The organism is Desulfitobacterium elongatum, assembly GCF_055378975.1.
Window position 1 is genome coordinate 749,730 of sequence record NZ_AP038772.1, and the last position, 230,686, is coordinate 980,415.

Genomic DNA, 230,686 nt, shown 5'->3' on the forward strand with positions numbered 1-230,686 from the left:
CTTGATCCCGAGGCGGATTTCTCAGTTTTGATGGAAGAACTAAAAAAGCTTTTAAAGGACTCTGATCAATTCCTCCAGGGAGCAGCTGTGCGATGCTATGGTGGCGAAAAAGAGTATACTGCGGAGCAACTAGAGGAATTAACCTCAAATTTAGAGCAGTATAGTCTTACTCTTGCAGGATGGCTCACAGCGGCAGAAGTTTATACCGGAGCCCGGAAAACGACGGTTACCGAACGGGAAGGAGAGGCACCACGCGTATGGGACGAAGGTATGGAGGAAGGGAATAGTCTTTTTGTCGAGCGTACCCTTCGCTCAGGCGCCAGTATACAGTATGATGGACATGTAATTATTTTAGGGGATGTGAATCCTGGGGCAGAGATTGTCGCGAGCGGAAATATTGTTGTGATTGGCTCTCTTAGAGGTGTGGCTCACGCTGGAGCGACCGGGAACCGAAATTCTACGGTTAGCTCGTACCATCTAGCTCCCACTCAGTTAAGAATTGCAGATTTGGTTACTCGTTCCCCGGAGGGTGAATTGGATTGGAGAGGTCCTGAGTGTGCTAGAATTAAGGAAGGACAGCTCGTGGTTGAAGGAGTCCAGTTGAATGGCCTAAGGGGTAGAGGAACAAATCGTTAAACTCATAGTTCTTAGTACAGACTGCAATTGTATTGGAAGGAAATTATGGAAAGGTAGGTCTAAATATGGGAGAAGTTATTGTAGTGACCTCAGGAAAAGGAGGGGTCGGCAAAACCACCACTTCGGCCAACATTGGAACAGGACTTGCCGCTTTAGGACTTAAAGTGGTTTTAGTGGATACAGACATCGGCTTACGTAATTTAGATGTCGTGATGGGTTTGGAAAACCGGATTGTTTATGATCTCGTTGATGTTACGAGCGGAAACTGTCGTATGAAGCAAGCCTTGATTAAGGATAAACGCTTTGAAAATCTTTATCTACTCCCTGCGGCACAGACCAAGGATAAAACAGCGGTTAGCCCTGAGCAGATGAAGGCTCTCTGTGAAGAGTTGAAGAAGGATTTTGATTATGCGATTATTGATTGTCCTGCAGGAATCGAGCAGGGCTTCCGCAATGCTATCGCAGGTGCTGATCGGGCAATCGTCGTCACCACACCAGAAGTGAGTGCTGTCCGTGATGCAGACCGTATCATTGGGCTACTTGAGGCATCTGACTTACGCAATCCTCGTTTGATTATTAATCGGATTCGGCCTCACATGGTGAAGGCCGGAGATATGATGGATATTTCGGATATTCTAGATATTTTAGCGATTGATCTCATCGGGGTCATCCCGGATGATGAGAGTATCGTTATCTCGACAAACCGAGGGGAACCTGCCGTCACGGATCACTCCTCGCATGCTGGAGAAGCTTACCGCCGGATTACTCGAAGAATTCAAGGCGAAGAAGTTCCTTTGATGAATCTCCAAGCGCCTGAGGGATTTATGGATAAACTAAAAAAACTTTTCGGAATGCGATAGTGTTTGGCACGGAGAGGAGGAATAGGCCTTGTTAGAGTTTATTAGTCGAATGCTTGGACGAGAAAATGCCTCAAAAAATATTGCCAAGGAACGCTTGCGGCTTGTCCTCGTACATGACCGGGCTACGATTTCGCCCCATATGTTAAACCAATTGAAAGAGGACCTGATTAAGGTCATATCAAACTACATGGAAATCGATGAGAGCGCCTTAGAAGTGAATCTCAACCAAGATGATCGCGAAGTAGCCTTAGTAGCTAACATCCCAGTCGTTAAAATGAAAAGAGACTACTCTACGAAGGGGTAATGAAGAAACCGTAGCACATCGCTACGGTTTTCTGATTGAAACGAGGGGACAGTTATTTGTCCCTTGTTACAACGTAACTTTTTCAAGATTTGGCTGAAGCAATGCACCTGTTCCCTCTATCTCACAAACTTCTTTTGTCCCTTCTTTGGGATGAGCTTCCCCTTGTGGTATAATGAAAACTATAAGATTTTTAAAATAATAAAAGGGGTATTATTAATGCTGGATCGACGGATGCTCCGAAATATTGATTTATTATTTGTTTTCTTTCTGCTTTTACTTCTCAGTGCAAGCATTCTTATTTTGAGTACAGCTTCGTTAAATGTTATCAAATCTCAACCGTATTACTATGTGAAGATACAAACCATGTGGATTGCTACTGGGCTAGTCTTATGTACTATAGTTACACTCCTTGATTATCAAAAATTTAGGCGCTTTAGTTGGTGGATTTATGGCTTCAATATATTGCTTCTACTCGCCGTTTTTGCTTTTGGAGAATCAGCAAAGGGGGCTCAGCGCTGGATTCCAGTCACCTCGAGCTTTAATATCCAGCCTTCGGAATTTGCCAAGTTATTTATTATCGTGACATTGGCAGATTTTCTGGCGAAGCGCCAAGGGCAGCTGAACCGATTCAGGGACTTTATCCCTCCTTTTCTTTTTGTGATTATCCCCATGCTCATGATTTTTAAACAACCAGACTTAGGAACGACCTTAGTATTAGTGGCGATTTTTATCGGCATGATGTTTGTAGCGGGTGCGAATCCCTGGAAGTTTGGGGGACTGTTACTCGGCGGGGCCGTAGTTATCGGGATCGCATTATGGTTCCATTTTTCAACGAATTTACCGGGCTGGCTAAAATTCGCCCAGGGCCTCCCACTTCCGATGCAGGATTATCAGCTGAAACGATTAACTATTTTTATGAACCCTTTAGCAGATACTTCAGGGGATGGTTATCATATCATTCAGTCGCTTTGGGCGATTGGCTCAGGTGGGTTTTGGGGGAAGGGATATCGTCAAGGGACGCAAGGCCAGCTTAACTTCCTTCCGGAGCATCATACGGATTTTATCTTCTCTGTGGTCGGGGAGGAATTCGGATTCATCGGGACGATTACCTTATTGTTCATTTTCTGCATCTTTTTACTGCGCGCCATCAATATCGCGATGAAATCAAGAGATGTCTATGGGACCTTAATTGCTTCTGGCATTGTCTCGATGTTTACATTCCACATTCTTGTTAATGTAGGTATGACTTCAGGAATCATGCCCGTCACAGGAATCCCGCTCCCTATCATAAGTTACGGGGGAAGTGCCATGTGGACGAATATGATTGCGATAGGACTTTTGTTGAGTATCAACATCAGGCGACAGCGACTTATGTTTTAGCGATAGAACGGTATGAATTTTTCATGCCGTTCTATTTTTTTACCCACTAGCATAAGTTTTAAGCAAGTGTACGAGCTAGAACTTAGGAATAAAAGTGGGGGAAGAACATGAATCCATATGAGCGTTGGGATGATTGGGAATGGGAAAGAGCTGCTCATGAGGTCGGTCGGGAACGAGGCATAAGGAATGAGGATCGGCCGCATAAACGTACATATCCATCCAGAAGACGTAAGCTCGAACCGTTATATACCTGGACGGGAATTCAGAAGAAAGCCACCCTATCGGTATTGTTCTTCTTGGTGATTTTTTTCGCTTCAAAGGGTGAAGATATTCTATCGAAAGGGGTCTATTCAGCATATCGGGGAACCGTGGAGAATGGAGATATTTATGCTTCATTGAATGGAATGGCTCTCCAGGTGCTCGGGTTGAGCGGCATGGATGTCGAGACCACTCCAGTCGATGCTACAATGCAGGGAAAACTCTTACCTCCGGTTTCCGGCCGAGTGATGGCTGCCTTCGGAGCAGTAGATAGTAACGGAGAGGCCAGTCTTCATCAGGGTATCGACGTAGCTAGTGCCTTAGGGATCCCTGTTGTAGCTCCGTATCAAGGGGTTGTGACCCTGGTCGGAGAAGATCCACAATTAGGAAGATTGGTCAAGCTGGACTTTGGGAATGGATGGACGGGAGTTCTAGGTAACCTGGGGGATATCTCAGTACAAAAGGGTCAAAAAGTTACAGCAGGGCAGACCCTTGGGACGGTAGGCTTGTCGGCTCCACTGAAAAAGACCTGGTTACACTTAGAACTTCGCAAGGATGGAAAAGCGGTGAATCCCTTGCCTTATTTAATTCCATCGAATTAGAGCATGCTGGGGTAAGAAGCTTTTCGCGCATCCGTTCATGTACTCCCGCTAAAATACCTGGGGTAGAGGAGGAGAGAAGGAGACGATGGAGGTTGCCCGTTTTCAAGGTCTTAGTATAAAAATCCATCCTACGTTCTTACTGGTTTTAGTTGCTTATGGGGCCCTGGGTTTAATCACCCAGGCTCTTCTTATCTTCCTTTTGGTTATCGGCCATGAACTAGCTCACCTACTAACGGCCAAAGCCTACGGCTTTCGAGTGATTGGGCTTGAAATCTTCCCTTTTGGAGGTGCAGCCTATTTTGAAGACCTTTTTGAAGGAAGAAAGCTTGAAGAGAGTATAGTGGCTCTTGCAGGTCCTGTCTTTAACATAGTACTCCTGTTCGCTGCCCAATCCCTCCGCTGGGAAGGATTCTGGACGGGCCCAGTATCAGAGGATTTTGTACGTTTCAACCTATGGCTTGCTGCCTTTAATCTTATTCCAGTGCTACCGCTCGATGGGGGACGAATCGTTCGCGCTCTTTTCTCGGATGCTTTTGGCTTTGTTCCCACTACAAAAGTATTGGCCAGAGGGGGGCAAGGATTTGGGATACTCCTTGCTCTGTGGGGATTGACAATCATCGGGAAAGGTAACACAATGGATGGAATACTCACCCTTTTTATCCTTGCCGCTTTTTTCTGGATATCCGGGAAAAAGGAAATTTCCGCGGCTCGCATCACCTTTCTCCGGCAAATCACTCGGAAAAAGGAAGAGCTTCTCCGTAAAGGTCTCATGAGGAGCAAAGCCATCACTGTGACCGCCGATGTGCCGCTCGTCCGAATCGTGGAAGAGTTGACCCCCGATCGCTACGCTCTCATTAACTTGCCTGGAGAAGACTTTTCTCTCGAGCGAACGTTGACGGAAACCCAAGTCGTTGAAGGCATGCTGAAAAAAGGGATCCATTATCCTGTAGGTAAACTCTAAGCTGCTCATGCTTCCGTGCAAATCCTCCTGTTCTGTGATATAATATTTAATTACTAACATGAACAAGGAGGACAATCTTCAATCATGAGTGATATGAAAGCGGCAGATATTCGTAAGCAGGTCGAGCGCTTCCTGCCTAAAGTATTGAAGCCGAGCCGGTATTTAGGAACGGAATGGAATTCGATTCGCAAAGACTGGGATCAGATGAAGGTTCGTATGGCTTTCGCCTTCCCAGATGTATACGAAGTAGGGATGTCTCATCTAGGGACCCGGATACTTTATCACCTCGTCAACTCGTATGAAGACTTCCTTTGTGAACGGGTTTTTGCCCCTTGGATCGACATGGAAGAGAAAATGCGTGAGAAGAAGATTTCGCTTTATGGACTCGAATCTTACCGTCCACTTAAAGAGTTTGATATCGTTGGCTTTACTTTGCAATATGAGATGAGCTTTTCAAATATTTTAAACATGCTCGATCTCGCTGAGATTCCGCTTCGGGCAAAGGATCGTGGGCCAGAGCATCCTTGGGTTATTGCCGGAGGGCCCTGTGCCTACAATCCGGAACCCATCGCACCGTTTATCGATTTCTTTATGCTCGGAGAGGGTGAAGAGACCCTTCCAGAACTTCTGAGACTGATGGCAGAGCAAAAGAAAAACCCGGTTTCACGGGAAGAATTCCTACTTAAAGTCGCTAAAATTCAAGGAGCATACGTGCCAGAACTCTACGAAGTTCACTATAAATCAGATGGACGAATCGAGAGGATTGAAGCGGATTCTCGTGTTCCTAAGACGATCGAAAAAGCCATCGTTAATAATTTGGACACTGCTTTTTTTCCGACGAATCCGGTCGTCCCTTATATGGAAATTGTGCATGATCGAATGATGCTTGAAGTCATGAGAGGTTGTTCCCGAGGCTGTCGTTTCTGCCAAGCGGGGATGGTTTACCGACCGGTTCGTGAACGTTCAGCAGAGACTCTTCTAAGACACACGGATGAACTTGTAAAATCCACGGGCTATGAAGAAATTTCACTCACCTCACTCTCCACAGGAGATTATAGCTGTATCCAGCCCGTTATTCGGGGAATTCTGGATAAGTATAGCGAAGATAAAGTGAGTGTTTCGCTTCCTTCCCTTCGCTTAGACTCCTTTGATGTCAAACTCGCACAAGAAGTTCAGAAGGTTAGAAAGTCAGGACTGACCTTTGCTCCAGAAGCGGGGACACAACGTCTGAGAGACGTCATTAACAAGGGGGTCACAGAGGAGGATCTGCTCCAAGCCACAGAATCTGCCTTTAGAGCAGGGTGGTCCACGATTAAGCTCTATTTCATGATTGGACTTCCAACCGAGACACAAGAGGATCTCGACGGAATTGTTTCCATGGCGAAAAAGGTAGTTGAACTTGGGACGAGACTCGGTCGACGCAATGTCACCGTTACCGTTTCCACGAGTTCCTTCGTACCGAAGAGTCATACTCCCTTCCAATGGGAACCTCAGGAGGGAATGGCTTCTTTAGACCAAAAACAAAAATATTTGAGGGAAAAGCTGCGGGATCGTCGCATAAAATATAATTACCACGATGTCAAAACGAGTTACCTGGAAGCCGTTTTTGCCAAGGGGGATCGACGCCTTGCGGATGTGCTCGAAAGGGCTTTTGAAAAGGGCTGTAAATTTGACGGGTGGTCTGAGCATTTCAAGTATGAAACGTGGTTAGAAAGTTTAGAGTCCCTTGGGCTTGATCCACATTTCTATGCGAATCGGGCCATGGATTATGATGATGTCCTTCCCTGGGACCACCTTGCAAGCGGCGTAACCAAGCGCTTCTTAATGGGAGAACATCGTCGGGCCTTAAAGGAAACAACGACGAAGGATTGTCGTTATGTCGATTGCACCGGGTGTGGAATCTGCCCGGATCGGGGAATTCAGATTGATTTGAAAGGGTGAGTGCCTTGAGGGTAAGAATCGCCTATACAAAACTTGAGGAAGCCAAATATATTGCTCATTTGGATTTGGCAAGAGTCTTTGAGCGCTCTTTACGGAGGGCTGGAATTCGCACAGCCTATTCCGAAGGATTTAATCCGCATCCAAAAATCTCCTTTGGTTCGGCTCTTGCAGTCGGGGTTGAAGGGGAACGGGAGTATGTAGATATCGAACTTGAACAAGATCTTGATCTTAAAGAAATCATTGGACGGTTGCAGGAGCAACTACCTGGTGGAATTCGCCTCATCGATGTGCGGGTGATTTCACAAGGAGCAAAAGCGCTGATGGCCGTTCTGAATGCTGCGAGTTATCGAATTACGGTCCCTATGGGGCTTCCGGTCAGTGAAGAACGGTTGCAGGAAGGGATCTCTGCCTGGCTAGGACGTGAGCATATTCCTTATGCACGGTATAGTAAAAAAGGTCGAGTCGAAAAGGATATTCGTCCTTGGGTTAAAGTGCTTACTGGGCATATCCAAGGTGATGAAGCCGTTTTCGAGCTAGAAGTCGAAGTGGGGAACCAGGGGAGTGTCAGAGCGGAAGAAGTCATCGCCAGTCTCTGTGACCTGGAGGAACTACCTTTGGATTTAGATACTTTGAGTACGAAACGCATCGGGATTTATGTGAGCTATGAAGGGCAGAAGTTGTCCCCTATGAAATATGAGGCCTTTGGGAAGTGAGGAAAAGCTCTTGAAAGAGATTGTACTGCAAGGCCAAGGTCAGACCATGCGAGCAGCGGTATTGGAAGAGCGTGAACTCATTGAGGTCTATGAAGAGGAAGGCTTGGTTTCTCGACTTGTTGGGAATATCTACCGAGGACGAGTGGAAAATATTTTACCTGGTATGCAGGCTGCCTTTGTAGATATTGGGCTTGAGCGTAATGCTTTTCTCTATGTAGGTGATGCTGTTCCGCCTCGCTATGAAGAGGAGGAAAAACTCCCCGCATCCTCAGAGATCCGAGTGGAGCAAGTTCTTAAGCCTCGTCAGGAACTCCTGCTCCAGGTGATGAAAGAACCTGTGGGGTCGAAGGGTGCCCGAATCACTACGAATCTGACAATACCGGGTCGTTATGCTGTTTTGATGCCGAAAACGGACTATATTGGAGTCTCTCGAAAAATCACTGCAGAAGAAGAGCGTACCCGACTTCGGGAACTTGCACGCAAAGCCTGCCCGCCGGGAATGGGAATGATCGTCCGGACACTCGCAGCAGGAATTGATGGCAAGGAGCTTGCTGAAGATCTTAATTACCTGGTAGAACTCTGGGCTCGTATTGAGAAGAAAATTCCGTACGTTTCTGTCCCGGGGCTGGTTCATCAAGATGTAGATTTAGTCTCTCGGGCTATCCGGGATTGGGTCGATCAAGAGGTAGAAGTTATAACGGTCAACCAACCTGAAGTTGCGGAGGGAATGAGAAACTCCTTAAGAGAACTAGGACATCCTGCGGCGAATCATGTGCACTTGGTTTATAAAGAAAATATTTTTTCGGACTATGGTATCGAGGATGAAATTCGTAAAGCTTTACGCCCAAAAGTCTGGTTGAAGAGCGGAGGATATCTCATAATCCAACAGACAGAGGCACTTACCGTGATTGATGTGAATACTGGGAAGTATGTCGGACAGCGCTCTCTACAGGACACAGTCTTGCATATAAATCGTGAGGCTGCAGAAGAGATTGCCAGACAACTTCGCATGCGTAATCTAGGTGGAATTATTATCATCGATTTCATTGATATGATTTCCGAGGAAGATAAAGGGAGGCTTCTTGCAGTTCTTGAAGCTGCCGTAGCCCGAGATAAGGTCAAATGTCAGATAATGGGGCTTACTCAGCTCGGACTCGTTGAGATGACCCGGAAGAAAGTCGGACAGACGTTGGCTGTAAGGTATAGTAAATTGTGTCCCACCTGCGATGGATTGGGCAGAATATGATTTCAAAGACAAAGAAAAGGGATGAAGGTCTTCTAGGAGGAGACTTTCATCCCTTTTTCATGTTTATTGCATTGGTATAGTTAGAAACCCGTCGGATTTTCCATCCCTTGGACTAGCTTTTCGATTCTTTCTTTGGGGATTTCATAATCCGTGATTAGCCGTATTGCATTTAATAATTTGTCAGGGTGTGAAGATTGAAAGATATTTCTCCCGATAGAAATTCCTTTGGCACCGGCTTGGATTGCATCGTGGATCATGAATAATAATTCGCTTTCAGAAGAAGTCTTCGGTCCGCCTGCGATCACCACAGGAACTTTAACGCCATGGGTCACTTCGGAAAAGGATTCGATTGACCCGGTATAATTCACTTTGATAATATCTGCTCCGAGTTCTTGGGCGATGCGAGCAGCATGTTTTATTTTTTTAGGGTTGAACTCACTGCCTTTTGAGTCATCTCTGACGTACATCATAGCGAGTAAGGGGATTCCCCAGCGTTCACAGTCGTCCGAAATCTTGCCAAAGTCACGAAGCATATAGGACTCAGAGATATTGCCAAGGTTTACATGGATGGAGACCGCGGTGGCACCCAGTCGTATAGCATGTTTAACTGTAGAAACGAGTTCTTTGCGATTCGAGTCGGGAGATAGGTTAGAGGATGCAGAAAGATGAACGATGAGTTCGCACTGACTTGCCCCCAAGAGGTCGGAAATTTGCGGGACTTGCCCTTTATGAAGGACGACGGCATCAGCCTTTCCTTTGGTTAAGAGACCGACGGTTTTAGCAATATCCTCTAATCCTTCAATCGGGCCGACAGTTAAGCCATGATCAAGCGGTACAATGATAATCCGATCAGAGTGTTTAAAGAGACGTTTGAGACGAAGGTCTTTTCCAGTCACTTTTTTGTCCTCCTGTAGTTGATTGAAACCTTATTTTTCAAGAATCGTTTCGTTCACCTTAATTCCGACGTGACGTCCTGGTTCGCTCACGTAGGATAGAAGTTGATCCCCGGGTTTGATAAGTGTTGCGTTTTTCGGTTTTCCGTCAGCTCCCATGATTCTGATATGCCAGTCGTCTTGAACGATAACGTTAATCTCTTTCCCTGCGGCTTCACCTTTGATGAGGAGTAAGGGTCTAACCTCAGTTTTTATTCGTCCGACGCTGAGAGTTCTAATCTCGCCTTGGGTGTTCACGCAGAGAACATGACTCCCCGCCGAAAGATCGGTAAGGTATTCCGCTGTGTTGTTAGGCATCCAGACATAGGAGTGGATTGCCCCTGCATTTACTCTAAAAGGCCGTAGATTCATATAGGGCAGGTAATGGGTCTCAGAACAAACGAGAATTCCGCCTTGTGAAGTGGAACCGATGAGCATTCCTTCCTCCTGGGTCATCAGACCGGTAGTATCAATGCAGGATCTCATGCCCATACCGATATGCCGAACCTCGCTGACGGTTAAGGGAATGAGTTCAAGTTTTGCATAGTCTTGCTTTTGCAAGGCATCACAGACTTTGATGATTTCATGAATATCTATACTTGAAAAAGCGACTCCGTCACTCCCTTGCTCCATGACCCCGAAGCATACTTCCATGTCAGTTAAATTAGTGACGGGCTTTAGTATATTTGTCTTTCCTTTTTGGAGTCTCGCGATGATGAGCTCAAGGGGAATATTGGTCGGCAAGTCAAAATCCACAAGGAGATAATCGTAATTGGCGGCCTCTTGCCAGGCGGCTTCTAGTGCGGATCGACCTACGATATCAAAGAATATGCAGGTCTTTAGCCCTTTTTCTTGTGCATATTTAAGAAGACTCTGATCACTTGAAAAAACGGTTACCCCGTTTTCAAGCTCACGGATCGTCTCGGGTGTAGTTACTTCGACCATGAGTTGAGTTTTTAAGGGATAGTGTCCTTCACGCCATTGGGTTTCAGTAAGGATTATTTTCTGAATGACAGAATTGTTTATAAGGCTCCAGATATCCTGGCGTTCTATCGGGAGGAGCCTCCCATCAAACCACACCTCGCGTGAAGAGTATCTTTCTTTTTCCAATACGTTCATCTCCCATCCTGATAGCTATAGACTCAATCAAGAACCACAATACTCAAGAATATTGTATTCGCAGGACGAGCTAGAGGTGAGTGGATAAGGAGTGTTGGACACGAACATTTACCATATAATGGAATATATTAAAGTATGATCCGAAAGGCTAATTGTTGAAGTGGGGTGTAGTTCATTGGAGAAGATCTATGAATGTAAGAAATGCGGTGCGCACCATCTGTCCTCGGATTGGGTGGAGATGACCTTCAAGGTGAGTCAGATTTCAGCTCAAACTTACACGATTTATTATTGTCCGTCCTGTGAGCAAGCAAGCACCTCACAAGATATTGATTTTTTGTCCAATGGGCTCGATGCAAGATTTTGGCCCTACTCGGAAGCTAAAAACGAAATTCTTGATCAACACCCAGAAATGATGAAGTGGTTGTAACTAAGTTTGAATTGAATCTCCATGATGTCAGGGACATTTATGATTTAGTGCCTCCTTTTTTAAAGGCCAAAAAAGTAATAAAGGATTAACGAATTAAAAACTTAGAGAAATAGTAAAAGGGAGCTGCCTCTTGAGAAGGCAGTTCCTTTTTACTTCTAGGCAAGAATAGAATCGAATGATCAGCTAAGTTAGTGCTGGCTTTCGCTCTTTTCCAATGAAAGGGCGATTCTTCGGGAGAAGATCACTTTCGTGATAAATTCTTATAGTTTTTCCTGCTTAAGGCGCTCGATGATTTTGGGGTCCTTCGTGACTTGTAAGAGTTTAGCCCAAACTCCTTGGGTCTGTTCTTTTTTTCCAAGACGTTTATACGCCACACCTAAATCATAGAGTACCTGGCAGTAGAATTCTTTCGTGAAGACCTTACTGTCGCGTTCGTACAGGGAAACGAGAGTATTAAAATCCTCAATAGCGGAGGCTGTGCGGTGGAAGAACATCTCAGGAAGATTAAAGTTAACGTAGGCTCGAATACTCCGAATTTCAATATTTTGTAGGTCCTTTAAGATGACTTTATCCAGTATTTTTAGTCCTTGGAGAGCGAGCTTGAGTTTTTGGTTAGGGTCTATCGAGTCGCGTCCTAAGAGGGAGGTCACACTTCCAAGGTAAGCTTCGGACACAAGGTCTTGGGGATCTGTCTCGTGAATTTTCTTAAAGATATCATACGCTTTTTTTACGGCATTTTTGTCTCCTTGTATTCCGAGCTCATGGAGTTTTACGCCTTCTGCAAAGAGCTTTTGCTTATTTGGGTCTGTCGCCATACATGTGGCCTCCTTATTTTATATCTCAATGAATCGCCTGAGCTCCTCTTCTTCGGCTTGAAATTGCTCCGGAGTCCCCCCATAGACAATCTTTCCCTTGTTCATAATATAGATATAGTCCGCTATTTTAGCTGCAAAGCGGATATTTTGTTCCACGAGAAGGATGGATAGTCCGGAATCTTTTAGAGTGAAGATTTTCTCGCCGATATCTTTAATAATAGTCGGAGCAAGGCCTTCGAAGGGCTCATCCATCAAAAGCATATCCGGGTCGGTCATCATGGCTCGACCGATAGCAAGCATTTGTTGTTCCCCTCCGCTTAAATTCTTCCCCGGTAGTTTAGAACGTTCCTTTAGAACAGGAAATAGATTGTAGACTCGTTCAAGGGTAGGAACGAGGTTTTCGGTATTTTTTTCAGGACTAGGATATTTCCTTTGACCAATGATAAGGTTTTCCTTGACGGTTAGGGAACGGAAAATTCTTCTTCCTTGTGGGACGAGGGCCATGCCCAACTGGGCGATTTTATAGGGAGGAAGCCCACTGATGAGATGGTCTTGATACGTAATTTTTCCTCGGCTGGGCGGGTTAAAGCCTATGATTGAATGAATTGTTGTTGTCTTACCCATACCGTTACGTCCGAGTAAGGCGACAACTGAACCCTTTTCTACCTCGAACGTAACTCCTTGGAGGATATGACTCTCACCATAATGAGCATGAACATCACTGAGTTTAAGCACTTCGGCCAACCTCCTTAATCGGCTGTACCAAGATAGACTTCCTTGACCCGTTTATCGGAGCGGACTTCCTCTTGAGTCCCTTCAAAGAGTACCTTTCCATAATTCAAAACGGTAATGTAATCAGCGAGATCAAACACAACTTCCATGTCGTGTTCAATGATGAGGACTGTAATCTCTCGGGTAAGATTGCGAATCATGGATGTGATTTTATGGGTTTCTACGGAGGACATGCCTGCTGTAGGTTCATCAAGGAGGAGTAGCCGAGGGGATTGAGCAAGAGCCAAAAGAAGTTCGACCTGACGTTGCTCCCCATAGGAAAGTTCTTTTACGAGAACATCTCGCTTATCCCACCAGCCGCAATCCTCAAGAAATTCTTTTGGCGTAAAGGGGGATTTATGGGGCAGTAGTGCGAGATGGATGTTTTCAAGGAGCGTTAGATTAAAGAAGAGATTGTTCTGTTGGAACGTTCGGGCAAGACCCAATTTTGCTCTACGGAAGGAAGGGAGATGTTCCGATTTTTTGCCAAAGAGTGAGATCTCTCCTGAATTAAGGGGAGTTACCCCACTGATGACATTAAATAGAGTGGTTTTCCCAGCACCGTTTGGTCCGATAATGGCGCGTCTTTCTCCTGCTTCAATAGCGAGCGAGACATCTTGCAATACGGCAAGCCCTCCGAACGTTTTACTCACGTTTTTTATTTCTAAAGCTTTCATAGTTCCTCAGACCCTTTTTACTTAGTTTTATTGCGTACCCAACGACGCCATCCCTAAGATACATAACACAGAGGATGAAAATGATCCCCATTGACATCGGCCAACGCTCTGTCTGAGCACTAATAAGGTTTTGGAGGACAAAAATGGCACCAGCTCCTATGACAGGCCCGACTAAGGTTCCTGCCCCACCTACAATCACCATGAGGATGACCAGGCCAGACATAGACCAATCCAATTGTTGTGGGCTGATAAACCCATTGAAGTAGACAAAGAAAACCCCAGCTAACCCTGCGAGGCCACCAGCAATAGTATAGGCTAGGTATTTTATCACCCATGTGTTATATCCCAAGGCCTGCATCCGGGATTCGCTTTCTCTGACTCCTATAATGGATCGACCTAGCTTTGAACGGATAATTCTCCATAGGATGAAGCTTGACAGGACAAAGAAGGCGAGGACGAGATAGTAGAAGTTTTGGGAATCCCACATGGAGATAGGTAGCCCGAGTTCTGGTCGGGGAATCCCAGACAAGCCGTCATCTCCTCCAGTGACTGAGCGCCATCTCCAGGCAAGAGCAAAAACCATCTGGCCAAAGGCCAAGGTGATCATAAGAAAATAGGGACCTGAGCTCCTTAAGACAAGTGTGCCTAAGAGGAAAGCAAGGAGAAGGGAAACGATGACACCGGCCAGTAGGCTAAGCCAGAAGTTTTCGTACCCCCGTGTAACAAGGATGCCGGCGGTATAGGCGCCGATTCCAAAAAATGAAGCATGATTAAAGGAAACTAAGCCGGTATACCCCACTAATAGATCGAGGCTCATCGCGAAGAGACCAAAGATCAGGACCTGGGTCATGAGGCTTAAACCATACGGTGTAAGAATCAAGGGAGAGGTAAGTAAGGCGAGTAGGGCAGCAATACTTCCAATAAGGGGGAATCGGAGCCTTCTTTGCTTCATTGTGATTCCTCCTTCCCCAGTAGACCAGAGGGTTTAAAGATGAGAACCAAGGCCATGGTCACGTAGATGGTAAACATAGCGAAATCAGGAAAGAATGCCTTCCCGAAGGTTTCCGCAAAACCAATTAAGAGACTACCCAGGAAGGCTCCTTTCAGGGTTCCAAGACCACCGACAACGACTACGGCCAAAGCGAGGACGAGGATTTCGAAGTCCAGACCGGGGTAAGCCCCGACGATTGGCCCGCTTATCACTCCACCCAGTGCAGCTAAAAATGCACCTAAGGCGAATATTCCTGAAAAATAGAGTTGAATGTTGATCCCCAGCCCACTGACCATTTCTTTGTCATCGACCCCGGCTCGAATGATGATGCCTGTTCTGGTTTTTTCTAAAAAGGCCCAGAGCAGTAGCGCTATACCTAAGCCGATGACAATCATGGCGAATCGATAGATTGGGAATGCTTCCCCGAGGATCGAGACCGAACCCTCTAAGAAGCTTGGTTTGGGAAGGATGCGAGGCACTCCTCCCCAGATCCATTTTGCAAGGTCAAGAAAAAGATAAGCAAAACCAAAGGTCAGAAGCACTTGATCCAGTTCCCGCTTATAAAGCTTTCGGAAAAAGAAGCGTTCCATGACTACTCCTAATAAAGCTAATGCGGCTCCTGCAGCAAGTAACCCAAAGAGAAAGTTACCCGTCTCTTGAATGATTACAAATCCCAGGTAAGCCCCTAGCATGTAATAAGAACCATGCGCGAGGTTAACAATCCCCATTAAACCGAAAATCAGGGAAAGCCCGGACGCCAGTAAAAAGAGTAGAAGCCCGTAGGAAATTCCATTCAGTATCTGAATAATGAGTGAAGAGAAATCCATTACTTTCCCTCCCGAGCTTTACTTCTTGCCGGTCCAGTAATCGGAAACGTTCGGGATGCTTTTAATGACGGTGTTGACTAGCTTGCCGTTGACTTTCTCGACTTTTCGAATATGGGTGTCGAAAATTACGTTTTGGGTTTTTTGGTCGAATTTGAAGGGGCCTCTGGGGGCATCGAACTGGACTTTTCGGATTGCATCGAGAAGTTTTGCTTTATCTGCGGTATTTCCACCGGTAGCTTCGAGCGCTTTTACAATGACTTGTGCGGAGACATAGCCTTGTTCTGCAAACATGTTTGGACTATCTCCGTACTTCGCGGTGTAATTTTTTACGAACTTTTGGTTCTCTGGAGTTGTCAAAGCTGCGCTGTAGTGTAGAGCACTGATAATTCCCAAGGCAGAGTCTCCTTGGCCAGGGAGAGAGGACTCATCGACGAGGTCACCAGCACTGTACAACGGAATTCTTTTGAGCCCATATTCATCATATTGCTTGACAAACTTGATGGAATCGGCTGCAGAAAAGTGAACAAATACAGCATCAGCATTCTTGACTTGGGCGAGATAAGGGCCGTAATCCGTGGTGCCTAGCTTCGGATAGATTTCTTGGATGACTTCACCGCCAGCTTCTTTAAAAGAAATCATGAAGCCTTCGGCCTTTTCTAAACCTGCTGCGTAATCGGGTGCCATGACAACGACTCTGCGGATATTCAGTTCGTTATACAAGTATTTGGCAAAGGGATATTCATACTGACCATTGGCAAAGGAAACCCGAAAGATGTACTCACTGCCATCTCCTCGAGTTAAGTCACGAGCACCTGCATTGGAAATGATGAAGGGAAGTTTATTTCCAACCACATAGTCTCGGATAGCATAAGCGACAGTACTACTGACGACTCCGGTTAAGATATCAATTTTTTCACTTTCGACGAGTCTCCGAGTTTTTTGCAAGCCTACTTGCCCGTTCATTTCGGAATCTTCCTTAATGAGCTTGATTTCTCGACCTCCAGCTTTCCAGCCGATTTCGTCTAAGTACAATTCCGCTCCTCGGGTAATGTCGACTCCATTGCTGGTAAAAACGCCAGTATAGGGAACGAGGAGTCCGATTTTTACAGGATCTTGATTGGTTTGTCCTTTGTCAGCGGGACCATTACCTGTCTGAGTACCACAGCCGATTCCCGTAAGGCTCAAGAGGATGATGAAAAAGAGGATACCTGCTCGGACGAACAAATTTTTTTTGCGCATTTCTTTTAGTTCCCCCTTTAAATTGGACAGAAAGTATCTATCCTTTTTCTGAAATCTCTACCTCCAGCTTATTCTTTGGGGTCTTAAACGGTGTTTGGGCTTTTAACTTTCATTGAATTATTATTGAATTATTATTGAATTTTGCACATATCCAAACTTGCATGCATACTTTATAAAAGACAAAAACATAAGGTTCATATGGAGGTTAATTAAAAGGAGAAAAGGAGGTCTGTCTAACATGCGGGTAACATTCAATATTAGCTCGGGATCCGAAGATCCCAAACAAGCCGTTGAGCTGAAGGAGAAGTTAGAAGCTCTCATGGCAGAATACGGACTACAAGGACTCACGCGGGGCGACGAGTATAGCAAGCGGGCGATTTTCAACGGTTCCTATCGTACAGAAGCTAAAGAAGAATAATATACTTAAAGCCCACCACACCTGCCGAAAAAGGCAGGTTTTTTTTGTCTGAGACAGGGTGAAACGAGGGGACAGGTCCCTTGTTTCAAAAGAAGACAGTGTTTTATATGAGCAAACGAAAGGCAAGGGTGAATAAAGGAAAGAGATAGGTTAATATTCAGAGAGAAAGAAAGTTCAGGGCTCTATGGTAGATGAATTGGGCAGGGGTACATTTAAGAAGTAATAAGACACTTGCTTGGAGAAAAGGTAAAAAAAGGTAAACTGAAATAAGAGATAAGGGCTGGGGCCAGGGGAATTACCCTCTGGCCCCAGCCCTTAAAAAGTTTTGCTAGGGCGATAGTTAGGTCATCGTTTTTCTTTGAAACGAGGGACATGTCCCCTTGTTTTAGGATTTTTTGGCTATTCTTTCTTCGTGCGTTTTGCTCTGCTCATTGCTTTCTCTAGGGCTGCAGCTCTGGCTTTTTCTTTTTCTTCACGACGTGCTTTTTTCTCCTCGGGACTGAGTTTCACCGGTTCTGGGACTTTGGTCACGATCGGAGGGGTTTCCTCCTTTTTGTGATCTTTTTTACGTTTACGAGAGGTCGTTTCGGGGACAGGAGGAACGGCGTGATCTTTTTCACGCTCTTTGCGACGACGATGTTTTTTCTCTACAGGTACATCTGTAGATTTTTCTGGGGTTCTTTCTTTGGAGATCTTCCTTTCCTTTCGACTGCCTTTTTCTTTTGATCTCTCTTTCGCTCTTTCTAGAGCAATATCTACGGCTATTTCCTTGAACTTATCCCGAATCTTGTCTTTATCCATATCGACTGCTCCTTCCTGCTCACCTTCTACCAAGTTATTGTATTTGGGATCGATAGTAAGTTTTGAAAGCTTTTCCCAACATTTTGTGGCTTTCTCATGATCTCCGGTGCGCTTATAACATGCTCCTAAGTCGTAGAGAATTTGCAAATATTCTTCTTCCGGGAAAACGCTGTGATTTCTTTCATAGGCTAATTTTAGAAACTTAAATTCTTTAATAATCTTTTCATTTCCACGGAAGAAACTGGGAGAATAATGATACATGACTTTTGCTAGGAGAAGATGTAAGAGATAGTTATTCGAATCATTGGCGATGGCTTTATTCAGATGGTTCATGCCCTTAAAAAAATAGTGATAAATCTCATTAGGATCGGTTTTACTTTGCCCTAAAATAGCCATGCTGCTACCGAGATACCCTTGTGCTAGTGGATTGGTGATATCTGCTTGATGGGCCTTGAGTAAAACTTCGTAGGCTTTGGCACTTACTTTCTTATTTCCTGTGCTAGCGAGCTCGTGCAGTCTAATCCCTTCGAGGAGAAGTTCCTTTGGGTTTTGGTCTGAGTTCAAGCTCAGAAGGATTTCAGAGTTTTCATTGAGTAGCTCATCGACAAAATTCTTGTAGGGGGTGTCCCCGCATTGAGAAAGTTTATCCCAAGTCGAATGAGCTTCTTCTGTCATTTCTAATCGTTCATAGGCATCACCTAAATCATAAAGTATTTGCCAATACGTCTCTTCGGGGAGAAGGGAGGAATCGTCCTCATACCGTTTAAGGATATAGTTAAAATCATGAATGGCGGTAAGGGTTCGCCTAAAAAAGGCTTCTGGAATTCGGTAACTGTTGTAGCCTCTTATAAATCGGATGGTAATATCGTCTGGTCTTGAGTTCACTGCTTGATCGAGAGTCTTGATTGCATGAGAGGCATGTCGGAACATGATGCTGGTGTCAGAGGAGTTTAGTCCTAGGAGAGAGAGGCAATCTGCATAGTAGGCTTCAATTAAGGGGTCATGGGGATCTCTCTTATGGGCTTGCTTGAAGATGTCAAACGCTTTTTCAAGGGCATATTGATCCTCTGCAATAGCCCGACTGTGCAGGGAGATACCTTCCTGAAGTTTCTCATCATACATGAGTTTAGACCATTCATTTTTAATCCCGGATTTCCGTTCGGGTTGTTTCTTCCAGCGAGGAAGGTCAGAGCCTAGGATTCCTTCTTGTTTTATAAGAACTTTGTATTTTGGGTCGTTGGTCAGGGATAAGAGCTTGCGGCAGGTAGACTCTGCATCGTTTCTCTTGTCCATACGATGGTAGGCTAAGGCTAATTCGTAGAGAATCTGATAGTAGAATTCCTTCGGGAAGAGGGAGTCGTCTTCATCATTGCGCGATACTAAGTAAGAAAAATCTTCAATTGCGGTATCGCTGCGATGAAAGAACTGCTCGGGAAGTCTAGAGCATACGAAAGCGCGCAACCCGCGAATTTCCACATTTTCTGGCTCCATGGAGACCACTTTATCGAGAATTTTCAATCCCTTGATGGCAAATTTGAAGCGATCATTTGCATCATCGGCATCCCGTCCCATTAAAGAGATGACACTTCCGAGATAGGCCTCTGCCAATAGGTTTTGGCGATCATCTTGGAGTACGTGAATAAGCAATTTAAAGGCTTGTGGAACGGCTTCTTTTTCTCCTGCGAGCCCCAATTGATAGAGGGTCATCGCTTCGGAAAAAAGTTCATCGGTTGATTTGTCGCTAGGATCGATGAAATCTGAATCTAAGGACCAGATTTTAATATGGCGAATCTCTGCTAGAGTGTCAGAAATTGGAGGGAGGGGTTGCTTAGGAGGCTCGCTTTGAGGGAGGTTAAGGACAACTTCGAGGGGTGCTAGGTCTTCCGGGGGTGAAGTTGAGTCCACTGGGAGGGAATAAGGGTCTACTTCGGGGGAAGCAGAGTCTGCTTCATAAGAGCCAGAGTATTCTTGAAAAGTCGTGTGATTAAGGTCATTAAGGTCATTAAGGGTAGTTTCTGTTTCCAGCTCCGAAGGCACTACGGGTTCTTCTGTAATCAGCGATTCTACTTCTTTCGGAGCCTCAGGTTGAGGGATGGATTCCTTTCGAAGTGGGACCTTCGAAGATCCTTTAACCTTGTTCAGGACATCTATCATGGTATCTAGGGTTTGTTTAATAGGGATATTGATGGGTTGATTGGCGATCTGCTGATTGGCGACCTGTTGCGTACCGAGTGATCGTGGTTTTACTCGAGGGTTGGACGTCTTTGTGTTCGGTGTGAGGGGGGAGATTTCCCATGGGGTCTTAGAAATTTCGTTAGGAGTATGATATTGGCTTGTAGGGCGAGTTCTTTTTGTAGCAAAGGAATTCTTGTGAGGGGGTTCAATGGGTCTTTTGGGTGAGTTTCTTTCGACGGATTTCGTCCCCTTAGGGAGTGGGGCGCTGGCCTTATCCGGCTGTTTTTTCACTTTGGCCCACGGTTTTAGCCAAGAAGTTAATTTATTCGAGCCGGATTTAGATTTTGTATTTTTTAACATTGGACAACTACCCTCCTATACGGCGCGTGATTCGCCTATAATATCTTTTCTCACTGTATTCCGCTACTCAAAGGAGTGTGAATCGGAGGATGTGATTAACCTTCGGCCCGGCTGCTAGACTGTGATGTTTTGGCCCAGGGACAAATTCGCTTTTCTAGCCACGCCACAAGCGAGAAAAGGCCAATTCCAAGTGCAGCTAGGATGGTAACCACGGAAAAAGCAAGGGGTCCATTCATTTGAGAGGTTGTTATTAACAGGGAATAACCAAGACCCTTATCCGCATTGACAAATTCACTAATTACGGCACCAATAACAGCCATACTTACGGAGACGCGTAATCCGTTAAACAGGTAGGGAAGGGAGGCAGGAAAGCGGATTTTTAGGAAAGCTTGGTACCATTTCGCTCCAAGCACATCGGAAAGCTCGAGTAACTCTCGGTGAGTGGATTGCAGTCCTGAGACCATACCGACCATAATTGGAAAAAAGCACATGAGAAAAACCATTGTGACCTTGGTTAATTGCCCCAGACCGAGCCAAATCACGAGGAGAGGTGCAATGGCGACTTTGGGGATGGACTGGGTCGCAACGAGGAGTTTATAGAGGGTCTTTTCGAGTACGGGGGAATAGGCGATAATCACTCCGAGTAGAATGCCTACCCCAAAGGCCAGAACGAAGCCAATCAGAACCTCCCGTAGAGTCACGAGGGTATGCATCCAGAGATACCCGGAGGATTTAAGCATCTCAGCAAGAATGGCGCTTGGGGCAGGTAATAGCCATTGCTGCACTTTGAAAAAATGAACTAAGGCCTCCCAAAGGAGGATCACGACCCCAAAGCTCAGAAGGGTCATGACCCATTCATTATTGTAAAGCCGTTTCCAGCGACTCTTCATCGACTATGCCCTCCTTTCACAGTGCGTTAGAGCCAAGGAGTCCGTGCACCGTTTTGGCACAGGTGCTGAAGTCCTGTTCATAGAGCTGTTCTTCCTTTCTGGGGCGGGGCAGAGGGACCTCGATAATGGAGGCAATCTTTCCTGGCCTTGGCGTCATCACGATAATCCGATCGGCGAGAAATACGGCTTCTTGAATGTTATGCGTCACAAAGAGTACGGTCGTTTGTTTCACGCTCCAGATATCCAGTAACAGTCGGGTGAGTTCAAAGCGGGTGATGGCATCGAGTGAGGCGAAGGGCTCATCCATGAGCAATATTTTAGGTTCCGAGATGAGCGCACGGCAGATCGAAACACGTTGCTGCATCCCATAGGAAAGCTCCTGTGGTTTGCGATGGATGAAGTCCTTCAGTCCGACCATCTCGAGTAGTTCGATGGCTAAAGGTCGGGTCTGAGACAGATTTTGCCCTCGAATCTCACTGGGTAAAAGCACATTATCGAGTACTTTGCGCCAGGGTAGTAAAGCGGGTTGTTGGAACACCATGCCCAAGAGATGTCGGTGGTTTTTTTGGAGGGGTATGCCATCGACCAAAATGCATCCTTTCGACGGTTCAATCAACCCGGATATGAGCTTAAGCAGGGTTGTCTTGCCACATCCACTAGGTCCGACAATCGCAACAAATTCTCTATTTTTTACTTCCAGATTAATCCCCTCTAGTGCTGTCATGCCCTCGCCAGGGGCAAACCAGTAGTTTTTATCGACATCGATTAAGGAAAGCAACGCAGTCAATACCTTCCCCCCTTTTTCATTCATTTCTTTCTGTGCTATTTCTTAGGCGGATAGAGGGGCTCTTTAGGCAGGAATTCTGTGGTGTAAATTGTTTCTGGAGAAAGCTCTTTTTGGAGTTCATAAGCATCTATAACGTATTTGATGGTTTGTGCCATCCGTTGATCTGACATCGAACCTAGTCCTTTGGCTTGGGCTTCCTCCCCAGTAATCACTTGATATTTTAATTCTGCCTCCCACATCTTGACTGAAAGATCTGGATCAGTCTCCGGAACATACTTCTTCATGATTACTCCTACCTCGGAGGGGTGTTCCAAGCTATATTGAAGTCCTTTCAGGAACCCAGCGACAAATCGGCGTACAAGCTCTGGATTCTCCTTCATGGTATCTTCGTGTACGATGATGGACTCTCCATAGCGATTTAAATGACCATCATCTTTATAGGAGAAGAACTGAGCCGGCTTTCCGATGAGTTTTTCTACTCGGGGGATATACTTATACATTGTTGTGAGGGTATCCGCTTGCCCTTGAGCAAAGGCCGAATAGTGAAGCGTTGGATCAAGGAGTTGCCACTTCACCTTGTTTGGATCGATCCCTGTAGCTTTAGCAAAGGCAGGAAAAAAGAGAACGATCGAGGAACTCGCTGAACCAATGATGGATTTCCCTTCAAGATCTTTAGGCGTCTTAATCCCTAATGAATCGTTGTAAATCACAATTCCAGGATAAGATTCTTTAAAGTTAGCAACGGCTTTCACTTGGACATCCTCTTTGGCCCGGGCCAGGATGAGGCTACCAACATCTGCAATCCCGAAGTCTGCCTTTTTCGTAGCAATCTTCGTGACTGTATCTCCTGAGCCATAGCCTCGGATGATGTTGACATCTAGATTTTGCTCTTTCCAGAAACCCTTTTCCAGGGCTACCCAATAGGCGGGGTCTTCCGGTAGCCACTGAAGGTTGAAAGTTACTTTATCGAGGGTTGCTGGATTGGGAGTTCCTACAGGGCTTGGTGAGCCTTGGGAGCTACAGCCTATCGTTCCGATTATTAGGGAAAGGATTAATAGTGTGAAGGTGATGAACTTTAGGGCTTTTTTTAGCATGGGGCAACTCCTCTCGTTCTGAATTTAGTCTTGGGCGTAGCTTTTCGTACAGTTATACCTTTGGGCGTGAATCTCCATGCTTAGGCCTAAAGGTTGTGCTATTTCTTAGTCGGGAAGATAGGCTCTTTGGGCAGAAATTCCGTGGTGTAAATCTCATCCGGGGAAAGTTCCTTTTGGATCTCGTAAGCATCTAAGACGAATTTGATGGTCTGTACCATGCGTTGGTCTGACATCGAACCGAGACCTTTACTTCGGCCTTCTTCTCCGGTAATCACCCCATTCTTCAATTCTGACTCCCACATCTTGACAGCAATTTCGGGGTCGGTCTCTGGAACATATTTCTTCATAATTAGCCCAACTTCGGAGGGATGTTCCAAGCTATATTGAAGTCCTTTCAGGAATCCGGCTACAAATCGCCGTACAAGCTCAGGATTCTCCTTCAAGGTATCTTCGTGTACGATGATGGACTCTCCATAACGATTTAACTGACCATCATCTTTGAAGGAGAAGAAATGAGCTGGTTTTCCGGTGAGTTTTTCTACCCGAGGGATATGCTTATACGTTGTTGCGAGTGCATCCGCTTGCCCTTGAGTAAAGGACACAAATTGGAGCGTCGAATCCATGAACTGCCACTTCACCTTGTTCGGGTCAATCCCGGTAGCTTTCGCAAAGGCTGGAAAAAAGAGAACGACCGAGGAACTGGCTGAACCAATGATGGATTTTCCTTCAAGATCTTTAGGTGTCTTAATCCCCAGGGCATCATTGTAAATAATAATTCCGGGATAAGTTTCCTTGAAGTTAGCAACGGCTTTCACTTGGACATCTTCCTTGGCTCGGGCTAGGATAAGGCTGCCTACATCGGCAATTCCGAAGTCCGCCTTTTTCGCAGCAATCTTCGTTACCGTATCCCCTGAGCCATAGCCTCGGATGATTTTGACATCTAGATTTTGCTCTTTCCAGAAGCCCTTTTCTAGAGCAACAAAATAGGCAGGGTCTTCCGGTAGCATTTGAAGGTTGAAAGTTATCTTATCGAGCGCTGCTGGATTGGGAGCTCCTGCAGGGCTTGGTGAGCCTTGGGAGCTACAGCCTACCGTTCCGATTGTTAGGGAAAGGAGCAATAGGGTGAAGGTAATGAACTTCAAAAGTCTTTGTGGCATGGGTGGGCTGGCTCCTTTCACTCTTAGAAGTTATTATAAGTTGAGGTCGCGTAGCTTTTCGCGCATCCGTATCTTCGGGCAACAAGTGCGATTGTCTTTACAAAAATCGGGCTTTAGTCCGGTGCGAAAAGCTACGCTATTGGAGTAGCTACGTCTGTGGGTTCCTTTATAAGACTTTTTGGGAGAAAGTCGCATGGGATGTTTATAGGTGAAGCAGTTCCTTAATATTGCCACCGAGGACTCGATCGCGGTCTGCGTCACTTAACTTAAGAAGGAGGATTTTCGTGAGTTCGACCTTTGGATGGGAAAGGGGAAATTCTGATCCGAAGATGACCTTTTTTGGGCCTGCTTTGGCGACTGCTTCCTTGATATGCAGGAAGCTCCCACTGGAGGTTTCTAGGAAAAAGTTATCGAGTTCCATTGCGGCCTCAAGTCCTTCTCGGTCAGCAGGACCAAAGCCCATGTGACCGAGGATGAAGTTTGTCTTGGGAAATTGCTTTGCTAAAGCAATATACTTCGTGGTGCTTGAGCCTGGGCTAAAGACCACATGGGAATACACGGGGAAACTATGCAGACCACAAGTGGCAGCAAGTTCAGCAACAGCTTTGCTTGAGAAAGAAAACTGATGAGTCATTGGGGAAAGCTTTAGGCCCCTGAAACCGCTTTTGAAGCCCTTTTCTAATTTACCTACAGCATTTTCCTCGTGAGGGTCTAGGTTCATCATTCCCACGAGTAAGTCAGGATGACTAAGGCACCCTTGTGCGACATACTCGTTATTCGGGATTAGGGTTTCAGGTTTGGATTTCCCTGTAACATAGTCAGTCATCTTACGAACATCGAGTGTACCTCCAGGTACGCAGATGCCACGGTCAACTCCTGCTTCCTTGAGCTGTTCGAGATAGAGCTTGAGATTCCCGTATGTGGAATCGGACAGATGGGCATGGGCATCGATAATCATGAAGCTTCCTCCTATTCCCGAACGACGCGGATTGTTTTTGCTCCCGGTCGCTGGAGCTTACTTATGAATTCAAATTCGCAAGGAATTCCTAAACCATATTCCATTTTGCTAGCAAGCTTGTCGGCTAATTCTGGAGTTGGCTCCACTCCGGGGGCGAGTTCGGCACGGATTTTTAAACGATCATTATCACCGGGTTGAACAACGAATTGGTACCAGTTCCCCACCTCAGGTAATCTCATGAGAAACTCCTCAAGATAGAAGGGAGAAAAACCGATTCCCTGGATTGTAATCTGGTCGACGGTACGTCCCCGCATGAAGAATCGGGGGAAGGTCATACCGCAATCACAGGGGCTAGGGTCTATATAGCCTAAATCTTGAGTTCGATAACGAAGCAAGGGAGTATCGAAGCGTAACAACGGAGTTGCTACTACCTCACCAATCTCCCCGGGCTCTAAGACTTCTCCTGTCTTGGGGTCAATGATTTCTAGGATGACGTGCCCCATGGGGATATGGTAACCCGCGTGGGAATCACACTCGATGCCTAGTCCCATAGCCTCGAGGGAGCCATAGTAAAAATTAGCGATGGTTCCCCAGATCTTTTCCACTCGTTCGCGGAAAGCGGGGGAACAGCCTTCACCTGTCAGCCAGACCTTTTTCAGCTTTAGACTGTGCAGATCAAAATTCATCTCTGCGGCAGCTTCGGCAAGGGTGATAGAATAGGAAGGTGTCGTCATTAAGACGGTCGGTTGCAAATCCTTCATGACTTGAATGATTTTCTTAGGATAAGAGTACGCTCCGCCTTTACCGACCGGAACAACGGTTACACCGGAAACTTCCATGAATACTTTGTGAAAGGAAAGCCCTGAGGAACTCATTTCATAGGGAAGGGCATTAATACAAATGTCTCCAGGGAAAAGTTTAAGCAGGTGTGGGTAACCAGCGGAAAACTCGTTAAGATAGAGATCCCTCCAGCTATTCATCATATAGGTTTCTTCACCGCCGGTTGTCCCTGTTGAGACGTTAACTAAACTAATATCTTTTTTCTTGGTGGCAAGGAGTTGCCAGGGCTTCCCGCGGAGTTCGTCCTTTGTAGTAAAGGGGAGCTTGGCAAGATCGGCTAGACTTTTTATGTCTTGGGGCTTAACCCCAGCCTGCTTCATCTTTTCATAATAGAAAGGGTTTTTATAAGCATGGTTAACATTAGCCTGTAACGCCTCTTTTTGAAACTCCATGAGCTTTTCCAGAGAAGCTTCCTCCTCGGTTAGGTTGTTGTAGCGCTTAAGGAGGGGCTCTTGAGCATAGTTGCGTAGATGATTTTTAAAGCGATATTCCATTTTCCTTTTCACTCCATTTACTTTGTATTGATAGGGGGATTGGCGCGATTAATTCGTGTATACCACTCTTTGGACTTTTATCTTTGGGCGATCCATCTTCTCAACGAATTGCACCTCACAGGGTACCCCAATCAAAGCTTGGAGCTGATTGGCACATTTTAGGGATAACTCAGGGGATGGTTGTATGCCGGCTGCAGGTTCCACATGGATTGTGAGTAGCTCATTATCTCCAGGCTGAACAATGAATTGATACCAATTCCCGACTTCCGGTAGTGTCATGAGAAACTCTTCTAAGGCATAGGGCGAGTAGGGTTTCCCCTTGAGAATGATATGGTCCTTCGCACGTCCTAAGAGGTGGAGACGTTGTAAAGAAACTCCGCATTTGCATGACTTTGGATCGAGGTATCCTAGATCTTGTGTCCGGTAGCGGATAAGGGGGGTGTCAAAGCGTAGGAGGCAACTCACAATGACCTCTCCGATTTCCCCTGGATCTAGGATTTTTCCTGTCTCGGGATCAACGATTTCCACGAGGACATGGGCTGCAGTAATATGCAGGCCGTCATGATGATCACATTCTCTCCCGATGAAACCGCATTCTGTAGCGCCATAATGAAAGTTAACCGTGGTTCCCCACATTCTTTCGAGTCGCTTACGGAAAGCAGAAGAACATCCTTCTCCAGCGACAAACATTCTTTTTAAGGGAAGACTAGTTAAGTCGAAGGAGGCCTCTTCCGCTGCTTCGGCGAGGGTTACAGCATAGGAGGGGGAAGTCGCGATAAAGGAAGGCTTCAGGTTTTTCATCATCTTGATTGTTTTTTCTGGAGTAGAGTAAGCTCCCCCTTTGCCAACCGGGACAGAGGTAGCTTGATGTCCCATGATAAACATATTATGGAAATTAAGTCCTGACTGACTCATCTCATAGGGCAGGGCGACAAAACCGATATCTTCTCGTTTGACTGGAGTGAGTCTGGGGTAGATAATTGAGTGGTTGAGATAATATTCCTTCCAGGTGTGGGGTGTGTAGATTTCTTTCCCTCCTGTCGTTCCGGAAGAAACATGAATGAGACTGATTTCCTTTTTATCGCAGGCTAAGCGAAACCAAGGGTCTTGACGCAAATCTTCTTTCGTTGTAAAGGGGACCTTTTCTAAGTCCTTTAAACAGGTTATGTCTTGAGGCTTAACCCCAGCTTGAGTATACTTATCGTGGTAAAAGGGGGAATTTTCATAGGCACGACTGATTACTTCCTTGATTGCTTCTTCCTGGTAGGCTTCAATCCGAGAACCAGACATTTGATCAGGAGTTATTGCTTTGGAAAAGGTGCGGGCAACGAAGGGCGGGAAGGATGCTTCCTGGATGTGCTTTTCAAAACGCGAGGCCATTACAGTTCACTCCCTATATTGAAGATTTACTAAAAAAGGGCTATTCGGAGATAGGAGATTTTTGGGCTAGCTAAAAATTTAATTTTGCTTCCCTAACAATCTATTCCAGACCTCAGTAATTGGTTAATAGGTAAAGCTATATAGAAGTTAGGGAAAAGAAAACAGCTACCAAAACGCTTAGGCGAATAAATTTGCCAGTGAATATGGTTACTCATCGTTTGAGGAAATAGTTGAGAATAGTGTATTGATTTTCAGCCAGTATGAAGAGCGCTGGTTCATTTCTCCTGTAGATAAAGGGTTCCTAGCCTGGGTGGATCTTTTTTATGAACAGCCTCTTGGGCATTTTGCAACCTTTGAAGAGGCTGAAAAATATGTCGATAGGATGGCTCGGGCATTGAATGTACTTTCGCTTCGGTTATACGACCTTTAAAAGTAAAAAAAATTTTTGAGTTAAATTGACAGCTTAGACCAATAGATGCTAAAATAACTAAATGTGGTGACTTCTCACCGCAACCGCGCGAACCAGGCACTTTAACTGGATTTTGTTTTTAAAACTTTTTGTTGAGTTTAAAAGCTAAACCGGCCTGCCAAGGCGAGTCTAGGCTATGGGAGGTGTAATGTATGTACGCAGTGATTGAAACAGGTGGCAAGCAATTCCGTGTAGAAGAAGGCAATGTCCTCTACGTAGAAAAGCTTGACGCAAATGTTGGAGATTCCGTAACTATCGACAAAGTTCTTTTAGTAGAAAAAGACGGTGTTGTTAAAGTCGGTGCTCCAGTTGTCGACGGAGCTAAAACCGTTCTTAAAGTGGTAGAGCATGGTAAAGGCGAGAAGATTATTGTCTTCAAGTTCAAGTCCAAAAAGAACTACCGCAAAAAGCAAGGACATCGTCAACCCTACACAAAAGTAGTGGTCGAGGCGATCCAAGCTTAAGATGAAACATCAAGGCATTACCTTGAATCTTTGGCTTGATGAAAGCCAGCGGATTCACAAGTTTGAACTTAATGGGCATGCGGGATATGCCGAGTTCGGACAGGACATCGTCTGTGCCGCCGTATCCGCGCTTAGTATCTCAGCAGTCAATGGCTTGGAATATTTCCTACCAGTAAAACCGGAGGTCGAAGTGATAGACCCAAAAGGGTTTTTAAGCTGTTCTCTCCCTGAACTGGAGCCTCGGACTCTGGAGCAAGCCCAATGGATCTTACGAACTATGGCTTTAGGAGTTGAAGCAATTCAACAAAGCTATGGTGAGAAATACGTAAAAATCACTCGGAGGAGGTGGACTCCATGTTAAAAATGAACCTGCAACTGTTCGCCCATAAAAAAGGGGTAGGTAGCTCCCGAAATGGTCGTGACAGTAATGCACAACGCTTAGGTGTTAAGCGTGGTGATGGTCAATTCGTTCTTGCTGGAAACATTATCGTTCGTCAACGCGGAACTAAGTTCCACGCTGGGAAGAACTGTGGACTCGGTAAGGATGACACACTCTTCGCTACGATTGATGGCTTTGTCAAGTTCGAGCGCAAGGATCGCAACCGTAAACAAGTTAGCATTTATCCTGAGCGCCAGGTTGCTGCTCAAGCTTAATTTGGATCTCAGAAGTCGCACCCCTGGGGAATTCCCAGGGGTTTTCTGTGTATTAAGAGCAGAGTTTCGCCGACCGTTTTTGTTCTTCCTGATAAGGTTTCAATAGCTTGAATTTTAAAGAATATATAATTATCTTGTAAGTTGGGCTATGTAAGATATTGGAGCTCTTGCAAGTCGAGTTACGATACAGACGCTCGGAATTACGCTCGCAGACCGAACTATGGGCGAAACTGCTAATGCATGCTGCGGGGTTCCCGCCTAAATCGCTCCTGCTTAGTAGGCGGCGAGTAACGTCCATGTTACTCGCCCCGCTATATGGGGAGCAGTTTAGCCCAAGTTCGGGGGCTGCTCGCGAAGAAACCTCGCGTTCTGTATTCGTAACTCACTTCGCAGGAAGGTATAGTCAAAGCTCTTTTGAAACTGGGGTAAAGCTTCGTAGCACGACTTGAGCAAGGATTAGTAGAAACGGCTTGAGTCGTGGATACTAAAATTCTTAAAGAACAATGTAGATACTTCACAGAAAATTAAGCCCAAGCAAGTCGCGACTTGAGATACATACCAAAGAAAAATCCTAAGAAACAACCCAAGGATTTTGTTTTACTGGAGGGAACGCCTTCTAAGCGAGCGGGTACCAATCTTCGCGAAAAGTACGCAGCGGAGACGGGTTGGAAACACGGACGTTTCCAACCGGCTAAAAGCCATGGATGGCGATTCAGCCGGGGACCCGTCGGAGCGAAGTACTTGAGCGTTAGATTGGTCCGCGCAGCTTACAGAGTAAACGATGTAAAACAAAATCCTGGAGAAACACTTCAATATAAAATAAAATAAAGCCCGAAATACGTGCTTAAATCAATCTATCTTCTTGTAAAGGAAGGTGTGAAGTCAATGCCCGACCAAATGCACGATAAGCCGTCCCTCGAGCAGCTCCTACTAAAGGACCAGCTCTCCCACTACCGCCTACAGCGCCATGACTTCCTGAATCACTGGCAAGTCATCATGGGCTACCTTCAGCTCGGCAAAGCAGATAAAGCCCTGAGCTATATGAGAGAAGGGATCAACGGCTTAGAAGCTGAACAAATCATCGGTCAGATTCCTCAGGAGATTGTCGCAGCAATTTTACTAAATTTTATTATCGCTCTCCGTAAAGAAGAGATCTCAGTAGAAGTGGAAATGGATCCTGCGATGAAGGATGAGAATTTTTGGGAAGAATTTTGGCAAAAAGAATATGGACAAGCCATATACGGGTACACTAAAGAAAGCTTGACAGATTTGTTTGAGCAAAGAAAAGGATTGAAAGAACCTTATGTCCTCCTTCAACTTAAAGGTCAAGAGCCTTTTTTGTGTCATATTAAGCTTGAAGATGGAGAACGGATGGTTTGGGAAAATCACTTAGAGTTAAATCGATAAGTTAGTTACATAAATAAAAGGGGATTTTACATGTTTTACGATCAGGCAAAGATTTATGTTAAAGGTGGAGACGGTGGATCGGGAGCAGTGGCATTTCGCCGTGAAAAGTATGTCCCAGAAGGGGGACCGAGCGGTGGAGATGGAGGCCGGGGTGCCAACGTCATATTTATCGCTGATGAAGGCTTACGCACCTTAGTTGATTTTCGCTATAAACGGCATTATAAAGCGGACCGCGGTGAGCATGGGATGGGAAAAAACATGCATGGGAAAGGTGGAGAAGATCTCTCCGTACGCATTCCTGTGGGAACTGTAGTCAAAGATGCGGATACAGGAGAGATACTGGCTGACCTTATTGAGCATGGTCAAAAAGTTGTTGTCGCCAAAGGGGGCAGGGGTGGTCGTGGTAATGCGCGCTTTATGAGCAATACCAATAAGGCTCCGACCTTAGCTGAAAATGGGGAACCCGGTGAAGAACGTTATCTGGTCCTTGAACTTAAGCTTCTCGCCGATGTCGGGCTTGTTGGCTTCCCCAATGTTGGGAAGTCGACGATTATTTCTCAGGTCTCTGCGGCAAAGCCAAAAATCGCGGATTACCACTTTACGACCTTGGTGCCGAACCTTGGCGTGGTTGAACTCGAGGATGGAGAAAGCTTTGTCATGGCTGACATTCCAGGACTTATTGAAGGAGCACATACGGGTGCTGGCTTAGGACATGATTTTCTGCGGCATACGGAGAGAACACGTCTCATTCTTCATGTCCTTGATGTTTCAGGTTCAGAAGAACGGGATCCTTTGGAGGATTTTCGAATTATCCAGGAGGAGTTACGTCAATACAGTCAAGAGTTGGCAAGTAGGCCGATGCTTATCGTGGCAAATAAAATGGATATTCCGGGTGCTGGCGACAATCTTGATCACGTGAAAGAAGCACTGGGTGAAGAATACAAAATATTTCCTGTCTCAGCTGCAACTGGGGAAGGACTTAAAGAACTTGTCTATGCGATAGCCCAAGTCTTACCAGAAGCTCCGACACCTGAGATTTTCGTACGACAAGAAGAGCAGCATAAAGTAACTCAGGCTGAATCGCCCAACCGTTTTGAACTGACACGGGAAGAAGGCATTTTCGTTATTACGGGTAAAGAGATTGAGAAGCATGTTAAGATGACTTTGTTTGATAGTGAGGAAGGACTTTATCGTTTCCAAAATATCCTGAAAGTCATGGGAATAGATGCTGCCCTACGTGCCGAAGGAATTAAAGAAGGGGATAAAGTCCAAATCGCAGGCCTCGAATTCGAGTGGCAGGAGTAAAGGGTTAAAGGGGGCTTCGAGCGTGAGTAAACGCATCATCTGGGGTATCAGTGCTCTTGTACTGACGTCTGCAGTGGCTCTTGGTGTTTGGTGGACTTTAGGTAAGGGGTCGGAGGGAGTGAAGGTTCGAGTAGCGATAGCGTCTCCTTCGGCAATCCATCAAGAAGTGTATACCACGGGTACCATCACCCCCTTAGCTAAGCAGGAAATTAGAGTGGTCGCCCCGAGTAAAGTGACAAAGGTCTTAATCAAAGTCGGGGATACAGTGAATGTAGGACAAACTCTAGTACAGATGGATACCACTCTAGCCGATGCTCAAGTTGCTCAGGCTCAAGCCAGTGTGAATACAGCCCAATCAAACGTATCTGCCGCCCAGGCGAATCTTGAGGCCATGAAGAATACACAAAAAATGGGGATCGCCTCGACGGGTTCGACCTCAATGCTCCAAGGAAGTCCTCAAGGAAATACCATTGATATTCCTATGAATGGTCAAGCTGGGTCATCAGGGAATGTAGCAGAGGGTTCCGGAAGTGGTCAAGCAGCTGCGGCTTTGAAGCAAGCGGAAGCCTCTGTCTCACAAGCACAAGCTATGTTAAAACAAGCTCAGGAAGGACTTAAGATCGCAAAAGTCCAGCGTGACCAAAATAACTATACCTCGAACTTGAAAGGGACTGTGCTTGAAATCAATGCTCAGGAAGGGAATATGGCCTCAGTACAGGTACCCTTAGTTGTCATCGCTGATCTGAGTAGCCTTCGAATTGAGGCGCAACTCAACGAAGTGGATGCAGGAAAAGTTCAGGTCGGGCAAAAGGCCAACATCTCAAGCAAAGCGGTTGGGGAAGTGACAATCTCTGGGACAGTAGCTGAAATTGCTCCACAAGCGGTAAGCAAGGTGAGCGTTCAAGGAAATACTCCGCCTTCGGTTGCTATAGGGATAAATCTTGATAATATCCCCAAGGAATTGAAGCCAGGATTCACTGTGAGCTTGAAGATTCTCACCGCTTCAAAAGAAGGAGTCCTCGCAATTCCCCAGGAAGCTCTCTTTCAAGAAAGCGGAAAAAATTATGTGTTTCGTGTGGTGAATCTAAAGCTAGAGAAAACAGAAATCTCCATCGGGATAGTTAACGAAACTATGCAAGAGATTATCTCGGGCTTGCAGGCCGGGGATTTGGTGGTCTTAAATCCCACAAACCAACTCACTCCCGGCATGTCGGTCCAAGTGGACATGGGAAGTGGCACACCATGAACTGGCTTGAGGGATTACGAGGAGCGCTTCTTAGCTTAAAAGCAAATAAACTCCGGGCGGGACTGACCATGCTCGGAATAATTATCGGGATTGCCGCAGTAATAGCTGTCGTAACCATCGGAATGGGTGGAAAAGCGGCCATAATGCAAGAGATGGAGAAAACGGGTGTCAATCTCTTTATCCTCTATCCTAAATCGACAGGACAAGGGGGGCAGGAAGAAGGGACTCGCCTAACCCAGCAAGATGTGGAAAGCCTAAAGCGGGCACTCCCTCAAGTAAAGGATCTCGTTCCAACAAGTCTTGAATATGGGGATCTTGAAGTGAATCAACGGCGGGTCTCCTCTATGGTTGTGGGAACCACCAGTGGATTTGCAGAGCTTCGACGAAGAGAAACCTCGAAGGGACGTTTTTTCACAGAAGAGGAATTCACAGCGGATCGACGGCTTATCGTTATCGATCAGAACTTAGCTGATCAACTCTTTGGAGCAGGAAACCCACTCGGACAGCAGGTAATTGTCCATAATGTCCCCTGTCGGGTGATTGGCGTTCTAGCGAAAGATGAGTCGGCCTTTGCCCAATTTAATGTGGGCCCACAAAGTTCCTATGCTTATATGCCCTGGGGTGCGTGGGCGGATATCTATGGCTCCCGACGGGTCGATCAGATCGAAGGTTCAACTTCAAACGAAGGAGATATCGAGGGAACGATTGCTTCTGCCAAGCGAATATTGAACCAGCGTCATGCGACGACGGATAGTTTTGAAGTTTTTAATGTACAACAACTTGTAAAGACAGCCAATCAAATAACCAAGATCTTAACGAGTATCATCGGGCTAGTTGCTGGGATTTCCCTTTTGGTGGGTGGAATTGGGATAATGAATATCATGCTCGTCAGTGTGACCGAACGCACTCGGGAAATTGGCCTACGTAAGGCACTTGGGGCTAGGAAACGAGATATCTTAACCCAGTTCCTGTTAGAAGCAATCGTGATCTCGCTGATTGGGGGCCTGATAGGTATCGCAGTAGGCTCTGGAAGTGCCCTTCTGACCGCCCATTTATTAAAGTGGCCTCCCCTTCTCTCAGGATGGGCGATCGCTTTAGCTGTGAGTTTCTCTATTGCTGTGGGATTATTCTTCGGATATTATCCTGCGTGGCAGGCTGCAAAGCTTGAGCCGATAGCCGCGTTAAGGTATGAGTAATTATCCATGCCACTCTTGTATTCCGTAAAAAGCTCAGGTATAGTTACCAAGTCAGATTTTATGAATCTGAATAAGACCGTGAATCGTATGGACTAAAAAAGTCATATAAGACGTTCGCACAAAGACGAACTCGTCCAGCTAAAGCCGGACTAGATTATTGAGAATGTTAGGAGGATTGCAGTGCTAACTGGAAAACAAAAACGTTTTCTCCGCGCTATGGGGAATGAAATGGATCCAATCTTGCAAGTAGGTAAAGGTGGAGTAACTGAGCCCGTCATCGCACAAGCTGATGAGACTTTAGAGGCGCGTGAATTGATTAAGGGGAGAGTTCTTCCGAATAGCCTTGAGGATACGAAAGGAGCCGCCCAGGAGCTCGCCGATCGTACACAGTCCGAGCTCGTTCAAGTTATTGGACGGAATTTCTTGCTCTATCGCGAATCGAAAAAGAAGCCTCTGATTATTTTACCGGACTAATCGGTGAATAGTCCAAAGGAGATAAGTGCTAAGGACTAAACCATTTTAATAAGAATGGCCTAGTCCTTTTGCTTTTGATGAGTTTTTAGAGTTTTTGAGTGGACATACTTTGGATAGATTTGGTTGAAAATAGATGCTATAATTATTGGAAGGGTACTACTTATACATTTTGTAAATGGTTTTAAGTGTTTTGCCTTTCCTAGGATCTCAGGTGAAAAAATCATAAATGAGGAAGTCAATGACCATACACTCTAATATAGTAGCAAAGCGAATAGGAATCATGGGCGGTACTTTTGACCCCCTTCATTATGGGCATTTAGTCGCCGCGGAAATGGCCCGTAACGAGTTTAAACTAGATAAGGTGATTTTTATCCCGACAGGAAGTCCCCCTCACAAGGTGGGGCGTGAGATGACTAATCAAGAGCTTCGTTTTCAGATGGTGCAGCTTGCGACAGAGGATAACTCTTCCTTCCTGGTATCTCGGATGGAGATAGAACGTATTGGATACTCATATACCGTGGATACTCTTCGGGATTTACAAAAACTTCACCCTGAGGATGAGCTATACTTCATCACTGGGTCTGATGCCTTTCGGGAAATTTTTACGTGGAAAGATGCTGAACATATTTTAGAACTTTGTCACTTCATAGGGGCTTCTCGGCCTGGATTTGATGCAGAGGATTTTCTGTTAGAACTTAAAGCAGAACATCCAGAGTATTTCAAGCGTATGCACCTCTTGGAAGTACCTGCGTTAGCGATTTCATCGACCGATATTCGTTCACGCGTGAAGAAAGGTCAATCCATCCGGTATCTTTTGCCGGAGTCAGTTCGTCTTTATATTGAGAAGGAAGGACTGTACCTTTAACGGTTGTAACATATTCTTTCCAGGAAGGCCTCGCGATAGGGGGGGATCTACATCAGCATTTCTTTAAGAACATGTATAAAAAGTAAAATCAAAAGTTAATGAAATGATAAGAAAAAGCCGAACTATGTCTTGTATACTTCTTTAGCTTTTGACTATACTAAAATCGAATCCACTAAGTAAGAGGTGACAGCAAATGGCAACCCTTTATGTCGGAAATTTACCCTGGAACACCACGTCTGAGGATCTCAATTCCTTCTTTGGTCAATATGGTCAGGTTATAAGCAGCCGGATCATTACGGACCGTGAGACAGGTCGATCAAGAGGTTTTGGCTTCGTTGAAGTTGAAGATGACGAAGCAGAACGCATGGCCATGGACCTTAATGGCAAGGATTTCGGCGGACGTCCTTTAACCGTTAACGAGGCTCGACCCAAACAACAGATGTAAAAGGAAGTTCCCAGAAGACCCTCTTTGGCCGATTAGGCGAGAAGGGTCTTCTCGTTATTCTTTAAAATATAGTTTGGTGTATTCGGTAAAAGGCGGTTATTATGTTGAATATTCAAGAAGCTCACAATCTAACACTGAGCTCTCAATCAGAAAAACGATTTCGGCATACCCTCGGGGTGGTTGAATGGGCCAGGGAACTTGCAGTGCGTCACGGTGTAGATAAAGAAAAGGCACAGATCGCTGGGTACCTTCATGATCTCAAGAAAGAAGTTCCTTTAAAACAGCAGTTAGAGATGGCTAGAGAATGGAGGCTACTCAATTACCCGGAAGATGAAGAGGCTCCTTATGTATTACATGGTCCACTCGCGGCGTATTGGTTAATACATGAATATGGGTTTACTGATTCAGAGATTTTGGCTGCTATAGCTCATCATACGCTCGGAGCACCAGGTATGGGCAGGTTAGAGCTGTTAATCTATAGTGCTGACCTCACTGAACCAAACCGTGTTTTTCCAAAAGTGGACAAATTACGTCAATCCTTGTATGATAATCTAGAGATAGGAACGCTCTTATGCGTTGAACATACCCTAGAGTATTTAAAGCTGAGTAAGCAAATGATTCATCCGCTTACCCAGCTTACCTATGACGATCTTAAAAGGAGGCAAAAATTTGCTAACGGATAAACAATTACAAGAGGCTGTTAATGTCGTGGAAGAGAAAAAGGGACGGGATGTTACCCTTCTCAATCTAATAGGAATTTCCATGGTCACGGATTATTTCCTCATCGTTACAGGGAATTCTACGACTCAAGTTAAGGCTATCACTGACAATTTGAGCGAAAAGCTACCGGACTTAGGCATGCCCGTTTTGAGAATAGAAGGGCTGCAAGAAGCCAAATGGGTTCTTGTGGATTGCGGGGATCTTGTGATTCATGTTATGACACCTGATCAACGAGAATTCTATAATCTCGAGCGTTTATGGGGAGATGCCAAGGTTGTTACGTTTAGTGCTTCCTAAAACTAGGGGATGGATGCCTTGTTGTTGACCAAATTGTGTCTAATTCTTGACAAGATCCTGAAAACTGGACTATTATAGAATATATTTTGACTCATATAAGGCGATGAACGGGAGCAGTATCAAAGTCACTCATCGAAGAGAGGCAACGGTTGGTGAAAGTTGCTATGAGGGTTTTAGAGAACTCACCCTGGAGCTGTACTCAAGTCACAATGAGTACCGGTGCGAACCGTTAAAATCGCTACAAGTGCTATTGAAATTGGGTGGTACCGCGGGAGTATACTCTCGTCCCTTTGTGGGACGGGAGTTTTCTATTTTATTGCTTAAACCATTTAAGGAGGAACGGTTTTCCATGCAAGAGAAATATTTATTTTCTGAGATCGAACCAAAGTGGCAAAAGAAATGGGTGGAAGGGAAGGACTATCAGGCCTTAGATCAATCCGATAAGCCGAAGTACTATGCTTTAGCCATGTTCCCCTATCCTTCAGGGAACCTTCATATGGGCCATGTTCGGAACTATTCCATCGTTGATGTCATCGCACGTTTTAAGCGGATGCAAGGCTTTAATGTCCTCCATCCGATTGGCTGGGATTCGTTCGGCTTGCCCGCTGAGAATGCAGCGATTAAGAATCAAACCCCTCCAGCCGAGTGGACTTGGAAGAATATCGCCAATATGAAGCGTCAGCTTCAAGAGATGGGGATCTCCTATGATTGGGATCGGGAAGTGACCACCTGTCATCCAGATTACTATAAGTTCACCCAATGGATGTTCTTAGAATTCTATAAGCACGGCTTGGTTTATAAGAAGAAAGCCGCTGTAAACTGGTGCCCTTCCTGTGCTACGGTACTGGCCAATGAGCAGGTTGTCGATGGTGCTTGCGAACGATGTGATTCACTCGTTACCAAAAAAGATCTATCACAGTGGTTTTTCAAAATCACAGACTATGCTCAAGTTCTTCTTGATGATCTAGAGAAGCTTAAAGGGTGGCCGGAAAAAGTAAAAACGATGCAGAAGAACTGGATTGGCCGTTCAGAAGGAACGGAAGTTGAGTTTTCCTTAGAAAATCGAGCGGAAAAAATTCGGGTCTATACCACTCGAGTCGATACGATCTTCGGAGTCAGCTATGTGGTATTAGCTCCAGAGCATCCGCTTGTTCAAGGACTCATTGCGGGAACAGAGTACGAGCAGGATGTTCAAGCCTTTATCAACAAGATGAAGGGCCTTAATGAGATTGCTCGGACTTCTACGGAAACGGAAAAAGAGGGCTTATTCACTGGAGCGTATTGTCTTAACCCTTATAGCGGGAAGAGAGTGCCGATCTGGATCGCGAACTATGTCCTTCTTGAATATGGTACCGGAGCGGTTATGGGTGTACCAGCTCATGATGAGCGAGATTTTGAGTTTGCTTCGAAATATGAGCTTCCTATCAAGACGGTCATCGTTCCGGAGGGAACTCCGCTGGCTGATAAAGACCTCCCTCTCAAGGCCGCCTTTACTGAAGATGGAATAATGGTAAACTCCGGTGAGTATGATGGACTTAAAAATATGGAAGCTTGGGAGAAGATGTCTGATAAGGCGGAGCAAGAGAGCTTTGGCCAGCCGAAAGTAAATTTCCGTTTGCGTGACTGGCTCATTTCGCGTCAGCGTTATTGGGGTACCCCGATCCCGATGGTGTATTGTGAGCATTGCGGAATCGTACCCGTTCCTCAGGACCAGCTTCCCGTTCTACTTCCTGCAGATGTTGTCTTTAAAGCCGGGGAGAATCCCCTCACGACATCTGAGAGCTTCGCTGAAACGACCTGCCCAACCTGTGGGGGAAAAGCGCGTCGCGAGACGGATACTATGGACACCTTCATGTGCTCCTCCTGGTATTACCTTCGCTATACCGATCCGAAAAACAATACACTGCCTTTCTCTAAGGAAGCGGCTGATCAATGGATGAATGTTGATCAGTATGTGGGGGGAGTCGAACACGCGATTCTTCACTTGCTTTATTCTCGCTTCTTTACGAAGGCACTTCGTGATTTTGGTTATCTCAAAGTGGATGAGCCGTTTGAGAATCTGCTTACTCAAGGTATGGTTTGCTTAGATGGCTCGAAGATGTCTAAATCCAAGGGGAACATCGTAAGTCCAGAAGAGATTATTTCAAAGTATGGTGCAGACACAGCCCGTCTCTTTATCCTCTTCGCCGCCCCACCAGAGCGTGATCTCGAGTGGAATGATCAAGGAGTAGAAGGCTGTTATCGTTTCCTGAACCGTGTATGGCGCTTGGTCGCACAATATGAGGATAGCCTGAAAGCAGACTCTACTGGAGTTGCAGGTAACGCTAAATTATGCGATACAGTCTCAGGTGCTTCTATAAGTGTAAAGAACTTAAAGTTCGGTGACCTTGATACTGCCGCTAAAGAGATGCGTCGTCAGACCCACCTGGCTATCCAAAGAGTCACCGCAGACGTTGGAGTGCGCTATAACTTTAATACTGGGGTCAGTGCAATTATGGAGCTCGTCAATGCCCTCTATCTCTATAAGGAGCAACCTAATTCGAATGTAGAGGTCGCTCGAGAAGCTCTCGAAAGCATCATCATTCTTCTCGCCCCATACGCACCTCATATTACTGAAGAACTTTGGAGTGAGCTTGGTCACGAAGAGAGCGTCCACAGCCAAGCTTGGCCCCAAGTGGATGAAGCTGCGCTCGTCCAGGACGAAGTCACTGTCGTCCTTCAGGTGAACGGAAAAGTTCGTGAGAGGATCCAGGTGCCAGCACAGATCTCGGCACAGGAGCTTGAAACCCAAGTCCGTAATCTACCAAAATTAGCAGAATGGACGCAAGGCAAAGAAATCGTTAAAGTGATTACAGTTCCAGGGAAGCTGGTTAATGTAGTTGTGAAATAAGGCAAAAATAATAAATAAAGAAATTTGAACGACAAAAAAGGTTAAGCCCCATGCAAATGGGGCTTAACCTTTTCGCTTTAAACGACTAGAATTTGGGGTCACCTACATCACAGTTTTCGATTCATACTTTCTTCTAAGGCTCGAATGACACCTTCTTGTTTATGTAGAGAACGTTTACGAGCGCAAAAAAGCTCTTCTTTTGCCCACTCCCATAAATCTTCTTCGCGGTATCCATTGGGACGGCCGACTTGATCATAGAGATCCTTTATTTCCTTGAAGGATTCATCAAAGAAAGAGTCAACCTTGTTCTGATTGAGTGCGTTAGCTAATTCATGCCAAGCTCCACTGTATGTATCTTTGTTATTGCCATCTGACACTTTATCCCATCTCCCCAGTCTGTACTCTGTCTCTGTACTTCTCTATCGTTCAAGCTCTCGAGTGAAGGTATGCTATGCGAGCGCGGATTCCGAACTCCGATCCGAACTCCACAGAATGCGAGGATTCCTTTATGTAATTTCAGGTGTTAAGAAAAGAAGCCTTAGTTATATATTACGAGAGTAGAAAAAAGTTTAAGGGGGTAAGAATTAATAATTCTAACAGAATCCAAGAAATCGACAAATCTTTTCTCAATAATTTTGATACATTAATCTATTATTAAGCCCAATATTGTGCAGAAGAGAACAAAGATTAAATGATACTATTGCAATGTAAGTTATGAAAAATTCTACAAAATGGAAGGAGGAAAAAAATGAAAAAGTTTTCAAAAACAATAAGCTTAATTGATGCTAAAGTCACCCGTCGTACATTCCTCAAAGGAGTAGGTGCAATCACAGTCACCAGCTCTTTGGGTCTGCCCGGCGCTTTGGGCGCTAAAGGGCAGTCAGCAATTGCCTCGGAAGAAGATGAACCTGTCAAGTATATCCACAGCTGCTGTACGGTGAACTGTACTTCGCGCTGTCATCTCAAAGGACACATCAAAGGAGGCCGGATCGTTGCCGTTACTCCAGGACTTTTGCCTGGACGGGACGATTATCCCAATGCCTGTCTGCGTTCCATGAGTTATGCACAGCGCTTGCAAGATCCTACCCAGCGGGTGCTCTATCCTATGAAACGAGTGGGGGAGCGCGGGGAAGGGAAATTCGAAAGAATCACTTGGGATGAGGCCTATGACCTCATAGTTACTAAACTTACCGAGACGAAAGAAAAGTATGGAGCACATGCTGCGTCCTTCTTTACTATGTCCGGGAATCTTGCGAAACTAGCCTGGGAATCTACGACGCGTCTTGGGGCAACTTTCGGAGGGACTACGTACGTTACTGAAGGCCTGATGGGGGACCATGGTGCCAGTATGGGTATGAGGCTGGTCTTCGGGCAGGAACGTGGTGGACACGATACCCGGGACTATATGAATTCCAAGCTGGTCATAATTTGGGGCCGCAATTTAGCAGACACCCATACCAGTGAATTGCGCTACATCATCAAAGCCAGAGAAAACGGGGCTAAGGTAGTCGTAATCGACCCCCGTCAAAGCAGCAATTCAGCGGTTGCCGACCAATGGATTCCTATCCGTCCCCAGACAGATCCAGCCTTGGCTCTAGGGATGATGAACTATATGATTTCTAGAGATTTGCATGACAAGGCATGGTTGAAAGCCAATAGTTGTGCGCCTTTCCTGGTGCGAAACGAGGATGGTCAATATTTACGTTTGAACGGCGCTTATGCGGTTTGGGATGAAAAGACAAAGAGCATCGTTCCGGCGGGAACGGTGGGTGCCGACCCCGCTCTAACCGGTGAATATGTGGATGCAGATGGAGTCACCTGCCATCCTTCCTTTGTGGATTTGGCTAAGGAAGCCTCTAAATATACCATTTCAGTAACGGCAGGAATCTGTGGGCTGGAAGAAAAAGTGGTGGAGCAACTGGCCTGCGAATATGCAACCATGAAACCAGCGGGTATCCGAATGGGCCAAGGGATGCAAAGAGTTTATAACTCATTTTCACCTTTCCGTACGGTAGCCACCTTGGCCGCTGTTGCTGGATATATTGGTGTTTCTGGTGGTGGAGCTTCCCATATGGGTGGTACCTCGTCCATTAATCCCATTCCAGGTGTAACTGTGCCCGACTTTAATTTTGCTGAATGGTCCAATACAGGTGGTGCAGCTTTTATAGAGAAAAAGAGCTCCCAACTTTATAGTATGATCGAAAAAGAAGAAGTGAAATTCCTCTGGATTGGGGTTTCTAACTTTGTCAATCAGTCCCCTGATGCCAACCGTGTTATTAAAGATATTTTGCCAAAAGTGCCTTTTATCGTCAATGTGGACCCCTACTGGACATGGACGACTAAGCATGCTGATTTGGTCCTGCCGGGGAAAACCCACTGGGAGGTTTGGGATATCCTGGTGCGATCCCCTTGGGTCATGCTCGATCAGCCGGCCATCGCAACCATGGGTGAAAGCAAATCGGATTGTGAAATCTGTTCAGAGGTGGCGAGACGGATTGGGCTAGGCCATCTCTGGAATAAAACTGATGAGGAATGGGTTCGGACCTTTATGACATCAAAACACCCGGCCTTTGCAGCGTTTAATTGGGATACATGGGTGAGAGAAGGGATTTTCGCCCGATCGGATGGAATTTTCAATCCGGTCTATGCGTTTAAGGATCAAAAGTATAAGACTCCCACCGGGAAATTTGAGTTTTATACAGAAAAACTGAAGAAATTCGGGCAGGAAGTTCCTACCTACACTCGAATGCTGGAGGACCCCCAAGGCGAATTGGGTAAGAGATATCCCCTGGTTTGTATCAATTATCACGACCGTATGAATGTTCATACCCAACATATGCTTTATCCGGCCCTACGCATTGTTTCTTCTGAACCGGAGGTTCAAATTAATTCGGTGGATGCCAATGCCAGAGGGATTGCTCACGGTGATAAGGTCAAGGTCTACAATGATCGGGGGCACTGCGTTCTGAAGGCTTTTGTTACGGAAGGAATTGCACCTGGAATCACGGCCATCGCTAACGGCTGGACCCCAGAACAATTTATTGAAGGCAATCAGCAAACTCTAACCCATTATACCCCTAATCCTGTGGAAGAATTTATCAGCCAGACGAACTCTGCGTTTTATGACGTACTGGTCGAAATAAAGAAAGCGTAAGGAGGCGTGAGCGATGTCAGCAAAACAATATGGGATGGTCATCGATACGACGCGATGTATTGGCTGCCAAACCTGCGTCGTATGTTGTAAAATCAACCACCAGGTTCCGGGAAAGGCCTATTGGAGTAGTGTGGAAACCATGGGGAGCAAAGTAATGTATCAGCCCAAAGGGAAATTTCCTAATCCAGTATTGGCTTTTCGGCCGCGCATATGTAATCATTGTGCCGAACCTGCTTGTACCAAAAATTGTCCCACAGGGGCTATGCACAAAGATGAAAATGGTATTGTCTCTGTAAATCAGGAGGTCTGCATCGGCTGTCAATATTGTGTCTGGGTTTGTGGCTATAATGCCCCTAAATTGGACACTGAGAAAAACGTGATGGCCAAATGTACCTTTTGCAATGAGCGCTTAGCAAAGGGTGAAAAACCCTATTGTGTGGAAGCGTGTCCGGCAGAAGCCCGTTCATTCGGCTTAATCAGTGATCCAAATAGCGAAATATCCCGTCTAATTGCAGCAAAACATGCACAGCCGCTATTACCACACTTAGGTACGGTTCCTTCCGTTTACTATATTTAGGAGGTGTAGACATGGCAGAAATAAATCTTTCCTTGGTAGTTTTTACGCTGTTGATTGGCTTTTGTACAGGTACATTTCTCTGCTATGGACTTTGGCAGTTTAATGGGTTACCCTCGGAAAAGGGGAGCCAGAAAACAACACGTCTGGTTATGCTTTTGCTCTTGCTGTGTTGGGGGGTAGCGATGCTGGCCTCTGCCAGTCATTTGGGGAAACCCTTCCGTTTCTTGAACGCTTTCCGCAACCCAGGTTCCATGATTGCTCAAGAGGGTCTTTGGTCCATTGCTTTGGGCGTTACTTTACTTATTGCAGTTGTTATGGCTTTCAAGGGCCAAAATATACCGAAGACTCTTTATGCAGTAGGAGCTTTCCTTTCTTGCGGACTTCTCCTCGTCTGTTCCTTAGTTTATGTGAGAGCTGCCGGTTTCCCAGCTTGGAGTAGCGGGGTGACCATCGTCTATTATTTTGGCAGCGCGCTCTTACTGGGAGTAGCCTTTGTTTACTTTCTCAGTTCCCAACAAGGAGAGAAAACAGCAGGAAGCAGGATGGCTTCCTTTGCTTTAGCCGTAGTACTCATGCAGATTATCGTTTCGGTGGCCTTTGTAGTGCATCTGAAATTCGATGCCATGTATGTCACTCTGCCGTCAACTGTCGGAATGGATGTTGTGCGGTGGGGAATTGGTCTCTTCGTACCGGCTGCAATTGCTTATTTGGCTTGGCGTGATAAAATGAAAATTAAGAGTGCAGCTTGGTCCTTTTTGGCTTGCGTGGTGATCGGCGAGATTTTTTCCCGTTTAATCTTCTTTATGCAAGGAGTGCATCTATAAGTAAAGGAGCGTCCCTATAAGAAAGGAGAACCCTTTAGGAAATCTTTCAGGGACATTGAAATTCTTAACGAGTGAAGAATGTTTACTTGAGATTCTTCACTTCACTTATGATGACATGTAGAACCTATAATAACTTATGTTTTGCGAAATATTAAGTAAATCGTGGAAGCAGAGGGCCTTGCCCTCCGCTTCTACATCCAGGATAACCAGAGATATGTGAAAAGTGAAAGTTATTGGATGATGTAATACTAAGGGAGGGGCTGTCACATGGCAAAAATTATGCAACAGTTTCTGAAGGATGACGACCTTGGTCCAAGTATTCGGGAAATTTTTGCCAAACAGCTAGTGCCTTGCACTGTACGCCATTTAGGAAAAGGAGAAATCCTCTGGCGTGAAAAAGAACTGCATCAATACTGTTATTTCATTGAGTACGGCATGGTCGAATTGCATGTCATCACAAAAGAGGGACGGGAAAAAGTATTGTTTTACTATACCAATGGCTCTCTTTTGGGATTTCAAAATCTATCCAAAGAGAAGATGACGATGACAACGGCGGCAGCCATATTACCGACGAAACTTTACGCAATGGAATTTTCTCTGTTTTACAATTATATTCTTGGAAATCCTCAATACTTGTCTGCTCTAACAAGTTATATTTTTCACCATATGGCCATTGAGGCGGAGGAAATTGTTAATATCTCTTTATATAACACGGCGGAGAGACTAGCCGCACTCTTGGTTCTTTTAGCTGACGAGTATCCGAAAAACAAGCAAGGTGAAATGTTAATTCCCATTAAAAACGAGGAATTGGCCGCTATGATTGGTGTCTGCCGCAATAGCGTGTGCAATGCATTGTCGACATTTCAGAAGGAAAAGCTTATTCGAAAGCACAGAGGCGGCCTAATCGTCACTGATTTGGATCGGCTGAGGGAATACGCATTATAGATGTTGAGCTAAAATGTTTGGCTCCGTAATAAAAAGGAGATGGCAAGTTTGCATTTTGAGCAGCAGGGGGGGAGGGTCAAAGATTTCTTGATCCTCTTGGTTTCAGTCTTCTTTATTTATACGTACAACACTATATTTATGATGGCGACGCCACTACTGCTGATCAGCATGGGCAGTACAGAGATAATAGCAGGGTTACAGGGGGCGCTCTTTTTAGTTGCAGCTGTACTCCTACGCTTTTTTTTTGGACCTTTGGCTGATGCATACGGCAGGCGCCTGGTAATGCTCCTCGGAAGTGGTTCTTTTTTCTTTGCCGCTGTTTTACTCTTTTACGCGGTTGAAGTTTGGCAAGTAGTCGCATTGCGTTTGGTTCAGGCAGTGGGGCTGGCATCCTATTTTCCTGCTGCTTTGGCAACGGCAGCCGCTTGTGCAGGCAGTGGTCAAAGAGGTACATATATTGGTGTTTTACGAATGGTATCATCTCTGTCATTAATGGTCGGGCCCGTTTTCGCTCTTATGTATATTCGAAATTATAGTTATTCTTTGTTTTTTAAGAGTATGGCTGTTTTGGCATTCTTGGGTATGGTGGCACTTTTTTTTATTTCTGCGAAGGTAATCGGGCCCCAGAAGCAAGTCTTGAAAGAAAAGGATTTAAGTTTGCGTCCGAGGATTAATTTTCTGCCCTTGTTGCAAAAATGTCCTTTGCTTGTTGGCACCACGTTCATCACGGCACTTAGTTACGGAATCTACATGTCTTTTGCCATATCCTTTGTTGTCAATTATACAAATGTGGACAATGCGGGTTTCTTTTTTACCCTTTTTTCTTTAGGTGGGATCATTGCCAACTTTGCTTTCGGTTGGCTTTCTGACCGGTTCGGTCGTTTGCGGCTGACGGTCTGTGCTTTTTTGTCTCTAGGGAGCGGGATGATTTTGTTTGCCCTTCTACCTCAAATGACATTTTTCTTCTATCCGGCCGGGCTACTTGCCGGAGCCGGTTATTATGGCAGCACTGCTGTTCTGATGGCTTGGATGACAGAAAGAGTTAAGGCTCATGAGCATACGACAGCACTTTCTTTGCAGCAGAACGCACTGGACTTTGGAATTGCTGCCGGAAGCGGGGGATTTGGAATTTTGTTGGTTGCTGTGGGCAATGCAGGCTTGCTTTATGGGGTTCTGGGGGCGTTGTACCTTTGCTATGGAATGATTTGTGCGATTTCGACAAATCGACAAACCTTGCTGGATTTCGAGACAGGAATTCTATGGAAATGTGGAGAAGAAAAGGGAAGTATGGTGAAGAAAGCTGTATCAAAAGTGAGTAAGCAGTAATTGGAGATAATATGGGGGGAGAAAGAGTTGGAACGGAAAATCCGTTATGCATGGTGGGTGGTATTAGGGATTTTGCTTTTAGCAGCGGTTTGGAAATTCTTCTTGCCCCATAATTCCTCGATTACACTTGAAAAAGCAAGTCAGAGTCGAGAAATCGTCGTCTATGTATCAGGCGCGGTAGAAAAGCCAGGCCTTGTTCGTCTACCGATGGATGCCCGTCTTAATGATGCTTTGAAACAAGTGAGCCCACTACCCGAAGCGAATGTCGATCAAATGAACCTGGCAGAGAAACTGAAGGATGGCCAAAAAATAACGGTTCCTCTTAAGCCTGTGACGCAACCTTTAGGAATTACGAATTCTGGGAATACCTCTGGTACGAATGTAGGTCCTATTGCAGCTCCTAGTGCAGGAGCTACGCCTAAGACAGGTGCCGCTTCTCCTGGAACTGTGCCAAGCACTAATGCGAGTACTGGATCCGGTACGGGTGTGTCAAGCTCGATAGGTGCAGGAAATTCAGCCTCAGGAATGATTAATATCAACACGGCAGGAGTTACGGAGTTAGATAAGCTACCTGGAATCGGTCCTGCCCTTGCGGAACGAATCATCCAGTATCGCGATGAGCATGGTGCCTTTGGGAAGCCAGAGGATTTGCAGAAGGTTTCTGGAATCGGAGCAAAAACCTATGAAAAAATGGCTTCGATGGTTTCGGTTGGCCCATGAGAGACCTTTGGACCCGACGACTGGCCTCTTTGCTCCTCGGAGGGATGATCGGTATATTTACCCCAGAAATCATGCGATGGGTTGTTCTGGGGATTTTTCTATTGCTTGTTATTCTGATAGGGCTGTGGAAGCCACGGGATTTTTTCGGTCCCTCTTTTCGCCCTGAAATGCTGATACTAGGCCTTGGATTTCTTGTGGGGATTATTTATGGGATGACCGGAAATGCAGGATTGGAAAAACCTCTTCTAATAAACCGAGTTCAAGTCGTAGGTGAATTAACGGATTGGAGCACGAATGAGGAGGGGGCAACGGGGGACTTTAAAATATTAGACCCCCTATCTATACCCGAAACGGCTCTTACTCAACTAGAAAAATCACAGCCTTCAAGTCCAAAGGAACAAGCGCAGTTAAATTTTCAGGAGAAAAAATATCGCCTCAAAGTCTACCCGAATTCAGAAGGGGAGTTACCAGAGGGCTGGCGAAATGTACGACCCGGTGATGTTCTACGATATACTGCCAAATTGGAGCATCCTAAACCCCCTGGAACTCCCGGACAATTTGATCTTCCTCTGTATTATGCCGTGCGTGGGCTTTCCGGAGGGTTAACTGCACAAGGCGCTACGGAAATAGTTTCTCCAGGTATAGCTCCGCTGAGTTGGAAAGTTAGAACGCATGTACATGAGCTACTAGAGCTGATCCCGAGCGATCAGAGCGGAGTTCTAGAAGGGATTTTGTTTGGGGATACGAGCCGAATTCCAGAGGAAGACTTGGAACGATATCGGGTTACAGGAGTATATCATGTCTTCTCAGCTTCAGGTTCTAATGTTGCCTTTCTTCTACTCCTTTGTTGGGGAGCCCTCAGTTTTTTACCAATTCCACTACGGGCTGGAATAAGTATCGCTGTCCTTTCTTTTTACGCCATCCTTTGTGGAGGAAATCCACCCATCCTCAGAGCAACTGTGATGGGAATTTTCGTTTTATTAGGAAGGCTCGGCTCGGGGAGAGGGAATTCCTTGCGGGGGCTTTTTCTCGCTGCACTTCTTCTGTTTATCTGGCAGCCACTGATGCTTAAAGATATTGGGTTTCAGCTATCCTTTATGGCGACATGGGGGATTCTTAACTTAAGTCCAAAGTTAGTGGCGATTCAGGGGATCAGAAAATGGCCACGAGGTTTGAAGGTTGCCTTTGCCATGACCTGTGCAGCACAAATCGCAACTTTGCCGCTCTTAATCACAACGTTTCATCGCTTATCCTTTATCAGCTTAGTGGCCAATTTGCTCGTCCTTTTCCTTATCGGGAGTATCTTTGAGCTTGGGATATTTGGGCTTCTGCTTTCCTTTTTACCCCCATTAGGACTCCCTCTTTTTCAAGTGAGTCTGTGGCTGCTTTCTGCAGTAAGTGGATTGCTCTTCCGATTGGCAAGTTTTCCTTTAGCAGACGCTTGGGTTATCAATCCAGGAGCTCTTTTTTGGGTGTGTTGGTATGGTGGAATTCTAGTCTCGCTTGTTGGAAAGGAAAGAGTACGGTTTACGGTTAGAGTCTGGGGTGCTAACGCGAGAAGAAGGGTAACTCCACTTCTAGAGGCAATTTTGTCTGCCGCTCATGTAGGGTTACCTGATAGAATAAGGTCAACCACGGCACTTGCCGGCTTGGGACGGAGGGTGGGGATCAAAGGAGAACGTGCGCCCCTCGTTCTTATAGTCCTCTTGGTTCTATGGAGTCCTTGGAATACTCCACGGGTGCTCGAAGTTACCTTTATCGATGTGGGGCAGGGGGATAGCATTCTGATTGAGACCCCGAAAGGGACGAGAATTTTGGTAGATACGGGACCCCAGAGTCAACGATTTGATGCGGGGGAACGGATTATTGTACCTTATCTTCTTCAAATTGGAATTAAACATTTAGATGCGCTCATCCTGACACATTCTCATGCGGATCATGTCGGGGGCGCAGCGGCAGTATTAGAAACGATCCCTGTCGATTGGGTCGGGGTGCCAGAGGATGGACGGGACTGGCTCAGCGGAGAGAATCTAGGGGATGAAGGGGATCTGAAAGGAAAGAGTTGGGGAGAAGAGAGTGGACTTACTTCAAAACTTATAAAACTCTTGGCGAATAAAAAGATCGAGAGGTTGGAAGCGGGGGACCAGCTGGTTTTAGATTCTGATATTGAACTGAATGTCTTAGCTCCGAGAGAGGTTTTAACGGATACCCACTCAGATGAGAATAATAATTCCATAGTCGTACGCTTGTTGAACCGAGCTGGTCAGAGTGTGCTCTTAACCGCGGATATGGAAGCAGAGGAAATGAAGGAAATCCTAGAAAGCGGTCAAGATTTCTCGGCTGATCTTTTCAAGGTACCTCATCACGGAAGTCGTTTTTCGTTAGATCTCGATTGGCTCAACCAGATTGATCCCAGAGCGGTTATTATTCCCGTTGGGAAAAACTCCTTCGGTCATCCTACACCTGAAGTGCTCCAGTATTGGCAAGAACGACGGGTTCCTGTGTACCGCACAGATGTTAATGGAACGATTCGAGTAAGGCTGGATGAGGAAGGAATCGAGGTTCTTCCCGGAAGGATATAGTCGAGTGGGCGGTCTTAGCCTAACCTTTTGAATCGAAGGGCTTTAGATAGTGGAAAAATGTTCAAGATGGGTTGGCTCTTTTTTCATAAAAATTGCTATTTTAAGATTCTGCGTTATAAATTATACTTACGACGGTAAGTTACAAATATCAACAAATAATATAAATATTTCCTCATTCACCGATGGGTTAGAGGTCGCAACGTATAAGAGTAAAACGGACGAGATACAGGAATATCGATGACTACGTTTGAAAGGATAAGTTGCCGAAGCTTGAGGATTTTCCTTGAATTTCAAGCTGGTGATGTTATCGAATAGGAACATTACTGTCCCGTTTTCAAAAAAACGGTGGAGAGCTATCTTCGGAAGAATTGAGCGGGTTTATTAATATAAACAGCGTCGATTTTTTGACTGCTGTTTTTTATTGTTTTTTTCTAAGCATAAAGGAGTGTTAAATTCATGGAAAACTCGAGCGCCTCAGCTCCACAGAACCAATTAAAAAGAAATCTTAAGGCTCGCCATTTATCGATGATTTCCTTAGGTGGAACCATTGGAACAGGTTTGTTTCTTGCAAGTGGTGGTGCGATTCACCAGGCTGGACCTGGCGGAGCACTTGTTGCCTATGCAGGTATTGGAATCATGGTTTATTATTTAATGACCAGTCTCGCCGAGATGGCGGCTTTCATGCCGGTAGCGGGTTCTTTCCGCGTCTATGCAGCAAAGTTTGTCGATCCTTCCTTTGGCTTTGCAATTGGCTGGAATTACTGGTATAACTGGGCAATTACCATCGCAGCCGAATTAGCTGCAGTTGTTCTAATTATGAAGTTTTGGTTCCCCAATAGCCCCTCTATTCTTTGGAGTGCGCTTGCGTTAGCTGTGATGTTCTTACTCAATTATTTGTCAGTTAGAGGCTTTGGTGAAGCGGAATTCTGGTTTGCCATGATTAAAGTTGTGACGGTTATTATCTTTATTATCACTGGATTTTTAATGATTCTTGGCATTATGGGGGGCAAGGATCCGATTGGATTTTCTAATTTTGTCGCCGATGGAGGTCCGTTTAATGGCGGGTTCTTTACCATCCTAGGGGTCTTCATGGTTGCTGGGTTCTCCTTCCAAGGAACTGAGCTTCTTGGGGTAACCGCCGGCGAAAGTGAAAATCCGAAGAAGGATATTCCAAAAGCAATTAAGTCAGTGTTCTGGCGCATTCTCTTGTTCTATATTTTAGCGATTTTCGTCATTGGAATGATTATCCCGTTTACTGACCCTCGCCTTTTAAGTGGAGAGGTTGCAGTCAGCCCCTTTACACTTGTTTTTGAAAGAGCGGGTCTGGCCTTTGCTGCTTCTTTAATGAATGCAATCATCTTGACGTCTGTATTATCAGCGGGTAACTCGGGCATATACGCTTCGACTCGTATGCTCTGGGATTTAGCGCGTGATGGCAAAGCACCCAAATTCCTAGGGAAATTAGATAATAGGGGAGTTCCTGTTAACGCACTCATCGTGACGTCTCCATCGCGCATTATCGTTTCCGTAAAGCGTATATTGCCCAAGGCCGTAACTTAAGTGACCTCCCCTTTCTAGCAACAGGCTTCCCCTTTGGGCCTCTCTTAGCTTTGATCCTCTGTATCTTTATTATTATTGGACAAGGCTACCAAGCATTTTCAGCCGACGGGATTGACTGGAACTCGATGCTTGTATCCTACATTGGCTTAGTCTTGTTCCTCGTTGTCTGGTTAGCGTATAAAATCAAACACAAAACGAAACTGATTCCTCTTGAAGAATGTGATTTTGAAGTAGAGGTGAGGACGTTCGAAAATATTTTTTCATAATATGGTATGAAATTCCTAACTCTGGTAAGAATAGGAGAGAACATCTCTTTTCTCCTCCTCTTTCTTTTGCCCCTTCACGTGTTGAAGGGGTTTTTTCTTTTTACACACAGGGCCTATGTGCTATGGAGTGTCTACTCTTCTTCATTGCAATTAAAAGGATTCTTCATTAAAATGGTGGAGTAGGAGGGGGCAAAAAATGCGGGAAGTAGAACAGGTGCGCCAAGCCATAGCGAAGAATCAGGTTCCTCCGGTTTACTTATGGTATGGAGAGGAACGGTTCTTCATCCAAGAAGCAATCAAAGTACTTAAAGAAAATTATCTAGTGAATGATCCCTCTGGAAGTGGGATAGAAACCTTACCTGCACGGAGTGCGACTCCGGAACAAATCGTGGAGATTGCAAATACCGTTTCCTTTTTTAGTGGGAAATTACTGATTGTCGAGGATATTCCCTATTTTCAAGAGGGTCAAGGGGATGCTTTAGAGCCCTTTTATCCTTATCTAGAAAATCCTAATCCAGGAACGTGTCTTGTCTTCCTTGCGCAAAGTGTGAATCGAGGACGGAAATTTTATAAAGCCATCGAAAAAGCGGGAGTCATCCTAGAATTTGGGACCCCAAAGCGACTCCAAGATTGGCAGGTTTGGCTCGAGAGTGAACTGAAGGCCCGTGGGAAAACCATGCGACCAGAGGTAAGAACACTTTTTCTCGAGTGGACTGGACATCAAGTGGGCGTCTTAAGCCAAGAACTCGATAAGCTCGTTTTATATGTAGGGGACCGAGAAATGATTCGTACAGAAGATGTGAAAGCCATTGTTCCCCAAACCTTGGAGGCGACTGTTTTTGAACTTCTGGATGCTGTAGCAGCCCGTTCCTCAGCAGTTGCGTTGCAAAAGCTCCATCAGGTCTTACGAGAAGAGCATCCCCTAAAAGTCCTGACCTTGTTATCACGTCAAGTTCGGCTGCTTCTAGGGGCAAACGCTATGCGCGAGCAAGGGCGGGTTCTTGATGAAGCCCCTCGCATACTAGGAGTAAAGCCCTTTGAGGCGCAAAAGATTTGGCAGAAGTCAGCCAAGCTTACCTGGGAACAGCTTTCCTGGGGCTTGAAGGAATGCCTCGGTACGGAAGTCGGTATAAAAACCGGCAAAGGGGACGCCGAATTACTGCTTGAGATCATGGTTACTAAGTTTTGCACCCTATAGAGTTTCAAACCCATTAAAAAGAGAGCAGCAAATCAATGCTACTCTCTTTTTATGTCGTTTCTTATTTGCGTTATGAACAGGACTTAACCCACTTGAGCAAAATGCTTCGCAAAACGTCTAGTTAAGCGAGATTTCTTACGGGCAGCCGTGTTTTTATGAACTAACCCTTTGGAAGAAGCCTTATCCAAAGCACGGGTAGCTTTACTCAACGCGGATTTCGCGGTTTCTGCGTCCGTACTTAAAGATTCTTCAAAACGACGAATCGTTGTGCGTAAAGTAGATTTAGCAGCCGCATTTTTAATGGTGCGGACTTTGGCCAACTCAACTCTTTTGATTGCAGACTTAATATTTGGCACTGATGGTCACCCCCTTTGGATCGATCTTCCCAACAGATTACGCGAACTTCATTTTATCATTTAATCCTAAAATTTTCAAGGAAAAAAGAAAATTACTTAAAGCTACGATGTATTCGTAAGATTCTGAGGTATAGTGCAGCTTATATGTAACTGAAAAACAGGATTTTTTGTCTCTGTTAGGCATTGGATAAATAATATTTAAGAAAGTTGTCCAGACTATAATATGAGTCTAAGGCAAAAAAGCCTAAATTACAATACGACAGGGGGAAACAAAAAATATGTTAGGAATGATTGTGCGCTTTATTGTATCCGCGATTGTACTGCTTCTCGTGAGTTATCTGGTTCCAGGTCTTAAAGTGGCTGGTTTTACTGGAGCACTCATTGCAGCCATTGTCATCGCCGTGCTGGGTTATGTGGTCGAGCTCGCTTTCGGCAAAGAAAAAATTTCTCGGGTTAATCGGGGAATAGTTGGCTTTTTGACAGCGGCTGTCGTTATCTACTTAAGCCAATTCATCGTTCCGGGATCGATCCAAGTATCCGTTATTGGAGCACTTCTGGCATCTTTGATTATTGGTATTGTTGACGCTTTCGTCCCGACGGAACTAAGGTAAAGCGATTAAGTTAAGGTAGCGCAAAGCTAGGTTTGAGTTCTAAGAAGAACTTGTCCCTCATATTCCTTATTAAGAAAGGAAAGGGGGACAAGTTTTTTGCTGAAAGAAGATACTCTTCGACCAAAATGGAAATGGAGATTTTGGCCAACTTCCCGCTGGGCACGCGGCATTCTTATGACCTTGCTTGCACTTCTTTTCCTGGGATTGTTCGGTTATTCAGTCGAAAAAGGAAGTTCACATCAGCTCGTGCGTCTTCTAGCGCAGCAGAGCTTTCCGTTTGAAGCCGTTTTACTGGAAGGGATTCCTGGCTATTCTGAGCCGCAACGCGAACGTCTTGATCAGGTTAGGGCTCAAGGCGTTTCGCTCGGAACATTTTTATTAACGGGTGTGAATATCTCAGATGCCCGTACTTACTTTTTTAGTTATTTTACTCCACCACCTGATGGACCGGCCTGGATTGGTTGGGCCTATAATCCAGGGGACCCGGAATTTGAAGGGGAAATTCCCCAGCTTGAAGAGATCCCACAAGATAACCTAAAGGAGGGGCCTGATGTAAATCCTAATCCTCTGAGCAAGGAAGTACTTGTGGGGATTTACCATACGCATAATGGAGAGAGTTATGCTGGAGCAGGCGGGGATGAACGGAAACCAGGGAACGGAGATATAGTCGCTGTCGGAGAAACTTTGAAGAAGTCTCTGGTTGAAAATGGAGTGCAAGCTGCACATGCCTTAGAAATTCATGATGCTGAGGATTTTATGAAGGCCTATAGTAAATCCATCTATACTGCCAGTAAGCTAGTTAAAAATTATCCTTCGATGAAACTCCTTATTGATTTACACCGGGATGGGTTACCCCCTGGTGTGAATAAATCGACGGTGAATATCGATGGGAAAGAGGTTGGTCGGGTCATGATTGTGCTTGGCAAAGTAAACCCCCATTGGCAGAAAAATGAGGAAGTTGCTAAGGAACTGATTGCTTTCGCAGAAAAGAAATACCCTGGACTTTTCATCCCCAAGATCACCTATGCATCAGATGCTCGATATAACCAACATCTCTCTGATGGCGCGCTTATTTTAGAGATCGGTAGTCAACGCAATACGCCAGAAGAAGCAAAAGGAACAGCTAAAGTCTTAGGAACGGTCTTAGCGGAATGGCTTAAGGAAAAATAAAAGAAAATTTTAAATCCTTTCCCCTAAAATCAAAAAAATGTTATAATTCGATAGTTAATGACATTTAAGATGTTTTAATTAAAAGGGGACGTAGGTATGTCAGGTACCCGAACGGTTGCGAAGGCGGCCGGGCTCTTAATGCTGGCCCAACTTGCTTCGAGAATTTTGGGCTTTTTTCGAGAATCCCTCATGGCGGGTTTCTATGGAAAGACTGGAGTGACTGATGCATATCAGACTGCATTTATCCTTCCGGATTTAATCTATTGGCTTTTGGTAGGCGGAGTATTAAGCTCTGCCTTTATTCCCGTGTTTTCGGAATACATCAATAAAGGGAATGAAGAGGAAGGGTGGCGGGTTGCTAGCTCGTTTATAAATCTTATTTTCCTGTTGTTGAGCGGCCTAGTGATTATTGCGCTCCTCTTCACCCCACAGTTTATCCGAATGCAGGTACCGGGCTTTACTGCGGAAAACCAAGCTTTAACCGTACATTTAACCCGTATCATTCTTATTCAGCCCCTACTTTTGGCTTTGAGTGGGCTAACGATGGGAATATTAAATTCCTATAAGATCTTCTGGCCCAGTGCACTCGGAACCGTTCTTTATAATGCGAGTGTCATTTTCTTTGGTGTGATTCTGGCACGTCCGGATGAGCCTGATACGATTTCGGGCTTTGCAATTGGGGTTGTGGTTGGGGCCTTGGTGAACTTCCTTGTTCAGATTCCAGCGCTGCGACGCCAGGGGATGCGTTACTATCCGATTATCGATTGGCATCATCCGGGAGTCCGTCGGATTGCCGCCTTGGCTATTCCAATCATACTGAGTTATACCCTAAACCAGTTACAAGTGATCGTGAATTCAAATCTTGGTTCCCATCTTGTTCCGGGGAGTCTCACCTCAATTTGGTATTCCTATCGTTTGTTCCAACTCCCAGTGGGTATCTTTGCCTTAGCCATTGCCGTGGCAGTGTTCCCAACACTTAATGAACACGCTGCGCATAAGAAGTGGAACAACTTCATCCTTACTTCCTCAAGTGCGGTGCGGATGGTCATTTTCATTACCTTACCCATATCGGTAGGCATGATTGTCCTGCGCTATCCATTGATTCGCGTGCTCTTTCAGCATGGCGCGTTCAGTGCCAGTGATACCTTAGCGACTGCGGTTCCCCTTTTGTATTTTGCAGTAGGAATTTCAGCTCAGTCTGTCATTCAGATCTTGCCACGGATGTTCTATGCACTTCAAGATACTTGGACTCCAGTCATCATAGGAATTTTAGCCATGATCGCCAACGTAGTGTTCATGTTCTTGCTGGTTAAGCCCTTACAAAGTGGAGGACTCGCCTTTGCGACTTCGCTAGCTGCGGTTTTCAATATGATTGCCCTGCTCTATGTTCTGCGAAAGCGTCTCAAGCAGATTGATGGTTGGCGAATGCTCTGGACGTCTCTACAGACGTTAGGGGCCTCTTTACTAATGGGAGCCGTCGTGTGGTTTTGGGCAGAGTGGCTGCTCTCGTTTGTCGGGTCTGGTACCTTTGGCTCGATTATCGTCTTAATCACAGGAACAGGACTCGGGGCCTTGATTTTTGCAGGTGCAGCTAAAATCATGCGCATGGAAGAGTTCAATCAGACCATTGGGCTCGTCCAAAAACGAATGAAGCACTAGTCAGAGGTAACTGGGTCAATAGGTAAGAATAGGAGGAAAAATGACGAAGCGAATACTGAATCTCACGCTCGAAAAAACTATTCTCATACTCATTTGTGTCGTCGTTGCTTTATCCTTACTCGTCACTGACGTTTTAATCAGTCGAGAAGTTGCAAATACAACAGAGAAGAGTATTGAGAGTCAGGCCGTGAATATATCTCGAATCGTGGCACATTCTCCTGTGGTTATTGAAGGACTCAGTGGACTGCGTGATAAAAAAGAAATCCAATCCTTTGCCAATGAAGTAACAAATTTGACGAAGGTTAAGTTTATCGTCGTTATGGACATGCAAAGAATTCGCTTATCTCATCCCGACTTAAGCGAAGTAGGAAAACCTTTTGTTGGAGGAGATGAGGGCCCCGTACTCCTGGGAGAGGAGCATGTCTCAACAGCTCAAGGGACGCTCGGTGTGTCTTTGCGTGCCTTTACACCTGTTTTTAATGCGCAAGGTGAACAGGTCGGTGCGGTTGCAGTGGGTGTTTTACTCAATACAGTTCAAGATGCTGTAAGTCAAAGCCGATCAAGGACTTATTTCGGGCTTGGATTTGGACTGCTTGTCGGTATTATGGGAGCAATTCTCCTTGCTAAACAGATTAAAAAAATCATGTTTGGGCTGGAACCTATGGAAATTGCCAAGCTCCTTCAGGAACGGAGCGCAATGCTAGAGTCGGTAAGAGAAGGAATACTGGCGGTAGATTCTGAAGGAAAAGTGACACTGGCCAATGCTGAGGCGATTCGCTTGTTTAATCAGGCAGGGTTTAGTGATGTTAATGAGATGGATTTAAAAGAATTTGCTAAAAATGTCTTAGAAACGGGTCATTCTGAGTTGGATCTGGAATACGATCTTCGAGGAATTACGCTGCTTTCCAATACAGTTCCTCTCAAGGTAGATGGAAAAATCGTCGGCGCAATTTCAACCTTCCGAGATAAGACGGATCTCAAACAACTTGCTGAAGAATTATCAGGGGTCAAAGTCTACGCGGAAGCCTTAAGGGCTCAAACTCATGAATTCATGAACAAGATTCATGTTATTCTGGGCATGATTCACCTAAAATCGTACGACCAACTAGCGACTTATGTGAGTCAGATTGCGAATCGGTATCAGATGGAAGTGGGGTCAATTGTACGAAATATTAAGGACCCAGTACTGGCTGGATTTATTCTCGGGAAAATGAGCTATGCTCGTGAAATAGGGTGTGAATTAGAGCTAGCAGAGGAGTGCTTTTTACCACGACCAGCAGACTCAGAAATGGTTCATGATTTAGTTGCCATTATTGGTAACCTTCTCGATAATGCTTTAGAAGCGACGATGAACGCTGCGGATAAACGAGTGGAATTAAACCTTGTGTATGACGAAGGTGAACTTTTAATCGAGATTATAGATCGAGGCCCTGGTATTCCGGAAAAGATAAAAGAGCAAATGTTTGTGAAGGGTTATTCGACGAAGGCGAAGAACCGTGGGGTTGGACTTTTCTTAGTAAAGAGATGTTTGGATCAAAGAAGTGGACAATTGGAAATCTATTCTCAAGAAGGCAAGGGGACGATGTTTAGAATCTATCTACCTTATGAAACGATGGAGGAGAAGCATGATTAACGTTTTAATTGTTGAAGATGATCCAATGGTCGCTGAATTAAATCGATACTATCTCGAACAAGTGGGAGGCTTTCGATTTCAGGGAATTGCGATAACGGTGGATGATGCCTTTAAGATATTAGAACAAAAACACATTGACTTAATCTTGTTAGATATCTTTATGCCAGGGAGCAATGGTTTGGAATTTCTTTCTAAGTTACGCAAGATCGGAGAAGGGGTTGACGTGATCGTTGTTTCGGCATCTACAGATAGTCAGAGTATCAAGAAGGCCTTACAATATGGAGCAGTTGACTATCTCATCAAGCCTTTTGAATTTGAACGATTCCGTGATGCCCTGACAGCGTACAGGGAACGAGTTATATTAATGCGAAATCAGGATCAACTTAGTCAGAAGGATCTGGATAAGCAGATCTTCCATAAAGATACTACCAATAAATCAGGTGAGTTACCCAAAGGTATCAATCGTGATACGTTAAAGTTAGCCTGGGATCAAATTCAAGGGACTCAAGGGGAATCTTTTACCACAGAGGAAATGGCACAACAGGTTGGAATTTCACGGGTTTCTATGCGTAAGTATATTGGTTTCTTAGGCGAGCTTGGAGTTCTAAAAACAGAGGTTATTTATGGATCCGTAGGACGACCAGTCTATAGACATCGTTTTATTTCCTCGAAGAGCAAAGCTTTGAATAGTTATCTTGAAAGCATGAACTAACTGAAAGAGGGATCGTTCGAACGTGAGGATGCCTGTCCCAAAAGGATAGGCATCCTCACGTTTTTTCTTTTCGCTTATTTTAATTACAAAACGATTTACAAAATTAAATAATATATCCTAATATTCTAAAAAGTTTTAATATAAGGCCGACGATTACTAGGAGGTGCATATTTATGGCAACGGTTGAAGTTACACATGATTCCCTACAGACTCCAAGTGGTTTCTGGCACTCATTAGGAAATATGAAAATTGGGGTGATTCCGTTACCACTCTACGCGATCTTAGCAGCAGTGATCTTTACCGCTTCTTTTTATGGTAAGCTCCCTGCAGATATGATCGGCGGCTTCGCAATCATTATGATCATGGGAATGTTCCTCGGTGAGGTCGGGATGAGAATTCCGATTATTAAAAACATTGGTGGACCTGCAATTTTAGCGATTTTTGTTCCATCCACGCTTGTTTTTTTAAACTTATTGAATCCGGCTTCTTTGAAAGCCATCACCGCAATTATGAAAACAGATAACTTCCTCTACCTGTATATTTCTTCTTTGGTTGTAGGTAGTATTCTTGGAATGAATCGAAAGGTTTTAATTCAAGGTTTTATGAAGATGTTCATTCCTTTAATTGTTGGAACCATCGCCTCAATAACAGTAGGATCCTTGGTTGGAACACTCTTCGGCTACAGTATTAAACACACCTTCTTTTATATCGTTGTTCCGATTATCGGGGGGGGTATCGGGGAAGGCGTTCTTCCACTTTCTCTAGCCTACTCGGAAATCCTCAATGTTCCACAGGCTGAGATTTTAGCTCCATTAACCACGGCTGCAGTGCTTGGAAATGTTGTCGCGATTATTAGTGCTGGTTTCTTAAAACGGTTGGGAGAAAAGAAACAACACCTTACTGGGAATGGAATATTGGTTAAAGGCGGAAATGATGAGGAGTTGCTCAAAGAGAGCACTACGATCGATAAACCCATTGAGTTCCCGCTCATGGGGGCTGGTCTTCTGATCGCCACGAGTTTCTTCATCTTTGGAGGCTTGGCAAACATGTTTATTGCGATTCCCGGCGCAATTATCATGATCTTTGCTGCCGCGATTGTTAAATCCCTTAAAATCATGCCACCCAAAATGGAACAAGGCTGCTATCATTGGTACAAATTTATTTCTACTAATCTAACCTGGCCTCTCATGGTAGGTATTGGTGTTCTATATACTCCTTTGAATGATGTCGTAAAACTTATTAACCCAGCTTATATCGTTATCGTCATTTGTACGGTCCTCGCCATGGTAATCGCCGGTTTCTACACGGGTAAATTCTTAAAAATGTACCCAATCGAATCCGCTTTGGTTACAGCCTGCCATAGTGGTCTAGGTGGAACAGGGGACGTTGCTATTCTTTCTTCAGCGAATCGAATCGAACTTATGCCCTTTGCGCAAATTTCCACTCGGATCGGTGGAGCTTCAATGATCGTTCTTGCAACCATCTTAATGCGGATGTTTGCTAACTAATATTTGTTCGGGAACTAATATTTAAGGCTTGTAACAAATAGCCTCTTATAGAAAGGCGGTCCTAATAATGACACTACGCGAGGATGCACTTAAGCTTCATGAAGAGAATAAAGGGAAAATTGCCGTAGTCAGCAAAGTTCCTGTTCGCAATGGGGAGGATTTAAGTTTAGCTTATTCCCCAGGGGTAGCGGAACCGTGTAAGGATATCGCTGAAGACCCTGAATTAGTCAATAAATATACAAATCGGCGAAATCTTGTTGCGGTGGTTTCAACAGGCTCGGCCGTTTTGGGATTGGGTAATATTGGTGCTCGAGCGGCTATGCCTGTTATGGAAGGAAAGGGGATCCTCTTTAAAACGTTCGGAGCGGTTGATGCCTTCCCAATCTGTGTGGATACACAAGATAGTGATAAAGTGGTAGAGCTTGTGAAGCTACTTGAGCCCACCTTCGGAGGAATTAACTTAGAGGATATTAAAGCTCCGGAGTGTTTCTATATCGAAGAAAAACTCAAAGAGATTTATGACGGCCCTGTTTTCCATGATGATCAACATGGTACGGCTGTAATTACCATGGCCGGATTGATCAATGCGCTCAAAGTGGTTAATAAAAAGTTAAGTGAAGTTAAGATTGTCGTCAATGGTGCCGGCGCTGCTGGGATGGCGATTGTAAAACTCTTAATGAGTGTGGGCCTCCAGAACGTTATTATGTGCGATACCAAAGGAACGATTTACGAAGGTCGTACCGAAGGGATGAATAAGTACAAAGACGAGATTGCTCAGAAGACGAACCGAGAAAGAGTTCAAGGAACTCTAGCAGATGCTTTAAATGGAGCAGATGTCTTTGTGGGTGTATCGGTTGCTGGGGCTGTGACTCCGGAAATGGTACAGTCTATGGCTAAGGATCCGATCGTATTTGCACAAGCAAACCCTGTACCTGAAATCTGGCCTGAAGTAGCTAAAGAAGCTGGAGCTGCAGTCGTAGGGACGGGACGTTCCGATTATCCCAATCAGGTTAATAATGTGTTGGCCTTCCCGGGAATTTTCCGTGGAGCAATTGATGCAGAAGCAAAGGCAATCACAGAAGAGATGAAGGTCGCCGCAGCATATGCCATTGCTGACATTGTTACAGCTGAAGAACTAAGCCCAGAGTATGTTATCCCTAAAGCCTTTGATTTGAGGGTGGGACCAGCAGTTGCTGCAGCGGTTGCCCAAGCAGCTGTAGATTCTGGTGTAGCCACAAAACCGGTGGATCCACAAGCCATCGCAGAAAATCTGCGTAAATTCTACGAATTAAACAAATAGGATTATTACTTCCTAGACTAACGATAGGTCCGTCTTAAGATGTTATTGGATATTTTAAGACGGACCTTTTTGAGATGGAGAAAGAGGTATTATGTCTTGAGTAACTAAAAATGTACTAATTTTTGAACAAGCCTCATAGGGATTGCAAAGGAGCATTGAAAATGTTCTTCCTTTTTTGGGGGTGTTCGAAATGAGCGCACAAGTTGAAGTGCGGACTAAAAAGTCGCTAACGTGGAAAAGTCGTATTCTAAGAATAGTCTTAGGATTAGTGCTCTTTTGCCTACTTGCTTTGGTGACAGCGTTTATTCTAATCTTCCATGGTCCACTCATAGAACTTAAGGAGCTCTATGTAACAACTGCAATGACGACCTATACCCATCAATATCTGGCCCGTTGGTTTGTGAGTGAGGATGAGATTCAGCGAATTATGGAAAAACATAAAGTTCCTGAACCGCAGGTAAATTCAGATGAAAAAGCGGTGCAGGTCGTTCAACCTTTTATCAAGGAAAAACCACCTTTAGAGTATATCGAACTCTCAGGCAAGGGGTTTAAGGGATACCTTATTAAAGTGGGTGATCCAGCGAGGGTTAAACTTGTTGCAACGGATCAAATCGGTAGTATGGGATTAAAGGTCGGAGAGTTTGTCGATAAGTATCATGCTGTAGCAGGGATTAATGCTGGCGGCTTTTCCGATCCTGGGGGAGAGAGTAGGGGAGGAACTCCGACAGGAATCCTAATTACGGGGGGACAAATCAGATATAAGGATGATTTGCCAGGTTATAGTTTGATCGGTTTAGATAAAAATAATGTCTTGGTACTTGGACGCTATACCTTAAAAGAAATCGAGGAGCTTGGAATCCGAGATGCAGTAACGTTTGGGCCCTTTCTCATCGTGAATGGGGAACCGATGATCAAAGTGGGAGATGGAGGTTGGGGAATCGCTCCTCGTACTGCTATTGCCCAAACGAAGGATGGAACCATTCTCATGCTTGTCATCGATGGGCGTCAGATCGGAAGTCTAGGTGCTACTCTAAAAGATGTGCAGACTATCCTGTTGGAACATGGTGCTTATAATGCGGCCAATTTAGATGGAGGATCTTCCTCAACCTTAGTGTTTAATGGGGAAATCAAGAATAAACCGAGTAGCTCCTTTGGACCTCGCGAAGTCCCTTCGGCGTTTATCGTCATGTCGGAGAGAAATCTTAGAGATGAGTATCGCTTTTGGAGAGTTGAACAGAAATTAAAATGAAACAAAAAGCAGTGAGGTAAGGGACCAGTTCCCTAGCCTCACTGCTTTTTCTTGCTGAATGGCATAGAAAGCAGTATAATATTTGTTTAGAGTATATCTTAGGAAACGACTAGCTTTATCTAGCTGTCAAACACGAATTAGCTTGAAATGAGGGGGAAAACTGTGGCACAGGCCTCACAACGTATACGAAATTTTTCGATTATCGCGCATATTGATCATGGTAAATCGACACTCGCTGACCGCTTGATCGAATATACTGGAGCCCTTAGCAAGCGGGAAATGGAAGCACAAGTTCTAGATAACATGGACTTAGAGCGGGAACGCGGGATTACAATCAAACTGCAAAGTGTCCGCCTACACTACCCCGCTAAAGATGGACAAATTTATGAGCTGAATTTGATTGATACCCCAGGGCATGTAGACTTTACCTATGAAGTCTCCCGTAGTCTTGCAGCGTGTGAAGGGGCTCTTCTTGTCGTAGATGCTGCACAAGGAATTGAAGCGCAAACACTGGCGAATGTATATCTCGCCTTAGAAAATAATTTAGAGATTATCCCCATAATTAATAAAATTGACCTTCCAAGTGCGGAGCCTGAGCGGGTCAAGCAGGAGATTGAGGATGTTATCGGGCTTGATGCGAGTGAAGCGATTTTGGCTTCGGCGAAATCAGGAATCGGGATTGAGGAAATATTAGAAGCTATCGTATCAAAGGTCCCTGCGCCAGAGGGGGATGATAGTTCTCCGCTGAAGGCGTTGATTTTTGATTCCTACTTTGATGCTTATAAAGGGGCAATATCTTATGTTCGTATCATGGAGGGCCGTGTGGCTAAGGGGACACGGATAAAAATGATGTCTTCAGGTAAGGTCTTTGATGTCACGGAAGTAGGTATGTTTACCCCTGCTATGCGAATGGTAGATGAATTAAAAGCTGGGCAGGTTGGCTTTATCGCGGCTAGCATTAAAAACGTTAAAGATACCCAAGTTGGGGATACAATTACTGATGCGGACCACCCCGCACTTTACCCGCTTGCAGGTTATCGCAAAGCGACTCCTATGGTGTTTTGTGGGCTATATCCCGTCGAATCCAGTGATTATGAGCGATTGAAGGATGCTTTGGAAAAGCTTCACCTTAACGACTCAAGCTTAGTCTTTGAACCGGAGACCTCTGTCGCCCTTGGGTTTGGCTATCGCTGTGGGTTCTTGGGATTATTGCATATGGATGTCATTCAAGAACGTCTTGAACGGGAATATGATCTGAACCTAATTACAACGGCTCCTAGTGTGGTTTATAAAGTGAAAAAGACAAATGGAGAAGTCGTCAGGGTAGATAATCCAACGAATCTTCCGAAAGTGGATGAGATCGAGAGCATCGAAGAGCCGATCGTTAAGGCAACAATCATGGTTCCTTCTGATTATGTCGGCGCAATCATGGAACTCAACCAGGAAAAGCGAGGCAACTATCTCAACATGGACTATCTCTCTCCTAATCGTGTGAGCCTGACCTATGAACTTCCTCTAAGTGAGATTGTTTATGATTACTTCGATCAGCTCAAATCTCGAACCAAGGGGTATGCCTCCCTCGATTATGAAGTCGCGGGTTATAAAGCAGCGGATCTCGTTAAGCTTGATGTACTTCTGAACGGAGAACTTGTCGATGCACTCTCCTTCATCGTTCATAAGGAGAAATCCTATGCCCGAGGACGCAAGCTTGTTGAGAAGCTCAGAGGAATCATTCCACGACAGATGTTTGAGGTACCGATTCAGGCGGTTATCGGAGCGAAGGTTATCGCTCGTGAAACGGTAAGTGCTATGCGCAAAGACGTCTTGGCTAAATGTTACGGCGGAGATATCTCTCGTAAACGCAAACTCTTGGAGAAGCAAAAAGAAGGAAAAAAACGCATGAAGCAAGTAGGAAGTGTAGAAATCCCACAAGATGCATTCATGGCAGTTTTGCAGATTGACGATTAAGGCTTCTGGCTTTAATAGTTTTTTCAAGAAAGCACAAATTCAGGCATAATATAGAACAAACAACAAGAAGGCGAACTGTCATGTACGATATTTGATGCATGCGGTTCGCTGAATGCTTATCTAGAGGAAGTTGAGGGAAGTCTATTATGAAAATGGCTTGGGTATACTTGTTTATCGCGGCCTTCTTTGAGATGGGATGGGCAATCGGTCTTAAATATACGGAAGGGTTTACCCGTCTTTGGCCGAGTGTCTTTACGATTCTTGGGACGATTGCGAGTTTCTTTTTTCTTTCCGTAGCAGTTAGAAATCTTCCGATTGGGACAGCCTATGCTGTTTGGACAGGGATTGGAACGGTAGGGACCGTGCTGTTTGGAATTTTCTTTTTAGGGGAACCCAAGGATTTGATTCGGGTCGTTTGTATTCTGCTTATCGTGGCGGGGATTGTGGGGTTGAAGATGACTTCAGGAGATCCGTCTTAGTCACACGATACTGATAAAGGGAAATAAGCTTTTTTCATGAGAAGTATCTCCAGGATTTTGCTTTTCACTGGTCACTCTGTAAGCTGCGCGGACCAATCTAATCGCTCAAATTCTCCGCTCCAACGGGTCCCCGGCCAAATCGGCGTCCATGCCTCGTGGCCGGTTGGAAACGTCGTGTTTCCAACCCGTTTCCGCTGCGAATTTTTCACGAAGATTGGTAGCCGCTCGCTTAGAAGGCGTTCCTTTGTGTAAAGCAAAATCCTTCGGCGATTTCTTCAGAATTTGCCTTAGTATGTCTATCTCAATTGTAAGTTTGTTAGGGCTTCTGATTTGCCTGGGTATTCTACTAAGCATTGCCCGAGTTATCTCTTCGGAGCGATGCGTGAGCCACCCTGCTGCAAAGTGAGTTACGATTACAGTACACGAGGTTCCTTCGCGAGCAGCTACCAAGCTTGGGCTAAACTGCACCCGAGATAGCGGGGCGAGTCACATGGACGTGACTCGCCGCCTATTGAGCAGGAGCGAATTAGGCGGGTACCCCGCAGCTTGCAAGAAGCAGTTTTGCCCTTAGCTTGGTCTGCGAGCGTATTTCCGAGCGTCTGTAACGTAACTCGACTTGCAAACAACTCTGCGAAGCAATTCCTTGAAAAGGAGAATCGATACCAATGCCATCCGTATATGTTCACGTCCCCTTCTGCGTAAGGAAATGCGACTACTGCGCGTTTTATTCCGTACCTTTTCAAAAATCCAAAGTGAAAGCCTACTTGGATAGCCTCGGAGCTGAAATCAACCTGCGGCAGACCGAGGCCAATAAAGGTATCTCTACTCTTTTTATCGGTGGAGGGACTCCGACTGCGCTCCATGAAGAAGAGATGGATGTTTTTCTCGAGATGCTTACGCAGGGGTTTGATTTTGATAAATCAGGAGAGAAGACTATAGAAGGAAACCCGGGGACACTCACTTCCGAAAAGCTAAATCTTTTGAGAAGGCATGGGATCAATCGGATCTCTCTAGGGGCTCAATCCTTTAATGATTCCCTTTTACGACAGATTGGCCGGATTCATACTGCTGAGGAAATTCGGGATGGGGTTCGTCTTATTCGTAAAGCGGGTTTTAACAATCTTAATTTGGATTTGATATTTGGTTTGCCGGGACAAACTCTTGCCGACTGGCAGAAGACGCTTGAAGAGGCCATGAGTCTAAAACCCGAGCACTTATCTCTCTATGGTTTAATGCTCGAAGAGAATACCCCCCTTGCCATGAACCGCGAGAGAATCGAGCGTTTCCCCGATGATGATGCCCAGGCCGAAATGTATGAACTTGCAAAAGAAGTTCTTGCAAGGGAGGGCTTTTGGCATTATGAGACGTCGAATTTCTCACGACCCGGGTATGAATGCCAACATAATCTCGGATATTGGCAGGGTGTGGAATATCTGGGTCTAGGACCTGGAGCGGTATCATGCTTCAATAACCGACGCTGGAAAAATAGTGAGGACTTAGGCCTATATGAACAAAAATTAGCCCAAGGAGAGCAACCCGTTGATCCAGAGGAGGATGAACATCTAACCGAGCACGAGCGAAGGGCTGAGCGAATAATCTTAGGACTTCGTCTTGCCGAAGGAGTCAACTTGGAGGCGTTTAAAAAAGAATTTGGTCAGGATTTACAGAATATTTATCCTTCTGTTCTGGAACGCTATCTCAAAGCAGGGGTTTTCATGATTGAAGGTGCGTCACTTAAGATGAAATCTGATTATTGGTTCGTAGCAAATTCGGTATTACAAGAATTCGTCTAAAGGAAGGCGAAAAAACATTGACCATCTTTGACATTTTGCATTTTTTGACGCGTTCAACCTCTTGACAATCATAAATGGGAGTGGTAATGTGGAGGCATAATCGTTAGCACTCATTAACAATGAGTGCTAACAAAAAAATCAGCGATCTGGAAAGGCGGTCGAGACTATGCAAATGGATGAGCGAAAGAAGAAAATCCTACGAGCAATCGTTCAGGATTATATCTCTACGGCTGAACCCGTAGGATCACGGACAATCGCCCGGAAGTTTGATCTAGGTATCTCGCCGGCCACGATTCGCAATGAAATGTCAGACATGGAAGAATTAGGCCTCATCGAACAACCCCATACCTCATCTGGACGTATTCCATCGGATGCGGGATACCGCTACTATGTTGACTGTCTCATGGAGCATCCGAAGCTCTCTAAGGATGAAAAGGGAGTCATAGAGAGGGAAACTCTGAAGGGGATTGCTGAGATCCAGGAAGTGATATCTCATTCGAGCAAGCTTCTTTCTGAGCTCACACATTTGACGAGTATCGTTGTCGGGCCTCAAAAAGGGAAAAGTTCCTTCAGTCAAATGCATTTTCTTCCGTATCAATCGGGTCAAGCGATCATGGTAATCGTCAAAGAAAATGGTGTGGTCGAGAATCAGATTGTTGATATCGGAGAAAATGTAACTGCAGAAGAGCTTCAGAAGATTGCCACGGTTTTCAACCAAAAGATGCGGGGACATTCTATATCTGAAGTAAGACGTAGTTTGCTTCATGAGATTTACAGTGAACTTACTCGTCAACGTTACCTGATTGATAATGCACTTGAACTTCTTTCCGCTGTGTTAAATAACCCAGGCGATGAACTCAATAAGGTGTACCTCGGTGGTACCTTGAATATGCTCAATCAACCCGAATTTCAGGATGTTGAGAAGATTAAAAACCTTTTCCAAGTCTTTGAAGAAGGGGATCAAATAAAAAAAGTGCTTCATCCTACAGCGGACGGATTAACGGTCACCATCGGTGGGGAAAATAGAATGAAGGAACTTCAAGATTGCAGTGTCATTTCAGCCACATATAAAATTGAGGGTGAAGCCCTAGGGATGGTCGGTTTGATTGGGCCCACACGGATGGATTATTCGAAGGCTATGGCCATGGTAGACTACATGACTAGGACACTTACCGAGCTTCTCACGAAGCGACGAAGGATATAGGAGAGGTGGTTTAACTAATGTTCAATCGGGGAGAGAAAACCCCAAGATCGGGCAAGGACACTATGAAAAGCGAAGACACAATTCTCGAAAACGATTACACTGAGGAAAATATTGCAGGCGGTGAAGTGAGCGATGGGGGAGAAGAGGTTCTCGAGAATGTCCAAGAGATTTCCTTAGAAGAAAAGGTCCTCACCCTTGAAGCGGAGCTAAAGCAAAGCAAGGATCAAGCGAACGAGTATTTTACGCATCTTCAACGTTTACAGGCAGATTTTGATAATTATCGTAAGCGTACACAAAAGGAAAAAGAAGAGACGGTTAAGTATGCTGCAGAGCGAATTGTTGAAGCCATGCTTCCGATTCTTGATAACTTTGAGCGCGCCATTAATTCAACGAGAGCCAACCAGGATTTTAACGCTTTTTCTCAAGGGGTAGAGATGATCTTCAAACAGATGCAAAACACCCTTGAAAAAGAAGGCTTGACTGCGATTGAAGCGGTCGGACAAATGTTTGATCCCAATTTACATGAGGCAGTTCTCCAGGTCGATTCGGAAGAATATCCGGAAAATACCGTCGTGGAAGAGCTTCAAAAAGGATATTATCTAAAAGAAAAAGTATTGCGCCCTAGCATGGTTAAAGTTTCCTGCTAGGTGTAAATAAGGAGGAAGAATTTATTATGGGTAAAGTAATTGGTATTGACTTAGGAACCACGAACTCCTGCGTGGCAGTTATGGAAGGTGGCGAAGCAGTCGTCATCACGAATGCTGAAGGGAATCGGACGACTCCTTCTGTCGTTGGCTTTTCGAAAACCGGGGAACGTCTTGCAGGCCAAGTTGCCAAGCGCCAAGCGGTTTCTAATCCGGACAAAACGATTAGCTCCATCAAACGTCACATGGGTACAGATTATAAAGTTAAGATTGATGATAAAAGCTACTCTCCACAAGAGATTTCAGCTATGATTCTTCAAAAGTTGAAAGCTGATGCGGAGGCTTATCTTGGACAATCGGTTACAGAAGCGGTCATTACTGTACCGGCTTACTTCTCTGATGCTCAGCGCCAAGCAACCAAAGATGCTGGAACTATCGCTGGCTTGGAAGTGAAGAGGATTATCAACGAGCCAACTGCTGCAGCACTAGCCTATGGACTCGATAAGCAAGAAGACCAAACCGTTCTCGTCTTCGACTTAGGAGGCGGTACGTTTGACGTTTCTGTTCTCGAACTGAGCCAAGGAATGGTTGAAGTTAAGGCAACGAGTGGAAACAATAACCTCGGTGGTGACGACTTTGACCAACGCCTCATTGACTACATGGTCGCAGAATTCAAAAAAGCCCAAGGTGTCGATCTTTCTAAAGATCGTGTGGCCGTTCAACGTCTGAAAGAAGCCGCTGAAAAAGCTAAGATTGAACTTTCGGGTGTTAGTAGTTCAAATGTGAACCTGCCGTTTATTACGATGACCGCTGAAGGACCGGCTCACATGGATATGAATATCTCCCGCGCGAAGTTCGATGAGTTGACAGCAGATCTCGTGGAGGCTACGGTTGGACCTACCCGTCAAGCACTGGCGGATGCGAAGTTGAGCTGGAGCGAAATTAATCAAGTTATCCTCGTCGGAGGATCAACCCGGATTCCGGCTGTTCATGAAGCTATTCGCAAATTGAGTGGAAAAGAGCCTCATAAAGGGGTTAACCCAGATGAAGTCGTTGCCCTGGGAGCAGCAATTCAAGGGGGCGTTTTGGCTGGAGAAGTGAAAGATATCATCCTCGTGGATGTTACCCCACTATCCCTTGGAATCGAGACCTTGGGTGGAGTATTCACTCGGATCATTGATCGTAATACCACAGTTCCAACAACCAAGAGCCAAGTGTTCTCTACGGCCGCTGATAGCCAAACCTCTGTTGACATTCACGTTCTCCAAGGGGAGCGCGAGATGTCAGCCTATAATAAAACCCTCGGCCGCTTCCAACTCACAGGGATTCCACCAGCACCTCGCGGTATCCCACAAATCGAAGTTAAATTTGATATTGATGCCAACGGTATCGTGCATGTCTCTGCGAAGGATATGGCTACTGGTAATGAGCAAAACGTTACTATTACTGCTTCTACTGGCTTGAGCAAAGATGAGATTGAGAAGATGAAGAAAGATGCTGAAGCTCATGCTGATGAAGATAAGAAACGCAAAGAGCTCATCGATGCGAAGAACCAAGCAGATTCTCTCGTTTATCAAACGGAGAAGACTCTCAAGGACTTCGAAGGCAAAGTTTCTGAAAGTGAAGCTGAACCTATTAAGAAAGCAGTTGAAGAACTGAAAGCTGTGGCAACAGGAGAAAATCTCGAAGAAATTAATGCAAAATCCGAAGCCGTCACTAAGGTTCTCTATCCTCTCATCGAAAAAATGTATCAACAAACCGGCGGTGCTGCACCCGGAGCTGATATGGGAGCAGACGGTGGCGCTAGTACCCAATCAAATCCAGATGACAATGTCGTTGATGCAGAATATACTGAAGTGAACAAGAATAAGTAATACAAACAAGGTGACAAGCTAAACAGGATATACAGAAACCAAGTGGGTGCAGGGGACATGTTGTCCCTTGTGCCCCATCATCATGTCAGTTATCTTTTTTAGATTGTGATTCATTGAAGCTGTGCAGTGAGTACACGAAAATGGATAGCTTCGGATGGTGTAGCAGGAGTGATGGAGGGAAAACATGAAACGCGATTATTATGAGGTGCTCGAGGTTGCCAAGACAGCGAGCGATCAAGAAATTAAACAAGCATACCGGAAATTAGCCCGCCAGTACCATCCGGATGTAAACCCGGGAAATAAAGAAGCAGAAGAGAAATTCAAAGAGGCTACCGAAGCTTATGATGTACTCAGTGATGCGGATAAGCGCGCCCGTTATGATCAATTAGGGCACGCTGGTATGGACCCTAATCAAGCGGGTGGCTTTGGTGGTGGAGATTTCGGTGGCTTTGGTGATATTTTCGATATGTTCTTTGGCGGTGGAGGCGGTGGTCAACGTCGGAATGGGCCCACACGAGGCAATGATCTCCGCTATGATATGACGATTACCTTCGAGGAAGCAGCCTTTGGAACGGAGAAAGAGATCCAAGTTCCTCGTCATGAGACATGTAGTGAATGTCATGGCTCAGGTGCAGCACCGGGAACACATCCCACGAAGTGTACCCAGTGTCAAGGAACAGGACAGGTGAAAGCGACCCAACGTACTCCTTTTGGAGCCATTCAGACCTCGCGGACCTGCCCAACCTGTAATGGAGAGGGGCAAATCATTACCACCCCTTGCAAAACCTGTAATGGTAAAGGGATGACTCGGAATATTAAGACCGTCAAAGTTACGGTCCCTGCAGGCTCTGAAGATGGCTTGAATCTTCGTTACAGTGGGACAGGGGAAGCAGGGCTTCGTGGTGGCCCGGCTGGAGATCTGTATGTTGTGCTCCGTGTGAAATCGCATAAGTTTTTCGAACGGGAAGGAAATGACGTCCATTGCGAAATCCCGATAACCTTTGTACAGGCCGCCTTAGGGACGGAGATCGATATCCCCACATTGGATGGTCAAGTCAAGATGAAAATACCCGAGGGGACTCAGACGGCTACGGTCTTTCGTTTAAGAGGACATGGAATACCTTATCGGAGAGGGAATGGACGGGGCGATCAACACGTTCGAGTTGTTGTCGCAACTCCGACTAAACTTACGGATAAGCAAAAGGAATTACTGCGAGAGTTCGGCGAGGTTACGACCGAACAACAGCAAATGGGGAAAAAGTCTTTCTTCGAAAAAGTAAAAGAAAACATCCGGGATGCCATGGGCTAAAATGGAATGCGTCCCATCGGATGAGCAACCTAGGAATAAATATTGGCTTGAGGTTTTAGCGAGTCGATAATAAAAAGGGGTTCAGGAATTTATGGATTGGCGCGAAATAGCAGTAACCGTATCATCGGCAGGCGAGGAAGCTGTTGCCGATCTCTTTTATCAGTTAGGATGTCCTGGCGTGAGTATCGAAGATCCAGAGCTTCTTAGGAGTTATGTTGAATCCGGATCTTGGGATTATCATGACTTTGGGGAGGTTACTCTAACCGGTACCTCAGTGGTCAAAGGGTATCTCAGCGAAGATAACGAGCTTCAAGAGAGGCTCAATCGTCTAGATGAAGAGATTAAGGAACTTTTGGATCGCTTCCCCGATTGGGTCGTTCAAGTCAAAGGAATGACCGTTCAGGAGGAGGATTGGGCAACGTCTTGGAAGGCCTATTTTAAACCTATCCAAATCGGAAAACACTTCCTGATTAAGCCGACCTGGGAAGAGGTCACTCCAGCTCCAGAAGATATCGTACTCGAACTCGATCCAGGAATGGCCTTTGGAACGGGGACCCATGCTACAACCTCGTTGTGTTTGGATACGTTGGAAGACCTCGTGAAGCCTGGAATGACGGTTTTCGATCTTGGAACCGGCTCCGGAATTCTCGCGATGGCAGCTGCTAAACTCGGCGCTCAAGTAGAAGCCATTGATCTGGACCCTGTCGCTGTTAAAGTCGCTCAAGAAAACATTGACCTGAATCAACTCACCGAACGCGTGAGTGTAAAGCGAGGGGATTTAGGATCAGTTCTCAAGGGACAAGCTGATTTAGTCGTTGCCAATATTATCGCCGATGTCATCCTTATTCTCCTACCCGATTTAAATCGGATACTTAAAGCAGATGGAGAATTCCTAGCCTCTGGGATTATCGAGCACCGTTCGGCAGATGTCGAAGACGGAATGCGTGCAGCTGGTTTAGAAGTCGTGGAAAAGAAAGAGAATTCGGGGTGGGTACTTTTACGCGCGAGGTGGCAATGAAGTGCATCGCTTTAAAATTACTGAACTTGGGAATAACGCCTTTTGGCTTAGAGGCCCGGAACGAGAACATCTCGTCCGGGTTTTAAGGCTTTCTCTCGGAGATGATATCGTTGGGTTTGATAACTCTGGAGCGGAATACATGGGGGTCATTACGAACATCGAAGACAAAAGTGTAACTTGCCGGATCTTAGACGCAGGCTTTCCTCAAGTGGAAGCTCGGACTCAGGTGTTTGTTGTTGCAGGGCTTTCTAAAGGGGAGAAGATGGAATGGGTAATTCAAAAGGGAACCGAGCTTGGGATGGCGGGCTTAATTCCACTTCGAACCAAGCGTTCTGTGATGAAGCTCGAGGGGAGCAAAGCCACAGACCGTGTCGAGCGCTGGCAGAAGATCTCTGGGGAGGCTGCGAAGCAATCGCATCGTGTCCGTGAACCAGAAATCTTCCAGGTAGCCGATTGGAAGGACCTTACGGAAAGGTTGCCCGAGTCCACTCAATGGCTTATTCCCTATGAGTACGAAAAAACTCAGAAGTTGAACACGGTTCTACAGGATTTCGATCCAGCAGTACCTATTGCGATTCTTATCGGGTCTGAGGGTGGCTTTGAGGATTCTGAAGTCCTTTGGGCTCAGGAGAACCTTCAGGCAAAAAGTGTTTCTTTAGGGCCTCGGATACTTCGTGCAGAGACCGCGGCTGTGGCTGCGCTAACGCTTGTGTTGGGGCATTATGGGGATCTTGGCTGAGCCTCCATTTCACTTCAGCTGATGAAAGGGCTCTGGGGTCGTGTAGCTTCTCGCACATCGTTCACTTAGTGCTCCAGGGTTGGCAGACTTGCTTTTGGTGGAGCTCTGCCAAACCCTTCTGTTTTCTGCATGTGAACCAGTGGCGCCACTATCCACCTAAAGCCTCGTTTGCCTTACCACCCCTCCATACAAATCGTTCTCTCCTGTGCGAGAAGCTACTCTATCGGGTCTCTTTAAGGTTTCAATGAAAGACTACCATGGCTTTTTCTTAAGACCATACCCAAGGATTTTGTTTTACATTAGTGAGCGCCTTCTAAGCGAGCAGGATACCGAACTTCGCGAAAAGCACGCAGCGGAGAAGGGTTGGAAACAGGACGTTTCCAACCGGCCATTGAGCAGGAGCGATTTGGCCGGGAACCCGTCTCCGCGGAGTACTCGAGCGTTTAGTTCGGTCCGCGCAGCTTACAGAGCGAACGGTGTAAAACAAAATCCTGGAGATATATCACTTGAAAGAAACCACTTATTTCTTCCAAATCGGGGGTGCCAAATTGACAGAAGATCTGCAGCAGAATCAAACGTCCCTAGCCGGACGAAGCGGCGATAACCTGGAGCCGCGAACCCCCAGTGTTTGTTTCGTCACGCTTGGGTGTAAAGTGAACCAGACCGAGAGTGAAGCCTTAGGCCAACTTTTTCGGAATAATGGCTATGAGGTCGTGGCTTCTTCGGAGGAAGCGGACGTCGTTGTCGTGAACACCTGTACCGTCACCAATACAGGGGATGCGAAGTCGCGCCAAGTCATTCGACGGATGGTGAAAACGCATCCGGATGCTTTTGTTGTGGTGATGGGGTGTTACGCGCAGACTGCACCTGGAGAAGTCTTAAACATTGAAGGGGTCGATCTCGTTCTTGGGACACAAGACCGGGGCCGGATTCTTGAACTCATCGATCAGGTTAAGCAGGAGAAACAACCCAAGAGCAGTGTCCATGCTATCTGGAAAGCGGTTCAGTTCGAGGAACTTCCCCTGATGGAAGGAGAGAGCCGGACACGGGCAACCCTAAAGATTCAGGAAGGGTGCAACAAATTTTGCACGTACTGTATCATACCGTATGCACGTGGACCGGTGCGAAGCAGAGTTCCTGCCAATGCTCTTGCTGAAGCAGAGAAACTCGTCGCTGCAGGATATAAAGAGATTGTCTTGACAGGAATTCATACGGGAGCGTATGGAGAAGATCTGGGTGAGGAATGGAATTTAGCTCGGCTTGTTAAAGAGCTTGCGAATATTGAAGGACTTCATCGCTTGAGATTAAGCTCGATTGAGCCGATGGAGTTCACACCAGAATTAATCCAGGTCATCATGGAGAACCCCACCGTTTGTCCTCATCTTCATATTCCTCTACAGAGTGGAAGCGATCCTATTTTGAATCGCATGAAAAGACCGTATTCTGTAGCAGAATTCAAGGAATTGATCGAGAAACTATATAGTATCTTACCGGGTATTGCGATCACCACGGATGTCATTGTCGGGTTCCCGGGGGAGACGGAGGAGGACTTTCAGAACTCACTCGAAGTGATTCGGTCCTGTAGCTTTTCTGGGGCACATGTCTTCCCATATTCGAAGCGGAAGGGAACTCCAGCCGCGAATTATCCAGATCAACTTCCTAACAAGATCAAGGAGCAGCGCGTCAAGGCATTGATGGAGGTCGCAAAGCAAAGCCAAGAGGAATATGTTTCTAAATTTTTTGGACAGACTGTAGAAGTACTAATAGAACAGGTGAATGCAGAAGGAATTGCGATAGGTCACACTCGGAATTATATACAAGTGCATCTTCCTCCAAGGTCTGACGGACAACCATGGGAGAGCGGAGAGCTTGTCCAATGTGTACTTGATGAGAGCTATCTTGCGAAGTGAATAGGTTCCTTGGAAACTAAATACAGGGTTGCGATGGGGAATTTATCGTGAGGGACAACGAACACGAGAACGAATTTTGCATATAAAGAACATATAGGGAGGTTTCTTATGTCGGATTGTATTTTCTGTAAAATCATCAACAAAGAAATTCCAAGTGAAATTGTCTTTGAGGATGCACAAGTACTCGTCTTCAAGGACATCAATCCTCTAGCACCTGTTCATCTCTTAATCATTCCAAAGAAACATATGGAAAGTCTCCAACAAGCCTCTCCAGAGGATGAAGGTTTGCTTGGGCACATTCTGATTGTGGCTCGTCAACTCGCGCAAGACTTTGGAGTTTCCGAGTCAGGTTACCGTGTGGTTACCAATATCGGTGAAGATGGGGGTCAAGTTGTCAAACATTTGCACTTCCACGTTTTAGGTGGTAAAACTTTGGGAACAAAAATCGATTAACTTGACGTGTCCAACTTCATCCATTATAATCAAATAGTATATCTGTCATGATCCAGTGGAGGGAGGGATAAGATAATGAGCGAAATTAAAGTCGGTAAAAACGAATCCCTGGATAGCGCACTCCGCCGGTTCAAGCGTACTTGTCAGCGTGCAGGCGTTATGTCAGAGGCTCGTAAGCATGAGCATTATGAGAAGCCTAGCGTAAAGCGGAAGAAGAAATCTGAAGCTGCCCGTAAACGCAAGTTCAAGTAAGGAGTTGCTCTGAATTGTCCCTGAAAGATCGCCTCGTTGAGGATATGAAGGTAGCCATGAAGGCCAAAGAGGAGGGGAAGGTTAGACTTTCCGTTATCCGAATGGCTCGGGCCGCCATTAAGAATGCCGAAATAGACAAGAGAACTGAGTTCAGTGATGAACAAGTGATTGAGGTTCTAGCTCGCGAAGTCAAGATGCGTCGAGATTCGATGGAAGAGTTTTCCAAGGCAAATCGCCCTGATACCGTGAAAGCCCTAGAAGGGGAAATCTCCATTCTCATGGAGTACCTTCCTCAGCAGCTTTCCGAAGGGGAAATTCGCCAGCTAGCCCAAGAAACAATTACCGCAGTCGGTGCGCAAGGACCGAAAGATCTCGGTAAAGTTATGGGCTCGATTACTCCGAAAACTAAAGGACGCGCTGATGGTAAACTGGTTAACCAGATTGTGCGTGAACTTCTAGGATCTTAGTTCGTTTTGTAAGATCAACTGAAAGCCTGGCTAATAGCCAGGCTTTTTAGTTAACATTGATGGGGTGAAGACGAGATTATCGAATCAAGCTGTAAAGCTAGAATCGTCTTCCTACTTCAAAAAATTGTTATGGAGGAAGTCATGTCAGTTCAAGCAGTAAAAGAGTTCTTTCGAGCTAAAGAAAAAGAAGTCCCCATTTTAATCTTCGAAGACACGAGCACCGTTGCAAAGGCGGCGGAGGCACTTGGTGTTACCCCTGGAGAGATTGCAAAATCCCTTCTCCTTCAAGTCCAGGATGGCTTCGTTATGGTACTTATGGCTGGTGATAAGAGACTTGATAATCGTAAGTTTAAGGATACTTTTAGAGCGAAACCCAAAATGCCTGAAGTAGATCAAGTTCTTGAAGTGACAGGACATCCCGTCGGAGGTGTCTGCCCATTTGGTTTAAAGGAAAATATCCCGGTCTATTTGGATGAATCGCTAAAAAGGTATACTAAAATCTATCCTGCTGCTGGGGCCCCCAATGCAGCTGTCGAGCTTGCAGTAAATGAATTAGAGGAGCTTGTGGTTTCGGATTGGGTGGACGTGACTCAGGGGTAAAAGCTCCCTTTGTAGCAGCAATACCTTATACAACGGAAGCAAACAATGCTGGAGTAGTTGAATACTAGAGAAAAAAGCAGGGTCGATTCTATAACTTCGTGTGGAAGCAATAGAGTTGCCCTGCATATCTTTTATAAAATTTAAATAAAAAAATATTACTAATAGCAGGAATAATTCGTTTAATAGCGAATAATTCAACAAAGACAAGTGAAAAAACCGAATACCGTTCGGCAATGCAGAACGGACGTGCAATATCGAATATTTTATCGCAATTAAGTATAATATATGAGTGCGATTTATGATTGATAGATATATCAGGGTAGCGTTTAAGTAGCGCTATTTTTTAGATAATATTATCCGAACGGTATTCGGTAATGACGAATGTTAGTGATTTGCAGAAGATGAAGAAGGTAATATTCAAAAGGTGAAGTTGAAAATTTAAGCGCGAAAGTCGAACGGGATTCAATAGAAAGGAGATTCTGCAGATGGGTTTAAATCTTTTAGAAAAAACAGAACTTTGGGTCAACCACATCAAACTTGATCATGTAAATTTGACTCAGCTCGCGCAGACGGTAGCAGATGTGCTGGGAATTGAAAGCAGTAAGGTGCTGGTGGTGGATGTTCGACCAGACCATATTACGCTCGACATTATGGAAAACGATATTCCCACCGAAAATATTGTAGGTAAAGAGCGGGTACTGCTTGACGCACTTTCCAAGCTGGAAGGTGTACACCTCACCGAGGAATCCTTTATACATTCTAATGGGATTCTCGGTTTAATCTGTCTGGAAGGGGAAAATCCGCTTGAAATGAGCAGAACAGTCAACCAAATGGTGGATGAAATGAAAGAACGCATTGCAAAACGAGCGATCATCTTTCCGACGGGCTTTGAACTGAAGCAGAATTTGATAGAGGACACGAATACTCCCTATTTAAAACAACTTCTTGAAGCAGAAGGCTATAAGGTGACTATCGGGGAAATTATGGAAGATGATTTGGACGATATGGAATATAAGCTTTCCGATGCAATTTCACGCGCGTTCGGGCTGATCATTACAACCGGTGGTGTAGGTGCCGAGGATAAGGACAAAACTGTGGAAAGTATGCTGCGTATCGATCCGCAGGCTGCAACACCTTATATCGTCAAGTTTCAACAGGGGACTGGACGCCATGTCAAGGACGGCGTGCGCATTGCAGTCGGAACAGTGGGTCCTTCCATGTTGGTTTCCTTCCCTGGCCCCAACGACGAAGTCCGGCTCGCAGCGGGGGTATTGATGGAATGTTTGAAAAACAACTGTGATAAAGAAGTTACTGCGCAAAAAATCGCTGCAGTGCTTGCTGAAAAGTTAATGAAAAAGGGTTTCCACCATGAACATCATGGGAAAAAATAAGATTTGATGAAAAAGGAGAATGACTAATGGACTGTAAAAAAATTGCTCAAGAATTATTTGATGCGGAAAAAGGATGCTATCAGATTGCTATGCCAACCGCTTCCAATCCAGATATGTCAGTGAAGGATGCTTACGCCATTCAACTCGAGAATGTTGCTAAAAAAGTTGCCGCTGGGGAAAAAATAATCGGCATGAAGGTAGGGCTGACCAGCAAAGCAATGCAAAATCTATTACATGTGGATGAACCCGATTATGGTCACCTGACCGATAAAATGCTTGTGCTGGAGGGCGGGTTTTGCCCGATAGATGAACTGAATCAGCCAAAGGTTGAAGGAGAGCTGGCGTTTTGTCTTAAGAGAACGTTGCGCGGGCCCGGAGTAACAGTTGCGGATGTATATAATGCAACCGACTGGGTAGTTCCTGCAATTGAGATTGTTGACAGCCGTATTAAGGACTGGAAGATTACACTTGCCGACACCATTGCGGATAATGGTTCCAGTGCGCGGTTTATTATAGGTGGACGAATGACGCCGATTGGAAATGTCGATATGCGTTTAACCGGTATGACGTTAGAGAAGAACGGGGAACTGGTTAACAGCGGAACTTGCGCGGAAGTGTGGGGAAATCCTGCGGCAGCGGTTGCCTGGCTAGCAAATAAACTTTCTGAATTTAATATTGAACTCAAAGAGGGAAATATCGTCATGGCGGGTGCAGTGACCGCTGCAATTCCAGCTGCAAAAGATGACAGTTTTACTGTGACTTTCCATGGTATGGGAAGTGTAACAGTTAAATTTAAATAACATTAACATTCTAGAAAGGAAAAGTGGTATGGAGAAAATTAAAGTTGGCATCATCGGCCCCGGAAACATCGGGTCTGACTTGATGTATAAGGTTATGAAAAGCAAACATCTGCAAATGCACTTAATGACCGGTATCGTGGAATCTGAGGGGATTAAAAGGGCAGAAGGGCTGGGCTTTAAGACTTCGCTAGAAGGTGTTAACGCTGTGGCCGCAGACCCCGATATCAAGATTGTATTTGATGCGACAAGTGCAAAAGCGCATTTATATAATGCACCCATATTGAAAGCTGCAGGCAAAATAGTTATGGATATGACTCCTGCTGCAGTAGGACCCTATGTTGTTCCCTGTGTCAATCTAGACAATCTGGCACATGTGGATAACTTTAACATGGTAACCTGCGGCGGACAGGCTACGATCCCGATTGCGTATGCGATTAACCGCGTGGCGGATTCAGAGTATACCGAAATTGTGGCGGCCCTTTCATCTAAGAGCGCAGGCCCAGGAACCCGTGCAAACATTGACGAGTTCACTCAGACGACCAAGAAGGCACTTGAAATTGTTGGTGGTGCGGACAAAGCAAAAGCAATCATTGTTTTAAACCCCGCCGAACCGCCCATAATGATGACCAATACCATTTATTCTATAGTAAAGAATCCGGATGAGAAAAAAATCATTGAATCAGTTAATGACATTGTTAAGCAAGTTCAAGCCTATGTCCCGGGTTATAAGCTTCGTGTTCCCCCTGTAGTAGATGGAAACAAAGTTACCGTAATTGTGCAGGTTCAGGGTGCCGGCGACTTTTTACCGATGTATTCCGGGAACCTTGATATCATCAATCAGGCAGCGGTCGCCGTTGCCGAAAAAGTAGCAGAGAATCTGTTGAAAAAGGAGGGGTAACTGCAATGGAAAGAAGAAAAATCAATATTGTTGATACGACGCTTCGAGATGGGAGTCACGCAGTCAGTCATAGTTTTACGGTAGATCAAGTAACCGCAGTCGCAGAAGGATTGGATAAGGTTGGCGTCAGCCTGATAGAAGTGAGTCATGGAGACGGTATCACCGGTTCTTCCGTAAACTATGGTTTCTCAAAAACCAATGAAATAGAACTGATTAAGGCTGCCAGCAAGGTGGTTAAGAATGCAAAGCTGACAGTTTTGCTACTTCCTGGAATTGGAACGATTGAAGATTTGCAGGAAGCGAAGGAAAATGGCGCGCAGGCTGTGCGTGTCGCCACTCATGTTACCGAAGCAGATATCGCGATTCAGCATATCAAATATGCCAAGAGTATCGGGATGATGACGGTAGGGTTCCTGATGATGTCCCATATGGCATCACCGGAAAAGATTGTTGAGCAAGCTAAAATTTTTGTGGACTGCGGCGCTGATTATATTAACCTTGCGGATTCCGCGGGTTATATGTTGACGGATGATGTCCGAGCCAGAGTCAGTGCGCTCAAAAAAGCTGTTGATATTCCGATTGGCTTCCACTCTCATAACAATTTGGGTCTGTCTGTTGCGAATTCAATTGCTGCTGTAGAAGAAGGCGCTACCTACATTGATGCCACTTGTCGGGGCTTAGGTGCGGGTGCTGGAAATACACAGAATGAGGTGTTATGTGCGGTACTGGACCGTCTAGGATATGACACAGGGGTTAACCTAAACGGCATCATGGACGTAGCAGAGGAAATTGTAGAGCCGATAATGCATCGTCCACAGGTTATTAACACTGCTTCTTTAATGTTGGGGTATGCAGGTGTCTACTCTAGCTTTTTACTCCACACCTATAGAGCCGCTGAAAAATTCCAACTGAACCCCAGGGATATTCTTGTGGAACTGGGTAAACGGAGGATGGTAGGCGGACAGGAAGACATGATCATCGATGTGGCGTTTGAATTATCTCAGAAGAATAAAAAATAAGAGGACGATGATTCAGCAGAAATGGATGAGTCGAGAGGGGGGTGATTGACAAAGGGCGCAGATTGTGATCGGGAGTTAATCACTGGCATGCCATATGACAAGAAGGGAGAGGTTTATCAGATGAAAAGAGTAACCCTGTTGGCCGAAGTGCAGCACGACGTGTGCAGGGGATGTAAAGTGTGCGAGAAAGTCTGTCCTGTTTTAGCGATTTCAGTTTCTGATAAAAAGGCAAACGTAAAAGCGGATGAATGTCGTGGTTGCACCAACTGCGAATCCCGCTGCCCATTCTATGCTATTAAGATGGTTAAGCGTGAGGAACCCTTTACCATTGGAGTGGACGCCTCCAAGCATGATACAAAAGCAATTCGTGAGATGTGTGAAAAAGCCCATCTCAATCCAGAACAGATTTTATGTTACTGTGTGGGTGTGCGTGCAGAAGAGGTTGCCGCTGCTATTTTAGAAGGAGCGAAGACCCCTGAAGAAGTATCGTCAAGAACCGGTATTCGCACGGGTTGCACGATTGAATGTGTACAGCCGCTGCTTCGTATGATTGAAGCTGCTGGCCTTGAGCTGAAACGTGTTGAAAATGGTTGGCAGTGGTACGGTATTACCCCTACGGCATGGACTCTTCCTGAAACCGTTGTTGAGAAATACAGTAAGAGAGGTTTCTACTTCCAAGAAGATAGAGAATTATTAGATCGCGTTGTTCATACCAAACCGGAAGGAGAGGAAATGTAATGAATTATAAGGACTTGATGCACGAAGCAATTAAGCCAATTCCCCCAAAACCTTCTATTTATGGCATTGACCCAGAACTTGTAAAAACCCGCGTTTCCGAACTTCCTGGAATGGTTTCTCTTTATCTGCGCGAATTGTTCCCAGATCTACCTCCTGTGCTCCTGCCGGGTGGACCTGATGCCATAAAAAATGTTCGTCAAGCTGCACATGATGCCCTGATGAAGGTCGATATGAGCATGATTAAACCGGAAGATTCCGTTAATGTCTTGGCTTCCCACCATGGATTCACTCTTTTTGGCGGCGAACCCTATGCTGAGTTGCTTAAGGCAATCAGAGATGCTGTAGAAGAAAGAACCGGCTGCACGGATATTAGGCTGCGTGCGGGCGTAGGTATGCGCTTCCGTGAAACGGAAGAGTATATGAAGCGTTATGGCTTAGACACCTATTATAAAGGAAAAGCAGTTGGGGTAGCTCCAATTGATGAAGGGGTTGCTATTGAGACCGAAATTGGAACTCTTTACGGGCTTAAGAGGGTTTACGATGCGACCTGGATCATTCATGCGCATCATACTGACGTTCGTGAGGTGCATTTCCACAGACAAGTTGATAAAGCTGTAAAACCGTTTGGTATGTCCTATGCGCGTTGCGAAACTCGCAGTACCTACCATCAGAATCTTGGACCTCGTGCAGCAAACTTTACAGCACGTGCTATTTTTGAGTCCGAGTTTGTTCAAAGTAAATTCGCTTTTGCTGCATTTCTAAATTGTGGACCGCATGGTGTAATCGGTGCAGACTGCGATAACGATTTGTATGCCCTTAATGACCGTGCGACTTTTGTTGGTTGCCAGCTGTACGGAAAAATTATGACCCTATTCGGCGAAATTGACAAATGTATTGCGGTTCTAGATTTCCCTTGCCCAGTACCGTACGTATTTTCAGCAGGGGTTATTTATGCGAATTTCCTAGGTGCTAATTCCGATTTATATGACCTTAATACGCCGTTGCCCTCTTACACTTGGTATACAGAGGCTTTCTATCGTAAGAACGGAAAGCCGCTACTAGAGGAGACCCCACCCATGAACCCCGCAATCAAAATGTGTGTGCATAACTATGCATGGACAGGATATCCGTCCGAATTCTTCTCCAAGAATATTCCGACCGTTGTCGTGGGAGATGAGCAGGGAAAACTATTCGATACGGATTCCATGAATATAGGATATATGGATTATGCTGTAACCGCTAGAACCGCAGAGAATGCGATGGAATTTGCGTACAATGTAAGCGGAACAGATCAAGTCATTATCTTTGACGGCGCTATGGGCGGTCTAAATGTCAGCGAATCACTGGCTAAGCTTTTGATTGAAAAAGCACCTCTGGTTAGCGAAAAGGTTGACAAGGAGCTGCTGCCAAAGTGGCTTAAGCAAAGAGGCGTAGATCTTTCTGTGTTGGAATCAAAAGCGTAAACCACATTTTTTAATGGCAACATTAGTGCTTGTTTCCGTACCACAAAATAGAATTACATTTGTTCAGTAGGCTTTTATGAGTATGAAAAAAGGGGGTTATATAGGATACCCCCCCTTTTTCAATAACGAGGAGCAGTGTTATGAACGAAATTGTTGTAAAGAGAATTGCCGCACTCCAACAGGAACTGAAGAATCACGAACTGGATGCTGCGGTTATTATGGATAGGGAGAACCTAATCTACTTTGCAAATATTGAAGATATTGAAGGAGGAGCGCTGATTGTTCCGGCGCAGGGTCAGACGAAGCTGCTCTGCTTGTGGTTGGATGCTCGTCAAATGCGGGATCAATCGGGGTTAGAGGTGGTTCCCTATTTCTTCCCACAAGAGAATATCAGCCAAAAAACCGCCGACTTGGTGCTGGATATGGGCATTTCCAATCCGAGGATCGGCTTTACAAGGTATTTTATTAATTTAAAGGACTATCAGTGCCTACGTGACACTGTGCCCGGTATCTACTTTGGTGATATCGCTGAAGTCTGCTATCGCTTGCGCTCAATCAAGTGCGAACAGGAAATCTCTCATATTTCAAAAGCTGCTCAGTTTCTTAAAGTAGGGATGAAAGCAGCAATGGAATCAGTTAAACCAGGAATGAAAGAAACTGAAATCCTTGCTGAGGCTGAGTATGCTATGCGCAAGGCGGGTTCGGAGGGTAGCACCTTCCGCATGCAGGTCTTGCGGCATGATCGCCAGCAATTGATGCATCCTTATGCCGGAGATTATGTCATCGAAGACAATCAGCCTGTGGTTATTCATTTGGGTGCGTCTTATAAAGGATATACAGCTAAAATGTGTCGCACGGTTTTCTTGGGAGAAGTCGCTAAAGAGACCGTTGATATTTATAATGTGCTCATAGCGGCGCAAAATGCTGCGATAGTGGCCTTAAAGCCCGGTGTTGACTCCAGTGAAATCTACGAAAAAGCGTTTCGAGTTGTTCACGACCATGGTTATGCAAAGATGTTTATGGATCACATCGGGTATGGCGTAGGAATCAGACAGTCAGAGTTTTACCCCATTATTGGAAAGGGAATTAGCCATATTATTCAGGAAAATATGGTGGTGGATTTGTTGCTTCCGACCATTTATGTTCCGAAATTTGGCGGTCCTCGTATTACAGATACCGTATTAGTAAAAAGCACAGGTAATGTCGTGCTAACAGATATCGAATAATTGGCATTACCGCAAAAAATTCGACAATAACGAACAAATTTATGAAGGAATTTTAAAATTCAGAACGAATATAATATTGTCAATAATTCAGAACGACATTCGGTAATAACGAATGGCATGTTTTAAAGTTAAGCTCTAATAAATTTTTCTAACAGGTAGCGAGATCGAAAATGACTAATTGGAAAAAGGAGGTACAACAAAATTGGTAAAAGATATTCCAGCGGTCGCTGCGGACAGTCAGGTTCGCTCCGTAGCTAAGGCACTGATGATTCTGAATCTGCTTGCAGAGCACCAGCGGGAAATGTCTCTGGGTGAGATCGCTAAGGAGATGCAGCTAGCAAAAAGTACTGTGTACGGGCTATTGGCTACGTTAAGAGATTTTGGTTATTTAGAGCAGTCCCCTGAGGATGGTAAATACCGTCTAGGAACTCGGCTCTTTGTCTTGGGGAATGTTGTTGCCAATAGTTGGGATGTACGTAAAGTGGCTGCACCATTTATTCAGTCTCTGGTTGATGAACTCGGGGAAACGGTTCACTTGGTTGTCTTGGATAAAGGTGAGGTCCTATATATCGATAAGCGAGAAAGTACAAAATCTTTGCGAATTGTCTCGCAAGTAGGTACAAGGTTGCCAGCTCACTGTACTGGTGTAGGCAAGGTTTTCTTAGCAAATCTTCCGGCTGAAGAAGTAAAACGTATAATTAGCACTAAGGGTTTATCACGTTATACCAAAAACACAATTACCGAATTCAACCTCTTGGAAGAGGAGTTGAAGCAAGTTAGACAACAAGGTTATGCCATAGATAATGAAGAGATCATGGAAAGCTTGCGTTGTGTAGCGGTACCATTACGAGATTATACGGGTAATGTTTGTGCCGCGATGAGTGTATCTGGAGCGTTATCACGGTTTGAAGGGGACCAGCTTGAATCCATTGTAAGCCTAATGGTTAGGATTGGACGGGAAATCTCGTTGCATCTAGGATATCGGTCATGAAATTGAAGTTATTGATGAGGTGATAGTATGGAGTTGCGAGAGTTTCTGTTTGAACCACTCAAAGATCGGTCTTATGGGTTCACGATTAGGTCTCGGGAAACTGGAATACTGTCAGGAGTCGCAAAATTAAAGGAACTGGCAGCTGATATCGGTCTGGACGTTCTCTCGGTGGCTGAAGAAGGCGCTGTGTTAATCCCTGGTACCGTGGTGTTTGCTGCTAGGGGCAATGCTGAGAGGTTACTAGGGCAGAGGAAATGCTTATGGGAGCCATTGGAAAAGCTTCTGGGGTAGCTACAGCTGCAGCAGATATTGTGAAAAAAGCACGTCCAGTTAAGGTCGTTTGTGGCGCTTGGAAAAAGGTAGGTCAGGCCTCTAAGGGAGAACTACGTCAAGCGGCTCTAACAGGTGGAGCTGGACAACGGATGTCCGAATTACCATTTATTTATTTAGATAAAAACTATATTCGGATGTTTGGAGAAGTTAGTACAGCTGTGGGTCGGGCAAAATTATTTGACTCAGAACGGTTGGTAGTTGCCCAATTACGCGGTGAGACCCAAGGTATTGTTGAAGAGGCTAGATCCGCAGTACAGGCCGGCGCAGGCATTTTAATGGTTGATACAGGCATTATAGAGGACCTTGAAGCTGTAATGGCTGCCGCGGAAGCTGATGGTTGGCGAGAACGTATACAGTTGGCTTTTGCCGGTGGTGTATCTGTGGAAGAATTAACCAACATCGTAGCACTTGGACCGGATATTATTGATGTTGGTCGGGCCATTCTTGATGCTCCGTTACTCGATTTTAGTCTTGATGTCGAAGGCGGAGAACGTTAAGGCTTGAGTGGAACACGAACCCAACACATCAAAAGGTGGAACTCACCCCATGAGTAGGGGAGTTCTTAAGGCATACACAAAAGGGAGGAAATTGTGTGATCATTGAAAAGGGATATAGCTTAAGAGAAAGTCTTGGGATTTTATGGCGAAACAAAAATGCTGGTGCAATCGCCACAGGTTTAGTAGCTACCCTCTTTAGTACTATGGGACCAGGTATGATTGTTATGAACGCAGGTAAAACAGGCGGTTTGACAGACGCGCAGGCTGTTTCTTGGCTCCTGGGTATCTACCTTATTGGTGGACTATCGACTATATTTATGTCTTTACGTTACCGGTTACCTGTTGTTACAGCGTTTACTATTCCAGGAGCAGTTATGCTCGCAAAGTTACTCCCGAATTTTGCATTTAGTGAGGCTATAGGTGCGTATATTGTCGTTGCGGTGGTCACGCTAATTCTTACCTTAACAGGTGTTATGAAGAATTTAGTGGAGCACATTCCAGTACCTGTCATGTTGGGTATGGTTGGCGGGGTATTATTAAGCTTTGGAACAAGTATGTTTACTGCAGCCATTAATATGCCACAAGTTTATGGGCTTATGGTAGCAGCGTTTTTTGGCACAATGGCTTTCAAGAGTTTCTCTAAGAAGTTCCCCCCGATTATTATAGCGATCGTTGTTGGGATTGCCGCACTGGCATTCTTTAAATTGATTACTCCTGTTCCACTATCCTTTGAAATCTCTAAACCGGTTTTAGCACTGCCGACCTTTAGTCTACGTGCGATTTTAGATATCAGTGTTCCTCTCTTTTTCTTAGTCATTGGAGTTCAAAACATTCAGGCGGTTGGGGTTCTCATGGCCGCAAACTATAAGGTGCCGATCAATGCGATGTATCTGGTACCAGCTATCGGCACATTTATTAACTCTTTATTCGGAGCTCATCCGGCTGTAACTGCAGGTCCGAGTACGGCCATTTGTGCTGGTCCATCCGCGGGTGAAAAGAAAGAGCTTCGCTTTATAGCGGCCTTCTCAGAAGGAGTCTTTTGGGTAACTTTCGCTTTGTTGGCAAAGATTATTGTAGACTCGGTAAAGATGGTTCCTAAAGAATTCACGGCTGTTTTAGCAGGGCTAGCTATGTTTGAAGTGTTTAGGAGTGCCTTCGAAGGAGCTTTTGCTGGGAAATTTAGAATGGGTGCTTTAGTCGCCTTCTTTGTCGCGGTAACAAATCTCTCGATCCTTAATATTGGAGCTCCGTTATGGGCAATCTTCCTTGGTCTCGTGACATCCTTCATCGTTGAGAGAGACGATTTCAAAATTAAAAAGGTTGAGAATGAAACTCTTACTGAAGTAGCAAAATAAGGTATTATACTCAATTACTCATTATGAACCGTTTAAGTTTTTAATCTAAAAGCAATAAGTAGCGGGCGGCGACTGTCGCCCGCTACTTCCTAAAACAAGACCATACAAGATTTGCGACTGTCACATTAGTAAGCTATTTTGCACTGAGAATTGTCGCAATGAGCTTATATACTTTCACTTAAATACTGGAGGGGAACTTGATGGAATTAGCTAATAAAGATAAGCTAGAAAAATTGCGTCAGATCTTAAGAGATATGGAAAAAGTCGTTATAGCTTTTTCAGGTGGTGTTGACAGTACTTTTCTGCTCAAAGTTGCGGTAGAAGAACTCGGAGACAATGCCTTAGCCGTCACAGCTACCTCCTCAACTTATCCTGCTCAGGAGCAGGCGGAAGCTCAAAAACTCGCTTGCGAATTAGGGTCTAGACATAAACTCATAGTTTCAGAAGAATTGGATATTGAAGGTTTTGCAGATAATCCGCCTAATCGCTGCTATTACTGTAAAAATGAACTGTTCACTAAATTATTAACGGTCGGAAAGGATGAGGGAATAAACTTCGTTCTAGATGGCTCTAATTTCGATGACTTAAACGACCACAGGCCAGGAATGATAGCTGCAAAAGAGTTGGGCGTACGCAGTCCACTAAAAGAAGTGGGCATAACCAAAGAGGAAATTCGGTATTTTTCTAAGGAAATGGGATTAGCGACTTGGAACAAACCTTCCTTTGCATGTCTTAGTTCACGTTTTCCGTATAGCACCAGAATAACGAAAGAAAAGTTAAACCAAGTTGATCGAGGAGAAATGGTGTTGCGTTCACTAGGTTTTCGACAGTTTCGTTTGCGTCACCATGGTGAAATTGCTCGAATCGAGATCAGCCGAGATCAATTCGAGCTCATGTTGGAAAAAGTAGACCTCGTAGTTAAAGAGCTAAAAGCTTGTGGTTTTACCTATGTTACCATGGACCTGCAAGGTTATCGGACGGGAAGTATGAATGAGACTTTATCTAAAGAGGACAAATTAGCATGAACGAAAAAAGTCTACGTGATTTACTCATAGGAATCAAGCATAACGAAATTAGCGTTGATACTGGGTTAGATAAATTAAAAGCTTTGCCCTTTGAGGATTTGGGTTTTGCTAAAATTGACTATCACCGCCAGCTTAGGCAGGGGTTCCCTGAAGTTATCTATAGTGCAGGCAAAACAACGGAACAGATCGTAACGATCACAGAAAAGCTTGCTGAAGGAGCAGATAATAACATTTTAGCCACTAGGGCTAATTATGATGTCTATAAAGCCGTTGCCGCAAAGATTCCAGACGCTGAGTATTATGATCTTGCTCGCTTAATCGTGATACGAAGAGGTGAACAGGAAAAGAGAGGACACATCTTGGTGCTGAGTGCGGGGACCTCAGACTTACCTGTAGCAGAAGAAGCGGCTATCACCGCTGAGGTGATGGGCAACCGAGTGGAACGGCTCTATGACACTGGGGTAGCTGGAATTCATCGTTTATTGAGTCAAAAGGATAAGCTTTTTGCCGCACGGGTCATTATCGTAGTTGCTGGAATGGAAGGCGCCCTTGCCAGTGTAGTTGGAGGGTTGGTGGACAAACCAGTGATTGCTGTGCCCACCAGTGTTGGTTATGGTGCCAGTTTTGGCGGGTTAGCCGCCTTACTTGCAATGTTGAATAGCTGTGCTAGTGGTATGAGTGTGGTTAACATAGATAACGGTTTTGGTGCCGGTTATCAGGCCAGTTTGATCAATAAATTGGGGGAGGCTAGAGCATGAAAATCGCCTACTTTCATTGTTTTGCCGGGATAAGTGGTGATATGACATTAGGGGCTTTAGTTGATGCCGGTTTAGATTGGGAGCAATTGCAATCAGATTTAGCTAAGCTTCCGCTGACGGGGTATAGATTAAAAAGGGAAAAAGTGATCAAGCAAGGCATCTGTGGGACCAAGGTACACGTCTTAACTGAAGAAGGCCATGTACACCGTCATCTTCGGGATATTCAAGAAATCATTGGTAATAGTACGCTACCGGAAGTTGTTAAGGAGAAAAGTATCCAGGTTTTTACTCGGTTGGCTGAAGCTGAAGCAAAGGTACATCAAACATCGATTGAACGGATTCATTTTCATGAAGTTGGAGCCTTAGATGCCATCATTGATATTGTTGGTTCAGTTATTGGTTTGTGGAGACTGGGGATTGAGGAAGTATATGCTTCACCAGTGCATACCGGAACGGGCTTCACAGAATGTGCACACGGAATAATGCCAGTACCTGCACCTGCGACTATGGAACTATTACAAGGGGTTCCCATTTACGCCAGGGAAATAGAAAAAGAGTTAGTTACACCCACTGGAGCGGCAATTATTACGGCATATTGTAAAAATTTTGGGAGTATGCCGCAGATGAAGGTTGTGAACACCGGTTATGGAGCTGGTGATCAGGATTTAATGATTCCAAACTTGCTGCGTTTAACCATTGGTGAAAAGTTTAATTAGGGTTGTTCCGATGGGTTTATCCAGTGACCAAGTATATGCTGCCTTATCAAATAATGTAAAGCGTTATGCCATCTGAATCGGCGAATAAACGAGCCCATTATTACTTTATGGAGGCGACATCTTGATGAATCATGTCACCAGAGCGCAACTGGAAGCATTTAAAACCCTGGAGGAAGTCATTCCTTACCTTTTGGGAGAAGAGGCCGTATTGTTTACGACAAATATGGAAAGCTTTGATTCGATGTATACCCCAAAAAGTTTTGTGACCTACACGGCAAAGACAGGTGACAGACTGGCCGAGGGCAGTGGTGGCAAGCAATGTGTGGTAACAGGCAAACCTGTTGATAAACTCGTTCCGAAAGAGGTATATGGGTTTATCTTTCGAACGATTGCTCTCCCGGCAATTGAAGATGGCAAAGTTATTGGCTCTATTGCGGTTGCGAGAAGCAGAGAGAAGCCGGAACTGATCATCGAAATTGCTGACAATCTCTCCGCCAGTTCGGAGGAAATTGCTGCATCCTTGCAAGAAATGACAGTGCACGCTAACAAGAGTGTGGAATCCATGTCAGATTTACAGAGTGCTATTGAAGCATTAATAGATGGACTAAAAATCATCGAAGAAATGAACGAGCTTGTAAAAAACATTGCTTCACAGACCAATTTGTTAGCACTTAATGCAGCCATAGAGGCGGCTAGGGCTGGTGAAAATGGACGTGGGTTCGCAGTGGTGGCGGAAGAAGTAAAAAAACTATCTCAGAAAAGTGTTGATGCAGTAAAGAACATTATGCAGGCAATACAAAGTAGCCAGAAGAGCATCAATAATGTAGAAGACCAAATCAGCCAAAATGTTGCAACTACTCGGAATCAGGCACAGATAACACATGAGATTGAAGCGGCTATGACTGAAGTAGTAAACAGTGCTACGGGTTTATACAATGTCAGCAAAACAATCTAAAAGTTTTCTCAGTAATCATTGAATCAGTACATCTAGTGGGGCACTAACTTGGGGTGGAACTCAAATTTTCTTCGAAAGGAATAATCGTAATGGATAGACTAATTCGTGTATCAACTAAGGAAGATATCTTTCCCGAGTATAGAGAAACCTCGATTGAGCAACTTCTTGAATATCATAATCTTCATCGCTCCTTTGATTCATATTCGAAAGCACAGTTATTGATAGGAATGTGTATGGATTATCGAAAAAATCTTCGCATTCCTGAAAATTTTGCATATATACTCCGCAGTGGTGGGGGCAATTTACGTTACAGTGAGTTTAAAGTATCATATTGCGTTGCTATGGGTGGTGTAAAGGCCATAGCCCTACTAGGCCATAATAATTGTGGTATGGTAAGCCTATATTCTAAGAAAGAAAAGTTTATTAAAGGTTTAGTTGAAAACGGAGGATGGAACGAGGAATTTGCAGAGGAGCATTTTATGAATTTTGCTCCGATGTATGAGATAGGAAATGAAATAGATTTCGTTATTAGTGAGGCTGTAAGATTGAGATCAAGATATCCGAAAATTTTAGTTGCCCCACTATTTTTTAATATAGAAGATAATGAACTTTATCTTATTAAAGAATAAGTTTAGTATAAAATTCACTACTAAAATATTCGAAGGCTGCCTCAAAATGCCAAAAAGATGACATTTGTTGAGACAGCTTTTTTTTACCTTCTCGGGGTCCTTTTGGAAAGCACATCATGATTTATCAATTGACAGCGTTGCTATTAGCATCGTGAAAAGAAGGAAAAAAGCAACAGTGTAAATATACTCTTTTAATCATAGGCGGTCTAACGGTAACCACTGCGCTCCTCCTGATTAGAAATGCCACTATCGCTGCAAAATTGCCCTGTTTGCGGGAACCATAAATAGATATAATGATTATAAAAATGTACCATGGAAAGGGTGCCAATAGAACTGTCGAACGCGTATCCTAATATAAGATGACTTTGGAAGGTGGAGGCAAGTAGCATGAATGAGATATACCTAGCCCTGGGTGACTCGATAACAGCAGGTTATGGGGTAGGAGCGAATCAATCCTTCGCCATCCTATTTTATACCGGCTTACTACCGAGCTTTCCGGGGCTTAAGTATGAGAATCTCGGCGTCAACGGATTGACCAGTGGTGGACTCGCTACTATGGTTGGTCAACCAAGGGTGCGCTCCTTGATTGCCCAATCTAAGATTATAAGCATTACCATCGGTTCGAATGATTTGCTTGCCGTAGGGAAAGGCCTAATCTCAGGTGCAGGGGCAAATATTGACCTCACCCTTGGAAGCCTAAATCATAATCTTATGTTATTGGGTGGACGTATTCGAAGTGTAAATCCTTCTGCTATAGTCAAGATCGCAACGATTTATAATCCCTTACCCCGAACGGATAAATCGTCGGATGAACTAGCACGTGCCTTAGTTAAGACGACGAATCACAACATTATTCGGACAGCAAGAGAATTTCGATTTGTTGTTATACCTGTGGCTAAAGTTTTTAGCGGGAAAGAACAATTACTTGGGCCGGATCATTTGCATCCTAATCTTATGGGGCACAGAGTAATGGCTGACCTTTTTCTTGGGAACTAAACGAGTTCAGTTGAAGGAAGGATGGAAGCGTGGGGATGCTGAGAGCATTGAGACAGTTTGCTTCCATCATTGATCTGAAGCAGGAGAGCCGTCCCCATGCTTCCCTGTGTACGGTAAGAGCGGAAAACCCGCTCTTTTTGTTTTAGCGTTCTCTTCTAAAAGGCATACGCGGGGCAGTAGATTGAACCCGATTAAATAAATCCTCAGAAGAGTTAATTCCTTTTCTTGCTAAGAATCGTTGTAGTCCATTCGGCATAGGACGATTAGCTTGATTAAGAAATTCCGTGGATTGTCCTACGTTTTCCGCACCCATTCCCGCTCCGTCAGTGGGACCACCGAGAAATCGATTTCTACCTAGAAACATTACATATCCCTCCCTTCCTCATACTAATATATGGAATAAACTGGTGATGTGCTTTGCCCATTTCTATTAAATTGCGCGTTATCGCCCCTCTCAAAGTCGGAGTCAAGTCTTGAATAGGAAAAGCACCATAGCCTTTAGTACTTCATAGAATGCTATGTACTAATAGCCTCTGTTTGTACAGGGGTTTAATTATTCATGGAAGGAGGAGAGTCATGGAGATTGGGATGTTAACACTTCTCGGAAAGACAGTCACCCTCATGGAGAGCATGGGGTTTCTATGGCTTGTTTATAGCGGATTTGAACTCGGCCTTTGGGAAAGCCTTCAAGAAGATAGGTCAGTAGAAGAGATATTAGCGCTAAATCCAGATTGGGATCCGCAAATACTTGAGCATTGGCTTGAACAAGCGAGGATTCAGGGCTTACTTCTTCAGGATAACGAGAAATATCGTTTGAACCGGGTAGGGAAGGCGATCTCCCTCTACCAGAACTATGGGCTCGAAGCCATGTATAAGGAATTCGCTCTTTATTGGGGACCTGTCTTTGCTCAACTTCCCCAGTTAATGACTCAAGAAACGGTTCGCCCAAACATGGAAAGCGAAATGAATAATGAGCTGATATCCAGGGCTTCTAGAGCTTCGGAAATCTTCGTTTGGCCACTGCTCAAGTCGAAATGTGAAAAAGAACATTGGAGAAGAATTCTCGATGTAGGCTGTGGTGAGGGACTTTATCTGCGCAAGTTCATGCAGGAATTCCCTACTATTCATGGGGTAGGAATCGAGATTAACCTCGCAGTAGTAGAGCGGGCGCAGGCCCAGTCAAATCCTTATCCTGAGCGATTGAAAATTGAGTGTGGCAACATTTTTGATTATGCTGACCCACTGGAGAAGTACGATTGTTGCCTTTTGAATAATAACATTTATTATTTCTCGGCCGAGCAACGGATGGAGCTTTTAGCCCGGATCAAGAAGTGGTTAGTTCCCGGTGGACAGATTGGAATTCTAACGGCCCTTCGCGGAAAGAGTTCGTCCCTACCCTTTATTCAAACGCATATTCCACAGAATCTAATGAGTTTTTTCTTAGCCTGTCATGAAGGTTTTAAAGGTTTGCCCTATGAGCAAGAGATAATCAAACTTCTAGGGGATTCGGGCTTTACCGAAATCGAAGTTATTCCATTACCGTTTAAGGTCTCTCACTATTTCTTTGCAAGAGCCCCTTTGGAATAAGGGACTTTTGAGTTGGTCATGCATATCCTATGGATTAGAAGGGTTTCGAGAAGGCGGGAAGGACAATGCTTGAAGTCTCAGGACTAACGAAAATCTATCGTGAAGGGCGGGGTGTAAAAGATCTTTCCTTTCGTGTAGACTCTGGAACAGCTTTTGGATTCCTAGGACCGAATGGGGCAGGTAAGACGACTACTATACGCCTTTTAATGGGATTTATGAAGCCGGACCTAGGTAGTGCCGTGATTCATGGGTTGGATTGCTGGCAAGATAGGGCGGAATTGAAACGATTCGTAAGTTATCTTCCCGGCGAACTTCATTTCATGGAGAGGCTTACTGGGTTTGAATTTCTTGAGCTCATTGAGGGGATGCACGGGGAGAATTATGAAATTCAAAGGAATCGGGACGCTCTTATGGACGCTCTGGAACTCAATCCGAGACAAGCAATTCGTAAAATGTCCAAAGGAATGAAGCAAAAGTTAGGAATTATTTCTGCTTTAATGCTAAATTCCCAAGTCCTTATTCTAGATGAGCCAACGTCAGGGCTTGATCCTCTAATGCAAAAGACGTTTGTTGAGTTAATCTTAGAAGAAAAGAAAAAAGGGAAAACGATTTTTATGTCTTCCCATCAATTTTCCGAGATTGAAAAAACCTGTGAAAAGGTAGGGATTATCCGGGAAGGAGAACTCCTTGCGGTTCAGGATATCACCTTACTCAAAAAGAACGAACGTCAGACCTTCGAAGTAGAGGTGGAGGGGGAAGAGGACGCTGATGTGCTTCGTCAAAGTGGCTTAGCGCTTTATCCCATTGGCGGGTTCTACTTTACGGTCCTTATTGAGGGTCAACAGGATTTGCTATGGAAGACTCTTGCGCAGATCCGTGTCAAGCGATTTAAGCAAGGCTCTCTTGAGTTGGAAGAAGCTTTTATGCATTTCTACCGCTCAAGTTAAAGGGGGAATCAAAGTTTGAACCGGGCATTATTTCGTGCGATGCTTAAGCAGCATAGTAAAAAGATAGCAAAACTATCAACGGGGATTATTCTTTATGAGGGTCTTTTGACTTGGGTTTATCCCGTTATTTCGGAGAATCCTGCCGTTACGCAAATTGCCGAATCCATACCCTCAACGGTTAAGACTGTTTTTGGGGTTTCCGAGGACGCCCGGATGGATACGTTTGAAGCCTTTATCTCGGGCCAATTTTTTGCACGGATATGGGTGATGCTAATGGCCTTATATAATGTGGAGACTACAAATGAACTGTTAGCAAAGCTGGTAGATGACGGATCGCTGGCTTTTCTCCTCTCTACTCCAGTTCCACGGGAGGAAATTATTTCCACACAGATCCTGTTACTCCTCATAGCGAATGCCCTTTTGGTTTCTGCGACTCTTATGGGGCTTTATGGTGGAGCCTATCAATCTGGAATAACGATTGATCATTGGAGATATTTCCGGTTTGGAATCCTGGGATTTGCTTTTTACTCCTTTATTGGGGCCTATAGCCTGTTTTTTTCTTCCTGGCTTAAAGAAGGAGAGAATGCCCTTGCATTGGCTTCAGGGTTAACCTTAGCCTTTTATGCTCTTGATGTTGCTGGGGGACTCAGTGATAAGCTATCTTGGGCTCGGAGGTTATCCCTCTTTCGGTTTTACCAACCACAGGAGGTACTAGAGGGGACCGTTGATCCAGCGGCAAGCATTTTGGGACTGACCGCGGGAACAGTGATTTTATTCAACCTGGGGATACGAATATTTGCGGAAAAGGATTTGGCAATATAGTCGTGAATAAGGCGGTTCCTTCCAGAGGGACCGCCTTAAATATGCGATCGAATGGGGGTTTAGGGATAATTCTCCCCATAGAGAAATTCCGAGATGAGATGTTGAGAGATTAGAATTGAATGTGCTAAGAAGGGAGAACCCTAAACCCTCTTAATTCTATTCGAGATTTTCGATTCAAATGTGTGGGAAAAATTACATATTTATTTATACCTCGGTATCCCGACCGGGGCGGTAATTTGTTAACTAGCGTTGAAGCAGAAGAATCATCCCTGCGCTCTGCTCACGCTTCCCTGACACTTTATGAGTAAAACATTCGTAATTACCGGATAACAGAAAATATCGAACAAATTTGGGAGATTAAGAGAAAATATGCATACTTATGCAACTTGCGTATAATGTCCTTTGAGGCGTATGATAGAGAATGTCTGTTATAGTACAATATGGTACAGGCAACTTAATAGTGGCCAAGAGTTGTCTGTGTTATAATACAACATGGAGCGAGTATGTTAAATCAAGCATGGAGGGGACAAGCAATGATCATGGGAGTGGAACGTGCAGTTCGTCGAGGGACAATGGGTTTGACCTTCTTGGCGGCAATAGTTGGTATGCTTTTACTAGGGTGGACTATCTTTAAAGGGAGTACTGTCTCGGGAGGCTGGAATGTCGCAGGGTTTAACCTTGATGGACTGACAGCCTTCTTTCTTTTTGTCCTCCTGCTTGGACAAGGAGTATCTTCCCTTTACGGCATGAGCTATATGAAGGAGTATGAAGGGAAGAAATCACTTATTTCCTTTGCCGTGGCTTGGGTGGCTTTCTTGGCGAGCATGGCTGGTGTCTTACTCGTAACCAACGGCTTCAGCTTTCTATTCCTGTGGGAAATCATGTCCCTATTTTCTTTTTTCTTGGTGATTTATGAGCATGAGGATGGGGTGAATCGAAAAGCGGCCTATATCTATTTAGTGATGACCCATGTGGGTACCGTATTTCTGACGACGGCCGTCCTTTACTTGTATGGAAAAACGGGGAGCTTTGCCTTTTCAACTTGGGCTTCCTTTTCACCTGAGCTAAGTCAGTGGGAGCGGAGTTTCATCTTTCTTTGCTTACTTATCGGATTAGGAACGAAAGCCGGACTTGTTCCGTTTCACATCTGGCTACCTTACGCTCATCCTGTTGCTCCCTCTCCTGTGTCTGCCTTAATGTCTGGTGTTATGGTAAAAGTTGCACTCTACATGATGTTGCGGCTCGTTTGGCTCACCCTGAATCCCCTTGAGGCGTGGTGGGGAGGCTTGATACTTGCTCTCGGAATGCTTTCCGCCTTTGTGGGAATCCTCTATGCCTCGGTAGAGCAGGATGTGAAGCGCTTACTTGCCTATTCCACCGTTGAAAATGTCGGAATTTTGGCGATGTCACTTGGAGTGGCGATATTAGCCCAGGCTCAGGGTTATCCGAACTTAGCGATGCTCGCTTTGGCTGCGTTTTTCTGGCATACCCTCCAGCATCTCCTATTTAAGTCAACACTGTTTATGGCTGCAGGTAATATCATTCAAGCGACACATACGCGGAGGCTTGAACAGTTGGGTGGATTATTAAAGAGTCTTCCTAAGACAGGCTTCTGGGCGTTATGCGCTGCCTTAGGACTTTCCGCTCTTCCACCCCTAGGTGGGTTTTGGGGAGAGTGGTTATTATTTCATGCCTTGTGGGAAACGTCTCGTCAAGCAGAGGATGGACTGATTAAACTTGTTTCCCCTTTGGGAATTGCAATATTGGGCTTAGTCTCAGCGATTGCTCTAGCAACTATGGTGAAGTGGTTTGCCAGCGCTTTTCTGGGGCAAGCTCGAACCTCCGCAGCAGAGGAAGCTAAGGAGCTTCCAAAGCTACAAACAGCTGCCTTGGGGATAGCAATGTGTCTAGCGTTTCTTACGGTTCTTTGGCCGAGCGGAGTGCTTCGGGTTATTTCTTTGCCTACTCAGGCGCTTACGACTATAACCTTGACTACTTCTGTGACTTCATCGCCCCTTGCGGAAATGTCTGCAACGCACGTGACCTCCGCAGCTTCGTACCCCGTCCTCATGGAGCCACTTAACCTTCCGGAATTGTCCGGTTTTTTTGGTTCCGTGACGACGTATGGAATTCTGTTGATCCTTCTTACAGAGCTACTTTACTTCCTGAGTAGGGGAAAACAGAGGCGAATTTCTTCCGCTTGGAACTGTGGTACGCCACTCACTCCAAGAATGCAGTATTCGAGTTTGGGAATAACCATGCCGTTGCGTATGCTCTTTAAGCGACTCCTCGGTTCACGTCCAGTAATCGAAAAAGAGTATGGGGAAAACCGTTATACCCTACGTACTCTGCGCTACCAAAGCCGAATTCGGGAAATGTATGAGGAGGTATTATACCGGCCCTCGACACGGTTGCTCCTTTGGTGTGCCGAGCGGATTCGTACACTCCAAGTAGGAAGTATTCATATCTACCTCGGATATACGCTTGTAACCTTAGTCATTGTTTTAATTTGTACCTTATAGGAGAGGAGGAGAAAAATTTTTATGTCAGTATTGGATCAAGGCATGGGAGGACTCTTCTTCTCCCTTATACATCTCCTTATTTTGTTAATGGCTGCTCCCTTGTTACAAGGGTGGATTAAAAAGGTGAAGGCGTTTTGGCAGATGCGAAGAGGTCCCTCTCTCTTACAGCCTTACCGTGATATCCGGAAGTTTCTGGGGAAGGAAGAGGTTATCTCAGTACATGCTTCGTGGATTTTCCTTGTGACCCCCTCGATAGTTTTAGGTAGTACTCTACTTGCCAGTTTAGTGGTCCCTGGTCCTTGGGGATGGGCACCAATGAATACTTTTGGTTCGATTTTCTGGTTGGTGGCTAGCTTTGGTCTTGGACGTTTTTTCCTCACTTTAGCAGGACTGGATGCCGCAGGCTCCTTTGGCGGGATGGGAAGTAGCCGAGAATTGTTTGTGGCAGCTTTGGTCGAGCCAGGGTTTTTATTAAGCCTTATTGTCTTGGCGCTCATGGCCGGAACGACCTCACTATCAGGACTTATAGGCCAACTTCAGGGGATTTCTATTTTTGAGACCCCGCGCCTTCTTGCCCTTCTCGCTCTCGGTTTTATGGTAATTGCTGAGATGGGGAGAATTCCTGTCGATAACCCAGATACCCACTTGGAGCTCACCATGATTCACGAAGGGATGATTCTCGAATATTCAGGACGTTCGCTGAGCTTTTTGAATTGGGCGGAAGAGCTCAAACAACTCCTCCTTCTTCAAGTGCTCGCGCTTTTGATTATGCCACTGGGTATTAATTCGATGGACTTGGGAAGCGCAGGGGGGGATATAGGTGCTCTGCTTATTCGTCTAGTGCTTCATATTGGACTCGTGGCCTTGCTCGGGGCACTTTTTGCGACGCTTGAGAGTGTTAATGTGAAGGTTCGGCTTTTCCGCGTCCCCAATTTCTTAGCAGCGGGGACGGCTTGTGCAGTATTAGCTTTAGTTACGCTTTGGATTACGAAGGGGGGAATTTAAGATGGAGCTCAATACCATAGATCATCTTCAGCAACTTCTCCTCTTTGTCCTTGTCGGGTCAGGGCTATATATCGTAGGGAGTGCGAAACTAACAAAAGCCTTAAACGCCTGGACTTGGCAGGCAGTGTTCCTTTCGCTCTTGGTCTTCCTTGAAGGGGTCAAGCACTCCGAGTATGAAATGCTTGTAGTAGCTCTCCTATCCCTAGGGATTAAAGGTGGAGTAATTCCCTGGGTTCTCCGGCGTACCGTGAACCAATCTCACACCCAATGGGTGGGTGAGGTGTTTTTAGGACATACGGCCTCTCTAGTCGCTGCGGGGGCCTTGACGATTCTTGCCTATGCTATTACTCAGCCCCTTTTGAGTCTGGTGGAACCAGCGATGCGGAACGGGTTGGCTATTGCTTTTTCCTTACTCTTCTATGGGTTGCTTCTCATGATTATTCGCAAAGTAGCCTTAGTTCAAGTTGTCGGGATACTTTTGATCGATAATGGGATTTTTCTGGCGGGTTTTTTACTCACCAAAGGGATGCCTATCCTCGTGGAAATCGGAGTTATCTTCGATATTTTAATCGGTGTCTTGATTTTGGGAGTTCTAGCACAGCGGATGATTCAAAAATTTGACTCACTCAACGTCGAAAACCTCAATTCATTGAAAGGGTAGGAAAAGCGAAATGTTTGTAGTTATTGCCTTTTTAGCAGCTTTCTGTATGCTCATCTCCTCACGCAACACCGTATTAAAGGGAATAAACGCTGCTGCCCTTTTGGGGTTGCTCGGGCTGGGTGGGAATACCATACTTCGAGTGTTTAAGCTAGGTCCACAAAGTATATGGAACGGCTTTTTCTACTGGGATGCTCTGAGCGCGTTGCTTCTCAGTGTGATTGTTGTGGTCGCGAGTTATGTGGTTTTGTATTCCTTTTCGTATATGGAACTTGAGGTGGAAGAGGGGAAAATTCCACAGAATCGCTTACGCTGGTATTATTTTTGGATTTGGATGTTTATCGGAACGATGCTCTGGGTGGTGAGCACTCCGAATCTTGGTCTTCTCTGGGTCGGGATCGAGGGGACGACCTTGGCTACAGCACTCTTAGTAGGTTTCTACCGAGAGAAACTGGCCATTGAGGCGGCTTGGAAGTATATTATTCTCTGTACAGTGGGAATTAGTTTTGCCCTCTTAGGAACTTTACTTTTGTATGCCGCGGCAGGGCGTGTGTATGGGTATAGCCTAGTAGCGTTAGATTGGCGTTTGCTTCTAGGACTGGCTCCACAACTGGATTCGGCTTTAGTTAAATTAGGCTTTATCTTCGCTTTCATCGGGTATGGAGCAAAGGTTGGCTTTGTCCCGATGCATCCTTGGTTACCAGATGCACATAGCCAAGCACCCTCTCCGGTGAGTGCACTATTATCGGGAGTGCTCCTGAACTGTGCCTTATATGCAGTGCTTCGCTGGCACATCCTTGTTCGCCAAACGACGCTTGGACACAATTTTTCCGGGAAGCTTTTGGTGATCTTCGGACTGCTTTCCTTAGGGGGAATGGTCGCTTTTATCCTATTACAAAAAGATATCAAAAGATTATTGGCCTATTCGAGTGTAGAGCATATGGGGATAATGGCTTTGGGCTTTGGCTTAGGTACCCCGCTTGCAGTCTGGGGAGCGTCCTTCCATCTCATTCTCCATGCCCTTACGAAAGCAAATCTTTTCGTGGCTGTGGGACGAATCGTTCAGAAGACCGGAACACGCCAGATTCCTAAGATTCGTGCAGTGTTTTCCTTATGGCCGTATAGTGGTTCCATTCTCCTTTTAGGGCTTCTGGCGATTACTGGGACCCCGCCCTTTGGGACGTTTCGCTCGGAGATCAACATTATGGCCGGATTATTTCAAACGGGTCATCCGTTGTTGGGATTTCTAGCGGCTTTGTTTTTGACGATTATCTTTGCGGGATTTCTTTATCATTTTCTCGGGATGCTCTTCGGAAAGCCTAGTGAACGAAAGCTAGAGGAAAAGGGGGAAAACCCTAGAGTGCTCATTCTCGCACTCCCTTTAGTTGTTGTATTGATATTAGGTATCGTCGTTCCGGAAAGTTTAAATCAAGCACTTTGGCAAGTCGTTGAGCTTATCCTGGGAGTAGGAGGAAATCATGGATAACTTACAGAGTTTACACGAGTATTTTGAGATTGGCGGAGCGAAAGAAAGTAGAGATAGTAGAGATAATAGTAAGAACCTAAAAAAGGCTTTTGATATTGCTAGCTGGACAGAGCGCGAAGGGCTTGTCTGGCTAGAGGCCGAGAGTCTTCCTCAAGTGATCGAGGATCTCTGGCTTGACCCGAAAACTCGGCCCGTGCTTTTGACCCATGTTGGTAACGATGAACGGGAATTGGGACATGGTTTTGTCCTCTATTTTGTATTTCACTTCCCAGGGGATTTCACCCTAACCTTGGGAGCTCGTGGAATCGAAGAAGGATTTCCATCTTTGTCCGCGTTTTGCCCTGCTTTAAACTGGCCTGAACGTGAAGTTCAGGATCTCTTCGGACTTGTCGCGGAGGGGCATCCTGACCCGCGTCCACTCGTACTTCATCCGGGGTGGCCAGAAGGGTTCCATCCTTTGCGGAAATCGACTCTAATGACCAACACAGATAAGCCAAGCTTTCAGCCCAAACCTCTTGTTTTTTATCCAGCTCAAGGAGAAGGAACCTTTGAAGTTCCAGTTGGTCCGATTCATGCTGGGATTATTGAGCCTGGCCATTTTCGTTTTCAAACGATTGGGGAAACCATACTCCACATCGATGCTCAATTGTTCTTCACGCATAGAGGGATCGAGAAGCTTCTCGAAGGAAAGACGATTGAGGAAGGTCTTAAGATTGTGGAGCGGGTCTGCGGAGTGTGCACGGTGAGTCATTCCCTGGCGTACTGTGAGGCTGTGGAAAAGCTAGCACATATCGAGCTTTCTCGTGAGGCTTTGCGTTGGCGCACGGTGCTCGCGGAGCTTGAGAGGTTATATAATCATGTCGGGGATATCGGGAATTTGTGTGCCGGAGTAGGATTTGCTTTAGGAAATGCGAATGGCCTTCAGAATAAAGAGCAGCTTCAGCGACTGAATAAGGAGGTCTTTGGACATCGTTATCTGCGGGGAATGGTGATTCCAGGAGGAGTCAAGATTCAACCGCTAGAGGAGAGGATTGAATTTCTTAAGGAACGCTTATATGAGCTTCAGGCGGATTTTGAAAAGTGGATTCCTCTGATTCTCGAACATGATGGCTTCCGTCAGAGAGCTGTAACCACTGGAGTATTAAAAAATCAAAGTGCCCTGGATTTAGGGGCTACTGGACCGGCTGCCCGCGCTTCAGGTGTAGCCGTAGATTGGCGTGAACGGCATGCCTATCTTTTGTATCCTGAACTTCAATTAGAGCCACAAGTCGAGACGAGCGGAGATGTCTGGGCTCGCCTCATGGTGAGAGTGAGAGAAGTACGGCAGAGTTTTGAGCTGCTTGATACGTTGCTGAGTGGAGTGGAAGAAGTTCGAGGCTCTCAAGATCCCCAAGTTACCCAGAGCTTGCATGTTACCCAAGTTCCAGGAAGAATAGAACCCTACTCTTTCGCCTGGGGCTGTGCGGAATCCCCGCGAGGAACAGACGTTATCTGGCTTATGACTGATCAGGAAGAGAAAATCTTCCGCTGTCGGATTCGCTCGGCTTCCTATGCGAATTGGCCGGCCGTTCCGCTCGCTGTCCTGGGCAATATCGTCCCGGATTTTCCGTTAATCAATAAGAGCTTCGAACTTTGTTATAGCTGCTGTGATCGATAGAAGGAGGAGAATGGACCCATGTGGAACTTATTAAAACGGAGCTTGAGAATGGGACGACTTACGGAGAGCCGTTTGGACCAAGATGCGCCGCACCTCCATTCTCTAAAGCAATCCTGGCATATCCGACATCTTGACTGTGGTTCGTGTAACGGCTGTGATTGGGAGATGTCAGCACTTCTTAATTCGGTGTATGATCTTCAACGTTTTGGTTTCGACTTTGTCGCTTCTCCTCGGCATGCAGATATTCTCATGTGTACAGGGCCCTTAGCGACACAGCTCAACCAAGCAGCAAATGCTACCTATGAAGCGACACCGCATCCTAAGCTTGTAATCGCAGTAGGGGATTGCGCGATTAATGGGGGAGTGTTCAAAGAGACATATGCTACCCAATCGGGAGTTGGGGAAGCCTTGCCCGTGCATCTGGAGATTCCGGGATGTCCGCCTTCACCGGAGGATATGATAAAGGCGTTGCTAAAGTTGACTGAAAAGGATCGAAAGATTGTGTTGACTTAAATATATACTTTGTCCCTCAGGCTTGGACTATTTGGCCTCCTTCCTTCATAAATATGCTTTAGAAGGGAGGAGGCTTTTCTATGTTTGATAAATTATCTAAAAATGTCGGGGAAGTGTTAGATTTTCCACCAGACGTTGCTGGAAACGGCCCGCGGATTACGATTACAGGTCGTCATGAAATCCTCGTGGAGAACTATCTTGAGATTGTTGAGTTCACAGAAGAAGAAATTCATTTAAATACAACTGAAGGAGAATTGTCTTTCACGGGGAAGGGGTTTGTCCTTAATACGGTCTTAGCGACAGAACTCCGAATTGGCGGAGAATTGATTTCTCTAACCTATCTGGGAGGGAGCGAGACCAGATGATTGCAAGGTTCAGGGAGTTTTGGCATGGGCGGGTACTCTTCGCAGCACGGGGAAGCCAGCTCGCTCGGTTTGTCAATGAGGGAATCCGGGACGGAGTCGTTTTTTATAAGACTCAAAAATCTGAACGGGGCTTGAGAGCTCAAGTCCAGATTAAGGATTTTGCTAAACTGAGGCGCGCTGCAAGATTGACCCATACACGGGTTCGAATTTTAGCAAAATACGGCTGGCCTTTTGTCGCTGCTCGCTGGTGGAGAAGAAAATCCTTGCTTGCGGGTATACTAATCATCGGAATAACGCTTGCCTCTTTATCGCAAATGGTTCTCTCGATATCTGTCTCTGGAAATACGACAATCCCGAGTCAGCAGATTTTTGATAGTGCAGAAAAACTGGGTTTGAAAACCTGGATATGGCAAAGTGAGGTCGATTTACCCAAAGTATCGAAAGCGCTTATCGAACAGTTTCCTGATGCTGCCTGGATCGGAATCGATAGGCAAGGAACACGAGTAGAAATAAAAGTAGTACAAAAAATTCGTCCGCAAGTTCCAGGTGAAGCAGGCAGCTTGGTGGCAAGCAAGGCTGGCCTCATCCAAGAGCTTATGGTGATTCAAGGAACGCCCATCGTACATGAAGGTGAAACGGTTAAAGCAGGGCAAGTCCTCATTAAAGCCCCAGCTGTCATTGAGAACGCCAGTGCCAAGCAAAAGCCTGATGCCGTTTCAAAGCCGAAGCAGTCTATCCCGCAACCTGTTCCGGCTGCCAAAGGTTTCGCCCGAGGTCGAGTCTGGTATAGCTCAGAGGCAACAATCCCTCTCGTCGAAGATAAGGTTGAAGAGAGTGGTCGGATTGCCAAAGGATGGGGTATAAAATTCGGATCGAGAGTCATAATGGTAACAACACCTGAATCACCGTATCCACAAGTGAATCAAGAGGTGAAAAATCACTCCTGGCTTATATGGAGGAATTGGCGTTTTCCTGTCGAAGTAGTATCTATTAATTATAAAGAACTTTCCGCCTTGCATCTCGAGCGGACCCAAGCAGAGGCTCGATCCATGGCAGAGGAACTCGCCCGCACTGATGTGCATAAAAAGATTACTCCCGGGGCTAATATTCTTGAGGAAACTGTCCGAGTTCTTCCCCAAAGCGGTGGGGTGGAACGCGTACGTGTCGAAGTGGAAGCGTACGAGGACTTAGCAGTCTATCCGAATCCCTAATGACGTCGAACTCAAGCTGGTTTCCCATCATCCCAATTCATACGGGGGGCGTAAAATTGACGAAAGAATCAAAGTTATATTTGCAGAATGCGACCGAAGCAATGAATTTACTCGGGCTCGAAGATGCCCATCTACGCATTCTTGAAGACCGCCTAGGTGGTCGGTTGATTGTCCGGGGAGAAGAAATGACGATTACTGGAAGTTCAGAAGAAGTGGAGCGAATTGATTCTGCAGTGAGGGAACTGTTGGGAATGGTTCGCCAAGGACATAACTTAACCCCTGCAGATGTTTCTTATGTCATTTCACGGGTCGAAGAAGGCCAGAGCTCGGGCGTGGCAGATGCACTAGCTAAAGTGATAGCAACAAGTCATCGCGGACGTCCGATCAAGGCGAAGACACTTGGGCAAGCCAAATACCTAGAAGATTTGGAGAAGAATTCGATTGTCTTTGGAATCGGCCCAGCAGGAACTGGGAAAACCTACTTAGCTGTGGTCATGGCCGTTCGGGCTCTGAAGGCTAAAACGGTTAACCGGATCGTTTTAACCCGCCCAGCAGTTGAAGCGGGTGAAAAGCTTGGCTTCTTACCGGGTGATTTACAAGAGAAAGTCGATCCTTATTTACGTCCACTCTACGATGCTCTTTATGATTTACTCGGACCGGAAACGACACAACGGTATGTCGAAAAAGGGACCATTGAAATTGCCCCTCTTGCTTATATGCGCGGACGTACCCTGGATGATTCATTTATGATTTTAGATGAAGCTCAAAATACAACCCCAGAGCAGATGAAAATGTTTCTCACGAGATTGGGTTTTGGGTCGCAAGCGGTTGTGACGGGTGATGTAACACAGGTCGATTTGCCACGGGGACATTATTCCGGATTAGTTGAAGTTCAAAATATCCTGAAGGGGATACCTGATATTTCCTTTCACTATTTTACCGCTGCCGATGTTGTGCGGAATCCTCTAATCCAAAAAATCATTCAAGCCTATGAAAAGCTTGAACAAAAACCTGACGCGCGGAAGTGAAGGAAGGATGCGTTTGAATATTCGCCGGCTTAAATCATTAAGACCCCTTTCAAAAATACAGGCAAACACCACTTGGCAACGAATCCTGGTTGCAGTGGTGTGCTTTTTGCTGTTCACCTTTTTGCTTTCCTCCGGACTTTTTGTCTCGAAGCTTCATTTGGAGCTTGGAGATCCAAGTCCGCAACTCGTTACGGCTCCTTGGCAAAAGGATATTGAAGATGTGGACAAGTATCATGCAGACCAGGAAGCGGCAGCAAAAGCGGTTAAACCCGTTTATAAACCGGATGAAGACTTTATTACAAGTATCGCTCGGGATTTAAGCAAATCCTTCCTCGCTTTGCGTGATGCGATTAGTTCAAAGGAAGAGGATGCGAGTCGAAAAAGTAGACTTCGTCAAACCTCTCCCTTTGATGCGTTACCAGAGGGGGTACTCAACAGTCTATTGAAGGCTTCTCCCGAACTTTTAGATGAGAAAGAACAGCGCGCGGTTGAAATCATTATTGGAAATGCTCGAAATACGGAGCATGGCGCACGGAACGAAGCTGAGGTTGCTCCTTTACGAGATCGAACGAAGCAAGATATCGATAATGCACCCTTCCCAGATGAAATCAAAGTCTTTCTGGAGAGTTTTGTAGACACTAAGATTACCCGCCAAACCTTAATTGAGGATACCGAGGCTACGGATAGACTTCGTCAAGCTGCACGTGCAACAATACGTCTCGAGGTTCATTCCTACAAACCACAGCAAAAAATCGTAGGGCCTGGGGAAATCGTGGATGAGAAAGTGATGAGGGTTCTCGCGGCGTATGGTTTGGTAGAAAACCGCTCTCCCTGGCGGGCTGTTGGGGGAATTTCCCTGATTGTTTTTGCTTGTCTCTTGACCCTCATTCTATATACCTATCAGTATCGACGAAATATGCCCCAGATCACGCAAAAACTTACCCTCATCGGCTTAGTCATTTTCTTAGTCCTGCTAATAGGGAAAGCAGTTATCGCTTTGAATTTGGGAGGACCTGAATTTAACGCCTTGGTCGGTATTCTCATCCCGGTGGCTTGGGCGACCATGACCATCGCGATTTTAGTCGATGCAGAAATGGCTTTTCTCACGTCGGTGATTTTAGCCGTGTTTGTCGGCTTTCTTGCCGATCCCATCATTTCGACGACCTTCGGCTTGCAGGTCGGTTTAGTTGCACTTTTCGGGGGAGTTGTCGGAGTTCATAGTGTTTCAAAACTTAGTCAACGCTCGGATTTGGGTCGAGCTGGGCTTTTTATTGCAGGCATGAATGTCCTCACTGTGAGTGGCCTCGCCTTGCTTTCAGGAATGAGCCTTCCTGCTTGGGTCGTAAGCGTACTTCTTGGAATTGTCAATGGTATATTCTCTTCTGTGTTGGCAGTGGGAACTTTGCATTGGTTTGAAGCGGGCTTTCATATCACTTCGGCGGTGCGTTTATTGGAGCTTTCAAACCCGAATCGACCTCTGTTGAAAAGGCTCTTGATGGAGGCTCCTGGTACGTATCACCACAGTATTTTGGTGGGGAATCTTGCCGAAGCCGCAGCAGAAGAAGTTCAGGCGAATGCGATCCTCGTTCGTGTCGGCGCCTTGTATCATGATATTGGGAAGCTAAAGCGGCCGTACTTTTTTATCGAAAATCAATTTGCCCAAGACAACCCTCACGATAAGATTGCCCCGACTCTCAGCGCTCTGATTATTACTTCTCATATCAAGGATGGACTTGAGATGGCGAAGGAAGAGAAATTACCGCAGGGAATCCAAGATATTATTGCCCAGCATCATGGAGATAGTATGGTCAGTTTTTTCTACTATAAAGCAGTGGAAGACAATTTGGATGTTCCAGAAGAAGCTTTTCATTATGAAGGGCCAAAGCCTCAGACTAAGGAAGCAGCCCTTGTCTTTCTCGCAGATAGTATCGAAGCAGCTGTGCGCGCTATGAAGCAGCCAACCCCTGGTCGAATCGAAGGTCTTATCCGGAAAATTATTAAGGACAAGCTTAATGATGATCAATTAAATCAGTGTAATTTGACGTTTCAAGATCTTGATAAGATTGCAACCGCTTTTGTTCGAGTTATGAGCGGCATATTCCATTCCCGAGTAGAGTATCCAGAGATGCCACAAAAGCTGGGAAATTCCAATGTGGTAAAGGTTATGGGCACCCTGGACGAAGAGTCTACTGAGATTAGCACTTCAGTGATGGCAGAAGCGGAAGCAGGGGACGTGGTTAAGTCTACTCCGCCAGACAACTCCTAAGGGATAAAACAAAGCCACTCCTGCATGAGAAGCATGTTGCTTTGCAGTGATGAGTCATCGGACCACGGAAGGAGGGTGGAGTTACTTCTCTAAGTAACTCTCACAAGATGAATTTAGATATTAACTGGGAAGAAGAAACTATCCCCGAGACGGAGCATGAAAGACTCCAGCAGATTTTGAGTCAAGGAATTGAGGAAGCGATCACCGTGGCTGAAGGGCCTGAAGAGGCTGAAGTGAGCCTCACCTTGGTGGATGACGTAAGAATACATGAACTCAATCGGGAGTATCGTGGAGTAGATCGGCCCACTGATGTCCTCTCTTTTGCACTTCAAGAAGATACTGAGGATGAACCCGACATCCTCGATTATGAAGATGACCTCTTGGGAGATATTGTGATTTCCGTTGAACGAGCGAGGGCGCAGGCCGTTGAATATGGCCATTCCTTCGAGCGTGAACTTGTTTATTTAGCGGTTCATGGAACCCTACACCTTCTGGGGTATGATCATGAAGAGGAAGAAGATAAAAAGGAAATGCGTCGACAAGAAGAGGTTGTCATGAGCCAAGTTGGGCTACTAAGAATAGAATAGACTAGAATAGATTTTTAGAAAGAAATGGATAGGGCGGGAAGCGCATGGGGAAATATCAGAAAACGAGTTCGTTCTGGCGTAGTTTCGGCCAGGCTTACCGAGGTATTCTCTATTCCTGGAAAACGCAGAGACACTTTCGTTTTCATATCTTCGCAGGAGTAATCGTTCTTTTCACTGCGTGGTATCTTAGACTGACTCGGTGGGAGTGGGCCATCTTGCTTCTCACGATTGGCAGTGTCATTGCCGCTGAGGTCATGAATACAGCGGTTGAAATTGTCGTGGATTTGGTTCAGCCGAACTTTCATCCTCTAGCGGGTATGGCGAAGGATGTCGCAGCTGGCGCTGTGTTGGTGACGGCGATACAGGCCGTACTTGTGGGGATTGTGATTTTCGGGCCGCCTTTAGGGCGTTGGGTTGGGCAGGTTGTAAGGTGAATCCATTCCTCCTGAACTGCACCGTAGAGGGGGATGATTCAAGCTTAGATTAAGAGAGTCATCAGAATTTTGTTTTCCACCGTTCACTTTATAAGCTGCGCGGATCAATCTAATCGCTCAAGCACTTCGCTCCGACGGGTCCCCGGCTGAATCGCCATCCATGGCTTATTAGCCGGTTGGAAACATCCGTGTTTCCAACCCGTCTACGCTACGTAGTTTTCGCGAAGATTGCTTAGCCGCTCGCTTAGAAGCCGTTCTCTTGTGTAAAACAAAATCCTTGGGCTTTCTTTCAGGATTTATGCTATTATAGTATGTCTCTCGGGTCCCTTCGCGGGGTATTAGTTAACTGAGGATTTGGCCGAAACTCAGTAAGGCCATTGGGAAACATGGGGACTGGCACGTCATTTCAGTAAGCTAGGTTTGTGCAGCTTTCCGCACATTCGGATCTTCTCACGAGTAGGAAAGGTTTGATTGATTTGGAGTTATCGAAAGATATATCACTTGAACAAATCCATGAGCTAACGTACCTCGCCCAAGAGGCCTATAAGAACTCTTACGTTCCGTACTCCCACTACCCAGTCGGAGCTGCAACGCTTTGGAGCTCTGGGCGAATCGTCTCGGGGTGTAATGTGGAGAATGCGAGTTATGGCTTAACGATCTGTGCAGAGCGAAACTCAATTTTTCATGCGGTATCTCATGGGGAACGTGAGTTGAAGGCAGTGGCTATAGCTGTTCCGACAGAAGCTTTTCCTTCACCGTGTGGAGCTTGCCGCCAAGTTTTACGGGAATTTGCTCGGGATTGTCTGGTTATTTTAGTGAATGGAAAAGGGCAGACTAAGACTACAAGCTTGAAAGCCTTGTTGCCGGAATCTTTTGGTCCAGAATTTCTTTCCGATGGCTAACCCTACTATTTTTCCTTCCTTTTTACTCGGAAAGAAGTGGCGCTAAGCCCCTGGATATAGGAAGCTTGACTTGCAATGATGAATGAAGTGCAAGTCTTAGCTGACTTATCCTCTCGAGGACAAGTCAACTGGACTTCAGATGAAGCGGAAATTTACAACTGAAGTAAGTTTCCTTTATAAGGCTAAGCCTTTCTGCTTGGCCTTGTTTATTTTTATTATTAGGATGTGAACAGAATTGATAGGAACAAATCAAAAAAATGGTTTCAAATCTGGTTTTGTGACCGTGATTGGCCGACCGAATGCTGGAAAATCGACGCTACTCAATCAGCTTTTAGGACAAAAAGTCCTTATTATGTCAGATAAGCCTCAAACCACACGCAATAAGATTCACTGTATCCTTACAGAGGAGCGGGGACAGGTCATTTTTCTCGATACTCCAGGAATCCATAAGCCGAAGCATAAATTAGGCGAGTTCATGGTGGATTCCGCGCTAGAGTCTCTTCGCGAAGTGGACCTCATCCTTTATATGGTGGACGTGACTTCCGAGTTTGGTGGGGGAGAAGAGTATATCCTTGAAAACTTAAAACGCGTCAAGACTCCTTGTATCCTTTTGTTGAATAAAATTGATTTAATCGAAAAAGAAAAATTGCTGAAACTCATTAAAGACTACTCGGCATTGAAAGATTTTCTGGCGATAATACCTATCTCCGCAAAAACGGGGGAGAATAAAGAAGAGTTGCTCAATATCATTTTTAAAGAGATGCCAGAAGGTCCTATGTATTATCCAGAAGATGAAGTCACGGATCAGCCCGAGCGTTTCATCATGGCAGAATTAGTCCGTGAGAAAGTATTGCAACTTACGCGGGATGAGGTACCCCACTCCATCGCAGTCCTTGTAGAAAGTGTGGAAGAGAAAAAAACGCTCGTAAAGGTCCGTGCGGTCGTAGTGGTTGAGCGAGATTCCCAAAAGGGGATTATTATCGGCCAGGGTGGAAGCCTACTGAAGGAGATTGGCAGGTTAGCTCGCCTAGATATCGAGACACTACTTGGCAGTAAGGTGTTCCTTGAGCTTTTCGTTAAGGTGGAAAAAGATTGGCGCAATCGGGGAAATAGCTTACGAGAGTTTGGGTATTCGGATCGGAAGTAATCGAGCGCCGATATACAAAGTCCGATATGTGACGTGAAACAGAGGTGGAAACAGCGGGACGGCTACATTGTTTCATAGAAAGGATGAGTTTATGAACTTAGCAGGAATGATAGACCATACCCTCCTTAAACCTGATGCTACGGAGAAAGATATCGTCAAGCTGTGTCATGAAGCAAAGCAGCATCAGTTTGCCACGGTCTGTGTAAATCCAGCGTATATCTGCACAGCAGCCAAACTTTTGCATGGAACGTGTGTCGGGGTTGCTACCGTCATTGGTTTTCCTTTGGGGGCAACGATGACAGAGATAAAAGTTCAAGAAGTCTTTGCGGCAAAAGCCCACGGTGCTCGTGAAGTAGATATGGTGATGAACATAGGCTTTGCGAAATCTGGAAATTGGGAAGCCGTAGAGAAGGATATTACCCGAGTAGTTGAGGCCGCTCATTGCTGTGGGGTTACGGTCAAAGTCATCCTTGAAACCTCACTGCTAACGGAAGAGGAAAAGCGACAAGCCGCTGAGATTGTAAAACGCTCGGGGGCAGAATTTATAAAAACCTCGACTGGTTTTGCTGGCGGCGGAGCAACGGTAGAAGATGTTCGAAACCTCAAAGCATGGGTTGGCGAGGGAGTAAAGGTGAAAGCCTCGGGCGGAATCCGGACCCGTGAGTTTGCACTTCAGCTCGTCGAAGCTGGAGCAGAGCGTTTGGGGGCAAGTGCTGGGGTACAGCTCATCGCAGAGTAGGTTTAGGAGAAAACAAGAATATAACAAACAGTCCGAATATAGAACGCGATTCATACAAAGACTAAGAGGTGAGGATGTGGGCGTTTACCACGCCGATGCTTTGGTGATCCGAAGCCGTGAGTACGGCGAATCTGACCGTTTACTCACGTTATTTTCCAGGGAACACGGGAAAATTCAAGCGGTAGCCAAAGGGGTGCGTAAACCTAAAAGTCGCCAACGAGCAGGTGCTCAGCTTTTCACCTATGCGGATTACTTACTGTATAAGGGAAAGACCCTCGATACCGTGAATCAGGCCAGCCCTAAAGAAAGCTTTCCACATCTTTGGACAGATCTGGACATGAGTTTGGCGGCGACGGCTATCGCTGAACTTCTAGATTTAGCGACGATTCCTGGGCAGCCGCATCCTGAACTTTTTACTTTAACATTTTCGAGTTTTTTTCTCCTGGAACAGTGTGAGCCCGCTCTCGTGCAAAGCGCCTATACCCTAAAACTCTTGACGCAGTTAGGATATCGGCCTCGCTTCCTCGAATGTGCCGAGTGTGGGAAAAAGGTCCAGGGAGAGCGCCTCTTATTCAGTCCAGAAGCCGGTGGGGTCGTATGTCGTGAGTGCCAGACTCAGACAAAGGCTCCAATCATCGGACGCTGGGTGAGAGGTGGAAGCCTAGCTCTCATGCGTCAGTTAATTCAAGGCGAGTTAACTAAGCTAGATCGGATTCGCTGGAATGAATGGATGAAGAAAGAAATCCTGGATACCTTACAATTTTACTGTGAACAGACCTTTGATAAACGGTTAAAATCATGGAGTATGGGGAGCCGCTTGGTAAACGTGGGACAAGACCCAAGCGGAAAGGATGATTATGATCATGAGCGAAGTGCTGTGGACAGAACTAGAGAAGATTGATATTTTGCGGGAACGAATGGGGCTTACCTATGAAGAAGCCCGAGTCGCCTTGAACGCAGCTAATGGAGATGTGATTCAAGCACTTGCGGATCAGGAAAAAGAATGGTCTCACCAGGATGAAGGAATGGGTGGACAATTTTGGGATGGACTAAAGCACCAGATGAATCGTTTGAGTCAGACCCAGGTTAAGCTGAAACGCCAGGATAAGACAGTCCTGAGTGTCTCTGCACCCCTTGGCATTGCGATGGCTTATACTATCTGGAGGCGGCCGGGACTTCGCATGCTTGGTCTCTTAGGAGCAGCAGGAGCAGCAATGAAGCATTATGAGCTTGAGTTGGACTCAATCGGGGAAGATGAAGAGGAGTTTGAGCCTTTTCACTACCATTCTACACAGACTGTGGTTTATCCAGAGACGGATGTAAAGCAATAAATTCGAGGTTAATGTGGCAATCAAAATGTCCCCTTGGTGTCCTGGGTATTGGCTACTTCTTCCGATGCATCGACACGGTTGCTAATGAGAAGGTATAAAGCTAACTGTGATTAAAAAGACGAATCCCCTTAGTTTTTCGATCAGGTGCTGATCAAAAGAAACTAAGGGGATTCGTCTTTCATTGATCAATTCTAGTTCATTGCACCCTTTTTTAGGGCTTGCTCATTTTGCCACTTCTCGGCTGAATAATTAAGGGGTAAGGTACAGATGTCTTCCCAGACAAAGTCCTCAACTGTGCGTATGCGGAGATCCAATTCTTTAATATATCCACCACAAGCCTGACAGACGATAATTTCGATGCCGGGATAGTTCTCATTTTTAAGATAGGTTTGTTCTGTAGCTTCCTCACTTCCGCAGTGAATACAGCCAATCCGTTTGCTTGGCCAGTCATGCCCACACCTAGTACAGTGCAAATATCTCTTCCCGTTTGGAGGAGTTAACAGAGCTAATCCTGGCTCTTGCCCGCAGATGGGACACAGATGGGCTTCTTCGTTCTCTACAGCCTGGCGCTGATCTGAGGGGAGATGTTTTCTAGTAAACTCGAGGATTCCATTCAAGGCTAAGTTGAACAGACTCAAGAGTTCGACATCCTCCAGATTTTGATCAAAGAGAAAACGGTTCCAGAGGGAGCGAAGATCATGCGCTGATTCATGGTGGCCTTTTCCTTCCAGTAAACGCCCCATCACTTCAAGGACGACTTCCACGGGTAAATTTTCTGGGAGAAAATAGGGGAGAGACTTGTTTGGAACTATTGCTTGGACCCAATAATCCCCGCGTTCTCTCTGCCACTGCCTAATGATTACTTGAAGCTTCTGGTAGGCTTCGTGGAGTGCTAGCATTTCTGAATCCAGTGTATCTTCGTGTTGCCTTAGCTCAGTCATAGGGAATTTTCTCCTTCATGAGTTGTAGGGTTCTCTACCTGATTATACCATGCGGCATGATGGGCCTTCGCAAAATTTGTGGAGACATACCCGTTGAGCATCCCCGGTAAAGCTGCACGTGAATCTGGATGTAAGACACCAAGATAAATATGCCCAATAACTGATGCTGTCATCATGAACATGGATAGATCATGTACAGGATAAGCCCAGCGAACCAGTACAGGCGGAAAAGATGACGCAAACCACATGACAAGCCCACTTAGTGTGATGAAAATTGAGCCAAAGAGGGTAATCAGCGAATTGATCTTTTCACCACCATTGAATTTGCCCTGAGCAGGATAATTTCCATGTCCCCCAAAGAACTCCTTCGGAAAAGCAGTGATATGTTGTCGATCCGCTTTCGTAAAGTGAAAGATCGACTTTAGCCATTCCCAATGATACTTCGTATTTCCGAAGACAAACATCCCACCGACGACAACGACAAATACAACAGCTACAATTCGATGAATGAGCCGAGCAACTTGAATTCCACCGAACACTACCAAAGCGGGGCGAATACTAAGGGATAGAATCCCAAGTCCAGTAAAGAGGAGGAGAAAGAATGATAGAGCGTGGGTCCAGTGGCTTACTCGTTCACCTAGGGTAAAGCGAAGAACCTTATCGGGTTGAGGGGGTTGTTGGAATTCTTCTAGGTCGCGTGTTCGAATCGCCATTATCGTTTGCCCCCTTTCTGTACTTCCTTCTCTTCTTGCGCCTGTTCACGGTAGGCTCCGCGCAGTAAGTTTCCAAAGACTCCAACGAAAACGGCTGCAGCTGCTCCGCCCACTGCGATTCCCCCAACAGGGCGTACTATATCTTTCCATATCGTAAGCGATAGTGGAGTCGTAGGATTTATAGGTAAGCCATAAACCTCCGGAGCATCCAGTAGGAGGTAGACAAAGGTCGTTCCCCCCATTTCTGTTTCCCCATAGATCCGTGCTTTGGGGTGAGTCTTCTGAACTACACTCAGTCGCTTTTTGGCCTGAGGGAGAAGTGTCTCCCTCTCCCCATATTCTAGGCACCCGGGTTGACAGGTCTGGACACAGGCTGGGGTTAAGTTATTTTCTACCCGATCGATGCAGCCTGTACATTTATAGGCCTTCTTCCTTGAATTATCCAATTTGGGGACCCCAAAGGGACAATTATCCACACAATATCCGCACCCGATACAAAGCTCCTGATCAATCACGACATACCCAGAGTCGGTTTTGCTGATCGCGTTAGAGGAACAAGATTTCAGACAAGCGGGCTCTGCACAGTGGAAGCACTGTGCTTTGCGTATATACCAGTTCATCTTCGGGTATTCGTACTTTTCCGTGAACGTCATGTAAGTCCATGTCTTAGGGGTGAAATCTTTCATAGTCTGATAACTCGTAAGTAGTTGGGTTTTCTCAGCCGGGAGATCATTCCATTCCTTACAGGCAACCGTACAGGCCTTACAGCCTGTGCATTTGGAGGTATCCACTAAAACCATCTTTTTTGACATCTTAAGCCCTCCTTATGTTGACCAGACAGACTTTGGTCTCAGGAGTTCCTGCACCAGGGTCAATCGAGGCGATGGTCAAATCGTTCGTGCTCGGACCAGGGCTCAAGCTGGCAAAACCCCAGCTCCAAGGCATACCGATGGTTTCCGTGTCCTTGCCGTTTGTCTTATAGGTCTGGAGTCGATCTGTAACTATACAACGCACCGTTACTTTTCCACGAGCAGAGGAAACTTCCACCTTGTCGCCCTCTTTTGCCCCAATCTTCTGAGCTAAGTTTTTACTGATCTCAGCAAAGGGTTCGGGCATCAACTCATTCAGCCAAGGGATATTTCGGGTAATCCCACCAGCGCAGAAATGTTCAACGAGCGCATAGGTTGTCAAGACATAGGGATAATCTTCTGGCTTGCCTCGTTTTTGAATTTCGGGGAAGGCTGAGGGGACGATAGCGATTGGACTTTCCGAAACATTGGGGTGTAAGAGGTTGACTGTCGGGCTTTCCGTCGGTTCATAGAATTCTGGGAGTGGGCCATCAACGCAAAGGCCTGCAGGCCGTACCCCCATCACGGGTTGTCCGTTAGGAGGCGGGGTCGTTGGTAGGCCACTCATAAAGGATGCTGTGAAGAGGCGACCTACACCCTCTGGGTTCATGCGGAAGCTTTGCATTCCTTCGGTGGTATCTGGTCCTTTGGCTTTGTCGATGACATCTGCGCCGTCATTCCCGGCCCACACCTTCTTATCCGCATCCCACCAGACGAGTTTGCGTTTGGGATCAAGGGGCTGACCTTGCATATCGCAAGAAGCACGGTTATAGAGAATCCGGATGTTAGCGGGCCAGGCAAAGGTCCAGTCTTTATAAATTCCGAGTCCAGAGGGATCGGCATTATTCCGACGAGCAGCGAGGTTGCCATTGCCCGTTACACCTGCATAAATCCAACATCCTGTAGAGACAGAGCCAACAGGGGCTTTGAGATAATCCCCGAGTGTCGGCAATAATTTACCAGTCGTTTCATCATATCCGCTGAGTTCCTGCAGGACTTTCAGAGCGCTCGCTTCTCCATCATGACCATAATCCCAACGAGCCTTTAAGATAGGGGCGTCTTTCTCTTCCGTACTTCCTTTATAAAGTTCGCGGATTTTCTTAAAGAGTTCATCGACAATATCAAGGTCAGGCTTAGCTTCACCAAGGGGTTTGATGGCGGCATCTTTCCACTGAATCCAACGTGCAGAATTCGTTAAGGAGCCTGCTTTTTCATAGACAAAAGCGGCAGGGAACATGATAACCTCAGTTTGTATTTCTGCTGGATTGACTCCTGGTTCCCGCCAAAATTGCGCCGTCTCAACCTCGAAAAGATCAGCGACAACCATCATATCTAATTTTCTTAAGGCGGAACGGACCAGTTGGCGGTTAGCGATGGATACGAGTGAGTTTGAACCAAAGTTGAAGAGAAGCTTAAATTGTCCAGCTTCCATGAATTCGAAAATTTTGGTCATGGGGGCATTCGTGGCAGGATTATTTTTCGGAATGTAATTGAAGCAATAGTCATTTTCTTTGGTGGCATTCTCGCCGAACCAGGCCTTAAGAAGTGCAACTATTGGCTTCTCCTGAACAGAACCATTGCGAACTAAATAATTCTGAAGAGTTTTATCCGTACTAATAGGGTGGGGAAGATAACCGGGCAGATTATTAAAGAGGTTGGCCATATCAGTAGAACCTTGAACGTTCGGCTCTCCGCGCAGAGCATTGATTCCGCCACCTGCCTTGCCAATATTACCGAGCAATAACTGAATGATGGCATAGGTACGGATCCCTTGAACCCCTGTAGTGTGCTGGGTCATGCCAAGGGCATAGAGAATGCTACCTGGGCGGGCCTTACAGAAGGTGTCCGCAATCTCCTTTATCTTAGCTGCTGGAATTCCAGTGATTTTCTCTGCCGTCTCAAAGGTATAGCGGGAATAGTGCTCCTTTAGCTTGCTCAAGACGCAATCGGGATCATCGAGGCTGGTAGCTTTTAAGGGCAAATTATCCGCCCCAAGCTGGTAACTCCAACTCCCCGTGCTGTATTTTCTCGTCTTCGGGTCAAAGCCTGAGAAGACTCCTTCCTCAAATTTATACGCTTTGTTTAATTTGTGGAGAGAGTTCGTGTTATTTCTTATATAATCTTCGTCATAGAGTTTCTCTTCGATTATATAGCGAATAATCGCACCGAGATAGGCAATATCCGTTCCCGGACGAATCTGGGCGAAGACATCTGCTTTGGAGGCTGTTCGCGTGAAGCGAGGGTCAACGACAATCATCTTGGCCCCTTTTTCCATGGCGCGGTGAATCCAACGCATCGCAATGGGATGATTCTCAGCACAGTTCGAACCCGCAATTAAGAAGACCTCAGAGTTTTGAAGATCAGACCAGGAATTTGTCATCGCACCCCGTCCAAATGAAGGTGACAAACTTGCCACCGTAGGAGCGTGTCATATACGGGCCTGATGTTCATTATAGGGAGTACCCATAATTCGGGAAAACTTCGAGAAAAGGTAGGACTCTTCATTATCGACTTCAGCAGAACCAATGAAGGCAATCCCTTCCGTACGATTCACAGCAAAGCTTTCCATTTCACCCGTTTTGGCATTTTTAATTTGTTCACTCGCTTTGTACGTAGCATCCCTGACTTCTTTGGTCTTCTTCGCAACTCGATTCAGGGCATCCTCCCAGGAAATCTCCTCCCAGTGGTCAGCTCCAGGGGCCCTGCGCCGAGGTTTTGTCACCCGGTCAGGGGAATAGGCAACACTCCGTAAGCTTGCTGCTTTTGGACAAAGTGTTCCCCCGTTGGTGGGATGGTCAGGGTCTCCTTCCAGATGAATGAGCTTTCCATCCTGAATGTGAAGCAACATGCCACAACCACCGGAGCAGAAATGGCAGATACTTGGGATTTTTTTACTCCCTTCAATTCTCAGGGCATATCCTTTCGCTTGGGCGACGGCCGGTTCAAAACCCAGTCCAGTCACCAAAGCAGCTAGGGATGCTCCCGAAAGCTTTAGAAAGTTACGACGGGATACCTCCATCTTTCATCCTCCTCATCTCTCTCTTGATCTCTGATACAGATTCCGCTGTTTCTGTGAGTACAATCTTTTCTCTTTTTCTACAAGATTGTTTTCATTTTCACAAAGGCGGAATTTTCTGAAAATATAGAATGTAATTTTATCTTAACTGTGATTTGAATCACTGTCACGTTTATGAAGATAAAGAAAATAAAAAATGGACTTATGTAAATTAAGAAAGACCTTGTTCTCACAAGGCCTTGACGTTTACAGATTCTTAATTCAGGTATTATTGCGGCACCAGATACGAACGGGCCTCCCGACAGTTCCATATTTCAATTGCGAAGTCAATTCCCCAGAGCTTTGTAGAAACTCGAGGTACCGCCTTACGGTGACTCGGGTAAGCTTTACTCCTTCAGCGACATCCTCGGCTGAAAAGGAATCCTCTTGTTCCAAAAGAAAGTTCATGATTTGTATTAAAGTTGCCTTATTTAAGCCTTTAGGCAATTCATGCTCTTCCACATAGTCTCGATAGTTAAAACCCTGATGTCCAGAGCTGTTGATTTCATGGTGTTCATTTGAAGGGTTAAGATCGCCCATCTCTAGAGGGGGCTCAACGTTGTTCTTTTGCTCAATGGGCTCTTCCTTTTTACCTATGATCTCTTCCTTCTTATTCAATGTCTCCTTATTCAGAGTTAATTGAACCGCATCTTTAGAGGGTATTCGATTCTCAAGGCCTCTAGCGAGATTCTCTAATCGTTCAATCATTTGATTGAAGGCTGAGGCTAATTCCCCGATTTCTTTAGGTCCCGAGACTTCGACCTTATCGGTGATATGCCCTGTAGCTAAGTCGCGTGTACCTAGAGTAATGTTTCTTAGAGGCCGGATAATGACTCTTTCGATAAAAAACCAAGCTAAAAGACTGACAACCAGTGTAATTCCCACCCCAAGGATAGCCGTTTGCCAGAGGGAATTGACGATGAGTTCTTGAGTATAACTCCGTGAGATTCCTACATACAGCATCCCCAGGATGTTTCCATGGGTATCTCGAATTGGCTCATAGGCTGTTTGATAGATTTGTCCCACGACATTGGCCTCGCCAAGATAATGATCTCCATTCTTAAGAACCTTTTTTGCCACAGCTTCAGAGACCTTAGTTCCGATGGCCCGCTCCCCATCGCTTCCTCTAACCGTTGTGGCGACGCGAGTATCATTGAGAAAAATGGTTACCGTATCACCAGTAAGCTCAGCTAAGGAATCGACCACATCATTTTGAAGGGAGATAAGAGATTGCCCCTTATATAAACTTCCGTTCTCTGCCCGCCAATCTCCGGGATACTTCAGATTAATGATTTCTGCACATGTGGCTAAATCGGACTGTGCTTTAATAATTGCGGCTGAAATGGCACGTTCTCGCATATGAAAGCCCAGAATAAGAATAAAACTAGCTGCCATTAATACTAACGAAGCTAGCATCAATACCAGTATTTGCTGTCGTAGTGAGCGCATAATGGATCTCCTTATATTTTAGTATTAGCCCAATCTTTCAGAATATTATTCAATTATCATATTATTCTATTATCTTCTCAAAAAACCTTTAATTATTGCGTTGGCCTTAACTCGAAAAATGAGGAATAATTTATTTTGAATTGTATAAAATATAGTGGTATTTTCCAAGTTGGACAAGATTTGAGAAAGTATGTGTACACAAATCTGTAGAAATAGAGGCTGATCATGTGTTTTGTAAAATAAAAGACGATAAGGCTTTATGGCAAGTCTATATTTACTTGGTACTTATTAATATCTTTTTGTTAGTGGACAATATTAATTTGGCAGGAAATAAGATTCAATCTGAGATTGATGACTTGATTCCCTTTGTGCCAGTCTTTGTTATTCCGTATTTTGCTTGGTTCATATTTATCGTGGCCACTGGAATTATTCTTCTTAAAAAATCAAAGCAAGACCTGAGAAAAACTTATTTATCCGTTAATTTATGTATGGTCATCGGGTTGATCGTTTATATTTTATTTCCAAACTATCAATCACTTCGCCCGGAGGTATATGCAGCTGATATATTTTCACAATGGGTAAGGTTACTACAGTTAGGGGATTCATCATCAAATGTATGCCCCAGTCTTCATGTTGCCGTTTCTATTTCTCTTTACACAGGTATAACTCATTCAGCTTGCTTCAGAAAACGCTCAGGTATTAAGTTCTTTACGCTGATTCTTACTTTCTTAATAATTTTATCGACAGTCTTTATTAAGCAGCATTCTATTGTTGATGTCGCTTTTGGAATTTTGCTCGGCGTTGTTGTGTACATTTTTGTCTATAAAATCTATTTTAACCCTGCATTATTCCCCAGTCGGTTTGCCGACGAAAATATCGGGCACGAAAACTTAACCTAAAGTCCATTTCCGCCTATGCTGAAAATTAGAAGGTAAGCTCTGTAACGTAAATTATTTGACAGAACATCAGAATCAGACTATAATTATTTCCAAATTGAACCTTATCGTACGATGATGAGAGGAAGATTCGTAAATCCCTAGAGAGAGCTTGGGAAGGGTGAAAACCAAGTGGGTTAAACGAATTAGGGCAACTCGGAGTGCGTTTCAAAGAAGGAGGATTCCTGAGAAGTTATCATACATCCTAAGGATGAAAGATAGCTAGAATGGAATCAAACAGGGTGGAACCGCGGGAGATACTCTCGTCCCTGTAGCATTAGGCTACGGGGACGAGAGTTTTATTTTTATTTACACCCCTTTGGCTTAATGAATAAAAATTTATTAACAATCTGAAAAGCAAAAACGTAGTGGGAGGTTTACCATGAAATTTCAGGACATGATCCTTACCCTGAACCAATTCTGGGGAGAACAAGGATGTATCATTGCTCAGCCCTATGACATGGAAAAAGGGGCAGGAACCTTTAACCCTAATACCTTTTTGAGAGCACTGGGCCCAGAGCCTTGGAAAGTCGCGTATGTTGAGCCCTCACGTCGTCCGACCGATGGCCGCTATGGGGAGAACCCGAACCGTTTACAGCACTATTTCCAATACCAAGTGATTATCAAGCCCTCGCCGGATAATATCCAAGAACTCTATCTACAAAGCTTAGAACGCTTAGGAATCAACACGAAAGAACATGATATCCGCTTTGTTGAAGACAACTGGGAATCCCCGACCCTTGGAGCTTGGGGTTTAGGTTGGGAAGTATGGCTGGATGGAATGGAAGTCACTCAGTTCACCTACTTCCAACAGTGCGGAGGGATTGACTGTAAACCTGTCTGCTCAGAAATCACGTATGGCTTAGAGCGTCTTGCCACCTATATCCAAAATAAAGAGAGTGTCTTCGATATTGAGTATGTCGGGGATATCACCTATGGCGACATCTATCTTCAAAACGAAATCGATTATTCCCACTACAACTTTGAAGTAGCTGATGTCGAGTCCCTTCAGACTTGGTTTGATATGTATGAGAAAGAAGCCATTCGAGTCGTAGAAAAAGGACTCGTTCTTCCAGCCTATGACTATGTGCTTAAGTGCTCTCATACCTTTAACCTTCTCGAAGCTCGAGGAGCCATCAGTGTTACAGAGCGAACCGGATATATCGCTAGAGTTCGGAATCTAGCTAAACTTTGTGCGCATGCTTATGTCGAACAACGTGAGAAACTCGGATATCCCTTGCTTAAAGGTCAATCTGGAAAGGAGGTAGAATAAGATGGCTAAGGATTTTCTACTTGAGATTGGGACGGAAGAAATCCCTGCGAAGTTTGCGCCTGGAGTGCTTACTCAACTCCAGGAGCAAGCCCAAAAACGCCTACTCGAGTTGCGTCTTGAGTTTGCAGAACTCAAAGTATATACCACCCCTCGCCGCTTCGCTGTGCTTATTCAAGGCCTTTCCGAAAAACAAACGGATTTCACAGCAGAAGTAAAGGGACCGGCAGTAAAAGCGGCCTATGATGCAGACGGGAATCCGACGAAAGCAGCTCAAGGGTTTGCTCGTGGACAAGGAGTCGACCCCAAAGAGCTTTATGTTCAGGAATTAAACGGTGTGCCTTATGTTTATGCACGGAAATCAGAAATCGGACAACCTGTTCAGGAGCTTTTGCCGAAGTTCTGTTTGGACTTGATCACTGGTCTTCATTTTCCGAAGCCGATGCGTTGGGCAGATTTAGAGTTCCGTTTTGCGCGACCCATTCGCTGGATCGTCGCTCTCTTTGGAACGGACGTCATTCCCTTTGAGTTTGTAGGTCTAGAGTCTGGGAAAGTCTCTCGGGGACATCGCACACTGGGTGGTACGGTGACGATTGAGAATCCGGCCGAGTACAGTGAGAAGATGCGTCAAGACTTTGTCATCGTCGATCCAGAAGAGCGTCGTCGGACCGTTTGGTGCCAGATTCAAGAGCTAGCTCAAAAGGCGGGCGGGATAGTCGATGAAGACGAAGATCTTCTCGAAGAAGTCAGCCACATTATCGAATATCCAACCGCTTTACTTGGTGAGGTAGCAGAGAAGTATATGCATCTCCCGGAGCTGGTTATCACCACTCCGATGAAAGAGCATCAGCGGTACTTCCCCGTACGTGATAAGGGAGGAAAGCTTCTCCCGTACTTCATCACAGTACGCAACGGAAATGGCTATGCTCTAGATAAAGTTAAAGCAGGGAATGAAAAGGTCCTCAAGGCACGTCTGGAGGATGCAGCCTTCTATTATCGGGAAGATCAGAAGTCTCCCTTGGTGGACCTCGTTGATAAGCTGGAAAAGATAACCTACCATGAGAAGTTGGGAAGCGTACGTCAGCGCGTCGAGCGTATGTGTGAACTGTCCCGTACCATTGTGGAGCAGCTCGGAATGGGAGAAGAGAAAAAGGCACTCGCCCAGCGGACTGCCCTGCTTGCCAAGGCAGATCTCGTGACCTTAATGGTGTATGACTTCCCTGAACTCCAAGGAATCATGGGGGCCAACTACGCCAGTTTAAGTGGAGAAGAGCCTGAAGTGTGCACTGGAATTCTAGAGCATTACCAACCCCGCTTTGCTGGGGATGATCTCCCTAAGTCTTTGACCGGACAGGTTGTCAGCATCGCAGATAAGCTCGATGCTATCGTCGGGTCCTTTGGAATCGGGATTCAACCTACTGGATCGCAAGACCCCTACGCACTGCGTCGCCAGGCCCAAGGAATCGTGGGAATCCTCTTAGAAGCAGGCTGGGATCTCTCCATGGAAAAGCTGCTGTCTGAAGCGTATGAGAACTTTATTCGTCAAGGTGTGAAGCTTCTGCCCTTAACAGAGATTCTAAGCGCTTTACAGGATTTCTTCCAACAACGTCTACGTTTTGTGCTTCAAGAGCACGGACTTCGTTATGACACAGTGGATGCAGTCCTTGCCCAAGGCAGCAACCAGATTACTCGGGTAGCTAAGAAAGCGCAAGTACTCGCAGAGAAACGGGAAACCCCAGAATTCGTTCCTTATTCTCAAGCTTATATCCGCTGCATGAACTTAAGTAAAAAGGCTGAACCCCAACCGCTTGATACGAAAGTTCTCGTTGACCCAGCCGAAATCGCTCTTTCCGAAGCCATTTCACTACGAAGAGAACGGTTCGACAACCTCGTTCAGATGGGTGAATACGAGAAGGCCTATCATGTTGCTTCCGAACTCGTTCCCTTTATCGAGGATCTCTTCCAAGCCGTCATGATCATGGTCGAGGATGAGAACCTCAAGCAAGCCCGCTTAGCACTTCTCAGTGAATGCGTTGAGATCTTAGGATGTATCGGTGAGCTTAGCTTGTTAGCATAAAAATATTAGGCGTTCTACAGTTACCCTGTAGAACGCCTTCACTTTATCCAAAACCTTCCCATAAAGGAGCTCATCAAACTTCTCTAAAAAAAATCAAGTAAAATATTTTTCAATTGGAAAATATATATAGAAGGAAAAAGAGAAATTGTGTGGAATAATTAAGTGTAAAAACTGAATTAGTATGTCACATTTGAAGAAACTACTGAATATATGTAAAAGTAATGAGCATGAACTGAGGTGAAAATGGGTTGGAGTTGTCGGAACGTCAGGCACGAATTGTAGAAATAGTAAAGAATTCAAGTCCAATCACTGGGGAGCACATTGCCGCAAAACTGGATTTGACACGAGCAACCTTGCGCCCCGATTTAACGATTTTAACGATGGCAGGCGTCTTAGAAGCACGTCCAAGAGTGGGATATTTCTTTAAGGAGAAAAGTGAACCCTCTCCGATAAGTGAGAGGCTTCGTCAGCTTCGAGTCGGGGATTTCAAATCGCTTCCGACGTCGATACGGGACGGTATCAGTATCTACGATGCGATCGTGACCATGTTTACACAGAATGTCGGAAGTTTAATCGTCGTTGGAGAAGATCAAGTACTACTTGGCATGGTCTCTCGCAAGGATCTACTTAAATCAGCCCTAGGGAAAACAGATCTCCAGCAGGTCCCCGTGAACATTATTATGACACGAATGCCGAATATCATCATGACAACTCCTGACGAGCCGGTGCTTGATGCAGCACAGAAACTAACGCAGCATCAGATCGATACCTTGCCAGTGGTTGAGGCTTTTATCGATGAGAAGGGCGAAGAACGCTATGAAGTCATCGGCCGATTCACAAAAACAAATGTAACTAAGATTTTTGTTCAGATAGGGAAACTAGGAAGTTGTTGATTCGATAGATTTCCTTGATTTCAAGTCTTTCTTGGAGGTGTAGTGTGACAAAAGAGATGCCTGTCATTTATATTATATCTGACGCTTTAGGAGAAACAGCAGAATTTGTAAGCCGAGCGGCAGCAGCTCAATTTGCAGGGGTGCGAACGAAAATTCGCAAAGTTCCTTATGTGCAGGATGAAGCGCATATCGATGAAATTATTGAAGAAGCGGTAATCGATCACGCGATTTTAGCCTATACTCTTGTTCTCAAAGAGCTTCGGATTTACCTGGAGAGTAAGGCTAGAGAAAAAGGGCTAAGAACCTTAGATATCTTAGGCCCGCTTATGAAGATGCTCTCTGAAGAAACCGGCCTTGAGCCTAGTTATACCCCGAATGTTACGCACCTTTTGGATGAACAGTACTTTCGAAAAGTCGAAGCAATCGAGTTCGCAGTGAAGTATGACGATGGAAAAGACCCTCGCGGGGTGCTCTATGCAGATGTTGTCTTAATCGGGGTTTCTCGAACTTCAAAAACTCCACTCAGTATGTATCTAGCGCATAAGGGAATCAAGGCTGCCAATATCCCACTTGTTCCCGAAGTTTCCCCTCCGCAGGAGCTTTTTAGAATCCCTCCTCAAAAAGTGATAGGTCTTACGTTGAAGCCGAATTTACTTAATCAGATTCGGACAGAACGTCTAAGAACCCTAGGGTTGGGGGCAACAGCGGATTATGCGAGTCTCGAGCGGATCATGGAGGAGCTTGAGTATGCTCGTGGAATCATGCGAAAAGTGGGTTGCCCGATTATCGATGCCACTGGAAAAGCTGTCGAAGAGACTGCTTCCAGAATATTAGAGATATTATTTAAGGGGGAGCAAAATGTCTAAGAAGTTTGTTTACTTATTCCGTGAAGGGCAGGCTTCAATGAAAGATTTATTAGGGGGAAAAGGGGCTAACCTAGCTGAGATGACCAATATCGGTTTACCAGTACCCCCAGGATTCACAATTACGACTGAAGCCTGTAATGACTATTATGCCAATAACCGGAATTTCCCGGCTGGACTTTGGGATCAGAACGGACCTGCACTTGCGGATATTGAAAAAGCGACTGGTAAACAATTTGGTGATAAGGAAAATCCGCTTCTTGTATCTGTGCGCTCAGGGGCAAAATTCTCGATGCCTGGAATGATGGATACCATCTTAAACTTAGGACTCAATGACGAAACCGTACAAGGTCTGGCTATTTCCACTCAGAATGAGCGCTTCGCTTATGACAGCTATCGTCGTTTCATTCAAATGTTTGGGGATGTCGTTCTCGAAGTCGATCATCATCACTTTGAAAGCATTCTCGAGGATGCTAAAACAAAGCAAGGGGTTACTTATGACTCTGAACTATCAGCGGAGAGCCTAAAAGGGGTCGTTGAAGGGTATAAGAAACTGATTGAACGCCGCACGGGAAGTCCCTTCCCACTCGAGCCGATGAAACAGCTTGAGCAAGCGATTCTTGCCGTGTTCCGTTCCTGGAACAACGACCGGGCGATTGTCTACCGTAAGATTAACAGCATTCCGGATGATATCGGAACCGCGGTTAACGTTCAGTCCATGGTCTTCGGAAATATGGGAACGGATTCAGGGACTGGGGTTGCCTTTACTCGAAATCCTTCCACTGGCGAAAAAGCCCTCTACGGGGAATACTTAATGAATGCCCAAGGGGAGGACGTCGTCGCAGGTATCCGTACTCCTCAACCCATTAAGAGTTTAGAAAACGAAAATAAAGAAATCTACGCGCAATTTATCGAGATTGCTAATCGCTTAGAAGATCACTACCGGGATATGCAGGACATCGAGTTTACAATCGAACGGGGTCGTCTCTATATCCTTCAGACCCGCAATGGTAAACGTACTGCTCCAGCAGCGATTCGTGTTGCAGTTGAGTTGAGTCGTGAAGGAGTAATATCCAAGGACGAAGCGATTACTCGGATTGAGCCAGGTCAGCTGGGTCAACTTCTTCACCGTCGGATGGATACTGAGGCAAAATTAGAAGTCTTGGCTAAAGGTCTTCCTGCTTCGCCGGGAGCTGCTTCAGGAAAGATCGTCTTTGATGCCGATGAAGCGGAGCGTTTAGGGCATGCTGGAGAAAAAGTACTTCTTGTTCGTACTGAGACCACACCCGATGACATCCATGGAATCCTTGCAGCACAAGGAATCTTAACGAGTCGCGGTGGGATGACAAGCCACGCTGCGGTTGTCGCCCGTCATATGGGAAAACCAGCTGTATGCGGCTGCGAAGCCTTAAGGATTGATTATACAGAAAATACCCTGACCATCAACGGAGTGACCTATCCAGAAGGAAGTATGTTCTCCATCGATGGAACTACAGGTCGCGTAATCAAAGGGGCTGTCCCCATGATTGACCCCGAACTCAGTGAAGAATTCAAGGAATTGCTCGAATGGGCAGATGATATTCGTGACCTAAAAGTGCTTGCCAATGCTGATAACCCGCGCGATGCGCAGAAAGCAAGGGACTTCGGGGCACAAGGGATTGGGCTATGTCGGACAGAGCATATGTTTATGGATCCGGCACGGATTCCGATCGTGCAAGAAATGATTCTCTCTCAGACTCTTCAGGAGCGTGAAGAAGCTCTGGCAAAACTTCTCCCGATGCAGGAAGAGGACTTCTATGGAATCCTCAAAGCCATGCAGGGTCTCGCCGTGACAATCCGCCTCCTTGATCCCCCACTTCATGAATTCCTTCCTAATGTGGAAGAGCTTGTCGTGGATATTACAAAGCTTAAAATGAATGGGTCACAGCCAGAGGAACTTAAGGAGAAGGAAGTTCTCTTAAGAAAGGTTCGAGCTCTTTCGGAAATGAACCCAATGCTTGGTCACCGCGGATGCCGCCTCGGGGTAACCTTCCCTGAGATTTATGCAATGCAGGCCCGTGCTATTTTCCAAGCCTCTGCTCGCCTCGTTAAGGAAGGGTATGAGATTCATCCGGAGGTCATGATTCCTCTTGTCATCCATGTCAAAGAACTAGCGATGCTTCGCAAGCTCACTGAAGACATAGCCACTGAGGTTATGCAGGAGCAGGGCGTTAGCTTTGCCTATAAAGTCGGTACCATGATTGAAGTTCCGCGCGCAGCTCTTACTGCAGATGAGATAGGGACCGTTGCAGATTTCTTCTCTTTTGGGACAAATGATTTGACCCAGACCACTTTAGGCTTCTCACGTGATGATGCGGAAGGGAAATTCCTCCCTGCGTACCTCGATAAAAACATCCTTGAGCAAAACCCTTTTGCTGTTCTTGATCGCAATGGCGTCGGCAAGCTCATGAAAATGGGAGTTCAGCTTGGGCGTGCTGCAAATCCAGATTTGAAAGTCGGAATCTGTGGCGAGCATGGCGGAGATCCTTCCTCCATCGAATTCTGCCACTTGCTTGGTCTTAACTATGTCTCTTGTTCTCCTTTCCGTGTACCAATTGCCCGCTTAGCTGCAGCCCAGGCAGCTGTTATCAACAAAGACCAATCGAAATAAGTTTGAGATCATAAAGTTATGTCTCTCAAACCCTTGTATACTAAGGATTCGAGCGCTTTAACGGAAATAGAATAAGGGTACTGTCACTTAAGAATTTTAGGGACAGTACCCTATTTTAATGCATTTCTTGCATTTTCGAACAGAAAAGAGGCTAAAACTACGATATTATTGAACACTTGCTGTGAGATAATCGAGGTTAAAATAAAAAAGATTTCGAGGGATCCTATTAACCATTTATTATCATATTTGCAACTAGTATTGATGAAATATATTGTCATCACTCTATTTTTCATTGAGATTCTTATTGTCAAGTGATATAATGCTTTCAACAGCGATTAAGGTTTCTTCATTTTTATTAGGAGCGAGTGCTTATGTCGGTTAGCTATAAAAAGCTGTGGAAACTTCTTATTGATAAGGATATGAAAAAGAAAGACTTGGCAAGTACTGCATGTATCAGCACCTATACCATTAATAAACTCAACCGAGGAGACAATGTTACCACCGACGTCCTTGTCCGCATTTGCAAGTCGTTAGAATGTAATATTGGCGATATCATGGATGTCGTGGATGATGAGAGGAAATAAACCCAACTGGAGATTGCTTAAAGGACATGATGTAGAGGCATGATAGGAAGGTTTTACCTTAAATAATAATGTACGGTAGAATCTCATCAATTTAAACTGGGGAGTAATCAATCTATGAAAGCGGAGTTAATGAAAAGGCTATTCAAAGGAATCTTCTCTGAAGACGTCGTGTCCCTAAAAAAGATAGCCAATATGATAATAAGTGAAGAACGGCAGCTCGGTCATGCCAAGCTAGCCGATTCTCTCGAACACATCAGTGTTACCGAGAAACCGAGGTTTAGTTTGTACGGAGATAAGCCTAACATCGGAAATGGGACTGGTGTTTCCGCTTTGCCGACAAGTAAGCGTGATAATTCTCAACTTGTTTCATTTGTCCCTCGCGAACTTCTGAAACATCATATGGTGTTGCCGTCTGATGTAGAAAAGCGTCTGCAATCAATTGAAAAGGAATATGCGGCAAGGGAACGCCTTGGTAAATATAACCTTTCACCTAAGAAAAAGATTCTCTTGCACGGTTTACCTGGGTGCGGCAAGACACTCAGTGCAGAGCGAATTGCGTGGAATTTGGGGTTGCCGCTCCTTAAAGTTCGTTTTGATGCCTTGCTTTCCTCATACTTTGGGGAATCGGCTTCAAATCTTCGTGCTGTATTCGATTACTGCAAGAGAGAGCCGGTGGTTCTTCTTTTGGATGAGTGTGATTTCATTGCCAAATCGAGGATAACAACGCAGGATGTCGGCGAAGTCCCACGAATCGTAAATATGTTATTAACACTACTTGACGAGTACAACGCCCCTGGACTGATTATAGCGACAACTAACCTAAAGATACAGTTGGATGAAGCATTGTTTCGGCGATTCGATGATGTTATTGAAATTCCTATGCCGCAAACCGAGGAACGTGAAAAACTGCTGAAGATGACACTTTCCGCTATCCCAGTGGATGCAAGCGTTGATTTTCGCACTCTTGCAGAACAAATGGATGGATATTCATATGCCAATATTGTACTGACTGCGCAACGTGCCGCAAAGTATGGCGTTTTGGCGGGAAATAAAAGTGTAGATAAAGCACACTTTGAACAGGCCATAGCCGAAGGTTCAAAGTTCTAATCATAGGAGGAAAATCTTATGCCTAGCACAAATGACTTTATGCACTTGCCGTTTCCGTTGAAAAAGACGGGACAAGCAAAGTACCCGCAAACGCCCATTCCCGGTAAACAGGCTACTGCACATAATAAACAAAATCGACAAGCGCACCACGGCAATCTCCGTTCGCAAGCACAAGGATTGTCCCGCTTTTGGCAGGAGCGTCAAACTGCGCGCCAAAATCAGAATCTACCTACCATTGCAGGCGGGGTGCCTTTCTTGCTCGAAATTGAACCAACAACCGATGTCGAATTTCTGAGAGGTTTAGGCTTTGAAGTTGTTTGCGATCTTGACGAAGGCTTTATTGTCGTGTCATCAGAACAGACTGACCTTGCAGATTTTTTGCAGAAAGTCGACGGGTTTGTTTCTAATATCAGAGGAACCGGAAACATTGCTAAGGTCTATGCGTTACATACCGATGAAGACCGCTTAAAGCGCATATTGTCTGCTGATTTATATGCCCAATGGAGTACCTTGGGAAACGATATGGTTTACACAGTTGAAATTTCAGTTAGTTGTGCCGGCACCGCATCGCCGCCTAATTTACCGAGCAAAAGGGAAAACGAGTCTGAAGATGAATATAACAACCGAATTAAAATAAAGATTGACCAGTACTACCAAGAAGTCGACGAATTAATAATGGAAAGACAAACGCAATTGGAAACTATCGTCCGAGATTATAATGGCGAATTCATTTCTTCGTTCATCGAGGATGGCGATACATTCTCCGTAACACTGAAAATAACTGGAAGCGGGCTACGTGACATCACCCTTAACTATTCATATATTTTTGAGGTCTCACTTAAGGCGGAGGTTGTAGTAGAAATTGCTGTAGAAAATACTCATGCAGTATCTGAAAGCCTTACTATAAATGCACCCTCGTCAGAGAGCCCTGTGGTTTGTGTCATCGATAGTGGAATTCAAGAAAACCACAAATATCTTCAGCAAGCCATTGTATCGACGGATTCTGTTTGCCTGATACCACATGAAACAGATACTTCCGACGAGGTTAATTACGGGGGTCATGGTACCAGAGTTGCAGGTGCCGTATTATATCCTAACGGTGTTCCGACCAGCGGAACATACCAGCTCCCATGCTTCATAAGAAACGTGAAGATATTAGCAAGTAATAACGGAATGTCTGACGATGTGAGTCGTGAGGGCATAATCGATACAGTGGTAAAGCGATTTGCTGTAGATGCACATAAAATAACAAAGATTTACAATCACTCAGTAGGCGAGCGTAAACCATTCTATGAATTAAAGCATATGTCCCCTTGGGCGGCGAAAATTGACGAGGTATCATATGAGAATGATGTTCTATTCATCCAAGCTGCAGGAAATATGAAAACCGACGTAATAAAGGCACATATACAAGCGGGATATCCTTATCCGGCTTATCTTGGTCAGTCACTTTCACAAATATCAAACCCTGCACAAAGTCTGCAGGCTTTGACCGTTGGGTCGATTTCGCATAGCGATTTTGAGACTGATGATACTATTGCTTTGGGGAAAAATGGTGAAGTATCATCTTTCTCCCGCGTAGGGCCTGGTATTTGGGATAGCATAAAACCTGATGTAGTGGAATATGGAGGAACTCATGCAATTAACAAAGTAGGTGCTGCTGTGGATTTGACAACCCCTGAGGAAGTCTGTCCTGAATTAATTCGTCGTTCGCCACAAGGTCCAGCTTTTTCAAAAGACGACATTGGAACATCGTTTGCGGCACCGAAGGTTACATATATAGCTTCTGAAATTCAAAAAGTGTTACCCAATTCACCCGCCTTATTGTATCGCGCTTTGATCGCACAGTCAGCGCGGTGGTTGAATGTACATTCAGCTTTCTCTATTGAAGAGTGCCAGACATTGCTTCGGCGAATAGGCTATGGTTTGCCCGATGTCGGACGAGCCACACATAATGATGAATATCGGGCAACATTAACCTCTATGGAACTAATGGAAATCGGTGATGGTGAAGCCCACGTTTATACGGTTAACGTGCCAAATGAACTGCGAAACTTGGGTGAAAACTACAATATTCTCGTAGAAATAACCCTCTCATACGCTGCAAAGCCAAAGAGAACAAGGAGAAGCCACAGAAGCTATCTTTCAACTTGGCTAGATTGGACTTGTAGCAAGAAGAACGAGACAAGGCAGGATTTTGAAGCTAGGATTTTTCAGGCGGATTTGTCTGGACAAGACGATGGTCAATTCCCTTGGGTGATTCATGAAAGGCCAAACTGGGGCCAAGCGAAAGGTTTTGCGCGACCAAGACAAACTTTGCAAAAAGACTGGTGTGTTGTAAATGCCAGTCAATTGAGTGATGAATTTTGCATTGCCGTCCGTGGGCATAAAGGCTGGGGTAGCCTTTTTAAGGCGAAATACGCTCTTGCCGTGAGTTTCGAGGCGATTGACCAGAATATTGAGATTTACGAATATATACGTCTGAATAATCAGGTTGAGGTTGAAACTACCGTTGAGAATCAAGAGATTAATGTTGAAGTTGACTATAGCGGTGATTTGTTCTAAAGGTTAAAATAATGCTATTTCAAGAAGTGTAACTAAATTGTGAAAATAAGCGATTGGGCCTAAATGTATGCACCCACACAGGCCGCTGTTAATAACAAAGACAAATAAAAAAATGCATACGTACAAATGAATTATGGGTATTGTTCTTAAAATTTTGAGACAATACCCTATTTCTTATACCCTTTCTTATTGGGGGATATAAAATCGAAAATAACTCATCTAAGGGGAGGTTCCAATGGCGCTGGTAATGCCATTACGATAAATTCAGACCACTTACTCAGTAACTTTCGTTTGAACCCGACTATTTTTCGCGATACAATAGAGAAAACCATAAGCGAGGATGTATCATGACCAAACATCATATCTATACAATGAGTGTCTCAAGTGTCTATCCCCATTATGTTACGAAGGCGGAGAAAAAAGGACGTACGAAAACAGAAGTCGATGAAATCATCCGTTGGTTGACAGGATATAGCCAGGAAGAGTTAGAAGCGCAACTAGAAAAACAGACAGATTTTGAGACCTTCTTTGCGGAAGCTCCCCAACTGAATTCTTCGAGGGCTTTGATCAAAGGTGTGGTATGCAGTGTCCGAGTGGAAGACATCAAAGAACCAACTATGCAGGAAATTCGCTATTTGGATAAGCTGATCGATGAGTTAGCAAAGGGAAAAGCGATGGATAAGATTTTGCGGAAATAATAATTAAATACGAAGAAACACTGATTCTATATATAAAATATAAAGAATCGGTTTTTTTGTGTTCCATAATAGTAAAAATCCGAGATTGGGCCTTCGAAGTAAGGCTCAAAAAGTATAGGGTATTGCACTTAAAAATTAGTGATTTTTAAGTGCAATACCTTATTTTTATTAAATTCAGCATAAACATAAAAATCCATTGACTAAATTAGTCAATGATACTACACTATGATTGACTAAACTGGTCAATGGAAATTGTGGGAGGATTTTTCTGTGGAAGAATTGACAAAACATAAGATATTTACAATGGAGGCTACAAAGCGTGACGCACTGCTTACAGTGGCCATGAGCAAGTTTGCCAAGAACGGTTACAAAAAAACCACAACGGATGAAATAATCTTGGAGGCAGAGATATCAAAGGGTTTGCTTTTCCATTATTTCGGCACGAAAAAGGATTTGTTTATATTTATGTTCCAATATGCAGTCGCTACAATAATGAAGGAATACTATGCACAAATTGACATGAAGGAAAGGGATATATTAAAAAGGCTGCGGAATACATTCTCCTTAAAGTTAAAGCTGACCAATAAATATCCTGCAATTTTTGATTTTGTAGCAACCGCTTTTTTTGAAAAGGACCCTGCGGTGGCTGGAAAAATCCATCAGTACGCAGATCAAATGTATTTCGATGCACAAAATGAGATACTTAAAAACATTGATCAATCTCTTTTTAAAGAAAATATGGATATCCAAAAGGCAGTCGATATTATCATATTTACCCTGAGGGGCTATAGTGAATCTCAAGCTTCACCGAAAAAATGCGTTGAAGATTACAGCAAAGAACATGAGCGGTATATAAGGGAAATGGATGAATATATAACGGTACTGCGCACGGCATTTTATAAGGAGGAGAAAGAGTATGAAATTTGCCTATAGTTACAGTGACATCACCAATGAAACAATTGGTTTCGCAGGAGGGAAGGGCGCTTCTCTTTGTAAGATGTATAATTCCGGGATTGCTGTTCCCAATGGTTTTGTCATTTTGTCTACAGCTTTTGAGAACAATAAGCTGAAAAAAGAAGTACACTCTGACATAGAAAAATGTCTTGAAATGCTGCCTGACAGTACTTTTGCTGTTCGCTCCTCCGCTCTTTCAGAGGACAGTGCAAGAACATCATTTGCGGGGGAGTTTGAATCCGTGTTGGATGTGGCAAGTACTGATGTATTTCCTGCAATTGAAAAGGTTGCCGTTTCAGCAAAATCTGAGCGAGTGATGGAATACAGCAAGGTTCACGGCATAAATAATGGTCACAAAATTGCAGTAGTAGTTCAAATCATGATCAATGCAAAAATGGCAGGTGTGCTTTTTTCTGCAGACCCTATTACCGGCAGTCATGTAAATATGGTAGGAAACTTTGTTTTTGGCGCAGGAGAGCAGCTTGTGTCTGGCGAGAAAAATGCCTATCCTTTTACGATATCAAGGCTGGGCGGAAAATACCAAGGGGATAGATCTCTGGCCCCATACGCAAAGGCCATGTATAAGGCTGCTTTGAAAGCAGAGGAGATATTCGGCTGCAAGCTGGATATTGAATGGGTTGTGGAAGGCGGAAAGCTTTATATTGTCCAAGCACGCCCCATCACTACTCTTCAAACCATTAATTATGATACCTATGAAATCAATCAAAGCCTGGATACTGATGCCCTGTGGAGCAGTAATAACGTAGGGGAAGCTGTACCTGACGTAATGAGTCCATTTACATGGAGTTTGCTGCATGAGATGGATTTAGAGTGCCAGAAAGTACCTGGGTATTTTATGTTCGGCAATATTTGCGGCAGAACATATTCCAATATCAGCATTATGATTTCTTCGTTAAAAGTGTTGGGATATAATGTTCCAAAGGCAAAGGAGCTTATAAGCGATGTTTTTGGATATATACCTGAGAATATAGAAGTGCCTATTTATCCTTTTGCAACAGCGCATTTAATCAAGGAAATGTTCCTGCGGGCTAAGAAAAGCTTAAAACGTATGAGCGATTCAAAAAAACAAAAGGACTATTATTTAAAATATACACCGGTGTGGTATGTCAAAACACTTGAAAGCATAGAAGCCGCAAACACTAAAGAGGATTTGTATAAGCTTTGGACATCTGACGTACGGCCCTTCTTATCGGCTTTATGGTATATCTGGTTTGGAGGAGCTGGAAGTGCAACATTGGCCACACTTCGGAAAAAGCTTTCTAAGATGGCAGGCGAAGAATTGGCCAATTTGTTATGTTCTAATTTCAGCGGCGAACAAACTCTTGTAAGCATGCAGCCGTTGCTGGCAATAGAACAAGTGATTAATGGCAGCTTAACCCATGAAAAATACCTGGAGCTTTATGGTCATAGAAGTCCTCATGAGCTTGAGGTTTATTATGAATACCCTGCAGACAATCCTTCGTTTATAGATCATCAAATTAAGGAATACAAAAACAGCAATCTAAGACCCACTGAGCTCATAAAAAAGCAACATAGTGAATTTGCGAAGGGCAAGATACTTTTTGCGCAAAAATTCCCTTCGAAGCAAAAATGGCTGGAGAAAAAGCTTGAAACTATTTCTAAGGATGCTAATACCCGTGAATCCCTGAGGAATGAGTTTATAAAGGTTTTTAGAGTAATGAGGCATTTACTGCTGAAAATCGGCTCTGTTACAGGGATTGGTAATGATATATTTATGATGTATTGCTTTGAAGTTCCAAAGTTTTTGCAGGGCGACATTGAAATGCTGGATAAGCTCGCGAGAAGACGCGAGAGTTTTGAAGAATATCAAAAGATGCCTGTTTTCCCACAGTTGATTAGAGGAAGGTTTAATCCCAAGGAATGGAATAATTCTAAGGATCGGAGGCAGGACTACTACGACCCTAATGCCCAGGTGCCAACAATAGACAAAAACGACATTAAAGGTTTTGCCGGAGCCCCGGGCACAGTGGAAGGAAGGGTGCGTATTTTGCGCAGCTTTGATGAGGCAAAAGATTTTCAAAAGGGAGAAATACTTGTAACTACTGCGACAAACATTGGCTGGACACCACTGTTTCCAAAAGCTGCCGCCATTATTACCGATCTCGGCGCACCTTTATCTCATGCTGCAATTGTGGCGAGGGAGCTGGGGATTCCTGCAGTTGTAGGCTGTGGAATAGCAACAACCGGGCTAAAAACAGGGGATTTGGTTATTGTAAACGGCAGTATTGGTGTTGTTACGAAAAAAAGTTGAGCCCTGATTTGTAATTTAAAAAGCAATAACAACACTTGAAAGTTCAACACATTCACAAATGAAAGCTTATGAAACTAATGGTTACAAGAAGTGTTCCATAATAGTAAAAAATAGAGGTTGGTCTTTTATGGTTGCAGCCACCCAGGCCGCTGTTAGCAACAAAGACCAATTAAAATAAAAATTGAAAAAAATCGATGACTTATGGTACTATATTAAAAGAGAAATTCATATTTAAAGTTTTATAGGGTTCCGCAGTCTATGCAAGAACTGGCCTGGACCAAGATAAAACGCACAGTTCTCGGTGTACACGGAAGGATAAAAGCCTGGGAGATATTAAAGTATATCTTCCGGGTTTTTTAGATTTAATAATTATGTGATGAAAGCGAGGAAATAACTAATGTTTAGAGAGATGAGAAGAGGTAAGCAATTATTATCAATGGAAGACACCGTAGCTGTAATGGATAGATGCACAAATGGTGTCCTGGCATGCTTAGGTGATGAAGATTATCCTTATGCAGTTCCACTTAGCTATGTCTATTTCAATGACAAAATCTATTTTCATTCAGCAAAAGCTGGACATAAAATCGATGCTATTATGAAGAACCCTAAGGTATCATTTTCAGTAATAGATGAAGATACGATAGTAAGCGAAAAATTTACCAGTTATTTCCGCAGCGTTATTGCTTTTGGTAAAGCAAGAATTGTGGAAGGTGATGAATGGCTGGAAGCTATTAAGGCCTTAGTTGAAAAGTATTCAGCAGATCAGCCTGAAGAAGCCAAACATAAGGAAATAACCGGATGTACGCAAGCTTATATAATTGCAATTGACGTCGAGCACATGACTGGCAAGGAAGCCATTGAATACGTCAACGCTAAAAGATAATAAAGTGTTCCATAATGTGAAAAAACGGCGATTGGTCTATTTTAAGAAAATTTTATATTTTGGTTTTATAGGGTTCCGGAGTTTTTTAAAAAAGAACTGGCCTGGACCGAGATAAAACGCACGGTTTATCTGTGTTCACGGAAGGATAAAAGCCTGGGAGATATTACAAGTATCTTCCGGGCTTTTTTATTAATTATATAAGGAGTGAAGAACATGAAATGGATACTATTAGTTATTGCAGGACTTTTAGAAATGGGCTGGGCTGTAGGTTTGAAGTATTCCCAAGGGTTTACAAAACTTGTACCGAGTATATGTACAATATTGGGGATGATAGCAAGTTTCTATTTTTTATCATTAGCCTTAAGAAATCTTCCATTAGGAACAGCTTACGCAATCTGGACAGGAATCGGCACAGTAGGGACTGTAATTTTGGGAATTATACTGTTCAAAGAACCTGTTGACCCAATAAGGCTAACCTTTATTGGATTTATAGTTATAGGAATTATAGGCTTGAAAATTGTATCTGCTCATTAAATTAGATTTTCCTATGCGTTCATAGAAATAAATAAGGATATAAAATAAGCGGGGATTCTGTTAGGTCAGAATTCCCACTTCGATGGATAGGGGAGAAGATCGATTAGACAGTCAACTCCTGATGTGCTTCTTTCAACAAATCAGGGATCTCCAGCTTTTGGGGGCACTGCTGTACACAAAGGCCGCAGGTGATACATTGATCAGCCCCTGAGCCGGGAGTACGTAGATTTCTTTGATAAAAAAGCTTATCTATGCCTTGGGGCTTGGAGAACTGATAGCTGTTATAGACTTTAAAGATTTCTGGGATATTGACTCCATGCGGGCAGGGCATACAGTATTTGCAGCCTGTGCAGCCAATCCGCTTTCTCCCTTCATAAACATCCTGGATTTTGCGGATTAACTCCAGATCGCTTTCTGACATGACATTAGGCGCAGCATGATCAAAGATTCTCAGATTGTCTTTGAGTTGATCTAATGAACTTGTACCGCTTAAGATAACGGAAACCTCAGGCCGGTTATAAAGCCAGCGGAAGCACCATTCAATGAGTGAGCGCTTTTCAGGATAAGTATTGATTAATTCAGTTATCTCTGCTGGGACATTATTTAACAGAGAGCCTCCGCGCAGCGGTTCCATGATGACCATGGCCAGACCTTTTTCTGCTCCATATTTCAGCCCCTCAATACCGACTTGTTGGTGTTCATCTAAAATGTTGAGCTGAATTTGGGCCATCTCCCAATCATAGGAATCCACAATTTCCTTAAAAGCAGGAAAGGTATTATGGATGGAAAATGCTTTGTGGCGGATTTTCCCTTTTTCAAGCATTTTATCGAGAAAGGTGAGTCCATCGTATTTTTTTACGGTTTCCCAATGTTCATGATTTAGATTGTGGAGCAGGTAAATATCAATGTAATCCGTACCGAGCCGTAGGAGCTGTTCATCCAGATATTTTTCAAAGTCGGCATGACTGGTGATATAGAAGATTGGGCTTTTCGTGGCTAAATAGGTGCGTTCACGGTAGCCGTCTTTCAATGCTTTCCCAGTAATCACTTCGCTGTCTTTGTATATATAGGCGGTGTCCACGTAATTGACACCATGATCAATAGCATAGTGGACCATTTCTATCGCGTCAGCTTCATTGGAGGGAAATCTCATACATCCAAGGCCAAAGCGCGATACCTTTAAATCCGTTTTACCAAATTGAACATACTCCATTGATGGGTCACTTCTTTCTATAATTTTATTAAAATGATTTGATTTAAAAATGACTTCTTATTTTTTTCAGGTTTCACAACAAGAAGGAATGGGCAATCCTGCGTCATAAGCATGGCAGGCGTTATGGTAATAATCGAGCTTATGATCAAGCAAACGGAGATTTTCTTTTAAATCCTCCATTTGCTTCAATACATCTTCTTTATGCTTAAGCAGCATATCTTGACGGGCATGAAGGGTATGATTGCCTTCATGTTGCCAGTCCGTAAACTGCTTGATCTCCTTGATCGGCATTCCCGTATTTTTTAGACAACAGACAACCAAAAGCATATCCAGATCAGCTTCGGTAAAAACGCGATTGCCGGCTTTCGTCCTTGAGATGCTGGGCAGTAAGCCTTCGCGGTCATAGTATCTTAGAGTATAGGTTGTTAAATGCATCTTCTTGGCGGCTTGTGTTATGCTGTATTCCATGATCATCGTCACCTCGATTTTTATTGTATAGTAATATTGTACGACTTACAGTTAACTCTAAGTCAAGCTTATCCAAGGGAATTTTTTTATAAGCTGCCTATTGACTTATAGTTTACTCTAAGATTTATAATTACGTATATAATCAATTCTAGGAGGGTTATTGATGAAAGTTATTGCAATTAATGGGAGTCCCCGTAAAAACGGCAATACAGGACAAGCACTGCAGCTGATGGCTGATGAGTTGAAAAAGGAAGGCATTGAAGTCGAGATCATTCAGGTCGGACACAAGAACATTCATGGCTGTATCGCCTGCGGACACTGTTTTACTTCCGAACAGAACCAATGTGTTTTTAAAGATGACATTCTCAATGAGGTAGCGGCCAAAATGCGCGAAGCCGATGGATTTATCCTGGGTTCGCCAACGTATTATGCAGGAATTGCCGGGACCATGAAATCATTTCTCGATCGAGTATTCTATACCAGTTCGGGTTATTTTAAATATAAGGTTGCGACTTCAGTCGCAGTTGTTCGTCGTGCCGGCGGAGTGGATGTGGTACATCAGCTTAATAACTATCTCAATTTGGCACAAACGGTTACCCCGCCGTCCCAGTACTGGACTGTTGGCTATGGTAGAAGCGAAGGAGAAGTTCACCAAGACGGAGAGGGTATCCAGACCCTCCGTAAAAATGCCCGGGCAATGGCTTGGCTGCTCAAGGTGATTGATGCCAGCAAAGGCAAGATTCCTTTCCCGATTGAAGAAGAGCGTGTTATGACCAATTTTATCCGCTAAGGAATAAAGGATAATACTAAAAAGCCAGTTCAAGCAAGGAGCAACGATATAGGCTCTTAAGGTTTTATTATAGGAGAAAGAACAAAACCAAAAAAGACATGCAAATTTTGCATGTCTTTTTCTTTTTACCGGTAGTATATTTGGCCAAAAATAATTTAAAAAACTTAAGTTTTAAATTTTTTTGACATTTGACTTATATATCAGCTTGATATAATATCTATATATCAAGCTGATATGTGTGTAATTCTTTGAGTAAAGGCTCAGGAGGTTTAAAATGGCAAATGAAAAGAAAATGGATTGTGTGATTCTTGGACTGTTAAGTCATGAATCGCTGACGGGGTACGAGATAAAAAAAAGAATGGATACAGCACTTAAATTTTTCTGGAGTGCAAGCTTTGGAAGTATATATCCTACACTCAATTCCCTCCTTCAAGACGGCCTGGTAACTAAGCTTGAGATAACAGATAAGGGAAGAGATAAGGTAATTTATACAATTACGGATGCGGGAAGAGAGTATTTAAAACAATGGCTTGTATTTCCTGTGACAAAAGATGAGTTAAGATACGAGACTTTACTGAAGCTTTTCTTTGGAAGTGAGATTGGTCCAGAGGTAACAATCGGTCACATCCTAGATTTCGAAACAAAGATCAAAGGTGAATTGCCTTATTTAGAAGGGGCTGTTCGCGAATTAAAGAAGATTCAGAAAGAAGAGGAGGCGCATAGCTACTATCTGTTGACAGCTCTATTTGGAGAAAAAGTTTATAAGACATATATAGAGTGGTGTGAAGAGGCCAAAAAGATCCTGGAGGGTTAGGGCATGGATAAAAATATTAAGCTGACAATGATTGGTGTTGTCGTATTGGTGGGTTTATTTGTCTTTTGTGGCATTGCCTTTAATCAAGTGTTTCGATATATCAGTTACTCTTTTTATAAGAATACTGAACAATATACACAGGGAGATAACACAGTAAAAAAATTAGAGATAGGTAAAGAAAAAGATTTAATTGGATATGTAAGAAGCACTGATTTTACTCAGGCCAAGAAAACGATTCTTTTCTTTGGTGGCTCTAAAGAAATAGCTTACAATGCGGTATTAGACTATGGTAAGGTTTTTGATGATTATGCATTTGTATCTGTTGATTACCCTGGAAGTCAGGAAAGCAAAGGATCAATGAATTTACAAACCATGCAAGAAGCAGCATTAGGATTCTATGATTATATTGTCGATTTGGATTATATAGATAAAGATAATATATATATTATGGGAAATAGTTATGGTACAGGTATAGCAACCTATCTTGCATCAGAAAAAGGCTGTAAAAAGTTGGTGTTAGTTACTCCATATCGAGATGTTTTTGATTTATACAATGCAATTATTCCAATCTTTAATAGTCCATTGGGCTGGTTTATTACAGACAATATTAATACAAAAGAATATGCGAAATCTGTAACAGAACCAACTTTGATTATCACATCCGATTCTGATGGTACACTGGATCGGTCGATTTCCTATTCGTTAGTAAATTATTTTAATGATGCTCGTGTTACTGAATTTCAAGGGATTAAACATGCTGGATACCTCAAGGATGAAGGAGTTGTTTCAACGATTAAAAGTTTTTGTGAATAATTTAATTTTTGGAGATTCCATACTTATAGGACATGCTGTTAGGGCAGGATTTGGGGGGATGTGAATGATTGAATATAATCTGGGGAAGAAGGTCAACTTTGAACATCTTGTACAACTCTTCAACCAGGCAGGCTGGACAGATAAAACATCGGATCTAGACCGTCTACAGTTAATGGTTGAGAATTCACAAATCGTTGTCACTGCTTGGGATGAGGGGAATATGATTGGTTTCGCTAGATGCGTTACTGATCATGTATTCAATGGCCAAATAAATAACGTTATAGTTGACCAAGAATACCGCGGTAGGGGAATTGGTAAGGGACTTATTTCAAACATTCTTAACAGTAGTAAAATGGTTACTTACATTCTTAGAGGTGACTCTGAAAATGTAGATTTTTACAAGCATATGGGATTTAAGGACGCCAATTTATCTTTGGTTTATAATCGAGTTGAATGAATAATGTATAGGAGAAAAATCAGATGAGAAATATTGGAACAAAATGGCTCGAAACAGATCGGTTGATACTACGCATGTTTGAATTAAGTGATGCAGAACCAATGTATAGAAATTGGGCGAATGACCCAGATGTGACAAAATTTCTAACGTGGCCTCCACATGATAATATTAAGGTTTCATCGGATGTATTGAGAGACTGGATTAGCCAATATGAGAACGATACATTTTACCAATGGGCGATTGTGCTCAAAGAAAACGGCCCGGAGCCGATTGGAAGTATTAGCATTGTTAGGATGGATAAACGCATTGGAATGGTTCATGTAGGTTATTGCATAGGTAAAAAATGGTGGTATATGGGCATTACCTCTGAAGCACTTTCTAAATTGATTAGTTTTTTCTTTGAAGAGGTTCGAGTAAATAGGGTTGAATCCAGACATGATCCACTTAATCCTAATTCCGGAAAAGTTATGGAAAAGTGTGGTTTGCAGTACGAAGGTACTGTGAAACAAGGGGACTGGAACAATCAAGGAATTTGTGATTACTCTATGTATGGATTGGTTGCAGATGATTATTTGAAAAACTCTCAACTCACAAAATAAGGGAGTGGAGGTATTGGAAAAGGGTAAACTATTAAAAACCGAGGTTGGTCCTTGATGATAGCTGCGGCTCAAGCGGCTGTAAGCAACAAGGGTCAATAAATTAAAGCAACAAATAGTTAGAAATAGCTCTCAAAGCCTTATACATCAAGGTTTAGAGAGTTTAGGTACAAAAAAGTATGGGTATTGTCTTTGAGTGATTTTAAGAGACAGTACCCAATTTTTTATACAGTTCCATATGAAGTACAAAAAATGAAACTCAGCCGTCTCACATCTTTAATCATTTATTTAGTCTTATAACAAAAAGATCAACTAAAGTATTAACAAACTCATCTCTATCAAGAGGTGCTGATGAGAAAATATCTATTTGATCAAACTTAGAAAAAGCAAATTGATGTACTAGGCTTAGAAACATTTGAGAATACAGTTGAAAGTTTGATTTGGGAATAATCCCTTGATCAGATATTTTATTAAGATAATCGGTTAAATAATTGATGTATGAAGTAAGGATGGTCTGTACTTCAATGGCTATGGGTGAATTTAATGAGATTTCAATTAAACAAAACTCAATAAAAAGGTGATTTTCAAGAATTGAATCAATCAAAGTATTGCAAATATACCTTAGATCAACACTTAAATTACCTGATAAGTGACCGAATAGTAAGTCATAAAGAACTGATACGTCGGAGTAAGACTTAAAAATTTCGTCGAGCAATCCATCTTTTGTTTGGAAATGACGGAATACAGTAATTTCATTAACATTGGCTAATACTGCTATTTCTTTTATAGTTGTTAACCTATAACCATTCTTGCTAAATAGAGTTAAAGCGCAATCAAGAATTTTTTTACGGGTATCCAATTTCGAAACCATAACTTAGTTACCTCTTTTAATTAATTTCGACTCCATTTTATCAAGATTTATAAGAAAAGTGAGAACTATTTAAAAATATTTAATAAACGACAAATTGCGACAAAAACTTAAGAAAAAGTGATTATAATATAAGTATGAAAGTAATAACTTACATACAGTAAACGACCTGTCTAAATTCTTCCGAGTTTATAAGTCCTATACTTACAGTCAATTTAATATTTTAATGAGAGGATGTTATCAAAAGGATGAAGATTAAATTTTTAAACTCGATTGGTGGAAGATTGATTATATGGTTCCTTATTTTTTCACTAGTACCTCTTATAGGTATTAGTACATTTAATTATTTAACAAGCAAGACTAATATGACTAATGACGCTATTAGTAATATGAATGCGACGGCGAATCTAACTGCCGATGTTCTTAATGATTGGTTAAATGAAAAGATAGAAGTGGCAAATAATATAGGTCAAGACCCTGTGTTTGAGTCAGGGGATAAAGCACAAATAATTGATTATTTGAAACGGGAATCCGCTGCGACACCTTATGCAGAGGTTCTTATTTGGGCAGATAGTAGTGGCCAGGCAGTCAATTCACTAGGAGCAACATTAAATATTAGTGACCGTGATTATTTCAAGACGGCAATTCAGGGTCAGCCTACTATTTCAACTTTATTGGTATCCAAGAGTACAAATAACAATGTTGTTCCTATTGCAATACCTATAAAGGGAAAGCAAGGTACTTCAGTATTAGTTCTGAGTTTAAAAAGTGATGCCATAAAGACCATAATAGACAATGCAAAATATGGTCAAACAGGATACGCTTACTTGGTTGATAAAACGGGCCTTGTTATTGCTCACCCTGATAAATCGCAAATTCTTAAATTAAATGTCACAAAATCTGATGCCGAAAGCCTAAATCAAATAGGCCTTACAATGTTAAAAACAAATCAGGGAAATGGAGAATATACCTTTCAGAATATACAAAAGGAAGTGGTTTACACAAGTATTCCAAAAACAGGTTGGCGTTTGGTCCTAACTGCTCCTACAAATGAATTTTATGCTTTCGCTTCTAAGCTTTTATACTTAAGTTTGACAATAGGATTAGGAGTAGGAATAATTGTTGTATTATTAGCCTGGTTAATTAGTAAACAGATTTCAAAACCAATAGTGGCCTTAGCTCAGCAGACTGATGTTCTAGCTACAGGTGATTTGAATGTAAACATTAGTGAAGGTTTTTTGGGCGAACTCGGTGTTCTTGGACGGTCTTTAAAAATTATGACTGAAAATCTAAGAAACATTGTCTCCGAAGTTCATCAAAGCTCAAGTCAAATAACTGCTTCGGCACAGGAATTAAGCGCTTCGACTGAAGAATCGACATCTTCGGTGGAGCAGGTTGCCAGATCTATAGAGGAAATGGCTACTGGTGCTAGTAATCAGGCAAATAGCTCTCAACAAATTGTACAAATGGTTGATCAGATCGCCAACGCTATCCAAAGTGTGAATACTATGATTAATAAAACAGTAGAAGGCGCTAAGGCAGCAAAAGAATCAGTTGATGAAGGCATGCAAGCGGTAATAAATCAAAATCAGAAGATGGAAGAAAGCCTCGCCGTAACACAACAAGTCTCTAACGCTATTGAACAGTTAGTGAAACAATCTGCTGAGGTTGGAGTTATTTTAAGCACGATCTCGGCTATTGCTGAACAAACGAATTTGCTTGCTCTTAATGCTGCCATTGAAGCTGCTCGTGCGGGTGAGCACGGAAGGGGATTCGCTGTTGTAGCTGATGAGGTAAGGAAATTGGCCGAGGGTTCTAAACAGGCAACAGAAGAAATTGCCAAGATAGTCGCAGGGATTCAAAATGGTGCCCAAGATGCATTTGATCAAATGAATAAGGCTAAAACTGTGGTTGAATCACAGGAGCTTGCGGTAGAGAATACCCATAGATCTTTTACAAGTATCACTGCTATAGTAGGATCAATGGGGGAACGCATGGAAGAAATTAAGGCTTCCTCAGAAAAAATTGGTGGGCATATAAAGGACATTTCCGAAACTATCGAATCTATAGCTGCAGTTTCTGAGGAAAATGCTGCTGGAGCAGAGGAAGTTTCAGCGAGTACCGAAGAATTAAGTGCAACAACGGAAGAAATTGCAGCATCCGCAAATTCATTAGCATTGTTGGGGCAAGAACTAGATAAAGCAGTTTCTATATTTAGAATGTAGTCACTTGCTTAGAAATCACTGGAATAAAGGGATAATGTAAAAAATCTATTTGCATTATCCCATAAGCGTTGACTATAATCCAGATACAATGGGCATTTGAGATTAATCATACTATAAAGAGTATAGGGTATTGGAACTTAATTCATTTTGATTTTAAGTACCAATACCCTTATTTTTATTAAACGCTACATTTCTGAACACTAATCAGAAATAAAAAAGACTATTATGGAATAAAGTTACCCTTTGTCAAGGAGGGTTAAAAAAAGCTATAGTTGACTAAGAAGATGTGGTATGCTCCCCTAAAGGTAGACAGATTTGATTGAGATTGGGTTATCTTTGGGAATCGTATCCTAAGGGGCACTGCTCTTGAATTTGGGTTTGAGCAAGCTTAATCTTGGGACGATGACCAATACTCAGAAAAAGTAGAGTAGTTTATTTGGACCCTTACGATCAGATCTCAACAGCAGCAGGGTTTCAATCTTTGGGTTTTCTGTTGCTTAAATATCGCATAATCTCGATGATTGAGCTGCTTATATAGGGAAGAAGCCGATATTGACTATTTAGGGGGATATAGTATTGACAAATCATATAAAGGAGTATAAACTAAACCTATAAAAAAACTAGGATATTGCGATTGACTGAAAAGACAGAGATCGCTTCCTGATTCATTTCAGGGAGTGGTCTATTTTTATAGGTGAGTGATTGATAACTTTAAGTAGCGAATTACAATCGTATTTGTAGCAAACGAACGGGCTTCTCGTAAATCTGAGTGGATTTTCTGGTTATAGTCGTTGGAGGGGGTGATTAGATAAAATGAACGAGAGTTTAAATACTATACAGCATTCAGTAGATATTATGCTACAGGAGTTTGCCACAAAAGATAAACCTGACCAGGAAATGACGACCTTGTTATGTAAATATGGTATTGAACTGGGTAAAGCTATCAAAGAGTATATAGAATTGCAGGGGTTAGAACTAAATCTCAGGTCATTTCTGACAGGATATGGGGTTGTCCTTTCCTGTCACCGGAAAACATGTATAATACAAAGTGGCAGTGATCAGTACCGTATAATCCATTGTTCAGCAGATGATTATTGTTGCTTAAAGAACATAGAACTAGGAAATTTGTTATGTCAGTTAGATCTGGCAGTATTAGAAGGGTTTGATTCTGATCTGGAATTAGATATTACCGGAAGTATGAAGATAGGATCTCGTGATTATTGGTTTGAGTCTGAAATTACACAAACACCCTGAAGGTGGACATATCAGTGGCGCAACCCTGACCTCGAAAGCTTATCTTCAGGGAGTGGAAAATGCGCTGAAGCAGGCACAATAGCAATATGAAATAATCCCGCTTGAAACGGAAAGTTCAGCCAAGGCCTTCTGATGTCAAAATACGAATATAAAATTGATAATATCTTTGATTATGGTATACTATAATCAAAGAGGAGCCATGCGGGAAACATGACTCCAATGTAACAGCCGCTTGAAGAGCGGTCGGCTTAAGAAGATTGCGGAATAGACCGAACCTTTGTGCGGGGCGGTCTATTTCCTTTTATCGGAGGAAAGTATCAAAGCAACTAATGCTCCAAAAGAGATCATTAGCGTTAAAGCCTGGTATACTTCCATGGCAACACCTCCCTTCGGAGGAATGCCGGCCGCCCTGCAAGCCTTTTCTGTTACAAAATAATTATAGCATACAAGCGCTCTCAGCAGAGTGCTTTTTCTCGGCAGGGTGCTGGGCGGTCTCTTTAAATAACCCCATCCCTCAGGAAGAAAGGTATATTTACCAAGCTCTGTGCGGGAGTCTGATGCTTTTAGCAAAGGGATCCTAACTCTAAAGGGGAAAAGGTATGCTTTTGCTTGCTGGACGATAAGGAACAGAGAAGTTTTAGGCTACTTATGAATATTGGTCAGTGATAAGGGCATTTCCGCTGAAAATATGGAATTAAGTACAAGAACCATGGCTGACTAGCCAAAGGGAGGGCGCAGATGGGTATTTTATTGGTTGAAGACGATATCAGCTTGATTGACGGTTTGCAATACGCTTTGCTGAAAAACGGATTTGAATTAGAAATTGCCCGCACAGTCACCGATGCTCTGCAGTTGATTTTAAAAAACCGCTATGATTTACTGCTGCTTGATGTCACCCTGCCGGATGGCACCGGTTTTGCAGTCTGTGAGCAGGTTCGCCGGCAGGGGAATCCGGTGCCGATTATCTTTTTGACCGCTTCCGATGAAGAAGTGAATGTCATCCGCGGCTTGGACAGCGGCGGGGATGATTACATAACCAAGCCTTTTAAGCTGGGAGAGCTGTGTTCCCGGATCCGGGCGCTCCTGCGCCGGGCCGGAGCAGCCAGGCAAACCGGTCCCGCCATCTTCCGCTGCGGGGATATTGCCCTTGATCTTCTGGGCAGCCGGGTGCTGCTTAAAGGCCAGTCGTTGGAATTAACCGGCGCCGAATACCGGTTGCTCTGTCTGCTGGTACGCAATGCCGGACGTATCGTTACCCGGAAAGTTATCCTGGCTGAGCTGTGGGACGGAAGCGGAGATTTTGTCGATGATAACACGCTTTCCGTCTATATCCGCCGTCTGCGGGAAAAGGTGGAAGAAGAGCCGTCCCGCCCGGAGCGACTGCTCACAGTCCGCGGCTTTGGCTACCAGTGGAAAGAGGTGGCGGGATGAGCTTTTTACGAGAAAAACAGTCCCGCCGGTTTTTCCTGGCCCTGATCGCTCTGGCCATCCTCCTGCCCGCCCTCAGCGGTTTGTTCTCCCTGAAGCAGACTCAAGCCGCCCAGGAAATACTGCTCTCCCATGACAGCGCGCTGGCCGGCTCTCTTTTAAAGCAAGGCGTGTCCCCGGCAGTGATCGCCTCCGCCCTGGCCAACCCGCAGGACGGCGGGGGTGGGCCGGGTCAGGAATTGCTGATCCGGCTGGGCTATACGGAAGAAACTGCCGTCCGTTTTCTGCCGGCTGTCTCAGCTTTTGAAAATATCACCCTTCAATATGTTTTGTCCGGCACCCTGGCCTTTAGCGGAATTCTCCTTGCTTTAGCCATAGCCTTTCTCGCCCGAAGAGAGCGGTTGTATCAGCAGGCGGGCCGAGTCGTTGGGCAGTTTGCGGAGGGGAATTTCACGGCGCATTTGCCCTGGGCCGACGAAGGCACGCTTTATCAGCTGTTTGCTTCCGTAGATAACCTGGCCACCGCCCTGCAGGCCAAAGGGGAAACCGAAGCCAAAACACGGGAGTTTTTAAAAAACACGATCTCGGATATCGCTCATCAGCTCAAAACCCCGCTGGCCGCCCTCAATCTGTATAATGAAATTATGGCGGACGAGCCGGATCAGCCTTCAACCATAACCGAGTTCTCCCGGAAGACGGCGGCGGCTCTGGAGCGCATGGAACAACTGATCCAGTCCCTTTTGAAAATTACCCGCCTGGACGCCGGGAGTATTGCCTTTAAGCAAGAGCCCTGTCTGGTTGCGGAGATCGTGGCCCGGGCTACCCAAGAGTTAACAACCCGTGCGGCCGGGGAGCAGAAGCAAATCAGCGTCAGCGGCCAACTGGAAGAGCGGATCACCTGCGATTTGCCCTGGACCAGCGAGGCCCTGGGGAATATCGTTAAGAACGCTTTAGACCACACGGAACCCGGCGGGCAGATTCGGATTTTCTGGGAGCGTTCCCCGGCCATGATGCGTATTACGGTTGCCGATGATGGAAGAGGCATTGCGCCGGAGGATATCCATCATATTTTCAAACGCTTTTACCGGAGCAAGAATGCTATGGACCGACAGGGCGTCGGGCTTGGTCTGCCCCTGGCCAAAGCTATCGTTGAGGGACAGAGAGGGACCTTGTCCGTTCAGAGCGCCCCCAAGGCCGGTACGACCTTTACCCTTGCCTTTCTTACAGAATCGTAAGCTGCCATTCACCGGATTGTAAGCTGTACCTGATATTCTGGGAGGGAAAGGGGGTATGCCAAGGATGGAAATATTAAAAGTAGAGAACCTGAGCAAGACCTACGGCAAGGGGGAAGCACGGGTTGAGGCCTTAAAGGATGTTTCCTTTACGATGGACAAAGGGGAGTTTGCAGCGGTGGTCGGTGAGTCCGGTTCAGGAAAAAGTACGCTGCTGCATTGTATCGGCGGCCTGGATAACCCGACTGCCGGCAGGGTCTGCCTTGACGGTGAGGATTTGCTTGCCATGAAGGAATCGCAGCGCACTGTTTTCCGACGTCAAAATATCGGCTTCGTCTTTCAGTCCTTCCATTTGGTTCCCGAATTGACCGTGGAACAGAATATTATTTTCCCGCTGCTCCTGGACTATCAGAAACCTGATCCATCAGCAGTCAATGAGATTTTAGAGCTTTTGGGTCTGGCGGAACGGCGCCGGCATCTGCCCAGCCAGCTTTCTGGTGGCCAGCAGCAGCGGGCGGCGATTGGCCGGGCGCTGATTGCCAAACCCATGCTGATTTTGGCTGACGAGCCCACCGGCAACCTGGACACGAAAAACAGCCAGGACGTCATGGACTTGCTGCTGAAAGCGTCCCGCCGTTATCAGCAGACGATTTTAATGATTACCCATAATGTCGGTCTGACTTCCGCGGCAGACCGGGTGCTCCGGGTAACGGACGGTGTTCTCAGCGATTTGGGAGGGATCAGGGCATGAAAAGTTATCTTGATCTTATCCCTGTTGCCGCCCAAGTTCACAAAAAGCATAACAAAATGACCCGGATCTGTATCGTGCTGGCCGTATTTCTGGTCACAGCCATTTTCGGGATGGCCGATATGGAAATCCGCAGCCAGCAGCTGCAGGTTATTAAAGGTAATGGGAATTGGCACGTTATGTTCAGAGGAATCGATGAACAGGCTGCGGCGATGATCGCGGCCCGGCCGGAGGTAAAGTCGGCCGGGTGGTATGCCTATCAGGACGGGCAGGAGCAATATACAATTTCCGGCAAAGCGGTCAGGGTAGACGGATTGGACGGAAATGTCCTGGCTGATATGTTTCCTACGGAACTGGTGGCCGGGGTCTACCCAACGGAAAAGAATCAGGTTATCTTAACTGAAAACGCCCAAAGCGCTTTAGGGATCGGCTTGGGCGACACGGTCACTCTGGAGCGCCCGGCCGCAGCGCCGTTGCAGCTTTCCGTCGCCGGCTTTGTAGCGAGCACCTCCCAATTATTAAAGCAGGATGCCTATGCTGCTCTGTTAACACCGGAGGGGTTCCGTTCCGCTGTCCCCCCAGAGCGATCTTCCAATCAATTCATCGTGCAGCTTTCCCCCTATTGTAATATGCAAAACGTGATCGCGGATATTGCCCGGCAGTTTCAATTAACCGAACAGCAAGTTCTGCAAAATGGCAATCTACTCGCAGTGCTCGGTCAAAGCAACAACAATTATGTGCTTGCGCTTTACAGCGCCGCCGCTGTTTTGTTCGTAGTGGTACTGCTGGCCGGAGTTTTGATGATCACCGGCAGCCTGAACAGCAATGTCAGGCAGAGGACGGAATTTTTTGGCCTGATGCGTTGCCTGGGTGCTACCAGGAAGCAGATTATGCGCTTTGTCCGCCGGGAGGGTCTGCAATGGTGCAAAACCGCAATTCCTTTAGGTCTGGGCCTGGGAACTGCGGTTGTCTGGATTCTCTGTGCCGTCTTGAAATTTTTGAGTCCCGGCTACTTTGCCGAAATGCCGACTTTGGGAATCAGCTGGATCGGCCTGATATCCGGCGTTGCCGTAGGTATTCTGACGGTGTTGCTTGCTGCCCGTTCACCGGCCCGCAAGGCGGCGTGCGTCTCGCCTTTGGCGGCGGTTTCCGGCAACGCCGATGCCATTCACCTTAACCGCAAGGCCACCAGGATCACCTTCTTCAAAGTGGAGACGGCCCTGGGCATTCATCATGCCCGATCCAGCACCAGGAATTTTATTTTAATGGTCAGTTCTTTTGCCCTTAGTATTGTGCTGTTTCTCAGCTTTTCCGCAGCAGTTGATTTTATGAACCACGCGATTAAACCCTTAAAACCATGGACGCCGGACCTCTCCCTCATCAGCCCGGACAATACCGTCTCGATAGCAAACAGCCTAGCCGGACAGTTACGGGATAATCCGCAAGTCAAACGGGTCTATGGGCGGATGTTTGCCTATAATGTTCCGGCTGAAGTAGCAGGACAGGAAAAAGTCGTCAACCTGATTTCCTATGAGGAGCATCAGTTTGCCTGGGCACGGGACAGCTTGCTGGAGGGCTCTCTTGAAGATGTCAGGCAGAAAGATAACCAGGTTCTGGTGGTTTACGATCCCGCAAGTTCGCTGCAGGTTGGGGATATTCTGACCCTTGATTTGGAAGAGGGTCACCAGGAAGTCGCCGTCGCGGGGCTGCTTTCTTCCAGTCCCTTTGACCGGGTGGAGGGGGTGGAGACGGTTATTTGCTCTGAATCCACGTTTCGGCAGCTGACCGGTAGAACAGACTATACCATCATCGATCTGCAGCTTTCCGGCCAGGCAACCGATGAAGATGTAGAGGCGATTCGTACTCTGGCTGGTTCAGACCTCAAATTTTCCGATCAGCGCTTGAGCAATCGCGAAGGAAGAGGCGCATATTTTTCGCTGGCGCTGTTCATTTACGGGTTTTTGATTATTATCGCCCTGATTACCATTTTCAACATTGTCAACAGCATTGCGATGAGCATGGCGGCCCGGATCAAACAGTACGGTGCGCTGCGGGCGATCGGCATGAGCGACCGTCAGTTGGTCAAAGTGGTGACGGCAGAGGCGGCTGTTTATGCCGTGGCAGGCAGTATGGCCGGCTGCCTTCTGGGCCTGCCGCTGCACAAACGCCTGTTTGAACAGATGGTAACCTTCCGCTGGGGTGATCCGTGGCAGATTCCTTGGGATACAATTGGAATCATCGTGGCCATCGTCATGGTGACCACTGTGCTGGCCGTACGCGGTCCGGCCAAACGCATCCGGAATATGTCCATTGTTGAGACAATCAGCGCCCAGTAAAATGTGAGTACTGTAATTCAGGGAAAATCATTAACAAGTATTTAAAAAAACCAGAACTATGAACAGGCATGGCTTGTGTTCACAGTTCTGGTTTTCCTATGAGGAGCTGTCTTTGTGCAGGCTCATATCGCTATAAAACAATCACTGCTGCCGGGCAAGAGAGATAAAATTTATCAATCCTGGGCACATAAGCAGAAAGGATGTCCGGCAGGGTCCAGCATGGTTACAAAATCGCTGCCGCCAAATTGCTCCGGCGTTTTGACCGCGCCCAGAGCGGAGGGACATAGCCCTCTTCCTACTCTATCCCGGCCTTCAAGGCCTCACTCATCGGAATCTTATTGATTTTCTTTTTACTCACGGCCTTGGAAATCTGATACGTCAGCAAAACGATGATGAAGCCCACCAGGATGAACAGCGGGTTAAGCCGGACCGGAATCGTCATCTGCAGACTGGTCGAGAGGGTTTTCATCAAGGCGGTCACAGAGCCCATCAGGATGGGGATACCGAGGAGATAACCCAGGATAACCGGGAGAAGGTTGCTGTCAAGCAGCAGGGAATTGACTTCCTTTTTCTTGTAGCCGAAGATTTTGAAGAGGGAGATGACATTGCGGTTTTCTTCGATCACCAGCGAGGTGACGATATAGATGATGATTACGCCCAGGATAAAGGCGGTGACCGTCATGGTATAGACCAGGAGGCCAGTCTTGCTGATCATGTTCTTAATGCCGGCGACGATGGCATCCATCGATTTGGTGCTTTGGATCGTGCCTTGGGGGAAAGTCAGCTGCTCATCCGACCAGATTCCGATATAGGTATCGCCGGGAACCTTGAGCATGGCATTCAAATCCTCTAAAGGCATGAAGAGGAATTCACCGGCATAGGAGCTGGCGACCACATCGACCTTCAGGGTGTACTCTTTTAAAGTATCGTCGCTTACGACCTGCAGCTCGTCGCCGGCCTTGATCCCGAATTTGTCAGCGAGCATTTTCGTGGCGATGACCCGGTCCGGCCTTAGTTTTCCGCCCTGCAGATCCTCCAGTTTCAGCCGGGTCGTATCCGGTAGGGCACCGACGACGGCGAAGCTGTTGTTGCGGTCTTCTTTCAGAGTTACATAGACGGCATTGAACTGTTCCGTTCCGGCCAGCGGCTCGCCGCGATGGGGTTCAGTATAGACATATTCGTATTTTAAGTTATAGAGAGACTGAATGCCTTCCTTCAGCATATAGCTCAGTGAGCTTTGCAGGGTCAGGCCGTAGAGGAGGAGCACCGTGGCAATGATCACCCCAAATAGCAGGAAGCCGGTTCGGGAAAAGCTCCGGACTTGTTCTCTGATTTGGAACTTGGTCTTGAATTTGAAGCGATCGAGATTGAGGGACCTTTCCAGGAAGTTGGCTTTCTCGGACAGTTTACTGCCTTTCATCAGCTCGGCGGGCGTACGCCCGAGCAGTTTGGCAATGATTAGCCAGGCCGGGGGGCAGACCACCAGGAGCGGAATGACTATCCCGAAGAGCAGGGCCGGCCAATTATATTCAATCGCCGGCAGCGGCATGGGGAAGGCGACGAGCATAAATCTGAGCATAAATTTCATCAGGAACATGCCCAGCACAGCGCCTATCATTGCGCCATAGCCGGTAATAATCAGCGGAAACATCAGATAGTGGGAGAGCAGCTCCTTCTTGCGATAGCCCAGAGCGTATAAGGTGCCGATGACCGTGGATTCTCTCTGAATCATCCGCTTCAGCAGAATGCTCAGCAGGATACTGGTCAGGAGGATGATGGCCCCGGGAGAAACCTTGCTCATGATGCCCAGCACTTTCATCTCCATCCTGACCAGGGATACCTGGCTTTTATTCTCCGTACTCTGCCAGTTGAGGACCTGATGGCCGTGAGTCAGGAGGTAGCTTTTCAGCTCGGCTTCCTGCCGATGGATGTTATCCCGGTCATTGAACCTGACCGCATAAAAGTCGGATTTACCAGGGATTCCCTGCACGTTGCTCTTGCTGAGTACGGCAATGCCGAAGGCTTTGGCATTATTGATCAGCTCTTCTTTGGATTTGATCACATAGATATAATTGGGCAGCGCTGCCGTGCCGGCAACCCGGTAATCCCTACCGGCGATGCTCAAGGTGTCTCCGATCTTGATTTTGTTGTCACCGGCAAAGGTTTTGTCGAGGAGAATCGAGTTTTCATCCAGATCTTGGCCATCCAGGACGGCATGCGTGTTCAGCACATCGTTGCTGGAGAAAATTCTCAGGGTCTGCCCCGGTTTGGTTTCATAATCAATCACGCTGCTTTGCTCAAGCCGGGCGTTGAATTGGTTTTCCAGCTCCGGCAGATTGATTTCGGAATCAAGATAAAACTCAGCATCGGCCAGCTGATGTTCGGTGGTGAACGAGTCAAAGGCGGTCTGCAGATTGCTGGCCACCATAACCATGGTGACAAAAACCAGGCTGGCAATCAGGACCAGATAGAGGGCGCCGAGATAAATGCCCTTGTGTTCCAGCATCGTACGGTAAACCTTTTTCAGTAAAGGCATCACCAATCAATCCTTTCCGCGGAAATCGGTTCCGGATTGTCAAGAACTTCGGTGATCTCACCGCTTCTGACTTTGAATGTGCGATCGGCCATCCCGGCAATCGCCGCATTGTGGGTGATCATCAGGATGGTTGTGCCAAATTCCTTATTGATATCCTGCAGCAACTTCAAAACGCTTTTGGAGGTCTCAAAATCAAGGGCCCCAGTCGGTTCGTCGCAAAGCAGCAGCTTCGGATTTTTGACAATTGCTCTGGCGATCGCCACCCGCTGCTGTTCACCGCCCGAAAGCTCACGGGGGAAGCGTTTGCTTAAATCCGCCATATGCACTGCGGTGAGAACCCGGTCAATATCGATGGGGGACTTGCTGATATTGGCTACCACTTCGATATTCTCCCTGACGGTGAGATTGGGTACCAGATTATAATACTGAAAGATAAAACTGACATCTTCGCGCCGGTACTCTGTCAAATCATCATCACTCAAGCCAGTGATGGGGCGGCCGTCCACCAGAACCTGGCCGCTGTCCGCCCGGTCCACTCCGCCGATGATGTTCATCAGGGTGGATTTCCCGGAGCCGGAGGGACCCAGAATCACGCCGATGGAGCCTTTCGCCAGCTGCAGGCCGACGCCTTTCAGGACATCCTGGGTATTTTGTTCCGTTCTATAGCTTTTGTTTAGGGCTGTGACGTCAATAAACACATTAACACCCCATTCCGTTTTTTAAGAGCTCGATCACTTGGTTAATGGTGGCTTGGATTTCTTCATAGACCGAATCGCTCAGATCAAAGTTGTTTTGGGCCAATTTTTTGAAGACATAGTCATCAAACTGGCTGGTAACCCCCTTATAGAAAAGTGCGAGCATCTGATCATCCAGATCGCTCCGGACCGTGCCTCTTTGCTTGCCGGTAGCGATGAGCTGCAGGATATATTTATCCCCGATTTTCCAGAGCTCGTCGTTGATGGTTTGGGTCAGCCGGCCGAATTTTCCGGCCATGACATCCTGATAGAATAACGCCAGGCTGGTTTCGTGTTTGAGCAATTCGAAACGTCGGCGGCCATCCCTGAGCAGATAGTCAAAGACATCCATATCCTGCAAGGGGGTGTATTTATTGATCTCTCTCATGAAGTACTCCATGGACCAAGTGACCGCATACATAAAGAGCTCTTTTTTATCCTCGAAGTATTGATAGATGCTTCCCTTGGCCACGCCGGCGTTTTCCGCGATGGTTTCGACCTTGGCTTTCGTAAACCCGTTGGCGTGAAACTCACTGATCGCCGCCCGCACCACCCGCTCCTGCTTTTCTTCATCAAGCCTGAAAAATGTTTTCTTGGGCACTCAGCAGCACCGTCCTTTATTATTAATCAAAATGTGTGACCTTACAGTCATATTTTATGACTTATGAGTCATAAAATCAAGGGGTTTTGTTTAGTGTTTAATAAGTTGTGAAATGATCCAACATGACCACATTCCTCCTCGTAGGCAATTATTTCGGGTGGTCATGAATTTTACCCTTTGACTTTTCATCCTCTTTTTGTACTATCCTGCTTTGTTACAAGAGAGGCACCGGAAGCAGCTAATACCTTAATCTAAAAACAAATATAAAATTGATAATATCCTCGGTTATGGTATACTATAAATAAAGAGGAGCCATGCGCGAACATGACTCCAAGGTAACAGCCGCTTGAAGAGCGGTCGGCTAAAAGGTAAGTATACGGATAGACCGCAAACCTTTGGAACGGGGCGGTCTATTTCCGTCTATCGGAGGTAAGTAATAAAGCAACTAATGCTCCAAAAGAGATCATTAGTGTTAAAGCCTCATATACTTCCATGGCATCACCTCCCTTCGGAGGAATGCCGACCGCCCTGCAAGCCTTTTCTGCTACAAAATAATTATAGCATATGAGTGCTCTCAAGATAACGCCAAAAGAAGCTGTCCATATCATTTTGATATGCTCCCCTTTGAGTCAATGTCATTAAGTTAAGCAAAATAGAACGCTTACATCGATAAAGCAGATGTAAACGTTCTATTTTTATATTTTGCTAGTCATATAAAAAACACTTGACAAATAGTCAAAAATTTGCGGCTTCGCCCTTGAAATATAAAGTTTCGTGGGAGGAACGCATATGAAACCAACTGAAGTAAAAGAAATACTTTCACACATAATAAGAAGTCTATCAGATGATCTATCTAATTTTTTGCAAAATCCATCAAAGGACTTTACAAGGAATCGAAAACTATCATTTGAAACAATCATTAAAATGATGATTGGCATGGGTGGAAAGAGCTTATGTAAAGAAATATATGATTGGTTCGATTATGCAGAAGATACCGCATCTGTTTCTGCCTTTGTTCAGCAAAGGAATAAAATTTCATCTAAAGCTATGGAATATATTTTTAGAGAAATGGTTAAACAATGTGACGAGCATACTTTATTTAAAGGATATCGTCTTCTTGCTATAGACGGATCTGATATAAGATTACCTAAAAATAAAAATGACGATAATTCTCATATCAAAAATGACGAAAATACTAAAGGATATAATCTTCTTCATCTTGATGCTATGTATGATTTGATGCAACATATTTATGTTGATGCTTCGATACAAAGTAAAAAAGGTATGAATGAACATAAGGCTCTAGTATCAATGATTGAGAAATCTGAAACAACTGGAAGTGTTATTGTTATAGCAGATAGAGGATACGAATCTTTTAATAATATTGCCCATTTTCAAGAAAAGAATTGGAATTATATCATACGTTCGAAAGAATCCTACGGTATTAAATATGAAATTCCTGATAGTGATGAATTCGATAAAGAAACCACCATCACCCTTACTCGGAGAAAAACGAAAGATACAATGGCATTGATTAAAGAAAATCCTGATAGATATCGTTGGATTCAACCTCATACAACGTTTGATTACTTACTGCCTAGAGAAAACAAGATGTATGATTTGAAATTTAGAATCGTTCGATTTAAAATTTCAGATACCACTTATGAAACGTTATTTACCAATTTACCTGCCAATGAATTTCCTGCTGAAGTTTTGAAAGAATTATATAAAATGCGATGGGGTATCGAAACTTCATTCAAAGAATTAAAATATGATGTTGGATTAGCCAGCATTCATAGTAAAAAGCAAGATTTTGTACTTCAAGAAATTTTTTCGAAGTTAATTATGTATAATTTTGCAGCTTTAATATCTTATCAAGTAGAACATCCAAAAGATAAAAGAATCAATTTCGCTAAAGCTATACATTTTTGTTATCAGTATTTCAAGAGCAAAATTTCTGAAAGAAGTCTTTTGAAAATTGTGCAAAAGTTTATGTCTCCGATACGTCCTGGCAGAGTATTTGAAAGATATCAAAATATTAAAAATGCTGTCGGGTTTGCATATAGAATTTCTTAACAAAAACTCTTCATAACTACATGTTGTACAGATGGCTTATAACGTCATCTGCTTTTGGTATGTTTAAATCATAAAAATGGTGAACACTTATCATGGTGTTCACCATTTTTTGATACATTTACCTGCTCTTAATTACTTAACTTAATGACATTGACTCAAAGGGGAGCATATCACATTTCCACGGGCAGCTTCTTTTGGCTTAAAGGATTAACTCAATTTGGATATTTGCTTATTTTCTGGTCATGGACTGGTGGTCCAGCAGTCCATGACCATTTCCTTGTGCTATCTGTTCCGGAAGTGCAATTGACGAATGAGCAATCCGTTGTCGCACGCGGCTTCAAATGAGTTATTTTTCATTTTTATGATCAAGGTGCCTTGTAATAATAGACCAAATGGTCTATTATTTTATATATATGGCGTATCTAAGCTAGCAATAAAGGCGGTATCTAAGATGACCAAGAACCTCAAAGGCGAACAGTCCCGGTATAAAATCATCCGTTGTGCGGCGCGGCTGTTCTGGCAGAAGGGCTATAACGCTACCGGAATCAATGAGATTCTGACGGAAACCTGTTTGCCCAAGGGCTCATTTTATTTTTATTTTGCTGGCAAAAAGGACTTGGCTGTTCAGGTAGCCGCTTATTATGACCAAAAAATCAATGACTGGATTTCTAAAACTGCGGAAGGGAAGACGTGGGCTGATTTTATAACCGCCATCGTAACCGACATTATCGAGGGAGCCGAAAAGAAGCGCAATTACGGCTGCCCGCTGGCCGTGCTGGGGCTGGAGATCGCTTTCTCAGAGCCTGAGGTCGCAGTAAATTATGCTGAAGCCATGGAGAGAACGATGGATATCTTTGCCGATGTCCTGCGCTTTTCCGGGCTGGCCGGGGAACAGGCCGCCATTCTGGCCCAAAGAGCGTTCGCCGTTTATGAAGGGCATCTGCTGTTTTACCGGATCAGCAAGGACATCGAAGAGCTGAGACGAATGCACAGGGATCTTCTCGCTGTTGTAGAGATTTAAGCGGGAGTCTGGCATTGGCTGTTAAACACAGCCTTGGTCATAAACCAAATGAAGGAGTGGGATGATGAAAGAGAGAATCCGCGAGTACATTAAAAATCTGGGGGCAGATGACGTGGGCTTTGCTCAGGTTTCCGAGTACATAAGCCCCAATACCCCTAAGATCGAAACCTTTTTTCCTCGGGCTAAATCTCTGATCGTACTGGCTTATCGGGAGCTCTCCACCTGTGAGAGCATGGACCCGCTGCTGGCGATGAATGGCCGGCTGGACAAGAAAGAATTTGCCCGGGCCCACAGTTATCAAATTGCCCGCTATCTCGAAGACGAATTCAAGGCTAAGCTGCTCTCCATTCCGGATTCCTTTCCTCGCGGGGATGTGTCGGCGGTTTCTTTGCGCCATGCCGCCGTGGCTGCCGGACTGGGAAGTTTCGGCCGGCACAATCTGGTCATTCATCCGCGGTTCGGCACACGTGTTACCTTTACCGCACTGATTACCGATCTGGACCTGGTCTCAGATGAAAAAATCACGGAGAATTTCTGCAGCAGCTGCAATATTTGTGTCAAAAACTGTCCGGGCCAGGCCCTGGACGAGGAAGGGAAGACAAACATTGTCAAATGCCTTAAGGCCTCCCAGCCCTATTCTTTTATTTCCTATTTAGCGTTTATGGACCAATACATTGAAGCGGACCGAGAAGAACGCAAGAAAATGGCCAAGGGCTTTATGCCATACTATCAGGCGGCTTCCTATATCACGCAGTATTACTGTTTCAACTGTCTGAAGCTCTGCCCGGCCCGGTTGCAGTACTGATGCAGGCATGGGCCTGCAGCTCCCTTCGCTTTTTCATCACTTTGGCATCCGCCAATTGTGTGGTACAATTTTCCTGAAAAATGTGATACGGTTAATTGGAAAGCGGATAAGAAAGCTAACGGTTTTAAGCAGGTTATCAGAATAACCAGAGAGGACCGCTACGAAACCTCTGCCAAAATAGCGGACCAACTGAAAGTCAAGGCAGGAACCCATGTGGTGCTGGTCAGTGGGGAAAATTACCCCGATGCTTTGTCTGTCAGCAGCATTGAATTTGGGCTTGAGCAAACTTAACCTTGGGACGATGAACAATACGCAGAAGAGATAGAGTAGATTTTATCTGCTATTAAACACTTAGTTAAAAAGACACAAAACAATTCAACGCATTGTTTTGTGTCCTTTCTAATTCCTAATATAAGGGTATAGTATGACTAGTTATCTGATAAATATATAAAACAAATAGGAATAGGTGGTAATTCATATTGACTTTATGTTGCTGTTGTTATAGTATACAATGCATATACTAATTGTGTGTTGTTTTTAGAGTAACTCTTAAAGTCTGAGGAGTGAACTCCTTGAAGACATCCCAACTACGCATCAAGCTACCTAGAGTTCTTACACATGCTAGTACTTCATTATACTTATAATATACTCATACTTTCAAAGGAGTTTATAGAGGATGAAACATAATTTTGAGGAGTATATCAATCGAGTAGGAACGGAAAGTTCAAAATGGGATGCCTTCGAAGATCGCTTCCCTGGCTTAGATGCCAAGGGGTGCATCCCCATGTGGGTCGCTGATATGGATTTTAGAACTCCAGAGAAAGTGATTAATGCCATTGTGGAAAAAGCCCAATTTGGAATCTATGGCTATCCAAGACCTAAGGGCGACTCCTTCGATAAGGCGGTCATCGATTGGATATTGAAACGTCATGACTGGGAGCTTCGCAAGGAATGGATCGTTCCAACGGCAGGTGTGGTTCCTGCCATTACCTATGCGATTCAAGCGTTTACTCATGAGGGTGAGGGGGTCATCATCCAACCTCCTGTCTATTATCCATTTAAACAAACAATTACTAATAACAAACGAATAACCGTGGAAAACCCTTTAATATTGGATGATGAAACCTTAAACTACACCATTGATTTCGAGGATTTGGAATGCAAGGTTAAGGATCCAAATAATAAATTGTTCATCCTTTGTAACCCGCATAATCCTGTCGGACGGGTTTGGTCTGAAGAGGATCTAAGAAAAATTGGCGAGCTTTGCCTTGCCAACGAAGTCCTCATCTTCTCCGATGAAATACATTCTGACCTCATTTTAAAGGGGCATAAACATATACCTCTAGGAAAGCTGGATCCAAGATTCAATCAATACTCGATAACTGCCTACTCACCGAGCAAGACCTTTAATCTGGCAGGTTTCCAAGTTTCGGCAATTATTATCCCGAATGAGAAAATTCGTAAAAAGTACATCAAACAGCTTGATATCAATCAGGTGGGAAGCCTTAATATTTTTGGCCCCATAGCTCTAGAGGCGGCTTATAACCATGGAGAAGAGTACCTTGCTGAGCTACTTGAGCATGTCGAAGCTAATATCGACTATGCAATCGACTATGTAAAGAAGAATCTGAAAGGGGTTCGGATCCTAAAACCACAGGGGACCTATCTCGTATGGATAGATTTCAGAGGAACAGGACTTTCAGCCGATGAGATTGATGCTTTAGTGATTGAAAAGGCAAAAATTGCGGTCGATTTTGGACGCTGGTTTGGTAAAGAGGGAGCAGGCTTCCTAAGATTTAATTTCGCCTGTCATCGCTCCACCCTCGAAAAGGCTCTAACACAGTTAAAGTCTGCGCTCGAAACGTTATAATAGAAAAATAAAATGACACAGTATATAGGGGCAGCATGTTTCATTACAGCAGCAATCGTTGTTGGAATCCTGGGAGAAGAAACGATGGGAAAAGTATTAGAAGAAATCTCAGCATAAATGACTTGGTCAGTCTCTGGGGCTGTTTGCAAAACGGACAGAATAGTTCGTGAGCACCGCCCCTTTTTGTTTTCTAAAAAGACAAGTGCATCTACATTAGTAAATGTACTTGTCTTTTTATGGTGAATAATGATATGCTATTTGGAAAATGTTTTGTTAATTAGGAGTGATGAACATGGCTTTTTATTTTGAAGAACCTTCGCACACATTTGGAGAATATTTATTAGTGCCGGGATATTCTTCGGCGCAATGTGTCCCAACCCGTGTAAGTCTAAAGACACCCGTTGTAAAGTATAAAAAAGGCGAAGAATCTGCTATTTATATGAATATCCCTCTTGTATCTGCAATTATGCAAGCCGTATCCGATGATAAAATGGGAATTGCTTTGGCAAAAGAGGGTGGAATTTCTTTTATCTATGGCTCACAAACCATTGAAAGTGAAGCACAGATGGTAGCTCGTGTGAAGAGCTATAAAGCAGGATTTGTTATCAGTGACTCAAATATTAAACCAGACTCTACCTTGGCTGAAATTTTAACATTAAAAGAAAAAACAGGACATTCTACAGTTGCTGTAACCTCCGATGGTACGGCAACCGGAAAATTATTGGGTATTGTAACAAGCCGAGATTATCGTGTCAGCAGAATGTCGACTGAGACGAAGGTAACTGAATTCATGACCAAATTTGAGGATCTAATCTGTGCTGACGAAAAAACAACACTCAAAGAAGCTAATGATATTATTTGGGAGAATAAACTGAATACTTTACCTTTGATAGACAAAGAGCAAAAGCTAAAATGTATGGTATTTCGCAAAGATTATGACTCTAATAAAGAAAATGAAAACGAGCTTCTTGATAGCTCTAAAAGATATGTCGTTGGTGCAGGTATTAATACACGAGATTATGCAGAGCGTGTTCCTGCTTTAGTGAACGCAGGAGCGGATGTCCTATGCATAGATTCCTCTGAAGGGTTTTCCGAATGGCAGAAAATAACGATCGAATATATCCGTAAAAACTATGGTGACACGGTAAAAGTGGGTGCAGGAAATGTAGTTGACCGAGAAGGCTTTTTGTTTCTTGCCAAGGCAGGAGCCGACTTTATTAAGGTGGGCATCGGCGGTGGATCGATCTGTATTACTCGTGAGCAAAAAGGTATTGGTCGCGGACAAGCTACCGCACTGATAGAAGTTGCAAGGGCTCGTGACGAATATTTTGAAGAAACGGGTATTTATATTCCTGTATGCTCTGATGGAGGTATTGTTTACGATTATCACATCACGCTTGCCCTTGCCATGGGTGCTGATTTTATCATGCTTGGCAGATACTTCTCCCGATTTGATGAAAGTCCTACCAATAAAGTCAATATCAACGGTAGTTACATGAAAGAATACTGGGGAGAAGGCTCTAATCGTGCAAGAAACTGGCAACGGTATGACATGGGCGGAGATGGCAAGCTATCTTTCGAAGAGGGCGTTGATTCCTATGTTCCCTATGCGGGTAACCTTAAGGATAATGTAACCCTTTCCTTAAACAAGGTTCGTTCAACAATGTGTAACTGTGGTGTTTTAACAATTCCGGAATTACAAAAAAATGCAAGAATTACTCTAGTGTCTGCTACAAGTATTGTAGAGGGCGGTTCACACGATGTTGTTTTAAAAGATAGCAACATTATGGATTATAATAAGTAGCGATCCCTCTAAATATTGCAAATTGAGTTTAACCCGCCTAAATGGCGGGTTGGATTTTTTTATGTTCATCTCGTCCTCGAAGTTCGAATTGAGTGAATGGAGTTGAATTTACAGGATTTAGTTATATAATCTTGCTTATTAGGCTTTGCTTAATTGGTGGAAAAAAGGACGTATGTGTACAAATGGATGGAGTGTAATCAAACATGAATGGATCTAATTTTGAGACATTGCTCAAAAGTGCCAGAAAAATACCCCCAGTGCGAATCGCTATTGCTGGTCCGGCAAAATCTGAATTGCTTCAGGTCTCAAAACGAGTTCAAGATGAGGGCATCGCAGAACTTACCTTGATAGGAGATACTGCTTGGGTCATTCAATTAGGGGAGCGAGTGGGGTTAAACATTACGAAGGCTGAACTGATCCATGAAACGCAGTCAGATCTGACAGCGGCTCAATTAGCGGTAGAGGAGGCAAAAAAAGGAAAGGTCCAGCTTCTCATGAATGGATTTGTGAGTAGTAAGCATATGCTTCAGGCAGCAATGGATTTACAGACGGGAATCAGCACTTACCGCTTTTTTAGCCAGCTAACCGCTCTGGAGCTCCCGGGGTTCTCCAAGCTATTATTTATTGCAGATACAGGAATTCACTCTAGCCCTAGGGTAATGGAAACGCGTGATATCTTAATTAATACCTTAGAATATCTAAGGAAGCTCGGAATGGAAAAGGTGCGTATTGTTGTTCTAAAAGCAACACCTACTATTGAAATGGATGAATCTATACAAAAGGAAAAGAATTCTAGTGTTGAGATTCCGCACCTTATGGATTTGAAAGAGCGTTTTCCGGAACTTGAACTATTAGAACAAATGAGTATGGCGGAAGCCATGATAGGAGAGCCCCCTGATGTGTTTCTCACTCCGAGTGGGGAAGCAGGACAAGGGCTTAGTCAGGCTTTATGTGCTTTTGCAGGAGGGAAGGCGGGAAATATTATCTTAGGTGGAAAAGTTCCGCTCGTTCTTACAGCCAATAATCCAACGGAAGAGCATTTGTGGAGATCGATTTTAATGGCCTTACAACTATATGTCCTCTAAATGTAATACAATAAAGATAGAAGAGATTAGGTTCAAAGGGGGAGATAACATGACTGAAAATATTCGACGACGCACTGAGATGGAAGAGTGGGAACGTCTCTCTTCAGTCGCGGCCAAAAGTAGTGAGGCAATCCGGGAGCGAGAAGAAGTGGAATGTACGATTCGGACCAAATTTCAACGCGACCGGGATCGAATATTACACAGTAAGCCCTTTCGCCGGCTTAAGCATAAGACCCAAGTATATATCGCCCCGAGTGGGGATCATTATCGCACACGAATGACCCATAGCCTTGAGGTCGCTCAGATCTGCCGAACAATCGGCCGAGGTCTTCGCTTGAATGAAGACCTCATCGAAGCGATCGCCTTAGGGCATGATGTCGGACATACGCCCTTTGGACATGTCGGAGAAGAAGCGATTCGTAAGATTATTGGGCATTTCGAACATAATGAGCAATCGATTCGAATCTTGACTGTTCTCACTGGGGAAGGGAAGGGTTTAAACTTAACACGCCCTGTTCTGGACGGAGTCTTGAATCATACAGGATCTGGGGTGCCCTATACATTAGAAGGTCAGATTGTAAAAACGGGAGACAGGATTGCCTATCTCTGTCATGATTATGATGATGCTTTAAGGGCAGGGTTACTACATCCTGAAAACTTACCTTTAAACGTCATAAAAGTCCTTGGGAAAACTCCAAGCCAGATGATTACGACGATGGTTGTGGATATGATCGATTGTTCGCAGGAACAATTGAGTATTAAGCAATCAGATGAGGTTGCAAAAGCGATGCAGGAATTTCGTCGTTTTATGTTTGAAAGGGTATATAATAGTGAAACGCTCCGTGAGGAGCGCCTTAAAGGGGAATATGTGGTTCAGGCTCTATTTCATTATTACACAGAGCGGATGGAGAAGCTCCCTCCAGAGTATCTTACCTGGGCGAATGGGGATGAGAAAAGAGCAGCAGTTGATTACATCTCTGGGTTGACGGATAACTATGCGATTGAACTCTTTCAAAATTACTTTGTCCCGAGGCATTCTTCCTAATCTCAAATAAGAGATCCTCATTCGTCGACTAGAAATCTTGAAGCTCTCCATGTCAATTGGAAGTAGTTTACTCAATTATCTTGGAAAAGCAGTCGTGGCAAACGCACCAAAGTACTTTTTCTAATTCAGCAGGATATACGACATTTAGGATATGAGGGCACATACATTCAGTATTTTCGCTTTGACCACAGACATAACAGGACGAACAGACAAATGTTCTCTCTTGCTCCATCATAAGAATTCCCCTCCTTTATCTTTATTTACATTATGGTTCGGTACAAAGGTTGGTTCATCAAAGTCAACAGCTTAGAGGGAAATTGCTAAATGAAGTGAAAGACTTGTGGTTTGCTGTGAGCGATCAAAGGTTCTAAGTGAATGGGATGGCGAAAATGAAGGGGAACTCCTTATCTGCGTAAGGAGCTCCCCTTTATCAATGCTTGCATGAGGTTAGACATAACGTGTTAACATAGTCGTGGTGATAGGTTACTGCTTAAGAATTAAGCTCTCATTTCGCTTAACGGGGGTCGAGGTATCAAGCGATCCAAGGATGGCTACTGTCTGTTCTCCTTCTAGGAGAAATTCGACGCTTTTGACGTCTGGAAGGGAAGTAAGGGAATTAACGATACTATAGAGAACCATCTGCTCACCCGTTGCTCCACCTTGGAAATTATTTTTAAAGTTTTTGGAAAGATTAAGAGTAGCTATACCGTCTTTTATCTTAGCATCGAGTAGTTCTGTACCCTTGGGAAGCGGTGCGACCAACCCCGAAGGAGGAGTCGAGAATTCTTTAAATAAAGCACGGATAAGGTCTTGGTTTGTTACTGTAACTGTACGTTCTACCGGAACTAAGCCTGTAGCATCAGAAGTCGGGAAATACACGGTGACTTTGACTGAGGTGCTTGGGGTAGAAGGGTTAGAGCTTCCTGAGCCTGGTTCAGAGGCATTAGGTGTCGTAGTTGAGGGTGGGGTTGTCGATGGATTCGTGGAAGTTTTTGGCGTTCCACATCCTGCGACAAAGAGAGAGATAAGTAAAAATATTGAGATGACGAGGGTAAATCCCCGATGTTTACTAAGATTCATAGAAAAATCCACCTTTCCTGAATGTAAGCGTATCATTGTCATGATTTCGTACTATATATTGGTGTGCACTAAGTATATTTCATTTCATTCTAGCACGAAAAACCCCTAGGGGAAAGGCACTTCTCAAGTAGAAGTACTAATTCTACTCGAGTAACCCCTAATTCATGTATCCAATGGGGTATTTTACAAATAATAAGTCGAAATAAGGAGGAATTATATCAAGAGAGTAGAATATATATTGTACCTCAATAAAGTCAAAGTTTAAAGTAGTTTAAAAAGAGGATTCTAGAGTTTTTTGGCGAAGATTTCTATTAACAAGCTTGTAACAAGCTTGACAATCAGGCGAAATTATGTGTGTCAGGGGTGGCGAACAACAATCTGTGGATTACAGAATTCCTGAAGAAATCGTTGAAGAAGTTAGATTACGCTCAGATATCGTGGATACTATTTCCGAATATGTTCATCTTCAGCGTAAAGGAAAGAACTACTTAGGACTCTGTCCGTTCCATTCGGAGAAGACTCCCAGTTTTACAGTAACACCAGATAAACAGATCTTTTACTGTTTTGGTTGTCATACTGGTGGAAACGTTTTCTCTTTTTTAATGAAGAAGGAAAATTGGAATTTTGTCGAAACGGTGGAGAATTTAGCTCATAAGCACGGGATTGTTCTACCTGAAAAGGAGCTTTCGCCGCGAGAGAGAGAACAACAAACCCGTCGACGTCGTTGGGAAGAGATTCACGATTGGGCAACGGGTTATTTTCATGAGGTTTTGCTACACAGGCCAGAGGGAGAACATGGGCGGCAGTATTTTCAGAAGCGGGGAATTAATGAAGAAACGATCAAATCTTTCCGCTTAGGGTATGCACCTGACCGCTGGGATGGCTTGTTGGAAGCCTTAAGCATACGTGGAGTTAAACCCGAAGAACTTGCTGAAGCAGGCTTAGCTATAGAGCGAGAACATTCTGAGGGGAAATCCTCACACGGATTCTATGACCGTTTTCGTAAACGTGTTATTTTTTCAATCCTTGATCCGCGTCAGCGCACCATTGCGTTTGGCGGACGGGTGATTGATAATTCATTACCAAAGTACCTCAATTCGCCGGAAACAGCTTTTTTCAACAAGGGACATCATTTATATGGAATGCACCGAGCGCATCAGGGAATCCGTCATGAAGGATTTGCCCTGCTGGCTGAAGGGTACATGGATGTTATAGCCTTGCAAAAAGCTGGTTTTGAGAATGCGGTTGCTTCCTTAGGGACTGCGTTGACGAAAGATCAGGCTAGCCTTTTACGTCGCTATACGGGGCGGATCGTCATCGTGTATGATTCAGATCAAGCAGGGATTCAAGCAACACTCCGAGCGGGTGAAATTTTGCGGGATATCGGCTTCCGAGTGGATGTATTAAGCCTCGTCGGAGCAAAAGACCCCGATGAATATTTACAATCCCACGGAGTAGATGATTTCAGGAAGGCTTTAAGCCAAGCCGAACCCTATGTTCAATTCAAGTACCATATTCGTGTAAAGGCGCATCCCCCACAATCTGCTCCGGAGAAGCGCGAACTCGTGGGTGAACTGGCACCGGATATTATTAAAGTTCTGAGTCCTGTAGAAAGGGAAGGGTATGAGAGATTCCTAAGTTCAGAGCTCGGTCTGACCCTAGAAGCTGTACAACGAGAAATCGCGGGTCAGGACCGAAATTCTTCGAAAAGAACGCGAGAAGTTGAATATTCTGAACAAAAACAGGATATTTCTGTAAAAAACAGGGATAATATCAATAGGTGTGTAAATGCGAATCCATCAGGGATTTCAGTGCCTGATGGAGTATATCGTGCAGAGCGGATTCTTTTACGTCTTTTACTCGAACAGTTGATTCCCGTCTCCGAAGTGAAAGCTCAACTTGGAGAGGGATTTTGGAAAGTACCTCACCACCAACAAATATTTAATAGGATTGAAAACGTTCGTTTTATTGGAAATGCAAGCATACCGAGCGAGGAGTCGAATTCACTACAAAGTGAGATGGCAGAGCTCATGCTCGAAGAGATGGATTTATCCAAGCCAGAACGGCTTTTTCAAGACTGCATCCGACAAGTCCTTTCGATTAGGGAACAAGAAACAGTCGAAGAGCTTCAAGCTCGTATGGTAGATTTAGAAAAATCCGGCGATTTGGCAGGGGCGATGGCCCTGTTAAGAGAGATAGGAGAGCGGTTGAGAAGTGGCGAAAAGTAAGGTCATGAGCACGCAAAAGAAGAATCCGAAGGGAGGAGGGGAGTCTGTGAGTGATGAACAATTGAAAGTTGACGCGGTCAAGGAACTCGTTCAAAAAGGCAAGAAAAAAGGTTCCTTAACCTACCGCGAAATCATGGATACCCTCCAAGGAATTGAGCTCACAGCCGATCAAATTGACGAAGTCTATGAACAGCTTGGCCGGATGGGAATCGATGTGATTCCTGAAGCGGGTGAAGTTGAAGCCTTGGAAAAGACTACTGAGGATGATATCTCGGAAGAAGGGGATGAATCTGAGGGGGAAGAGGAGGTCGATGTAGACCTATCTATACCCGAAGGTGTAGGAATCGATGATCCAGTTCGGATGTATCTGAAAGAAATTGGACGTGTTCCCCTCTTGTCCGCAGAAGAAGAGATCGAGCTTGCGAAACGTATGGAACAAGGAGATGAAAGTGCAAAAAGGCGACTTGCTGAAGCGAATCTGCGTTTAGTTGTGAGTATTGCCAAGCGCTATGTCGGACGTGGGATGCTTTTCCTGGATCTCATTCAGGAAGGAAACCTAGGGTTGATTAAGGCGGTTGAAAAGTTCGATTATGTTAAGGGCTTTAAGTTCTCGACGTATGCCACGTGGTGGATTCGTCAGGCGATAACCCGTGCTATCGCGGACCAAGCTCGGACGATTCGGATCCCGGTGCACATGGTTGAGACCATCAATAAGCTTATACGCGTATCTCGCCAGCTCTTACAAGAACTTGGTCGTGAACCCATTCCGGAGGAAATTGCGACTCAGATGGACATTCCAGTTGAGCGGGTTCGTGAAATTATGAAGATCGCACAAGAGCCCGTCTCCTTGGAGACTCCCATCGGAGAAGAAGAAGACTCCCATTTAGGCGACTTTATTCCTGATGAGGATGCCCCTGCTCCTTCTGAAGCAGCTTCCTTCATTCTTTTGAAAGAACAGCTTGAAGAAGTTCTCGAAACTCTAACTCCTCGTGAAGAAAAAGTCCTCCGCTTGCGGTTCGGTTTAGATGACGGTCGTACTCGGACGTTAGAAGAGGTTGGACAGGAATTCGGAGTCACCCGCGAACGGATCCGTCAGATCGAAGCGAAGGCACTTCGGAAGCTTCGTCACCCGAGTCGGAGTAAAAAGTTGAAGGATTACCTTGAATAAAGCTTGACTACCTAATTCGAATCTCGTATAATAAACTCTGCGAAGGGCATTCCTCGATAGCTCAATGGTGGAGCAACCGGCTGTTAACCGGTAGGTTGTAGGTTCGAGTCCTACTCGGGGAGCCATTTTTTATTTTCCTTCTCGGGCCCATAGCTCAGCGGTAGAGCGGCCGGCTCATAACCGGTTGGTCCTAGGTTCGAATCCTAGTGGGCCCACCACCTTATTAATTATGGCCCGTTGGTCAAGCGGCCTAAGACACCGCCCTTTCACGGCGGCTACACGGGTTCGAATCCCGTACGGGTCACCAAACAACAGTACTAATATGTAATCAAATGTTCGAGATGTTCGATTACATGGAAGAATAAAGAGAGATCCTTCTGATTTATGTTCAGAAGGGTCTTTCTTTTATAAAGACGATGAAATTTGATCTAATGAAATATAAAGAGGCCTTCGTTCGGAGTTTCGCTCGGCTACTGTGATTAGTTGGTATAATAGTACCTCATTGTCTCAAGATTATGGCAAGAACCAATGCGTTAGGCCGTTTTCTCAGACGATAAAACTGATTTCATGCCCAGAGCATAAATAGACTTAAAGCGGATCTAGCCCAAGCTTCCAGATTCTCCTATTGTGCATAAGATAGATTGGCTAGAGTTTCTTTAAGAGCCGTGAAAGAAGGAGACAAATGAACGAGCAAAATATATTAAAAAAGGTTTTGGAAGTAATCCAAGGGTCTCTGCCTGTTTTGGATGGAACTATAAATAACAACTACGGTCAAGTTGACAACGGGGTTGTGAATTTAGTGGATGATACAGTGGATGAACAAGCAATAAAGAGGTTATCCGAAGATTTTGCAAAAGCTTTAAACGACCGGAATTTTGAGCGATTGGACGGCAGGGCGGAGTATCATCTTTATACAGTGGACCATCTCATAGAACTCATAAAGAACAATGATGAGCAAAACACTATAAGACTATTTAAAGAAAATAAAATTAAATCCAAGTATGAAGGTTGTGACTTTCTCTCGATTGCTTTTAGTGAGGACCAGGAGCAAGCTGAGGTAGCTTATGACGTAAGGATCTGTGTGGAAAGCGCTGATGCCAAATACTTTAAACAGCTAAACAAAAAGAACAATAAGGCCAATAGAATTTTCGGAGGAATTCCTTTTAGCACTACTTATACGCTAATAGTAAAAAAGGAGAAGGGGACGTGGAAGATAGACAAGTTTGAAGCTTCTGAGGAAAATATAAAAATGGGTACTGATTGATAGATTTCTTCTGGAGCTCAAAGAAAAAGCTGCATAAGGCGATATTAAGAGTAACCATTGAGATATATCTCAATGGTTACTCTTAATATTAGATAGATGTTACCACCACCAGCAACACCAGCTCCAAGTGCCATAACTGCTTCCAACTTTCGTACTGACTAATAAACCTTATGAAACAATCCATCATAATGACACTATATTCCAGCAGCGGGGGTGCCCTTGCGCAAGTAACCAAACAACACAGGAATGAATATTTTATAATATTCATTTATATCCAGTTTATAGAAATAACCATAAAGTTAAATAGAGCTGATAGGAGAATGCATATGTTTGGGAAATATCGATCTATGCCTCAACAGAATATGGGGTTTCAACAACCTTTTGGCCAGGGACAATTCCCTGGAGGTGATTTTTATCCCAGGATGGGCTTAGGACAACGTGGTTTTAAACCCTGGGGTGGTATGTCCCAAAGTGTAGGGGGGCAGGGTTTTTCCGCACCTGGTTATCCACCTAAAGTTTTTGGCCAGCAATACCCACAGCAAATGCCATCAGCGCAACTTCCCCCGTACCAAGGGTATAACCAAGGATATAACCAAGGATATAACCAAGGTTATATAGATCCAAAGCCGGTCAAACCAGAATGGGAAGGTCCTAAACAAGGCGGGATTAAAGGTTTCATCAATAATCTTATGACTAAACTAAAGAGGTAGTTATCTTGGTAGTTATTTTAGTGGAAAGAATGGAAGATGGAGTTGACTAACGGTAAAATCTATGGTATTTTCTTATAGCATAGAGTAAGGAAACATTTCGAACATTATGTCTACTTTTGTATAGACACACTCACCATCTATGATTAGTTCAAGCGAGATGTTTAGGCATCTCGCTATTGTATATTTAGGTGAGGTTCCATCTCTTAATCTTCCCGTTCGATTAAAGCCTGAAAGAATCAGACATACTGTAGCTAAAGGGCTACAGTTTTTATTTTAAGTATGAGCCGTTAATACTCCACCTGGAGTTAGCATTTCTAATAGAAGATTGAGAATCAAGAGGTGTATCAATGTCAGTATCAGTTAATCTAGGTCCACGTCTCCAATGTGTAGCGTCTTTTGTTCTGAAAAATTCATTGCTCGGAGACATCGGAACAGATCATGCTTATTTACCGATTTACCTGTGGGAGAATGGGGTTCTACGGCATGCAGTCGCTGTGGATGTTCATGATGGGCCGTATCTTTCAGCGCGTTCCTCTATCCAAAGCCGGCGCTTAGAATCTGTCATCGACGTCAGGTTCGGAGATGGTCTTAAGCCTGTTCAGCCTGGGGAAGTCGACACTTTAACCTTAGCAGGAATGGGTGGAAATACGATGCTCGAGATTTTTGCTGCTCGACCCGAGGTTATGGCTCAAGTACAGACTCTGATATTGCAGCCCCAAGGGGCTGAGGGAAAAGTCCGTCTGACGCTGCTACAAGCTGGATGGAAGCTCAAAGAGGAGCGACTTGTCGAAGAGGAAGGCCGAATCTACGTTGTGATGAATTATACGCGTGAGGAAGGATTCGTCTTTGAGGAATTACAGGGGAAAGTTCGGCAATGGGTTGGACGAGTAGGTAAAGAACAAGAAAAAAATCCAATCATACAGGAGATCATTGCAAAGTGGGTGTGGGAATTCGGACCTCTCGTTTTGGAGAACCCTATCCCTGAACTCAAAGTCCTGATTGAAGATCAAATCATAACCATTGCTAGAACGACTCGCGAAATGCAGAAATCAAGTCAACCGGAAGTTCAAGAGCGCATTCAACGACTCTATCTTACGAGCACATTATTGGAGGGAATGAAAAAATGCCTATTTCCGTCGGTTTAATCGCACAGACGATCGAGAAGATCGCCCCAAAGTCTTGGGCGGAGGATTGGGACAATGTAGGACTTCTTGTGGGGAATTTCTCAACTCCAGTCGAACGCGTTCTCCTGACATTAGATGCTACCCCTGACGTCCTCGAAGAGGCTAAGGATCTAGGAGCACAACTTATCGTAGCTCATCATCCCATCCTTTTTCGCCCGTTAAAAAACTTGCGTTCAGATAATCAAGCGGCACAACTCCCTATACAGCTCATTCAATCCGGAATTGCTTTTTATGCAGCACATACGAATTTGGACCAATCGATCCACTCCTCGAGTTGGACCTTAGGTACCTCTCTAGGACTGGAAAAAATGGACTATCTGAGCCTGACGGAGTCCGAGAGACTCATTAAGCTTGTTACCTATGTTCCCCAGACACATGCTGAGGTTGTCCGCCAAGCGTTAGTCACTGCGGGAGTTGGGGAAGGAGTTACTGATGGACCCCATGGCGCTAATTACTCAGAATGCTTCTTTGCCACTGAGGGAATCGGTATGTTTCGTCCTCTAGAAGGTGCAACCCCTTCCATTGGAGAGCTTGGGACACTCACCCGTGTGGAGGAGACTCGTCTAGAAAGTCTCATTCCAGAGCGGCTTATGGATCGCGCAGTAAAAGCTTTAAAGAAGGCTCACCCTTATGAAGAACCAGCCTTTGATTTGATTCCACTTCGTAATAGCGGACGCCCACGGGGGTATGGGGTCGTGGGCTACTTAGGTCAGTCAGAAAAATTGGGAGTACTCCAACGAAAGGTCCTCGAAAATTTAAATAAGCTCGCTTCGGAGGATATGAAGCAAGAACCCACAATTCGTGTGGCAGGGAATCCTGATCAGGTGATCCGTAAAATCGCCATCGTGAATGGAAGCGGAGGAAGCTTTATACAGAAAGCTCTATTTAAAGGAGCCGATCTGTTAATCACCGGAGATGTCGATCATCATGGAGCGTTAGACGCACTAGAAGCAGGACTGGCAGTTATGGATATCGGACATTTTTGGAGTGAAGTTCCAATGATTAAAACGTTAGCTGAGGTTTTGAAAGCAGAAAAAGGATTAGCAGAAGTTGAGTTTCTGATGAGCCAGAGGATGCGAAGCCCTTGGAGTATCTAACCTTTCATTTACTTCGAGAACTGAAGTGTTGAGATAATTCAAAATTTAGGACATTGACAAACAACGGTGTGTATTGTAATATTATGTCGAAAGGTACCCTTTATTTCTTTTTAATAATTATTTTAAAAGAGAAAATGTATTTTTCAATTAGGTGGTATGATTTTCTATTGAAGGCTGTGATTCGAGTCACAGTGTTGGAAACGAATCTTTGCTAGACTTACTAATAGAATTACGTCGAATTCTTAGTAGGAAATTTCAAAGGTCATATCTACAAACAAAGGTTGTTATCACGCCGCTTTTTGGGAATTTCCAAGCAGCAAATTTTTCCAAAAAATTTAAGTATATGGAGGTGTCATTATGAGTCGTTGTGAAATACTACATCAAGAGCGTGAACGAATTATGAAGCAATTGTCTATGGGTCCAGAAAATAGAGCAAAGTTACTTACAACTTTAATGGACATTGACGATGAAATGGAAGAATTACGCCAAACCAAAAACCAACTAAAACGCGCTTGAGATTTTAAAATTAACCAGGATGAAGTTTTATTTATCCACAACTTATTAACAAACCATCCACAGGATGTGGATAACATCTCAGATATTCACTGGAAATTAATCCATTGAAAACAATTTGACCTATTGAGTAGAATAAAGTAAGATAATTAAGCGAAGTCAATCAGATGGTCGCGGAAGTAAGAGCCGAAAGGCTGCTTCTGAGGAAAGTCCGGGCTCCAAAGGGCATGGTGCTGGGTAACGCCCAGTGGGGGAAACCCTAAGGACAGTGCAACAGAGATATACCGCCTGGGTATTCGCAAGGATACTCCGGTAAGGATGGAAAGGCGAGGTAAGAGCTCACCGGCAGCCTGGTGACAGGCTGGCCCTGCAAACCCCACCTGGAGCAAGATCGAATAGGGGGACTATGAACGGCCCGTTCCGTCCCCGGGTAAGGTCGCTTGAGGCCGTTGGTAACAGCGGTCCTAGATAGATGATCATCACCTTCCGCAAGGAAGGTACAGAACCCGGCTTATAGATTGAACTTCGCATCTACTTAAGTTGTTTGATCGACTATTTATAGACAATCGTTTGGAGATTTCTCTTCGAACGGTTGTCTATTATTTTTGGGCATAAAAAAGAGTAACGTTCTTTGCATAACTAATAAAATATTCGCCAACTGCGGGCTCTTCGGGGTCCGCAGTTTTATTGTTGTTATGGCAAAATGGGAAGGAAATTTCAGAACCGAACCATATACGGAAGTAGAACTTCCTACATCTTCAAAGGAATTTATTCTGGAATAGATGGTCTCCTAGGAATGTTGTTTGGATACAAAACGGCAAAGGCTAAACCAAATAGGTTGAGCCTTTGCCGTTTTAGAGCATTATTGGAGATTCTGTCCCATCGGTTGGGAACCTTGACCTTGCAGCTGTGAGCTCTGACCCATCTGTTGTGAGCCTTGTACCATATTTTGAAGTTGAGATTGAGCTTGCTCGATAAAATCATTCATCTGTGTTAATACTTTTGACGATTGGATGGATTGACTCGCTTGATTTAGAGATTGAGTCGCCTTTTGAATGGATTGTTGTAACTGATCTAAGCTTTGCATCTGTTCTTGTTTTGATTGATTCTTAAATTGGTTCATTTGATCAAATAATTGAGTTAACTGTTGTTGACCTTGGGCTTGCCCCATTGTATTATTTTGTGAGCTCATGTTTGACTGTAAGCTGGAGATAGCCTGCTGCATTTGAATATATTGATCTTTCAAGTGGCTTAATTCTTCAGCGACTTCCATATCGGCTTTTACTTCTGCAAGGCCTTCTAATGTCTTGAATTCCTTTTTTGTAATCATGACAGCCTCCCTAAATTATTTTTGTCAAACCGTAATTATATTGTCCTGAAACAATTGATTATATGAAAGATTAGTACGTGCACAATCAAATTTTGTCCGCCCATAAAATGGAGTATAACGGTAACAAAGGGAGGATAAACCAATATGTATCATCACACTGTACGTCATGGAGAATCGCTTCATAGAATAGCTGAACATCATCATAGGCATGTTCATCATCTCATTCACTTGAATCCTCATATTCGGCATCGTCCTCATCTTATATTCCCTGGCGAAATAATTAGAATCTGGTAAATAAAGTTATAAAATTAGCCCTCGGCGTTGATATGCTCCCCGAAAGGTAGTCAGAAGGGGGCAGTTTTAGCAACGAAGGCTAATTTTTGTCAAACCCAATGTTTCACGGAAACTGCTTTTGAAAGGCAGTAATAGACATCCCTCCAGAAATGCGCAGACGCTTGAGTGTTAGAAGGTTGTCACCCAAATGAACTTTACCAGACTCTGTCGTGAACCCAAGGGTATACCCTAGCTTAGGCATCAACTCGAGCGTAGTTTGATTATAGCGACCTGCGGGAAAACAAAGAGCATTTACCCTGTTGCTAAGATGTTCCTCAACTTCCTTCTTTGAGAGGGAGAGCTCATCTGCCTGTTGTTTTGATGAAAGAGTGGAAAGGTCATAGTGATGTACGGTGTGACTAGCTACTGAATTTCCTTCATGTACGAGGAGATTCAATTGGTCCCAATTCATCATCCCAGGGCCGACAGAACTCGTGGTGACAAAGAAGGTAGCTTTGAAGCCATACGGGCGTAAAATGGGCCAAGCCGCCTCGTAATTATCTGAATAACCATCATCAAAGGTTAACACGACAGGCTTTTCGGGAATCGGAGTTTTATTAACGAGAGCTTCATAAAACTCCTCCAGGGACAGTGTAGTATAGTTTTGCTGGTAAAGCCATTCCATCTCCTCAGTAAATTGTTGCACTGGAACCCCAAGGGTATTGCCCGGAATCGTACTGATGGAATGATACATAAGAACTGGTACGCCCTCCGTGGGAAACTCACTTAATTTTGGCGTAGAAAGAGCGAGCTTTTGGGCACGTATATATTCTATCTGAGGTTGAAGTGGCTCAGGATTGTCTTGCTCTTTTTGAGTGAATGTTGGATCCAAACTAGATGTCACGGGTGTAAGTGGTCTCTCTTCAGTACTACTTTTCGGCATAAAGGGGATATCTGAAGGCCATTTAAGGACGAAAAAAAGCGGAATTAAAATAAGGATACCGATTCCTACGCAGAATTTGATGCGCTTTGAATTCATATTATTCTCCCTTTACGAATTTACTTATCGGACTAATTAACACTTACTCCGAGCCTCAGCTAGCAATTCAGTGATTCTTTCTAAATCGCCTTCAAGCATTTGCTTTTCAACATTAAAACGCAAAACGATTTTGCCTATTTCGGTAGGCATTATTCCACCGTTTTCAGCTACAGTATTCGCTGCGTAATCTCCCCATATTCTTCGTAAATTACGCGCCCACGTACTGTGCCCGAAAGACCAGTTTACGACGGAGCAAAAAAGTGACTTTGATACACTTGCAGATGAAGTGTCTTTTGCTAGCTTCTGCCCATAAACCTCTATCCCATAACCTTTATCATCATCAAAATACCAAAGAAAATAAAGTTTATGGAAGCGCTCCATCAGAATTCCCCCAACTCTACTCATTTCGTCTGAGATCATTTTACCACCCACCAAAGCTCTTTACAGTGTTTTCTCATTAATCTTTAGGATAAATAATAGTATCGAGGAAAGTGCCAATCCCTAACAGAACAGAGCGAAGCGGGCCAGGATAGGGGCATCATTTAAGTTTTAGGAGTATAGGAATGTTTTAGGAATATAGGAATATAGGTTAGGAGTATAGGGTGAGCTAGGTGAAAAAATAAGGGGTAACCTTATTCCAGTTCTCAGGAAAAGGTTACCCCTTAACAACATTTCACAAAACTTCACTTACTTTGTTCAAGTGCCTGGGCCAGTTGATCGGCACACGAGGTTGGCTTATCTCCACAGCCAATCCCTTTTAAACGATGAATGACCTCGTCGACGGGCATTCCCTCCACCAAAGCGGCCACCGCTTGTAGGTTTCCAGGACACCCCCCGGAGAATTTCACATGTGTAAGAATATTATTCTCAGTCTCAAAAACAATTTGCCTGGAACACACGCCCCTAGGTATGAATGTTTGCATACGATTGATCCTTTCTATGATGAGAATTAATGTCTGGCAATCGAATAGAAATTATAATGGCTTCTCTTCAAAAAGTAAAGAGTTAAATTCTTAAGTTGTATTAAAGAAATGACGCACTAGGAGATTTTAGTCTCTCAGGCGTCATTTTTTATTACTTTATTTCTTTGCGCTTTTACATAGTGACCATAGTGGAAAAGTCGTAACCCAAAATCGGTAATGGGTTTGAAAATGAATTCAAATTTCCAGAGGATTCGTCCACTTAGCGTACCAATGAATACTCCTGCTAAGACGTCGGTAGGCCAATGGACACCCACGTAAAGGCGTGATACGCCGTTGAGTATCGCCAAAGCCGTAAAACTTAACGTAATCCACTTCGGTGATTTTCCCCACGAGGCAGCAGCAAACCCGAAACTACCCGTAGTATGGTCACTCGGAAAAGAGGCATCAGCACTATGGGGAATAAGTCGTGTAAATGTGTCTGGCTCAAGGATCGTGAACGGGCGTGGACGAAACCAAAGGTGAGAAACAAGGACATTGATGACTAACCCCAAAACTCCCGCAAAACCCATTATGATTAAAGCGTGCCTTTGTTTTATTTCAGACTTAGGAAGTGAAAGCCAAGCGATGATGAAAAGAATGACGTAAATTTCTAGAGAATATTGGGCGAAAAAGGCCATTCCTTTATCGAGAAAAGCATGATGGCCTGCGAATTGGTTGAAAAAGTGATAGCCTTGTGTGTCGAAGAAATTCATTTCTAATTTTTCCTCACTTTATAAAATAGACTCTTTAAGGAACTAACCGAACTAAGAACCCTTATTCCTAAGGGAAATCTATTTCCAAGGGACCTCTATTCCTAAGATAGGCTCTGTGACACCTTGATTCTTCGGTCATAACTAAGCGACGCTTCGGCTCCAGGAAAGAGACTTTACTAGGGGCTATAAATGTTTATTTGGATTGGGCAGGTTGACTACAAACGTCGTTCCTTCCCCAACTCGGCTTGTAACGTTCATGCTACCGTTATGGGACTTGACAATCCAATCAGCAATCGACAGTCCGAGTCCCGTTCCTCCGGTTTGCTTTGAGCGTGCTTTATCCACGCGATAGAAACGCTCAAATATTCTTCCGAGGTGTTCTGGTTCGATTCCTTCCCCAGTGTCCGTTACTGTAATTTCTACTGAAGACCCGAAGTTCACCGCATTTAAGCGAATAATCCCCTTGGTAGGAGTGTGCTTCAGCGCGTTATCCAGCAAGATAACGATTAACTGCCTGAGCCGACTTTCATCTCCATAGAATACAGGTGTATCTTCTATGGATGATTCTAGATCAATCTCCTGAAGGGAGGCGATAGCTTCCAAAGAGCCTAAAGTGCTTCGAAGCATCGCACCTAGATCAAAGTTTTTCATGTCCAAAGGCTGTTGCTCAGAATCTGCCCGCGCAAGGAAGAGGAGATCCTCTACTAGCTTAGACATTCTTATTGTCTCAATCTGAATATTTTCTAACCACTTCGTCTGCTCTTCAACCGTTTCTTTTGGATTTCCTCGGACAAGTTCGAGGCTGGTTTGGATAACGGTAAGTGGGGTGCGCAGTTCATGAGAAGCATCTGCGACGAAATCCTGTTGCCTTTGCCACGATTTCTTAATCGGTATGAGGGCTCGATCTGCAAGAAAAAGGCTACCATAGAAGGCTAGAGCAAGATAAATGATTCCCCCGAATACCAAGGTACCTAATAGGATACTAAGGATTTCGTGATCTCGCTCAAGATCTACATAGACAATCACTTGTCCAGGGACCTCTTTTAAAGGAGCACGAAGAAACGTATAATGAGTATCCTGAAATTCTACTTCTCCTTGGGGCCCCCTACGACCGAGTGTTTTTTGAACCAGAGAATTCACTTGATCGAAGGATAGGGGCGCATCGGAAGAGATTTCGGATAAGTTGCCCGATTCATCCGTTTTAGCATAGAAATATTTGGGAACAGTCCGATTATGGCGAAGCGGATCAGTTGCCACTCCAGAACCCGCATCGGTCGCGATGAGTTGCATGAGTTGTTGAGACTGATTAAAGATTTGGGAATCCATTATGAGATAAGTTCCTGTGATTAATAGGATACAAAGGACAGCCATGACGAGCCCGTTAATGAGGGTTAGTCTCAATCTCAGTTTACGAAACATCGGTACCCTCCTTAAGACAATAACCAATCCCACGTACTGTCGTAATATGAACAGCAGTGCAATCTAACTTTTTGCGTAAATAATGGATATAGATCTCAACGTTGTTGCTCTCGACTTCAGAGTCCATGCCCCAGACATTATCTAAGATCTTTTCCTTGGAGAAGACTTGTCTAGGGTAACGCATAAATAGCTCAAGTAAAAGGGCTTCTTTATGGGTGAGTCTTATCTTTTGGTTTCCACTGAGTACTTCGCAGGAGAGCGGATTCAAGATGATTCCCCCGAATTCTAAACTTCCCCCTTGGAGTAGCTCCTGGGGTCGCCTAGCTAAAGCTCGAATGCGCGCGAGTAACTCTTCCATGGCGAAGGGCTTAATTAGATAATCGTCAGCTCCTGCATCCAAACCTTCTACCCGATCAGTGATTGAATCTTTGGCCGTTAATAAGAGGACTGGGGTTGTGATGTTTTTAAGGCGTAGGTCTTTCAAAACGGCTACGCCTTCTTTGTAGGGAAGCATACGGTCGAGAATAATGAGATCATAGACCCCAGTTTCCGCCATCGCTTGCCCAGATTCTCCATCATAAGCAAGGTCCACACCATATCTGTTCTTCTTTAGCATATAGCTTAAAGCATCGGCGAGCCGTTCCTCATCTTCAATGAGTAAAATTCGCATTGTATCACCTCAGAACCATAATAAACCTCAAACCTTAAAAAATCTTTAGAATTCAAAGGAAAATTAAAGGTTCGTTTTTTATAATCAAATCAGTCAATAATAAGGAGGGATTCGTATGTCTTTAAAAGAAAAACTAAAAGGGATTAAGAAAAGATGGTATCTGCTCACCGCCCTGATTCTCATTGTTGCGATAGCTGGAGTAGCTAAATTCAGTATTGAGACGCACTTTAGAGCCCAGTTTGAATCGGAACGAGTGCAGCAAACGTACCAACTCGTATGTAATGATTTATTGTACCTCGAAAATTTCCAATCTATGAAAATTACCCAAGCGGAAGCAACGGCGATTTTACCTTTGGTTGACCGTTTGGCCTCCTCCACAGATCCGAGCTTACAACGTGATCTCGCCAAAGAAATCTATGGTCAATTAACTCCACAGCAATATGCAACCCTTCTCAATCAAGAGAAAGGGAGCCTAGGTTATGAATTTAATGGGAAAAACCAGGATGGAGAACACAAAAAAGGCGGGGAACGTGGTAAGAAAGAGAATGAAAAAGATTTCCCTGGTGATGGAATATTTAATAAAAATGGGAATACTATCAGAGAACAGGCTTTAAGCAATGTGGTAGAAAAGATGCTAACTGACCGGAGTCAAGGAAAAGTATCCTAAAATGTAAACGGATTCATTCAACTTAATGTGACGGAATAGATATGACGCGGATGACACCGCGTCATATCTCTATAAAACATGAATAAGATAACGTTGTAAATGGACAGGGGGGGATTCCAGTGAAGCCATTACGTATTCTGGTCTTTTCTGCATCGTTTGGGGCAGGGCATCTCAAAGCTGCAGAGGCAATGATCGAAACAATGAACAGTGTAGAGCCAACTGCGGAAATTATTCATGAAGATTTTATGATGCTTATTAATAGTACGTTAAACCATTTGATTCAGGCTTCATATATTAAATTAATAAAACGAGCGCCAGAGATTTGGGGTAAATTCTATAACAGAACTCAGCAAATAGCAGAGGACTCGCTTTTTCAGCGTTTTCTAAACACCCTAGGGAGAACCCAGTTTGTAAAGTATATAGAAGCTAAGAGACCTGACGTTATCGTATGTACCTATCCTACAGTCGCAGGGGTCCTTGCGCAATTAAGGCAGAAGGGTGAACTTACTATTCCCTTGGTCACGGTCATCACTGACTATACCGTTCACAGTCAATGGATTCATCCAGGCGTTGATTTATATATCGTGGGTAGCACTAAGATTTATGAGGGCTTGGTCGAACGAGGGATAGCTCCTCATCGCATTCAAGTCTCGGGAATACCGGTTAACCCACGGTTTGAAAATAAAGTGGATAAGAAGAAGATCCTTGCTGAATTAGGGTTGGACTCGAAGCGAATGACCTTTCTCATCATGGGTGGAGCTTATGGGGTGCTAGAAAAGGCGAAGTGGATGTGCAAGCTGATTACCCAGTCTCAGGCTCCGCTCCAAGTTATTGTCGTCTGCGGTAAAGATAGAAGATTATATCAATCTCTTGATTCTGTCGTTGAGGAAGCTCAGAATCCTATTCTTCGTTTCCAGTTTGTGAATAACGTGAATGAATTAATGACGGCGGCGGATGTCATTGTTACCAAAGCGGGTGGACTCACTATAACGGAAGCGCTAACCAAACGCCTTCCCATGATTATCTATAAACCGATTCCCGGCCAGGAAGAAAGTAATGCCGCTTTTATCCATGACATTGGGGCAGGTAGGATTGCCCATACGGATGAAGAATTAGTTGCAATTCTAGATGAACTCGTCCACACTCCAAACGAGCTCAAAAGGATGTCCTTTGCATCAGTCAAGGCCTTTCCTGAGCATTCTGCTTTAAGAGCAGCCGAAAGTATATTAGATTTGGCCGATAATCGTTCCTTTAGTTCAACCAACAAAAGTAAGCATGAATTACTCCACATAAGTTATAATTAAAGGGAGTATTCATTAAATGCACAGTAAAAAGTATGGCGGGTTAGCGTTAGCTATTACATTCTTAGTAATTACTTCGATCCTCTTATTCTTTTATTTGGATCGTAGTGACTCGATTTCCAAGATAATAAAGAACTCAGGATTTTTCGGAGCCATCCTTGCGCTAGTCGTGATGACCTTTGTCAGCATGACTCCCGTTCCTACAGAGGGACTCCTGGTCTTATATCAGAAAGTCTATGGAGTCTACTGGGGGACTTCTCTCGCATGGCTGGGAGCGAACCTAGGTGCGCTTATAATTTTTTTCATAGCGCGACCCTATGGTCAGAAGTTCTTAAGTCAACTTATTCAACCACGGTATTTTGAACTCGTGGATCATTGGGTTAGGGAAAAGGGCACCTGGGGCTTGTTTATTGCGCGCTTGCTTCCCATTCCAGCCTTTGCAGTCAACTATATTGCTGGAGTGCTTCCCTCTGTTAGATTTTGGCCTTATATTTGGACGGCTGCACTTTCCATAATTCCCTATTATGTAGCAACAGCTTTGGTTTTTTTAGGCGTGTCACGGCAAGTATGGCCATGGCTAATCGTTGGGGCTATAGGTATTCTAGCTTTTTGGGGTGTAGGTTTCTTGGTAAAAAGGAGAAGTGGAAAATGAATGGGTGGATGATTGGGGTTGCCTTAATTTTGGCAGCCTTGTTATATACTCTAATTCCGGACTTATTCTTGCATCGTCTGGGTATAGGAAGTTGGAAACGACAATATTCTGGGGGTGTTGCCCTTACCTTTGATGATGGGCCGGATCCAGATTACACACCCAAAGTTTTGGAAGTACTTGCTTCCAATCAGGCTACAGCGACTTTCTTCTTAGTGGGGGAAAGGGCTGAAAAGCATCCTGAAATTGTCAAAGCGATCCAGGCCCAAGGTCACCAGATCGGGGTTCACTGTCAGCAACACGGCTATGCTTGGTTTATGGGTCCGTGGGCTACTTGGAGAAAATGGGACGACGGAGTTAATACGATCGAACGGATAACTGGACAAGAGGTAAAGTTGATCCGCCCACCCTGGGGTACATTCAATTTAGCACTCTGGCTCTGGTTAAAGTCTCGGCGAAAGAGGGCGGTACTATGGAACGTCGAGGGACATGATTGGAAGGCGAGTTCGAGTCCGCAGCAGATCTCAGAACGGATTCTAAAGCGAACCAAGGAGGGCACCATCATCGTCCTCCATGATTCGGGCGGGGAATCGGGAGCGCCTAGGCATACCCTTCAGGCCATAGAAATCATTTGTCGAGAGCTTCGAGAAGAAATAAAGCTTCCCCTTGTAAAGCTTGAATTTCCGAACTGGTCAGTCTTCCGATTGGTGGCTTATACTTTATGGGAAAAGTGGGAAAGACTTTTTGCTCGTCTGAATAAGGTTGAAAGGATTAATTCAACGAACGTTTTACGTCTGTCTCGAACTCGTTATAAAGGTCCAACTCTCTATTCACAAGAAGGTCGGCTATTGGCTAAAGCAGGGGATCTCGTTGCCGAGATACATCTGGATAATGCTCGATTTTTAGGGACAGAAACAGATAGCCAGAAAATTGCCCTTAAGGCCTTGCGACAGGCTAAGCGATCTTTACCGGAGTTGGCAAGCTACATCGTAAAGCATCCGGATTATAAGGACATCCAGGTGTTTCTCGGACTCACGCTCATTAATCGGGGTGTTAAAGGGTTAGGATTTGAAGTACAAGACGTTCCTGCGAGTTTATCTACTCGAGGAATAGCGGCACTACAGTCGATCATCAAGCGTGTGTATCAGCCGCCTGGAATGAGGAGAGACACGAATAAGGCAGGAGGCCAGCCTAAGCTTGTATGGATAAGCCGAGAAGAACTCTTAAAGAGGTGGCTAGGCGAGACGGCAATTTAGTGATTGGGGACTCCTGCAAGGAGTTCCTTTTTTGTTTCTCCTATGTCATTCTCCAAGAAAAACATAATTATATAGACACATAAGCATAAGTTGGATATTATTGAATGGATAACTTAAGGATTATAATAGACTTGCTTAAGTCCCTTGATCAGCAAGTTTCATTGTTCTGTAAGGAGGTGAAATAGAAATAGTGTTTACAAATAAGAAAAAAACGGCTGCAGTGGTTGTAGTGGCCTTATTGGTATTCTTCATAGCCTTATATGCATTGATACCTTCTTTTGCTGCCCAAGTGAATAATGCAACGAGTATTCTCTCTCGTGCAGATATTGCGGGTATGAGAACCTACTTACTCAGTTTTGGGATCTGGGCACCGATTGTTTCCATGGCTTTAATGGTTCTTCAATCCCTTGTCTTTCCACTCCCAGCCTTTGTCATTACATTTGCTAATGCCTGGATATTTGGTTGGGTTATGGGTGCTGTATATTCTTGGACTGGAGCCATGATCGGGGCTGCTGTATGCTACTTTCTAGCTAAAGCTTTCGGACGTCCCGCAGTGGAACGTTTGGTCAGTAAAAAGGGCTTGGAAACCACGGACAAGTTTTTTGAGAAATATGGTAAACATTCTGTCATGATTGCCCGTTTACTACCTGTCGTTCCTTTTGATATTATCTCTTATGCTGCAGGATTAACATCGATGGGTTTTTGGGGATTTTTCTGGGCAACCGGGGTAGGACAATTACCCGCGACCATCGTTTATTCTTGGCTTGGCGAGAATATGTCCCCTGGTGCAAAATATGCACTTTGGGCTATTTGTGGCTTTCTAATACTTTTAGTGATCAGCCTTGCCATCAAGAAAAACTTTGATCGAAAGCTCGCGAAAGACAGTCGAATTTAAGAAAATCTAGAAAATACGTTTAATACGAGGGGAGTTTTTTACCATGTTTAAATCAATGAGAGCAGTAAAAATGAAACGGGTCGCATTTTCAGCGATTCTCGGGGTGAGTTTAGTCGCCCTTCTTAGTGGGTGTGGTACGAGTGAATCTGCAAAGACCCCAGCCACTACTCCAGCGCCTTCTACGGCTAGTTCAAGTACTACAGTGAGTCAATCCAACCCCATTGTCATCGATAAAGTTGCTAAGACAGTAAAGATATACACTGAAGTGAATGGGAAATATTTTGTAGAACCGACTCGGCATGGGATTGTTTTTAAAGACGGTTCTAATGGTTCGAAGTCGGTACTTAAAGCCTGGGGAAATCAAAACGACTTTTACAATGCCTTAATTGAAATTGGTGCTAAATCGGGAAATAACTTAAAACTTGATTCTGTCGGTGTAGCAGTTCAAGGCGATCCACTTGATGTTTCGCTCACTTGGGCCGGGGCAGGTAAAGAAATTCCTTTCGGTGATGTCATTAATGATTCTACCAATAAAAAATTCGATGTGCGTTTTGGCGGAAACCAAGAAAATGCCAAGTCTAAAAATACAGGATGTATCTTGTGTCTTGACAGCTGCCCAGTAGGTATCACAAGTAATGCTGCTCATCCGACGAAGGATTTTGATAACAAGATTGCTGAATTCAAAGCCAAAAAAGATATACTTCCTGCAGATGGGACTGCTGTCGTTGCTACGTTTAAACTTAAATAACCGAGAAAGGTATCGTTAATGAATGCTAAGGCAACTAAGATATTGAATATCGTTTTCAGCGGATTGGCTGGTTTTAATTTCGGCTTTGTCATCGCCTTGCTTCTAGCCCAATGGACTTGGTTAGAACTTCGATTTAATACGGGATTATCCGTTCTAGCAGGTCTCCTAGTAGGGTTAATCCTCGGTGGTTTTCGAAATTCGAAGCGACCGGTTAGTGTCATGGGGATATCGCTGCTTTTCATTCTTATCTGTGAATATGTGATCGCGAAGGGAGAGCTTTCCTCCCTCATGATCGTTACGGGATACGTGTTCAGGGAAGGGGTATTGTTACCCGAGTTATCCTTGTTAGGAGCTAATCTTGCTTTTGGCCTAATTGTTTTCACCTCAGTTCTGATGTCCTTCCTCCTTCATAGGTTTAGGAATACAGAACGTAGGAATCAAAATTGATCCGCATCGTGCCCTCCTTAGTCGATTGATCTACGATGGGAGGGCTTTTTAATGTTATAATGGTATTGTAAGTTGCCAAATTGGACGAGGGACTTGTCCCCCTGACTCACCCTTACGTCCCGCAATGAGTTCGGTAGAGGAGATAAGAATGAACGTTAATGGATCCGTGAATGACTGCAAACTGAGCGGAGAAACCCAATTGATGAATCTCCAAGACGTAGCCATGACTCTCTCCGTGTCGTCTGCGACCGTACGAAACTGGATGAAAGCCGGAAAGGTTCGAAAGGTCAGCGCGGCGGAGGGTGCACTTTTATTTAATCGAGCTGAAATTCTCGAACTCAAAGAGGAAATCGAGTTGGGAGCTTTCCCTAGGCTAAAAAGTCGAAGAAACAAACGTGCAATTGAAGGAAACGGGGTTCCAATGAAGTATGTGGATTCCGTAGAATACATACGAGTGACAGAAGAAATCTTGGAAATTGTCAGCAGCGCAAACGTTCAGATTCCCCCCCAGTTCATCCTTTTGGAAATCGCTTTGCGTTTATTGGTAGACAAGGGAGTCCTTCAGGACGAACCAAGCAGTAGTAGGCTAAGCTTAACTGAAAAGGCTTTACAGCAGCGACTTAACCTTGGGGTGTTCCGTGAGCTACTGCTTGAACTAGGGAGCTTTAGGGATAATCTCCATGATGACAATTCTATGCATCCTATAGACCTTTACAAGCTTTCTCCACCGTTTTGCGAGGTCCTACGAGAGGTTCGCCGATGTGAGATTCACTGGGTTCGTGGAGAGGATTTGCTTGGCTTAGTTTATATGTCGCTTTCTCATCTTGGCACACGGAAAAGTAAGGGAAGCTACTATACCCCAGCAAAACTTGTGAATGCCTTGGTTCAACAAAGTCTAAATTCACTAGAGGATGTTTTATCTCAGAAAATCCTTGATCCTTGCTGTGGTTCGGGAAATTTCCTTATCAAGTTATTTATCGCTTTAGTCGAGAGAGCGGAGGGCTCAGGTTTATCACGGGAAGAAGCCGAAAAGGAAGTCATGACGACAATTCTCAACGGCTATGATATCGACCCAACAGCGGTTGTCCTAGCCAAACTAAATCTTGTATTGCTTTTGGATGTTTCCTTGGAAAACCATCGAGCTATAACGGAGATACTACTGTCTCTAGACTTACATATTAAACAGAAGAATACGCTTGAGAATAATGGAAGGTTTTTCGGAGCCGCGGGTTCGTGTTCCTATAATCTAGTCATTGGAAATCCACCCTGGGGTTATAGTTTCACAAAAGAAGAGATAAAGGCTTATCGGAAGAATTTTATCTCAGCCAAAATGTCACAGGAGTCGTTTTCACTTTTTATCGAGTATGGTCTTAGCATTTTGGAAGAGGGGGGACTCCTCGCTTTTGTTCTTCCGGAAGCGCTCCTAAATGTGAATATCCATAGCTCAATTCGAAGACTACTTTTAGAAAAGACGAGGATCCTACAGATTAACGTTTTGGGACATCAGTTTAGCCAAGTCTTTACACCGACAATCACGCTCCTTGCTCGTCTATGTGTAGGGGAGAATCAAAAACGAAATCGAGAGCAAGATCAGAATCATGGCCAAAATCGGAATAAGAGTTGGAGTCAGAAGCTTAATTCCGATATGTATTCCGTAGGAGCACAATTAGTCCGTATTCTCCAAGGAGAAGAGACTCACTCCATATCCCAAAAACGTTTCCTCGAAAATGAGATGTACATTTTCAATGTAAAGGCCTCTAATCAGGAAGTCGAAATCCTTAAGGATATGAGAACTCTGCCGGGGGCTGTGTACTTAGCAGGGAATGCAGAATTCGCACTAGGGATTGTTACAGGGCTTAATAAGGAGTATGTTCTTGCGGAGCCAAGAGAGGGTGCAGAACCTGTTCTCAGAGGAAATGATGTATTCAAATATAATTACAGTCCCAAGGATAATTATCTTATTTTTGAACCGGAAAAGTTCCAACAGGTAGCCCCTGTTCATTTATATCGTGCACCTGAGAAGCTGATTTATCGGTTTATCAATGAAAGCTTAGTCTTCGCTTATGATGATCGTCAGATATTGTCACTCAATAGTGCAAATATTGTCATTCCATACGTGAGCGGATATTCGATGAAATATATCTTGGCTGTCTTGAATTCGCGGGCAGCGCAATTCTTTTATTCAGTATCCTTTTCCTCAGTTAAAGTCTTAAGAAAACACCTAGAGTCTATTCCGATTCCGCCATGCGATCTCTCCACTCAGAAGAAAATCATTGATAGGGTGGAGGGATTAATGAATTCATTGGGACATAGCGAAAGTCGTCAGCTCTATGAACAGATTGATGAACAGATCATGCATCTATACGCGTTGACTTCAGAACAACAAGACCTCATAAGAAGGAGTTTCCAAGACCCCAGATATTTGCCCTAAGGCAAAGGCTGAAATGCTATACTGGTGGGCTTTCCGAAAAATTTAGGCTCTAATGAACCTTACTAGTCTGGCCCGTTCCACTACAGGAGCGGGCTTTGTTCATTTTATAGGACTGAATAGTTTGGAGGAAACTTTAGGGAAAAACTTCAATAAAAATTAACCTAAGAAGTAGACATTTTTGTACTTTACATTTTGACTAAAGAAGTCTATAATCAATCCATAGTTTATATAGTGGTTTAGTCGGAAATGGAAAGAGGAGGTAAAAAAATGAGTATCCATGTTATTCTTAACGTCTTATTTATGCTCGCACTTATTTTTGGTTTCTACTGGATGCAGAAAAAACATTATTCCTTTACAGTTAGAGTGCTTCTCGCATTGCTCGTCGGTATCGCGTACGGAGCAGTACTCCAAGTCGCTTATGGTGCGACATCTCCGATCGTCAAAGAAGCTAACACCTGGTTCGGTGTGGTAGGGAACGGATATGTAAGGTTTCTAAAGATGTCTGTTATCCCCTTGGTTTTTGTGGCAATCACCGGAGCAATTATCAATCAGGATTCGAAGAACCTTGGTAAAAAGGCGGGGATTATACTTGCCATCTTAATCCTTACCACAGGGATTGCGGCAGGTATCGGAGCTGGAACAGGGAATGTCTTTGGACTGAACGCACAAGGAATCCAAGCCGGTGAGACAGAAGTCAAAGCAGGCCAGGGTTTCGAGACAAAGCTCCAGGATTTTCAGGCCAAACCGATTCAAGATCAATTGGTTGAGATCATCCCGACGAACCCATTCGCTGCCATGACAGGGCAAGGAAGTAATTCAACGTTGTCCGTCGTCTTCTTCGCAGCCATTGTCGGAATCGCCACAGTCGGTATTCGGAAGAAAAAGCCGGAATCCGCTGAAATCTTCACCAAGTTTTTGAATGCACTTCATGATGTGGTTATGCGGATTGTGACCTTGATTCTTCGGTTAACTCCTTATGGGGTATTGGCCCTGATGACCAAGTTCGTATCCACAAGTAATTTCAGTGAGATTTTAAGACTCTTGCAATTTGTTCTCGCTTCATATGTCGCGATTCTTATCATGTTTGTGATTCATATGATTATTCTGGCTGTCTTTGGGATGAATCCGTTGACCTACCTGAGAAAAGCAGCTCACGTTCTGACCTTCGCCTTCACCTCCAGAACAAGTGCAGGCACATTACCTTTGACGGTTGAGGCCTTAACAGGAAAAATGGGAGTTTCACAAGGAGTTGCTAATTTATCGGCTTCCTTGGGCGTAAGTATTGGTCAAAATGGTTGCGCGGGGATATATCCTGCTATGCTCGCAGTAATGATTGCACCCACCGTTGGAATTAATCCACTTGAACCCATGTTTTTAATTAAGCTTATCCTTGTTACAGCGATTGGATCCTTCGGTATCGCCGGAGTGGGTGGGGGAGCAACCTTTGCGGCCTTAACTGTACTCTCCGTGATGGGATTACCAGTAGGACTCGTGGGATTACTGATAGCCATCGAACCGTTGATTGATATGGCGAGAACAGCACTCAATGTCAGTGATGCTATGGTCACAGGGCTCGTGTCTGGAAAGCTCATGAATGAAGTGGATATGACTCAATACAATAAGAAAGAAAGTTTAGAGCCCCAGGTAGACTGATTGAACGAAAAGTACGATTAAATAATTAAACAATTAAACAATTAAACAAAGTCCAGCTTAAAGGATAATTCCTTTGGCTGGACTTTCTTATATTATGTTATTTATGAGAATAGGATGATAATATACTACTTATTGACTGCATAATATTTTGATGATAGATTATTTATTATATGCATTGTAACAAGAGGGGGGATGGGCTTGCACAGAAGTGGGAATAGGAAGGTCCTTACTGTTTCCTTGAAAGCCCTCGTATCCCTTTTATTATTGAGCTGGATGTTTTCCCACATAGAATTGACTGAACTCGGTCATACGTTAGAGAATGCTCAACTGAACTGGATCTTCGCTGCCCTAGGATGGGTCGTCTTATCTGTGGGGGTTAGCGTAGTAAAATGGGGATATATCTTTAAGGCATCGAAGCTAGACATACCGTATCGCGTTTTATGGAAGAGTTATTGGGCTGGACTTTTTTTTAATAATTTTTTGCCATCGAGTATCGGCGGAGATGGTATTCGAATCTATTGGACGGGAAAATACAGTGGAGACTTACCCGGTGCTACGACCTCAGTCGTGGTTGAGCGGGTTTTAGCAACAATGGGGCTTTGCCTTACAGCACTCCTTACGGTACCATTTTCCAGAACGGGGGTCCCGGGGTTGATTGGGCTTTTCTTCGTGATTTTTAGTGTTAGTATGTTTGTGCTTTTTTTAATTCTTTTCCCAAAATTAACGAATTTCTTACAGCACAGAATGGCTGCATGGCCCAAAGCCCAGACCTTTCTTGCGGGGTTATCCCTGCACGGGGTTCGATTAAGAAATCATCCCAGATGCTTGGTCAAAGCTTTAGGATGGTCCGTTATTTTTCAGCTTTGCGTCGTGATGGTGAACTGGAGTATCTTTCAAGGGCTTTCCGTAAAGGAGTTAGGCTTTTTTGAGGCCGCTTACCTTATCCCTGCGACTTCTGTTGCCGCAATGCTTCCGGTTGGGGTCAATGGATACGGGTTAAGAGAAGGGGCATATATCACTCTTTTTGCCACGTTGGACATTCCAGGCTCTGTAGCAATGACGGCTTCTATCCTTTTCGCACTCATTGTTAGCTTGGCAAGTCTTTGGGGAGGGTGGATTTGGATTAGAGAAGGGCGGGAGTTAAATGGAAAGGACAGAATTGAGGTCAGTCATCGAGAAGCAGGCAGTCAGCTATTTTGAAGAAGGATATAATTGCTGCCAAAGCATTCTCCTTGCAACGAATGATGCATGGAATCTTGAAATCGATCCCATGATCATATCGGCGGGACAGTTCTTTAGACATGGTATGGGAAGCGGCTCGACGTGTGGCGCCTTGATCGGTGCACAAATGGCACTCGGTATCTTAAACGAGCGTTATGGGACGAAGCTGAAGATTAAAACGGCACATGCACTTTATAACGAATTTGTTAGCGCGCTTGAAAGTACGGAGTGCAAAGACTTAAGAAGTAGACAGAGTTTTAGAGAAAAGTTTGGATACAAAGGGTGTAAAATGATTACTCTAACGACAGCAGGTATCCTTTGTGAGTTTTGGGAGAACGTCCATGGACAAGAGAAATAAGATATCCATTATTATTCCAACCTTAAATGAAGAAACAAGTCTAGAGGGTCTCCTCGTACAGCTTGCCCAGTTTACTACAGGTGTCCCGCATGAATTGATTGTGGTGGATGGGAAGAGTACTGATCGTACACAGGAAATAGCCCTACAATATTGTGATCGAGTCTTAATAACGGACCCGGGGCGGGGAAGACAATTGAATCGAGGAGCGAGCGTCGCATCAGGGGAAATCTTATGGTTTCTGCACGCTGATTCGAGGGTGGATGGGGAATGTATCCCTAAGCTTTTACAGAAAGTCTCTGAAGGGGCAAGGGGAGGCTGTTTCCGTATGCAGTTTATGGATCCTCGTCCTATCTATCGGGTCATCGCCTGGGGTTCAAACTTTAGGGCTAAGTGGCTTAAGAGTTTCTACGGGGATCAGGGAATCTTTGTTGTGCGGGAGGTTTTCCTGGGACTCAGAGGGTTTCGAGAGATTCCTATCATGGAAGATCTCGATTTTTCACGTAGGTTGAAGAAAGCGGTCCCAGTCTCTAGGGTAGAGGTTACAGTGGATACAAGCCCTCGTCGTTTTCGAAAGGGTATCTTTCGTACGCTTCTGCTCATGCAGGTTCTCAAGTTAGCCTTTTTATTGAAGGTTAATCCTCACGTTTTAGCAAGAGTGTATGGTGCGGGAAAAGGTTCTAGTAATTTATATTCAACCTAAGAAACAGGAGTTTTGAGCGGTTAGTTATCGGATAAAGGATAAAGGGTAAAGGGAGTTCGGAAGACAATGGAGAAAGCAATAATCATCATGACGAGAGTGCCTGTAGCCGGTAAAACGAAAACGAGGCTCATGTCTGATCTTACTGGTGAAGAATGCTTTATTTTTCACGAGGCGTGTCTAAGAGATCTTATCCAGATCCAAGGGAGAATTAAGATTCCGACATATATCTACTACTCTGGATTCCTTACAGAAAAATTTGTCTCTATTTTTCACGAGAAAGTCAAGTTTATCCCTCAAGAAGGGTCAGATTTAGGAGAACGAATGGCGCGGGCCTTCCGTCAAACTCTCATCTCACACAAACATGTGGTCATGCTGGGTTCTGATGTACCGAACTTAAGTGTTCCTCATCTTGAAAAGGCCTTTGAATTTTTGGAGAGTAAGGATTTAGTTTTAGGGCCTGCTTTGGACGGTGGGTATTATCTTATAGGGATGAACACCTTCCATCCTGAACTATTCAAGGGAATCACCTGGGGAGGGGCTGAGGTTCTTGAGAAAACCCTGGAACGGGTGCAAGGGAAGGGATTATCCTGTTCTTTACTCGAGATGATGAGGGATCTTGATACGTTTGAGGACTTAGCGGAGTATATGAAGAACGCAGAGAATTCCTCTACCTACACCTGGCAAGTTATTAAGAAAATCCTCGCATCACCAAGATCCTAGTGGAACGGGAGATCTGTCAGGCTAGAAGCAAAATAAAAGAAGTTTTGAAAAGAAAAAAGAGTTTGCTGCTTGGGAATTTGCCCCAAGTCGCAAGCTTTTTTTTCTTTTCTACGAAGCTGAAATTTTAAAGAGATAACGCTAATCGACCTCAATCTTTTCCACATCTACAGCATGGGCAGAGATGACCGCAAGCCCAGTGTCTCCCTTTAAATCAGGGTCATTAATTACGGTATATGGCTTATTGTATTTGCGAGCGATTTTGATATATTTTTCTCGGAAATCGTAAGCTAGATCACCATTAAGAAGGAGTCGGGTGGACCTGGAATCCTTAAGTGCTTCTTCGATTTCGGGATAGGGAAGAGAATCATCCACTTGATTCTTCGTGAGAAGCTTAAGAATTCGCTCGCGAAACTCTCCGAGATACTGAAGCTTCTCACTTCGTTTCAGCTCAGGTGCTCCACGCATTCCGATGATAAGGCGTTCCTCAAGCTCATTCTTTTCGTCGTTCAACTCTATCCGCCTCCGTCTTAAGTGTTATTTCGTATTCATTATGCCCAGAAATTGTCCCTCATTTGAATTTCGATTCTTATTTCGCGATAAACATGCCCTTTCTAGGCAAATCATCATGTTGACGAAGACTGGCTAAGGTGAAAAAAGTTAATGTTGCGAACGGTAAAGACGGCTATTCCTTAAGTAGAGTAAGAAGTCAGCGGATACCATGATAAAATTCAAGATGTATAGGTAGATTACCATATCGTATTGGTAGAGAAGTTTATGCATTATCCCTGCGACATAGCCTAATAAGACGATGAGTAGGAAAAAAGCGCTTTTTCCTTGAACTGAGCGAGATACATAGGATTTATAGATAGAAAAGGGCCAAGCTGCACCGAAGCAGACTAGCATAATTGCTTCAAAAATACTCATTACATTGCCTCCTCAAAATAATTAAACGCTTGGTTGGAAGAGTTCCTTTTGAATTATACAACCCTTCGGAGGATTTTTCATCTTAAATTTTACCTCCCCTTTGTATAGGGAGGAGAATATTGGATGAATAAGAGAGGCTAGTGTATAATTACATAAAGAAGTTTCTCCATAAGGGTGGGGATGCCAAGAGAGAGGAAGTAGATTCGCATGAAGGAATGCTTTGTGAAAAAGGGGCGACGACTCGTCATTCGAGAGGCACGGAGCGAGGATGCTCAGGCCATGGTGGACTATATGAAGAAGCTTGCAACGGAATCGGACTTCTTAACTTTTGGCTCTGGGGAACTCACCGTAACCGTCGAGGATGAAGCAAAACTCATCCAGAGTAAGGAAGAGGCTGAAAACCAGTTGATGCTTTGTGCCTTTTTCGAAGAGGAGCTAGTGGGGGGGCTAACTTTTACCTCAGCCTCACGTCCCAGAGTTCGACACACGGGGGAATTCGGAGTTTCCGTACTCAGAGAATATTGGGGATTAGGTATTGCTACGGAATTATTAAAGTACCTACTCGAGTGGGCCAAAGAAGGGCAGATCATCAGAAAAATTAACCTCCGTGTACGGAGTGATCATCATTCAGGGATTAGGCTATATGAGAAGTTTGGATTTATCCATGAAGGTCTAGAAACCCGAGGATTATGTATTGAAGGGAAGTTCTATGACTTTGTTCACATGGGCCTAACGATAGGAGAATGAAGGAATTATGTCATCAAGGGATTAAGGGAATTAAGGAATTACTGCGGAAATAATAAGCTGGATAAGGTTTACCCGCCAGTAGGCGTTCGCCAAATAAATAAATTAAGGCTTAGCACAAATCGAAATTTTTCCGAAGGTGCTAAGCCTTTTATCTTTACGAGAGTGATTTTTTAGAGTATAATAATAAAGCTACACATAAATATACCAATTTAATCATATAACTCATAATCATCATATCACATATTAATCCACTTGTCAATCCGTCAGGAATTTTTGTTTCGACGATGTGCATTTAAAGTCAAGGGGGAGCGTGCAGATGAGCTATTCATTAGACAAGTCAAAGTCACAGGAAGGTAATGCTTCTCAAAAGGATATGCCACAGAATGAAACACAAAGTAAGGTTAGAGCCGAGGAAGAGATTCATCTCGCCAAAACCTTGGATCTAATAGAAAGCCAAATGGAAAGCGAGCTTGAGAATGCATCCGTTCGGAAGGAAGAAATGCTTGCTTTTCGGAGAGAGATGTATGAGGAGACGACGCACTACTCGAGAGACTTCACGCGTCTTACCGAAATGAATCAATACCTTTCCGAAGTAAAAAATCAGACAGAAAGCTATACAAACACAGCTGAACGAGTGGAACGCTATAAACGAATGCTTGATGCTCCCTATTTTGGACGCTTCGATTTTCAGGAAGAAGACTTTGATCGGGAGAAAATCTATCTTGGTCTCTATAACGTGATTGATACTAAAACCCAAGATGTCTGGGTGTATGATTGGCGGGCCCCCATCTCGAGTGTGTTTTATCGCTATGAACTAGGGGAAGCGAAGTACCCTGCTCCGATAGGGGAGATTACGGGAGAAGTTTTCCTCAAAAGGCAGTATAAGATTAAAGATTCGAAGCTTAAGTATTTCATTGACAGTAGTATTCGGATCACAGATGATGCACTACAAGAAATCTTAAGCCAAAACTCTTCGACGACGATGCGACAGATTGTAGAAACCCTTCAAAAGGAACAAGATGAGATTATCCGTGATACAGAGAATGAGGTCCTCTTCGTACAGGGGGTTGCAGGGAGCGGAAAGACTTCGATTGCTCTGCATCGTATTGCGTACTTAATGTACGAGGGGATGAGTTCTCATTTACGCTCCAATAATATCTTGATTATTTCTCCGAATGATGTCTTTAATCAGTATATATCCTCTGTCCTTCCTGAATTGGGTGAGGAGAACGTCGTCCAGGCCACGTTTGATGACTTGATAACGAGTGCGTTTCAAGAACGATTCACGGTTGAGACCAGGGATCAACAGCTCGAGAAGCTTCTTGCTCTGCAACACACTCATACAGGTCACCTCAAAGGAAAAAGTATCGAATTTAAAGGATCCGTGCATTTTATCAAGCTTCTAGAGCGACTCATTCGTTATTACGGGCATCGTCATCTTAAATTTGAAGATGTGTATTATCACGGCACATTAATTGAATCAAAACAACTGATTAAAAGCCGCTTTCTTAATAACGAAATCGGGATCCCCATGACGAAACAACTCAAGAGAGTGGAGAAAACCCTCTGGGAGCGGATTCATCCGCTGCAAAAGCAACGTCGCAACGCTATCCTCAATGTTGTAGCGACAAATCCAGAGCACCTGCTTGAAATTAAGCCCTTTGCTAGACTCTTGGCCCTTAGGGAAGCAAAAGCCCTTCGGGAGCGAATTCAAAAGTTCACGGAAGTGGATTATAAGGAAGTCTATCAATTATTATTCAAAGATCGGACACTTTTTGCTAAGCTTTCACGAGGGCTAGAACTTCCAGAGGACATCGAAAAGATTCTGAACCTAACCCTAGAGGAGCTGGTGAAAGGAGAACTGAGCTACGAGGATAGTGCAGCTCAGCTTTTTCTTAAGTTAAGACTTGAGGGAGGGAATTACTCTGACATCCGCCAGGTCGTCATCGATGAAGCACAAGATTACAGTCCGATGCACTATGAAGTTTTTAAACTCTTGTTTCGAAATGCTCGCTACACTATTTTGGGAGATGTCGCACAGAGTATTGAGAAGGAAGCGGAGGACTCTGTCTATGATTCATTTGCTAACATTCTTGACCGTCCGAAGATGACCAAGCTTTCTCTAACAAAGGGGTATCGCTCAACCTATGAGATTAGTGCATTTGCTCAAAGAATCTATAGAAGAGAACGTGAGGTATATCCCTTTGATCGGCATGGTCCAGAACCAGAAGTGAAAGTTCTTCAAACCTCCAAAGCGATGAATCAGGAAATCCTTCAGGATGTCGAGGCCTTCCTAAAAGAAGGCTTCGAAACGGTCGCCATCATCTGTAAGACCTTCCAGGAATCCGAGCAGGTTTATCAAAACCTTAACCGTAATATGAGCTATAGTCAAACCCAAACCCATAATCAGAACCAAGGCAATAGTAGAAGCGAGCAATCAAAAATTCACCTCGTCCACCCTCGTGTGGGGCAAATCGAAAAAGGCATCCTCGTTATCCCAGCCTATGGGGCAAAGGGACTTGAGTTCGATTGCGCTATAATCTATGGTGTGGATCATGAAAATTATAAATCAGAGCTAGATCAGCGCTTACTCTATATCGCCTGCACCCGGGCACTGCACCGCTTGATGATTTATGCAGTGGAGAAGGAAAGTAAAATTCTCACTTAAAGGATCCTGAACAATTCTTTCCCCATGAAACATAGGGGCAAGTCTCATACGCTTACATAGCAAAGAAAGAGGGTTAGCCCTGACGGATAAGAAAGTTAGGGCTAACCCTTTTATTGAAAAAAGTTAAGCTAACAGTTCCTTGAACGTAGTCAGAATTTAAAGGTGAGACGATCAAATTAATGAGAATATCTGAAATTTGGGTTGCCAAAATGTTAAAAAAGGTGTATTACAATAAGGGAGGGTGACTGTTCTTGTGTATAATAAGCGCGCATTGTGAAATTATAGAATATAAAAAGACGCATTAAAGCTGATTTTCCTCAAAATAAGAGTTAAAATATCGATTAGAGTGGAGAAAAGTCGAATTATGATAATTCTCCATTTTTAATTCTACCAAATGAAATTGGAAGGGGGATACATACAATGAAAGTCACTAAAACAGCACAGGCCGGTGCACAAGAGTCTAATGATATTTTGATCACCGTCCTGCCAAACGAGCAAGGTGGGGTTCAAGTACAGCTCGAGGCTAAAGGAGTCATACTTAAGCAATTTGGAAAGCAGATGGAGCAAGTCATTCGGGACAAGGTCGAGGAGATGGGTGTCGAAGATATCACGATTAAAGCACAGGATAAAGGGGCACTCGATTATACGATTAGAGCTCGCGTCCAAGCTGCCCTCGAAAGGGCATTCGCATAACGCAGGGTGTTAGAAGCAAAAGTTAATTTTATACCTTAAAATTGAAACGTTGTTTTAAAGATGGTGAAGTTAGTCGCGTATATAATAAGACATGGAAAAGGGTATTTATGAAGGGAGTCGTTCAAGAAATGAAGAGGCCAAGAAGGAGCTTGCTCATTATATCTGGAAATAGCCCGAAAAGTATGCAAGATGCACCGGTATTTAATCCGGATGCCGTCGTATTTGATTTAGTCGATCGTGTAGCAGTGACGGATAAAGATAGTGCACGCTATCTCGTCAAAGAGGCTCTGAACTTTTTAGATTATTCTAAAGTCGAAGTCATAGTTCGGATTAATGCACTCGATACAGAGTTTGGGGCAAAGGATTTAGATTTGATTGCCCGTGTTAAGCCGAATGCTCTCATTATACCAAAGGCTACACCCGAGGCGCTTCGAGAAATTGACGCAAAGCTTACCCAGATTGAAAAAGAGGAAGGGTTTGACGAGGGAGGAATTTCTTTAATTCCTACGCTTGAAACCGCTTTTGGAATAGAGTATGTCAATAATATAATCACCTGTTCTCCACGAATTTCAGCAGTCTGGTTCAATGCTGAAGGGCTCCTTAATGAATTCGGCTCGAAACGGACGAAGGAAGGGAAAGAACTTCTTTACGCACGAAGCCGTATAGGTATCGCTTGTCGGGCTGCAGGATTCGAAGTGATCGATACCTTGTTCCTTGATGGAAATGATTATGAAGGACTAGAAAAAGATGCCCTTCATGCAAGAAGCCTTGGCTTTACAGGCAAAGCCGCTCTTGATGGACGGCAGATCGATACGATTCATGCAGTCTTTGCTTAAGGCAAATGGGAGGAAAGGTCTTTTCACGCGGTATCTTATTGAAGAAGGGATGTACGGATAACTATGAAGAATATTCTTGGAAGAGAACTTCCAGATGTAATAGAGGGTTATGGTCAGGTAAAGCCTTTTATGGGAGCGTTTGCAAACTATGGGGAACGGGCCAAAGCAGCCGTTACCTTGCGTTCTGTAAAGCCAGGAGAAAAGAAATTACTGGATAATATTAATGAGGCACTCGATAAAGTTGGAATTAAGGATGGGATGACTGTGTCCTTCCATCACCATTTGAGAAATGGGGATTATGTCCTGAATCAGGTCATGGCAGTCATTGCCGAAAGAGGAATTAAGGACATCCATGTTGCTGCTACAGGGATTTTTCCTATCCATGAGCCCCTCGTTGAATACATCAAAAAAGGAATCGTCACTAAGATTTCCGTCAACTATATTTCACCCGGCCCCGTCGCGAAGGCTATTTCCAAAGGGCTCCTTAAACATCCGGCGGTATTGATGAGCCACGGGGGACGTCCTCGGGCGATTGAAAGCGGAGATTTGCATGTAGACGTCGCGTTCATTGCCGCTCCGACGGCCGATGCTTATGGAAATGTCAACGGAGTCGGGGGACCTGCAGCCTGTGGAACCTTGTCGTACGCGATTGCAGATGCGTTCTTTGCTGATAAAGTGGTAGCGGTTACCGATCATCTCGCTCCTTATCCAGCTTGCCCGATTGAGATCACACAGGACTTTGTGGATTATGTCGTTGTGGTGGATTCTATCGGAGATGCTAACGGGATCGTCTCAGGAACACTCACAGTGACGAAGGAGCCTGTCGGCTTACGGATTGCTAAGATGGCCGCTCAACTGATTAATGAGGCAGGCTATATCCAAAATGAGATGTCCTTTCAGACTGGTGCAGGGGGGACCTCCCTCGCAGTTGCGGCTGAAGTACGGAACTTTATGAAAGAAAAAAATGTCGTCGGAAGCTTTGCAGCTGGCGGGATTACGGGTTACATCGTTGATATGCTTAACGAAGGGCTATTTAGAAATCTCTTCGATGTGCAGTGCTTCGACTTAAAAGCGGTTGCTTCTTATCGGGAGAATCCTAGACATCAAGCAATGAGCGGCTCTCTTTATGGGAATCCCCATGATAAAGGGGCCATTGTCAATAATCTCGATGTTATGATCCTGGGAGCTACGGAAATTGATACTGACTTTAATGTCAATGTCGTAACAGGCTCTGACGGGATCATCATGGGAGCTTCTGGTGGACATAATGATACTGCGGCTGGCTCCAAACTAGCCATCATCGTGACCAACTTGACCAAAGGACGCCTTCCGGTCGTCAAGGATAGAGTCACAACGGTGACCACCCCAGGAGAAACCATCGATGTTCTTGTGACGGAGAGAGGGATTGCAATCAACCCAAGGAGAGTAGATCTCTTGGAGAAACTCAAAGATAGCGAACTTCCGATTGTCACGATTCAAGAACTCAAAGAAATGTCTGAGAAGATGACAGGGAAACCAGAACCTATCGAATTCACGGACCGTATCGTTGCCGTTGTGGAATACCGTGATGGAACCGTTATCGATGTCGTAAGAAAGCCTAAAGATTAAACGAGGCTTATAAATGACTCGTCTAAGAAATCCTTGTGTCTAAGAATAATAGCAAAGCCCCCTGCACACACTAACGAATATGTTTGTGTATGAAGGGGGCTTTTTTCATTAGAACGATGCTGGCTACTTTCGATTATCGATCTTTAACGATCGCCTTGATTTCGATTTTTCTGGGGGCCACAGGTCAGTTCTTATTTCGCCTAGGAATGCTTAGCTATGGAAAAGTTACTATCGAAGGTGTCTGGAGGCAGTTGCTTGGAATTATTATGACACCTGCTATATTTTTCGGGTTTGTCTGCTTTGGTATAAGTTCGATTCTTTGGCTCGTCGTGATCTCACGGTGGGAGCTCAGTTATGCGTATCCCATGGTTGCACTAGGCTATGTCATCGCAATTCTTTATGGGACGTTTTTATTGCAGGAAATAATAACTTTACCAAAGATTTTAGGTAGCGGACTCATTTTATTAGGGATATCTGTACTTGGATTATTTGGACAAGCAAAAGGCTGATTTGTCAAGAGAGTTATTTGTATAATGAACTCAGAATAAGGGATTATTTACAAATTTATCTGGAAAAGCAAGTTGCACCTCAATCGAGAATAGGATATTATAATCTTAACAGACGGTTTACAAAGCAATATATCATTTGCTGAGCCGTTGGTTTGTCTTCCCTAGAAGACTCAAAGAACTGAATAGTACTCCAGATAACCCAAGTAATCACCTCATAACGGGAGAATGGTAAAAGGGGCGTGTGCGAGAAATGAAATTTCAGGATTTAGGGAGAGGCGCGCGTATCGAACTGGCGAAAATGGCGAAGCAGCTGGGAATGAAGTTTATCGGTTATAATCCCACAGCCCAGCAAGTGTCGCTGGAGTACAAAGGAAAAGGAGTTACTTATCACGTCGATGAGTTGGTCGCACAGTACCAACAAGCGTCAAGGATGGTCTAAAGAGTGACTTTTCTCTGAAAGTAATTTAAAGGAACTAAGTTTTATTATCATAAGTTGCTTGTAGAAAGCGAAAAGAAGAAAGTCGATCCTATCTGAAACCGAATAATTGGTAAACATTGAAAAAGGGGCGAGATCATCGCCCCTTTTTGGTACACCTTATTCACTTTTAAAATCCTTTCGACCATCGAATTTACATAATTCCCCTAGAAATAACAAATGGCGCTTGCGTGTTTCAGCTAGAATCAGAGCAATTATCCATGTGCGAGCATGGGTTGCTTGAAATAAGCTGATTTGCGCTTGCGCCTTAGATTAAGGTTTGCCGGAAAAAGCTGCACACTTTGTTTGACGGTAAGGGTCACAGGGAGTGGGCGATAGGGTCCTACACCTTGCTGTTTGCGTTGTGCCTCATAAGCACGGTACTCCTCCCAGTGGGCAATGAAGTCCTCTTTGCTAACAGGGCACTCCTCACCCCCGGTGAGTTGAAAAAGATAACGATCATTCTCAGGTTCCTGGACATAACTGATGATAAGATTTCCGTGGAAAAACAATAGAATCCCACCTTCCTCTTAATTTGTCGTTAGCCTCCTGACCTATATTTATGAACCTCATCCTAATTTTAGTGTAGCAAAATAGGCGAGGATTGGGAAAAGTTTTGTCCGACAAAATCAATGGAAGTTCGGCTAAAGTGAGTTGGTTTTATAGGACATAGAGGAGGATTTGACGAATTTTAGACGAATTAGGGCGAATCGTGACGAACGATTCTTAAGTTTCAAGACTGCTTCTGATAGAAGAAAGAGGAGACTGGCTTTAACCCCAAGTGGTTCATGCCAAAAAGATGCTCAGTGCTCCCGGTAAAGAGGATTCCACCTGAGTTTAAGGAATCGGCGAACTTTCGATAGAGCATCTCTTTCGCCTCTTCTGTAAAGTAAATCACGACATTTCGGCAGGCGAGCAAATCAAAACCCATATCGAATCGGTCAGTGAGGAGATTCTGACGTTGAAACGTTACAGAACGCTTGACCTGTTCTTTTATTTGATACCCAGTGTCTGTTGGGGTAAAATACTTTTGTAGAATCTCTGCAGTAGTGCTAGCGAAGTCAGCTTGACGGTAAAACCCGTTTTTGGCCTGCTGAAGTACGTTGACATCAATATCGGTGGCGAGGATACTAAAACGTGCCTGGGGGAAATACTCCATAAGTGTCATAGCTAAGGAATAGGGTTCTTGTCCACTCGAACATCCAGCACTCCAGATTTTCAAGGAGGTCTTCTTCTCCAAGAGTTTCGGGAGAATCACTTCCCTTAATGTTTTCCACTGATTGGTATCCCGAAAGAATTGGGTGACGTTAATAGTTAAGTGCTTAAAGAAGGCATCATAGAGTATGGAGTCCTGGTTTAAAGCTTTGATGAAATCTGCGTAGGTCTTGTGACCATGGGTATTCATAAAGCTAAGAATTCGGCGTTGCATCTGATTCTGCTTATAAAAATTTAGGTCGAGTCCACTTTTGGGGTGGAACGCTTTTACAAACCATTCATAGGTGTTCGTTTCTGGGTTAAGCAAGCAAGTCACCTCTTTTTTGTGAATCTATTAGCGAGAAGGCTGAAGATACAGAGGGTCGTCCTAGCCAAAGAGGTCGATAATCAGCCCTCGGATCTCATCGATTTGATCTAATAACTCCATGGGTTTGGTCTGGTTGTCGAGGACTTTCTGCCCAAGCTCCTCAAGGGCTTTATCAATTTCTGTGATTCGGGCCAGTACCTTAGGTCGTCCCCGGAAATCCCAGAAGGACTCTTCCGAGACGCGACGACTTTGACCAAAGGTTGAACGTAAGAAAGATTTGACCATATCCTTAAAGTCTGAAAGATCGCGCAGGGAAAAGCTCTCTGCTAATTGCTTCCCTTTATTTTCTAAACGACTCATGAAGTCTTGAAGCTCTTTGGTTTGTAGCTTCTGTGTATTCGCGAGTACGCGGTTAAAATCGAGCTCTCCCCGTTGAGAAGGGGTTGCAGAACGATTTAAAGATTCGGTTTGTTGGGCTCCGTTAATTCTTAAAGGCATTTGCATTTCCCCTTTATTGGACTTGAAAGGACGCTACTATGCAATCACGACGGGTTTTCTTAAAGCTGCTTCTGGGAGTAGGTGCAATTGCCATACCCTGGACCGCCTGGCCTACTAAATTGAAGAACGTTTTTGAACCTCTGAGGGAAAGTCGGAGGGTAAAACTCTATACCCAACCTTCTCAAGAGAAGCCTAATGAATTCTTTCAGGTGGAAAGTCTTAGTCGGAAGGCGATGGATGACATAGTTGCCTTAACCGCTCCAGAGATGGAAGGCCGTCGGGCGGGCTTAGCCGGGGAGGGAAGAGCCTCACAGTATCTAGCGAAAGAACTGAGTATGCTCGGGCTAAAGCCCATGGGGGATAAAGGGGAGAGCTATGTCCACGCCTTCACGATTCCCTCGGTCAAGGAAGCTGTCATAGGAGGAAGGCTAACGTTTACCTCCGGTCCGATGGGGATGCTTCGAGCTCCGAGCATGAATCTCCTTGGGGGTCTAATGGGCGAAAAGCAGGATGAAGTGATTCTCCTTTCAGCCCACTATGATCATCTCGGTAGCTATCGAGGAGAGGTCTATCCAGGAGCAAACGATAATGCCTCAGGTGTCGGTTGTATCCTTGACGTGATTCGACGACTCATCCGAGAAATGGCAACCCCAAAGCGGACGATTGTTTTTGCGTTCTGGGGAGCGGAGGAAATGGGTTTTATCGGTTCCAATGCCTTTGTAAATTCTCCGAGTTTCCCCCTCAAAGCGATTCAGGCCGTCATCAATGTCGACACAATCGGAAACGGAATGATCGGTAACTTCGGGCTTTGGTCAGAAGGGGAAAATAATATTGCCTTTAGAGCCGTTCAAAAGGCTGCTTCACAGGCTGGGGCAAGTGCTCAACTGGCCCCGAATCAGGGGCACAACAGTGATCAGGTGAGCTTCGCGCAGGTTGGGATTCCAGCGGTTACCCTGATGGCTCGAGAGTGGCTTCAGAATAATCATACTCCGCAGGATACGGCTGGGAATGTTAAGATCGAGCAGGTTCAGCTTGCGACGGAGATTGTGTATCAGGCGGTACGGAGTCTGGCTTTCTAGCTTTGAAATCTGATTTCAAGAAGGTTTCTCCAGGATTTTGCTTTGCAACGGTCACTCAGTAAGCTGCGCGGACCAATCTAATCACTCAAGTTCTCGCCTTCGCCGGGTTCGCCTTCGCTGTTAAGTTATCTTTGTAGTATGCGGCTTCGGGCGAAACCCTCCACCGGAGGCTTTCGTGGCTAAATCGTCTCCTGACTCGTGGCCGGTTGGAAAACGTCCATGTTTCCAACCCGTCTCCGCTGCGAACTTTTCGCGAAGATTGGTTAGCCGCTCGCTTAGAATGCGTTCCCTTATGCAAAGCAAAATCCTTGGGTATTCTTTTATAGGTATTTCAGTTGAATGTTGAAGGGAATCAGGGGGACGGTTCTTGAGATTCTACACGACTTTTAGGAATCAAGAGAACCGTCCCCTTGATTCCGACCCTGCGTTATGGCTTAATAGTTGGAGTAACTGCTGCGCCTGAAGTCGGATCAGCGAATTTTTGCTGTCCTGGCTCAGTTGCATCATACTTAGAACGAAGAATAACGAGGTCTACGCGACGATTCTGGGCCCGACCGGCTTCAGAATCGTTTTTTGTTAGCGGACGGTATTCCCCGTAGCCCGTAGCGGAAAGTCGATCTGTGGCAATTCTTCCTTGCATAATATGTACGACATTCGTAGCTCGAAGAACAGAGAGTTCCCAGTTGCTTGGGAAGCGGGCCGTATTAATCGGTAGGTTATCGGTATGTCCTTCAACCTTGATATAATTCGGGGCTGAAGCTAAAACGTTAATGATTTTATCAAGAATTTCTCGGGCTTTGGGAGTGATGTCTGACGATCCGCTCTCAAAGAGTAGGGTATCTTGGATACTGATGACAAGTCCTCGTTCCTCGATCGAGGAAACGAGCTTGGCTTGAATCCCGTTATCTGATGCAAATTTATCTAGCTTTTGTTTGATCCCCTCAATCGTCATATTTTCGGTATCCGTATTTCCTTCTCCGGCATTCTGATTTTGTCCAGAAGTATCCTTTGCTTCAGAAGGCTTTGGGGCTGAGTTAAAAGTCTCTAGGAAGCTGGGGCCTGAAGGAGAGGTTGAGATTTCCATTTTGGCGGGAGTTCCACCGCCGAGGGCAGCACTCAAAGACTCTGCGACAGCTTGGAATTTGTTTGCATCCACTTTACTCATCGAATACATCACCACGAAGAAAATCATCAGAAGGGTGATGAGATCGGAATACGTTAAGAGCCAGCGCTCTGAATTTTCTTTTTCAGGTTCTTCTGTATGCTTTCTAGCCATTTTTTCACCTTATCCTACGCTTGTTCTTCCCGCACTAAGGTCTAGATTCTCAGCGGTATCGCCTTTAGATTCCGGCATATTTCCGAGGTGGGTTTTTAATTTCTCTTTAAGAATGGAGGGGTTTTCTCCAGCTTGAATGGAAAGAATTCCATCAAGTACCATCTCCATCGCTGCGACTTCGATTTTATCCTTCTGTTTGAGCTTGGTTGCAATGGGAATAAAGAGAAGGTTCGCCGAGGCAACACCGTAGAGGGTTGCAATAAAAGCTCCCGCTATGGATTTGGATAGAGATTCTGGATCTGAGAGGTTTCCTAAGACATGAACGAGTCCCATAACCGTACCAATAATCCCCAAAGTCGGGCCGAATCCACCGGCAGCTTCAAAGACAGCAATCCCTACTTTATGGCGTTTTTCCATAACCGTAATATTTGACTCGAGAATTTCACGCGTAACATCTGGATCCGTTCCATCGATGACGAGTTGCATTCCCTGACGTGTAAAGCGATCCTCAACAGTTTCGAGCTCCTGCTCGAGGCTGAGAAGCCCTTCACGACGCGCTTTCTCAGCAAAGCGAACGAGAGTTTCGTAGGCTTCAGCTGTTCCAAAAGTCTTATCTGTAAAAGCAATCTTAAGCCAAGTGGGGAGCTTTTTCATTTCTTTTAGAGGGAAACTTGCGAATACAGCAGCAAAGGTTCCGCCGAAGACGATAATCGCAGGCGGAAGAAGAAAAAGGGAACTAATGTGACCTCCTTCCAGAACAAAGCCCACTATTAAGGCACCAAAACCTAATACAATTCCTAAAATGGTTGATATGTCCATTACTTAAAGGCCGGACGCTTACTAAAAAAGACACAAAAGCCCCGGCTACCTCCCTTGCTATGAATTTTGAGCATACGCTATTCTATATATCGACAGAAAAAGAGTAATACTTTAACCCCTTCACGGGTTCATTATATCGGAAAATCGGAGAAGCAGCCATAGTATGAGGCTCCTTTGATTGAATAATATTATTTCGCGTCGAAAATCCTCGATGAGAGTTTTAGACTTCCTCAGTTCCTCCATATCTCTTAAGCCTTAAATATCCCCATGTAGAGATAATAAGCCAGGTGGTATAGAGTATTATGGGCACATAAACTCGGCCAAGGTTCCATTGGAAAATCCCTAGATTCATGAGGACGTTAGAGAAGATAGCACTATAGCAGGCAGCAGTTAGGACGTAAATAAAACGAAAGGTGCTATTAGAGGGAAGAAAGTAAAAGTAGATTATATAATAGATGATGACGCTGTTATACTTGGACTAAATTAGTAAACCTTTTAAACGCAAGGGTTTCACTGATTTAGTCCAATTTTTTTATGCCCAAAATTAGCGAAACAACAGTATTTATGAGGAGGTTTTGATACGAATGTGTAAAATAATCGCAGTGGCGAACCAAAAGGGTGGTGTAGCCAAAACCACAAGTGTAAGAAATATGGCTTTCTCACTTGGGGAACTTGGTAAACGTGTTTTGGCAGTTGATTTTGATCCGCAGTCGAATCTAACTGCATCTTTCTCGGAAGAGAATATGATCTTAAAAACTACGATTGCAGATGTAATGACAAAGGCAATGGATGAAGAGAGCATTCCGAATAAAGAAGAATATATCTATTCTCATGGGAAGATTGATTTCATGCCAAGTAGCATCCATTTGTCCGTAGTTGAAGCCAATCTAAGAATGGAAATGGGAAGTGAGAAGTTGCTGACAAATATCTTAGAACCGCTTAGAGATCAGTATGATTTTATTCTTATTGATACGAATCCGTCCCTAGGTCCTTTAACAATCAATGCTCTTTCTGCTGCCGATAGTGTCATCATTCCGATTAATCCAGAGTTTTATGCAACTATGGGATTAACCGATTTAACCAAAACAATTCTAAAGATCAGAAAGAGAATCAATCCTGGTATTCAGTTTGAAGGGATTTTGATGACCATGTGTGATATGCAGACAAACCTTCATAAGGAGGTCTGCTCAGAAGTTGCAGAAGCTTATGGTAATGGAATGAAAATATTCAAAGTTCAAATTCCAAGATCCATCAGAGTTGGAGAAGCAAACCGCTATGGCATGAGTGTCATTGATTTTGATAAGAAGTCTAAGGCAGGATTAGCTTACGATGAGATGGCAAAGGAGTTGATAGCTTATGGTAACTAGACCAACAGCCAAGAAAGTGAAGTCACTTGATGAACTGCTTCAAGCGGATGATATTTATTCAGCACCTGTTCAGACTGAGGAAAAGGGAATTAGGCTGATTGCTTTCGATGAAATTCGACCATTCAGAAATCATCCTTTCCACTTGTACAGAGATGAGCGGCTGGAAGACTTAGTTGAGAGTATCAGAGCTAACGGAATCTTAATTCCTATGATTATTCGGTCTGTTGAGGATGATCCAGATGGTTATAAGTATGAAATGCTTGCAGGCCACAATCGTTTAAATGGTGCAAAACTTGCGGGACTTATTGAAGGTCCGTGTATTGTGAAAGATGGATTGTCAGATGAAGAAGCACTGATGTACGTTGTTGAAACCAATGTTATTCAGAGATCTTTTACAGATATGCTGACCTCGGAAAAAGCTGCTGTACTTGCCATGAGTCATTCAAAAATGTTCTCTCAGGGCAAAAGAAATGACATCATTGAAGAACTTTTAAAACTCGAAAACCCTGAATATATCGGGCATGATGAAACTTGTGCCCCAGTGGGGCACAAGTTAAAAACCAGAGATAAAGTTGGGATTGAATATGGTTTGTCGAAGAACACTGTGGCCCGACTTTTACGAGTAGAAAAGTTGAATTGTAGTTTAAAAGAACGAGTGGATTCAAATGAAATTTCTCTTAGATGTGCAGTTGATTTGTCTTATCTCATTGAAGCCGAACAAGAAGAAGTAAGCAATGTGATATCTGAGAATGACTTCAAAGTAGACATGAAGAAAACTGAAATGTTGAGAAGCTATTCTGCTAACAGCAAGCTGAATGAAAAGGCTATTTATCAGATTCTTTCAGGAGAAATCAATAAGAAACCTAAAGCCAGTACATCACCCTCAATTAAAATAAAGCATAAGGTATATGCCAAGTTCTTCTCACCTGAAACAAAGGCAAGCGAAATTGAGAAGATAGTCGAAGAAGCACTGGAACTTTATTTTCAAACCCATCATGGTAGAGAGGAGGATAATACCGCTTGAGAAAAGATGAACGGTTAAAAACGATTTATGAGACGATTGCTCCCCATGTGACTCGTAGCGAGGGTGCATGGAGAGAATATCTTGAATTTGCCTCAAAACTCTTTAAATATAGCTTTGATAATGCACTCCTTGTTTATGCTCAGAATCCTAATGTTACGATGCTTGCACCAACAGCAGTATGGAATAAAGTTGGCAGATACGTCAATAAAGGGGCTACCGGAATTGCTGTCTGCGAATATGAAAATGCAAAATTGACCGTCAAGCATTTGTTTGATGTCACTCAAACAAATGGCAGGGATGTGGTTGCGACTAATTGGGATTTAGATGAAGATATGAAGAGTCGATTGGAGCGTAGAGTAGCTTATAATCATGGACTTGATACTTTTACTTTAGCAGATGCAATTCGTCAAATATCTCAAGAAGCTGTAACTGAGAACCTCGATAGTTATATGCAGAATCTTCAAGTGGACATTGAAGATCATTTATTTGAGAGTTTGCCTCAAGACGGTTTGGAGTTGCAAATTCAAGAGCTCATCAGTGACAGCGTTTCTTGCTTCGTGGGAAAACGATGTGGCTTACCTGATGAAGAAATGATTGTACTAAAAGGTATGGCAACTATTGCACATTTCAATACCATTCCCTTAATTGCAAAGCTCGGATACACTGTAACGGATATTTCTAAAAGCATTTTGATTGAGATTGAAAGAAACATAAAAATCATTGATAAAGAGAGGAGAACACAAAATGAGCAAGATAGACATGAACTATCAAGAGATAGACGGGTTGAAGGTTCCCTGTATCCAGATATCGAACAACAGCGAGGACGACAGACCACTGGGCAAGTACGGCAGGATGGCAATGGAATTCCTGAAAGAGCAAAATCCACAGCGATTTATGATTTTGAAAATGGATGGCACTCTGATGGAGATCATGCACAAAGTACAGGAGGAAGCAGTAGAGAAAATCGAGCACATAACACAGGAGATGTTGAAGATGGAACCTATGCCAGAGACAGAGGATATTATGGAGAAGACAAAACACCTAAACAGCCTGAAGTCAGTGGCGGAGGAAATCGTTCTGAACGAGGTAGTCTACAAGGTGAGGTAGAAAAAGATAAAACCCAAGTAATAGCAAATAATGATGAGTCATTAAATAATGGCTCATTTTTTATGCCCGAAAATGAGACTGATAAGAATGGTATCAAGGTTCTAATTGTTGAACAAGGAAAAATCCCATACGTCAAAACAATTCCAAAAGGATATGAAGAGCTTCAGCGCCAACTTGATGGGACATTCACAACATTGGAAGTTGATTATGGAATCGATGCAATTTGTGCTGACGATGTTGATTTTGAAAGTACTCCCATCAACCGAATATCAAATGGACAGCCAATCTTTGGAACCTTTCTGCTTTCAAGAGTCAATTATGAAACCGGTGAATACCAATCGCTAAAAGATGAAGATATCGAAAAATACTCCAACCAATTTAACGCACCACTGATTGATATTACGGAGTTAATCAGCGAATTAGAAGTAGCTGACACGGGAGCAATTGAAAAAGTTAATGATCTGGATTATGAGAAACTTGGCTTTTATAAGTTAAGAAGAGTCATCGAAGATCAACCTGAGAAGCATGTTGAAAAGTCTAAGGGACAGATGACGCTCTTTGATATGAAGTCAAATAGTAGAGAGGAAGAATTGATTGAACAAGTTCTTCTTCTAGGCAGTGGTGTTCAAAACGGTATAAACCGAATTTATGAATTCGCAATGACAGATCCAACGGGCTCTGCTTTTTCCTCGTTCTTAAAGGATGAATATGGTACTGGGGGGTGTAGTGTCAATAAAAGTGGTATTGGATTTGAGAATCATGATAGCAAGGGCATCGAATTTGATTGGACTGATGAAAATGGTGAGAAGCAAAAAACTCAGATTACTTGGCTCAAAGTTGCCATTGGTATCAGACTGCTTATTGACGAAGGAAGATACCACGTGCCACTGAAAGAGAAGATACCACAAAATTCTGAGTATCAGTCTCATAAAAATGAGCTTGAAGCAGTTAACAAAGAAATAGAGGACATTCAAGTAAAATGGGAATCAGGGGCTATCTTTTCAGAAGAACAAACTGAACATTGGGATGACCTTGAGGATTTAAAAAGAGAATTAGAAAGTGACATTGCTGATTTTGAGGAAAATCAAAGCCCAGATACTCTTGAAGAATCAGAGGCTAGCCAAGTACAAAAAGTAGCGAACACAAATCATGAAGAAGTGAAAGCTCTTAAAGCAAGTCCTAATAGATTAAGCTTTCGATATTCTGAGGATTATAATCTCTATCCTAATGGTGCGAAGACAAAATATAAGAACAATGTGGAAGCCATTAAACTATTGAAGAAGATAGAAAGTGAAAAGCGGTTGGCTACCAGTGAGGAGCAAATTATTCTTGCTAGATATGTTGGATGGGGTGGGCTGGCAAATGCCTTCTCAGATACAGCCTCTGGTTGGGAAAATGAATATATGGAGCTTAAAGTACTCCTTGAAGACAAGGAATATGAAGATGCAAGGAATTCAACCATTACTGCGTATTACACAGAACCAGAGTTAATCAAAGGTATTTACCTAGCTCTTGATCGCTTTGGTTTTGTTGGTGGAAGAGATCGAAAGATACTTGATCCTGCAATGGGTACAGGTAACTTCTTTTCTGTCTTTCCTAAAGTAATGGATGGAACTCAGCTTCACGGTGTAGAGCTTGACAGTGTCACAGGAAGAATCGCAAAGCAGCTCTATCAGGATGCGAATGTTTTAGTTCAGGGATTTGAAACTACAACTTATGAGGATAATTCTTTTGATGTTGTCATTGGGAATATTCCATTTAACAATGTGAAGCTTTATGACAAACGCTATGCAGAGAATGATTTTCTTATCCACGACTATTTTATAGCAAAGTCTTTGGATCTTTTAAAGCCTGGTGGACTAATGGCCTTCATAAGTAGTAAAGGAACAATGGATAAAAGAGATACCTCCGTCAGGGAGTATATTGCTGGGAGGGCTGATTTAATTGGGGCAATTCGTTTACCTAGTACTGCGTTTAAAGCACTGGCAGGAACAGAAGTAACGGCAGATATCTTGTTTTTTCAAAAGTTGAATTATCCCAGAATTGTTGATAAATACTCACTTCCAGATTGGGTTTTTACGAATACAAGAAAGTCAGACTACATTAATCTCAATCAGTATTTTATAGAAAATCCAGAGATGATGCTTGGTGAAATGCAGTGCAGTCGGAACATGTATGGGAATGAAGATGGAACAGCTTGTATAGCACCTATTGGTCAAGATTTATATAAAGAACTTAATAGTGCCATTCAAAAGCTTAATGCTAGATTTGCAGCCGAACCGGATAAAGCCATTGAAGTAGCGGAAGAAGAAACAAGTATTGAGCGAACGTCAATTGATGCTCCTCTCGGAACAAAGAATTATATCTATGTCGTTAAAGATGACAGAATTTATTATTGTGAACACAATAAGCTCTTGCTTCAGGATTACACCGGTAAGAGGGCAGAAAGAATAAAAGGGCTCTGTGAAGTTAGAACTGCTCTTCTGAAAGTTATTGATGTTCAGACTAGAGAGTATGTGCCGGAAGAACTTCAAAAGGCACAAAAGAAACTGAACTCTGTGTATGATAGATTCGTTGATCGCTGTGGCTTTATTAATGAGAAGCCTAATATTGCAGTTTTCACGGATGATGATCAGTTCCCACTTCTCAGGTCAATTGAAGATCAAAGTGTTGATAAGAAATCATGGGTCAAGGCTCCGATTTTTCATAAGGCAACGATTAAATCATACCGGATGCCAGAGCATGCAGAGACAGCGAAGGAAGCATTAGAAATCAGCCTCAATGTAAAGATGAAAATAGATCTGCCATATATGGTAAAGCTCACAGAAAAATCTGCGGATGAGCTCATCGAAGAACTGGACGACCGGATTTACTTGAATCCACAAAAGTTTTATGGCAATTACCATGAAGGCTGGGAACTGAATGAAGAGTATTTGAGTGGGCAGGTAAGGGATAAACTGCTTTATGCCAAAATAAAGGCAGAAGAGTACCCTGAATTATTTGCACGGAATGCTGATGCTCTTGAAGCAGTTCAGCCACCAAGGTTATTGCCAGGGGACATTGATTTTCGTATTGGTTCACCTTGGATTCCCGTAGAACATTTCAGGCAATTTATGCACGATACTTTTGGCACACCCTATTACCTTAGAGATGTCATTAATCTAGACTATATGGAGTTTACAACGCAATGGAGAGTTCAGAATAAGACTAGAGATTCTAGTTCTGTTAAGGTCAATAAAACCTATGGTACAAACAGAGTGAATGCTTATCAAATATTTGAGGACTGCCTGAATCTTCAAAGTACAACAGTAAGAGATCCTGTTCCTTATGTGGATGCCAATGGTAAAGACCAAGTGAAATACGTAATCAATGCAAATGAAACGATGATAGCAAGGGCAAAGCAGAATCAAATCAAAGAAACATTTGCCGGTTGGTTGTTCAGTGATAAAGAACGTGCGGAACAACTACTCAATATCTACAATGAGAGATTTAATACTATTAGACCACGTGAATATGATGGTTCCCATTTGATTTTCCCTGGAATGAGTGACGAGGTTAAGTTAAGAGCACATCAAAGAAATTTTGCTGCAAGAGTCATCTATGCAGGCTCTGGTTTAGCAGGTCATGTTGTAGGAGCAGGAAAAACAGCAGCACTGGTTGCATCAGGGATGTACCTAAAAAACATTGGAGCCGTAAAAAAGCCGATATATGTGGTGCCCAATCATTTGACAGAGCAGTGGGCTAAGGAATTCTACCGATTCTTTCCCCAATGTAATATTCTTGTTACAACGAAAAGAGACTTTGAAAAATCAAACCGAAACAAGTTTGTATCACGTATAGCAATGGGGGAATATGATGCGATCATCATAGGTCATAGCCAGTTTGAACGCATACCTATTTCAAAGGAAAGACAAGAAAAACAACTGAATGAAGAGATTAACCAATTGTCCTATATCATCAAGAAACTTCGTGAGGAAAAGGGAGATAATTGGTCAATCAAACAGATGGTCATCTTTCAAAACAACCTTAAAAGCAGGCTCACAAAGCTGGCTGCTGAGGATAAGAAGGATGACCTTTTAACATTTGAGCAGCTTGGCGTGGATTACATGTTTGTAGATGAAGCCCATGTTTATAAGAATTGTTTCAGTTATTCAAAAATGAGGAATGTCGCAGGAATTGGGAAGTCGTCAAGTCAAAGAGCAACAGATATGTTACTTAAGTGCCAATATTTGCAGGAGATGAACAACGGGAAAGGGGTTGTATTCGCAACAGGAACGCCGATTTCAAACAGCATGAGTGAAATGTATGTGATGCAAAGATTTTTACAGCCACAGATGCTTCAAAAGATGGGACTGAACTATTTTGACAGCTGGGCAGCGACTTTTGGAGAAGTGGTTTCTTCATTAGAGATTACTCCAGAAGGCTCTGGATATCGCATGAGAAACCGATTTGCAAAGTTTCATAACCTTCCTGAACTGATGAATATGTTTAAACTTGTAGCAGATATTCAGACCTCTGATATGTTGAATTTGCCTACTCCTGAAATTGAAGGCGGAAAAGCAGAGATTGTTGCAACGGAAGCTACAGAATTTCAAAAAATGCTGATGGATTCATTTGTAGAGAGAGCTGAAAAAATTAGAAATGGTGAGGTAGAAGCAACTATCGACAATATGTTGAAGCTCACCAATGAAGCAAAACTCATGTCGATTGATCCAAGACTGATTATTGAAGATGCTCCGAATGATCCAGAAAGTAAATTAAACATTGCAATCAATAATGTATTTGATATTTGGCAAAAGGGAAATGAGAAACGAACAACGCAGATTATTTTCTGTGATTCAGGAACGCCGAAGCCTGGGCAATTTAATGTCTATGATGAAATAAAGAATTGCTTGACCATGAAAGGTGTTGATGAATCTCATATAGCTTTTGTCCACGATGCCAAAACTGATGAGCAGAGAGAAGCTTTATTTGAAAAGGTGAGGATGGGTGAAGTCAGAATCCTTCTTGGTAGCACTTCAAAGCTTGGTACGGGTACAAATGTACAGGATAAACTAATTGCAGTCCATCACTTGGATTGTCCCTGGAGACCAAGCGATATTGAGCAACGAGATGGTAGAATCCTACGACAGGGTAATGACAATCCGGTAATCAATATTTATAGATATGTCACAAAAGGGACATTTGATGCGTATTTGTGGCAGATTCAGGAGCAAAAGCTTAAATATATCAGTCAAGTAATGACATGCAAAAGTATCTCTCGATCATGTGAGGATATGGATGAAACAGTCTTATCTGCAGCTGAGGTAAAAGCCATAGCGACTTCTAATCCTCTACTAGCTGAAAAGATGGAAGTGGATAATGAGGTAGCTAGGTTGAAGCTCCTTAAGTCAAACTGGAATAATGAACGACTGATTTTGAAACGCAACATTGAAACCCATTACCCAAAATTAATTGAGCACTGCAAACAGAAAATTGGAGCTTTGGAAAAAGACATACAGATGAAAAATGTAACGTCAGGACATGACTTTTCCATGAAAATTGACGGAAAGACTTTTGATGAACGTGCAAAAGCTGGCGAGAGACTTTTTATAGTTAGCAAAATCCAGGACGTATCTGTTAATGGTGATCCGTATGAGATTGGAGAATATAGAGGATTCAAGCTCCACCTCATGAGGACTGCATTTGATCAAATGGAAATTAGAATCAAAGGTTCTTCCTCATATCATATTGAGCTTGGAGATTCTGAAATCGGCTGTATTACAAGGATTGAAAACTGTGTTGAGAAAATTGACCATTTGCTCCTACAAACCAATCAAAAACTTGAGGATACAAACATTCAGATGGAAGAAGCCAAGAAAGAGGTTGTGAGACCTTTTGACTATGAAGAGAGGTTAGCTGATTTTTCAGCACGACAATCTGAAATCAATACAAAGCTTGAATTTAAAGAGCTAAGACAGCAAGAGGAAGTAATCCTTGATGAAAATTCACAATCGGGTGAATCGTCCTATGAGCAGAATGAGAGGAGAGCTGAACTTTCAATAGCTGAGCGAGACTATTAATCCATAAAATCAAAATGAGTATAAAGATTTTAAAAGAAAGGGAGTGATGCGATGTCTATGGTAGCTGTTAAACAGCCATATGTACTATTTTTAGTTAATGATGCAAGTCCGCAAAATCCTCGTACCGAACAGGATAACTTCGGAAAAATGATCTGCTTTCATAGAAGATATAATATCGGGGATGAACACAACTATGATGAGCCGGATGAATTTTTGATGGAACTCCTTGAAGAAAAAATTGGAGATACAAATGCTGCGGAAGATAAGTTTACTGAGCTGACATTAGAAGTGGATGATTCCCTTTATAAAAGCCACTATGGTCAATATAGAAAAGCCATCCATGAAAATGTTTTAGATTATCTATCAAGCAGTTATGTTATTGAACCAATCTTTATGTATGACCATAGTGGGATTACAGTCAATACAAATGGCTTCTCGTGTCCTTGGGATAGTGGACAAGTAGGGTGGATATTTGCAAGCCATGACACAATCAAAAAGGAATTCGGTCAAATTAATGATGAAACAATCGAAAAAGCCAGAGCTCTTCTCAAAAGTGAAGTCAAAGAATATGACTACTATTTAACAGACCAGTGCTATGGTTTCAGGCTCTACAAAAGCAATGAAGAAATAGCTAGTTGCTGGGGATTTGCTGGTGAGATTAGAGATGTACAAAATGAGATTAAAGAGTATCTGCCAGAAGGCTGTAAGGAGATCGTTGAGTCTTTGGAGTATCGATATGATGATGCTGAAATTGGTGACATACTCGAAGAGACCAAAGCACAGGACGAGGAAATGGAGGTATAGCTTATGGCAGTAAATAAAGCATATCGACATTTTTCCGATGAAGAAATCAAGCGAGCAAACTCAGTGAGTTTGATTGATCTTGCAAGGCAATATGGCTTTGAACTTGAAAACGGAGGCAATAAGGCACTTCATGCTAAAAAGTCTGGAGGACTCTACATATTTAAAGATAGCAATCGTTTCTATCACTGGACCGCCGATGAAAAAGGCGGTCCAATTGATTTTGTCATGAAATATGGAAACCTGACTTACCAAGAAGCAGTAGCTCAGCTAATAGGTGAACGCTATGAAGCCTATGTTAGAGAAACCGTCCATTACGAAAAAGAAGAGAAAGGTCCAATTATGCTGCCGGAAAAGGCTGAAAACTTCAAACGAGCCTATTGGTATTTGGTATCGGTTCGAGGTATTGAGCCGGAAATTGTTTCTGTACTGGTGAATGAAAAAAAGATTTATCAGGAAGCCAAGTATGGTAACTGCGTATTCGTTGGTTATGACGAAGATCAAACTCCTAAGTATTGCTCAATGCGAGGAACCTATGCAAACAAGGCATTCAAAAAGGATATGACAAATTCCGATAAGACCTTTCCATTTATCATTGATGGAAAGAGCGACCTGGTATTTGTCTGCGAAAGCCCAATTGATGCCATGAGTCATGCGACTTTTGCAAAGCTATATAGTCATGATTGGAGACAAGATCATAGGATTTCACTTGGTTGCACATGGGATGGAGCACTCGAAAAATACTTGCAGTGGCACCCTGAAATAAAACGCATCGTATTTGCTCTCGATAATGATTACTTGGCTAAAGATAAGGACAACTGCTACAGGAACTGGGGACAGATGGCTGCTGTTAAATGGTGCGACAAGTATAGCGAGAAAGGCTATGAAGTTGCCATTCACAGACCTCATTTGAATGATTTTAGTGAGGACTTGGTGGAGACCCGAAAGGGAAAGTCACCAGAGGATCTTGTACGGATGAGAGAAGAAGCATTGAAGACTGAATTTGAAAAAGATGCAGTAGAGGAATCAAACTTTGAATCAGACATAGAGGAGATCGAAGCATGAACTTTATTTTCATCAGTATAGACCTTCCCGAAGGGGAAGAACCGAACCAAAGAGAGTAGGCGTAGCCACTCTCTTTTTAGGTAAGGCAGGAATAGTGGGGTTCTCTCCCCACGTCAACACAGCTTACTGGCAGAGCCAGCAACGGGTTCTTGTCAGATTTTACTTCACCCTTTTGGGTGAATGGAGAAAGGAGGAATTTTGTGAGAGAAAATGCTAATAGGGATGGTCCTAAAACTCAGAAACGATCAGTAGTCTTTCCAATTGAAACCTTGGAGCAGATAGAAAAGCTCGCAGCTAAGAAGAACGTTTTTGCATCAGATATCATTAGGGAATTCGTTGATAAAGGACTTGCAATTAATAGCTATGAGGAAAACATCGATACCATTACAGCGATAATTCATCAAGAAATTGAATCATCAATCAAAGCTTTGGCAAACAGACTTGCAGGCATGATCAATCGAATTACGATTATTTCAGCAGCAGGTTATTATGCAAATATCGGCATCATATCAGATTTGATTGATAAAGATCGCTATTCGTCTTTTGAAAAAATTGAAAGGCTTGCAAGGAAAAGAGCACTAAACTATGCCAACATGAAAAGCTCTGATGCTCTTTCAATCTTTATGAATGATGAAGAAATGAAAAAGGCAATCGATGAGGTCAAAGGAGGAGCAACATCGAATGTCGATTCTGATGTATAAACAACGATTTCGCCCACCTAATTATAATAAAACACCAAAGTGCAACTATGCTCATATCAGGTATATCGCAACTCGACCTGGAGCATCAAAGAACGAAGGTATGAGGCATGGCTTATTTGGAAAGCTTGTGCCTGGAAATTTGGTTGAGTTTGAGTCATGGCAAGAAGTCGCAAAAGAGGTAAGAGAGCTTTCATATAAAAAAGTAAATATTTTTAGAAGTGTCATATCTTTTGCACCACAAACTGCGGAAGAACTTGGGCTTAATGATCACAAATCATGGGAAGAGTACATTGAAAGGCATATTGGAGTGCTGGCTCAAAAGAACGGTATCAGTCAAAAGAATCTTGCTTGGGCTTGTGCTCATCACAATGAAGCCAGTCATCCTCATATCCACATCGTCTTCTGGGACAAAAACCAGAAAACCATGAAGAACTTTGTAAAGCCTCAAATAGCTGATAGTATCCGAATACAGTTGATTAAGGAAACCTTCTCAGAGCGAATTGAAGCTTACCTAGCTAAGAAAGATCAGCATAAAAATGATTTGAAGGTAATCACAGACGAGTTAGTGAAAGAATTTGATGATTATATGAAGACTATATACCCAAAGGAGTACAAACGACTGAAAGAAATGGTAGGTGATATTGATGCAGATGAGTTATCAGGCATCCCGATAAATCAACTCTTGGAGGGGATTAATATCTCAACGCTCTCGATTCGATTGTTTCAACTTAAAGAAAAAATGCCAAAGAAAGGGCGACTATATTATCAGCTATTGCCCGATGAAGTAAAGCAAGAAGTTGATAGACTCATTGTTGATTTAAAAAAGGATATCCCGCATATTCAAGCTCTCGTAGATGAATATGCAGAGATAAAGGCTAATCTAGCTATGCTCTATGATACTGATCCTGAGAACATCACTAAGCACCGAGAGCAAGCTGTCAGTGAGATGGACAAACTGATTGCCAATAAGCTGCTTAGTGTCGTAAAAGGTATTCTAAACAAGGAATATGAAAGCAATCGATATGAGTTCAATGAGGGTAGGCGAGCCTTTTACACAGAGCAGATGGTATGTGAAATTCTAATGATGCTGGAGCAAAATGTTTCGGATATCGATTCAGAATACGAAGACAGGAATAAGGCAATGGGAACAGAGCTTTCTAAGAGAGCCAGAAAAGAGCTTTATCTTAGAAATAAGGATAAGGGTATGGAGAAGTAAATTCCATATCTTTTTATTTTGTAAATCATATTTTCAATATGAAATTGAATTTTGAAGGAGGTTCGTTATGTTAACGAAAAAACAGTTTTACCATGAGTTTTTCAAGAGGTTAAAGAAAATGCAATTAACTGCCAAAGAACCCGAAATTGCGGATATTACCGCTGAGATTTTCAATGAAGCAGGAGGCTTGGTAGCGCTTATTACAGCGGATGATAGATTGGTTTATCAAGGTAATGACAATGAACAATTCAAACGCATTGGAGAAATAGTGGCAGAGCTTAAAGTACAGCTAAATCTTTCAACGGATTTATCTGTAAAAACGATCGGTTATTTACCAAGTGGTTTTATGAAGTTATATGAGGTTGGAGATGTAGTAATGGGCTGTAGGTTATCTCCGCTGATTGGCTATGAATATGTAACTTGGATAAAAGGGTCTGATAATGAGTTGATGCCAGTATATTTCTACGCTCGTCAGTTCTTAAGCTTCAAGGAGGCACAACAGGACTTTGCAGAAAGATGTGGCTTTATCGAACAAAGTAATAAAGCAGACAAGGCTACATTATTCACAAATGAAGAGCTTTCAATTCTATTATCATGCTGTATTGAGCGCGTCAAGTTAGATACAGCTTTGACTACGGAAGTAGAAAAGGCAATAGGAGATGTTATCTCAAAAATTGAAAGGACTTTGCCTATGCTAACAGATGATGAGATTGAATATGAAAATGAGAATGTGAGGTGCTTTAGATGAGGACATAATAAAGCAGTTTTATTCAATTCAAGAAAATATAAATCAAAAGGAGGTACATTAAATGAAATTCAGATTCAAAAAAATGACATCACTTTTATTGATTTTGACTTTGGTAGTGACATCTTTAACAGGGGCATCATATGCATCGGGTAAAGAATTCCCCGATGCAAAAGATCATTGGGCTAAAGAAACAATTGAAAAACTAACAAACAATGGTGTCATAAATGGATATCCCGATGGGACTGTAAAGCCAAACAATATTATTAATAGAAGTGAATTTGTAAGCCTTATGATGTATGGATTAAAGTATAAGGAGCAAAAGCATACTGGCAATGATACTTTCAACGACACGAATAATCATTGGGCAGAAGGCATGATCGAAGAACTAATAAAGAATAAGGTCATAAGCAAATCATATTATGGCAATAGTTTTAAACCGAGTATGCCAATCAAACGTATTGAAATGATAAGAATGATAGTAAATGCTCAGGGATTGGCAGATCATGTCCAAAACATGACCTACAACACTATTTTTAGTGATGACACTAAGATTTTAAAGGAAGATAAAGGCTATATTAATGTTGCTGAAAAGAACGGTTTGATCTCGGGTTTTCCAGATAAGACCATACGTCCTTATGAATACTCAACGAGAGCAGAAGCGTTTGAAATGCTTTTGAGATATTTAAAAGTCATAAAAGTTATCGAGGACGAAGACGATGAAATAAAATTACCTCAGAAGCCAGATAATAATCACGGAGATGAAGAGTCTTTCCCACCATCGAAAGTTGAATATACATTACCTGTTTATTGCCATACAGATAAAGAATTTGAAATAACTACGAATATGAAGAATGTTAAGAATCTGGAATGGATAATTCAAAAGAAGGGTGCGAATCAAAATGAAAAAGTCGAGTATGAGGGTATTCTTGACAAAACCGGAGGCAAAATTAGTATAAAATCGGAGGGTGAGTACACATTTACGGCGGTAGCGAAGAATAATGGAAATGAAAAATTTACTTTCAGCAAATCCATAAAAATTTATCCTGCTATTGAAATTTATTTAGGAAAAGATGTGATAACACATCTTGATAAGCAAATTGATATTAAGGCATCTGTTACGACAGGTAATGAAATAATCTGGAGTATCTATAAAGATGGGAACAAAGTTCAATGGGGTGACTATGTCGAAGGTGAACTCAGCAATATTGGCGGAATTATTAGTTTTAAAGAAATAGGAAAATTCACAGTTGAAGCATCATTGATCGATGCAACAAATCGAGAGTTTTCTTCTAAAAAAGATATTGAAGTATTGTCGGTGCCGGAGATATCATTTGAGCTACAAAAAAGCGCACACACTGATTCAAATGTAAATGTAACGGTTGCAAGCAAGAATTTGGGTGAGATGAATATTGCTTGGGAGCTTAAAAAAGATAACAACATAGTAGAACTAATAAATTTTATTGATGGAAGTCTAAACAACGACGGTGGAAATGTTCAGTTTAAGTCGAAAGGACATTACATTCTAAGTGCTACAGTTATAGATAAAACCGGCAGATTAATTAAAGCAGAAGAGAGCGTTGATGTCTATCCAGTGGCAATTATGAGTTTCGATTTACCTGAAGCAACGCATAATGACAAAATGATTGAAATTAAAGTTAGTTCAAATGAAATAGGAAATATGAAAGCTGTTTGGACTATCACTAAGAATGGAGAGCAGGAATCGCTTTCAGATTGCATTGAAGGGCAACTTTCAAATGAAGGAGGGACAATCAGATTCAAAGATAAGGGTGTCTATAATTTAAAAGCGATGCTAGTCGATCAAACAGGGAGAGAATTTTCTGTTGAAGACAGCATAGTTGTATATCCTGTGGCAAGCACAGGTTTTTATTTGCCAGAAATAGGGCATACACAGAGTTTTGTTGAAGTAAAAACAGATTTCAAAGAAACCTATGATCTTGAAGCAAAATGGCTTATTAAAAAGGATGGGAACTATGTTGAAGTAGAAAAATATGTAGATGGTAATCTTAATGAAAATGGTGGAAATATTTGCTTCAAGGAAAAGGGTAATTACGAGCTAATTGCAGGGGTAACAGACAAGACAGGCAGAAGTTTTGAATTTTCATCACAGATTGAAGTTTACCCAATCATAGGCGTCGACTTTGAAATGAGGGAATCAACTCACACTGATGAGCCTGTTTCAATAGCAACTAAGCTCAGCGAAGCAGATGGACTCCAAATTTCATGGATTGTCATGAAAGATGGGGAGAAGGTTGACAATCTAGACTATATTGAAGGGGCAATTGGCAACACAGGCGGTAACATTAAGTTTACTCAAAAGGGTAATTATACTTTGATTGCAAAAATTACTGACGAAATTGGAATGGATTTTACATGCAGCAAAAGTATTAAAGTTTATCCAGTACCTAAATTTTCTATCGCCATAGTTGAAGGTGCACATATTGATGAAGTAGTAAACGTCAAGACTACAAATGAAGATATGGAAGGACTTACAGTTCAATGGATTGCAAATGACGGAAATGCTTATATAAACTTAGAAGATTTCGTAAGTGGAGAGCTAACGAATACAGGGGGAGATATTTATTTCAAGACAGCTGGAACTTATGATGTTAAGGCAAAAGTAACAAATGAGACAGGCAGAGAATTTGTTTTTGGAGCAGATAATAGTATTGTAATTTATCCGATTCTAAGCCTGAATCTAGATCTTCCAACTACGGCTTATCCTGATGGAAATGTTGAAGTTAAAACATCAGGTGACAATAACGTATTGCCGATTAAGTGGAGCATAATGAAGAATGGAGAAAATCTTAGATTAGAGGATACATTTAGTGGAAAACTAGATGCAGATGGTGGAACAATTAAGTTTTTACAAGCAGGAGAGTACCGCATTACTGCTACGATGACAGATACATTGGGCAGAATTTTTAGTGTAAGTTCAAATATCAATGTTTACCAACTTCTTAACTGCGATTTTTCTGTTCCATCAAGTGCCCGCACCGGTGCATCTTTTGAAATACAAGTTTTGCCTAGTGCAATCCTTGAAAATAAGGATATAGTATGGACTCTTGAAAAAGATAGTGCGTCTGTATCTTTAGAAGAAAGCATTCTAGGTAGCATTGGAAATCTTGGAGGAAGCGTTTCAATAAAATCACCAGGAAACTACAAATTAATCGCTACAGTGACGGATGAACTTGGTAGGGTGTTTACTTCAGATCACAATATTGAAATTATTAATACTGCCCCTACAAAACCAATTGCAAATGCTTCTGTAACAAGGAACTATAAGGATGGAAAATTCCTAGTGGACATAAGTGCAAATAGCACAGATGCTGATGGCGATATAATCAGCTATGAGTACATTGGCAAAACAACAGACAATTATTATACAGTTGGCAACTATACGGTGAAAGTGAGGGCAAAGGATTCCTTTGGAGGCATTTCGGATTGGACAGAGGTTACTTTCTCTGTTAAGAATTCAGCACCCACAGTGCCAAGCGTTACTGCAAATATAACCAGAACAGCAAAAGATGGTAAATTCCTTGTCAACATTACAGTAAGTAGTACAGATGCGGATAGCGATGTTATAACTTATGAATATGAAGGTAAATCAGCAGATAATTATTATCCTGTTGGAAGTAATACAGTAAGAGTGAGGGCTAAAGACAACTATGGCGGTATTTCTGCATGGTCGTCCGTGACATTTGAGGTTAAAAGCTCTGAACCAACGGCACCAGTTATTACAAGAACTCCAAATGGAAACAGTGTAGCACCTGGAACTCCTGTGACAATTACAGCAGTTTCTACAGACGCTGATGGTGATGCTATAACTTATGTTTGGGATAATCGCCCATCTCAAACTTATGTTTACCCACTTGGTAAAAATGTTGTTAAAGTAAAGGCAGTAGACAGTACGGGTGTTGAATCTCCATGGTCAGCAATTGCATTCTTTGTTTCAGATTCAACAAATGGTGGTGGAATGACGTTATCAGGCCCAGATTCAGTTATTTTGGAAAATGGAATTGTAGGAGCAACGATAACTCGCTATACGTTCACTGTTCCTCCCGTAAGTGGGCACAGTGGCAGTGACTATGGCCGTGTAAGAGGATATAACATAAAAACAAATACTTGGGATCAACTTGACTATAGTACAACAACTAACGGTATTACGTTTGCTAGAAGCTTACCTGCAAGCACATATTCAAAGCTGGAATTCTACTATTACACTAACCACAATTGTATGTACGGAAAATCAAATATCACTTATTCAGTAGATTACTACTTTGAATAAGAATAAAAATTACAATGGCCGCCTTGAGATTGCATCAAGGCGGTTATTTTTATGGAGGTATTCTAGATGATTACTAAAATGGATTTCTATAGATGTTTTTTTGAACAGCTTGCAAGGCGTGGATTTGATGTAAAAAGATCCACGTCTTCTGATTATTTGGCAGACATTTATTATAAGAATCAATTGATTGCTTTCTATACTAAGGCAGATACTGTTGAACGCAATCCATTTGTCGAAGTAAAAGATAAGGTATTCAATTTGGTTGA

General features: G+C 44.0%; 211 protein-coding genes, 3 tRNA genes, 1 other RNA gene, 2 pseudogenes, 3 riboswitches and 1 other annotated feature (2 of these 221 only partly in view). Of the genes and pseudogenes, 170 read left to right on the forward strand and 47 right to left on the reverse strand.

Annotated elements, in window-relative coordinates:
• From minC to ACZ42W_RS03415, 9 genes are all read left to right on the forward strand, one after another.
• Positions 1-636: the 3' portion of a septum site-determining protein MinC gene (minC, locus tag ACZ42W_RS03375; RefSeq protein ID WP_464168508.1), read on the forward strand. Its footprint begins 57 nt before the window's first position; only the last 636 of its 693 coding nucleotides appear in the window; the start codon falls outside the window, past its left edge; its stop codon occupies positions 634-636.
• A gap of 65 nt (positions 637-701) precedes the next feature.
• On the forward strand, positions 702-1,496 hold the full coding sequence (minD, locus tag ACZ42W_RS03380) for a septum site-determining protein MinD (protein ID WP_464168510.1): 795 nt from the start codon (positions 702-704) through the stop codon (positions 1,494-1,496).
• A 28-nt stretch (positions 1,497-1,524) separates the two neighbouring features.
• A complete protein-coding gene (gene minE / locus ACZ42W_RS03385; protein WP_464168512.1) occupies positions 1,525-1,800 on the forward strand; it encodes a cell division topological specificity factor MinE in 276 nt (91 codons plus the stop codon).
• A gap of 216 nt (positions 1,801-2,016) precedes the next feature.
• Positions 2,017-3,180, forward strand: a complete 1,164-nt coding sequence (gene rodA / locus ACZ42W_RS03390; protein WP_464168514.1) for a rod shape-determining protein RodA — start codon at positions 2,017-2,019, stop codon at positions 3,178-3,180.
• Positions 3,181-3,287: 107 nt separating this feature from the next.
• Complete coding sequence (locus ACZ42W_RS03395; protein ID WP_464168515.1) at positions 3,288-4,040, forward strand: murein hydrolase activator EnvC family protein; 753 nt, start codon at positions 3,288-3,290, stop codon at positions 4,038-4,040.
• Positions 4,041-4,125: 85 nt separating this feature from the next.
• Positions 4,126-5,001, forward strand: coding sequence for a M50 family metallopeptidase (locus ACZ42W_RS03400; RefSeq protein WP_464168517.1), 876 nt, complete (start codon positions 4,126-4,128; stop codon positions 4,999-5,001).
• 84 nt (positions 5,002-5,085) lie between these two features.
• Positions 5,086-6,942, forward strand: a complete 1,857-nt coding sequence (locus tag ACZ42W_RS03405; protein ID WP_464168519.1) for a TIGR03960 family B12-binding radical SAM protein — start codon at positions 5,086-5,088, stop codon at positions 6,940-6,942.
• Complete coding sequence (locus tag ACZ42W_RS03410) at positions 6,939-7,655, forward strand: TIGR03936 family radical SAM-associated protein (protein WP_464168520.1); 717 nt, start codon at positions 6,939-6,941, stop codon at positions 7,653-7,655. The genes ACZ42W_RS03405 and ACZ42W_RS03410 overlap by 4 nt, the downstream gene beginning before the upstream one ends.
• Before the next feature lie 10 nt (positions 7,656-7,665).
• Entirely contained in the window at positions 7,666-8,901 is a 1,236-nt protein-coding gene (locus ACZ42W_RS03415; protein WP_464168521.1) for an Rne/Rng family ribonuclease, read from the forward strand.
• Positions 8,902-8,981: 80 nt separating this feature from the next.
• On the opposite strand, the gene ACZ42W_RS03420 is transcribed toward ACZ42W_RS03415, so the two are convergent.
• Both ACZ42W_RS03420 and ACZ42W_RS03425 read right to left on the reverse strand, forming a co-directional pair.
• Positions 8,982-9,797, reverse strand: a complete 816-nt coding sequence (locus ACZ42W_RS03420; RefSeq protein WP_464168523.1) for a 2-amino-3,7-dideoxy-D-threo-hept-6-ulosonate synthase — start codon at positions 9,795-9,797, stop codon at positions 8,982-8,984.
• A gap of 30 nt (positions 9,798-9,827) precedes the next feature.
• A complete protein-coding gene (locus ACZ42W_RS03425) occupies positions 9,828-10,943 on the reverse strand; it encodes a 3-dehydroquinate synthase II domain-containing protein (protein ID WP_464168525.1) in 1,116 nt (371 codons plus the stop codon).
• Positions 10,944-11,127: 184 nt separating this feature from the next.
• Between ACZ42W_RS03425 and ACZ42W_RS03430 the strand changes: the two genes are divergently transcribed.
• Positions 11,128-11,379, forward strand: a complete 252-nt coding sequence (locus ACZ42W_RS03430; RefSeq protein ID WP_464168526.1) for a hypothetical protein — start codon at positions 11,128-11,130, stop codon at positions 11,377-11,379.
• A gap of 260 nt (positions 11,380-11,639) precedes the next feature.
• On the opposite strand, the gene ACZ42W_RS03435 is transcribed toward ACZ42W_RS03430, so the two are convergent.
• From ACZ42W_RS03435 to ACZ42W_RS03460, 6 genes are read right to left on the reverse strand one after another with little or no spacing between them, the layout of a single operon-like run.
• Complete coding sequence (locus ACZ42W_RS03435; protein WP_464168528.1) at positions 11,640-12,194, reverse strand: tetratricopeptide repeat protein; 555 nt, start codon at positions 12,192-12,194, stop codon at positions 11,640-11,642.
• An 18-nt stretch (positions 12,195-12,212) separates the two neighbouring features.
• The gene (locus tag ACZ42W_RS03440) at positions 12,213-12,929 is read right to left on the reverse strand and encodes an ABC transporter ATP-binding protein (RefSeq protein ID WP_464168529.1); all 717 of its coding nucleotides are present in this window, start codon (positions 12,927-12,929) and stop codon (positions 12,213-12,215) included.
• 14 nt (positions 12,930-12,943) lie between these two features.
• Entirely contained in the window at positions 12,944-13,642 is a 699-nt protein-coding gene (locus ACZ42W_RS03445) for an ABC transporter ATP-binding protein (RefSeq protein WP_464168531.1), read from the reverse strand.
• A complete protein-coding gene (locus ACZ42W_RS03450) occupies positions 13,611-14,594 on the reverse strand; it encodes a branched-chain amino acid ABC transporter permease (protein WP_464168533.1) in 984 nt (327 codons plus the stop codon). The genes ACZ42W_RS03445 and ACZ42W_RS03450 overlap by 32 nt, the downstream gene beginning before the upstream one ends.
• On the reverse strand, positions 14,591-15,460 hold the full coding sequence (locus ACZ42W_RS03455) for a branched-chain amino acid ABC transporter permease (RefSeq protein WP_464168535.1): 870 nt from the start codon (positions 15,458-15,460) through the stop codon (positions 14,591-14,593). The genes ACZ42W_RS03450 and ACZ42W_RS03455 overlap by 4 nt, the downstream gene beginning before the upstream one ends.
• Positions 15,461-15,478: 18 nt before the next feature.
• Positions 15,479-16,699 carry an ABC transporter substrate-binding protein gene (locus tag ACZ42W_RS03460; protein WP_464168537.1) on the reverse strand — a complete coding sequence of 407 codons (1,221 nt, stop codon included), beginning with the start codon at positions 16,697-16,699 and terminating at the stop codon, positions 15,479-15,481.
• Between the two features lie 238 nt (positions 16,700-16,937).
• Here ACZ42W_RS03460 and ACZ42W_RS03465 point away from each other — a divergent pair, with 238 nt between their 5' ends.
• Positions 16,938-17,117, forward strand: a complete 180-nt coding sequence (locus tag ACZ42W_RS03465) for a hypothetical protein (protein WP_464168539.1) — start codon at positions 16,938-16,940, stop codon at positions 17,115-17,117.
• Positions 17,118-17,516: 399 nt separating this feature from the next.
• On the opposite strand, the gene ACZ42W_RS03470 is transcribed toward ACZ42W_RS03465, so the two are convergent.
• The 8 genes from ACZ42W_RS03470 to ACZ42W_RS03505 all read right to left on the reverse strand — a co-directional run bounded on the left by ACZ42W_RS03470 (position 17,517) and on the right by ACZ42W_RS03505 (position 28,053).
• Positions 17,517-20,453 (reverse strand): tetratricopeptide repeat protein, encoded by a 2,937-nt coding sequence (locus ACZ42W_RS03470; protein WP_464168541.1) that lies wholly within the window; start codon positions 20,451-20,453, stop codon positions 17,517-17,519.
• A gap of 95 nt (positions 20,454-20,548) precedes the next feature.
• Positions 20,549-21,343: an ABC transporter permease gene (locus ACZ42W_RS03475; RefSeq protein WP_464168543.1), complete on the reverse strand. Its 795-nt coding sequence runs from the start codon at positions 21,341-21,343 to the stop codon at positions 20,549-20,551.
• A gap of 16 nt (positions 21,344-21,359) precedes the next feature.
• A complete protein-coding gene (locus tag ACZ42W_RS03480; protein WP_464168545.1) occupies positions 21,360-22,130 on the reverse strand; it encodes an ABC transporter ATP-binding protein in 771 nt (256 codons plus the stop codon).
• 35 nt (positions 22,131-22,165) lie between these two features.
• Complete coding sequence (locus ACZ42W_RS03485; RefSeq protein WP_464168547.1) at positions 22,166-23,224, reverse strand: ABC transporter substrate-binding protein; 1,059 nt, start codon at positions 23,222-23,224, stop codon at positions 22,166-22,168.
• 98 nt (positions 23,225-23,322) lie between these two features.
• Positions 23,323-24,381 carry an ABC transporter substrate-binding protein gene (locus tag ACZ42W_RS03490; RefSeq protein ID WP_464168549.1) on the reverse strand — a complete coding sequence of 353 codons (1,059 nt, stop codon included), beginning with the start codon at positions 24,379-24,381 and terminating at the stop codon, positions 23,323-23,325.
• A gap of 202 nt (positions 24,382-24,583) precedes the next feature.
• Entirely contained in the window at positions 24,584-25,339 is a 756-nt protein-coding gene (locus ACZ42W_RS03495) for an amidohydrolase family protein (RefSeq protein ID WP_464168551.1), read from the reverse strand.
• An 11-nt stretch (positions 25,340-25,350) separates the two neighbouring features.
• Positions 25,351-26,673, reverse strand: a complete 1,323-nt coding sequence (locus ACZ42W_RS03500) for a phenylacetate--CoA ligase family protein (RefSeq protein ID WP_464168552.1) — start codon at positions 26,671-26,673, stop codon at positions 25,351-25,353.
• A 48-nt stretch (positions 26,674-26,721) separates the two neighbouring features.
• Positions 26,722-28,053: a phenylacetate--CoA ligase family protein gene (locus ACZ42W_RS03505; RefSeq protein ID WP_464168554.1), complete on the reverse strand. Its 1,332-nt coding sequence runs from the start codon at positions 28,051-28,053 to the stop codon at positions 26,722-26,724.
• A gap of 244 nt (positions 28,054-28,297) precedes the next feature.
• Between ACZ42W_RS03505 and ACZ42W_RS03510 the strand changes: the two genes are divergently transcribed.
• The 15 genes from ACZ42W_RS03510 (at position 28,298) to leuS (ending at position 40,485) form a co-directional block, all read left to right on the forward strand.
• The gene (locus ACZ42W_RS03510) at positions 28,298-28,483 is read left to right on the forward strand and encodes a hypothetical protein (protein ID WP_464168555.1); all 186 of its coding nucleotides are present in this window, start codon (positions 28,298-28,300) and stop codon (positions 28,481-28,483) included.
• Positions 28,484-28,674: 191 nt separating this feature from the next.
• Positions 28,675-28,986 (forward strand): 50S ribosomal protein L21, encoded by a 312-nt coding sequence (gene rplU / locus ACZ42W_RS03515; protein WP_464168557.1) that lies wholly within the window; start codon positions 28,675-28,677, stop codon positions 28,984-28,986.
• A 1-nt stretch (position 28,987) separates the two neighbouring features.
• On the forward strand, positions 28,988-29,347 hold the full coding sequence (locus ACZ42W_RS03520; RefSeq protein WP_464168559.1) for a ribosomal-processing cysteine protease Prp: 360 nt from the start codon (positions 28,988-28,990) through the stop codon (positions 29,345-29,347).
• Positions 29,341-29,640, forward strand: a complete 300-nt coding sequence (gene rpmA, locus ACZ42W_RS03525; RefSeq protein WP_464168560.1) for a 50S ribosomal protein L27 — start codon at positions 29,341-29,343, stop codon at positions 29,638-29,640. The genes ACZ42W_RS03520 and rpmA overlap by 7 nt, the downstream gene beginning before the upstream one ends.
• A 546-nt stretch (positions 29,641-30,186) precedes the next feature.
• Positions 30,187-30,468 (forward strand): hypothetical protein, encoded by a 282-nt coding sequence (locus ACZ42W_RS03530; RefSeq protein ID WP_464168561.1) that lies wholly within the window; start codon positions 30,187-30,189, stop codon positions 30,466-30,468.
• 57 nt (positions 30,469-30,525) lie between these two features.
• Positions 30,526-31,047 carry a Spo0B domain-containing protein gene (locus ACZ42W_RS03535; protein ID WP_464168563.1) on the forward strand — a complete coding sequence of 174 codons (522 nt, stop codon included), beginning with the start codon at positions 30,526-30,528 and terminating at the stop codon, positions 31,045-31,047.
• A 30-nt stretch (positions 31,048-31,077) separates the two neighbouring features.
• Positions 31,078-32,352, forward strand: a complete 1,275-nt coding sequence (gene obgE, locus ACZ42W_RS03540) for a GTPase ObgE (RefSeq protein ID WP_464168565.1) — start codon at positions 31,078-31,080, stop codon at positions 32,350-32,352.
• A 22-nt stretch (positions 32,353-32,374) separates the two neighbouring features.
• Entirely contained in the window at positions 32,375-33,598 is a 1,224-nt protein-coding gene (locus ACZ42W_RS03545; protein WP_464168567.1) for an efflux RND transporter periplasmic adaptor subunit, read from the forward strand.
• A complete protein-coding gene (locus tag ACZ42W_RS03550; RefSeq protein ID WP_464168569.1) occupies positions 33,595-34,794 on the forward strand; it encodes an ABC transporter permease in 1,200 nt (399 codons plus the stop codon). Before ACZ42W_RS03545 ends, ACZ42W_RS03550 begins: the two co-directional genes overlap by 4 nt.
• Before the next feature lie 180 nt (positions 34,795-34,974).
• Complete coding sequence (yhbY, locus tag ACZ42W_RS03555; RefSeq protein WP_464168571.1) at positions 34,975-35,268, forward strand: ribosome assembly RNA-binding protein YhbY; 294 nt, start codon at positions 34,975-34,977, stop codon at positions 35,266-35,268.
• Between the two features lie 238 nt (positions 35,269-35,506).
• A complete protein-coding gene (gene nadD / locus ACZ42W_RS03560) occupies positions 35,507-36,133 on the forward strand; it encodes a nicotinate-nucleotide adenylyltransferase (protein WP_464168573.1) in 627 nt (208 codons plus the stop codon).
• A gap of 193 nt (positions 36,134-36,326) precedes the next feature.
• The gene (locus tag ACZ42W_RS03565) at positions 36,327-36,578 is read left to right on the forward strand and encodes an RNA recognition motif domain-containing protein (protein WP_464168575.1); all 252 of its coding nucleotides are present in this window, start codon (positions 36,327-36,329) and stop codon (positions 36,576-36,578) included.
• Positions 36,579-36,682: 104 nt separating this feature from the next.
• A complete protein-coding gene (gene yqeK, locus ACZ42W_RS03570; RefSeq protein WP_464170850.1) occupies positions 36,683-37,261 on the forward strand; it encodes a bis(5'-nucleosyl)-tetraphosphatase (symmetrical) YqeK in 579 nt (192 codons plus the stop codon).
• Positions 37,248-37,595 carry a ribosome silencing factor gene (gene rsfS / locus ACZ42W_RS03575; RefSeq protein ID WP_464168577.1) on the forward strand — a complete coding sequence of 116 codons (348 nt, stop codon included), beginning with the start codon at positions 37,248-37,250 and terminating at the stop codon, positions 37,593-37,595. The genes yqeK and rsfS overlap by 14 nt, the downstream gene beginning before the upstream one ends.
• Before the next feature lie 94 nt (positions 37,596-37,689).
• Positions 37,690-37,888 (forward strand) — a binding site (T-box leader).
• A gap of 56 nt (positions 37,889-37,944) precedes the next feature.
• Positions 37,945-40,485, forward strand: coding sequence for a leucine--tRNA ligase (gene leuS / locus ACZ42W_RS03580; protein ID WP_464168578.1), 2,541 nt, complete (start codon positions 37,945-37,947; stop codon positions 40,483-40,485).
• 107 nt (positions 40,486-40,592) lie between these two features.
• On the opposite strand, the gene ACZ42W_RS03585 is transcribed toward leuS, so the two are convergent.
• The gene (locus ACZ42W_RS03585) at positions 40,593-40,862 is read right to left on the reverse strand and encodes a hypothetical protein (protein ID WP_464168580.1); all 270 of its coding nucleotides are present in this window, start codon (positions 40,860-40,862) and stop codon (positions 40,593-40,595) included.
• A gap of 371 nt (positions 40,863-41,233) precedes the next feature.
• On the opposite strand from ACZ42W_RS03585, the gene ACZ42W_RS03590 reads away from it, so the two are divergent.
• The 9 genes and pseudogenes from ACZ42W_RS03590 (at position 41,234) to holA (ending at position 53,637) form a co-directional block, all read left to right on the forward strand.
• Positions 41,234-43,639 (forward strand): molybdopterin-dependent oxidoreductase, encoded by a 2,406-nt coding sequence (locus ACZ42W_RS03590; RefSeq protein ID WP_464168582.1) that lies wholly within the window; start codon positions 41,234-41,236, stop codon positions 43,637-43,639.
• A gap of 13 nt (positions 43,640-43,652) precedes the next feature.
• Positions 43,653-44,216 (forward strand): 4Fe-4S dicluster domain-containing protein, encoded by a 564-nt coding sequence (locus tag ACZ42W_RS03595; protein WP_464168584.1) that lies wholly within the window; start codon positions 43,653-43,655, stop codon positions 44,214-44,216.
• A gap of 11 nt (positions 44,217-44,227) precedes the next feature.
• Positions 44,228-45,040 carry a dimethyl sulfoxide reductase anchor subunit family protein gene (locus tag ACZ42W_RS03600; RefSeq protein WP_464168586.1) on the forward strand — a complete coding sequence of 271 codons (813 nt, stop codon included), beginning with the start codon at positions 44,228-44,230 and terminating at the stop codon, positions 45,038-45,040.
• Between the two features lie 267 nt (positions 45,041-45,307).
• The gene (locus ACZ42W_RS03605; RefSeq protein WP_464168588.1) at positions 45,308-45,985 is read left to right on the forward strand and encodes a Crp/Fnr family transcriptional regulator; all 678 of its coding nucleotides are present in this window, start codon (positions 45,308-45,310) and stop codon (positions 45,983-45,985) included.
• A 39-nt stretch (positions 45,986-46,024) separates the two neighbouring features.
• Positions 46,025-47,311, forward strand: coding sequence for an MFS transporter (locus ACZ42W_RS03610; RefSeq protein ID WP_464168590.1), 1,287 nt, complete (start codon positions 46,025-46,027; stop codon positions 47,309-47,311).
• Between the two features lie 27 nt (positions 47,312-47,338).
• Positions 47,339-48,031, forward strand: coding sequence for a ComEA family DNA-binding protein (locus ACZ42W_RS03615; protein ID WP_464168591.1), 693 nt, complete (start codon positions 47,339-47,341; stop codon positions 48,029-48,031).
• Positions 48,028-50,613 (forward strand): ComEC/Rec2 family competence protein, encoded by a 2,586-nt coding sequence (locus tag ACZ42W_RS03620; protein WP_464168593.1) that lies wholly within the window; start codon positions 48,028-48,030, stop codon positions 50,611-50,613. The genes ACZ42W_RS03615 and ACZ42W_RS03620 overlap by 4 nt, the downstream gene beginning before the upstream one ends.
• 180 nt (positions 50,614-50,793) lie before the next feature.
• A riboswitch (Lysine riboswitch) is annotated at positions 50,794-50,977 on the forward strand.
• A gap of 92 nt (positions 50,978-51,069) precedes the next feature.
• Positions 51,070-52,439 (forward strand): annotated as a pseudogene (locus tag ACZ42W_RS03625) (amino acid permease).
• Between the two features lie 196 nt (positions 52,440-52,635).
• A complete protein-coding gene (holA, locus tag ACZ42W_RS03630) occupies positions 52,636-53,637 on the forward strand; it encodes a DNA polymerase III subunit delta (RefSeq protein ID WP_464168595.1) in 1,002 nt (333 codons plus the stop codon).
• A gap of 83 nt (positions 53,638-53,720) precedes the next feature.
• Here the strand turns inward: holA and rpsT are convergent, their stop codons facing one another.
• Positions 53,721-53,993: a 30S ribosomal protein S20 gene (rpsT, locus tag ACZ42W_RS03635; protein WP_464168597.1), complete on the reverse strand. Its 273-nt coding sequence runs from the start codon at positions 53,991-53,993 to the stop codon at positions 53,721-53,723.
• Between the two features lie 278 nt (positions 53,994-54,271).
• Between rpsT and ACZ42W_RS03640 the strand changes: the two genes are divergently transcribed.
• The 39 genes and pseudogenes from ACZ42W_RS03640 to ACZ42W_RS03830 all read left to right on the forward strand — a co-directional run bounded on the left by ACZ42W_RS03640 (position 54,272) and on the right by ACZ42W_RS03830 (position 94,335).
• Positions 54,272-54,604, forward strand: coding sequence for a phage holin family protein (locus ACZ42W_RS03640; RefSeq protein WP_464168599.1), 333 nt, complete (start codon positions 54,272-54,274; stop codon positions 54,602-54,604).
• Positions 54,605-54,700: 96 nt separating this feature from the next.
• The gene (gene spoIIP / locus ACZ42W_RS03645; protein WP_464168601.1) at positions 54,701-55,774 is read left to right on the forward strand and encodes a stage II sporulation protein P; all 1,074 of its coding nucleotides are present in this window, start codon (positions 54,701-54,703) and stop codon (positions 55,772-55,774) included.
• A gap of 96 nt (positions 55,775-55,870) precedes the next feature.
• Positions 55,871-57,433 carry a murein biosynthesis integral membrane protein MurJ gene (gene murJ / locus ACZ42W_RS03650; protein ID WP_464168603.1) on the forward strand — a complete coding sequence of 521 codons (1,563 nt, stop codon included), beginning with the start codon at positions 55,871-55,873 and terminating at the stop codon, positions 57,431-57,433.
• Between the two features lie 40 nt (positions 57,434-57,473).
• Entirely contained in the window at positions 57,474-59,066 is a 1,593-nt protein-coding gene (dcuS, locus tag ACZ42W_RS03655) for a DcuS/MalK family sensor histidine kinase (RefSeq protein WP_464168605.1), read from the forward strand.
• On the forward strand, positions 59,059-59,778 hold the full coding sequence (locus tag ACZ42W_RS03660) for a response regulator (protein WP_464168606.1): 720 nt from the start codon (positions 59,059-59,061) through the stop codon (positions 59,776-59,778). The genes dcuS and ACZ42W_RS03660 overlap by 8 nt, the downstream gene beginning before the upstream one ends.
• Positions 59,779-59,951: 173 nt before the next feature.
• Positions 59,952-61,286: a 2-hydroxycarboxylate transporter family protein gene (locus ACZ42W_RS03665; protein WP_464168608.1), complete on the forward strand. Its 1,335-nt coding sequence runs from the start codon at positions 59,952-59,954 to the stop codon at positions 61,284-61,286.
• A 67-nt stretch (positions 61,287-61,353) separates the two neighbouring features.
• Positions 61,354-62,586, forward strand: coding sequence for an NAD(P)-dependent malic enzyme (locus tag ACZ42W_RS03670; RefSeq protein WP_464168610.1), 1,233 nt, complete (start codon positions 61,354-61,356; stop codon positions 62,584-62,586).
• A 190-nt stretch (positions 62,587-62,776) separates the two neighbouring features.
• Entirely contained in the window at positions 62,777-63,835 is a 1,059-nt protein-coding gene (locus ACZ42W_RS03675) for a phosphodiester glycosidase family protein (RefSeq protein WP_464168612.1), read from the forward strand.
• A 162-nt stretch (positions 63,836-63,997) separates the two neighbouring features.
• Positions 63,998-65,803, forward strand: coding sequence for a translation elongation factor 4 (lepA, locus tag ACZ42W_RS03680; RefSeq protein ID WP_464168614.1), 1,806 nt, complete (start codon positions 63,998-64,000; stop codon positions 65,801-65,803).
• 152 nt (positions 65,804-65,955) lie between these two features.
• Positions 65,956-66,282: a DMT family transporter gene (locus tag ACZ42W_RS03685; RefSeq protein ID WP_464170852.1), complete on the forward strand. Its 327-nt coding sequence runs from the start codon at positions 65,956-65,958 to the stop codon at positions 66,280-66,282.
• A 665-nt stretch (positions 66,283-66,947) separates the two neighbouring features.
• Positions 66,948-68,075: a radical SAM family heme chaperone HemW gene (gene hemW / locus ACZ42W_RS03690; RefSeq protein ID WP_464168616.1), complete on the forward strand. Its 1,128-nt coding sequence runs from the start codon at positions 66,948-66,950 to the stop codon at positions 68,073-68,075.
• A 166-nt stretch (positions 68,076-68,241) separates the two neighbouring features.
• On the forward strand, positions 68,242-69,279 hold the full coding sequence (hrcA, locus tag ACZ42W_RS03695; protein ID WP_464168618.1) for a heat-inducible transcriptional repressor HrcA: 1,038 nt from the start codon (positions 68,242-68,244) through the stop codon (positions 69,277-69,279).
• A gap of 17 nt (positions 69,280-69,296) precedes the next feature.
• Positions 69,297-69,926, forward strand: coding sequence for a nucleotide exchange factor GrpE (gene grpE / locus ACZ42W_RS03700; RefSeq protein ID WP_464168620.1), 630 nt, complete (start codon positions 69,297-69,299; stop codon positions 69,924-69,926).
• Between the two features lie 26 nt (positions 69,927-69,952).
• The gene (dnaK, locus tag ACZ42W_RS03705) at positions 69,953-71,797 is read left to right on the forward strand and encodes a molecular chaperone DnaK (protein ID WP_464168622.1); all 1,845 of its coding nucleotides are present in this window, start codon (positions 69,953-69,955) and stop codon (positions 71,795-71,797) included.
• A 184-nt stretch (positions 71,798-71,981) separates the two neighbouring features.
• Positions 71,982-73,106, forward strand: a complete 1,125-nt coding sequence (gene dnaJ, locus ACZ42W_RS03710; RefSeq protein ID WP_464168624.1) for a molecular chaperone DnaJ — start codon at positions 71,982-71,984, stop codon at positions 73,104-73,106.
• A 91-nt stretch (positions 73,107-73,197) separates the two neighbouring features.
• Complete coding sequence (gene prmA / locus ACZ42W_RS03715; RefSeq protein ID WP_464168626.1) at positions 73,198-74,124, forward strand: 50S ribosomal protein L11 methyltransferase; 927 nt, start codon at positions 73,198-73,200, stop codon at positions 74,122-74,124.
• Position 74,125: 1 nt separating this feature from the next.
• Positions 74,126-74,863, forward strand: coding sequence for an RsmE family RNA methyltransferase (locus tag ACZ42W_RS03720; RefSeq protein ID WP_464168628.1), 738 nt, complete (start codon positions 74,126-74,128; stop codon positions 74,861-74,863).
• A 605-nt stretch (positions 74,864-75,468) separates the two neighbouring features.
• Positions 75,469-76,773, forward strand: a complete 1,305-nt coding sequence (gene mtaB, locus ACZ42W_RS03725; RefSeq protein WP_464170853.1) for a tRNA (N(6)-L-threonylcarbamoyladenosine(37)-C(2))-methylthiotransferase MtaB — start codon at positions 75,469-75,471, stop codon at positions 76,771-76,773.
• A gap of 108 nt (positions 76,774-76,881) precedes the next feature.
• Positions 76,882-77,226, forward strand: coding sequence for a histidine triad nucleotide-binding protein (locus ACZ42W_RS03730; RefSeq protein WP_464168630.1), 345 nt, complete (start codon positions 76,882-76,884; stop codon positions 77,224-77,226).
• Between the two features lie 75 nt (positions 77,227-77,301).
• Entirely contained in the window at positions 77,302-77,478 is a 177-nt protein-coding gene (rpsU, locus tag ACZ42W_RS03735; RefSeq protein WP_464168632.1) for a 30S ribosomal protein S21, read from the forward strand.
• A 14-nt stretch (positions 77,479-77,492) separates the two neighbouring features.
• The gene (locus ACZ42W_RS03740) at positions 77,493-77,945 is read left to right on the forward strand and encodes a GatB/YqeY domain-containing protein (RefSeq protein ID WP_464168634.1); all 453 of its coding nucleotides are present in this window, start codon (positions 77,493-77,495) and stop codon (positions 77,943-77,945) included.
• A gap of 141 nt (positions 77,946-78,086) precedes the next feature.
• A complete protein-coding gene (locus tag ACZ42W_RS03745) occupies positions 78,087-78,545 on the forward strand; it encodes a YbaK/EbsC family protein (protein WP_464168636.1) in 459 nt (152 codons plus the stop codon).
• A gap of 485 nt (positions 78,546-79,030) precedes the next feature.
• Positions 79,031-79,936, forward strand: a complete 906-nt coding sequence (locus ACZ42W_RS03750) for a molybdopterin-binding protein (protein WP_464168638.1) — start codon at positions 79,031-79,033, stop codon at positions 79,934-79,936.
• 26 nt (positions 79,937-79,962) lie between these two features.
• Positions 79,963-80,736, forward strand: a complete 774-nt coding sequence (locus ACZ42W_RS03755; protein WP_464168640.1) for a 2-keto-4-pentenoate hydratase — start codon at positions 79,963-79,965, stop codon at positions 80,734-80,736.
• 28 nt (positions 80,737-80,764) lie between these two features.
• On the forward strand, positions 80,765-81,634 hold the full coding sequence (locus ACZ42W_RS03760) for an acetaldehyde dehydrogenase (acetylating) (protein WP_464168642.1): 870 nt from the start codon (positions 80,765-80,767) through the stop codon (positions 81,632-81,634).
• A gap of 5 nt (positions 81,635-81,639) precedes the next feature.
• Complete coding sequence (gene dmpG, locus ACZ42W_RS03765; RefSeq protein ID WP_464168644.1) at positions 81,640-82,653, forward strand: 4-hydroxy-2-oxovalerate aldolase; 1,014 nt, start codon at positions 81,640-81,642, stop codon at positions 82,651-82,653.
• A 120-nt stretch (positions 82,654-82,773) separates the two neighbouring features.
• Positions 82,774-83,391: a 4Fe-4S binding protein gene (locus ACZ42W_RS03770; protein ID WP_464170855.1), complete on the forward strand. Its 618-nt coding sequence runs from the start codon at positions 82,774-82,776 to the stop codon at positions 83,389-83,391.
• Positions 83,391-84,854, forward strand: coding sequence for a hypothetical protein (locus ACZ42W_RS03775; RefSeq protein WP_464168646.1), 1,464 nt, complete (start codon positions 83,391-83,393; stop codon positions 84,852-84,854). Before ACZ42W_RS03770 ends, ACZ42W_RS03775 begins: the two co-directional genes overlap by 1 nt.
• Before the next feature lie 140 nt (positions 84,855-84,994).
• Positions 84,995-86,080, forward strand: a complete 1,086-nt coding sequence (locus tag ACZ42W_RS03780) for a M24 family metallopeptidase (protein ID WP_464168648.1) — start codon at positions 84,995-84,997, stop codon at positions 86,078-86,080.
• Between the two features lie 202 nt (positions 86,081-86,282).
• Positions 86,283-87,071: an IclR family transcriptional regulator gene (locus ACZ42W_RS03785; protein WP_464168650.1), complete on the forward strand. Its 789-nt coding sequence runs from the start codon at positions 86,283-86,285 to the stop codon at positions 87,069-87,071.
• A gap of 33 nt (positions 87,072-87,104) precedes the next feature.
• Positions 87,105-87,362 carry a hypothetical protein gene (locus tag ACZ42W_RS03790; protein WP_464168651.1) on the forward strand — a complete coding sequence of 86 codons (258 nt, stop codon included), beginning with the start codon at positions 87,105-87,107 and terminating at the stop codon, positions 87,360-87,362.
• Positions 87,332-87,901, forward strand: a complete 570-nt coding sequence (locus ACZ42W_RS03795; protein ID WP_464168653.1) for a nicotinate-nucleotide pyrophosphorylase — start codon at positions 87,332-87,334, stop codon at positions 87,899-87,901. The genes ACZ42W_RS03790 and ACZ42W_RS03795 overlap by 31 nt, the downstream gene beginning before the upstream one ends.
• A gap of 95 nt (positions 87,902-87,996) precedes the next feature.
• The gene (locus tag ACZ42W_RS03800; RefSeq protein ID WP_464168655.1) at positions 87,997-89,256 is read left to right on the forward strand and encodes a benzoate/H(+) symporter BenE family transporter; all 1,260 of its coding nucleotides are present in this window, start codon (positions 87,997-87,999) and stop codon (positions 89,254-89,256) included.
• A gap of 200 nt (positions 89,257-89,456) precedes the next feature.
• A complete protein-coding gene (larE, locus tag ACZ42W_RS03805; RefSeq protein ID WP_464168657.1) occupies positions 89,457-90,281 on the forward strand; it encodes an ATP-dependent sacrificial sulfur transferase LarE in 825 nt (274 codons plus the stop codon).
• Entirely contained in the window at positions 90,278-91,039 is a 762-nt protein-coding gene (larB, locus tag ACZ42W_RS03810) for a nickel pincer cofactor biosynthesis protein LarB (protein ID WP_464168658.1), read from the forward strand. Before larE ends, larB begins: the two co-directional genes overlap by 4 nt.
• Positions 91,036-91,743: pseudogene (gene larC / locus ACZ42W_RS03815) on the forward strand (nickel pincer cofactor biosynthesis protein LarC); the annotation flags it as partial. The gene larB and the pseudogene larC, both read left to right, overlap by 4 nt.
• 136 nt (positions 91,744-91,879) lie before the next feature.
• The gene (locus ACZ42W_RS03820) at positions 91,880-92,710 is read left to right on the forward strand and encodes a methyl-accepting chemotaxis protein (protein WP_464170856.1); all 831 of its coding nucleotides are present in this window, start codon (positions 91,880-91,882) and stop codon (positions 92,708-92,710) included.
• Positions 92,711-92,799: 89 nt separating this feature from the next.
• The gene (locus tag ACZ42W_RS03825; RefSeq protein ID WP_464168659.1) at positions 92,800-93,339 is read left to right on the forward strand and encodes a carbonic anhydrase; all 540 of its coding nucleotides are present in this window, start codon (positions 92,800-92,802) and stop codon (positions 93,337-93,339) included.
• A 387-nt stretch (positions 93,340-93,726) separates the two neighbouring features.
• On the forward strand, positions 93,727-94,335 hold the full coding sequence (locus tag ACZ42W_RS03830; protein WP_464168661.1) for an SGNH/GDSL hydrolase family protein: 609 nt from the start codon (positions 93,727-93,729) through the stop codon (positions 94,333-94,335).
• Positions 94,336-94,477: 142 nt separating this feature from the next.
• On the opposite strand, the gene ACZ42W_RS03835 is transcribed toward ACZ42W_RS03830, so the two are convergent.
• On the reverse strand, positions 94,478-94,699 hold the full coding sequence (locus tag ACZ42W_RS03835) for a hypothetical protein (protein ID WP_464168662.1): 222 nt from the start codon (positions 94,697-94,699) through the stop codon (positions 94,478-94,480).
• 212 nt (positions 94,700-94,911) lie between these two features.
• Between ACZ42W_RS03835 and ACZ42W_RS03840 the strand changes: the two genes are divergently transcribed.
• From ACZ42W_RS03840 to ACZ42W_RS03935, 20 genes are all read left to right on the forward strand, one after another.
• A complete protein-coding gene (locus ACZ42W_RS03840; protein WP_464168664.1) occupies positions 94,912-95,922 on the forward strand; it encodes a class I SAM-dependent methyltransferase in 1,011 nt (336 codons plus the stop codon).
• A gap of 65 nt (positions 95,923-95,987) precedes the next feature.
• The gene (locus ACZ42W_RS03845; protein ID WP_464168666.1) at positions 95,988-96,869 is read left to right on the forward strand and encodes an ABC transporter ATP-binding protein; all 882 of its coding nucleotides are present in this window, start codon (positions 95,988-95,990) and stop codon (positions 96,867-96,869) included.
• 15 nt (positions 96,870-96,884) lie between these two features.
• A complete protein-coding gene (locus ACZ42W_RS03850) occupies positions 96,885-97,691 on the forward strand; it encodes an ABC transporter permease subunit (protein ID WP_464168668.1) in 807 nt (268 codons plus the stop codon).
• 533 nt (positions 97,692-98,224) lie between these two features.
• Entirely contained in the window at positions 98,225-100,213 is a 1,989-nt protein-coding gene (locus ACZ42W_RS03855; RefSeq protein WP_464168670.1) for a proton-conducting transporter transmembrane domain-containing protein, read from the forward strand.
• 21 nt (positions 100,214-100,234) lie between these two features.
• Complete coding sequence (locus tag ACZ42W_RS03860; RefSeq protein ID WP_464168672.1) at positions 100,235-101,218, forward strand: respiratory chain complex I subunit 1 family protein; 984 nt, start codon at positions 100,235-100,237, stop codon at positions 101,216-101,218.
• A gap of 1 nt (position 101,219) precedes the next feature.
• Positions 101,220-101,879, forward strand: coding sequence for a hydrogenase (locus ACZ42W_RS03865; RefSeq protein ID WP_464168674.1), 660 nt, complete (start codon positions 101,220-101,222; stop codon positions 101,877-101,879).
• 10 nt (positions 101,880-101,889) lie between these two features.
• Positions 101,890-103,362 carry a hydrogenase 4 subunit F gene (locus ACZ42W_RS03870; RefSeq protein ID WP_464168675.1) on the forward strand — a complete coding sequence of 491 codons (1,473 nt, stop codon included), beginning with the start codon at positions 101,890-101,892 and terminating at the stop codon, positions 103,360-103,362.
• Positions 103,355-105,019 (forward strand): hydrogenase large subunit, encoded by a 1,665-nt coding sequence (locus ACZ42W_RS03875; RefSeq protein WP_464168676.1) that lies wholly within the window; start codon positions 103,355-103,357, stop codon positions 105,017-105,019. The genes ACZ42W_RS03870 and ACZ42W_RS03875 overlap by 8 nt, the downstream gene beginning before the upstream one ends.
• An 18-nt stretch (positions 105,020-105,037) precedes the next feature.
• Entirely contained in the window at positions 105,038-105,532 is a 495-nt protein-coding gene (locus ACZ42W_RS03880; RefSeq protein ID WP_464168677.1) for an NADH-quinone oxidoreductase subunit B family protein, read from the forward strand.
• 80 nt (positions 105,533-105,612) lie between these two features.
• Complete coding sequence (locus ACZ42W_RS03885; protein WP_464168678.1) at positions 105,613-105,897, forward strand: YabP/YqfC family sporulation protein; 285 nt, start codon at positions 105,613-105,615, stop codon at positions 105,895-105,897.
• Positions 105,894-107,108: a sporulation protein YqfD gene (gene yqfD, locus ACZ42W_RS03890; RefSeq protein WP_464168679.1), complete on the forward strand. Its 1,215-nt coding sequence runs from the start codon at positions 105,894-105,896 to the stop codon at positions 107,106-107,108. Before ACZ42W_RS03885 ends, yqfD begins: the two co-directional genes overlap by 4 nt.
• 56 nt (positions 107,109-107,164) lie before the next feature.
• Positions 107,165-108,136 carry a PhoH family protein gene (locus ACZ42W_RS03895; RefSeq protein WP_464168680.1) on the forward strand — a complete coding sequence of 324 codons (972 nt, stop codon included), beginning with the start codon at positions 107,165-107,167 and terminating at the stop codon, positions 108,134-108,136.
• Between the two features lie 13 nt (positions 108,137-108,149).
• Positions 108,150-110,402, forward strand: a complete 2,253-nt coding sequence (locus tag ACZ42W_RS03900) for an HD family phosphohydrolase (protein WP_464168681.1) — start codon at positions 108,150-108,152, stop codon at positions 110,400-110,402.
• A gap of 107 nt (positions 110,403-110,509) precedes the next feature.
• Positions 110,510-110,989: an rRNA maturation RNase YbeY gene (gene ybeY, locus ACZ42W_RS03905; protein ID WP_464168682.1), complete on the forward strand. Its 480-nt coding sequence runs from the start codon at positions 110,510-110,512 to the stop codon at positions 110,987-110,989.
• Positions 110,990-111,033: 44 nt separating this feature from the next.
• On the forward strand, positions 111,034-111,423 hold the full coding sequence (locus ACZ42W_RS03910) for a diacylglycerol kinase family protein (protein WP_464168683.1): 390 nt from the start codon (positions 111,034-111,036) through the stop codon (positions 111,421-111,423).
• A 476-nt stretch (positions 111,424-111,899) separates the two neighbouring features.
• Positions 111,900-112,325 carry a cytidine deaminase gene (locus tag ACZ42W_RS03915; protein ID WP_464170857.1) on the forward strand — a complete coding sequence of 142 codons (426 nt, stop codon included), beginning with the start codon at positions 111,900-111,902 and terminating at the stop codon, positions 112,323-112,325.
• Between the two features lie 238 nt (positions 112,326-112,563).
• Entirely contained in the window at positions 112,564-113,472 is a 909-nt protein-coding gene (gene era, locus ACZ42W_RS03920; RefSeq protein WP_464170858.1) for a GTPase Era, read from the forward strand.
• A 91-nt stretch (positions 113,473-113,563) separates the two neighbouring features.
• The gene (gene deoC / locus ACZ42W_RS03925; RefSeq protein ID WP_464170859.1) at positions 113,564-114,211 is read left to right on the forward strand and encodes a deoxyribose-phosphate aldolase; all 648 of its coding nucleotides are present in this window, start codon (positions 113,564-113,566) and stop codon (positions 114,209-114,211) included.
• Positions 114,212-114,287: 76 nt separating this feature from the next.
• Complete coding sequence (gene recO / locus ACZ42W_RS03930) at positions 114,288-115,112, forward strand: DNA repair protein RecO (protein ID WP_464168684.1); 825 nt, start codon at positions 114,288-114,290, stop codon at positions 115,110-115,112.
• Entirely contained in the window at positions 115,075-115,542 is a 468-nt protein-coding gene (locus ACZ42W_RS03935) for a DUF4342 domain-containing protein (protein ID WP_464168685.1), read from the forward strand. The genes recO and ACZ42W_RS03935 overlap by 38 nt, the downstream gene beginning before the upstream one ends.
• 191 nt (positions 115,543-115,733) lie before the next feature.
• Here ACZ42W_RS03935 and ACZ42W_RS03940 read toward each other — a convergent pair whose 3' ends face one another.
• The 5 genes from ACZ42W_RS03940 to ACZ42W_RS03960 all read right to left on the reverse strand — a co-directional run bounded on the left by ACZ42W_RS03940 (position 115,734) and on the right by ACZ42W_RS03960 (position 122,548).
• Entirely contained in the window at positions 115,734-116,483 is a 750-nt protein-coding gene (locus tag ACZ42W_RS03940) for a formate dehydrogenase accessory protein FdhE (protein ID WP_464168686.1), read from the reverse strand.
• Positions 116,480-117,196 carry a formate dehydrogenase subunit gamma gene (locus ACZ42W_RS03945; protein WP_464168687.1) on the reverse strand — a complete coding sequence of 239 codons (717 nt, stop codon included), beginning with the start codon at positions 117,194-117,196 and terminating at the stop codon, positions 116,480-116,482. Before ACZ42W_RS03945 ends, ACZ42W_RS03940 begins: the two co-directional genes overlap by 4 nt.
• A complete protein-coding gene (locus ACZ42W_RS03950; RefSeq protein ID WP_464168688.1) occupies positions 117,196-118,008 on the reverse strand; it encodes a 4Fe-4S dicluster domain-containing protein in 813 nt (270 codons plus the stop codon). The genes ACZ42W_RS03945 and ACZ42W_RS03950 overlap by 1 nt, the downstream gene beginning before the upstream one ends.
• A gap of 1 nt (position 118,009) precedes the next feature.
• Complete coding sequence (gene fdnG / locus ACZ42W_RS03955; protein ID WP_464168689.1) at positions 118,010-121,063, reverse strand: formate dehydrogenase-N subunit alpha; 3,054 nt, start codon at positions 121,061-121,063, stop codon at positions 118,010-118,012.
• 258 nt (positions 121,064-121,321) lie between these two features.
• A complete protein-coding gene (locus ACZ42W_RS03960) occupies positions 121,322-122,548 on the reverse strand; it encodes a cache domain-containing protein (protein ID WP_464168690.1) in 1,227 nt (408 codons plus the stop codon).
• 227 nt (positions 122,549-122,775) lie between these two features.
• Here ACZ42W_RS03960 and ACZ42W_RS03965 point away from each other — a divergent pair, with 227 nt between their 5' ends.
• From ACZ42W_RS03965 to sugE, 14 genes are all read left to right on the forward strand, one after another.
• Positions 122,776-123,447 (forward strand): phosphatase PAP2 family protein, encoded by a 672-nt coding sequence (locus tag ACZ42W_RS03965; protein ID WP_464168691.1) that lies wholly within the window; start codon positions 122,776-122,778, stop codon positions 123,445-123,447.
• A gap of 418 nt (positions 123,448-123,865) precedes the next feature.
• On the forward strand, positions 123,866-124,756 hold the full coding sequence (glyQ, locus tag ACZ42W_RS03970) for a glycine--tRNA ligase subunit alpha (protein ID WP_464168692.1): 891 nt from the start codon (positions 123,866-123,868) through the stop codon (positions 124,754-124,756).
• Position 124,757: 1 nt separating this feature from the next.
• Positions 124,758-126,830 carry a glycine--tRNA ligase subunit beta gene (gene glyS, locus ACZ42W_RS03975; protein WP_464168693.1) on the forward strand — a complete coding sequence of 691 codons (2,073 nt, stop codon included), beginning with the start codon at positions 124,758-124,760 and terminating at the stop codon, positions 126,828-126,830.
• A gap of 248 nt (positions 126,831-127,078) precedes the next feature.
• The gene (locus ACZ42W_RS03980; RefSeq protein WP_464168694.1) at positions 127,079-127,723 is read left to right on the forward strand and encodes a helix-turn-helix transcriptional regulator; all 645 of its coding nucleotides are present in this window, start codon (positions 127,079-127,081) and stop codon (positions 127,721-127,723) included.
• Between the two features lie 44 nt (positions 127,724-127,767).
• Positions 127,768-128,589: a pyruvate, water dikinase regulatory protein gene (locus tag ACZ42W_RS03985; RefSeq protein ID WP_464168695.1), complete on the forward strand. Its 822-nt coding sequence runs from the start codon at positions 127,768-127,770 to the stop codon at positions 128,587-128,589.
• Positions 128,582-131,236 carry a pyruvate, phosphate dikinase gene (gene ppdK, locus ACZ42W_RS03990; protein WP_464168696.1) on the forward strand — a complete coding sequence of 885 codons (2,655 nt, stop codon included), beginning with the start codon at positions 128,582-128,584 and terminating at the stop codon, positions 131,234-131,236. The genes ACZ42W_RS03985 and ppdK overlap by 8 nt, the downstream gene beginning before the upstream one ends.
• 371 nt (positions 131,237-131,607) lie before the next feature.
• A complete protein-coding gene (locus ACZ42W_RS03995) occupies positions 131,608-131,820 on the forward strand; it encodes a helix-turn-helix domain-containing protein (RefSeq protein WP_464168697.1) in 213 nt (70 codons plus the stop codon).
• Between the two features lie 114 nt (positions 131,821-131,934).
• Positions 131,935-132,927 carry an AAA family ATPase gene (locus ACZ42W_RS04000; RefSeq protein ID WP_464168698.1) on the forward strand — a complete coding sequence of 331 codons (993 nt, stop codon included), beginning with the start codon at positions 131,935-131,937 and terminating at the stop codon, positions 132,925-132,927.
• An 18-nt stretch (positions 132,928-132,945) separates the two neighbouring features.
• Positions 132,946-135,492, forward strand: a complete 2,547-nt coding sequence (locus ACZ42W_RS04005; protein ID WP_464168699.1) for a S8 family peptidase — start codon at positions 132,946-132,948, stop codon at positions 135,490-135,492.
• A gap of 347 nt (positions 135,493-135,839) precedes the next feature.
• Complete coding sequence (locus tag ACZ42W_RS04010) at positions 135,840-136,190, forward strand: DUF2200 domain-containing protein (RefSeq protein ID WP_464168700.1); 351 nt, start codon at positions 135,840-135,842, stop codon at positions 136,188-136,190.
• A gap of 270 nt (positions 136,191-136,460) precedes the next feature.
• Positions 136,461-137,123 carry a TetR/AcrR family transcriptional regulator gene (locus ACZ42W_RS04015; RefSeq protein ID WP_464168701.1) on the forward strand — a complete coding sequence of 221 codons (663 nt, stop codon included), beginning with the start codon at positions 136,461-136,463 and terminating at the stop codon, positions 137,121-137,123.
• The gene (locus ACZ42W_RS04020) at positions 137,107-139,437 is read left to right on the forward strand and encodes a PEP/pyruvate-binding domain-containing protein (RefSeq protein WP_464168702.1); all 2,331 of its coding nucleotides are present in this window, start codon (positions 137,107-137,109) and stop codon (positions 139,435-139,437) included. The genes ACZ42W_RS04015 and ACZ42W_RS04020 overlap by 17 nt, the downstream gene beginning before the upstream one ends.
• A gap of 230 nt (positions 139,438-139,667) precedes the next feature.
• Positions 139,668-139,769: riboswitch (guanidine-I (ykkC/yxkD leader) on the forward strand.
• A gap of 65 nt (positions 139,770-139,834) precedes the next feature.
• The gene (locus ACZ42W_RS04025; protein WP_464168703.1) at positions 139,835-140,320 is read left to right on the forward strand and encodes a pyridoxamine 5'-phosphate oxidase family protein; all 486 of its coding nucleotides are present in this window, start codon (positions 139,835-139,837) and stop codon (positions 140,318-140,320) included.
• A 56-nt stretch (positions 140,321-140,376) separates the two neighbouring features.
• A riboswitch (guanidine-I (ykkC/yxkD leader) is annotated at positions 140,377-140,482 on the forward strand.
• Between the two features lie 51 nt (positions 140,483-140,533).
• Positions 140,534-140,854, forward strand: a complete 321-nt coding sequence (sugE, locus tag ACZ42W_RS04030; protein ID WP_464168704.1) for a quaternary ammonium compound efflux SMR transporter SugE — start codon at positions 140,534-140,536, stop codon at positions 140,852-140,854.
• Positions 140,855-140,957: 103 nt separating this feature from the next.
• Here the strand turns inward: sugE and ACZ42W_RS04035 are convergent, their stop codons facing one another.
• Complete coding sequence (locus ACZ42W_RS04035; protein WP_464168705.1) at positions 140,958-142,067, reverse strand: aldo/keto reductase; 1,110 nt, start codon at positions 142,065-142,067, stop codon at positions 140,958-140,960.
• A gap of 66 nt (positions 142,068-142,133) precedes the next feature.
• A complete protein-coding gene (locus ACZ42W_RS04040) occupies positions 142,134-142,535 on the reverse strand; it encodes a MerR family transcriptional regulator (RefSeq protein WP_464168706.1) in 402 nt (133 codons plus the stop codon).
• Between the two features lie 163 nt (positions 142,536-142,698).
• Here ACZ42W_RS04040 and ACZ42W_RS04045 point away from each other — a divergent pair, with 163 nt between their 5' ends.
• From ACZ42W_RS04045 to ACZ42W_RS04065, 5 genes are all read left to right on the forward strand, one after another.
• Positions 142,699-143,325: a flavodoxin family protein gene (locus ACZ42W_RS04045; RefSeq protein ID WP_464168707.1), complete on the forward strand. Its 627-nt coding sequence runs from the start codon at positions 142,699-142,701 to the stop codon at positions 143,323-143,325.
• A gap of 274 nt (positions 143,326-143,599) precedes the next feature.
• Positions 143,600-144,139 carry a PadR family transcriptional regulator gene (locus ACZ42W_RS04050; protein WP_464168708.1) on the forward strand — a complete coding sequence of 180 codons (540 nt, stop codon included), beginning with the start codon at positions 143,600-143,602 and terminating at the stop codon, positions 144,137-144,139.
• Between the two features lie 3 nt (positions 144,140-144,142).
• A complete protein-coding gene (locus ACZ42W_RS04055) occupies positions 144,143-144,952 on the forward strand; it encodes an alpha/beta hydrolase (protein WP_464168710.1) in 810 nt (269 codons plus the stop codon).
• Between the two features lie 64 nt (positions 144,953-145,016).
• Positions 145,017-145,409: a GNAT family N-acetyltransferase gene (locus ACZ42W_RS04060; protein WP_464168712.1), complete on the forward strand. Its 393-nt coding sequence runs from the start codon at positions 145,017-145,019 to the stop codon at positions 145,407-145,409.
• Between the two features lie 23 nt (positions 145,410-145,432).
• Positions 145,433-146,008 (forward strand): GNAT family N-acetyltransferase, encoded by a 576-nt coding sequence (locus ACZ42W_RS04065; RefSeq protein WP_464168714.1) that lies wholly within the window; start codon positions 145,433-145,435, stop codon positions 146,006-146,008.
• A 277-nt stretch (positions 146,009-146,285) separates the two neighbouring features.
• Here ACZ42W_RS04065 and ACZ42W_RS04070 read toward each other — a convergent pair whose 3' ends face one another.
• A complete protein-coding gene (locus ACZ42W_RS04070) occupies positions 146,286-146,876 on the reverse strand; it encodes a TetR/AcrR family transcriptional regulator (protein ID WP_464168716.1) in 591 nt (196 codons plus the stop codon).
• Between the two features lie 245 nt (positions 146,877-147,121).
• On the opposite strand from ACZ42W_RS04070, the gene ACZ42W_RS04075 reads away from it, so the two are divergent.
• The 3 genes from ACZ42W_RS04075 to ACZ42W_RS04085 all read left to right on the forward strand — a co-directional run bounded on the left by ACZ42W_RS04075 (position 147,122) and on the right by ACZ42W_RS04085 (position 150,434).
• Positions 147,122-149,098: a methyl-accepting chemotaxis protein gene (locus ACZ42W_RS04075; protein ID WP_464168718.1), complete on the forward strand. Its 1,977-nt coding sequence runs from the start codon at positions 147,122-147,124 to the stop codon at positions 149,096-149,098.
• 813 nt (positions 149,099-149,911) lie between these two features.
• Positions 149,912-150,352: a hypothetical protein gene (locus ACZ42W_RS04080; RefSeq protein ID WP_464168719.1), complete on the forward strand. Its 441-nt coding sequence runs from the start codon at positions 149,912-149,914 to the stop codon at positions 150,350-150,352.
• Positions 150,312-150,434, forward strand: coding sequence for an FMN-binding protein (locus ACZ42W_RS04085; protein WP_464168721.1), 123 nt, complete (start codon positions 150,312-150,314; stop codon positions 150,432-150,434). The genes ACZ42W_RS04080 and ACZ42W_RS04085 overlap by 41 nt, the downstream gene beginning before the upstream one ends.
• Positions 150,435-150,643: 209 nt before the next feature.
• On the opposite strand, the gene ACZ42W_RS04090 is transcribed toward ACZ42W_RS04085, so the two are convergent.
• The gene (locus ACZ42W_RS04090) at positions 150,644-150,727 is read right to left on the reverse strand and encodes a putative holin-like toxin (RefSeq protein ID WP_464170860.1); all 84 of its coding nucleotides are present in this window, start codon (positions 150,725-150,727) and stop codon (positions 150,644-150,646) included.
• Positions 150,728-151,090: 363 nt separating this feature from the next.
• On the opposite strand from ACZ42W_RS04090, the gene ACZ42W_RS04095 reads away from it, so the two are divergent.
• The 4 genes from ACZ42W_RS04095 (at position 151,091) to ACZ42W_RS04110 (ending at position 156,096) form a co-directional block, all read left to right on the forward strand.
• Positions 151,091-151,783, forward strand: a complete 693-nt coding sequence (locus ACZ42W_RS04095) for a response regulator transcription factor (protein WP_464168722.1) — start codon at positions 151,091-151,093, stop codon at positions 151,781-151,783.
• Entirely contained in the window at positions 151,780-153,015 is a 1,236-nt protein-coding gene (locus ACZ42W_RS04100; RefSeq protein WP_464168723.1) for a sensor histidine kinase, read from the forward strand. Before ACZ42W_RS04095 ends, ACZ42W_RS04100 begins: the two co-directional genes overlap by 4 nt.
• 64 nt (positions 153,016-153,079) lie before the next feature.
• Positions 153,080-153,763 (forward strand): ABC transporter ATP-binding protein, encoded by a 684-nt coding sequence (locus ACZ42W_RS04105; RefSeq protein WP_464168724.1) that lies wholly within the window; start codon positions 153,080-153,082, stop codon positions 153,761-153,763.
• On the forward strand, positions 153,760-156,096 hold the full coding sequence (locus ACZ42W_RS04110; protein ID WP_464168725.1) for an ABC transporter permease: 2,337 nt from the start codon (positions 153,760-153,762) through the stop codon (positions 156,094-156,096). Before ACZ42W_RS04105 ends, ACZ42W_RS04110 begins: the two co-directional genes overlap by 4 nt.
• A 295-nt stretch (positions 156,097-156,391) precedes the next feature.
• On the opposite strand, the gene ACZ42W_RS04115 is transcribed toward ACZ42W_RS04110, so the two are convergent.
• The 4 genes from ACZ42W_RS04115 to ACZ42W_RS04130 all read right to left on the reverse strand — a co-directional run bounded on the left by ACZ42W_RS04115 (position 156,392) and on the right by ACZ42W_RS04130 (position 160,575).
• Complete coding sequence (locus tag ACZ42W_RS04115) at positions 156,392-158,632, reverse strand: ABC transporter permease (protein ID WP_464168726.1); 2,241 nt, start codon at positions 158,630-158,632, stop codon at positions 156,392-156,394.
• A complete protein-coding gene (locus ACZ42W_RS04120; RefSeq protein WP_464168728.1) occupies positions 158,632-159,330 on the reverse strand; it encodes an ABC transporter ATP-binding protein in 699 nt (232 codons plus the stop codon). The genes ACZ42W_RS04115 and ACZ42W_RS04120 overlap by 1 nt, the downstream gene beginning before the upstream one ends.
• 1 nt (position 159,331) lies before the next feature.
• A complete protein-coding gene (locus ACZ42W_RS04125) occupies positions 159,332-159,967 on the reverse strand; it encodes a TetR/AcrR family transcriptional regulator (RefSeq protein ID WP_464168730.1) in 636 nt (211 codons plus the stop codon).
• 410 nt (positions 159,968-160,377) lie between these two features.
• Complete coding sequence (locus tag ACZ42W_RS04130; protein WP_464168731.1) at positions 160,378-160,575, reverse strand: putative holin-like toxin; 198 nt, start codon at positions 160,573-160,575, stop codon at positions 160,378-160,380.
• 181 nt (positions 160,576-160,756) lie between these two features.
• Here ACZ42W_RS04130 and ACZ42W_RS04135 point away from each other — a divergent pair, with 181 nt between their 5' ends.
• From ACZ42W_RS04135 to ACZ42W_RS04170, 8 genes are all read left to right on the forward strand, one after another.
• The gene (locus ACZ42W_RS04135) at positions 160,757-162,043 is read left to right on the forward strand and encodes an IS4 family transposase (RefSeq protein WP_464168733.1); all 1,287 of its coding nucleotides are present in this window, start codon (positions 160,757-160,759) and stop codon (positions 162,041-162,043) included.
• Between the two features lie 451 nt (positions 162,044-162,494).
• A complete protein-coding gene (locus ACZ42W_RS04140) occupies positions 162,495-163,064 on the forward strand; it encodes a TetR/AcrR family transcriptional regulator (protein WP_464168735.1) in 570 nt (189 codons plus the stop codon).
• 61 nt (positions 163,065-163,125) lie between these two features.
• Complete coding sequence (locus tag ACZ42W_RS04145; protein ID WP_464168737.1) at positions 163,126-163,869, forward strand: 4Fe-4S binding protein; 744 nt, start codon at positions 163,126-163,128, stop codon at positions 163,867-163,869.
• Positions 163,870-163,926: 57 nt separating this feature from the next.
• Complete coding sequence (locus ACZ42W_RS04150) at positions 163,927-164,160, forward strand: cell wall-binding repeat-containing protein (RefSeq protein ID WP_464168739.1); 234 nt, start codon at positions 163,927-163,929, stop codon at positions 164,158-164,160.
• Between the two features lie 385 nt (positions 164,161-164,545).
• Entirely contained in the window at positions 164,546-165,739 is a 1,194-nt protein-coding gene (locus ACZ42W_RS04155; protein ID WP_464168741.1) for a MalY/PatB family protein, read from the forward strand.
• 292 nt (positions 165,740-166,031) lie between these two features.
• Positions 166,032-167,543: an IMP dehydrogenase gene (locus ACZ42W_RS04160; RefSeq protein ID WP_464168743.1), complete on the forward strand. Its 1,512-nt coding sequence runs from the start codon at positions 166,032-166,034 to the stop codon at positions 167,541-167,543.
• Between the two features lie 203 nt (positions 167,544-167,746).
• Positions 167,747-168,628: a phosphate acyltransferase gene (locus tag ACZ42W_RS04165; protein WP_464168745.1), complete on the forward strand. Its 882-nt coding sequence runs from the start codon at positions 167,747-167,749 to the stop codon at positions 168,626-168,628.
• A gap of 49 nt (positions 168,629-168,677) precedes the next feature.
• Positions 168,678-169,673 carry a deoxyguanosinetriphosphate triphosphohydrolase gene (locus ACZ42W_RS04170; RefSeq protein WP_464168747.1) on the forward strand — a complete coding sequence of 332 codons (996 nt, stop codon included), beginning with the start codon at positions 168,678-168,680 and terminating at the stop codon, positions 169,671-169,673.
• 483 nt (positions 169,674-170,156) lie between these two features.
• On the opposite strand, the gene ACZ42W_RS04175 is transcribed toward ACZ42W_RS04170, so the two are convergent.
• Positions 170,157-170,753, reverse strand: a complete 597-nt coding sequence (locus ACZ42W_RS04175; protein ID WP_464168748.1) for a GerMN domain-containing protein — start codon at positions 170,751-170,753, stop codon at positions 170,157-170,159.
• A 350-nt stretch (positions 170,754-171,103) separates the two neighbouring features.
• On the opposite strand from ACZ42W_RS04175, the gene dnaG reads away from it, so the two are divergent.
• From dnaG to rnpB, 11 genes are all read left to right on the forward strand, one after another.
• Positions 171,104-172,981 carry a DNA primase gene (gene dnaG, locus ACZ42W_RS04180; protein WP_464168750.1) on the forward strand — a complete coding sequence of 626 codons (1,878 nt, stop codon included), beginning with the start codon at positions 171,104-171,106 and terminating at the stop codon, positions 172,979-172,981.
• Complete coding sequence (rpoD, locus tag ACZ42W_RS04185) at positions 172,968-174,149, forward strand: RNA polymerase sigma factor RpoD (protein ID WP_464168752.1); 1,182 nt, start codon at positions 172,968-172,970, stop codon at positions 174,147-174,149. Before dnaG ends, rpoD begins: the two co-directional genes overlap by 14 nt.
• 50 nt (positions 174,150-174,199) lie before the next feature.
• Positions 174,200-174,274: transfer RNA gene (locus tag ACZ42W_RS04190), tRNA-Asn, on the forward strand.
• An 18-nt stretch (positions 174,275-174,292) separates the two neighbouring features.
• Positions 174,293-174,367, forward strand: a tRNA-Ile gene (locus ACZ42W_RS04195).
• Positions 174,368-174,380: 13 nt separating this feature from the next.
• Positions 174,381-174,456, forward strand: a tRNA-Glu gene (locus ACZ42W_RS04200).
• 375 nt (positions 174,457-174,831) lie between these two features.
• Positions 174,832-175,413, forward strand: a complete 582-nt coding sequence (locus ACZ42W_RS04205) for a hypothetical protein (RefSeq protein ID WP_464168753.1) — start codon at positions 174,832-174,834, stop codon at positions 175,411-175,413.
• 326 nt (positions 175,414-175,739) lie between these two features.
• Complete coding sequence (locus tag ACZ42W_RS04210) at positions 175,740-176,123, forward strand: hypothetical protein (protein WP_464168754.1); 384 nt, start codon at positions 175,740-175,742, stop codon at positions 176,121-176,123.
• 347 nt (positions 176,124-176,470) lie between these two features.
• Positions 176,471-177,268, forward strand: a complete 798-nt coding sequence (locus ACZ42W_RS04215) for a tRNA (adenine(22)-N(1))-methyltransferase (protein WP_464168756.1) — start codon at positions 176,471-176,473, stop codon at positions 177,266-177,268.
• Positions 177,247-178,404, forward strand: coding sequence for a Nif3-like dinuclear metal center hexameric protein (locus ACZ42W_RS04220; RefSeq protein ID WP_464168758.1), 1,158 nt, complete (start codon positions 177,247-177,249; stop codon positions 178,402-178,404). The genes ACZ42W_RS04215 and ACZ42W_RS04220 overlap by 22 nt, the downstream gene beginning before the upstream one ends.
• 357 nt (positions 178,405-178,761) lie before the next feature.
• Positions 178,762-178,920 carry a hypothetical protein gene (locus ACZ42W_RS04225; protein ID WP_464168760.1) on the forward strand — a complete coding sequence of 53 codons (159 nt, stop codon included), beginning with the start codon at positions 178,762-178,764 and terminating at the stop codon, positions 178,918-178,920.
• A 152-nt stretch (positions 178,921-179,072) separates the two neighbouring features.
• Positions 179,073-179,448, forward strand: an RNA gene (gene rnpB / locus ACZ42W_RS04230) — RNase P RNA component class A.
• Between the two features lie 331 nt (positions 179,449-179,779).
• Here rnpB and ACZ42W_RS04235 read toward each other — a convergent pair.
• The 7 genes from ACZ42W_RS04235 to ACZ42W_RS04265 all read right to left on the reverse strand — a co-directional run bounded on the left by ACZ42W_RS04235 (position 179,780) and on the right by ACZ42W_RS04265 (position 185,323).
• Positions 179,780-180,247, reverse strand: coding sequence for a hypothetical protein (locus ACZ42W_RS04235; RefSeq protein ID WP_464168762.1), 468 nt, complete (start codon positions 180,245-180,247; stop codon positions 179,780-179,782).
• Between the two features lie 397 nt (positions 180,248-180,644).
• Positions 180,645-181,559: a polysaccharide deacetylase family protein gene (locus tag ACZ42W_RS04240; RefSeq protein ID WP_464168764.1), complete on the reverse strand. Its 915-nt coding sequence runs from the start codon at positions 181,557-181,559 to the stop codon at positions 180,645-180,647.
• A 36-nt stretch (positions 181,560-181,595) separates the two neighbouring features.
• Complete coding sequence (locus ACZ42W_RS04245; protein WP_464168765.1) at positions 181,596-181,979, reverse strand: hypothetical protein; 384 nt, start codon at positions 181,977-181,979, stop codon at positions 181,596-181,598.
• A 263-nt stretch (positions 181,980-182,242) separates the two neighbouring features.
• Positions 182,243-182,482: a TIGR03905 family TSCPD domain-containing protein gene (locus tag ACZ42W_RS04250; protein WP_464168767.1), complete on the reverse strand. Its 240-nt coding sequence runs from the start codon at positions 182,480-182,482 to the stop codon at positions 182,243-182,245.
• 134 nt (positions 182,483-182,616) lie between these two features.
• Positions 182,617-183,234, reverse strand: a complete 618-nt coding sequence (locus ACZ42W_RS04255; protein WP_464168769.1) for a phosphatase PAP2 family protein — start codon at positions 183,232-183,234, stop codon at positions 182,617-182,619.
• Positions 183,235-183,417: 183 nt separating this feature from the next.
• The gene (locus ACZ42W_RS04260) at positions 183,418-184,653 is read right to left on the reverse strand and encodes a sensor histidine kinase (protein WP_464168771.1); all 1,236 of its coding nucleotides are present in this window, start codon (positions 184,651-184,653) and stop codon (positions 183,418-183,420) included.
• Positions 184,643-185,323 carry a response regulator transcription factor gene (locus tag ACZ42W_RS04265; RefSeq protein ID WP_464168773.1) on the reverse strand — a complete coding sequence of 227 codons (681 nt, stop codon included), beginning with the start codon at positions 185,321-185,323 and terminating at the stop codon, positions 184,643-184,645. The genes ACZ42W_RS04260 and ACZ42W_RS04265 overlap by 11 nt, the downstream gene beginning before the upstream one ends.
• A 115-nt stretch (positions 185,324-185,438) precedes the next feature.
• Between ACZ42W_RS04265 and ACZ42W_RS04270 the strand changes: the two genes are divergently transcribed.
• The 13 genes from ACZ42W_RS04270 (at position 185,439) to ACZ42W_RS04330 (ending at position 198,369) form a co-directional block, all read left to right on the forward strand.
• Complete coding sequence (locus ACZ42W_RS04270; RefSeq protein ID WP_464168775.1) at positions 185,439-185,990, forward strand: hypothetical protein; 552 nt, start codon at positions 185,439-185,441, stop codon at positions 185,988-185,990.
• 119 nt (positions 185,991-186,109) lie between these two features.
• Positions 186,110-187,294 carry an MGDG synthase family glycosyltransferase gene (locus tag ACZ42W_RS04275; protein ID WP_464168777.1) on the forward strand — a complete coding sequence of 395 codons (1,185 nt, stop codon included), beginning with the start codon at positions 186,110-186,112 and terminating at the stop codon, positions 187,292-187,294.
• Positions 187,295-187,310: 16 nt separating this feature from the next.
• Complete coding sequence (locus tag ACZ42W_RS04280) at positions 187,311-187,943, forward strand: TVP38/TMEM64 family protein (RefSeq protein ID WP_464168779.1); 633 nt, start codon at positions 187,311-187,313, stop codon at positions 187,941-187,943.
• Positions 187,940-189,196 (forward strand): polysaccharide deacetylase family protein, encoded by a 1,257-nt coding sequence (locus ACZ42W_RS04285; protein WP_464168780.1) that lies wholly within the window; start codon positions 187,940-187,942, stop codon positions 189,194-189,196. The genes ACZ42W_RS04280 and ACZ42W_RS04285 overlap by 4 nt, the downstream gene beginning before the upstream one ends.
• Positions 189,197-189,386: 190 nt before the next feature.
• Positions 189,387-190,091: a TVP38/TMEM64 family protein gene (locus ACZ42W_RS04290; RefSeq protein WP_464168782.1), complete on the forward strand. Its 705-nt coding sequence runs from the start codon at positions 189,387-189,389 to the stop codon at positions 190,089-190,091.
• Positions 190,092-190,134: 43 nt separating this feature from the next.
• Positions 190,135-190,839, forward strand: coding sequence for a YdjY domain-containing protein (locus tag ACZ42W_RS04295; RefSeq protein ID WP_464168784.1), 705 nt, complete (start codon positions 190,135-190,137; stop codon positions 190,837-190,839).
• A gap of 18 nt (positions 190,840-190,857) precedes the next feature.
• Positions 190,858-191,286: a hypothetical protein gene (locus tag ACZ42W_RS04300; protein ID WP_464168786.1), complete on the forward strand. Its 429-nt coding sequence runs from the start codon at positions 190,858-190,860 to the stop codon at positions 191,284-191,286.
• A 148-nt stretch (positions 191,287-191,434) separates the two neighbouring features.
• On the forward strand, positions 191,435-193,717 hold the full coding sequence (locus ACZ42W_RS04305; RefSeq protein ID WP_464168788.1) for a TaqI-like C-terminal specificity domain-containing protein: 2,283 nt from the start codon (positions 191,435-191,437) through the stop codon (positions 193,715-193,717).
• A 267-nt stretch (positions 193,718-193,984) separates the two neighbouring features.
• A complete protein-coding gene (locus ACZ42W_RS04310) occupies positions 193,985-195,370 on the forward strand; it encodes an L-cystine transporter (RefSeq protein WP_464168790.1) in 1,386 nt (461 codons plus the stop codon).
• A gap of 198 nt (positions 195,371-195,568) precedes the next feature.
• On the forward strand, positions 195,569-196,570 hold the full coding sequence (locus ACZ42W_RS04315; RefSeq protein ID WP_464168792.1) for a lysylphosphatidylglycerol synthase transmembrane domain-containing protein: 1,002 nt from the start codon (positions 195,569-195,571) through the stop codon (positions 196,568-196,570).
• A complete protein-coding gene (locus ACZ42W_RS04320; protein ID WP_464168794.1) occupies positions 196,515-196,949 on the forward strand; it encodes a C-GCAxxG-C-C family protein in 435 nt (144 codons plus the stop codon). The genes ACZ42W_RS04315 and ACZ42W_RS04320 overlap by 56 nt, the downstream gene beginning before the upstream one ends.
• The gene (locus tag ACZ42W_RS04325) at positions 196,933-197,649 is read left to right on the forward strand and encodes a TIGR04283 family arsenosugar biosynthesis glycosyltransferase (RefSeq protein ID WP_464168795.1); all 717 of its coding nucleotides are present in this window, start codon (positions 196,933-196,935) and stop codon (positions 197,647-197,649) included. The genes ACZ42W_RS04320 and ACZ42W_RS04325 overlap by 17 nt, the downstream gene beginning before the upstream one ends.
• 66 nt (positions 197,650-197,715) lie before the next feature.
• Positions 197,716-198,369, forward strand: coding sequence for a TIGR04282 family arsenosugar biosynthesis glycosyltransferase (locus tag ACZ42W_RS04330; protein ID WP_464168797.1), 654 nt, complete (start codon positions 197,716-197,718; stop codon positions 198,367-198,369).
• Between the two features lie 138 nt (positions 198,370-198,507).
• On the opposite strand, the gene ACZ42W_RS04335 is transcribed toward ACZ42W_RS04330, so the two are convergent.
• Together ACZ42W_RS04335 and ACZ42W_RS04340 are read right to left on the reverse strand one after the other, a co-directional pair.
• Complete coding sequence (locus ACZ42W_RS04335) at positions 198,508-198,834, reverse strand: YueI family protein (RefSeq protein WP_464170861.1); 327 nt, start codon at positions 198,832-198,834, stop codon at positions 198,508-198,510.
• Between the two features lie 192 nt (positions 198,835-199,026).
• Positions 199,027-199,293: a hypothetical protein gene (locus tag ACZ42W_RS04340; protein WP_464168799.1), complete on the reverse strand. Its 267-nt coding sequence runs from the start codon at positions 199,291-199,293 to the stop codon at positions 199,027-199,029.
• 222 nt (positions 199,294-199,515) lie between these two features.
• Here ACZ42W_RS04340 and ACZ42W_RS04345 point away from each other — a divergent pair, with 222 nt between their 5' ends.
• The 7 genes from ACZ42W_RS04345 (at position 199,516) to ACZ42W_RS04375 (ending at position 206,793) form a co-directional block, all read left to right on the forward strand.
• Positions 199,516-200,040, forward strand: a complete 525-nt coding sequence (locus ACZ42W_RS04345; RefSeq protein WP_464168801.1) for a GNAT family N-acetyltransferase — start codon at positions 199,516-199,518, stop codon at positions 200,038-200,040.
• A 373-nt stretch (positions 200,041-200,413) separates the two neighbouring features.
• Positions 200,414-202,708 carry a HelD family protein gene (locus ACZ42W_RS04350; protein ID WP_464170863.1) on the forward strand — a complete coding sequence of 765 codons (2,295 nt, stop codon included), beginning with the start codon at positions 200,414-200,416 and terminating at the stop codon, positions 202,706-202,708.
• 420 nt (positions 202,709-203,128) lie between these two features.
• Positions 203,129-203,401 carry a citrate lyase acyl carrier protein gene (citD, locus tag ACZ42W_RS04355; RefSeq protein ID WP_464168803.1) on the forward strand — a complete coding sequence of 91 codons (273 nt, stop codon included), beginning with the start codon at positions 203,129-203,131 and terminating at the stop codon, positions 203,399-203,401.
• Positions 203,402-203,529: 128 nt separating this feature from the next.
• Positions 203,530-204,237 carry an HpcH/HpaI aldolase/citrate lyase family protein gene (locus ACZ42W_RS04360; RefSeq protein ID WP_464168805.1) on the forward strand — a complete coding sequence of 236 codons (708 nt, stop codon included), beginning with the start codon at positions 203,530-203,532 and terminating at the stop codon, positions 204,235-204,237.
• 63 nt (positions 204,238-204,300) lie between these two features.
• On the forward strand, positions 204,301-205,845 hold the full coding sequence (citF, locus tag ACZ42W_RS04365; protein WP_464168807.1) for a citrate lyase subunit alpha: 1,545 nt from the start codon (positions 204,301-204,303) through the stop codon (positions 205,843-205,845).
• 89 nt (positions 205,846-205,934) lie between these two features.
• Positions 205,935-206,354, forward strand: coding sequence for an EamA family transporter (locus tag ACZ42W_RS04370; RefSeq protein ID WP_464168809.1), 420 nt, complete (start codon positions 205,935-205,937; stop codon positions 206,352-206,354).
• Between the two features lie 250 nt (positions 206,355-206,604).
• Positions 206,605-206,793 (forward strand): hypothetical protein, encoded by a 189-nt coding sequence (locus tag ACZ42W_RS04375; protein WP_464168811.1) that lies wholly within the window; start codon positions 206,605-206,607, stop codon positions 206,791-206,793.
• A 251-nt stretch (positions 206,794-207,044) separates the two neighbouring features.
• On the opposite strand, the gene ACZ42W_RS04380 is transcribed toward ACZ42W_RS04375, so the two are convergent.
• The 3 genes from ACZ42W_RS04380 to ACZ42W_RS04390 all read right to left on the reverse strand — a co-directional run bounded on the left by ACZ42W_RS04380 (position 207,045) and on the right by ACZ42W_RS04390 (position 208,849).
• Positions 207,045-207,341 (reverse strand): hypothetical protein, encoded by a 297-nt coding sequence (locus ACZ42W_RS04380; protein WP_464168813.1) that lies wholly within the window; start codon positions 207,339-207,341, stop codon positions 207,045-207,047.
• 221 nt (positions 207,342-207,562) lie between these two features.
• The gene (locus ACZ42W_RS04385) at positions 207,563-208,351 is read right to left on the reverse strand and encodes a CheR family methyltransferase (protein WP_464168815.1); all 789 of its coding nucleotides are present in this window, start codon (positions 208,349-208,351) and stop codon (positions 207,563-207,565) included.
• Positions 208,352-208,411: 60 nt separating this feature from the next.
• Positions 208,412-208,849, reverse strand: coding sequence for a YaaR family protein (locus tag ACZ42W_RS04390; RefSeq protein ID WP_464168817.1), 438 nt, complete (start codon positions 208,847-208,849; stop codon positions 208,412-208,414).
• Between the two features lie 38 nt (positions 208,850-208,887).
• Here ACZ42W_RS04390 and ACZ42W_RS04395 point away from each other — a divergent pair, with 38 nt between their 5' ends.
• Entirely contained in the window at positions 208,888-209,928 is a 1,041-nt protein-coding gene (locus tag ACZ42W_RS04395; RefSeq protein ID WP_464168818.1) for a M28 family metallopeptidase, read from the forward strand.
• Positions 209,929-210,355: 427 nt separating this feature from the next.
• Here ACZ42W_RS04395 and ACZ42W_RS04400 read toward each other — a convergent pair whose 3' ends face one another.
• Both ACZ42W_RS04400 and ACZ42W_RS04405 read right to left on the reverse strand, forming a co-directional pair.
• A complete protein-coding gene (locus tag ACZ42W_RS04400) occupies positions 210,356-211,204 on the reverse strand; it encodes a flagellar motor protein MotB (RefSeq protein WP_464168820.1) in 849 nt (282 codons plus the stop codon).
• A gap of 9 nt (positions 211,205-211,213) precedes the next feature.
• The gene (locus tag ACZ42W_RS04405; protein WP_464168822.1) at positions 211,214-212,023 is read right to left on the reverse strand and encodes a flagellar motor protein; all 810 of its coding nucleotides are present in this window, start codon (positions 212,021-212,023) and stop codon (positions 211,214-211,216) included.
• A 584-nt stretch (positions 212,024-212,607) separates the two neighbouring features.
• Here ACZ42W_RS04405 and ACZ42W_RS04410 point away from each other — a divergent pair.
• From ACZ42W_RS04410 to ACZ42W_RS04455, 10 genes are all read left to right on the forward strand, one after another.
• Positions 212,608-213,390: a ParA family protein gene (locus tag ACZ42W_RS04410; RefSeq protein ID WP_144677787.1), complete on the forward strand. Its 783-nt coding sequence runs from the start codon at positions 212,608-212,610 to the stop codon at positions 213,388-213,390.
• Complete coding sequence (locus ACZ42W_RS04415) at positions 213,380-214,414, forward strand: ParB N-terminal domain-containing protein (RefSeq protein ID WP_144677788.1); 1,035 nt, start codon at positions 213,380-213,382, stop codon at positions 214,412-214,414. The genes ACZ42W_RS04410 and ACZ42W_RS04415 overlap by 11 nt, the downstream gene beginning before the upstream one ends.
• The gene (locus tag ACZ42W_RS04420; RefSeq protein WP_464168824.1) at positions 214,411-221,583 is read left to right on the forward strand and encodes a DUF3846 domain-containing protein; all 7,173 of its coding nucleotides are present in this window, start codon (positions 214,411-214,413) and stop codon (positions 221,581-221,583) included. The genes ACZ42W_RS04415 and ACZ42W_RS04420 overlap by 4 nt, the downstream gene beginning before the upstream one ends.
• A 51-nt stretch (positions 221,584-221,634) precedes the next feature.
• On the forward strand, positions 221,635-222,387 hold the full coding sequence (locus ACZ42W_RS04425) for a hypothetical protein (RefSeq protein WP_144677791.1): 753 nt from the start codon (positions 221,635-221,637) through the stop codon (positions 222,385-222,387).
• Positions 222,388-222,390: 3 nt separating this feature from the next.
• The gene (locus ACZ42W_RS04430; protein ID WP_144677792.1) at positions 222,391-223,449 is read left to right on the forward strand and encodes a DUF3991 and TOPRIM domain-containing protein; all 1,059 of its coding nucleotides are present in this window, start codon (positions 222,391-222,393) and stop codon (positions 223,447-223,449) included.
• Between the two features lie 200 nt (positions 223,450-223,649).
• Entirely contained in the window at positions 223,650-224,150 is a 501-nt protein-coding gene (locus ACZ42W_RS04435) for a hypothetical protein (RefSeq protein ID WP_144677793.1), read from the forward strand.
• Positions 224,131-225,366, forward strand: coding sequence for a MobP3 family relaxase (mobP3, locus tag ACZ42W_RS04440; protein WP_144677794.1), 1,236 nt, complete (start codon positions 224,131-224,133; stop codon positions 225,364-225,366). The genes ACZ42W_RS04435 and mobP3 overlap by 20 nt, the downstream gene beginning before the upstream one ends.
• 67 nt (positions 225,367-225,433) lie before the next feature.
• Complete coding sequence (locus ACZ42W_RS04445) at positions 225,434-226,114, forward strand: hypothetical protein (RefSeq protein WP_144677795.1); 681 nt, start codon at positions 225,434-225,436, stop codon at positions 226,112-226,114.
• A gap of 61 nt (positions 226,115-226,175) precedes the next feature.
• Positions 226,176-230,420 (forward strand): S-layer homology domain-containing protein, encoded by a 4,245-nt coding sequence (locus ACZ42W_RS04450; protein ID WP_144677796.1) that lies wholly within the window; start codon positions 226,176-226,178, stop codon positions 230,418-230,420.
• Between the two features lie 66 nt (positions 230,421-230,486).
• Positions 230,487-230,686: the 5' end (the start) of a hypothetical protein gene (locus ACZ42W_RS04455; protein ID WP_144677797.1), read on the forward strand. It continues 478 nt past the right edge of the window; 200 of the gene's 678 nt are visible here — the first part of the coding sequence; it begins with the start codon at positions 230,487-230,489; the stop codon falls past the right edge of the window.

Excerpts from the sequence above, each read along its gene's own strand:
- ACZ42W_RS04245 (WP_464168765.1), bottom strand. The coding sequence starts at position 181,979 with ATGATCTCAGACGAAATGAGTAGAGTTGGGGGAATTCTGATGGAGCGC.
- ACZ42W_RS04295 (WP_464168784.1), top strand. The coding sequence starts at position 190,135 with ATGTTTAAATCAATGAGAGCAGTAAAAATGAAACGGGTCGCATTTTCA.
- ACZ42W_RS03860 (WP_464168672.1), top strand. The coding sequence starts at position 100,235 with ATGTCAGTATTGGATCAAGGCATGGGAGGACTCTTCTTCTCCCTTATA.
- ACZ42W_RS03845 (WP_464168666.1), top strand. The coding sequence starts at position 95,988 with ATGCTTGAAGTCTCAGGACTAACGAAAATCTATCGTGAAGGGCGGGGT.
- rodA (WP_464168514.1), top strand. The coding sequence starts at position 2,017 with ATGCTGGATCGACGGATGCTCCGAAATATTGATTTATTATTTGTTTTC.
- ACZ42W_RS04215 (WP_464168756.1), top strand. The coding sequence starts at position 176,471 with ATGTCAGTATCAGTTAATCTAGGTCCACGTCTCCAATGTGTAGCGTCT.
- ACZ42W_RS03605 (WP_464168588.1), top strand. The coding sequence starts at position 45,308 with ATGGCAAAAATTATGCAACAGTTTCTGAAGGATGACGACCTTGGTCCA.
- ACZ42W_RS03450 (WP_464168533.1), bottom strand. The coding sequence starts at position 14,594 with ATGAAGCAAAGAAGGCTCCGATTCCCCCTTATTGGAAGTATTGCTGCC.
- larB (WP_464168658.1), top strand. The coding sequence starts at position 90,278 with ATGAACGAAAAAAGTCTACGTGATTTACTCATAGGAATCAAGCATAAC.
- ACZ42W_RS03550 (WP_464168569.1), top strand. The coding sequence starts at position 33,595 with ATGAACTGGCTTGAGGGATTACGAGGAGCGCTTCTTAGCTTAAAAGCA.
- ACZ42W_RS03950 (WP_464168688.1), bottom strand. The coding sequence starts at position 118,008 with ATGTCAAAAAAGATGGTTTTAGTGGATACCTCCAAATGCACAGGCTGT.
- ACZ42W_RS03405 (WP_464168519.1), top strand. The coding sequence starts at position 5,086 with ATGAGTGATATGAAAGCGGCAGATATTCGTAAGCAGGTCGAGCGCTTC.
- ACZ42W_RS04115 (WP_464168726.1), bottom strand. The coding sequence starts at position 158,632 with ATGCCTTTACTGAAAAAGGTTTACCGTACGATGCTGGAACACAAGGGC.
- ACZ42W_RS04240 (WP_464168764.1), bottom strand. The coding sequence starts at position 181,559 with ATGAATTCAAAGCGCATCAAATTCTGCGTAGGAATCGGTATCCTTATT.
- ACZ42W_RS03780 (WP_464168648.1), top strand. The coding sequence starts at position 84,995 with ATGAACGAAATTGTTGTAAAGAGAATTGCCGCACTCCAACAGGAACTG.
- ACZ42W_RS04110 (WP_464168725.1), top strand. The coding sequence starts at position 153,760 with ATGAAAAGTTATCTTGATCTTATCCCTGTTGCCGCCCAAGTTCACAAA.
- ACZ42W_RS04025 (WP_464168703.1), top strand. The coding sequence starts at position 139,835 with ATGTTTAGAGAGATGAGAAGAGGTAAGCAATTATTATCAATGGAAGAC.
- ppdK (WP_464168696.1), top strand. The coding sequence starts at position 128,582 with ATGTCTAAGAAGTTTGTTTACTTATTCCGTGAAGGGCAGGCTTCAATG.
- ACZ42W_RS03830 (WP_464168661.1), top strand. The coding sequence starts at position 93,727 with ATGAATGAGATATACCTAGCCCTGGGTGACTCGATAACAGCAGGTTAT.
- ACZ42W_RS03910 (WP_464168683.1), top strand. The coding sequence starts at position 111,034 with ATGGGGAAATATCAGAAAACGAGTTCGTTCTGGCGTAGTTTCGGCCAG.
- ACZ42W_RS04250 (WP_464168767.1), bottom strand. The coding sequence starts at position 182,482 with ATGCAAACATTCATACCTAGGGGCGTGTGTTCCAGGCAAATTGTTTTT.
- ACZ42W_RS03935 (WP_464168685.1), top strand. The coding sequence starts at position 115,075 with ATGAGCGAAGTGCTGTGGACAGAACTAGAGAAGATTGATATTTTGCGG.
- ACZ42W_RS04020 (WP_464168702.1), top strand. The coding sequence starts at position 137,107 with ATGAAATTTGCCTATAGTTACAGTGACATCACCAATGAAACAATTGGT.
- sugE (WP_464168704.1), top strand. The coding sequence starts at position 140,534 with ATGAAATGGATACTATTAGTTATTGCAGGACTTTTAGAAATGGGCTGG.
- ACZ42W_RS03500 (WP_464168552.1), bottom strand. The coding sequence starts at position 26,673 with ATGGAATATCGCTTTAAAAATCATCTACGCAACTATGCTCAAGAGCCC.
- ACZ42W_RS03750 (WP_464168638.1), top strand. The coding sequence starts at position 79,031 with ATGGGTTTAAATCTTTTAGAAAAAACAGAACTTTGGGTCAACCACATC.
- ACZ42W_RS03675 (WP_464168612.1), top strand. The coding sequence starts at position 62,777 with ATGAGCGCACAAGTTGAAGTGCGGACTAAAAAGTCGCTAACGTGGAAA.
- hemW (WP_464168616.1), top strand. The coding sequence starts at position 66,948 with ATGCCATCCGTATATGTTCACGTCCCCTTCTGCGTAAGGAAATGCGAC.
- ACZ42W_RS04450 (WP_144677796.1), top strand. The coding sequence starts at position 226,176 with ATGAAATTCAGATTCAAAAAAATGACATCACTTTTATTGATTTTGACT.
- ACZ42W_RS04005 (WP_464168699.1), top strand. The coding sequence starts at position 132,946 with ATGCCTAGCACAAATGACTTTATGCACTTGCCGTTTCCGTTGAAAAAG.
- ACZ42W_RS04160 (WP_464168743.1), top strand. The coding sequence starts at position 166,032 with ATGGCTTTTTATTTTGAAGAACCTTCGCACACATTTGGAGAATATTTA.
- hrcA (WP_464168618.1), top strand. The coding sequence starts at position 68,242 with ATGCAAATGGATGAGCGAAAGAAGAAAATCCTACGAGCAATCGTTCAG.
- ACZ42W_RS04410 (WP_144677787.1), top strand. The coding sequence starts at position 212,608 with ATGTGTAAAATAATCGCAGTGGCGAACCAAAAGGGTGGTGTAGCCAAA.
- ACZ42W_RS04065 (WP_464168714.1), top strand. The coding sequence starts at position 145,433 with ATGAGAAATATTGGAACAAAATGGCTCGAAACAGATCGGTTGATACTA.
- dmpG (WP_464168644.1), top strand. The coding sequence starts at position 81,640 with ATGGAAAGAAGAAAAATCAATATTGTTGATACGACGCTTCGAGATGGG.
- ACZ42W_RS04080 (WP_464168719.1), top strand. The coding sequence starts at position 149,912 with ATGAACGAGAGTTTAAATACTATACAGCATTCAGTAGATATTATGCTA.
- ACZ42W_RS03640 (WP_464168599.1), top strand. The coding sequence starts at position 54,272 with ATGTTAGGAATGATTGTGCGCTTTATTGTATCCGCGATTGTACTGCTT.
- ACZ42W_RS04035 (WP_464168705.1), bottom strand. The coding sequence starts at position 142,067 with ATGGAGTATGTTCAATTTGGTAAAACGGATTTAAAGGTATCGCGCTTT.
- dcuS (WP_464168605.1), top strand. The coding sequence starts at position 57,474 with ATGACGAAGCGAATACTGAATCTCACGCTCGAAAAAACTATTCTCATA.
- ACZ42W_RS04090 (WP_464170860.1), bottom strand. The coding sequence starts at position 150,727 with ATGGAAGTATACCAGGCTTTAACGCTAATGATCTCTTTTGGAGCATTA.
- ACZ42W_RS04405 (WP_464168822.1), bottom strand. The coding sequence starts at position 212,023 with ATGGACATATCAACCATTTTAGGAATTGTATTAGGTTTTGGTGCCTTA.
- ACZ42W_RS04395 (WP_464168818.1), top strand. The coding sequence starts at position 208,888 with ATGCAATCACGACGGGTTTTCTTAAAGCTGCTTCTGGGAGTAGGTGCA.
- ACZ42W_RS04340 (WP_464168799.1), bottom strand. The coding sequence starts at position 199,293 with ATGAGTATTTTTGAAGCAATTATGCTAGTCTGCTTCGGTGCAGCTTGG.
- ACZ42W_RS03600 (WP_464168586.1), top strand. The coding sequence starts at position 44,228 with ATGGCAGAAATAAATCTTTCCTTGGTAGTTTTTACGCTGTTGATTGGC.
- ACZ42W_RS03685 (WP_464170852.1), top strand. The coding sequence starts at position 65,956 with ATGGCTTGGGTATACTTGTTTATCGCGGCCTTCTTTGAGATGGGATGG.
- ACZ42W_RS04205 (WP_464168753.1), top strand. The coding sequence starts at position 174,832 with ATGAACGAGCAAAATATATTAAAAAAGGTTTTGGAAGTAATCCAAGGG.
- ACZ42W_RS03495 (WP_464168551.1), bottom strand. The coding sequence starts at position 25,339 with ATGATTATCGATGCCCATGCCCATCTGTCCGATTCCACATACGGGAAT.
- ACZ42W_RS04045 (WP_464168707.1), top strand. The coding sequence starts at position 142,699 with ATGAAAGTTATTGCAATTAATGGGAGTCCCCGTAAAAACGGCAATACA.
- ACZ42W_RS04390 (WP_464168817.1), bottom strand. The coding sequence starts at position 208,849 with ATGCCTTTAAGAATTAACGGAGCCCAACAAACCGAATCTTTAAATCGT.
- ACZ42W_RS03745 (WP_464168636.1), top strand. The coding sequence starts at position 78,087 with ATGTCAGTTCAAGCAGTAAAAGAGTTCTTTCGAGCTAAAGAAAAAGAA.
- ACZ42W_RS03565 (WP_464168575.1), top strand. The coding sequence starts at position 36,327 with ATGGCAACCCTTTATGTCGGAAATTTACCCTGGAACACCACGTCTGAG.
- ACZ42W_RS04400 (WP_464168820.1), bottom strand. The coding sequence starts at position 211,204 with ATGGCTAGAAAGCATACAGAAGAACCTGAAAAAGAAAATTCAGAGCGC.
- ACZ42W_RS04130 (WP_464168731.1), bottom strand. The coding sequence starts at position 160,575 with ATGATATGGACAGCTTCTTTTGGCGTTATCTTGAGAGCACTCATATGC.
- ACZ42W_RS03840 (WP_464168664.1), top strand. The coding sequence starts at position 94,912 with ATGGAGATTGGGATGTTAACACTTCTCGGAAAGACAGTCACCCTCATG.
- ACZ42W_RS03535 (WP_464168563.1), top strand. The coding sequence starts at position 30,526 with ATGCCCGACCAAATGCACGATAAGCCGTCCCTCGAGCAGCTCCTACTA.
- mobP3 (WP_144677794.1), top strand. The coding sequence starts at position 224,131 with ATGTCGATTCTGATGTATAAACAACGATTTCGCCCACCTAATTATAAT.
- ACZ42W_RS03820 (WP_464170856.1), top strand. The coding sequence starts at position 91,880 with ATGAATCATGTCACCAGAGCGCAACTGGAAGCATTTAAAACCCTGGAG.
- rplU (WP_464168557.1), top strand. The coding sequence starts at position 28,675 with ATGTACGCAGTGATTGAAACAGGTGGCAAGCAATTCCGTGTAGAAGAA.
- ACZ42W_RS03870 (WP_464168675.1), top strand. The coding sequence starts at position 101,890 with ATGTTTGTAGTTATTGCCTTTTTAGCAGCTTTCTGTATGCTCATCTCC.
- ACZ42W_RS03505 (WP_464168554.1), bottom strand. The coding sequence starts at position 28,053 with ATGGCCTCGCGTTTTGAAAAGCACATCCAGGAAGCATCCTTCCCGCCC.
- ACZ42W_RS04415 (WP_144677788.1), top strand. The coding sequence starts at position 213,380 with ATGGTAACTAGACCAACAGCCAAGAAAGTGAAGTCACTTGATGAACTG.
- ACZ42W_RS04105 (WP_464168724.1), top strand. The coding sequence starts at position 153,080 with ATGGAAATATTAAAAGTAGAGAACCTGAGCAAGACCTACGGCAAGGGG.
- ACZ42W_RS03460 (WP_464168537.1), bottom strand. The coding sequence starts at position 16,699 with ATGCGCAAAAAAAATTTGTTCGTCCGAGCAGGTATCCTCTTTTTCATC.
- ACZ42W_RS03660 (WP_464168606.1), top strand. The coding sequence starts at position 59,059 with ATGATTAACGTTTTAATTGTTGAAGATGATCCAATGGTCGCTGAATTA.
- ACZ42W_RS03520 (WP_464168559.1), top strand. The coding sequence starts at position 28,988 with ATGAAACATCAAGGCATTACCTTGAATCTTTGGCTTGATGAAAGCCAG.
- citD (WP_464168803.1), top strand. The coding sequence starts at position 203,129 with ATGAAAGTCACTAAAACAGCACAGGCCGGTGCACAAGAGTCTAATGAT.
- ACZ42W_RS04060 (WP_464168712.1), top strand. The coding sequence starts at position 145,017 with ATGATTGAATATAATCTGGGGAAGAAGGTCAACTTTGAACATCTTGTA.
- ACZ42W_RS04270 (WP_464168775.1), top strand. The coding sequence starts at position 185,439 with ATGTCTTTAAAAGAAAAACTAAAAGGGATTAAGAAAAGATGGTATCTG.
- murJ (WP_464168603.1), top strand. The coding sequence starts at position 55,871 with ATGTCAGGTACCCGAACGGTTGCGAAGGCGGCCGGGCTCTTAATGCTG.
- ACZ42W_RS04260 (WP_464168771.1), bottom strand. The coding sequence starts at position 184,653 with ATGTTTCGTAAACTGAGATTGAGACTAACCCTCATTAACGGGCTCGTC.
- ACZ42W_RS04335 (WP_464170861.1), bottom strand. The coding sequence starts at position 198,834 with ATGCGTGGAGCACCTGAGCTGAAACGAAGTGAGAAGCTTCAGTATCTC.
- ACZ42W_RS04095 (WP_464168722.1), top strand. The coding sequence starts at position 151,091 with ATGGGTATTTTATTGGTTGAAGACGATATCAGCTTGATTGACGGTTTG.
- ACZ42W_RS03730 (WP_464168630.1), top strand. The coding sequence starts at position 76,882 with ATGTCGGATTGTATTTTCTGTAAAATCATCAACAAAGAAATTCCAAGT.
- ACZ42W_RS03455 (WP_464168535.1), bottom strand. The coding sequence starts at position 15,460 with ATGGATTTCTCTTCACTCATTATTCAGATACTGAATGGAATTTCCTAC.
- ACZ42W_RS04325 (WP_464168795.1), top strand. The coding sequence starts at position 196,933 with ATGGACAAGAGAAATAAGATATCCATTATTATTCCAACCTTAAATGAA.
- ACZ42W_RS03755 (WP_464168640.1), top strand. The coding sequence starts at position 79,963 with ATGGACTGTAAAAAAATTGCTCAAGAATTATTTGATGCGGAAAAAGGA.
- minD (WP_464168510.1), top strand. The coding sequence starts at position 702 with ATGGGAGAAGTTATTGTAGTGACCTCAGGAAAAGGAGGGGTCGGCAAA.
- rpsU (WP_464168632.1), top strand. The coding sequence starts at position 77,302 with ATGAGCGAAATTAAAGTCGGTAAAAACGAATCCCTGGATAGCGCACTC.
- ACZ42W_RS04300 (WP_464168786.1), top strand. The coding sequence starts at position 190,858 with ATGAATGCTAAGGCAACTAAGATATTGAATATCGTTTTCAGCGGATTG.
- ACZ42W_RS03620 (WP_464168593.1), top strand. The coding sequence starts at position 48,028 with ATGAGAGACCTTTGGACCCGACGACTGGCCTCTTTGCTCCTCGGAGGG.
- glyQ (WP_464168692.1), top strand. The coding sequence starts at position 123,866 with ATGAAATTTCAGGACATGATCCTTACCCTGAACCAATTCTGGGGAGAA.
- ACZ42W_RS04375 (WP_464168811.1), top strand. The coding sequence starts at position 206,605 with ATGAAATTTCAGGATTTAGGGAGAGGCGCGCGTATCGAACTGGCGAAA.
- ACZ42W_RS03470 (WP_464168541.1), bottom strand. The coding sequence starts at position 20,453 with ATGTTAAAAAATACAAAATCTAAATCCGGCTCGAATAAATTAACTTCT.
- ACZ42W_RS04100 (WP_464168723.1), top strand. The coding sequence starts at position 151,780 with ATGAGCTTTTTACGAGAAAAACAGTCCCGCCGGTTTTTCCTGGCCCTG.
- ACZ42W_RS04255 (WP_464168769.1), bottom strand. The coding sequence starts at position 183,234 with ATGAATTTCTTCGACACACAAGGCTATCACTTTTTCAACCAATTCGCA.
- ACZ42W_RS04350 (WP_464170863.1), top strand. The coding sequence starts at position 200,414 with ATGCCACAGAATGAAACACAAAGTAAGGTTAGAGCCGAGGAAGAGATT.
- ACZ42W_RS03880 (WP_464168677.1), top strand. The coding sequence starts at position 105,038 with ATGTGGAACTTATTAAAACGGAGCTTGAGAATGGGACGACTTACGGAG.
- ybeY (WP_464168682.1), top strand. The coding sequence starts at position 110,510 with ATGAATTTAGATATTAACTGGGAAGAAGAAACTATCCCCGAGACGGAG.
- ACZ42W_RS04310 (WP_464168790.1), top strand. The coding sequence starts at position 193,985 with ATGAGTATCCATGTTATTCTTAACGTCTTATTTATGCTCGCACTTATT.
- nadD (WP_464168573.1), top strand. The coding sequence starts at position 35,507 with ATGACCATACACTCTAATATAGTAGCAAAGCGAATAGGAATCATGGGC.
- yqfD (WP_464168679.1), top strand. The coding sequence starts at position 105,894 with ATGATTGCAAGGTTCAGGGAGTTTTGGCATGGGCGGGTACTCTTCGCA.
- ACZ42W_RS03760 (WP_464168642.1), top strand. The coding sequence starts at position 80,765 with ATGGAGAAAATTAAAGTTGGCATCATCGGCCCCGGAAACATCGGGTCT.
- ACZ42W_RS04140 (WP_464168735.1), top strand. The coding sequence starts at position 162,495 with ATGACCAAGAACCTCAAAGGCGAACAGTCCCGGTATAAAATCATCCGT.
- ACZ42W_RS04040 (WP_464168706.1), bottom strand. The coding sequence starts at position 142,535 with ATGGAATACAGCATAACACAAGCCGCCAAGAAGATGCATTTAACAACC.
- ACZ42W_RS03835 (WP_464168662.1), bottom strand. The coding sequence starts at position 94,699 with ATGTTTCTAGGTAGAAATCGATTTCTCGGTGGTCCCACTGACGGAGCG.
- ACZ42W_RS03775 (WP_464168646.1), top strand. The coding sequence starts at position 83,391 with ATGAATTATAAGGACTTGATGCACGAAGCAATTAAGCCAATTCCCCCA.
- ACZ42W_RS04235 (WP_464168762.1), bottom strand. The coding sequence starts at position 180,247 with ATGATTACAAAAAAGGAATTCAAGACATTAGAAGGCCTTGCAGAAGTA.
- ACZ42W_RS04210 (WP_464168754.1), top strand. The coding sequence starts at position 175,740 with ATGTTTGGGAAATATCGATCTATGCCTCAACAGAATATGGGGTTTCAA.
- ACZ42W_RS03825 (WP_464168659.1), top strand. The coding sequence starts at position 92,800 with ATGGATAGACTAATTCGTGTATCAACTAAGGAAGATATCTTTCCCGAG.
- glyS (WP_464168693.1), top strand. The coding sequence starts at position 124,758 with ATGGCTAAGGATTTTCTACTTGAGATTGGGACGGAAGAAATCCCTGCG.
- ACZ42W_RS04225 (WP_464168760.1), top strand. The coding sequence starts at position 178,762 with ATGAGTCGTTGTGAAATACTACATCAAGAGCGTGAACGAATTATGAAG.
- ACZ42W_RS03875 (WP_464168676.1), top strand. The coding sequence starts at position 103,355 with ATGGATAACTTACAGAGTTTACACGAGTATTTTGAGATTGGCGGAGCG.
- rpmA (WP_464168560.1), top strand. The coding sequence starts at position 29,341 with ATGTTAAAAATGAACCTGCAACTGTTCGCCCATAAAAAAGGGGTAGGT.
- ACZ42W_RS03485 (WP_464168547.1), bottom strand. The coding sequence starts at position 23,224 with ATGCTAAAAAAAGCCCTAAAGTTCATCACCTTCACACTATTAATCCTT.
- ACZ42W_RS04330 (WP_464168797.1), top strand. The coding sequence starts at position 197,716 with ATGGAGAAAGCAATAATCATCATGACGAGAGTGCCTGTAGCCGGTAAA.
- ACZ42W_RS04155 (WP_464168741.1), top strand. The coding sequence starts at position 164,546 with ATGAAACATAATTTTGAGGAGTATATCAATCGAGTAGGAACGGAAAGT.
- ACZ42W_RS03885 (WP_464168678.1), top strand. The coding sequence starts at position 105,613 with ATGTTTGATAAATTATCTAAAAATGTCGGGGAAGTGTTAGATTTTCCA.
- dnaK (WP_464168622.1), top strand. The coding sequence starts at position 69,953 with ATGGGTAAAGTAATTGGTATTGACTTAGGAACCACGAACTCCTGCGTG.
- ACZ42W_RS04165 (WP_464168745.1), top strand. The coding sequence starts at position 167,747 with ATGAATGGATCTAATTTTGAGACATTGCTCAAAAGTGCCAGAAAAATA.
- ACZ42W_RS04430 (WP_144677792.1), top strand. The coding sequence starts at position 222,391 with ATGGCAGTAAATAAAGCATATCGACATTTTTCCGATGAAGAAATCAAG.
- ACZ42W_RS03395 (WP_464168515.1), top strand. The coding sequence starts at position 3,288 with ATGAATCCATATGAGCGTTGGGATGATTGGGAATGGGAAAGAGCTGCT.
- ACZ42W_RS03475 (WP_464168543.1), bottom strand. The coding sequence starts at position 21,343 with ATGAAGAGTCGCTGGAAACGGCTTTACAATAATGAATGGGTCATGACC.
- ACZ42W_RS03400 (WP_464168517.1), top strand. The coding sequence starts at position 4,126 with ATGGAGGTTGCCCGTTTTCAAGGTCTTAGTATAAAAATCCATCCTACG.
- ACZ42W_RS04285 (WP_464168780.1), top strand. The coding sequence starts at position 187,940 with ATGAATGGGTGGATGATTGGGGTTGCCTTAATTTTGGCAGCCTTGTTA.
- leuS (WP_464168578.1), top strand. The coding sequence starts at position 37,945 with ATGCAAGAGAAATATTTATTTTCTGAGATCGAACCAAAGTGGCAAAAG.
- ACZ42W_RS03865 (WP_464168674.1), top strand. The coding sequence starts at position 101,220 with ATGGAGCTCAATACCATAGATCATCTTCAGCAACTTCTCCTCTTTGTC.
- ACZ42W_RS04010 (WP_464168700.1), top strand. The coding sequence starts at position 135,840 with ATGACCAAACATCATATCTATACAATGAGTGTCTCAAGTGTCTATCCC.
- ACZ42W_RS04000 (WP_464168698.1), top strand. The coding sequence starts at position 131,935 with ATGAAAGCGGAGTTAATGAAAAGGCTATTCAAAGGAATCTTCTCTGAA.
- ACZ42W_RS03445 (WP_464168531.1), bottom strand. The coding sequence starts at position 13,642 with ATGAAAGCTTTAGAAATAAAAAACGTGAGTAAAACGTTCGGAGGGCTT.
- ACZ42W_RS03490 (WP_464168549.1), bottom strand. The coding sequence starts at position 24,381 with ATGCCACAAAGACTTTTGAAGTTCATTACCTTCACCCTATTGCTCCTT.
- prmA (WP_464168626.1), top strand. The coding sequence starts at position 73,198 with ATGGATTGGCGCGAAATAGCAGTAACCGTATCATCGGCAGGCGAGGAA.
- ACZ42W_RS03770 (WP_464170855.1), top strand. The coding sequence starts at position 82,774 with ATGAAAAGAGTAACCCTGTTGGCCGAAGTGCAGCACGACGTGTGCAGG.
- ACZ42W_RS03665 (WP_464168608.1), top strand. The coding sequence starts at position 59,952 with ATGGCAACGGTTGAAGTTACACATGATTCCCTACAGACTCCAAGTGGT.
- ACZ42W_RS04305 (WP_464168788.1), top strand. The coding sequence starts at position 191,435 with ATGAACGTTAATGGATCCGTGAATGACTGCAAACTGAGCGGAGAAACC.
- obgE (WP_464168565.1), top strand. The coding sequence starts at position 31,078 with ATGTTTTACGATCAGGCAAAGATTTATGTTAAAGGTGGAGACGGTGGA.
- ACZ42W_RS04425 (WP_144677791.1), top strand. The coding sequence starts at position 221,635 with ATGTCTATGGTAGCTGTTAAACAGCCATATGTACTATTTTTAGTTAAT.
- ACZ42W_RS04135 (WP_464168733.1), top strand. The coding sequence starts at position 160,757 with ATGAAACCAACTGAAGTAAAAGAAATACTTTCACACATAATAAGAAGT.
- ACZ42W_RS03595 (WP_464168584.1), top strand. The coding sequence starts at position 43,653 with ATGTCAGCAAAACAATATGGGATGGTCATCGATACGACGCGATGTATT.
- ACZ42W_RS04320 (WP_464168794.1), top strand. The coding sequence starts at position 196,515 with ATGGAAAGGACAGAATTGAGGTCAGTCATCGAGAAGCAGGCAGTCAGC.
- ACZ42W_RS04075 (WP_464168718.1), top strand. The coding sequence starts at position 147,122 with ATGAAGATTAAATTTTTAAACTCGATTGGTGGAAGATTGATTATATGG.
- ACZ42W_RS04055 (WP_464168710.1), top strand. The coding sequence starts at position 144,143 with ATGGATAAAAATATTAAGCTGACAATGATTGGTGTTGTCGTATTGGTG.
- ACZ42W_RS04170 (WP_464168747.1), top strand. The coding sequence starts at position 168,678 with ATGACTGAAAATATTCGACGACGCACTGAGATGGAAGAGTGGGAACGT.
- ACZ42W_RS03995 (WP_464168697.1), top strand. The coding sequence starts at position 131,608 with ATGTCGGTTAGCTATAAAAAGCTGTGGAAACTTCTTATTGATAAGGAT.
- ACZ42W_RS04445 (WP_144677795.1), top strand. The coding sequence starts at position 225,434 with ATGTTAACGAAAAAACAGTTTTACCATGAGTTTTTCAAGAGGTTAAAG.
- holA (WP_464168595.1), top strand. The coding sequence starts at position 52,636 with ATGCGGGAAGTAGAACAGGTGCGCCAAGCCATAGCGAAGAATCAGGTT.
- dnaG (WP_464168750.1), top strand. The coding sequence starts at position 171,104 with ATGTGTGTCAGGGGTGGCGAACAACAATCTGTGGATTACAGAATTCCT.
- ACZ42W_RS04360 (WP_464168805.1), top strand. The coding sequence starts at position 203,530 with ATGAAGAGGCCAAGAAGGAGCTTGCTCATTATATCTGGAAATAGCCCG.
- ACZ42W_RS04265 (WP_464168773.1), bottom strand. The coding sequence starts at position 185,323 with ATGCGAATTTTACTCATTGAAGATGAGGAACGGCTCGCCGATGCTTTA.
- ACZ42W_RS04220 (WP_464168758.1), top strand. The coding sequence starts at position 177,247 with ATGCCTATTTCCGTCGGTTTAATCGCACAGACGATCGAGAAGATCGCC.
- ACZ42W_RS03590 (WP_464168582.1), top strand. The coding sequence starts at position 41,234 with ATGAAAAAGTTTTCAAAAACAATAAGCTTAATTGATGCTAAAGTCACC.
- ACZ42W_RS03795 (WP_464168653.1), top strand. The coding sequence starts at position 87,332 with ATGGGAGCCATTGGAAAAGCTTCTGGGGTAGCTACAGCTGCAGCAGAT.
- ACZ42W_RS04175 (WP_464168748.1), bottom strand. The coding sequence starts at position 170,753 with ATGAATCTTAGTAAACATCGGGGATTTACCCTCGTCATCTCAATATTT.
- ACZ42W_RS03670 (WP_464168610.1), top strand. The coding sequence starts at position 61,354 with ATGACACTACGCGAGGATGCACTTAAGCTTCATGAAGAGAATAAAGGG.
- ACZ42W_RS03855 (WP_464168670.1), top strand. The coding sequence starts at position 98,225 with ATGATCATGGGAGTGGAACGTGCAGTTCGTCGAGGGACAATGGGTTTG.
- citF (WP_464168807.1), top strand. The coding sequence starts at position 204,301 with ATGAAGAATATTCTTGGAAGAGAACTTCCAGATGTAATAGAGGGTTAT.
- ACZ42W_RS03435 (WP_464168528.1), bottom strand. The coding sequence starts at position 12,194 with ATGGCGACAGACCCAAATAAGCAAAAGCTCTTTGCAGAAGGCGTAAAA.
- ACZ42W_RS04280 (WP_464168779.1), top strand. The coding sequence starts at position 187,311 with ATGCACAGTAAAAAGTATGGCGGGTTAGCGTTAGCTATTACATTCTTA.
- deoC (WP_464170859.1), top strand. The coding sequence starts at position 113,564 with ATGAACTTAGCAGGAATGATAGACCATACCCTCCTTAAACCTGATGCT.
- ACZ42W_RS03940 (WP_464168686.1), bottom strand. The coding sequence starts at position 116,483 with ATGACTGAGCTAAGGCAACACGAAGATACACTGGATTCAGAAATGCTA.
- ACZ42W_RS03610 (WP_464168590.1), top strand. The coding sequence starts at position 46,025 with ATGGCAAGTTTGCATTTTGAGCAGCAGGGGGGGAGGGTCAAAGATTTC.
- ACZ42W_RS03960 (WP_464168690.1), bottom strand. The coding sequence starts at position 122,548 with ATGCGCTCACTACGACAGCAAATACTGGTATTGATGCTAGCTTCGTTA.
- ACZ42W_RS04145 (WP_464168737.1), top strand. The coding sequence starts at position 163,126 with ATGATGAAAGAGAGAATCCGCGAGTACATTAAAAATCTGGGGGCAGAT.
- ACZ42W_RS04370 (WP_464168809.1), top strand. The coding sequence starts at position 205,935 with ATGAAGGGGGCTTTTTTCATTAGAACGATGCTGGCTACTTTCGATTAT.
- grpE (WP_464168620.1), top strand. The coding sequence starts at position 69,297 with ATGTTCAATCGGGGAGAGAAAACCCCAAGATCGGGCAAGGACACTATG.
- ACZ42W_RS04050 (WP_464168708.1), top strand. The coding sequence starts at position 143,600 with ATGGCAAATGAAAAGAAAATGGATTGTGTGATTCTTGGACTGTTAAGT.
- dnaJ (WP_464168624.1), top strand. The coding sequence starts at position 71,982 with ATGAAACGCGATTATTATGAGGTGCTCGAGGTTGCCAAGACAGCGAGC.
- larE (WP_464168657.1), top strand. The coding sequence starts at position 89,457 with ATGGAATTAGCTAATAAAGATAAGCTAGAAAAATTGCGTCAGATCTTA.
- ACZ42W_RS04070 (WP_464168716.1), bottom strand. The coding sequence starts at position 146,876 with ATGGTTTCGAAATTGGATACCCGTAAAAAAATTCTTGATTGCGCTTTA.
- ACZ42W_RS03945 (WP_464168687.1), bottom strand. The coding sequence starts at position 117,196 with ATGGCGATTCGAACACGCGACCTAGAAGAATTCCAACAACCCCCTCAA.
- ACZ42W_RS03465 (WP_464168539.1), top strand. The coding sequence starts at position 16,938 with ATGCGGGTAACATTCAATATTAGCTCGGGATCCGAAGATCCCAAACAA.